This is a genomic window from Cellulomonas sp. NS3 (assembly GCF_024757985.1).
Lineage (GTDB): Bacteria > Actinomycetota > Actinomycetes > Actinomycetales > Cellulomonadaceae > Cellulomonas_A.
Map to the genome: position 1 here is coordinate 3595993 of NZ_CP103289.1, position 230686 is coordinate 3826678.

General features: G+C 74.7%; 200 protein-coding genes, 3 tRNA genes and 1 riboswitch (2 of these 204 running past the window's edge). Of the genes, 71 read left to right on the plus strand and 132 right to left on the minus strand.

Features of this window, described 5'->3' with window-relative positions:
• Positions 1–1934 carry the 3' portion of a discoidin domain-containing protein gene (locus NXY84_RS16305; protein ID WP_258724091.1) on the plus strand. Its footprint begins 721 nt before the window's first position, so only the last 1934 of its 2655 coding nucleotides appear in the window; its start codon lies off the left edge, out of view; it ends in the stop codon at positions 1932–1934.
• Between the two features lie 304 nt (positions 1935–2238).
• Positions 2239–2763: an allene oxide cyclase barrel-like domain-containing protein gene (locus NXY84_RS16310; protein WP_258724092.1), complete on the plus strand. Its 525-nt coding sequence runs from the start codon at positions 2239–2241 to the stop codon at positions 2761–2763.
• A gap of 104 nt (positions 2764–2867) precedes the next feature.
• Here the strand turns inward: NXY84_RS16310 and NXY84_RS16315 are convergent.
• From NXY84_RS16315 to glp, 4 genes are all read right to left on the minus strand, one after another.
• Positions 2868–2940: transfer RNA gene (locus NXY84_RS16315), tRNA-Ala, on the minus strand.
• A gap of 108 nt (positions 2941–3048) precedes the next feature.
• Entirely contained in the window at positions 3049–4245 is a 1197-nt protein-coding gene (locus tag NXY84_RS16320) for a hypothetical protein (protein ID WP_258724093.1), read from the minus strand.
• 151 nt (positions 4246–4396) lie between these two features.
• Positions 4397–4990, minus strand: a complete 594-nt coding sequence (locus NXY84_RS16325; RefSeq protein WP_258724094.1) for a GNAT family N-acetyltransferase — start codon at positions 4988–4990, stop codon at positions 4397–4399.
• Positions 4990–6228, minus strand: a complete 1239-nt coding sequence (gene glp / locus NXY84_RS16330; RefSeq protein WP_258724095.1) for a gephyrin-like molybdotransferase Glp — start codon at positions 6226–6228, stop codon at positions 4990–4992. The genes NXY84_RS16325 and glp overlap by 1 nt, the downstream gene beginning before the upstream one ends.
• Before the next feature lie 146 nt (positions 6229–6374).
• On the opposite strand from glp, the gene NXY84_RS16335 reads away from it, so the two are divergent.
• On the plus strand, positions 6375–7052 hold the full coding sequence (locus NXY84_RS16335; protein WP_258724097.1) for a 5-formyltetrahydrofolate cyclo-ligase: 678 nt from the start codon (positions 6375–6377) through the stop codon (positions 7050–7052).
• A 7-nt stretch (positions 7053–7059) separates the two neighbouring features.
• Here the strand turns inward: NXY84_RS16335 and NXY84_RS16340 are convergent, their stop codons facing one another.
• Positions 7060–9627: a penicillin acylase family protein gene (locus tag NXY84_RS16340; RefSeq protein ID WP_258724098.1), complete on the minus strand. Its 2568-nt coding sequence runs from the start codon at positions 9625–9627 to the stop codon at positions 7060–7062.
• A gap of 218 nt (positions 9628–9845) precedes the next feature.
• Here NXY84_RS16340 and NXY84_RS16345 point away from each other — a divergent pair, with 218 nt between their 5' ends.
• The 3 genes from NXY84_RS16345 to mscL all read left to right on the plus strand — a co-directional run bounded on the left by NXY84_RS16345 (position 9846) and on the right by mscL (position 11578).
• Complete coding sequence (locus NXY84_RS16345) at positions 9846–10202, plus strand: FmdB family zinc ribbon protein (RefSeq protein ID WP_258724099.1); 357 nt, start codon at positions 9846–9848, stop codon at positions 10200–10202.
• 112 nt (positions 10203–10314) lie between these two features.
• A complete protein-coding gene (locus NXY84_RS16350) occupies positions 10315–11070 on the plus strand; it encodes an SAF domain-containing protein (protein WP_258724100.1) in 756 nt (251 codons plus the stop codon).
• 55 nt (positions 11071–11125) lie between these two features.
• Complete coding sequence (gene mscL / locus NXY84_RS16355) at positions 11126–11578, plus strand: large conductance mechanosensitive channel protein MscL (protein ID WP_258724101.1); 453 nt, start codon at positions 11126–11128, stop codon at positions 11576–11578.
• Positions 11579–11737: 159 nt separating this feature from the next.
• On the opposite strand, the gene NXY84_RS16360 is transcribed toward mscL, so the two are convergent.
• The 4 genes from NXY84_RS16360 to NXY84_RS16375 all read right to left on the minus strand — a co-directional run bounded on the left by NXY84_RS16360 (position 11738) and on the right by NXY84_RS16375 (position 19551).
• Entirely contained in the window at positions 11738–11920 is a 183-nt protein-coding gene (locus NXY84_RS16360; RefSeq protein ID WP_258724102.1) for a hypothetical protein, read from the minus strand.
• Positions 11921–11989: 69 nt separating this feature from the next.
• Entirely contained in the window at positions 11990–17596 is a 5607-nt protein-coding gene (locus NXY84_RS16365; protein WP_309485007.1) for a hypothetical protein, read from the minus strand.
• 322 nt (positions 17597–17918) lie between these two features.
• A complete protein-coding gene (locus tag NXY84_RS16370; protein ID WP_258724103.1) occupies positions 17919–18236 on the minus strand; it encodes a PAAR domain-containing protein in 318 nt (105 codons plus the stop codon).
• Between the two features lie 16 nt (positions 18237–18252).
• Positions 18253–19551 (minus strand): hypothetical protein, encoded by a 1299-nt coding sequence (locus tag NXY84_RS16375; protein WP_258724104.1) that lies wholly within the window; start codon positions 19549–19551, stop codon positions 18253–18255.
• A 178-nt stretch (positions 19552–19729) separates the two neighbouring features.
• On the opposite strand from NXY84_RS16375, the gene NXY84_RS16380 reads away from it, so the two are divergent.
• From NXY84_RS16380 to NXY84_RS16455, 16 genes are all read left to right on the plus strand, one after another.
• Positions 19730–20353: a response regulator transcription factor gene (locus NXY84_RS16380; RefSeq protein WP_258724105.1), complete on the plus strand. Its 624-nt coding sequence runs from the start codon at positions 19730–19732 to the stop codon at positions 20351–20353.
• 165 nt (positions 20354–20518) lie between these two features.
• Entirely contained in the window at positions 20519–21235 is a 717-nt protein-coding gene (locus NXY84_RS16385) for a DUF4255 domain-containing protein (RefSeq protein ID WP_258724106.1), read from the plus strand.
• A 14-nt stretch (positions 21236–21249) separates the two neighbouring features.
• Positions 21250–23454, plus strand: a complete 2205-nt coding sequence (locus NXY84_RS16390) for an ATP-binding protein (protein ID WP_258724107.1) — start codon at positions 21250–21252, stop codon at positions 23452–23454.
• Positions 23455–23597: 143 nt separating this feature from the next.
• A complete protein-coding gene (locus NXY84_RS16395; RefSeq protein ID WP_258724108.1) occupies positions 23598–24344 on the plus strand; it encodes a DUF4157 domain-containing protein in 747 nt (248 codons plus the stop codon).
• Positions 24345–24801: 457 nt separating this feature from the next.
• Positions 24802–26391, plus strand: a complete 1590-nt coding sequence (locus NXY84_RS16400; RefSeq protein WP_258724109.1) for a phage tail sheath family protein — start codon at positions 24802–24804, stop codon at positions 26389–26391.
• Positions 26392–26435: 44 nt separating this feature from the next.
• Positions 26436–26879 (plus strand): phage tail protein, encoded by a 444-nt coding sequence (locus NXY84_RS16405; protein ID WP_258724110.1) that lies wholly within the window; start codon positions 26436–26438, stop codon positions 26877–26879.
• A gap of 28 nt (positions 26880–26907) precedes the next feature.
• Complete coding sequence (locus NXY84_RS16410; protein WP_258724111.1) at positions 26908–27360, plus strand: hypothetical protein; 453 nt, start codon at positions 26908–26910, stop codon at positions 27358–27360.
• Positions 27357–27527 (plus strand): DUF6760 family protein, encoded by a 171-nt coding sequence (locus tag NXY84_RS16415; protein ID WP_258724112.1) that lies wholly within the window; start codon positions 27357–27359, stop codon positions 27525–27527. Before NXY84_RS16410 ends, NXY84_RS16415 begins: the two co-directional genes overlap by 4 nt.
• Positions 27528–27530: 3 nt before the next feature.
• Positions 27531–30692: a hypothetical protein gene (locus NXY84_RS16420; RefSeq protein WP_258724113.1), complete on the plus strand. Its 3162-nt coding sequence runs from the start codon at positions 27531–27533 to the stop codon at positions 30690–30692.
• A 15-nt stretch (positions 30693–30707) separates the two neighbouring features.
• Complete coding sequence (locus NXY84_RS16425) at positions 30708–31163, plus strand: phage tail protein (protein ID WP_258724114.1); 456 nt, start codon at positions 30708–30710, stop codon at positions 31161–31163.
• A 4-nt stretch (positions 31164–31167) separates the two neighbouring features.
• Positions 31168–32046: a LysM peptidoglycan-binding domain-containing protein gene (locus NXY84_RS16430; RefSeq protein ID WP_258724115.1), complete on the plus strand. Its 879-nt coding sequence runs from the start codon at positions 31168–31170 to the stop codon at positions 32044–32046.
• On the plus strand, positions 32033–33823 hold the full coding sequence (locus NXY84_RS16435) for a VgrG-related protein (RefSeq protein ID WP_258724116.1): 1791 nt from the start codon (positions 32033–32035) through the stop codon (positions 33821–33823). The genes NXY84_RS16430 and NXY84_RS16435 overlap by 14 nt, the downstream gene beginning before the upstream one ends.
• A 33-nt stretch (positions 33824–33856) precedes the next feature.
• Positions 33857–34282, plus strand: a complete 426-nt coding sequence (locus NXY84_RS16440; protein WP_258724117.1) for a GPW/gp25 family protein — start codon at positions 33857–33859, stop codon at positions 34280–34282.
• On the plus strand, positions 34279–36234 hold the full coding sequence (locus NXY84_RS16445) for a putative baseplate assembly protein (protein ID WP_258724118.1): 1956 nt from the start codon (positions 34279–34281) through the stop codon (positions 36232–36234). Before NXY84_RS16440 ends, NXY84_RS16445 begins: the two co-directional genes overlap by 4 nt.
• A 1-nt stretch (position 36235) precedes the next feature.
• A complete protein-coding gene (locus tag NXY84_RS16450) occupies positions 36236–36823 on the plus strand; it encodes a phage tail protein (protein ID WP_258724119.1) in 588 nt (195 codons plus the stop codon).
• On the plus strand, positions 36817–38091 hold the full coding sequence (locus NXY84_RS16455; RefSeq protein WP_258724120.1) for a zinc ribbon domain-containing protein: 1275 nt from the start codon (positions 36817–36819) through the stop codon (positions 38089–38091). Before NXY84_RS16450 ends, NXY84_RS16455 begins: the two co-directional genes overlap by 7 nt.
• Here NXY84_RS16455 and NXY84_RS16460 read toward each other — a convergent pair.
• Positions 38012–41086, minus strand: coding sequence for a BTAD domain-containing putative transcriptional regulator (locus NXY84_RS16460; RefSeq protein ID WP_258724121.1), 3075 nt, complete (start codon positions 41084–41086; stop codon positions 38012–38014). The two genes, NXY84_RS16455 and NXY84_RS16460, sit on opposite strands and share 80 nt — an antisense overlap.
• 191 nt (positions 41087–41277) lie before the next feature.
• Here NXY84_RS16460 and NXY84_RS16465 point away from each other — a divergent pair, with 191 nt between their 5' ends.
• Positions 41278–43017 (plus strand): M15 family metallopeptidase, encoded by a 1740-nt coding sequence (locus tag NXY84_RS16465; RefSeq protein WP_258724122.1) that lies wholly within the window; start codon positions 41278–41280, stop codon positions 43015–43017.
• Positions 43018–43111: 94 nt separating this feature from the next.
• Here the strand turns inward: NXY84_RS16465 and NXY84_RS16470 are convergent, their stop codons facing one another.
• From NXY84_RS16470 to NXY84_RS16495, 6 genes are all read right to left on the minus strand, one after another.
• Positions 43112–43693, minus strand: coding sequence for a GNAT family N-acetyltransferase (locus NXY84_RS16470; protein WP_258724123.1), 582 nt, complete (start codon positions 43691–43693; stop codon positions 43112–43114).
• Positions 43694–43697: 4 nt separating this feature from the next.
• A complete protein-coding gene (locus tag NXY84_RS16475; protein ID WP_258724124.1) occupies positions 43698–44699 on the minus strand; it encodes a DMT family transporter in 1002 nt (333 codons plus the stop codon).
• A gap of 121 nt (positions 44700–44820) precedes the next feature.
• Complete coding sequence (locus tag NXY84_RS16480; RefSeq protein ID WP_258724125.1) at positions 44821–45993, minus strand: hypothetical protein; 1173 nt, start codon at positions 45991–45993, stop codon at positions 44821–44823.
• Position 45994: 1 nt separating this feature from the next.
• Entirely contained in the window at positions 45995–46591 is a 597-nt protein-coding gene (locus tag NXY84_RS16485; protein ID WP_258724126.1) for an RNA polymerase sigma factor, read from the minus strand.
• Between the two features lie 113 nt (positions 46592–46704).
• The gene (locus NXY84_RS16490; RefSeq protein ID WP_258724127.1) at positions 46705–47550 is read right to left on the minus strand and encodes an SDR family oxidoreductase; all 846 of its coding nucleotides are present in this window, start codon (positions 47548–47550) and stop codon (positions 46705–46707) included.
• 130 nt (positions 47551–47680) lie between these two features.
• Positions 47681–48403: a TetR/AcrR family transcriptional regulator gene (locus NXY84_RS16495; protein WP_258724128.1), complete on the minus strand. Its 723-nt coding sequence runs from the start codon at positions 48401–48403 to the stop codon at positions 47681–47683.
• A 135-nt stretch (positions 48404–48538) separates the two neighbouring features.
• Between NXY84_RS16495 and NXY84_RS16500 the strand changes: the two genes are divergently transcribed.
• From NXY84_RS16500 to NXY84_RS16515, 4 genes are all read left to right on the plus strand, one after another.
• Positions 48539–49231 (plus strand): DUF4386 domain-containing protein, encoded by a 693-nt coding sequence (locus tag NXY84_RS16500; RefSeq protein WP_258724129.1) that lies wholly within the window; start codon positions 48539–48541, stop codon positions 49229–49231.
• A 385-nt stretch (positions 49232–49616) separates the two neighbouring features.
• Positions 49617–51143 carry a SulP family inorganic anion transporter gene (locus NXY84_RS16505; protein WP_396126266.1) on the plus strand — a complete coding sequence of 509 codons (1527 nt, stop codon included), beginning with the start codon at positions 49617–49619 and terminating at the stop codon, positions 51141–51143.
• Positions 51144–51175: 32 nt separating this feature from the next.
• Positions 51176–51505 carry a hypothetical protein gene (locus NXY84_RS16510; protein ID WP_258724130.1) on the plus strand — a complete coding sequence of 110 codons (330 nt, stop codon included), beginning with the start codon at positions 51176–51178 and terminating at the stop codon, positions 51503–51505.
• Between the two features lie 162 nt (positions 51506–51667).
• Positions 51668–54355, plus strand: a complete 2688-nt coding sequence (locus tag NXY84_RS16515) for a glycoside hydrolase family 3 protein (RefSeq protein ID WP_258724131.1) — start codon at positions 51668–51670, stop codon at positions 54353–54355.
• 81 nt (positions 54356–54436) lie between these two features.
• On the opposite strand, the gene NXY84_RS16520 is transcribed toward NXY84_RS16515, so the two are convergent.
• From NXY84_RS16520 to NXY84_RS16530, 3 genes are all read right to left on the minus strand, one after another.
• The gene (locus NXY84_RS16520; RefSeq protein WP_258724132.1) at positions 54437–55153 is read right to left on the minus strand and encodes a hypothetical protein; all 717 of its coding nucleotides are present in this window, start codon (positions 55151–55153) and stop codon (positions 54437–54439) included.
• 56 nt (positions 55154–55209) lie between these two features.
• Entirely contained in the window at positions 55210–57849 is a 2640-nt protein-coding gene (locus NXY84_RS16525) for an MMPL family transporter (RefSeq protein WP_258724133.1), read from the minus strand.
• A gap of 100 nt (positions 57850–57949) precedes the next feature.
• Entirely contained in the window at positions 57950–58675 is a 726-nt protein-coding gene (locus NXY84_RS16530; RefSeq protein WP_258724134.1) for a helix-turn-helix domain-containing protein, read from the minus strand.
• Between the two features lie 169 nt (positions 58676–58844).
• Here NXY84_RS16530 and dinB point away from each other — a divergent pair, with 169 nt between their 5' ends.
• Positions 58845–60104, plus strand: coding sequence for a DNA polymerase IV (gene dinB, locus NXY84_RS16535; RefSeq protein WP_258724135.1), 1260 nt, complete (start codon positions 58845–58847; stop codon positions 60102–60104).
• 64 nt (positions 60105–60168) lie between these two features.
• Here the strand turns inward: dinB and NXY84_RS16540 are convergent, their stop codons facing one another.
• The 10 genes from NXY84_RS16540 to NXY84_RS16585 form a co-directional block, all read right to left on the minus strand.
• Positions 60169–60930: a deoxyribonuclease IV gene (locus tag NXY84_RS16540; protein ID WP_258724136.1), complete on the minus strand. Its 762-nt coding sequence runs from the start codon at positions 60928–60930 to the stop codon at positions 60169–60171.
• Positions 60931–61051: 121 nt separating this feature from the next.
• Positions 61052–61612 carry an AMIN-like domain-containing (lipo)protein gene (locus NXY84_RS16545; protein WP_258724137.1) on the minus strand — a complete coding sequence of 187 codons (561 nt, stop codon included), beginning with the start codon at positions 61610–61612 and terminating at the stop codon, positions 61052–61054.
• An 84-nt stretch (positions 61613–61696) separates the two neighbouring features.
• On the minus strand, positions 61697–62548 hold the full coding sequence (locus NXY84_RS16550) for a DUF3806 domain-containing protein (protein ID WP_258724138.1): 852 nt from the start codon (positions 62546–62548) through the stop codon (positions 61697–61699).
• 126 nt (positions 62549–62674) lie between these two features.
• Positions 62675–63622, minus strand: coding sequence for a DUF808 domain-containing protein (locus NXY84_RS16555; protein ID WP_258724139.1), 948 nt, complete (start codon positions 63620–63622; stop codon positions 62675–62677).
• 112 nt (positions 63623–63734) lie between these two features.
• Positions 63735–65462 carry a cation:proton antiporter family protein gene (locus NXY84_RS16560; protein ID WP_258724140.1) on the minus strand — a complete coding sequence of 576 codons (1728 nt, stop codon included), beginning with the start codon at positions 65460–65462 and terminating at the stop codon, positions 63735–63737.
• Positions 65463–65564: 102 nt separating this feature from the next.
• Positions 65565–67175: a glycoside hydrolase family 64 protein gene (locus NXY84_RS16565; RefSeq protein WP_258724141.1), complete on the minus strand. Its 1611-nt coding sequence runs from the start codon at positions 67173–67175 to the stop codon at positions 65565–65567.
• A 295-nt stretch (positions 67176–67470) separates the two neighbouring features.
• Positions 67471–69624, minus strand: coding sequence for a DEAD/DEAH box helicase (locus NXY84_RS16570; RefSeq protein WP_258724142.1), 2154 nt, complete (start codon positions 69622–69624; stop codon positions 67471–67473).
• A 458-nt stretch (positions 69625–70082) separates the two neighbouring features.
• A tRNA-Arg gene (locus tag NXY84_RS16575) sits at positions 70083–70155 on the minus strand.
• Between the two features lie 198 nt (positions 70156–70353).
• Positions 70354–71016, minus strand: a complete 663-nt coding sequence (locus tag NXY84_RS16580) for a hypothetical protein (protein ID WP_258724143.1) — start codon at positions 71014–71016, stop codon at positions 70354–70356.
• 128 nt (positions 71017–71144) lie between these two features.
• The gene (locus tag NXY84_RS16585; RefSeq protein WP_258724144.1) at positions 71145–73037 is read right to left on the minus strand and encodes a putative bifunctional diguanylate cyclase/phosphodiesterase; all 1893 of its coding nucleotides are present in this window, start codon (positions 73035–73037) and stop codon (positions 71145–71147) included.
• Positions 73038–73131: 94 nt separating this feature from the next.
• Between NXY84_RS16585 and NXY84_RS16590 the strand changes: the two genes are divergently transcribed.
• Positions 73132–73599 carry an OsmC family protein gene (locus NXY84_RS16590; protein WP_258724145.1) on the plus strand — a complete coding sequence of 156 codons (468 nt, stop codon included), beginning with the start codon at positions 73132–73134 and terminating at the stop codon, positions 73597–73599.
• A gap of 94 nt (positions 73600–73693) precedes the next feature.
• A complete protein-coding gene (locus NXY84_RS16595; RefSeq protein WP_258724146.1) occupies positions 73694–74533 on the plus strand; it encodes a hypothetical protein in 840 nt (279 codons plus the stop codon).
• Positions 74534–74593: 60 nt separating this feature from the next.
• Here the strand turns inward: NXY84_RS16595 and NXY84_RS16600 are convergent, their stop codons facing one another.
• Positions 74594–75229, minus strand: a complete 636-nt coding sequence (locus tag NXY84_RS16600; RefSeq protein WP_258724147.1) for a TetR/AcrR family transcriptional regulator — start codon at positions 75227–75229, stop codon at positions 74594–74596.
• A gap of 85 nt (positions 75230–75314) precedes the next feature.
• Here NXY84_RS16600 and NXY84_RS16605 point away from each other — a divergent pair, with 85 nt between their 5' ends.
• Complete coding sequence (locus NXY84_RS16605) at positions 75315–75722, plus strand: RidA family protein (protein WP_258724148.1); 408 nt, start codon at positions 75315–75317, stop codon at positions 75720–75722.
• A 100-nt stretch (positions 75723–75822) separates the two neighbouring features.
• Here the strand turns inward: NXY84_RS16605 and NXY84_RS16610 are convergent, their stop codons facing one another.
• Complete coding sequence (locus tag NXY84_RS16610) at positions 75823–76827, minus strand: aldo/keto reductase (RefSeq protein ID WP_258724149.1); 1005 nt, start codon at positions 76825–76827, stop codon at positions 75823–75825.
• Positions 76828–76919: 92 nt separating this feature from the next.
• Between NXY84_RS16610 and NXY84_RS16615 the strand changes: the two genes are divergently transcribed.
• From NXY84_RS16615 to rocD, 4 genes are all read left to right on the plus strand, one after another.
• Positions 76920–77291, plus strand: coding sequence for an MmcQ/YjbR family DNA-binding protein (locus tag NXY84_RS16615; protein WP_258724150.1), 372 nt, complete (start codon positions 76920–76922; stop codon positions 77289–77291).
• Between the two features lie 26 nt (positions 77292–77317).
• Entirely contained in the window at positions 77318–77785 is a 468-nt protein-coding gene (locus NXY84_RS16620; protein ID WP_258724151.1) for an SRPBCC family protein, read from the plus strand.
• 231 nt (positions 77786–78016) lie between these two features.
• Complete coding sequence (ddaH, locus tag NXY84_RS16625; RefSeq protein ID WP_258724152.1) at positions 78017–78868, plus strand: dimethylargininase; 852 nt, start codon at positions 78017–78019, stop codon at positions 78866–78868.
• A complete protein-coding gene (gene rocD / locus NXY84_RS16630) occupies positions 78865–80103 on the plus strand; it encodes an ornithine--oxo-acid transaminase (protein ID WP_258724153.1) in 1239 nt (412 codons plus the stop codon). The genes ddaH and rocD overlap by 4 nt, the downstream gene beginning before the upstream one ends.
• Before the next feature lie 170 nt (positions 80104–80273).
• Here the strand turns inward: rocD and NXY84_RS16635 are convergent, their stop codons facing one another.
• Positions 80274–81659: a hypothetical protein gene (locus NXY84_RS16635; protein WP_258724154.1), complete on the minus strand. Its 1386-nt coding sequence runs from the start codon at positions 81657–81659 to the stop codon at positions 80274–80276.
• A gap of 253 nt (positions 81660–81912) precedes the next feature.
• Between NXY84_RS16635 and NXY84_RS16640 the strand changes: the two genes are divergently transcribed.
• On the plus strand, positions 81913–82422 hold the full coding sequence (locus NXY84_RS16640) for an Lrp/AsnC family transcriptional regulator (protein ID WP_258724155.1): 510 nt from the start codon (positions 81913–81915) through the stop codon (positions 82420–82422).
• Positions 82423–82514: 92 nt separating this feature from the next.
• Here NXY84_RS16640 and NXY84_RS16645 read toward each other — a convergent pair whose 3' ends face one another.
• The 4 genes from NXY84_RS16645 to NXY84_RS16660 all read right to left on the minus strand — a co-directional run bounded on the left by NXY84_RS16645 (position 82515) and on the right by NXY84_RS16660 (position 86235).
• The gene (locus tag NXY84_RS16645; RefSeq protein WP_258724156.1) at positions 82515–83483 is read right to left on the minus strand and encodes a universal stress protein; all 969 of its coding nucleotides are present in this window, start codon (positions 83481–83483) and stop codon (positions 82515–82517) included.
• Positions 83484–83608: 125 nt separating this feature from the next.
• Entirely contained in the window at positions 83609–84109 is a 501-nt protein-coding gene (locus NXY84_RS16650) for an HNH endonuclease (protein WP_258727251.1), read from the minus strand.
• A 214-nt stretch (positions 84110–84323) separates the two neighbouring features.
• The gene (locus tag NXY84_RS16655) at positions 84324–85079 is read right to left on the minus strand and encodes a C40 family peptidase (RefSeq protein WP_258724157.1); all 756 of its coding nucleotides are present in this window, start codon (positions 85077–85079) and stop codon (positions 84324–84326) included.
• A 2-nt stretch (positions 85080–85081) separates the two neighbouring features.
• Positions 85082–85242: riboswitch (cyclic di-AMP (ydaO/yuaA leader) on the minus strand.
• 291 nt (positions 85243–85533) lie between these two features.
• Positions 85534–86235, minus strand: coding sequence for a metal-dependent transcriptional regulator (locus NXY84_RS16660; RefSeq protein ID WP_258724158.1), 702 nt, complete (start codon positions 86233–86235; stop codon positions 85534–85536).
• A 95-nt stretch (positions 86236–86330) separates the two neighbouring features.
• Between NXY84_RS16660 and serC the strand changes: the two genes are divergently transcribed.
• Together serC and NXY84_RS16670 are read left to right on the plus strand one after the other, a co-directional pair.
• Positions 86331–87485 carry a phosphoserine transaminase gene (gene serC / locus NXY84_RS16665; protein WP_258724159.1) on the plus strand — a complete coding sequence of 385 codons (1155 nt, stop codon included), beginning with the start codon at positions 86331–86333 and terminating at the stop codon, positions 87483–87485.
• A 31-nt stretch (positions 87486–87516) separates the two neighbouring features.
• Entirely contained in the window at positions 87517–88854 is a 1338-nt protein-coding gene (locus NXY84_RS16670; RefSeq protein ID WP_258724160.1) for an MFS transporter, read from the plus strand.
• Between the two features lie 146 nt (positions 88855–89000).
• Here NXY84_RS16670 and NXY84_RS16675 read toward each other — a convergent pair whose 3' ends face one another.
• The 7 genes from NXY84_RS16675 to NXY84_RS16705 all read right to left on the minus strand — a co-directional run bounded on the left by NXY84_RS16675 (position 89001) and on the right by NXY84_RS16705 (position 96564).
• Positions 89001–89675, minus strand: coding sequence for an LPXTG cell wall anchor domain-containing protein (locus NXY84_RS16675; protein ID WP_258724161.1), 675 nt, complete (start codon positions 89673–89675; stop codon positions 89001–89003).
• Between the two features lie 166 nt (positions 89676–89841).
• Entirely contained in the window at positions 89842–91881 is a 2040-nt protein-coding gene (locus tag NXY84_RS16680; protein WP_258724162.1) for a DUF4012 domain-containing protein, read from the minus strand.
• Positions 91882–91966: 85 nt separating this feature from the next.
• Positions 91967–93322 (minus strand): MFS transporter, encoded by a 1356-nt coding sequence (locus NXY84_RS16685; protein ID WP_258724163.1) that lies wholly within the window; start codon positions 93320–93322, stop codon positions 91967–91969.
• Entirely contained in the window at positions 93319–93942 is a 624-nt protein-coding gene (locus tag NXY84_RS21770) for a MarR family winged helix-turn-helix transcriptional regulator (protein WP_309485008.1), read from the minus strand. Before NXY84_RS21770 ends, NXY84_RS16685 begins: the two co-directional genes overlap by 4 nt.
• 136 nt (positions 93943–94078) lie before the next feature.
• Positions 94079–94489: a RidA family protein gene (locus tag NXY84_RS16695; RefSeq protein WP_258724164.1), complete on the minus strand. Its 411-nt coding sequence runs from the start codon at positions 94487–94489 to the stop codon at positions 94079–94081.
• Positions 94490–94540: 51 nt separating this feature from the next.
• The gene (locus tag NXY84_RS16700; protein ID WP_258724165.1) at positions 94541–95149 is read right to left on the minus strand and encodes a CAP domain-containing protein; all 609 of its coding nucleotides are present in this window, start codon (positions 95147–95149) and stop codon (positions 94541–94543) included.
• Between the two features lie 89 nt (positions 95150–95238).
• Positions 95239–96564, minus strand: coding sequence for a UDP-glucose dehydrogenase family protein (locus tag NXY84_RS16705; RefSeq protein ID WP_258724166.1), 1326 nt, complete (start codon positions 96562–96564; stop codon positions 95239–95241).
• Positions 96565–96635: 71 nt separating this feature from the next.
• On the opposite strand from NXY84_RS16705, the gene NXY84_RS16710 reads away from it, so the two are divergent.
• Complete coding sequence (locus NXY84_RS16710; protein WP_258724167.1) at positions 96636–97154, plus strand: VanZ family protein; 519 nt, start codon at positions 96636–96638, stop codon at positions 97152–97154.
• 3 nt (positions 97155–97157) lie between these two features.
• Here NXY84_RS16710 and NXY84_RS16715 read toward each other — a convergent pair whose 3' ends face one another.
• The 9 genes from NXY84_RS16715 to NXY84_RS16755 all read right to left on the minus strand — a co-directional run bounded on the left by NXY84_RS16715 (position 97158) and on the right by NXY84_RS16755 (position 107372).
• A complete protein-coding gene (locus tag NXY84_RS16715) occupies positions 97158–98639 on the minus strand; it encodes an NCS2 family permease (protein ID WP_258724168.1) in 1482 nt (493 codons plus the stop codon).
• Between the two features lie 84 nt (positions 98640–98723).
• Positions 98724–99692, minus strand: a complete 969-nt coding sequence (locus tag NXY84_RS16720; protein ID WP_258724169.1) for a GDP-L-fucose synthase family protein — start codon at positions 99690–99692, stop codon at positions 98724–98726.
• The gene (gene gmd, locus NXY84_RS16725) at positions 99689–100735 is read right to left on the minus strand and encodes a GDP-mannose 4,6-dehydratase (RefSeq protein WP_258724170.1); all 1047 of its coding nucleotides are present in this window, start codon (positions 100733–100735) and stop codon (positions 99689–99691) included. The genes NXY84_RS16720 and gmd overlap by 4 nt, the downstream gene beginning before the upstream one ends.
• 115 nt (positions 100736–100850) lie before the next feature.
• Positions 100851–101150 carry a DapH/DapD/GlmU-related protein gene (locus NXY84_RS16730; RefSeq protein WP_258724171.1) on the minus strand — a complete coding sequence of 100 codons (300 nt, stop codon included), beginning with the start codon at positions 101148–101150 and terminating at the stop codon, positions 100851–100853.
• 283 nt (positions 101151–101433) lie between these two features.
• Complete coding sequence (locus tag NXY84_RS16735; protein WP_258724172.1) at positions 101434–102576, minus strand: glycosyltransferase; 1143 nt, start codon at positions 102574–102576, stop codon at positions 101434–101436.
• Positions 102573–104093, minus strand: a complete 1521-nt coding sequence (locus tag NXY84_RS16740; RefSeq protein WP_258724173.1) for an O-antigen ligase family protein — start codon at positions 104091–104093, stop codon at positions 102573–102575. Before NXY84_RS16740 ends, NXY84_RS16735 begins: the two co-directional genes overlap by 4 nt.
• Before the next feature lie 98 nt (positions 104094–104191).
• On the minus strand, positions 104192–104968 hold the full coding sequence (locus NXY84_RS16745) for a hypothetical protein (RefSeq protein ID WP_258724174.1): 777 nt from the start codon (positions 104966–104968) through the stop codon (positions 104192–104194).
• Complete coding sequence (locus tag NXY84_RS16750) at positions 104965–106269, minus strand: lipopolysaccharide biosynthesis protein (protein ID WP_258724175.1); 1305 nt, start codon at positions 106267–106269, stop codon at positions 104965–104967. The genes NXY84_RS16745 and NXY84_RS16750 overlap by 4 nt, the downstream gene beginning before the upstream one ends.
• Positions 106266–107372: a hypothetical protein gene (locus tag NXY84_RS16755; protein ID WP_258724176.1), complete on the minus strand. Its 1107-nt coding sequence runs from the start codon at positions 107370–107372 to the stop codon at positions 106266–106268. Before NXY84_RS16755 ends, NXY84_RS16750 begins: the two co-directional genes overlap by 4 nt.
• Before the next feature lie 311 nt (positions 107373–107683).
• Between NXY84_RS16755 and NXY84_RS16760 the strand changes: the two genes are divergently transcribed.
• Positions 107684–108283, plus strand: a complete 600-nt coding sequence (locus NXY84_RS16760; protein WP_258724177.1) for a DapH/DapD/GlmU-related protein — start codon at positions 107684–107686, stop codon at positions 108281–108283.
• 25 nt (positions 108284–108308) lie between these two features.
• Here the strand turns inward: NXY84_RS16760 and NXY84_RS16765 are convergent, their stop codons facing one another.
• Genes NXY84_RS16765 through NXY84_RS16775 form a run of 3 tightly spaced genes read right to left on the minus strand, consistent with a single transcriptional unit; the run spans position 108309 to position 112281 of the window.
• Complete coding sequence (locus NXY84_RS16765; RefSeq protein WP_258724178.1) at positions 108309–109445, minus strand: glycosyltransferase; 1137 nt, start codon at positions 109443–109445, stop codon at positions 108309–108311.
• Positions 109439–110734, minus strand: coding sequence for a glycosyltransferase family 4 protein (locus NXY84_RS16770; RefSeq protein ID WP_258724179.1), 1296 nt, complete (start codon positions 110732–110734; stop codon positions 109439–109441). Before NXY84_RS16770 ends, NXY84_RS16765 begins: the two co-directional genes overlap by 7 nt.
• Positions 110731–112281 carry a sugar transferase gene (locus NXY84_RS16775; protein WP_309485009.1) on the minus strand — a complete coding sequence of 517 codons (1551 nt, stop codon included), beginning with the start codon at positions 112279–112281 and terminating at the stop codon, positions 110731–110733. The genes NXY84_RS16770 and NXY84_RS16775 overlap by 4 nt, the downstream gene beginning before the upstream one ends.
• 198 nt (positions 112282–112479) lie before the next feature.
• On the opposite strand from NXY84_RS16775, the gene NXY84_RS16780 reads away from it, so the two are divergent.
• Complete coding sequence (locus NXY84_RS16780) at positions 112480–114042, plus strand: polysaccharide biosynthesis tyrosine autokinase (protein ID WP_258724181.1); 1563 nt, start codon at positions 112480–112482, stop codon at positions 114040–114042.
• Between the two features lie 399 nt (positions 114043–114441).
• Here the strand turns inward: NXY84_RS16780 and NXY84_RS16785 are convergent, their stop codons facing one another.
• On the minus strand, positions 114442–114966 hold the full coding sequence (locus NXY84_RS16785) for an LPXTG cell wall anchor domain-containing protein (RefSeq protein WP_258724182.1): 525 nt from the start codon (positions 114964–114966) through the stop codon (positions 114442–114444).
• A 73-nt stretch (positions 114967–115039) separates the two neighbouring features.
• Entirely contained in the window at positions 115040–116881 is a 1842-nt protein-coding gene (locus NXY84_RS16790) for a DUF4012 domain-containing protein (protein ID WP_258724183.1), read from the minus strand.
• Between the two features lie 146 nt (positions 116882–117027).
• Here NXY84_RS16790 and NXY84_RS16795 point away from each other — a divergent pair, with 146 nt between their 5' ends.
• Positions 117028–117651, plus strand: a complete 624-nt coding sequence (locus NXY84_RS16795) for a low molecular weight phosphatase family protein (protein ID WP_258724184.1) — start codon at positions 117028–117030, stop codon at positions 117649–117651.
• 82 nt (positions 117652–117733) lie between these two features.
• Here the strand turns inward: NXY84_RS16795 and NXY84_RS16800 are convergent, their stop codons facing one another.
• The 13 genes from NXY84_RS16800 to NXY84_RS16860 all read right to left on the minus strand — a co-directional run bounded on the left by NXY84_RS16800 (position 117734) and on the right by NXY84_RS16860 (position 131682).
• Entirely contained in the window at positions 117734–118561 is an 828-nt protein-coding gene (locus NXY84_RS16800; protein WP_258724185.1) for a CAP domain-containing protein, read from the minus strand.
• A 118-nt stretch (positions 118562–118679) separates the two neighbouring features.
• Positions 118680–119168, minus strand: coding sequence for a hypothetical protein (locus NXY84_RS16805; protein ID WP_258724186.1), 489 nt, complete (start codon positions 119166–119168; stop codon positions 118680–118682).
• The gene (locus NXY84_RS16810) at positions 119165–119524 is read right to left on the minus strand and encodes a response regulator (protein WP_258727252.1); all 360 of its coding nucleotides are present in this window, start codon (positions 119522–119524) and stop codon (positions 119165–119167) included. The genes NXY84_RS16805 and NXY84_RS16810 overlap by 4 nt, the downstream gene beginning before the upstream one ends.
• A gap of 52 nt (positions 119525–119576) precedes the next feature.
• The gene (locus NXY84_RS16815) at positions 119577–120032 is read right to left on the minus strand and encodes a chemotaxis protein CheX (protein WP_258724187.1); all 456 of its coding nucleotides are present in this window, start codon (positions 120030–120032) and stop codon (positions 119577–119579) included.
• Positions 120029–120412, minus strand: a complete 384-nt coding sequence (locus tag NXY84_RS16820) for a response regulator (RefSeq protein WP_034634097.1) — start codon at positions 120410–120412, stop codon at positions 120029–120031. Before NXY84_RS16820 ends, NXY84_RS16815 begins: the two co-directional genes overlap by 4 nt.
• Entirely contained in the window at positions 120409–121230 is an 822-nt protein-coding gene (locus NXY84_RS16825; protein WP_258724188.1) for a CheR family methyltransferase, read from the minus strand. Before NXY84_RS16825 ends, NXY84_RS16820 begins: the two co-directional genes overlap by 4 nt.
• Positions 121227–122366: a protein-glutamate methylesterase/protein-glutamine glutaminase gene (locus tag NXY84_RS16830; protein ID WP_258724189.1), complete on the minus strand. Its 1140-nt coding sequence runs from the start codon at positions 122364–122366 to the stop codon at positions 121227–121229. Before NXY84_RS16830 ends, NXY84_RS16825 begins: the two co-directional genes overlap by 4 nt.
• Positions 122367–122461: 95 nt before the next feature.
• Positions 122462–124096 (minus strand): methyl-accepting chemotaxis protein, encoded by a 1635-nt coding sequence (locus NXY84_RS16835; RefSeq protein WP_258724190.1) that lies wholly within the window; start codon positions 124094–124096, stop codon positions 122462–122464.
• A gap of 107 nt (positions 124097–124203) precedes the next feature.
• Positions 124204–125739, minus strand: coding sequence for a methyl-accepting chemotaxis protein (locus NXY84_RS16840; protein WP_258727253.1), 1536 nt, complete (start codon positions 125737–125739; stop codon positions 124204–124206).
• 109 nt (positions 125740–125848) lie between these two features.
• Positions 125849–126985, minus strand: a complete 1137-nt coding sequence (chvE, locus tag NXY84_RS16845) for a multiple monosaccharide ABC transporter substrate-binding protein (RefSeq protein WP_309485011.1) — start codon at positions 126983–126985, stop codon at positions 125849–125851.
• Between the two features lie 19 nt (positions 126986–127004).
• Positions 127005–128756, minus strand: a complete 1752-nt coding sequence (locus NXY84_RS16850; RefSeq protein ID WP_258724191.1) for a methyl-accepting chemotaxis protein — start codon at positions 128754–128756, stop codon at positions 127005–127007.
• An 89-nt stretch (positions 128757–128845) separates the two neighbouring features.
• A complete protein-coding gene (locus tag NXY84_RS16855) occupies positions 128846–129259 on the minus strand; it encodes a chemotaxis protein CheW (RefSeq protein ID WP_309485012.1) in 414 nt (137 codons plus the stop codon).
• 2 nt (positions 129260–129261) lie between these two features.
• Entirely contained in the window at positions 129262–131682 is a 2421-nt protein-coding gene (locus NXY84_RS16860) for a chemotaxis protein CheA (protein ID WP_258724192.1), read from the minus strand.
• 386 nt (positions 131683–132068) lie between these two features.
• Here NXY84_RS16860 and NXY84_RS16865 point away from each other — a divergent pair, with 386 nt between their 5' ends.
• On the plus strand, positions 132069–133493 hold the full coding sequence (locus NXY84_RS16865; protein ID WP_258724193.1) for an endo-1,4-beta-xylanase: 1425 nt from the start codon (positions 132069–132071) through the stop codon (positions 133491–133493).
• 202 nt (positions 133494–133695) lie between these two features.
• Entirely contained in the window at positions 133696–135213 is a 1518-nt protein-coding gene (locus NXY84_RS16870) for a non-reducing end alpha-L-arabinofuranosidase family hydrolase (protein ID WP_258724194.1), read from the plus strand.
• 4 nt (positions 135214–135217) lie between these two features.
• Here NXY84_RS16870 and csrA read toward each other — a convergent pair whose 3' ends face one another.
• The 31 genes from csrA to NXY84_RS17025 all read right to left on the minus strand — a co-directional run bounded on the left by csrA (position 135218) and on the right by NXY84_RS17025 (position 162636).
• Positions 135218–135541 (minus strand): carbon storage regulator CsrA, encoded by a 324-nt coding sequence (csrA, locus tag NXY84_RS16875; protein WP_258724195.1) that lies wholly within the window; start codon positions 135539–135541, stop codon positions 135218–135220.
• A gap of 60 nt (positions 135542–135601) precedes the next feature.
• A complete protein-coding gene (locus NXY84_RS16880; protein WP_258724196.1) occupies positions 135602–136855 on the minus strand; it encodes a hypothetical protein in 1254 nt (417 codons plus the stop codon).
• On the minus strand, positions 136833–138890 hold the full coding sequence (locus tag NXY84_RS16885) for a flagellar biosynthesis protein FlhA (protein WP_258724197.1): 2058 nt from the start codon (positions 138888–138890) through the stop codon (positions 136833–136835). The genes NXY84_RS16880 and NXY84_RS16885 overlap by 23 nt, the downstream gene beginning before the upstream one ends.
• Before the next feature lie 17 nt (positions 138891–138907).
• Entirely contained in the window at positions 138908–140122 is a 1215-nt protein-coding gene (locus NXY84_RS16890) for an EscU/YscU/HrcU family type III secretion system export apparatus switch protein (protein ID WP_258724198.1), read from the minus strand.
• Positions 140119–140877 (minus strand): flagellar biosynthetic protein FliR, encoded by a 759-nt coding sequence (locus NXY84_RS16895; RefSeq protein ID WP_258724199.1) that lies wholly within the window; start codon positions 140875–140877, stop codon positions 140119–140121. The genes NXY84_RS16890 and NXY84_RS16895 overlap by 4 nt, the downstream gene beginning before the upstream one ends.
• A gap of 18 nt (positions 140878–140895) precedes the next feature.
• Positions 140896–141168: a flagellar biosynthesis protein FliQ gene (fliQ, locus tag NXY84_RS16900; protein WP_141372937.1), complete on the minus strand. Its 273-nt coding sequence runs from the start codon at positions 141166–141168 to the stop codon at positions 140896–140898.
• A gap of 2 nt (positions 141169–141170) precedes the next feature.
• The gene (gene fliP, locus NXY84_RS16905; RefSeq protein ID WP_258727255.1) at positions 141171–142001 is read right to left on the minus strand and encodes a flagellar type III secretion system pore protein FliP; all 831 of its coding nucleotides are present in this window, start codon (positions 141999–142001) and stop codon (positions 141171–141173) included.
• 50 nt (positions 142002–142051) lie between these two features.
• Positions 142052–142792, minus strand: a complete 741-nt coding sequence (locus NXY84_RS16910) for a flagellar biosynthetic protein FliO (protein WP_258724200.1) — start codon at positions 142790–142792, stop codon at positions 142052–142054.
• Positions 142792–143502, minus strand: coding sequence for a flagellar motor switch protein FliN (gene fliN, locus NXY84_RS16915; RefSeq protein WP_258724201.1), 711 nt, complete (start codon positions 143500–143502; stop codon positions 142792–142794). Before fliN ends, NXY84_RS16910 begins: the two co-directional genes overlap by 1 nt.
• A complete protein-coding gene (locus tag NXY84_RS16920) occupies positions 143502–144458 on the minus strand; it encodes a flagellar motor switch protein FliM (RefSeq protein ID WP_258724202.1) in 957 nt (318 codons plus the stop codon). The genes fliN and NXY84_RS16920 overlap by 1 nt, the downstream gene beginning before the upstream one ends.
• 156 nt (positions 144459–144614) lie before the next feature.
• On the minus strand, positions 144615–145145 hold the full coding sequence (locus tag NXY84_RS16925; RefSeq protein ID WP_258724203.1) for a flagellar basal body-associated FliL family protein: 531 nt from the start codon (positions 145143–145145) through the stop codon (positions 144615–144617).
• 2 nt (positions 145146–145147) lie between these two features.
• Positions 145148–146125 carry an OmpA/MotB family protein gene (locus NXY84_RS16930; protein ID WP_258724204.1) on the minus strand — a complete coding sequence of 326 codons (978 nt, stop codon included), beginning with the start codon at positions 146123–146125 and terminating at the stop codon, positions 145148–145150.
• A complete protein-coding gene (locus NXY84_RS16935) occupies positions 146122–146889 on the minus strand; it encodes a motility protein A (RefSeq protein WP_258724205.1) in 768 nt (255 codons plus the stop codon). Before NXY84_RS16935 ends, NXY84_RS16930 begins: the two co-directional genes overlap by 4 nt.
• Positions 146889–147233 carry a flagellar FlbD family protein gene (locus tag NXY84_RS16940; protein WP_258724206.1) on the minus strand — a complete coding sequence of 115 codons (345 nt, stop codon included), beginning with the start codon at positions 147231–147233 and terminating at the stop codon, positions 146889–146891. The genes NXY84_RS16935 and NXY84_RS16940 overlap by 1 nt, the downstream gene beginning before the upstream one ends.
• 254 nt (positions 147234–147487) lie before the next feature.
• On the minus strand, positions 147488–148672 hold the full coding sequence (locus NXY84_RS16945) for a flagellar hook protein FlgE (protein ID WP_258724207.1): 1185 nt from the start codon (positions 148670–148672) through the stop codon (positions 147488–147490).
• Between the two features lie 38 nt (positions 148673–148710).
• The gene (locus tag NXY84_RS16950; RefSeq protein ID WP_258724208.1) at positions 148711–149169 is read right to left on the minus strand and encodes a flagellar hook assembly protein FlgD; all 459 of its coding nucleotides are present in this window, start codon (positions 149167–149169) and stop codon (positions 148711–148713) included.
• 13 nt (positions 149170–149182) lie between these two features.
• Positions 149183–150586, minus strand: a complete 1404-nt coding sequence (locus NXY84_RS16955) for a flagellar hook-length control protein FliK (RefSeq protein WP_258724210.1) — start codon at positions 150584–150586, stop codon at positions 149183–149185.
• A complete protein-coding gene (locus NXY84_RS16960) occupies positions 150583–151275 on the minus strand; it encodes a C40 family peptidase (protein WP_258724211.1) in 693 nt (230 codons plus the stop codon). The genes NXY84_RS16955 and NXY84_RS16960 overlap by 4 nt, the downstream gene beginning before the upstream one ends.
• Positions 151272–151724, minus strand: a complete 453-nt coding sequence (locus NXY84_RS16965) for a flagellar FliJ family protein (RefSeq protein WP_258724212.1) — start codon at positions 151722–151724, stop codon at positions 151272–151274. The genes NXY84_RS16960 and NXY84_RS16965 overlap by 4 nt, the downstream gene beginning before the upstream one ends.
• Positions 151721–153064 (minus strand): FliI/YscN family ATPase, encoded by a 1344-nt coding sequence (locus tag NXY84_RS16970; protein ID WP_258724213.1) that lies wholly within the window; start codon positions 153062–153064, stop codon positions 151721–151723. The genes NXY84_RS16965 and NXY84_RS16970 overlap by 4 nt, the downstream gene beginning before the upstream one ends.
• Positions 153061–153885 (minus strand): flagellar assembly protein FliH, encoded by an 825-nt coding sequence (locus tag NXY84_RS16975; protein WP_258724214.1) that lies wholly within the window; start codon positions 153883–153885, stop codon positions 153061–153063. Before NXY84_RS16975 ends, NXY84_RS16970 begins: the two co-directional genes overlap by 4 nt.
• Entirely contained in the window at positions 153878–154882 is a 1005-nt protein-coding gene (fliG, locus tag NXY84_RS16980; protein ID WP_258724215.1) for a flagellar motor switch protein FliG, read from the minus strand. The genes NXY84_RS16975 and fliG overlap by 8 nt, the downstream gene beginning before the upstream one ends.
• Complete coding sequence (gene fliF / locus NXY84_RS16985) at positions 154882–156483, minus strand: flagellar basal-body MS-ring/collar protein FliF (RefSeq protein ID WP_258724216.1); 1602 nt, start codon at positions 156481–156483, stop codon at positions 154882–154884. The genes fliG and fliF overlap by 1 nt, the downstream gene beginning before the upstream one ends.
• Complete coding sequence (locus NXY84_RS16990) at positions 156483–156818, minus strand: flagellar hook-basal body complex protein FliE (RefSeq protein WP_258724217.1); 336 nt, start codon at positions 156816–156818, stop codon at positions 156483–156485. Before NXY84_RS16990 ends, fliF begins: the two co-directional genes overlap by 1 nt.
• A complete protein-coding gene (gene flgC / locus NXY84_RS16995; RefSeq protein ID WP_258724218.1) occupies positions 156818–157219 on the minus strand; it encodes a flagellar basal body rod protein FlgC in 402 nt (133 codons plus the stop codon). The genes NXY84_RS16990 and flgC overlap by 1 nt, the downstream gene beginning before the upstream one ends.
• Positions 157219–157563: a flagellar basal body rod protein FlgB gene (locus NXY84_RS17000; protein WP_258727256.1), complete on the minus strand. Its 345-nt coding sequence runs from the start codon at positions 157561–157563 to the stop codon at positions 157219–157221. Before NXY84_RS17000 ends, flgC begins: the two co-directional genes overlap by 1 nt.
• Before the next feature lie 367 nt (positions 157564–157930).
• Positions 157931–158251: a hypothetical protein gene (locus tag NXY84_RS17005; RefSeq protein ID WP_258724219.1), complete on the minus strand. Its 321-nt coding sequence runs from the start codon at positions 158249–158251 to the stop codon at positions 157931–157933.
• A 46-nt stretch (positions 158252–158297) separates the two neighbouring features.
• A complete protein-coding gene (fliS, locus tag NXY84_RS17010; RefSeq protein ID WP_258724220.1) occupies positions 158298–158753 on the minus strand; it encodes a flagellar export chaperone FliS in 456 nt (151 codons plus the stop codon).
• A gap of 51 nt (positions 158754–158804) precedes the next feature.
• The gene (gene fliD / locus NXY84_RS17015) at positions 158805–160196 is read right to left on the minus strand and encodes a flagellar filament capping protein FliD (RefSeq protein ID WP_258724221.1); all 1392 of its coding nucleotides are present in this window, start codon (positions 160194–160196) and stop codon (positions 158805–158807) included.
• A gap of 143 nt (positions 160197–160339) precedes the next feature.
• Positions 160340–161554 carry a flagellin gene (locus NXY84_RS17020; RefSeq protein ID WP_258724222.1) on the minus strand — a complete coding sequence of 405 codons (1215 nt, stop codon included), beginning with the start codon at positions 161552–161554 and terminating at the stop codon, positions 160340–160342.
• A 203-nt stretch (positions 161555–161757) separates the two neighbouring features.
• Positions 161758–162636: a sigma-70 family RNA polymerase sigma factor gene (locus NXY84_RS17025; RefSeq protein ID WP_258724223.1), complete on the minus strand. Its 879-nt coding sequence runs from the start codon at positions 162634–162636 to the stop codon at positions 161758–161760.
• 461 nt (positions 162637–163097) lie between these two features.
• Between NXY84_RS17025 and NXY84_RS17030 the strand changes: the two genes are divergently transcribed.
• The 6 genes from NXY84_RS17030 (at position 163098) to NXY84_RS17055 (ending at position 168017) form a co-directional block, all read left to right on the plus strand.
• Positions 163098–163583, plus strand: coding sequence for a flagellar protein FlgN (locus tag NXY84_RS17030; RefSeq protein WP_258724224.1), 486 nt, complete (start codon positions 163098–163100; stop codon positions 163581–163583).
• A gap of 10 nt (positions 163584–163593) precedes the next feature.
• The gene (gene flgK, locus NXY84_RS17035) at positions 163594–165027 is read left to right on the plus strand and encodes a flagellar hook-associated protein FlgK (RefSeq protein ID WP_258724225.1); all 1434 of its coding nucleotides are present in this window, start codon (positions 163594–163596) and stop codon (positions 165025–165027) included.
• A gap of 15 nt (positions 165028–165042) precedes the next feature.
• On the plus strand, positions 165043–165912 hold the full coding sequence (flgL, locus tag NXY84_RS17040) for a flagellar hook-associated protein FlgL (protein ID WP_258724226.1): 870 nt from the start codon (positions 165043–165045) through the stop codon (positions 165910–165912).
• On the plus strand, positions 165909–166346 hold the full coding sequence (locus tag NXY84_RS17045) for a flagellar assembly protein FliW (protein ID WP_258724227.1): 438 nt from the start codon (positions 165909–165911) through the stop codon (positions 166344–166346). Before flgL ends, NXY84_RS17045 begins: the two co-directional genes overlap by 4 nt.
• An 83-nt stretch (positions 166347–166429) precedes the next feature.
• Complete coding sequence (locus tag NXY84_RS17050) at positions 166430–167653, plus strand: EAL and HDOD domain-containing protein (RefSeq protein WP_258724228.1); 1224 nt, start codon at positions 166430–166432, stop codon at positions 167651–167653.
• Positions 167654–167783: 130 nt separating this feature from the next.
• Positions 167784–168017 (plus strand): DUF2530 domain-containing protein, encoded by a 234-nt coding sequence (locus NXY84_RS17055; protein WP_258724229.1) that lies wholly within the window; start codon positions 167784–167786, stop codon positions 168015–168017.
• A 56-nt stretch (positions 168018–168073) separates the two neighbouring features.
• Here NXY84_RS17055 and NXY84_RS17060 read toward each other — a convergent pair whose 3' ends face one another.
• The 4 genes from NXY84_RS17060 to NXY84_RS17075 form a co-directional block, all read right to left on the minus strand.
• On the minus strand, positions 168074–171430 hold the full coding sequence (locus NXY84_RS17060) for a sacsin N-terminal ATP-binding-like domain-containing protein (protein WP_258724230.1): 3357 nt from the start codon (positions 171428–171430) through the stop codon (positions 168074–168076).
• Complete coding sequence (locus tag NXY84_RS17065; protein WP_258724231.1) at positions 171427–172605, minus strand: DUF3027 domain-containing protein; 1179 nt, start codon at positions 172603–172605, stop codon at positions 171427–171429. The genes NXY84_RS17060 and NXY84_RS17065 overlap by 4 nt, the downstream gene beginning before the upstream one ends.
• 1 nt (position 172606) lies before the next feature.
• Positions 172607–172990 (minus strand): cold-shock protein, encoded by a 384-nt coding sequence (locus tag NXY84_RS17070; protein WP_258724232.1) that lies wholly within the window; start codon positions 172988–172990, stop codon positions 172607–172609.
• Between the two features lie 124 nt (positions 172991–173114).
• On the minus strand, positions 173115–174368 hold the full coding sequence (locus NXY84_RS17075; RefSeq protein ID WP_258724233.1) for an EAL and HDOD domain-containing protein: 1254 nt from the start codon (positions 174366–174368) through the stop codon (positions 173115–173117).
• A gap of 141 nt (positions 174369–174509) precedes the next feature.
• On the opposite strand from NXY84_RS17075, the gene NXY84_RS17080 reads away from it, so the two are divergent.
• Both NXY84_RS17080 and NXY84_RS17085 read left to right on the plus strand, forming a co-directional pair.
• A complete protein-coding gene (locus tag NXY84_RS17080; RefSeq protein WP_258724234.1) occupies positions 174510–177458 on the plus strand; it encodes a helicase C-terminal domain-containing protein in 2949 nt (982 codons plus the stop codon).
• On the plus strand, positions 177451–179145 hold the full coding sequence (locus tag NXY84_RS17085) for a DNA repair helicase XPB (protein WP_258724235.1): 1695 nt from the start codon (positions 177451–177453) through the stop codon (positions 179143–179145). Before NXY84_RS17080 ends, NXY84_RS17085 begins: the two co-directional genes overlap by 8 nt.
• Before the next feature lie 66 nt (positions 179146–179211).
• Here the strand turns inward: NXY84_RS17085 and NXY84_RS17090 are convergent, their stop codons facing one another.
• From NXY84_RS17090 to NXY84_RS17100, 3 genes are all read right to left on the minus strand, one after another.
• Entirely contained in the window at positions 179212–180210 is a 999-nt protein-coding gene (locus NXY84_RS17090; RefSeq protein WP_258724236.1) for an SRPBCC family protein, read from the minus strand.
• On the minus strand, positions 180203–180550 hold the full coding sequence (locus NXY84_RS17095) for an ArsR/SmtB family transcription factor (RefSeq protein ID WP_258724237.1): 348 nt from the start codon (positions 180548–180550) through the stop codon (positions 180203–180205). The genes NXY84_RS17090 and NXY84_RS17095 overlap by 8 nt, the downstream gene beginning before the upstream one ends.
• 194 nt (positions 180551–180744) lie before the next feature.
• On the minus strand, positions 180745–181524 hold the full coding sequence (locus NXY84_RS17100; RefSeq protein WP_258724238.1) for a type 1 glutamine amidotransferase: 780 nt from the start codon (positions 181522–181524) through the stop codon (positions 180745–180747).
• Between the two features lie 285 nt (positions 181525–181809).
• Between NXY84_RS17100 and NXY84_RS21775 the strand changes: the two genes are divergently transcribed.
• The 8 genes from NXY84_RS21775 (at position 181810) to NXY84_RS17140 (ending at position 190438) form a co-directional block, all read left to right on the plus strand.
• The gene (locus NXY84_RS21775; RefSeq protein ID WP_309485013.1) at positions 181810–183864 is read left to right on the plus strand and encodes a TPM domain-containing protein; all 2055 of its coding nucleotides are present in this window, start codon (positions 181810–181812) and stop codon (positions 183862–183864) included.
• A 94-nt stretch (positions 183865–183958) separates the two neighbouring features.
• A complete protein-coding gene (locus NXY84_RS17110; protein ID WP_258724239.1) occupies positions 183959–184684 on the plus strand; it encodes a PspA/IM30 family protein in 726 nt (241 codons plus the stop codon).
• A 162-nt stretch (positions 184685–184846) separates the two neighbouring features.
• Complete coding sequence (locus tag NXY84_RS17115; protein WP_258724240.1) at positions 184847–185581, plus strand: response regulator transcription factor; 735 nt, start codon at positions 184847–184849, stop codon at positions 185579–185581.
• A 206-nt stretch (positions 185582–185787) separates the two neighbouring features.
• A complete protein-coding gene (locus NXY84_RS17120) occupies positions 185788–187368 on the plus strand; it encodes a sensor histidine kinase (protein WP_258724241.1) in 1581 nt (526 codons plus the stop codon).
• A gap of 68 nt (positions 187369–187436) precedes the next feature.
• Positions 187437–188267: a hypothetical protein gene (locus tag NXY84_RS17125; RefSeq protein ID WP_396126271.1), complete on the plus strand. Its 831-nt coding sequence runs from the start codon at positions 187437–187439 to the stop codon at positions 188265–188267.
• 89 nt (positions 188268–188356) lie between these two features.
• Entirely contained in the window at positions 188357–188647 is a 291-nt protein-coding gene (locus NXY84_RS17130; protein WP_258724242.1) for a WXG100 family type VII secretion target, read from the plus strand.
• Positions 188648–188964: 317 nt separating this feature from the next.
• The gene (locus tag NXY84_RS17135; RefSeq protein ID WP_258724243.1) at positions 188965–189510 is read left to right on the plus strand and encodes a DUF6318 family protein; all 546 of its coding nucleotides are present in this window, start codon (positions 188965–188967) and stop codon (positions 189508–189510) included.
• Positions 189511–189631: 121 nt separating this feature from the next.
• Entirely contained in the window at positions 189632–190438 is an 807-nt protein-coding gene (locus NXY84_RS17140) for a hypothetical protein (RefSeq protein WP_258724244.1), read from the plus strand.
• A 214-nt stretch (positions 190439–190652) separates the two neighbouring features.
• Here NXY84_RS17140 and ptsP read toward each other — a convergent pair whose 3' ends face one another.
• From ptsP to NXY84_RS17175, 7 genes are all read right to left on the minus strand, one after another.
• Positions 190653–192329 (minus strand): phosphoenolpyruvate--protein phosphotransferase, encoded by a 1677-nt coding sequence (ptsP, locus tag NXY84_RS17145; protein WP_258724245.1) that lies wholly within the window; start codon positions 192327–192329, stop codon positions 190653–190655.
• The gene (locus NXY84_RS17150) at positions 192326–192601 is read right to left on the minus strand and encodes an HPr family phosphocarrier protein (RefSeq protein WP_258724246.1); all 276 of its coding nucleotides are present in this window, start codon (positions 192599–192601) and stop codon (positions 192326–192328) included. The genes ptsP and NXY84_RS17150 overlap by 4 nt, the downstream gene beginning before the upstream one ends.
• A gap of 70 nt (positions 192602–192671) precedes the next feature.
• Positions 192672–193622 carry a 1-phosphofructokinase gene (pfkB, locus tag NXY84_RS17155; protein WP_258724247.1) on the minus strand — a complete coding sequence of 317 codons (951 nt, stop codon included), beginning with the start codon at positions 193620–193622 and terminating at the stop codon, positions 192672–192674.
• Between the two features lie 88 nt (positions 193623–193710).
• Positions 193711–194148 carry a PTS sugar transporter subunit IIA gene (locus NXY84_RS17160; RefSeq protein WP_258724248.1) on the minus strand — a complete coding sequence of 146 codons (438 nt, stop codon included), beginning with the start codon at positions 194146–194148 and terminating at the stop codon, positions 193711–193713.
• Positions 194145–195638 (minus strand): PTS mannitol transporter subunit IICB, encoded by a 1494-nt coding sequence (locus tag NXY84_RS17165; RefSeq protein ID WP_258727258.1) that lies wholly within the window; start codon positions 195636–195638, stop codon positions 194145–194147. The genes NXY84_RS17160 and NXY84_RS17165 overlap by 4 nt, the downstream gene beginning before the upstream one ends.
• A gap of 252 nt (positions 195639–195890) precedes the next feature.
• Positions 195891–197009, minus strand: a complete 1119-nt coding sequence (locus NXY84_RS17170) for a zinc-dependent dehydrogenase (protein ID WP_258724249.1) — start codon at positions 197007–197009, stop codon at positions 195891–195893.
• Positions 197006–197767 carry a DeoR/GlpR family DNA-binding transcription regulator gene (locus tag NXY84_RS17175; protein WP_258724250.1) on the minus strand — a complete coding sequence of 254 codons (762 nt, stop codon included), beginning with the start codon at positions 197765–197767 and terminating at the stop codon, positions 197006–197008. Before NXY84_RS17175 ends, NXY84_RS17170 begins: the two co-directional genes overlap by 4 nt.
• Before the next feature lie 291 nt (positions 197768–198058).
• Between NXY84_RS17175 and NXY84_RS17180 the strand changes: the two genes are divergently transcribed.
• Together NXY84_RS17180 and fdhA are read left to right on the plus strand one after the other, a co-directional pair.
• The gene (locus NXY84_RS17180; protein ID WP_258724251.1) at positions 198059–198328 is read left to right on the plus strand and encodes a DUF4031 domain-containing protein; all 270 of its coding nucleotides are present in this window, start codon (positions 198059–198061) and stop codon (positions 198326–198328) included.
• Between the two features lie 189 nt (positions 198329–198517).
• Positions 198518–199738 carry a formaldehyde dehydrogenase, glutathione-independent gene (fdhA, locus tag NXY84_RS17185; RefSeq protein WP_258724252.1) on the plus strand — a complete coding sequence of 407 codons (1221 nt, stop codon included), beginning with the start codon at positions 198518–198520 and terminating at the stop codon, positions 199736–199738.
• 49 nt (positions 199739–199787) lie between these two features.
• Here the strand turns inward: fdhA and NXY84_RS17190 are convergent, their stop codons facing one another.
• Complete coding sequence (locus NXY84_RS17190) at positions 199788–202124, minus strand: FdhF/YdeP family oxidoreductase (protein WP_258724253.1); 2337 nt, start codon at positions 202122–202124, stop codon at positions 199788–199790.
• A 78-nt stretch (positions 202125–202202) separates the two neighbouring features.
• On the opposite strand from NXY84_RS17190, the gene fdhD reads away from it, so the two are divergent.
• Positions 202203–203072, plus strand: a complete 870-nt coding sequence (fdhD, locus tag NXY84_RS17195; protein WP_258724254.1) for a formate dehydrogenase accessory sulfurtransferase FdhD — start codon at positions 202203–202205, stop codon at positions 203070–203072.
• Between the two features lie 95 nt (positions 203073–203167).
• On the opposite strand, the gene atzF is transcribed toward fdhD, so the two are convergent.
• From atzF to NXY84_RS17250, 11 genes are all read right to left on the minus strand, one after another.
• Positions 203168–204934 carry an allophanate hydrolase gene (atzF, locus tag NXY84_RS17200; RefSeq protein ID WP_258724255.1) on the minus strand — a complete coding sequence of 589 codons (1767 nt, stop codon included), beginning with the start codon at positions 204932–204934 and terminating at the stop codon, positions 203168–203170.
• Positions 204931–208584 (minus strand): urea carboxylase, encoded by a 3654-nt coding sequence (gene uca, locus NXY84_RS17205; RefSeq protein WP_258724256.1) that lies wholly within the window; start codon positions 208582–208584, stop codon positions 204931–204933. Before uca ends, atzF begins: the two co-directional genes overlap by 4 nt.
• A 234-nt stretch (positions 208585–208818) precedes the next feature.
• On the minus strand, positions 208819–209535 hold the full coding sequence (locus tag NXY84_RS17210) for a GntR family transcriptional regulator (RefSeq protein ID WP_258724257.1): 717 nt from the start codon (positions 209533–209535) through the stop codon (positions 208819–208821).
• Between the two features lie 115 nt (positions 209536–209650).
• Positions 209651–210346, minus strand: a complete 696-nt coding sequence (gene urtE / locus NXY84_RS17215) for an urea ABC transporter ATP-binding subunit UrtE (protein ID WP_258724258.1) — start codon at positions 210344–210346, stop codon at positions 209651–209653.
• Positions 210346–211167 carry an urea ABC transporter ATP-binding protein UrtD gene (urtD, locus tag NXY84_RS17220; protein ID WP_258724259.1) on the minus strand — a complete coding sequence of 274 codons (822 nt, stop codon included), beginning with the start codon at positions 211165–211167 and terminating at the stop codon, positions 210346–210348. The genes urtE and urtD overlap by 1 nt, the downstream gene beginning before the upstream one ends.
• Positions 211164–212345: an urea ABC transporter permease subunit UrtC gene (gene urtC, locus NXY84_RS17225; protein WP_258724260.1), complete on the minus strand. Its 1182-nt coding sequence runs from the start codon at positions 212343–212345 to the stop codon at positions 211164–211166. Before urtC ends, urtD begins: the two co-directional genes overlap by 4 nt.
• Positions 212342–213226, minus strand: a complete 885-nt coding sequence (gene urtB, locus NXY84_RS17230; protein ID WP_258724261.1) for an urea ABC transporter permease subunit UrtB — start codon at positions 213224–213226, stop codon at positions 212342–212344. Before urtB ends, urtC begins: the two co-directional genes overlap by 4 nt.
• A gap of 129 nt (positions 213227–213355) precedes the next feature.
• Entirely contained in the window at positions 213356–214591 is a 1236-nt protein-coding gene (gene urtA / locus NXY84_RS17235) for an urea ABC transporter substrate-binding protein (protein WP_258724262.1), read from the minus strand.
• A 339-nt stretch (positions 214592–214930) separates the two neighbouring features.
• The gene (gene groL, locus NXY84_RS17240) at positions 214931–216556 is read right to left on the minus strand and encodes a chaperonin GroEL (protein WP_258724263.1); all 1626 of its coding nucleotides are present in this window, start codon (positions 216554–216556) and stop codon (positions 214931–214933) included.
• 331 nt (positions 216557–216887) lie between these two features.
• On the minus strand, positions 216888–217523 hold the full coding sequence (locus NXY84_RS17245; RefSeq protein ID WP_258724264.1) for a LytR C-terminal domain-containing protein: 636 nt from the start codon (positions 217521–217523) through the stop codon (positions 216888–216890).
• A 108-nt stretch (positions 217524–217631) separates the two neighbouring features.
• Positions 217632–217943 (minus strand): DUF3263 domain-containing protein, encoded by a 312-nt coding sequence (locus NXY84_RS17250; protein WP_258727259.1) that lies wholly within the window; start codon positions 217941–217943, stop codon positions 217632–217634.
• A 192-nt stretch (positions 217944–218135) separates the two neighbouring features.
• Between NXY84_RS17250 and NXY84_RS17255 the strand changes: the two genes are divergently transcribed.
• From NXY84_RS17255 to NXY84_RS17265, 3 genes are all read left to right on the plus strand, one after another.
• Positions 218136–218813, plus strand: coding sequence for a uracil-DNA glycosylase (locus NXY84_RS17255; protein WP_258724265.1), 678 nt, complete (start codon positions 218136–218138; stop codon positions 218811–218813).
• Positions 218814–218841: 28 nt separating this feature from the next.
• Entirely contained in the window at positions 218842–219699 is an 858-nt protein-coding gene (locus NXY84_RS17260; RefSeq protein ID WP_258724266.1) for an SGNH/GDSL hydrolase family protein, read from the plus strand.
• A gap of 219 nt (positions 219700–219918) precedes the next feature.
• Positions 219919–220320, plus strand: coding sequence for a hypothetical protein (locus NXY84_RS17265; RefSeq protein ID WP_258724267.1), 402 nt, complete (start codon positions 219919–219921; stop codon positions 220318–220320).
• 19 nt (positions 220321–220339) lie between these two features.
• Here NXY84_RS17265 and NXY84_RS17270 read toward each other — a convergent pair whose 3' ends face one another.
• From NXY84_RS17270 to NXY84_RS17290, 5 genes are all read right to left on the minus strand, one after another.
• Positions 220340–220843, minus strand: a complete 504-nt coding sequence (locus NXY84_RS17270) for a hypothetical protein (RefSeq protein WP_258724268.1) — start codon at positions 220841–220843, stop codon at positions 220340–220342.
• A 124-nt stretch (positions 220844–220967) separates the two neighbouring features.
• Positions 220968–221041, minus strand: a tRNA-Thr gene (locus NXY84_RS17275).
• A gap of 41 nt (positions 221042–221082) precedes the next feature.
• Positions 221083–221946 carry a DsbA family protein gene (locus NXY84_RS17280; protein ID WP_258724269.1) on the minus strand — a complete coding sequence of 288 codons (864 nt, stop codon included), beginning with the start codon at positions 221944–221946 and terminating at the stop codon, positions 221083–221085.
• A 38-nt stretch (positions 221947–221984) separates the two neighbouring features.
• A complete protein-coding gene (locus tag NXY84_RS17285) occupies positions 221985–222575 on the minus strand; it encodes a hypothetical protein (protein ID WP_258724270.1) in 591 nt (196 codons plus the stop codon).
• A 133-nt stretch (positions 222576–222708) separates the two neighbouring features.
• A complete protein-coding gene (locus NXY84_RS17290) occupies positions 222709–224793 on the minus strand; it encodes a serine/threonine-protein kinase (protein ID WP_258724271.1) in 2085 nt (694 codons plus the stop codon).
• A gap of 139 nt (positions 224794–224932) precedes the next feature.
• On the opposite strand from NXY84_RS17290, the gene NXY84_RS17295 reads away from it, so the two are divergent.
• From NXY84_RS17295 to NXY84_RS17315, 5 genes are all read left to right on the plus strand, one after another.
• Positions 224933–226399, plus strand: coding sequence for a trehalose-6-phosphate synthase (locus tag NXY84_RS17295; protein ID WP_396126273.1), 1467 nt, complete (start codon positions 224933–224935; stop codon positions 226397–226399).
• Positions 226392–227243 carry a trehalose-phosphatase gene (otsB, locus tag NXY84_RS17300; protein WP_258724273.1) on the plus strand — a complete coding sequence of 284 codons (852 nt, stop codon included), beginning with the start codon at positions 226392–226394 and terminating at the stop codon, positions 227241–227243. The genes NXY84_RS17295 and otsB overlap by 8 nt, the downstream gene beginning before the upstream one ends.
• 65 nt (positions 227244–227308) lie before the next feature.
• A complete protein-coding gene (locus NXY84_RS17305; RefSeq protein ID WP_258724274.1) occupies positions 227309–228778 on the plus strand; it encodes a PQQ-binding-like beta-propeller repeat protein in 1470 nt (489 codons plus the stop codon).
• A gap of 144 nt (positions 228779–228922) precedes the next feature.
• Entirely contained in the window at positions 228923–230551 is a 1629-nt protein-coding gene (locus NXY84_RS17310; RefSeq protein ID WP_258724275.1) for a PQQ-like beta-propeller repeat protein, read from the plus strand.
• A 67-nt stretch (positions 230552–230618) separates the two neighbouring features.
• A protein-coding gene (locus NXY84_RS17315) for a PQQ-like beta-propeller repeat protein (protein ID WP_258724276.1) crosses the window boundary here: on the plus strand, positions 230619–230686 show its beginning. Its footprint extends 1504 nt past the window's final position; 68 of the gene's 1572 nt are visible here — the first part of the coding sequence; it begins with the start codon at positions 230619–230621; the stop codon falls past the right edge of the window.

Genomic DNA, 230686 nt, shown 5'->3' on the forward strand with positions numbered 1-230686 from the left:
GCGTCGTGCTCAGCTGGGAGGCGGCGTACGGCCGCGCGTACCAGATCCAGACGAGCGGCTCGGCGAGCGGCCCGTGGACGACGATCTACTCGACGACGACCGGGGACGGCGGCACCGACACCCTCGCCGTCGACGGCAGCGGGCGCTACGTCCGCATGAACGGCACGGCTCGCGGCACCGGCTACGGCTACTCGCTGTGGGACTTCCAGGTCCTCACCACCACCCCGACCGGCACCACGTGCGCCGCGCAGCCCACGGTCCCGGACTTCGGCCCGAACGTCCGCATCTTCGAGGACAGCACGCCCGACGCGACCATCCAGGCGTCGCTCAACCAGGTCTTCGAGGCGCAGAAGGACACCCAGGCCCACCAGTTCCACGACCGGCGCGACGCGCTGCTTTTCAAGCCCGGCTCGTACGACGTCTACGCGAACATCGGCTTCAACACCTCGATCCAGGGCCTCGCGCAGAACCCCGACGGCGTCACCATCAACGGTGCCGTCACGGTCGACGCGTTCAACGCGAGCGATGCCGGCAACGCGACGCAGAACTTCTGGCGCAGCGCCGAGAACCTGACGATCAACACGAACGGCGGCCGCAACCGCTGGGGCGTCTCCCAGGCCGCGCCGTTCCGCCGCATGAACGTCCTCGGCGGCCTCGACCTGTTCCCGGCGTCGTACGGCTGGTCCTCGGGCGGCTACATCTCCGACACCCGCGTGAGCGGCTCGGTCGAGTCGGCGTCGCAGCAGCAGTGGTTCACCATGAACAGCAACCTCGGCAGCTGGAGCGGCTCCAACTGGAACATGGTGTTCTCCGGCGTCAACGGCGCCCCGGCGACCAACTTCTCCACCTCGCCGAGCGGCGTGCACCACACGAACGTCGGCAGCACGCCGACCTCGCGCGACGTCCCGTACATCTACGTCGCGGGCAACGAGTACCGCCTGTTCCTGCCGGCGCTGCGCACCAACGCGAGCGGCGCGAGCTGGGCCGTCGGCGCTCCCACGCCCGGCTCGTCCGTGAGCTTCAGCCAGGTGTTCGTGGCCCGGCCGTCGGACAGCGCCGCGACCATCAACGCCCGCATCGCAGGCGGCTGCCACGTCGTCTTCACGCCGGGCATCTACAACCTCGACGCCCCGATCGTCGTGAACCGGGCCGACACGGTCCTGCTCGGCATGGGCTACGCCACGCTCGTCCCGCAGGGCGGCGTCACGGCCATCGCGGTCGGCGACGTCGACGGCGTCCGCGTCAAGGGCATGTTCATCGACGCCGGCACCACGAACAGCAACGCGCTCATGACGGTCGGCACCACCGCCGGGATCGGCACGAGCCGCGCCGCCAACCCCGTGACCGTCCAGGACGTGTTCTTCCGGATCGGCGGCCGCGTGGCCGGCAAGGCGACCAACTCGCTGATCGTCAACAGCAGCAACACGATCGTCGACCACACCTGGATGTGGCGCGGGGACCACGGCAACGCGGGCACGATCGGCTGGACGATCAACACCGCCGACACCGGCCTCGTGGTCAACGGCAACGACGTGCTCGCGACCGGCCTGTTCGTCGAGCACTACCAGAAGTACGAGGTCATCTGGAACGGCCAGCGCGGCCGGGTCATCTTCTTCCAGAACGAGAAGCCGTACGACCCGCCGAACCAGGCCGCGTGGATGAACGGCAGCCGCCAGGGCTACGCGTCCCTCAAGGTCGCGGACTCGGTCACGTCGTTCCGGGCGCAGGGCCTCGGCAGCTACGTGTTCTTCCAGGCCGACCCGTCGGTCAACCTGTTCCACACCTTCGAGGCGCCGGTGAACCCGAACGTGCGCTTCGAGAACATGGCGGTCGTGTCGCTCGGCGGCGTGGGGAACATGTCCCATGTCATCAACGGCACGGGACCGGGGGTGAACAGCGGGACGATGAACGCGTACCTGCTGAGCTACCCGTGACGGCTACCGCCCCGGGGACTCCGCCTCTGTAGGTCCGCACACCACGCACGCCGGCCGGCCCGTCTGACGGGTCGGCCGGCGTGTCGTGCCGCGGCCCTCGAGGTGATCGCTTCCCGGGCCGCTCGACGACCGGCCTGGCGACCCGGCTCCTCACGACCGGGCCACCTCGCCTCGCCGGGAGCCGTCGCCGGTGCACGAGGAGGCGGGCCGACGGCGCGACCCTTGACTCCCCGAGGACGCGCGCGGAGCGTCGGACGTGGCCGCGGCCCGTCGGCCACAGGTCCGACCGGAGCCAGGAGTCCTCATGCGCAAACCGCTCGCAGCCGCCATCACGGCGACCCTCGCCGCCGTCACGCTCACCGGCGCCGCCCTCGGAGGCGACACTCTCGACCGGGCTCAGGGACGCGACCGCACCCTCGCGTTCGACGTCCAGTTCTCCGGCTTCTTCCTGCTCGACTTCGGCCCCGACGGCGTCCGCGAGGTCACGTCGATCACCGACCCGGACCTCAGCCCCAGCCGGGGCGACCAGATCGTCTTCGAGGACACCCTGCTGCGCGGCGGCCGGGAGGTCGGCGCGGGCGGAGGGACCTGCACGGTCACCGCCGTCGTCCCCGCCGACCCGCCGCTCGCCCTGGCGTGCCAGGTCAGCTACCAGCTGCCAGGCGGGCAGATCACCGCCCAGGGCCGCGCGTCGAACGCCCCGGTGAAGACGCTCGCGGTCGTCGGCGGCACCGGGAGGTACGTCGGCGCGAGCGGCGAGCTCGTGCTGACCGAGCTCGGCAACGCGGAGAACACCGGGCGGCTGGTGATCACGCTCGGGCGGCGGTGACGCGAGCCGGCCTGATCCGCGGGCGATGCCTCGAACGGCTCCCGCGGGGGGCCCGGAACGAGAACGGCCCCCGGCGCTCAGGGCACCGGGGGCCGATCGTCGGGTGGAGCTGAGGGGATTCGAACCCCTGACCTTCTCATTGCGAACGAGACGCGCTACCAACTGCGCCACAGCCCCTCGAGCGGGCTCAACCTTAGCCCAGGACGGCCCCGGACGTGAAATCGAGCCCGCGGCGCGCCGCCCCGCGGCCGAGCACCGGCCGGACCCGACCGGCGAGCCCGACGCTCACTCCCCCGCGGCCCGTCGGCGCGCGAGGATCTCGTCAAGGTTCATCGACCCGGTCGTCGCGGCGGGCGGTTCGAGCGGGGCCCGCTCGTCCGCACGCGCGGCCGGACCGGACTCGGCGGCGGGCACCTCGACGCGCGTCGGAGCGGACTCGGCGGCCGCGGCCGTCGACCCCTCGACGTCCCCGAGCGGTGCCGGCTCGCGGCGCGGGGCCGCGGCCTTGGTCGTGTACGTCGGGCGCGGCACGGGCACGGGCGACCACGGTTCGCCGTCGGCCTGCTCCGCAACAGCGCCAGGCGCCACGGCCGGCTGCGCGCCGGTGTCGGTCTTCTTGACCACCGGGATCGCACCCGTCGCCGGGCGGCCCGCGGAGGACATCGGCGCCCGTGCCGCCGTCGTGCCCTCGACGCTGTCGACGATGCGCGCGAATACCTCGGTGTGCGCCTCGGACGGGTGCACCGCACGCCCCTTGACGCCCGACCCCTTGCCCGCGGAGGCAGAGGACGCACCCGCGGCCCCGCGCGCCGGCGCAGCAGCCGGCGGGTTCCGCACGAGCGGCACCGAGCCGGTCGCGGGCGGCGCCTCGTGCCGTCGGAGCTCCCACTCGGCGTCGGCGGCACGCCCCGCGAGCACGGCACGCCGGCCGAGCACGAGAACCCCCCCGAGCAGCACCGACGGCACGATGCCGGCGACGACCGTCACGGCGGTCAGGCCGACGACGGTCCACCCGGCGGCGGTCGCGACGAGCAGCGCGAGGGCGAGCACGGCGCGGCGGCGCGCGGCGGCACCACGGCGGGCGACGGCGGCGGCGTGCGCGGCACGACGCTGGGCGGCCCGCCGTGCGGCGTCCGCGCTGATCCTGTCCTGCGTCCCGTGCGGTCGATCCACGGTCGTGCCTCCGCCTCTGCCGGCTGTCAGGAGCGGGACACCCCGGCTGGGGGTGAGGAGCCCGACTCTCTTCTCCGTCGTCGGGCCGCAGTCGGCGCCCGCTCCCGCCCGGGCCGCCGCCTCCGCGTCCCGCCGCGCCTCCCGGCCTCGTGGGCCGGTGACGGCGAGCACGCGCAGCGCCCCGGAGAAACGATCGTCCGCCCGCGACTCGAGCAGCTGTTGCCGGTACCGCAGCTTGTGCGGCACCAGGTACGCGATCCACAGGGTGGTCATCGCGAGGGCGACCACGCCGGTGGGTTCCAAGTTCACGTCACGACGGTAGGCGCACCGGCGCCCCGCCCTCGGGACGCGCCTGCGGCGTGTCGGCCTTGACCTCCACGCAGATGTCCCTTCTGTCCCGTAGTGCGTCGTCGAGGTGCCGCCTCGCGGCCCGCGTGCCGGCGAGGCGCATACCCGCCGGTCAGCGGCGCGCGCGCCACCGGGCGAGCAGACCCTCGGGCACGTCCTCGACCGTGAGCGCGAACGTCCGGTGGTCGCACCAGGCGCTGCCGATGTGCAGGTACTTCTCGCGCAGCCCCTCGTCGCGGAACCCGAGCTTCTCGACGACGCGCAGCGACGGCGCGTTCTCCGGGCGGATGTTGACCTCGACGCGGTGCAGCCCGACGGGCCCGAAGCAGTGGTCCGTCGCGAGCGCGACCGCGGTCGGCATGATGCCGCGACCGGCGACGTCGCGGGACACCCAGTACCCGACGGCCGCCGAGCACAGCGAGCCGTAGGTGATGCTCGAGACGGTGAGCTGGCCGACGAGCCGGTCCTGGTAGTCGATCGCGAACGGCAGCGCCGCGCCCGTGCGCGCCTGCCGGTTGAGCGCGCGCACGAACTCCCCGAACGTCGGCCGGGGACCCAGCACCGGGACGGGCGACGTCGCGTCCCACGGCTCGAGCCACGTCGCGTTCGCCGCGCGCAGCGCCATCCACGCCCCCTGGTCGCGCCTCCGCAGCGGGCGCAACCGCACGTCGCCGTCGGCCAGGACGACGGGCCAGCCTGCTGCCATCAGCCCTCCAGCACCAGGCAGTGCACGCGCTGGCCAGGGCGGACCGCGAGGTCCTGCTCGCCGACGACCGCGAGCGCGTTCGCCCGGGCGAGCGCCGCGACGGACACCACGGACGGGTCGCCGACGGGGCTCACCTGGTAGCCCTCGTCGGGCGAGCCGACGACGACCGCGGGCACGAACTGGCGCATCCCGGCGGGCGACGTCCAGCCCGTCGTGGCGGTCGCGGTGACCGACGGGCGGAACAGCTCGGGGTGCCCGGCCATCGCGCGCAGCGCCGGGCGCACGAACACCTCGAACGACACCTGGGCCGCGACGGGGTGACCCTGGAGCGCGAAGAGCGGCACGGCGCCGTCGCCCCCGAGCCCGCCGCCGACCGTCCCGAAGCCGTGCCGGTGCCCGGGCGTCATCGCGACGTTGTCGAAGCGGACCGTGCCGAGGGGCGCGAGCACGTCCTTGACGGTGTCGCGCGCGTACTCGCTGAGCCCGCCGGTCGTGAGCATGAGGTCGGCCCGCACGAGCTGGTCCTCGAGGGCCTCGCGCAGCGCGACGCGCTCGTCGCCGATGATCCCGACGCGACGCGCCGCAGCCCCCGTGTCGCGCACCGCGGCCTCGAGCCAGTGCCCGTTCGCCTCGTAGACCGACCCGTCGCGCTGCGGCGAGCCGGGCTCGACGAGCTCGTCCCCGATCGAGACGAGGACGACGCGCGGCGTGGGGTGCACGCGCAGCCGTCCCCGGCCGAGCGCCGCGGCGACCGCGAGCTGGCGGGCGCCGAGCCGGGTGCCGGCGGCGATGAGGACGTCGCCCGACCGCACGTCGGAGCCGACCTCGCGGATGTGCTGACCCGCGCGCGCGATGCGCTGGAACGACACGCGCGCCGTGCCGTGGTCCGTCTCCTCGACGGGGACGACCGCGTCCGCGCCGGTCGGCAGCGGCGCACCCGAGGCGACCCGGACGGCCTGGCCGGGCGCGAGGCGCAGCGGCGCGGTGGCACCCGCGAGGACGTCGTGCGCGACGGGCATGCTCTGCACCGCGCCCCCCGCGTCCAGCGCGAGCACGGTGTCCTGGGCGGCGACGGCGTACCCGTCGCGCTCCGCGAGCCGCAGCGCGGGGACGTCGACGGACGCCACGACGTCGGCGGCGAGGATGCACCCGACCGCGTCGGCGAGCACGACGTCGAGCGGGGCGACCGGGCCCACGGCGGCGAGCACCGCCGCCAGGTGGTCCTGGACGGATCTCATGCCCGCATTGTGCCGTGCCCCACGGTCGCCCGGGTCGCGGCGGTGCCGTGTCCACGCCGTGTCGGACGCGAGTTCAGGGGCACGTCACAGGATCTCCACCCTCGCGATCCCCCCAGGAAGTGCAAACGTTTGCCACACTGGTCCCCATGCGCAGCGCTGCTCAGCCTTATCCGCACGCCTCTGACGGCACGGAGATCGAGGACCTGAAGGACGCCCTGCGCCGTTCGATCCGCCAGGCGCGCACCACCCGCTCCCCCCGACGACGCACCGAGGCGGGCCTCGCTCTCGCCGACGTCGTCGAGACCATCCCGGAGATCGCCGAGGCCTCCTGCGTGTCGGTCTACGCGTCCCGCCCCGGCGAGCCGGACACGGGCCCGCTGCTCGATCGCCTCGCCGCGCGCGGCGTCCGTGTGCTGCTGCCGGTGCTCGGCACGGGCCTGCAGCGCGACTGGGCCGAGTACGCCGGGGCCGACGACCTGCGTCAGCGCGCCCCCGGTCGACCGCCCGAGCCCGGGACCCCGCCGCTCGGGGCCGAGGCGATCGCCGACGCCGAGGTCGTCGTCGCCCCGGCGCTCGCCGTGGACACGCACGGGACGCGGCTCGGCCAGGGCGGCGGCTGGTACGACCGCGCGCTGCTGCACGCACGCCCCGGGGTCCGCGTCGTCGCGCTCGTGTTCCCCGAGGAGCTCTACGACGCCGACGTCCGCCCGCTGCCCCGCGAGGCGCACGACCGCACGGTCGACGCCGTCGCGACCCCCGAGCGCTGGCAGTGCCTGCGCACCGAGGACGCGGGGCGGCACGCGCCCCTGCGCCCCGTCGACTGACGCCAGCTCAGGCCGGGGGCTCGAGCTCCAGCACGTCGGTCGCGGCGTCGTCGATCGCGTCCGCGGTGAACGGCCACGGGAACAGCCGGCCCTCGGCCCACGGGGTGAGCTGGTCGGCGTAGTGCACGGACCCGGGGTGCCCGGACGCGCCGGTCATCGTGATCCACGCGGACGAGTCCAGGTCGGCGAGGTCGACGACCATGCGCATCGCGGGCGCGGCCGTCACCCGGAAGGACCCGCTCCCGGCGTCCCACGCAGTCGCGTTGACGAGCGACGCCCCGCCACCGACCTCGCGCGGCGTCGGGTTGACGAGCCGGCGCACCGGCGCGGGCAGCGCGGGCGACCCGAGGACGTCGTGCTCGGGGGCCGCGGTGTGGACCTTGCCCCAGCGCCAGTCGGACGGGTCCTTGCCGAGGTCGGCCGTGAGCTCGCGGCGCGCGGCCACGAGCGCGCGGGTCAGGATCTCGTCGCGCCCCTCGACGACGCCCACGGTGCTGCGGTCGTCCCACCAGGACCCGTCGGGCGTCTCGAGCAGCCGGCGGACCACCTCGAGCCAGCGCGCGCCGCCCGTCGGCTCGTAGCCCTCGGGCAGGTCGTCCCAGAACGTGAGCTCGAGCAGGTTGGACCACACCGACGCGAAGTACGCCGCCGCCGCGGAGTCGGGGTCGGAGCGCAGGTCCCACTCGCGCAGCAGGTCCTGGCCGTCGTCGTCGAACGAGTCCGGGACGTCGACCGCGAGGAGCGCCGGGAGCAGCACGTGCGCGTACGGGTTGTCGACGTCGGCCTGCAGCGAGCGGGTCGTCGCGACGTCGATCTGCTCGCCCGAGCGGATCTGCTCCTCCAGGACCGAGCGGATGCGCTGCGCACGGAAGCCGTAGTCCCAGTCGGACGTGAGGTAGGGGCCGACGCCGGCGGGGGTGACCGCCTGGTTCGCCGCCACGACGAAGCCCTCGGCCGGGTCCTGCACCGCGGGCATCTGCTCGGCCGGGACCCAGCCCTGCCAGTCGTACGCGCTGTCCCAGCCGGGCCGCGGCCACGAGCCGTCGGACGGCACCACGGAGCCGACGACGTCCGCGCGGACCGGGATGCGGCCGGGCGCCTGGTAGCCGATGTGCCCGTCCGTCGTCGCGTAGACGATGCTCTGCGACGGCACCTCGAACAGCGCGGCGGCCGCCGCGACGTCGTCCGCGTCCGCGGCCTGCGCGAGCGCGAAGATCGCGTCCGCCGTGCGGCCCGGGGTCAGGGCGGCCCAGCCGAGCGCGACCTCGTACCGCCCGTACGGCGACCCCTCGGGGACCGGGACGTCGTCGAGCGCCGCGATCTCGAGGACGTCCGAGACGATCGGCCCGTGCGTCGTCGACCGCACCTCGAGCTCGACGTCCTCGCCGCCGTTGACCTCGATCACCTCGCGCCGGGTGCTCAGCGGGACGCGCTCGCCGTCGAGCAGCGCCGTCCCGTCCGACACGCGCTCGAGGAAGAAGTCCGTGACGTCCGCGCCGAGGTTCGTCAGCCCCCACGCGAGCGCGTCGTTGTGCCCGATCACGACGCCCGGCAGCCCGGCGAACGAGAATCCCGAGACGTCGTACGGGCACTCCGGGGACCGCTCGCGGCAGTGCAGGCCCACCTGGGTCCAGATGCCCGGCGCGGAGATGCCGAGGTGCGGGTCGTTCGCGAGGACGGGCAGCCCCGAGACGGTGTGCGTCCCCGAGACCACCCAGGAGTTGGAGCCGATGCCGTCCCCCTCGCCGAGCAGGTGAGGGACCGACGACAGGGCCCGCTCGGCCGACGCGAGGGCCTCCTGGAGGTGCGACGACGAGAGGTCGACGGCCCCGCCCTGCTGCGCGGCGGCGGCCGGGTGCGCGCCCGACGCCTGCACGATCGGCAGGTTCACGTCCTGCGGGTAGGCCGGGAACAGCTCGTCGACGCGCGCGACGTCGCCGATCGTCTCGAACGCCATGCCGCGCGCGAGCTCGTCGGAGTAGTTCGCCTTGAGGTCCCACGCCATCGCCTTGAGCCACGCGAGGGAGTCGACGGGCGTCCACGGCTCCGGGTCCGCCAGGTCGAGGCGCACGTCGAGGATGCTGTACTCCACGGCGAGCGCCGACCGGTCGCGCTGGTCCAGGTACGCGTTCACCCCGTCGGCGTAGGCCTGCAGGTTCTCGCGGGTCTCCGGCTGGAGCAGCTCCCACTCCTGCTCGGCGACCCGGCGCCACCCGAGGGTGCGGATCACGGCGTCGGCCTGCAGCGCGGCCTCGTTCTCGCCGACCAGCTCCGAGAGACGCCCCGCCGTCACGTGGCGGCGGTAGTCCATCTCGAAGAAGCGGTCCTGCGCGTGCACGTACCCCTGCGCGCGGAACAGGTCGCCCGAGGTGTCCGCCTCGATGAACGGCACGCCGCGCTCGTCCCGGCTCACCGTCACACCGGCGCCGAGGCCCGGGACCTCGACGCGGCCGGCGACCTGCGGGAGCGGCTCGCGCACGACGAGGACGGTCCCGACGGCGGTCGCCGCGAGCACGAGCACGAGGATCGCCGCCGCGGCGGCGAGGGACAGTCGGACGGCACGACGACGAGGCACGCAGCGAGACTAGTGCGTGCGACGGGGCGGCACCGGGTGCGCGACGACCTGCGTGCACGGCGAGGGCGGGGCGGCCGGAGCGGGCTTGCGCGCCCCGGTAGACTTGGCACTCGAAGTTGGAGAGTGCCAGGAAGTTGGACGGCTCGGCCGACGTCGCGCGCCCGCTCGTGAGCGCGTGGGGTCGTCGGCCGACGTCCTGCCCGAACCAGGAGACACCAGTGCCCACCTACTCGTACGCGTGCACCGCCTGCGGGCACGCCTTCGACATCCAGCAGTCGTTCAGCGACGAGTCCCTGACGGTGTGCCCCGAGTGCGAGGGACGCCTGCGCAAGGTGTTCTCGGCCGTGGGCGTCGTGTTCAAGGGCTCGGGGTTCTACCGCAACGACTCGCGCTCGTCGGGCACGAGCACGTCCTCGTCGGGCTCGTCGTCGAGCACGTCGTCGACGTCGTCGAACGGCGGGTCCTCGTCGGGGTCCTCCGGCTCGTCCGGCGAGGGGTCCTCGTCCGCGTCGACGCCCGCGAAGCCTGCGACGTCGAGCGGGTCGTCCTCGACCCCGGCTGCTGCCGCGAGCTGACCGGCAACCCGCCCGGGCGGGTCGCACACCCCCAGCCCGAGGCGGGAGCGACGGACCGACGCCCGCAGGTCCGACGCCGACCGTGGGGTCGCCGTCGACCTAGCGTCGCGGCATGCCCCTCCTCCGCGCCGCCGCACCGTCCCGCGACCGCTCCCCCGGCCGGGTGCCGGAGCGAGGTGCACGCACGCCCGCACGCACGGCGCCCCGGCCGCTCGTGCGCGTGCGGCTCCTCCTGTGGCGCGCGCGGTTCCCCGTCGCCGCCCTCCTCCTGGGGTGCGCGTGCGCGGTGGTCGTGAGCGCCGTCCGGCCGGCCCCGCCCCCGACGGCACCCGTCCTCGTGCTCGACCGTGCGCTCGCCGCCGGTGAGCACGTGGCGCCCGACGACGTCCGCACCGTGCGCCTGCCGGTCGACCTCGTGCCGGACGGGAGCCTGCACGTCGCCGACGAGCTCCCCGACGCGACGCTCGCCGTGCCCGGGATCCCGGGGCTGCCGGTCGTGCCGAGCCTCTTCACCCAGGCGTCGGTGCACGGCCCACCCGGCACCGTCGTCGCGCCGGTCCGGTTCGCCGACCCCGGCGTCGCCGCGATGCTCACGCCCGGCGTCGTCGTGGACGTGCTCGGCGGCGCCGACGACCTCGACGGTACGCCGGGCGCCGGACGCGTCCTCGCCCGCGGTGCGCTGGTGCTCGCCGGGCCGGCCGACGCGGACGCGGGCGGCTCGTCGGGCACGGAGCCCCTCGGCGGAGGACTGCTCGGGGGCGGTGGCGGGGATGCCGAACACTCGCCCCTGGTGCTGCTGGCGGTGACCCCCGAGGAGTCGGTGGCGCTGACCGGTTCGTCCGGACTCAGCGCGGTCTTCGTGGAATGATCCCGTTCGACCGCGCGCACCCGACCGTGCGCGTGCACCACGAACAGGAGCGACCGTGAAGAGCCTGATCAACGGCTTCAAGGACTTCATCTCACGCGGCAACGCGATCGACCTCGCGGTCGGTGTCGTCATCGGTGCTGCCTTCACCGGCGTCGTCAGCGCGCTCCAGAACGGCATCATCAGCCCGCTCATCGGCATCATCTTCGGCAAGCCGAGCCTGGCCGAGCTGTGGCGCATCACGACGCCCCGCGGCACCATCGACGTCGGCCTCGTGCTCGACGCGATCCTGCAGTTCCTCATCACCGCGGCGGCGATCTACTTCTTCATCGTCCTGCCGCTCAACAAGCTCGCCGAGCGCCGCAAGAAGGGCCTCGAGGCGGAGCCCACCGCCCCCGCGGAGGACATCCTCCTGCTCCAGCAGATCCGCGACCTGCTCGCCGGGCAGCAGTCCGCCGCGCTGCGGAACGACACCGGCCCCTCGCTGCCTCCGACGGCGCAGCGCAGCTGACACCACGCACGCCGGCGCACCGCGGCCGCGGCCGACCTCCGGGTCGCCGCGGCCGTCGCGCGTCGGGCGCGTCCTGCGTCCGGCGCGTCCTGCGTCAGGCGTCCCGCGCCAGCCGCGTCCTGCGTCAGGGCGCAGCGAGCGTCAGGGCCGGCCGCCGGGTCACCAGTGCGGTGGGACGTCCCGGAGCAGGCGGTCGTCGTTGGCGTCGTCGGTGCGCTCGCCCCAGCCGGAGTCGGAGTCGTCGGCGCTCCGGGTGGGGATCAGCGGCGCGTCCGGGACGGGGCGCGCCGGCGGGCGGGACGCATCGTCGCTCGGGACGTCACGGGGCTTGTCGGCGTTCACCGCTCCATCGTCCCACCGCCGCGCCGACCACCGGTCTGCCGGCTCTCGTCCCGACGGATCCCGCCGGGCTCAGGACGTCGCGCGGCGGACCGCGCCGGCGACGACCGCGTCGACCCGCGAGCTGCGGCGCGTGATGCCGAGCGCCTCGCGCACCGCGGCCGCGAGCTCCTCACGGCCGCGCTCGACGCCGTCCGAGACCAGCCACGTGACGACCTCGTCGAGCTGGTCGTCGCTGTAGGCGTTGATCGGCAGGCCGGGCCGGATCGGCGGTCGCGGTCGCGAGGGGACGGCGAGCGTCGGCTGCTCGACCCGGGGCGTCGGCCCCGTGCTCGGCCGGTCGCTGAGCGTCGTGCGGCCGGCGTCCGGCGCGGGTGCGGTGTCCGGCCGGTGCGCCGCGGAAGCTCCGGCAGCGGCGCCGGCGGGTGCGTCACCGGTCGTCGGCACCTGCGGCACGCTGCCCGTGCCCGTGCCCGTGCCCGTGCCCGTGCCCCTGCCCGTCCCCGGGCCCGTGCCGGCGCTCGTGGCCGCGGGTGCGACGCGGCGCAGGCTCCCCGTGCTGACGCGCTCGACGTGCCGTGAGCCCCCGGGTGTCTCGCCCACGCGCGGGATCATCCCCGTCGACCGGCGCTCGACCTGCGGGAGCGCGCCTGTCGCGGGGGTCTGCACCCGCCGACCGGTTCGGGCCGGTGCCACCTCGGAGCGCGTGGCGTCCGAGCGTCGGGAGCCGCCGTCCGCGGCGGTCCCGTCGTGACGGACCGAGCCCCCGTCCTCGTCCACCCCGCCGGGGTGAGGGGTGCCGTTCGTGTCGTCGCTACCGGGGCGCGGCGTGCCGTCCGGGCGTGCGCTGCCGCCGCGGCGCGCTGCCGGGATCGTGGGCCACGCACCCGTGCGCACGGGGACCGGGCCGGTGCGCGGAGCACCGGCGACCCCACCGCCGGACGGGGTCGCCGTCGTGGGCGGGCCGGCCGGTGGCGTCGGGGGTGTGATGGCGTGCCACGGGCTCGTCCGCGCGGCGAGCGTTCCTCGCGGCGGCGTGAGCGGGCTCTGCGGCGCCGCGGGCGGAGGCGTGCGGCGGCGCGCACGGGTCACGGGCTCGGCCCAGGCGGCGTCGGCGGTCGTGGATCCGTCGGACCGCTTCTCGGACCCCGGGGAACCGGGGACGGCGTCCGCACGGGCGTCGGAGCCCGCACCCGCCGGCTCGGCCGAGGTGGCTGCCGCCGCACCCGCGGGACCGGCCGAGGCGGCCACGGCACCCGCGGTACCGGGCAGGACGGCGGCCGTCGCACCCGCCGGAGTGGTGGAGGTGGTTCCCGTCGCACCCGGCGTCGCGGCAGCCGCCCACGTCGGTGTCCCGCCCGTGGCGCGTCCCGCGTCCGGACCTGCCGGGGTCGCCTCCGTCGCGCCCTGCCCACCGGGCGCGGCCGTCCCGCCCGGTGCGACCGCGACGCCGTGCGCCGGGGTCTCCACGTCGGCGTCGTCCTCGGGCTCGTCGACGCGCGCGGGAGCCCGCGTGCCGGCCGCGGGACGCACCGCCGCGGGCGCCGCCGGGATCGCGGCCTCGACAGCGCTCCGGACCCGGTCGACCTCGGCCTGGGGGTCGAGGAACGCCGCGGCGGACCACACCTGCACGACCGACCAGCCGAGGCGCTCGAGGCGCTCGGCGACCTGGCGGTCGCGCACGCGGATGCTCGGCTCGGCGACGTAGGCCTCGTCGTCGGTGAGGACCGCGACGAGCAGGCGGCCGGGGAGGTCCGGGTGGCCGACCGCGAGGGGGATGTGGGTGCCGCCGGGGAGCCCGTGGTCGAGCTCGACGGTCAGGCCGTGGCGCCACAGCCGCTCCGCGAGGTCGACGACGAGGCGGTCGGGCTCGCGCGCGGCGCCCTCGTCGGCCTGCTGCGGGAGCGTCATGGTGTCGGGGTCCGCCGCCGACCGGCTCGCCGGTGCCGCACCGGAGGCGCCGGCCGCCGGCGCGACCTGCTCCGTGGAGTCGACGGGCGTGGTCGAGCCCACGGCGGGCGCCGCCGACGCCGGGATGGACACGAACGGCGCGGCCGACGCAGCGGCGGCGGAGACCGACGGTGCGGTCGTCGACGGCGTGAACGACACCTCGCCCGAGTCGGCGCTGCGGCGCTCGGCGAACGCGAGCAGGTCCGCGAGGAGCCGCGGGCCGGGTCCGCGCAGGCGCTCGGGGTCGAGGTCGCCGGCGCGGAAGCACGAGACGACGTCGAGCCGGTGCCGGGTCGCGCCGAGCGCGGCGAGCAGCAGCGCGTCCCCGCCCGGGCCGCCGATGGGACCGAAGCGGTGCAGCACCCGCCCGTGCGGGGTCCGGCCGAAGCCGACGGACAGCACGACCGCGTCGCGGCTGAGCCCCGCGACGCCCGCGAGGTCGGCGACGACGAACGGCTCGGCGACACCGGCGTCGAAGAACGCCGAGAGCCCGGGGTTGTCGCGCACCTCGGTCAGCACGGCCTCGCGCACGTGCTCGGCGTGCACGGACGACGGCGTGATCACGGCGAGCGACTCGTCGGGCCGGGTCAGCGCGTGCGTGAGGACGAGCTCGACGACGTGCTCGACCTCGGCGCGCGTGCTGTCGACCGCGCCGCTCGTCGAGTCGGGCATCCCGGTGCCGTCGACGACGTCGAGGCGCACGAGCGGGGCGTTCTGCGGCAGGGGCGTCGGGCTCAGCACGTCGCCGTAGCCGTGCGCGGCGAGGAAAGCGGTCAGGTGCGGGTCGCGGCGCGAGGCGTCGGCCCGCAGCGCGACGCCGGGCAGCATCTCGGCGAGCTCGCGGACCGCGCTGCCGGACGCGCAGCGGGCGTCGCCGAGCACGACGACCTGGCGTCCGCGCGCGATCGCGGCGAGCGCGACCTCGAGCGGCAGGTGCGCGGCGGCGTCGAGCACGACGAGGTCGACGGTGCGCGTCGCGGGCAGGACCTGCGGGACGAGCATCGGCGACGCGGCGAGCACCGGGCGCAGGCGGCGCACGAGGTCGGGGTACCGGGTCACGGTCTCGCGGAGGTTCGTGATGCGGTCCTCGACGAGCTCGGCGAAGAGCGCCTGCGTCTGGCCGGGGTTCGCCCGCAGCGCGGACGCGACGTGCCCGACGACGGCGCGGCGCACCGGCCCGGACAGGCTCGCGACGTGCGCGCGGTCGAGCGCGGCGTACTGCGCGGCGAGCCGGCCGAGGGCGGCGCCGTCGTAGTCGGCGAGCGCGGGGTCGTCCCCGATGATCTGCTCGAACACGGTGCTCCACCACGCGAGCTCGAGCTCGGGGCCGGCCAGCTCGGCCTCGACCCGGCGCGCGGCGAAGTCGTCGAGCAGCGAGCCGAGGCCCGCGGCGGTCAGCGACCGGACGAGGCGGGTGCGCTCGGGCAGGGCGTCGAGGGCGCGCGCGTCGCCCCACAGCCGGCGCAGGCGCTCGACGAGCGTGGGCAGCGCCAGGGCGGCGAGCCCTCCCCCGCCGGGCGTGGTCCGGAGCACCGCGTCGAGCGCGTCGAGGTCCGCGCGCACCGAGCGGTACTCGTCCTCGATGGTCGCGAGGCCCTCGGGCAGGCGGGGCCAGCCGCCGGCCGGGCAGTGCGCCTGCCAGATCTGCCGCTGCTCCTGCACGCCGATGAGCGCCGTGTGCAGGTCGGCGACCGGGCGCCCGGGGCGCACCATGTCCTTCGCCTGCTTGCGCAGCCGCCGGCGGAGCCAGAAGCCCATGGGCATCCCGTGCTCCTCGCGCCACTGCTTGGTCGCGGTCGCGGCGACGAGGTCCGCGGCGGTGCGCTCGAAGATGAGCGGCTGGAACACGTCCAGGGCGCCGCGGATCCCGCCGAGCATCACGAGCTGCTCGCCCCACGCGTCGACCGTCGTGGCCTCGTTGAGGCCCGTCGCCGCGGCGACCTCCTTGACGCGCGAGGCCAGGATCGGCAGCGCGTGGTCGAGCAGCCGCCCGATCCGGTCGAGCGTCTCCCGCGCGGCGTGGTCCGTCGTCAGGTCCGCGCCGAACCACGGGGTGTCCGTCGGGCGGAGCGTCGAGGCGCCCAGGGTGACCGCGCGCTCGAGGTCCGCCGCGAGCACCGCACGGCTCTCGGCGTCGAGCACCCGCGCGACGTCGGGCGCGAGGCGGACGGTAGTGCGGGGTGCCGGGCGCGTCGCGGTCAGGCTCGCGAGCGCCTGGAGCGCGTCGTAGGCGGACGCCTCCCACGGGGTGCGACCGGCGTGCAGAGCGTCGACGTAGGCCCGCAGGCGCTCGCGGTGCGCGACGAGGTCCCGGCGCAGCAGCGTCGTGCGGGCGGCGTCGACGGGCGTGCTCTCGAGGGTCATCGCGTCGAGCAGGCGGCGCGCGGCGGCGGTGCGCCAGCCGGCCTCGGGTGCGACGTCGAGGAGCAGGTCGTCGAGGCCGAGCTCCGCGAGGCGGGCCGCGAGGGCTCCCGCGGCGCGGCGGTGGCCGGGCACGTAGAGGACGGTCTTGCCGGAGGCGGCCGCGTCGGCGACGACCGCCGCGAGCGTCCCGGTCACGTCCGAGCCGGTCGGGGCGTCGACGAAGAGGTGCTCGCCGGTCGCGAGCAGGTCGAGGACGTGCTGCTGCGCGGCGTCGAGGTCGCCCACGCCGCGCTCGACGTCGGGGTCGCGGTCGCCGCGGCGCATCTCGGGCAGCGGCCGCAGGACGCGCTCGCGCGCCTCGTCGACCCCGGCGAGCGCCGCGACCACCTCGTGCCGGTCCAGGGTCCCGGAGAGCTGGTCGAGGTCGTCGACGAGCACCTGCCCGGGGTGCACGAACGTCCCGACGACGAGGCTCTCGGTGAGCCGGAAGCCCTCGAGCACCGCGCCGCCGAGCGACGCGAGCCGGGCGAGGGCCGGACGCGGGTCGAAGCCCGTGCCCGTGAACGTCCCGCGTGCGACGGCGCCGGGGTCGAGCAGGGCCCCGCGGCTGCGCAGCGCACGGGCCACGACCGGGTTCACCTCGAGCGTCTGCTCGAGCACGAGCTCGTAGTCGCTCTCGCCGCTCCCCCGCGCCCGCAGCGACACGGGGCGCAGCAGCACGGGAGCCCGGACGGTGCGGGGCTCGCTCGCCGTCGTCGCACCGACCGGCGCGGTGACGCCGCCCAGGGGCGCGAGGGCGTCGTCGGGGTCCGTGCCGTGCGCGCGGCGCGTGACAGCGGCCAGCGCCGCGACGTCGTCCTCGGCCACGTCCGGCGTCGTGCGCTCCGTCCACGTCGCGACGCCGATCGCCAGGTACGTCGGGGCGATGCCGTAGCGCTGCGCGTACTGCTCGGCGCGCGCGCCGACGGCCCGGGCGCGGCGCTTGGCGTTCGCGAGGGACCCGCCCTCGCGCACGAGGTTCGACAGGCGAGTCTCGCGTCCCGCGAAGAGCTGCGCGATGCCCGACGGGTGCGCGGCCGAGAGGTCGAGGGCGGCGTCGCCCAGCAGGTCGACGTCCGCGAGCGTCGAGCCGCCCGCGGTCTCGACGAGGCGTGCGCGCCAGCCCGCGAGCGCACCGGCGACGAGCTCCTCGGCGGACGGCGGCTCGACGAGCACCGGGGCGGCGGCCCCGGCGGTGTCCGGCGTGACGTCCGCGCCGTCGACCGGGGCACCGCCCGTGGCCGAGGGGGTCGTGGAGGGCGCGCTCGGGTCGGGTCGCGAGCCCGAGCCTGCACCGGGGCCGAGGTTGCGCGCAGGGACGATCACCCTCGGAACGCTAACCGTCACCCTCCGGCGGCGCCGCATGGCACGCCGGGAGCCGCGTGATCCCGCGGAAGTCATCCGCCGGGGCTGCGCTCGCGGGACGCGCCCGGAACGACGATCGGGCGGGCCCTCGGAGGGCCCGCCCGATCGTGACGTGTGAACAGTGCGCACCGCGCAGGGGGCAGGCGATGCGCACTGTCAGGTTCAAGTTTGCGGCTTCGCGAGGTGTTGGTCAACTGTCCAGGCTGGGCCGCCCGGGTGATTGTGCGCGTCGTCCTGCGGGCCGGTGCGGACGTCCGCGCGCGCGGTCGACCGTGCGCGGGGATCATCCGCCGACGATCACCGTCGGGCAGCCCGGTCCCGGGGCGATCGGGGTGCCGTGCAGCGACTGGTCGCCGAGCCGGGCCGCCGGGAACCCGCCGATCAGCACGGTCGTGCTGCCCATCGCGATCCCGTTCGGCGCCGGGGAGACGCACACGATCCCGCCGGGCACCGCGTTCGCGACCGCCGCCGGCATCGAGCCGATGAGGACGGTCGTCACGGCCGCCGCGGGGGTGATCGGGCCGCCGACGTGCGGCTTCGGCCCGTCCATCATCGGGCACAGCGCGCTGTCGCCCGCGCGCAGGGCGGGTCCGGTGGGCATCGCGCGGGTCGCCGGGTCAGGGCGCCGGGGCGGCCGGGGTGATCACGGAGCCGCCGAAGTAGATGGCTGCGGCGCACTCGTCGGGCAGCGTGGTCTCCCCGGGCGGCTTGCCGACCTCGTTGCACTCGAGCGTCATGACGAGCTCGTCCCCGGCGGCGCCGACGATCGGCGAGATGAAGTGGTAGTCGAGGTCGCGGAAGTTCTCGAGCGCGGAGTCGAGGATCACCTGCTCGCCCATCTCGAGGCGGACGCGGCCGAAGTCGCCCTGCGGGTTGCTCAGCACCAGGTCGGTGAGCTCGACGGTCTGCCCCTCGGGGACCACGAAGCTGTCCGCGCGCGTCGAGTTGGCGACGGTCTCGACCTCGAGCCGCCCCGACGTCGGGATCTCGGTGGGCGGCAGGAGCGTCCCGCCGACGATCTCGTCGGCCTTGACCGCGGCGTCGCCCGCGACCTGCGCGGACTGCTCGGCTCCCCCGGCGGCCTCCCCGGCCTCCTCGGCGGCCTGCTCGGCGACCGCGGCCTGTTCCTCCGCCGCGGCGACCTCGTCCCGCACCGCCTCCTGCGCCGCCGACTGCACCGCGCCGCGCAGCACGAGGAACCACAGCGCGACGAGGGCCGCGACGAGCGCCAGCAGCGCGAGCAGCAGCTTGGGCAGCCACGACGGGATGAGCGGCTCCTGGACGAACGTGCCGTCGAGCGTCACCGGCGTCCCGTCGCGCGGCTCGACGGTCGCCGTGTACGGGAGGGTCCGCGGCTGACCGCGCCACATGGACCGCACCGGCTCGACGCGCAGGTCGGTGAACGCCGCGTTGCCCGCGCCGACCGTCGAGACCGCGGGCCTCACCCCGAACTGCAGGGCGTCGGCCTGGTCGGCCCCGCGCAGCGCCACCGTCACCGGCTGGTTGCCCCGGTTGTCGACCGCGACCCGCACCTTGGCCCCGCGCCGGCCGTGCGACGTCCGCGGCACGAGCTCGGCCGTCGTCTCCATGAACGGGAGCACCTCGACCGACCCCTCGGGGACGACGGTCTCCTCGGGGTGCTCCGTCGGGACGACGCGCACCCCGAAGCGGAGCTCGCCCGCGGGCACGGCGGCCGAGCGGGGCGGGAAGAACATCACCGTGGCGGTCGTCGACGCGCCCGGGTAGAGCGAGACGTCCTCGGGCTCGATCGAGGCCCAGCCCTTCGCGGGACCGACCACCTCGAGGTGGTAGCCCTCGACGAGCTCGCCGTTGTTGTAGATCTGCAGCGGGACGGCCGCAGCCCCGCCCGGGTCGAGCATGACCGGGGTCGGGTCGAGGGTGGCTGTCGTGGTCATGGACCGACGGTAGGGCGGCGCCCGGAGCCGCCCCTGGTGCGGCCGGGCCGGACTTCGGGGCAGCCCGGGATGCCCGTTGTGTCCCTGTTGACTGCACGAAGATCGGCCGACGGCAGACTCCCGGGCATGCGGTCCCCGAGGGGGTGGGCCGGCACGTAGGGCACGGGGAGGAACGGACATGGAGCGCATCGGGGTGCACGTCCTGGCGAGGGACCCGATCTCGGAGGCCGGTGTGGCGAGCCAGCTGCGGCCGCGCCCGGAGGTGCGGGTCGTCGGCCGGTCGGAGCTGCACGAGGCGAAGGTCGCCGTGATCGTGGTGGACCAGGTGGACGACGAGACCACCACGATCCTGCGCGTCAGCCAGCGGGCGGGCATCGCCCGGACCGTGCTCGTCGCCGGGCGCCTCGACGACGAGGACCTCGTCTCGGCGGTCGAGGCCGGCGTGCTCGGGCTCGTGCGGCGCAGCGAGGCGACGCCCGAGCGGCTCGTCAAGGTCATCCTCGCGGCGGCCGCGGGCGAGGGCAGCGTCCCGCCGGACCTGCTCGGGCGGCTGCTCGACCAGGTGGGCCGCCTGCAGCGGCACGTGCTCGGCCCGCGCGGGCTGACGTTCACGGGGCTCGCGACGCGCGAGGTCGAGGTGCTGCGGCTCGTCGCCGACGGGCTGGACACGAGCGAGATCGCCCGGCAGCTGTCGTACTCGGAGCGGACCGTCAAGAACGTGCTGCACGACGTCACGACCCGCCTCCAGCTGCGCAACCGCTCGCACGCGGTCGCGTACGCGGTGCGCGAGGGGCTCATCTAGTCGGGGCTCCCCGTGCGGGCGACGGCGCCCGCACGGGGCGGGCACCCGGTGCCCGGACGGCCGCACGCGTTGCCCGATCGGCTGCCCGGTGCCGGGTGCCGCGCGGCGCGGGCGGTCGGCACCGTGGAGCTGTCAGCGGCACGAGCGCACGAGGGGGGTGGACGGGTGATCGCCCAGGTCGACGCGGCCCTGCGCAGCATCGTGCGGACCGATGCCGTCGCGGGGACGGACCTCGAGGTCGTGTTCGACGCGCCGACCAAGGACTGGGCGTCGCGCCGCAACACGCCCACGGTCAACCTGTACCTCTACGACCTGCGCGAGGACCTCAAGCGCCGCGAGCGCGGCTGGACCGAGCGGCGCGGGTCCGACGGCGTGGTCGTCTCGCGCAGCCCGGCGCCGCGGTTCTTCAAGCTCTCGTACCTCGTGACCGCGTGGACGCAGCGCCCCGAGGACGAGCACATGCTGCTCGACTCGCTGCTCGCGTGCTTCCTGCGCTACGAGGCGCTGCCGCGCGGTCTCGTCGTCGGCCACCTCGCCGAGACCGGGCTCGACGTCCCGGTGACGGTCGGGCTGCCACCGCCCGAGGACCGCGCGTTCGCCGACGTGTGGTCCGCGCTGGGCGGCGAGCTCAAGCCGTCCCTCGACGTCGTCGTGAGCGCGCCCGTCGACACCGGCATCGTGTACCCGGCCGGCCCGCCGGTGCTCGACGGCCCGTACGTCGGGCTGCAGGACCTCGGCGGCGGCTCGAACACCGGCCCGCGGCGGCGGCACGCACCGCCGCCCCGGGTCGCGGCGGCCCCGGCACCCGCGGTCACGACCGCCGCCGTCCCCGCGACGGCCCGCCCGGCCACCCGGTCCCGCAAGCGCGGCGCGCAGCCGTGAGCGGGGACCCGGGCGTGGACGAGGGCACGGGGACGGACGAGGGCACGGGCGGGGGCAGGACCCCGGGCGAGGTCCCGGAGCCGGACGTGCGCGTCCGCGCGGACGGGACCAGGGACGGGGTCGGGCCCGGGCAGGCGAGCCTCGCGCACCTGCTCGGACGCGCCGCGACGGTCGAGGAACGGGTCCGCGCCCTCGTCGCCCGCCGCCGCGCGGTCGACCCGCAGCCCGACGACCCGTTCCGCGGGCTGTACCTGAGCGACGAGGCCGTCGACCGCCTGCTCGCGGGTCCCCGGCCCGCGCACGCGCCCGACCCGGCGGTCGACGAGCGGACCGACGCGGTCGAGCGCGCCGCCGACGACGCCGAGCGCGCCGGGCACCGGCTGCGGCTGCGCGAGCTCGTGCGCCGCTGCGCGCTGACGCCGCTCGACGTCGACCTCCTGCTCGTGGCGCTCGTGTGCGACCTCGACTCGCGGTTCGAGCAGCTCTTCGGGTACCTCAACGACGACGTCACGCGGCGCCGGCCCGCGACGGCGGTCGCGCTCGAGCTGTGCGGCGTCGACCTCGCCTCCGCGCACGGCCGGGCCCGGCTCACGCACGGACCGCTCGTCACCGGGGGCCTGCTCGTGGTCGAGGACCCCGACCGGCCGTTCCCGGGCCGGGCGCTGCGGGTCCCCGACCGCGTCGTCGAGCACCTGCTCGGCGACGACGCACCCGACGCGGCGCTCGCGCCGGTGCTCGTCACCGCCCCGGACGTCCGGTGGGGGGACGCCGGCCCCCTCGCGCGCGCCCTCGGCCGCGGGACGACCCTGACCTACCTGCGCGAGGGCTCGACCGGCTCGGCGCGCGTCCTCGCCGTCCAGGCGCTGCGCTCGACCGGCCGGGACGCCGTCGTCGTCGACCTGCACGCCCTCGCCGCCGAGCCGGACGCGCACGCGCTCGCCCGGTCCGCCGCGCGCGAGGCCCGGCTGCGCGGTGCCGGGCTCGTCGCCGGGCCGGTCGAGGCGGTGGCGGCCCGCCCGCGCCTGCTGCCGGCGTTGGCGTGCGACCCCGAGCCGCTGCTGCTCGTGGGCCGCGGCGCGTGGGACCCCGCGTGGACCCCGCAGCCGCCGCTCCTGCTGACGGTGCCGGCCAGCACCACGGGCGAGCGCTCGACGATGTGGCTGCGCGCGCTGGGCTCCGGCGCGGACGACGGGCGCCACGAGGCCGCCGCCGGCATGGACGACGCGACCGTCGAGGCGGCGACGCTGCAGTTCCGGCTGCGGCCCGAGCAGGTGGCGCGGGCCGCGGCGTCGGCGCTCGCACAGGCGCGCGTCGAGCCCGACGGGCAGGTCACCGCCGAGCACCTGCGGGCCGGGGCCCGCGCCGAGAACGGCTCCGCGCTCGACGGGCTGGCCCGGCGCATCGAGCCCGCGGTCGGCTGGTCGAACCTCGTGCTCCCGCGCGCGCCGATGGTCGCGCTGCGCGAGGTGGCCCTGCGCGCCCGGCACCGCGAGCGCGTGCTCGGCGACTGGTCGATGCGGCCCGGCGGCGGGCGCGGGCACGGTGTCGCGGCGCTGTTCGCGGGCGACTCGGGGACCGGCAAGACGATGTCCGCCGAGGTCGTCGCGCACGAGCTCGGGCTCGACCTGTACGTCGTCGACCTCGCGACGGTCGTCGACAAGTACATCGGGGAGACCGAGAAGAACCTCGAGCGCATCTTCACCGCCGCCGCCGAGGTCAACGGGGTCCTCCTGTTCGACGAGGCCGACGCGATCTTCGGCCGGCGCTCGGAGGTCCGCGACTCGCACGACCGCTACGCCAACATCGAGAGCGCCTACCTGCTGCAGCGCATGGAGTCGTTCGACGGGCTCGCGATCCTCGCGACGAACCTGCGCGCCAACATCGACGAGGCGTTCACGCGCCGGCTCGACGTGCTCGTCGACTTCCCGCTGCCCGACCCCGAGCACCGCCGCGCGCTGTGGGACCGCAGCCTCGGGGCGCTCGTCCCGCGCGACCCGGACGTCGACCTCGAGTTCGTGGCGGGCGCGTTCGAGCTCGCGGGCGGCGCGATCCGCTCGTCGGCGGTCACCGCGGCGTACCTCGCGGCCGACGACGGCGGCACGGTGCGCATGACGCACGTGATCAGCGCCGTCGAGCACGAGTACCGCAAGCTCGGCCGGCTGTGCCTGCCCGGCGAGTTCGGGCGGTACTGGTCGATGCTCCAGCCGACCGGAGCCTGAGCCCGGCGCGTGCGCGATCGGGCAGCGGCCCTGCCCCGGACGACGGCTGGCCGATCCTTGGCGCGGCGCGACGCCGGGGGAAGCCTCGGAGGAGACGCCGCACCGGGGTCCGGCCCGGCGGCGAGCCCGGTGAGGGAGCGACCATGCGCGAGCACGAGCACGAGCACCTGGACGACGACGCGCAGCGCCCGCGCACGGAGCGCACCGAGGAGCGGCCCGACAGCGTGCTGTGGCGGGCCGCCGCGGCGGGGCGCACCGACGTCGTCGGGCCGCAGGGGCTCGCCCGGCTGCAGCGCGCCGTCGGCAACCAGGGGGTGAGCGGGCTCGCGCAGGAGGAGCGCTCGCCGGTGCTGGACGTGGTCGGCTCGGGCGGCAGCCCGCTCGACGCGCACGTGCGCACCGACATGGAGTCCCGCCTCGGGCACGACTTCGGGGACGTGCGCGTGCACACCGACGACGCGGCGCACCGCTCGGCCGCCTCGGTCCAGGCGCACGCGTACACGGTCGGCTCCGACGTCGTGTTCCAGCGCGGGCAGTACGACCCCGGCTCCACGGCGGGGCGCACGATGCTCGCGCACGAGCTCACGCACGTCGTGCAGCAGCGCAGCGGCCCGGTGGACGGGACCGCGACCGGCGACGGCGTGCGCGTCAGCGACCCGTCCGACCGGTTCGAGCGCGAGGCCGCGGCGAACGCGGAGCGCGTCATGTCCGCGCCGCCCGTGCAGACCGCGCCGGTCGCCGGGGGCGGCGGTGCGTCGGGCGGGGCGGCCGTGCAGCGGCAGGAGGCCGAGGAGGAGGCCCCCGAGGAGGCGCCGGTGCAGGGCGCGTTCGAGCCCGGCGCCTCGGTGCAGCGCGAGGAGGCCGAGGAGGACGAGGCCGCCGCCGGCTGACGCGTCGGGGCGGGCACCGGTCCTGCCCGGGGCGCGCGCCCAGGGCTCGAGCCGTTCACGGGGTGCCTGGGGACACGGTCGGCCTCAGCGCGGGCTCGCTCCTCGCGGCCGTCGTCGGCGCCGGCAGGTGGGCCGCACGGTCCACGTCGGACGTGCTGGCGCCGCTCGTCGAGGACCTCGGTGCACCCACCGGGGGCGGCCGGGCGGCCGTGCTCGTGGCTCGCGCTCGCTGTCGCCGCCTTCGCGGTGCTGTCGGTCGCGGGACGCCGCGCCGGCTGACCTCACGCACGGCGGCACCGCCAGGCCGTGACCGCCCTGACCAGGCCGGACCCGGTGCTCGATCGGGCAGCGACGTCTTCCCTCCACGACGGCCCGACGCACGTGCCGCTGCCCCCGCCGCGCGGTGACGCTGGTCTCGACGTCGCAGTGGCGCTCACCGGGCTCTGGAGGGACCAGCATGCCGACCTACCTTTCCCCAGGTGTCTACGTCCAGGAGGTCGAGGCGGGATCCCGCCCGATCGAAGGAGTGGGCACCGCCGTCGCCGCGTTCGTCGGCCTCGCCGCGCAGGGTCCGCTCAACGAGCCGACCCTCGTGTCGAACTGGACCCAGTTCACCGAGAAGTTCGGCGACTTCCTGCCCGGCTCCTACCTCGCGCACTCCGTGTACGGGTACTTCCTCAACGGCGGCGGCAACTGCTACGTCGTGCGGATCGGCGGCGGCGCGTCGTCGAACGGCCACGCCGGGAACGGCGCGGCGGCGGTCGGGGCCGGGGGTTCCGCGAAGGCGCGCAAGGCCGTGACCGGGCCGGCCGTGGCGATGGTCGGCGGCTACCGCGTGACCGCGCAGCCGTCCGCGGCGAACAAGTCCGTGAGCGTCGAGATCCAGGACGCCGGCGGCGCCGAACCGCCCGAGGACCACTTCAAGCTCGTGGTCCACGCCGACGGCAAGGTGACCGAGACGTTCGACCACGTGACGACGAAGCGCGGTCCCGAGAACGTCGCCACCAAGGTCAACGCCGAGTCGAAGGTCGTGACGCTCGAGGAGGTCTTCTCGGGCAGCGCGCTCATGAAGCCCGACAAGGGCACGTTCGGCCTGCTCGCCCCCGAGCCCGAGCCGGAGGCGCCCACGGTGACCGCGCTCGGCGCCGACGACTACGTGGGCGACGCCGCCGCGCGCACCGGGTTCAGCGGCCTCGAGGCGATCGACGAGGTCACGATGGTCGCCGTCCCGGACCTCATGGCCGCGTACGAGCAGGAGGCCATCGACCTCGAGACGGTCGTGGCGGTCCAGCGCGCGGTGATCGACCACTGCGAGCTCATGGGCGACCGCATGGCGATCCTCGACTCCCCCGCCAACCTCAGCCCGCAGCAGATCAAGAAGTGGCGCATGGAGGACACGAACTTCGACTCGCGCTTCGCGACGCTCTACTGGCCGTGGGTCAAGACGTTCGACCCCGCGTCGGGCAGCAACCGGTTCGTGCCGCCGTCGGGACACATGGCCGGGGTGTGGGCGCGCAACGACGACGAGCGGGGCGTGCACAAGGCGCCCGCGAACGAGGTCGTGCGCGGCGTGGTGAGCCTGCAGACGCAGATCACCAAGGCCGAGCAGGACCTGCTCAACCCGAACGGCATCAACTGCATCCGGACGTTCCCCGGGCGCGGGGTGCGGGTCTGGGGTGCGCGGACGCTGTCGAGCGACCCGTCGTGGCGCTACCTCAACGTGCGCCGGCTGTTCAACTACCTCGAGGAGTCGATCCTCATCGGCACGCAGTGGTGCGTGTTCGAGCCGAACGACCCGGCGCTGTGGGCACGCATCCGCCGCACCATCAGCGCCTTCCTGGTCAACGAGTGGCGCAAGGGCGCGCTGTTCGGGACGACGCCCGACGAGGCGTTCTTCGTCAAGTGCGACGGCGAGACCAACCCCGCCGAGGGCATCGACGCCGGCCAGGTCGTGTGCCAGATCGGCGTCGCCCCCGTGAAGCCCGCCGAGTTCGTCATCTTCCAGCTCGCCCAGTTCTCGGGCGGCACGAGCCTCGTCAACGAGTGACGCCGGACCCGACCCGCTCGACAGCAGAAGGAGAGTGACCAGCGATGCCCCTCGACACATTCGACTCGTCGGCGGCGAACGGCTTCATCGTGACCATCGACGGGATCCAGATCCCCAAGGTCACCGAGGTCAGCGGCCTGAAGAACGAGGTCGACAAGATCGAGCTCAAGCAGCAGACGTCCGACGGCAAGTACGTCGTCCGCCAGCTCATCGGCCGCCCCAAGCCCGGGGAGTTCACCGTGACGCGCGGGCTCACCGAGTCCAAGACGGTGACGGACTGGCTCAAGAAGGTCATGGAGGGCGACGTCGCGGGGTCCCGCAAGACGGCGTCGGTCGCGCTGCTCGACTACCAGGGCGCGACCATCAAGACCTACAACTTCGTGAACTGCTGGGTGCGGTCGGTCGAGATCAACTCGCTCAAGGCCGGTGCCGCCGAGCAGGCCACCGAGAAGTTCACGGTCTGCTACGACGAGTCCACGATCTCCTGAGACGGGGCCGAGCGACGTGATGCAGCGCATGCGCAACGGTGTCCTGGACGAGCAGGAGCAGCGGCTCGACGTCCACGAGGGGCACGCCCCGGACGCCGCCGCCCACGGCGTCCTGCGCACCGAGTTCGCGTTCGAGCTCCCGCGCGGGTACGTGGACGGCGACGGCGTGGTGCACCGCTCGGGCGTCATGCGGCTCGCGACCGCCCGCGACGAGCTCCTGCCGCTGTACGACGCGCGGGTCCAGGAGAACGCCGCGTACACGACGGTCGTGCTGCTTGCACGGGTCATCACGTCGCTCGGGACCGTCCCGGCGATCACCGCGAACGTCGTCGAGAACATGTTCGCCTCGGACGTCGCGTTCCTGCAGGACCTCTACCGCCGCGTCAACGCGGAGGGGCACACCCGGATCGCGGTCACGTGCTCCGCGTGCCAGCACCGGATGACCGTCGACCTCGCGGGTGGCCGCCTGGGGGAATCGTGACGTACGCGCCCGACCGGATCCACGAGGAGGTCGCGTACGTCGCCTACCACTTCCACTGGCCGCTCGACGCGATCCTCGACCTCGAGCACGGTCAGCGGCTGCGGTACGTCGCCGAGATCGCGAGCATCAACACGCGGCTCAGCACGCGTCCCCACGCGGAGCGCTGAGCCGTGCGGTGGCCGTGGCAGCGGGACGCACCCCGGGGGGACGACGACGTCCGCGGGCGCGGGGCCGACGCCGGCCTCGGCGGGCGGGCGGGCGCCGGGGCGCGCGGGGCGGCCGGCGCGCACGCCGGTGTGCAGCGCGCTGCGGAGCCGGTGCCGTCCGTCGCGGGCTGGGCGTTCGTGCCGCCGCTCCAGCGCAGCACCGCCCCGATGCCGCTCGTGTCGGGTCTCGACACCGCGCGGCACGGGCTGGCCGCGTGGGGGGACCCCACGTCGCTGCGCCCGATGTCGCACCTCGTGAGCGCCGGCGTCGCCGCCGGGGTGGTCGACGGTGACGGCGGCGGGCTCGGCGCGCCGGCGGCACCGTCGGGCGCCCCGTCCACCCGCGCGGGCACCGACGAGCTCGTGCTCCACCGGCCCGACGTGACCGACCCCCCGTCGTCCGGCGGGACCGCGGCACCCCCCGTGCAACGCTCCGCGGTCCCGTCGGCGCCCGGACCGGGACGTGCGCCCGCACCGGCGCTCGTGAGCGCACGCTCGCTCGACCTGCCGGTGCTGCAGCTCGCGGCCCTGCCCGACGCACCCGCCGCGCCTCCTGGGGCTCGCGCCGAGGTCCCCGGGCCCGGACCCGTGGGCCGGTCGGACGTCGACGTGCAGGCGTCTCGCGACCTCGACTCCGGTCCGGCGCCCGCGGAGGCGAGCGGACACGCGGGCACCGGCGTGCCGGTCGGACCGGCCGAGGTCGCCGACGGCGCCGCGCTCGTCCTCGGCGCGCCCGTGCTCGGCGCGCCCGTGCTGGGCGTGCCCGTGCTCGGCGCGCCCGGGCCGGGGGTGGACCGCGGCGCTGACGACCCCGGCGGCCCGAGCGCGGCGGACGTCGCGCGCGCCGCGGCCGCCGCCGGGTCCACGTCCGTCCCGCTCACGCTCGTGGGCTCCGTCGGCGGTCTCGCCTCACCGGGCGCGGGAGCCCCCGTGCAGCGCGACGTAGGCCCGGACGCGCCGGGCCCTGGCCCCGTACCGCGGGACGGCGGCTCGCCCGTACCCCTCGCCGAGGCGCCGACAGTCCCGCCCCGCACGTCCGTGCCCCGCCGGCTCGGGCTCGGCGCCCCGCTGACCGGCCCCGTCCCGAGCCTCGGCGCGCCGAGCGTGCACCCGGAGGGGACGACGCCGCTCCAGCGCGCGCACGTGCACGACGGGGCGTCCGCCACCGCGGGTCCCGGCGTCACCTCGACGGCGCCGGCAGCGACGGGGACGTCCGGGGTACGGGCGGGGTCGCCCGGCGCAGCACTCCCGCTGGTCAGCGCGGAGCCCGGCGTGGGACACCTCGCAGCCGACGACGCGCGCCCCGACGGCGGTTCTTCCGACGGCGGGCGGCCCGACGGCGGTCCTCCCGACGGTGGGCGCCTCGACGCCGGTCCGGCCCTCAGCCCTCCGGCGCCGGAAGCACTGCACGGCGTCGGCCCGCGGGAGGACACCGCCGACGGCGACACGGTCGTCGCCGAGGTGCCCGTGGTCGCCCGTGCCGTGGACCTGCCCCTCGCGCCGGGCCCCTCGCACGACGCCGGGGCGGGCGACGCGCCGCCCGCACCCGCGACCGGCGGAGGCGGCGCCGACCCGACCCCGGGTGCCGTCCCACCCGCCGGCCTCAGCGCGGCCCCCTCGCCTGCGGCAGAGCACCTCGGCGGCGCCGGCACGGTCGGCGCGGTCGAGGTCGCGGCAGGCACCTCCGGCGAGTCGGGGATCGGGACAGGAACTGCCGGCGACCCAGGGTTCGGAGCGAGCATGACCGGAGCAGGCTCGACCGGAGCGGGCACGCTCGCAGCGGGCACGCTGGGGTCCGGGACGGGCGGCGCGGTCGGAGCGGGCACGCTGGGGGCCGGTACGGGCGGAGCGGTCCCGGTCGCGCGCGCCGCGGTTGAGCCGCTCTTCCCGCTCCCGACGCTCGGGCGCGCGGCACGGGCGGACGTCGGCGCGACCTCCCCGGCGCGGACCGGCTCCGCCGACGACCTCGTCCCCGGTGGTGCCGCCGGGTCGTCGCACGGTGGGTCGGCACTCCCCCACGCGCTGCCGGTCGTGAGCCGCTCCGCGGTCGCCGGCACCGCCTCCCCGCACGCAGCCGACCCGGGCGCTGCCGCGTCACCCGCGGACAGCGCGCCCCTGCTGGTCCCCGTCCTGCGCGGGCAGCGCGACGACGGACCCAGCCCGGTCGTGAGCCGCGCGACCGGCATCACGGCCGCACCGGCACCGGGAACGGCGCTGCCGCTCGACGACGACGCGTCCGTGCACCGGTCCACCTCGCCGAGCCCGGCCGACGGCCCGGCGGCGTCGACGCTCGGCACCACGCCGCCCGCTCTCGCGCCGAGCACCACCCCGGCCGGCCCGACCACCGCCCCGACCCCGACCGCCGCCCTGGCGCTCGGCCCGACCGCCGTGCAGCGGACCCCCGACCGCCCCGGACCCGCCCGGGCCGACGCACCCCTCGTCGGTGCGCCGTCCGCCTCAGCGGCGACCGCCACGCTGCGTGCCCCGGCGCTCCAGCGCAGCACCGACGCGCCGGGCGCGACCGTCGTCGACGCGCAGCGCTCCGCGTCGTCGAGCACCGCCGCCTGGGCCGCGCCCTCCACCACCGCGTCGAGCACCCCGACGAGCACCCCGTTGGGCACCGCCGCCCCGACCGGCACACCGGCGTGGCCGGGGTCGTCGGCCACGACCGGCCCCGCGGGGACCGGGGCCGCCTGGACCGGGGCCGCGTGGACCGGGACCGCGTCGTCGGCCCCGGCGCTCCCCCTGCCGAGCCGCCCGGCCGACCCCGCCCCGCACACGAGCTCCGCGCACGGGACCGCCGCAGGCGCACCCGCGCTCCCCCTCGACGTCCAGCGCACCACCGACGTCCCGCGCGCCTCCGACGTCCCGCACACCACCGACGCCCCGCTCCTCGCCGACGTCCCGCACCCCGTGGACGTCCAGCGCGCCGAGGCCGGCCCCGCGGCGCCCGCCGCCGCAGCCGCGCCCGGCGAACCCGCCGCCGCGCCCACCGACCCCGAGGCGACGTCCCCCGAGCAGCTCGACGCCCTCGTGCGCCGGCTCGTCGGGCCCCTGACCCGGCAGCTCAAGGCCGACCTGCTGCTGGACCGCGAGCGCCGCGGCCGGCGCACCGACGCACGGTGAGAGAGGAGCACCCCGATGCCCCAGGTCCAGCTCGTCCTGCCGGAGGAGCAGACGGCGGTCAGCGTGCACTTCGTCGTCACGATCGACGGTGCGCCGCTCGGCTCGTTCACGAGCTGCGAGGGCCTCGGCTGCGAGGTCGTCATGGAGACGCGTGAGGAGGGCGGCAACAACGGCCTCGTCTGGCAGCTCCCGACCCGGCTGAAGTACCCGAACATCAAGTTCTCCCGCCCGCTCGGCAAGCAGAGCGAGAAGGTCTCCGCGCTGTTCTCGCGCATGGCGTCGGGCTACACGCTCGCGACCGGCCACATCCAGGCGATGACCGCGAAGGGGACGGTCGTCGCGGAGTGGGAGCTGCAGGGCGTCGTCCCGGTGCGCTGGACCGGCCCCTCGCTCAACGCCGACCAGCCGAAGGTCCTCACCGAGACCGTCGAGATCGCGCACCACGGCTTCCGACCCGGGAAGAAGGGCTGACCCGATGGCCACCGCGACCTCCACCGGCGCACCCGGCGCCGTCGGCGCGCCGACCGCCCCGAAGCCCGGCAAGCTCGAGCACGCGTACCTGTCGATCTGCGAGCCCTCGACCGACGGCTCGCTGACGAAGGCCGGCCCGGAGCTGCACCGGCTCGACTTCCAGTTCAACCCCAAGGAGCTCGCGCTCACCAAGACGGCGTCGTGGGGGCGCGGGACGAGCCGCAACAGCAAGAAGAGCGGCCCGCCGCAGTACAACGGGCCGCAGCCGGGCAAGCTCACGCTCGAGATGTTCTTCGACGCGTCGGACACGCAGTCGAGCAGCGTCGTGAGCCGGGTCGAGCTGCTCTTCGAGTGCTGCGTCCCGACGAAGGCGTCGCACCAGCAGAAGAAGGGCTCCCCGCCGTTCGTGCTGTTCCGCTGGGGTCCGCTCACGAGCTTCCTCGCGTACCTGTCGAGCGTCGCGGCGAAGTACACGCTCTTCACCGCCGAGGGCATGCCGATCCGCGCGGTGTGCACCGTGACGCTCGAGGAGCTCGCGGGCGAGCCGCCGGGGCAGAACCCCACCTCGGGCGGCCTCGTACCGCGGCGCATGCACGTCGTGGTCGACGGGGACACGCTCGCGGGCGTCGCGTACCGGGAGTACGGGGACGCGGCGCTGTGGCGGGCGGTCGCGCAGGTCAACGAGATCGACGACCCGATGCGGCTACGCCCCGGGCGGCACCTGCTGCTGCCGTCGCTCGACGAGCTGCACGGCCCGCGTGGCGGGCTGCCGCCGGGTGCGTCGGTGGCGCGCACCGCCGGGGCGACCCGGCCCGCGGCCGCCGCCAGCGCGACGGGCATGTCCGGGACCGCAGGGAAGGAGCTCTCCGGTGCCGCACGGTGAGGAGCACGCGACCACCCCGCTCGTCGAGGTCGAGGGCCGTCCGCTGCCCGACGACGTCGCGGCGCTGCTGGTGTCGGCGTTCGTCGACGACTCGACGATCGTGCCGGACCTTTTCGTGCTGCGGTTCAGCGACCCGGGCTCGGCCGTGCTGGCCAAGGCCGGCATCACGATCGGCGCGAAGGTGCGCGTCCTGATGCAGGCGAGCACGCCCGGCGGGCCGGTCCCGCTCGTGACCGGCGAGGTCACCGCGCTCGACCTCGACGTGTCGCCGTCGGGCCAGCACACCGTGGTGCGCGGGCTCGACCTGTCGCACCGCCTGTTCCGGGGCCGCCGCGTCGAGGCCTACGTCAACGTCACGGCCTCGGACGTCGCCCGGACCGTCGCCCAGCGCGCGGGCATCGCCGTCGGCACGATCGACGGGCCCGGTGGCGTGCTCGAGCACGTCGCGCAGGACGGCATCGACGACTGGACGTTCCTGCGCGGGCTCGCCGACCAGGTCGGCGCCGTCGTCGCGGTCGTGGACGGCAAGCTCAGCTTCACGCGCGCGACCCCCGCGTCGCGGGCCCCCGGGGGCTCGGCCGGCGCACGCCAGGACCCGCTCGTGCTCGAGCAGGGCGTCAACCTGGTGCACCTGCGCGCGACCGTCACGTCGGCCGGGCAGGTGCCCGACGTCGAGGTGCGCGGGTGGGACGTGGGCGCGAAGCGCGAGCTCGTCGCGGTCGCCCCGGCGAGGACCGCGAGCGCCGAGCTCGGGGACGTGACGCCCGCGGCGCTGGCCTCGACGTTCGACAGCCCCCGGTTCGTCGTCGCCGCATCGACGTACGGCGAGCAGAAGCAGTGCGACCTCGCCGCGGCGGCGCTGTCCGACCACCTCGCGGGCGGCTTCGCCGAGCTCGACGGCGTCGCGCGGGGCAACCCCGCGCTGCGGGCGGGCACCGCGGTGCGGCTGGTCAACGTCGGTGCGCCGTTCGAGGGGCGGTACACGCTGAGCGCGACCCGGCACGAGTTCGCGCAGGACTCCGGGTACCTGACGTCGTTCACCGTCGGGAACACCTCGGAGCGCTCGCTGTACGGCGTCACGACCGGCGGGCTCGGCAGCGGCGGCGCGGGCGGTGCGCCGTTCCCCGGGGTCGTCACCGCGCAGGTCACCGACCTCAAGGACCCCGAGGAGCGCGGGCGGGTCAAGGTCCGCTTCCCGGTGCTCTCGGACGCCTACGAGAGCTGGTGGGCGCGCACGGTCCAGCTCGGCGCCGGCGACGGCCGCGGCGCGGTGCTGCTGCCCGAGGTCGGCGACGAGGTGCTCGTCGCGTTCGGCCAGGGCAGCTTCCAGCAGCCCTACGTGCTCGGCGGGCTCTACAACGGCAAGGACAAGCCCGACAAGCCGTGGTCGGACCACGTCGGCGCGACCGACGGCGCCGTCCGCCGCCGGGCCCTCGTGAGCCGCACCGGGATGCTCGTCGAGCTCCTCGAGTCGCCCGACGGCGAGGAGCTCACGCTCAGCACCGACGGCGGCGCGCAGAAGATCACGCTCACCCAGAAGCCGCAGGCCGGTATCACGATCGTCTCGACCGGGTCGGTCTCGGTGGCGGCCGACAAGGACGTCGAGGTGAGCACCGGGGCGGGGAACGTCACCGTCAAGGGCGTCAAGGTCTCGCTCACCGCGACGGGGGCGCTCGAGCTGAAGGGCGCCACGGTCAAGGTCACGGCGGACGGGACCGCGGAGCTCTCGTCGAGCGGCGTCACGACCGTCAAGGGCTCGCTGGTCAAGATCAACTGACGGCGCCGCCGCCGGTCACCCGGCAGCGCGCCCGTGGAGGGGGACGAGGACGTGGGGCAGGAGTTCGTCGGCGCCGGCTGGGCGTTCCCCGTGCGCACCGACCCGACCGGGCGCATCGCGCTCGTGACGCGCGAGCGCGAGATCGAGGAGAGCATCCGGCTGATCCTCGCGACGTCGCCGGGCGAGCGGCCGATGCGCCCCGAGTTCGGCTGCGCGGTGCACGAGTACGTCTTCGCCCCCGCGGACGCCGCGACCGCCGGGGACATCGCGTACGCGGTGCGGGTCGCGCTCGAGCACTGGGAGCCGCGCATCGACCTCAAGGACGTCGTCGTGCACTTCGACGGCGTCGACGACGGCGTGCTGTTCATCGAGGTCCTCTACGCGCTGCGCGGCACCAACGACCCGCGCAACCTCGTCTTCCCGTTCTATGTGATCCCCGAGCACGAAGGTGGTGCGTGAGAGTGCTCCCCGCTCCCGACCTCGACGACCGGCGCTTCCAGGACCTGGTCGACGACGCGAAGCGCCTGGTCCAGCAGCGCTGCCCCGAGTGGACCGACCACAACGTCTCCGACCCGGGCGTGACGCTCATCGAGGCGTTCGCGTTCATGGTCGACCAGCTCGTGTACCGGCTCAACCGCGTCCCGGACCGGCTCTACGTGACGTTCCTGGACCTGCTCGGCGTGCAGCTGCACCCGCCGACGGCCGCGACCGTGGACGTGACGTTCTGGCTGTCCGCACCGCAGCCCGAGCCGGTCGTCGTCCAGGCGGGGACGGCCGTCTCGACCCGGCGCACCGAGGACGACGAGGCGGTCGTGTTCTCGACCCGCACGCGCCTGACGGTCCCGCCGCGCCGGCTCGTGCACGTGCTCACGCAGGCGTCCGGCGCCGAGCCCGTGCGTCACGACGACGACCTCGCCTCGCACGTCGACTTCGCGGCGTTCGCCCCGACGCCGCAGGTCGACGACGTCGTGCTGCTCGGGCTCGACGACGCGGCGCCCGGCTGCGCGGTCGTCGTGCGGCTCGACTGCGACGTGCGCGGCGTCGGCGTCGACCCGCGGCACCCGCCGCTCGTCTGGGAGGCGTGGGACGGCGCGGCGTGGCGGCGCTGCGAGGTCGACAGCGACGCGACCGGCGGCCTGAACCGGCGCGGCGACGTCGTGCTGCACGTGCCCGCGAGCCACACCGCGTCGGTCGTGCGCCAGCTGCGCGCGGGCTGGCTGCGCTGCCGGGTCGTGCCGCCCGTCGAGGGCTACCCGGCCTACGGGGCCTCGCCGACGATCGGAGCCGCGAGCGCGTTCACGATCGGCGGGACGGTCCCCGCGGTGCACGCCTCGACCGTGCTCGACGAGGTCCTCGGCCTCTCCGAGGGCGTGCCCGGGCAGGTGTTCACGCTCGAGCACCACCCCGTCGTCCCCGACGGGCGCCGGTTCGTCGTCGAGGTCGCGGACGGGTCCGGCTGGGCCGAGTGGACCGAGGTCGACTCGTTCGCCGGCTCCGGTCCCGAGGACCGCGTGGTGCGCGTGGACCGCGCGACGGGCGAGGTGCAGCTGCCCCCCGCGGTCCGCGAGGCCGACGGCACCCTGCACGCGTACGGCGCCGTCCCGCCCAAGGGCGCCCCGCTGCGCGTGCCCGCGTACCGCACCGGCGGGGGGCCCGACGGCAACGTCGCCGCCCGCGTCATCGCGGTCCTGCGCACGCCCGTGCCGTTCGTCGACCGCGTCGAGAACCGCCGGGCCGCGCTCGGCGGGGTCGCCGGGGAGACCGTCGAGCAGGCCAAGGAGCGCGGTCCGCTGGCCCTGCGCACCCGCGACCGCGCGGTCACCGCGGAGGACTACGAGCAGCTCGCCCGCCGCGCCGCCCCCGGCATCGCCCGCGTGCGCTGCATCCCCGCGACAGCCGGGCCCGACGCGCACGGGCTGCGCGTCCTCGTGGTGCCGTCCGCCGTGCCCGACGAGGCCGGGGTCCTGCGGTTCGAGGACCTCGTGCCGTCCGACGAGGGGCTCGCGGTCGTCGCCCAGCACCTCGACGAGCGGCGGCCGGTCGGCGCGCGCGTGCTCGTCGAGCCCCCGTACTACCAGGGCGTCACGGTCGTGGCCCGGCTCACCGCCCGGCCGCGTGTCGCGACCGACGGCCTGCGCGCCGCTGCGCTCACGGCGCTGCACCGCTACCTCGACCCGCTGACCGGCGGGCCCGACGGCGTCGGCTGGCCGTTCGGGCGGCCCGTCCAGGCCGGCGAGGTCTACGCGGTGCTCCAGCGCCTGCCCGGCACCGAGATCGTCGACGACGTCCAGCTCTTCGCCGCCGACCCGCTCACCGGCGAGCGCGGCGCGCCCGTGCAGCGCCTCGAGCTCGACCCGCACGCGCTCGTGTTCTCGTTCGAGCACCGCGTGCGCGTCGCGGCGGGGGTGTGACGTGCGCGGCACGGTGCCGGGGCTGACCAACCCGGTCGCGCTGGTCGACCGGCTCCCGGCGGTCTACCAGGACGAGGAGTTCGTGCGGCGCTTCGTCGGCGCGTTCGACGAGGTGCTCGCCCCGGTGCTGCTCACGATCGACCGCCTCGAGTGCTACGTCGACCCGCGCCTCGCGCCGCCCGACTTCCTGTCGTGGGTCGGCGAGTGGGTCGGCATCGAGCTCGACGACGCGTGGGGCCTCGCGCAGAGCCGCGAGATCGTCGCGGGCGCGGCCTCGCTGCACCGGCGCCGCGGCACGCGCCCCGGGATCGAGGACGCCGTGCGGCTCGCGCTGGGTCTCGGCCTGTCGGACGGCGCGGGTGCGCGCGGCGACGTCGAGGTCGTCGACTCGGGCGGCACGCGGTGGTCCGCGAGCCCCGGGACCGCGCTGCCGGGCACGCCCGAGCTCGCGCTGACCGTCCGCGTGCGGGTCCCGGACCCCGCCGCCGTCGACATCCGTCGCCTCGACCGGGTCGTCAGCGCGGTCAAGCCCGCGCACGTCCCCCACACCGTGGTCGTCGAGGCCTGCACCGAGGAGGAGCCGTGCTGATCTGCACCACGTGCGGGACGCGCAACCAGGACGACGAGCACTTCTGCGCGGAGTGCGGCGCCTACCTGGCGTGGGAGGGCGAGCGCGTCGAGGAGACGCCCGCCGCCGACCCGGTCGTCGCACCCGTCACACCGGCGCCCGCCGCGACCGTCAGGGCGCCGTCGACCGGCCGGCCCGAGCCCGCCCGGGGCGCGACCTCCGCGACGGCCGTGCCGTCGTCGTCCGCGCCCCGGACGCCCGCAGCCGTGCCCGCGACCGGCGCGGCGCCCACGACCGCCGCGCCCACGAGCGTGACCACCCCGCCGGTCACCACCCCGCCGGTCACCACCCCGCCGGTCACCACCCCGCCGGAGGCCGCACCCCCGGCGTCGACGACCCGGTCACGCGCCGAGGCGCTCCTCGCGCGCCCGGCCGACCCGCCGCCGGACCCGCGCCCCCGCAACGACGGCCCCGCACCCGTGCTGCCCGGCGCCCGCGCGCCCAAGCCCCGCGCCGCCCGCCCCGCACCGGCCGACGAGCCGCCGCCGGCGCCCGGCGACCAGGTCTGCGGGCAGTGCGGCGCGGGCAACGTCGCGTCGCGCAAGTTCTGCCGACGCTGCGGCGAGAGCCTCGTCGACGCGCCCGTCGTGCCGCGCCCGTCCTGGTGGACGCGCGTGACGACGCGCCGCCCGCGCGAGCTCGCCGCCGGCGCCCGGCCCCGGGTGCCCCGCCGGCCGTTCCGCGCCCGCTGGGTCGTGGTCCCCGCGGTCCTCGTGCTGCTCGTGGGCGGGCTGTGGTCGCAGCGCGAGCGGATCTCGGACGTCTACGACACCGTCGTCGACCGCGTCGTCGGCAACGGGCCCGTGAACCCCGCGGAGGTCGTCGCGTCGAGCGCGGCCGACGGGCGGGGCGCCGAGGCCGCGATGGACGGGGCGACGAACCAGTCGTGGACGCCCGCCCAGCCCGGCGAGGGCACCGGCGAGTTCCTCGAGATGCGGTTCGACGAGCCGTTCCGCCTCGCGTACGTCCGGATCTTCTCCGGGGCCTCGACGCAGCAGCCCGAGTTCCTCGCCGAGGGCCGCCCGCAGGAGGTCGCCCTCACGCTGCTCACGGCCGACGGCGCCCAGACCACCGAGCAGCTGCAGCTCGCGGACGCCGCGGGCGGCCAGGAGTTCCCGGTCGGCGTCGACGACGTGGTCGCCGCGCGGCTCACGGTGGTCTCGGCGTACCCGGTACCCGAGGGCGCGTCGGTGTCGCTGGGCGAGGTCGAGTTCCTGGGGAGGACCTGACGTGCGCGCGGTCGGGCGCGGCAGGCTCGCGCGGGCCGCCGGGGACGGCCGGCACGGGCACGTCGGCTGTCGGCGGCAGCCCGAGCCCCGCGAGCACCTCGTCGTACCGGCGCTGCGCGCGCCCGGCCGTCGCGTGGTCCCCCGCGAGCCGGCTCGCCTCGATGAGCGCGCGCCACGCGTCGTCCCGGTACGGGTCGATCTCGACGCCGCGCGTCGCCGCCGAAGCAGCGGCGGTGGCGTCCCCGCGCGCGAGCTCGAGCGCGGCCAGCGTCGCCGCGGCCTCCGCGGCGCGGACCCGGTACTGCTCGCGCGCGCTCACGACCCACTCCGCGGGTCCCTCCTCGGGCATCAGCTCGCCGGTGTACACGTCGAGCGCCGCGCGCAGCTCACGCCGCGCCCGGTCGCCGTCGCCCGGTCCGGACCGGGCTCGTGCGGCCGCCGCGAGCGCCCCGTCGAACACGTGCAGGTCGCACGACGAGCCCTCGGGCAGCACGAGCCCGTACGCGTCGCCGTCACGCACGACGATCGCCGTCGTGACACCTGCCGAGCCGAGCAGCGTGCGCAGGCTCGACAGCGCGACCTGCAGCCCGTGCAGCGCGGCGGACGGGTCGAGCTCGCCCCACAGCGTGTCCGCGAGCTGCTCGCGGTGCGTGAGCCGGCCGGTGTGCAGCGCGAGGAGCCGCAGCAGCGAGCGCGCCCGCGGCCGGATCCGCGACAGCCCGACGGGCACCCCGGACACGAGCAGCCGGAACTCCTCGAAGCAGCGCACCTCGAACGGCCCGGTCACGGCGGGCTCGGGCCCGGGCCGCACGACCGCGAGCCCGGCGGCCGGGAGCCCCGCGGGCTCGGGCGCCGTGACCGTGCCGGGCAGCGGGTCCAGGACGACCCGCAGCGCCGGCTCCCAGCCCGCGGGCCGCGGCCCGAACCCGCTCGCCGACGCGGACGCGGACGCGAGCTCCAGGAGCTCGTCGCGCTCGGCGGGCCGGCTGAGCGCGAGCGCGCCGTAGGCGACCCACAGCGCCCCGGGGACGCCGGCCGCGCGGGCGAAGGCCTCGGCCGACTCGGCGGCCGGCTCGGCGTTCGGGAGGTCCCCCGTGGCGGCGACCACCGCGTGCAGCGACCGCGCCCAGGCCTCGAGCACGCCCGCGTCGAGAGCACGCCACCGCGTGCACAGCTCGTCGAGCCCCCGGTCGAGCTGCGCGGGCGGCAGCCGCGCGGCGCGCAGCTGCGCGGCGACCGCGGCCGAGGCGACCACCGCCGCGCCCCAGGGGTCCCCGCGCCGGTCGGCCTCCTCGACGAGCGCGTCCACGGCCTTCTCCGCCTCGACCCCCGGCGTCGGGACGAGCGCGACCGCGACCCCGTGCGCGACGCGCACCCACCAGCCCAGCCCGTGCCGGTCCGCGAGGGACACCACCCGGTCGAGCGCGGCGCCCGCCAGCGGGCCCGGGCCGCCGAGCGCGTCGAGCGTCGCGAGCGCGAGGCGGGCCGTGAGCCCCGTGCGCACGTCGGCGTGGGGCCGCTGCACGCACTCCTCGAGCAGCGGTCGCGCCTCCACCAGGTTCCCGGCGAGCACCAGGGCGAGCCCGCGCACGAGGTCGCGGTGCTCGTCGTCGAGCGGCCCGGCGCGTCCGGCGGCCTCCTGCGGCGCACGCCGCGTGGCCTCCCGCAGCAGACCGACCCAGTCCTCCGGGGCGGGCTCGCGGCCGGCGCCCGGGAGCCACGTGCGGGCGGCAGCGGCGACCCGGACCGCCCACGCGGAGCCGACGGGGTCCTCGACGAGCCGGGTCCGCGCCCGGTCGGCGACCGCCGCGGCCGTCGTGAGGCTCCCGTCCTCGAGGAGCCGGCTCGCGAACACGAGCGACGCCCACGGGTCGTCCTCCTGGAGCCACACCGGCAGCAGGTCACCCAGGCCGTGCGCGGCGGACCGCACGAGCGGCATGCCCCCGACGTGCAGGAGGCGTCGCACGGCGTCCCAGTCGCGGGCGAGCGCGTGCAGCCGCAGCGCCTCGGCGGGCGCACCGTCCTGCTCGCACACCCGCGCGGCCTGCTGCCACCAGCGGGTCGCCTGGGTCGAGCCGAGCTGCTCCTGGAGCTGGGTCTCGAGGTGGCGGCGCACGGCCTCGTGGCAGCGGAATCGGACCCCGTCACCGTCGCGCGTCACGGTGGAGGTCAGGCGCTCGAGCTCGGTGAGCAGGCGCCGGCTGGTCCCGGGCGTGCCGAGCAGCGCGTCGCAGCGCTCCGCCGTCAGGGTCTCCAGGACCGAGGTCCTCGTGAGGAAGCGGCGCAGCTGCCCGGGCAGCGTCTGCAGCACCTCGTGCGCGAGGTAGTCCTCGGCGTACCGGGACCGCTGGGCGAGCGCGGCGACGGCCGTCCGGCGCTCGGTCGCCCCGAGGGTGGCGGTCGCGAGGTGGAACAGGTGCAGCCCCGCCGGCCAGCCCGCGGTGCGCCGCGCGAGGGCCGCGGCGTCGTCCGCCCCGAGCGGTACGGCGTAGACGTCGCGGAAGAGCTGCTGGACCTCGGGCGCCCGCATCGCGAGGTCCTCGCCCGTCACGTGGACGGCGGTCGGGAGCTCGGAGCGCACGAGGTTGATCCCGGGCCTCCGACGCGATCCCATGAGGACGTGCAGGTGCACCGGAGCCAGCAGCAGGAGCCGCTCGACCACCGCCTCGGCGGGCGAGCCGGCGATCGTGTGCAGGTCGTCGAGGACGAGCACGAGCGGCGCGGTGCGACGCTCGATCGCGACGGCGAGCTCCTCGGACGAGGACGCGCCCGACGGCAGGTCGAGGACCTCGCCGAGCGCCTGGGAGAGCCGGTCGACGAGCCGGCCGGGCGCCACGTCCTCGCGCTCGACGCGCAGCCACGCGACGTCCGCCGCGACGGTGTGCGCCCAGTGCGCCATGAGGGTCGTCTTGCCCGCACCGGGCGGGGCGACGACGAGGCCGAGCCGGGTCACGAGCACGCGGTCGAGCGCGGCGAGCAGGCGGGCGCGCCGCACCCCGGCCACCCGCGGCACCGACCGTCGTGCCCGCGGGAGCGTCGTGCCCCCTGTGCCCACGTCCCCCATCACGCCCCCGGAAGGAGCGGGCCGACCGCGCCCGATCCTTCATCGTCTGGTCGGCGCTCCGGGGTGTCAAGGAAGTTCACGCGGCACCGACCCGCCGCACCCGTCCGCCCAGGGGGCACACCATGACCGACGTCCCGCGCCGCCGACCCGCACGCCCACCGCTCGCGCCGCGCCCGGGCCGGCCCCTGTCGCCCGCGCCGGCCCGGGTGGTCCCCGGCTCCGCCGTCCTCGCGGACCGGGCGGGGCTGCCCCACGCCGGCACGCGGGTCCGCGCGGCGGTGCTCGCCGTGCTGGTCGTGCTGGTCCTCGGCGGCGGTGGCTGGCCGTGGCTCACGAGCCCCGCGGAGGCCGGTCCCGGGTCCTCGGTCTCGACCACCGCGGCCGACTCCCGCCCGGCCGGCGCCCCGGCGGACGTGCGGTCCACGCACGCGCAGGCTGCCCGGCTCTCCGCGCAGGGCGCCGCGTACGCCCGGGCGGAGCACGCACGGGCCCGCGCGACGGCGCTGGCGACGCTCGAGTCCGTCGAGAGCGCGTCCGTGCACGCCTACCCGGGGGTCGACCCGCAGCTCGTCGCCCAGCTGCACGGCGCCGTCGCGCACCTCGCCCGCACGCTCCAGGCGACGGCCGACGCCCCCGAGCCGGCGCTGCTGGGCACGCGTGCCGGACGTGCCGCGCTCCGGGGGCCCGGCGGCGGTGCGGTCGCGGTCTCGTCGGACGCGGCCACCCCGGCACCGGGCGGGACGTTCGGCGGGGTCGCCCCGGGCGGCGCCGGGATCGGCGGCGCGGGGCTCGGCGGCGCGGACGTCGACGGTGCAGACCTCGGCGGTGCGGGCCGCGGGGGTGCACCCCTGACCCGTGCGGGAACGCCGGACACGCTCGAGCTCCGGGCGCAGTACCCCACGCTCACGCGCCGGGTCGAGGCGGCCGCCGAGCGGGTCGCGCTGCTGCGGTCGGTCGTCGAGGCGGCCGCGCGCGACGCCGCCGCACGGCTCGACGCTCTCGACGCCCTGCTCGCGACGGCCCAGCCGCCTGCCGGGCTGCGTGCCCCCGGGCCGGCGACGGCGTCGTCGGGCACGTACCTGCCGGGCGGTGTCGACCCGTCGGGCGACCCGTACCCCAACGGCGCGATCCCGCTGCACACGCTGTGCCCGCTCGCCTCGAACCCCCGCGCGCTGCTGCGCTGCGACGCCGCCGCGGCGTTCGACCGCCTCGCCGCCGCGTACGAGCGGGACCTCGGGGAGCCGCTGCGCGTGACCGACAGCTACCGCACGTTCGCCGCGCAGGTCGCGGTCAAGGCCGCGAAGCCGGGCCTCGCCGCGACGCCCGGGCGGTCGAACCACGGACGCGGCGTCGCCGTGGACCTCGCGGGCTTCGGCGGGGTCGGGCAGTTCGACCGGCCCGGGTACCTGTGGATGAAGGCGCACGCCGCCGAGCACGGCTGGTACCACCCGCGGTGGGCCGGCCCGGGTGGCGTCGGGCCCGCGGAGCCGTGGCACTGGGAGTACGGCGGCGCACCCGGCGGGGTGTTCGGTGCGCTCCGGCCGGCGCGCCCGCAGGACCCGCCCGTCGCTCCCCCGGCACCCGTGGCACCGGCGCCGGCCCCGGGTCCCGTCGCGCCGCCCGGACCGGTGCCGGGGCCCGTGGGACCCGCCGCGCCCGCGCCCGGACCCACGACGCCCGAGCCGACGCCGACGTCCGGACCTCCGGCGGACCCCGCGCCGCCGGCCCCGGAGCCCTCCGACCCGCCGGCCGACGCACCCGCCGACGTGCCCGCGCCGGCCGACGCCCCGACCGGCGACCAGCAGGACGCCGGCGCGCTCACCGCTCCCGCGGACGGCGTCGTGGCGGGCGCGGGCGGGTAGCCGGGTCGGGGTCCACCGAGGCGTCGCCCCGAGAGGCGCCTCGCCGTCCCGTCCGGGCGGGTGCGGGTAGCCGGGCGGCGCGCCGCGACGACGCTCAGCCCGGCGCGGCGCCCGTGAGCTCCCGACGCACGAGCCAGCGCTCGCGGTGCCCGCTGTGCGCGGTCGTCCGCGAGGCGCGGTGGAAGCCCGCGGCCTCGAACAGCTCGACCGTCCCCACGTACCCCGAGACGACGTCGACGCGCGTGCCGCCGGTCTCGACGGGGTACCCCTCGACGACCTCGGCGCCGTGCGCGGCCGCGTGCTCGACGGCACCGGCGAGCAGCACGTGCATGAGCCCCCGGCGTCGGAACCCGGCGCGCACCACGAAGCACACGACGCTCCACGGGTCCCGGGTGTCGTCGAGCAGCGGGATGGTCCGCGAGCGCATCAGCCGCCGGTAGGAGCTGCGGGGAGCGACCGAGCACCAGCCCGCGACCTCGTCGTCCACGTAGACCAGCACGCCGGGCCCGGGCTCGTCCGCGCACTGGCGGCGCAGCGCCTCGGGCCGCTCCGTGTTGGAGAGCCGCGCGTCGCGGTAGCTCTGGCACCAGCATGCGCCGGCGCCGGGCTTCTGCGTCCCGACGACGAGCGCGGCGTCCTCGTAGCGGCCCAGCGCAGGAACGACCTCGATCCCCATCACGTCACCGTAGCGACGGCCTCCGACGACCGGTCCCGGCGCGCCCCCGGCCCAGCCGGCCCTGCGCGATCGCGACGCCGAGCAGCACGACGACCGCGCCGACCGGCTGGTTCCACGTCACGTGGTCGCCCAGGAAGAGCACGCCGACCGCCGCCGCCACGACCGGCGTCAGGTAGGTCACCGAGCTCGCGGTCGTCGTCCCGGCCCGGGCGATCACGCGGAAGTTGAGGATGAACGCCACGCCCGAGCTGAGCACGCCGAGCGCGAGCACCGCCACGACGACGGCCGTCGTGACCTCCCCCACGGGGGCGACGCCGCTGACGAGGACCACGGGGGTCATGACGACGGCGGCGATCCCGATCTGCCCCGCCGCGAGCGCGACCGGCGGGTACGGGGTGCCGGAGAGGAACTTCCGGGTGTACGGGAACCCGAGGCCGTAGCAGGTGATCGCGCCGACGCACGCGAGCACACCGCTGAGCTGGCCGGTCCCGAGCCCGTGCCACACGCCCATGACGACGAGCAGCCCGAGGAACCCGAGCACGAGACCCGACGCCCGCGCCGGCCCCGGCCGCTCCGCGCGGAAGAACAGGGCCACCCACAGCAGCGTCGTGAGCGGCGTCGCGGCGTTGATGATGCCCGCGAGCACCGAGGACACCGACTGCTGCCCGAGTGCGAACAGCGTGAACGGCACGGCGTTGACCAGCAGCGCCAGCACCGTCAGGTGCCCGAGCGTCCGCGCGTCGCGCGGGAGCGGCGTCCGGGTGACCGCCGCGATGACGAGCAGCGTCACGGCCCCGACGGCGATGCGCCAGAACGCGACCTGGATCGGGGTCAGCGCGTCGAGCGCGAGCGCGATGAACGCGAACGAGCAGCCCCACATGACCGCGAGCAGCGCGTAGCTGCCGAGCCACCCGCCGGACGCCGCCGGTGCGGAGGTCGCGGCCGGGACGGGGCCCGGGGCGGCCCGATCGTCGTCGGGGGTCGTCGTCTGGCGTGCGTCGGTCACGCCGCGACCCTAGGTCGTCGCGGGCCGGACGGCTGGCGGGGATCGGACGGCGAGCCGGCGCCGCAGCCGCGTGGTTCGCGTCTGCGGCGCCGGCCGGCGGTGCGGGTCGGAGCGGCTCCGGTCACCCGCCGACCGCGACGATGCCCTCGGCGAGCAGGACCAGCCCCTCGGCGCCGTCCCACCGGTAGAGCCCGTCGTACGTGAGCTCCGGGGTCGGTGCGCTCCAGGTGCCCACGAGGACCACGAGCCCGCCGTCGCTCGTCGCGACGAGGTCCCGCGCCCACCGCCCGCGCGCCCCGTCGATCTCGTCGACCGGTGCGCCCGAGGCGCGGTCGACCAGGCGCAGCCCGAACTCGTCGGTCGCGGGCTCCCACCCCTCGCCGCGCACGGCGACCGCGAGCAGGTCGGGACCGAGCGGGACGGTGGTCTCCCACTGCTCCCCCGCGCTCGGCGAGATCCCGCCCGCCTCGTCGAGCGACGTCGCGTCGACCGGGAGGGTGCGCAGGCCCGAGGACTCCTCGGCGCCGATGCTCAGGTACAGCGTGGCGCCGTCGGGTGACCAGGAGTACGGCCTCAACCAGCGTCCGGCGTAGTCGTCGACCTGCGGCAGGTAGCGCACGTCCCCGCTCTCGACGTCCACGATCGCGAGCGACGACGCGTTCGTCGTGGGGTCCACCGCGTGCGCGACGAGGAAGGTCCCGTCCGGGCTGAGCAACGGCGACCAGGCCCGCGCGAGGAGGAGCTCCGCCGCCCCACCGCCGACCGGGATGCGCAGGATCTCGCCCTTCGACTGCCCGTCCGCCGGTCGCTGGGCGACGTAGACGACGCCGCGCGCGTGGTCCATCGTGACGTCGACCATGGCGTCGCCGACGTCGATGCCGGTGTGCAGCGTGGCCAGCCGCTCCCCGGTCGCGGGGTCCAGCGTCACGACCTCGCCCTGCGCGGTCACGGCCACGAGCGGCAGGACGGCCGCCGGCGCGGGCACCTCGGCCGTCGGGCTCGGCGTCACGGACGGCGTCGGCGACGGCTGCGCGGTGGCGGTCGGCGTGGGGCTCGGTGCCGGTTCGCTCGTGGCGGCCGGCCCGGGGCTCGGGTCGTCGTCGGTGAGCGGGAGGGCCTGCACCACGAGCGTCAGGCCCAGGACCGCGGCGGCGCTCGTCACGCCGACCGCGGCGGCACGGGCGGCCCGGGCACGCCGGACGCGTCCGAGCACGCGCCCGGGGTCGAGCGGGGTCCCGCCCTGCGGGGGCTGGTCGCCGAGGTCGTGCAGGCCGCGGCGGAGGTCGTAGCCCATGTCAGCTCCTCGAGGTGCGTCGCGGGTCGTGGACGGGTGCGGCGGTGCGTCGCGGTTCGCGGGCGACGAGCAGCGAGCGCTCGTCACCGTCGAGCGGGTCGAGCGTGCCGAGGCGGGCCTCGAGACGGTGCAGCGCGTTGCTGAGGTACCGCTTGACGGTGCCCTCGGCGACCTGCATGACCTCCGCGACCTGCAGCACGGTGAGGTCGTCGTAGAACCGCAGGACGACGGCCGTCCGCTCCTGCCGTCCGAGCGCCGCGAGCGCCGCCCGCAGGTCGAGGCGGTCGGACGCCGTGACCGTCGGGTCGACGGCCTGGTCGTCGTCCCGGCGGGCGAGCAGGTGCCGCAGGCCGTCCCAGGTGCGCCGGCGCCGGTACCCGTCGATGTAGGTCGTCGCGATCACGCGCCGGACGTACGCCTCGAGCGCCTCCGGCTCGGACCGCGTCCGGCTGCGGACGAACACCTTGACCAGTGCGTCCTGCACGAGGTCCTGGGCCGCGGCCATGTCGCCCGTGTACACGTAGGCGTAGCGCGTGAGGGCCTCGCCGCGGGCGCGCACCAGGTTCACCAGCACCTGGTCACGAGCTCCTCCGGCCACCGTCGTCTCCGTTGCTCCCGGTCGCCGCATCGTCGCCTGTCCGGCGGTGCGTACACCCTGTCAACGGGTGGCGCGGGCGGACCGTTGCATCGGGTGGCCCGATCCGTGGGGCCCTAGGGCCGCCGCCAGTCGTCGGACTGCAGGTGCGAGCCCGCCATGGGCCCCATCGTGAGCATGCCGCCGTCGACCGCCCAGGAGGCGCCGTTGACGTAGGCCGCGTCGGGCGAGCACAGGAACGCCACGACGGCCGCGATCTCCCGCGCGTCGCCGGGCCGCGCGACGGGGATGCCGGGCCGGTGCTTGCCCTCGACGACCGCCTCGTCCTCCTGGCCGGTCATCGGCGTCGCGATCTCGCCGGGCGCGACGGCGTTGACCGTGATGCCGTGCTCCGCCAGCTCGAGCGCCGCGACCTTGACCAGCAGCCCGAGCCCGCCCTTCGCCGCGCAGTAGGGCGCGGCGCCGACGCGCGGCGCGTGCTCGTGCACGCTCGTGACGGCGACGACCCTGCCTCCGCGGCCGGCCCGGACCATGTGGCGGGCGGCCGCCTGGAGGCAGCAGAACGCGCCGTCGAGGTCGACGGACACGACCTCGCGCCAGTCCTCGTACGTCAGGTCGAGCAGCAGCGTCGACGTGCCGGTGCCGGCGTTGAGGACGAGCGTGTCGACGCCGCCCATCGCGTCCGCGAGCTCGTCGACGACGCGGGCGCCCGACGGCGCGTCGGTCAGGTCGAGCCGGCGGACGTGCGCCGTCGCGCCGCGCGAGCGGACCTCCTCGGCCGTCGCCTCGGCGCCGGCCTCGTCGGCGTGCCAGGTGATCCCGACGTGCCGCCCCGGTCCCGCGAGCGCGACGGCCGTGGCGCGCCCGATCCCGGAGTCGGCGCCGGTCACGATCGCGCGCTGCGGGAACGGCGCGGAGTCCTCGGCGGGGCTGGGGGTCGGGCTTCCGGCGGTCTCGGTCATGGTTCCTCCCGGGTCGGTGCGACGGCGTCGTCCCGTCCCTGGGTAGCCCGGCTGCGCGCTCGCGGCAACCGGGGGCGGGCGTCCGGCGACGGCGTCGGGCGGGGTCCGCGCGGCGGCGTCGACCCGTCGCTCAGGCCGGTACCTCGCCGAGCGACGACCAGCCCCGCCGGTGGAGCCGCTCGATCCCGCCGAGCAGCAGGTCCAGGCCGAACTCGAACTCGAACCGGTCGTCGCACCCCGAGCCGACGACGCTGCTCGGGTCGTGCGGCCGGCTCGTCGCCACCGTGGCGACGTTCGGGAACATCGCCGCCAGCTGCTGCATCGCGGCCTGCGCCTGGGGGCCGAGCGCGGCGAGGTCCTCGGGGGTGGGTCCGGGGCCGGTGTCGTAGAGCTCCTGGGTGAACCCGAAGATCCGGCTGCCGAGCGCGTGCATCGCGTGGTGCACGAGGTCGACGGAGAGCCCGCCCGCGAGGAACGTCCCGATGGTCGAGTCCATGTACGCGAGCACGACCGGCGTGGGTGCGGCCCGCGACTCCATGACCCGGCGCGCCCAGGGGTGGCGGAGCACGACCTCGCGGGCGGACAGGATGCGCGCGCGGACGGCCTCGGCCCAGCCGACGGTCGGGTCGGGTGCGTCGATCTCGCCGAGCACCGCGTCGACCATGCCGTCGAGCAGCGCGTCCTTGTGGGCCACGTGCTTGTACAGGGCCATCGGCACGACCCCGAGCACCTGCGCGAGCCGCCGCATGCTCACGGCGTCGATGCCGTCCTCGTCCGCGAGCACGACGGCCGCCCGCAGGACCCGGTCCCGGTCGAGGCGCTCGCGCCGCACCGCGTCCGTCCGCTCCGCCACGACGCCCCCTCTCGGCCGGACGAGTGCTCGCCCTTGACGGGTGTACAGCGTACGCCTAGCCTCCTCGACATCAAGGTGTACGCCGTACACCTTCCGAATCGAGGAGACACCGTGCCCGGGACCAGAAGAACCGCCGTGATCGCCGGAGCGCTGTACCTGCTCACCCACGTCACCTCCATCACGGCGGTGCTGCTCTACCGCGACATCGGTGAGCCCGAGCGGTTCCTCGCGGGCACCGGGGCCGACGGTCCGGTGCTGCTCGGCTCGCTGCTCGAGGTCGTCCTGGCCCTCGCCGTGATCGGCACCGCGGTGACGCTCTTCCCGGTGGTCAGGCGGCAGCACGAGGGAGCGGCGCTCGGCTACGCGGCGCTGCGGACGCTCGAGGCCGCGGTCATCACGGTCGGCGTCGTGCCGCTGCTCGCGCTCGTCACGGTCCGGCAGTCGCTCGCGGGCGCGCCGGGCCCGGAGACGGTCGCGCTCGCCGAGGGCCTCGTCGCGCTGCACGACTGGACATTCCTCGTCGGGCCTGGCTTCGTGTGCGGGACCAACACGGTGGTCCTCGCGGCGCTGCTGCTCCGGTCCGGGCTCGTGCCGCGACCCATCGCGGTGCTCGGGCTCGTCGGCGGCCCGCTCGTCTTCGCCACGAATGCGGGCGTGATGTTCGGCCTGTACGACCAGGTGTCGGTGATCACCGGGCTCGGCGCGGTCCCGATCTTCTCGTGGGAGATCTGCCTCGCCGTCTACCTGATCACGCGCGGCTTCCGCCGCTCCCCCGTGCTCGACGGCGACGCGGCTCCGCGGGTGCCCGAGCCTCAGCCCGTCGCCTGACCGCCGCCTGACCGCCGCCTGACCGCCCTACAGCGTGGCGCGGCGGCGGTCAGGACCCGCCGTGCTCCGCCGGGCCTCACGCGCGGTCCCCTCGACCCGGAACACGTCGAGGCCCGCGCGGCCGCCCGGTGCGTGACGGTGAGCGCCGCCGCGCTCCGCCTCGCGCAGCACGTCGGCGCCCGGACGGTCGGCCTCCGCCCCGCTGCGGCGCACGTCCGCACGCGCCGCTCGCCGACCCGCGCCCCGTAGACTCGACGTCGGCCACAGCGTCGCACGCCGCCCGCGCCGCTTCCCCCCGCCCCCAGCGAGATCCGCGCGCACGCCGCGCCGCCCGGCTCACCACGTCCCGGGCCGGACCTCCGGGCCCCGAACGACGAAGGACCCCGTGACCTCCCCTGCGCCCACCGCCCCCGCCCGGCCCCACGTCCCGGAGGCCGGCGAGTCCGACTCCGTGCTGCGCGCCCTCCGCTCGCCGCGCCGGCTCAGGACCGAGGTCCTGGGCGGGCTCGTAGTGGCGCTCGCGCTGATCCCCGAGGCGATCTCGTTCTCGATCATCGCCGGGGTCGACCCACGCCTCGGGCTGTTCGCGTCGTTCACGATGGCCGTGACCATCGCCGTCGTCGGCGGGCGCCCGGCGATGATCTCCGCCGCCACGGCCGCCGTCGCGCTCGTCGTCGCACCCGTCGCCCGGGAGCACGGGCAGGACTACCTGATCGCGACCGTGATCCTCGGCGGGCTCGTGCAGGTCGTGCTCGGGGCGCTGGGCGTCGCGCGGCTCATGCGCTTCGTCCCGCGCTCCGTCATGGTCGGTTTCGTCAACGCGCTCGCGATCCTCGTCTTCCTCTCCCAGCTCCCGTACCTCGTGGACGTGCCGTGGACCGTCTACGCGCTCGTCGCCGCCGGGCTCGTGATCGTCTTCGGGCTGCCGCGCCTGACGACCGTGGTCCCCGCGCCGCTCGTCGCGATCCTCGTGCTGACGGTCGTCACGGTCGCCGCGGCCATCACCGTGCCGACGGTCGGCGACGAGGGCGAGCTCCCGGAGAGCCTGCCGACGCTGCTGCTCCCCGACGTGCCGCTGACCCTCGAGACGCTGCGGATCATCGCCCCGTACGCGGTGACGATGGCGATCGTCGGGCTGCTGGAGTCGCTCCTGACCGCCAAGCTCGTCGACGACATCACCGACACCCACTCGGACAAGACGCGGGAGGCGTGGGGCCAGGGGGTCGCGAACGTCGTCACCGGGTTCTTCGGCGGCATGGGCGGCTGCGCGGTGATCGGGCAGACGATGATGAACGTGAAGGCGTCGGGTGCCCGCACGCGCCTCTCGACGTTCCTCGCCGGGGTGTTCCTGCTGGTCCTGGTGGTCGGGCTGGGTGACCTCGTGGGTGTCATCCCGATGGCCGCGCTCGTCGCGGTGATGATCTTCGTGGCCTGGGCGGCGTTCGACTGGCACTCGATCCGGCCGTCGACCCTGCGCCGGATGCCGGGCAGCGAGCTGGTCGTCATGCTCTCGACCGTCGCGGTGACCGTCGCGACGCACAACCTCGCGTACGGCGTCGTCTGCGGCGTGCTCGTCGCCATGGTGGCGTTCGCCCGGCGGGTCGCGCACCTCACCGAGGTCACGGTCGTCGACACCGGCGACGACGGCACCCGCACCTACGCGGTCTCGGGCGAGCTGTTCTTCGCATCCTCGAACGACCTCGTCTACCAGTTCGACTACGCGGGCGACCCGGGCCACGTCGTCATCGACCTCGTCGACGCGCACATCTGGGACGCCTCGACGGTCGCCGCGCTCGACGCGATCACCACCAAGTACGCCGCGCGCGGGACGACGGTCACGATCGTGAACCTCGACGCGGACAGCGCCCGCCGGCACGAGCGGCTCGCGGGGCAGCTCGGCGCGGGGCACTAGCCCGCACGCGCCTGCCGCGGGACGATCCGCGCATGCCCCGGACGCGTCCCGCCGCCGCTCTCGTCGCCGTCCTCGCCCTGGTGGCCGTCGCCTCGGGGTGCAGCGGCGACCGCCTGCCCGGGCGCGAGCCCGAGGTGACGGGAGTCGTCCAGGACCTCGAGCTGACCAAGCCGTCCGACCGGTACTTCGAGCGCCTCGGGCTCGTGGGCGACGAGGACACCGTGGTCGTGGACGCCGACGGGGAGCCGATCACCACGGCGGACCTGCAGGACGGCGACGAGGTCGACGTGTGGGTGTCCTCCGCGTGCGCGGAGTCGTACCCCGTCCAGTGCGGCATCGAGGCGGTCCGCGTCCGCGGCTGAACGCCGGTCCGGGCACCGAGGGACGGTCGCGTTCGACCACCGCCCGAGCGGGCGGTCCGCACCCGTTGACACGCCGTCGACCGCCGCCGAAGCATGAGCGGGTGCGGTCGCCGCACCGCGTGCCCGACGACGTGCACGCGAGGGTCGAGGGCTGGGGGGCTCATGCTCGTGCTCACAACCGTCCGGCGACGCGTCGCCGCACTCTGCACGGGGGCCCTCGCGGTGCCGCTCGTGCTCGTCGGGGCTCCTGCGGCCCACGCCGCAGGCCCCGTGACCGTCACGCCGTCGGCGCTCGTCACGGCCGCCGAGGGCGGCACCGCGACCGTCACGCTCACCGCGACGACCGCGGACGGCACCGCGCTCGGGTCGGACGTGACCGTGTTCTTCTCGACCGGGACGGGCACCGCGACCGGGGGCGCCGACTACGCCGAGACCGGCGGCGCCGTGACGTTCGCGGCGGGTGCCGCGTCCGGCGCGACGCAGGAGGTCACCGTCACGCTGACGGCCGACGACGACGCGGAGACGACCGAGACCGTCCCGCTGACCTTCAGCACGACGACGCCCGACGTCACGGTGAGCGGCGGCGCGACCGTCGCGATCCAGGCGAACGGCTTCCCGTACCTCGACGCCGACCTGCCGGTCGCGGAGCGCGTCGCGGACCTGCTCGGGCGCATGTCGCTCGCCGAGAAGGTCGGCCAGATGACCCAGGCCGAGCGGGCCAACGTCGCCGCGACGCCGGGCCGCGTCGCGTCGCTGGCCCTCGGCTCCCTGCTCTCGGGCGGCGGCTCGACCCCGACCCCGAACACCCCGGAGGCGTGGGCCGACATGGTCGACGGCTTCCAGACCCAGTCGCTGTCGACCCGGCTGTCGATCCCGCTGCTCTACGGCGTGGACTCGGTGCACGGCCACGGCAACCTCGTGGGCGCGACGGTGTTCCCGCACAACATCGGGCTCGGCGCGATGCGCGACCCGGCGCTCGTCGAGGAGGCTGCGCACGTCACCGCGGCCGAGACCCGCGCGACCGGGCCGCAGTGGTCGTTCGCGCCGTGCATCTGCGTCGCGCGGGACCTCCGCTGGGGCCGCACGTACGAGTCGTTCGGCGAGGACCCGGCGCTCGTCGTGCTCAACGAGACCGCGATCGACGGGCTCCAGGGGCCGCAGCGCAGCGAGCTCGACCAGCCCGACCGCGTGCTCGCGTCCGTCAAGCACTTCGCGGGCGACGGCGGCACCGAGTTCGGCAGCAGCACCACGGGCGAGTACACGATCGACCAGGGGGTCGCGGTCACGAGCCGGCGGGACTTCGAGCGCCTGCACCTCGCGCCCTACGTCCCCGCGGTGCGGGAGTACCGCGCCGGGACCGTCATGCCGTCGTACTCGAGCGTCGACTGGACCGAGAACGGCGTCGGTGACCCGCTCAAGATGCACGCGCACACCGAGCTGATCACGGGGTGGCTCAAGGGGCAGCAGGACTTCGACGGGTTCGTGATCAGCGACTACAACGCGATCGAGCAGATCCCCGGCGACTACCCGACGCAGGTCCGCACGAGCGTCAACGCGGGAGTCGACATGTTCATGGAGCCCAACACCCCGGACCCGTTCATCGCGACCCTCATGGGCGAGGTCGGCGCGGGCCGGGTCCCGATGGCGCGCATCGACGACGCGGTGCGCCGCATCCTGCAGCAGAAGCTCGAGCTCGGGCTGTTCGAGCACCCGTACACCGACCGCGCCGGTCAGGCGGACATCGGCTCGGCGGAGCACCGGGCGGTCGCCCGCGAGGCGGTCGCGAAGTCGCAGGTGCTGCTGCGGAACACCGGCGACGTGCTGCCGCTCGCGAAGGACGCGAACGTCTACCTCGCGGGCCGCGCGGCGGACAACATCGGCATCCAGGCCGGCGGCTGGACCGTCACCTGGCAGGGGCAGCCGGTCAAGGACCTCATCCCCGGCACGACGATCCGGGGGGGCATCGAGGAGGTCGCACCGGACGCGCAGGTCACGTTCAGCGAGGACGCCTCGGCGCCGACCGACGGCGCGGACGTCGGGGTCGTCGTGGTCGGCGAGACCCCGTACTCGGAGGGCTACGGCGACGTCGGCGGACCCGGCTGGCCGTGGGACCCCTCGGACGGCGGCGTGCCGCGCGAGCCGAACAAGCAGCTCACGCTCACGCCGGGCGACCAGGCGGTCGTCGACACGGTGTGCTCCGCGATCGAGACGTGCGTCGTGCTCGTCGTCTCCGGCCGCCCGAACGTCGTCGCCGACCCGTACGGCCACGTCGACGCGCTCGTCGCGTCCTGGCTGCCCGGCTCGGAGGGGGCGGGCGTCGCGGACGTGCTGTTCGGGGACGCGGCGTTCACCGGCCGCCTGGGGCAGACCTGGCCCCGCACGCAGGACCAGGAGCCGATCAACGTCGGCGACGCCGAGTACGACCCCGAGCTGCCGTTCGGCTGGGGCCTGCGCACCGACTCCGCGCTCGACCGGCTCGAGGCGCTGCGGGCCGAGCTCGAGTCGTCGCGCGACCGGACGGTCCGCCGGGCCGTGGGCGACATCGACCAGGCCCTCGCGCGCGGCGACTGGACCGAGACCGGCGAGGTCGGCAACGAGCGGGCCGTGCTCCGGACGCTCGCCCGGGCCGCGAACCGGCTCGACGGGAGCGACGCCGTGACGTGGCAGCAGATGAACACGCTCACGTCGGTGCTCCGGGACCTCGCGCAGCAGCGGGTCGTCGACGCGGGGACGGACGCGCCCGAGGGCTGGGCCGCCGACCTCGCGGACGCCGAGCACGCGCTGCTCGTCGGGGAGTACGGGCTCGCCGCGGACCTGCTGGTCCGGGTCGCGTCCGCGCGCGCGAGCTGATCCGACGCACGCCGCCCGGTGCCCGGCCCGAGGGTCGTGCACCGGGCGGCGTGCTGCGCGGGCCGGGTCGGCGCCGCGCGGTCAGCCCTCGAGCACCCACACCACGGGGACCGACGTCACCGCGGCGTGCGCGTCGCGCGTGACCTGCGGGTTGCCCTCGACGCCGACGTAGCCGATCGGCTGACCCGCGGGCAGCACCGCGATGGTGCACGCGGCGACCTCGGCGTCGACCGCGGGCTCGTCGAGCGGGTCCGTCTGGCACGGCGCGAACAGGCCCATCGGCAGCAGGTCGCCCGCGCCCGTGCCGTCCGCGCCCCAGCCCAGGACGTGCGGCGGCGCGAGCGACGACGCGTCGCTGTTGCCGCGCGCCCAGACGAGCCGGTGGCTCGTGCGGACGTAGTACGCCTGCGACGTCGCGGGGTCGAACGCCTCGGGGCCGGCGACGGTGGCGATCTCCGCGGGGTCCGCGGCCGCGACGTCGACGACCGTCGACGCCCACTGCGACTCGGTGTAGCGCTCGCCCGCCGGGTCGAACCCGGCGTTCTTCTGCAGCACCGCCTCGTCGGTGCGCGCGAGCCGCGTGCTCTCGGGCGTCAGCGCGGCGGGCGTCCCGATCTCGAACGGCACGGCCGGCGTGGGCGTGGGCGTCGGGGTGGGCGTGGGGCTCGGCGTCGGGGTGGCCGTGACGCTGGGCGACGGCGCGGCGTCCGGGTCGCCGCCCGTGCAGCCGGCGAGCGCCACGAGCAGCGTCAGGGCGGCGGCGAGGGGCACGGCCGTCCGGCGCACGAAGTGGGGCACAGCCGACATTCTGCCCCGGCCCGGGGCGTCGCGTCCCGGACCGGGGCGCGCGCCGCCTACCGCGCGTCGACGGGGGCCGGCTCCGGCGCGTGCGCGACGTGCGGGTGCCGACGCTCGAGCGCCGAGCCCTCGACGTCGACGTCGGGCAGCAGCCGGTCGAGCCAGCGCGGCAGCCACCACGCCTTGTCGCCCGCGAGGTGCATCAGCGCGGGCACGAGCGTCATGCGCACGACGAACGCGTCGACGAGCACACCGAACGCGAGCGAGAACCCGATGGGCCGGATCATCGCGCTGTGCGAGAAGACGAACCCGCCGAAGACGGAGACCATGATGATCGCCGCGGCGGTCACGACGGCCCGCCCGGCCCGCACGCCCTCGACGACCGCGACGCGCGCGGGCGCACCGTGCGCGTACGCCTCCCGCATGCCCGAGCCCAGGAACAGCATGTAGTCCATCGCGAGGCCGAACAGGATGCCGACGAGGATCGTGGGCAGGAAGTTCAGCACCGGGCCGGGCGTCTCGACGCCGAACACCGCGCCGAGCCAGCCCCACTGGTAGATCGCCACGACGCCGCCGAGGGCCGCGAAGAACGACAGGATGAAGCCGAGCGTCGCGATGACGGGGACGAACACCGACCGGAACACGAGCACGAGGATCAGCATCGAGAGGCCGACGACGACCGCGAGGTACGTCGGCAGCGCGCCCGCGAGCTTGTCGGAGATGTCGATGTTGCCGCTGGCCTGGCCCGCGACGGCGATCGGGATGTCCCCGTCGAGCGGCGAGAGCGTCCGCAGCGTGTGCACGAGCTCCTCGGTCGACTCGGTCGTCGGCCCCTCGGCCGGGACGACCTGGAACGCGGCGACGGTCCGGTCCTCCGACGTGCCCACCGGGGCGACGGCGACGACGTCGTCCTGCGCGAAGAGCTGCTCGCCGACCTGCACCTGGTAGGCGAGGACCTCCTCCTCGGTCGGTGAGCCGGGCAGGTCCGCGACCACGACGAGCGTGCCGGCCTGGCCCGCCCCGAACTTCTCGGCCGTGGTCGCGTACGCGCGGTACTGGGTCGAGTCGTGCGGCTCGGACGACCCGTCGGGCAGGCCCAGGCGCAGCTCGAGCCCGGGGAGCGCGACGACGACGAGCGCGGCCACGGCCAGCACGGCGCGCAGCAGCGCACCGGGGGTCGACATCGGCCGTGCCGGCGACGCGGCGACCGCCGGCGTCGGGTCGGACGCCGGGCTCGACGCGGAGGGCGTGGCGACCGGCGACCCGGTCGCGGCGTCCGAGCCGCCGCCGGCGAGGCGCGCGCGCTCCCGACGGCTCAGCACCCGCATGCCCAGCAGCGACAGCAGCGCGGGCGTGAAGGTCACCGCGATGAGCACCGCGATCGCGACGCACATCGCGCCGACCGTGCCCATGAGCCCGAGGAACGGGATGCCCGTGATGTTGAGCGCGAGCAGGGCGATGAGCACCGTCATCCCCGCGAAGACCACGGCGTTGCCGGACGTGCCGTTCGCGAGCCCGATGGACTCCGCGACGTCGTACCCGCCCTTGAGCTGGCGGCGGTGCCGGTTGACGATGAACAGCGAGTAGTCGATCCCGACCGCGAGGCCGAGCATGACGCCGAGCATCGGGGTCACCGAGCTCATCTCGACGACGCCCGAGAGGGACAGGGCACCGAGGGCACCGATCCCGACGCCGACGAGCGCGGCGAGGATCGGCAGCCCGGCGCCGACGAGCGTGCCGAGCATGACGACCAGCACGACGCCCGCGACGACGACGCCGACGACCTCGCCGACGCCCAGCAGCTCCGGGACGCCGCTCGTGAGCTCGGCCGAGTAGTCGACCACGACGCCGTCGACGGCCGCGGACTCGACGGCCTCGACCACGGCCTCCCGCGTCTCGTTCTCGATCTCGAACTGCGACGCCGTGAACACGACCGTGAGCACCGCCGCCGTGCCGTCCTGCGACACGGTGCGGATCTCCGCGGCCATGTCGAGCAGTGCCTCGCCGAGCTCGAGCTGCTCGCTCTGCGACTCGAGCTCGGTCTCCCCGGCCTCGATCTCCTCGGCGCCGGCCTCGACCGCCGCCACGCCCGCGTCGATCGCCGACTGCTGCGCGTCGAGCGCGGCGAGCTGGGCCTCGAGCGCGGCCTGCTGCGCGTCACCCGCGGCCCCGCCCTGCGCGGCGCCGCCCGCCGCGTCGAGCTGCGCCCGCGCCGCGTCGAGCTGCGCCTGCCCCTGCTCGAGCTCCGTGCGGCCCTGCTCCAGCTCCGCACGTCCCTGCTCGAGCTCGGCGCGGCCCTGCTCGATCTGCGCCCGGCCGCTCTCGGCCTGCGCGGCCTGCTCGGCGCGCTGCGCCTCGGTCGCGAACGGGTCGACGACGGTCTCGACGCCCTCGACGTCCGCGACCTCCGCGGCCAGCGCCGAGATGCCCTCGCGCTGCTCGGCGGTGAACTCCTCGCCGGACTCCGTCGTCAGCACCACGCCCGCGGTCCCGCCCGCGGCGGCGGGCAGCTCGCGCGCGAGGCGGTCGGTGACCTCGGCCGTCGGGGTGCCGGGGATCGAGACGCTGCTCGCGAGGGTCCCGCCGAGGAGGGCGTACGCACCCCCGGCGACCGCCAGGATCACGAGCCAGGCGGCGACCACGGTGCGGGCGCGCCGGGCGGACCAGCTCCCGAGGCGCAGGAGGAGTTCGGCCATGAGGGTGTGTGCCTTTCGGACGGTCGTGCGGGAGGTCGGCCGGGTCACGGTGGTGGCGTGGTCCCGGCCTGCGGGGCGGGGTGGTGAGGGGGCGGGTGGGTCAGGAGGTGGCGGGGTCGTCGGTCGCGAAGCCGTGCCCGGTCCGGTCGAGGAGACGGTCGACGAGCGCGGCCCAGACGGCGCGCGACGGCTCGTCGTCGACCGCTCCGGTCGCCGCGTCCCAGTGCCGGTGCAGGACGAGGACGCCGGAGACGACCGCGTTGACCAGCAGGTGCACGTCGAGCACGTCCGCGCCGGGGTGCCGCACGAGGACCGCGGCGGCGAGGCGGCCGCGCGCCGCGTCGAGGACGCGGAGGAGCACCGTCGCGATCGCCGGGGAGTGCTCGTCGTGCGAGCGCAGCGACTGGGTGAGGAACGCCATCGGCGCGACCAGGTCGGTCGACCGGACGGCGCGGGCGAGCTCGTCGAACACCACGGCGCGGCCGTCGGCGCTCCGCTCGCGGTCGCCGTGGCCGAGCGGTCCGCGCGCGTCGTCGCCGCGGCCGACCGGTCCGCGCGCGTGCGCGGAGGGCGACGTCCCGCTCTCCCGCTCGTAGCTCGCGACGAGCGTGCCGATGACGTCACCGAACACCTCGGCCACGATGTCGTCGACCGACGCGAAGTGGTTGAAGACCGTGCGGCGCGAGACGTCGGCGCGGCGGGCGAGGTCGTCGATCGTGAAACGCAGCCCGCCGGTCTCCGCGATGAGCGCGGCCGCGGCGTCGACGATGGCCTGCCGGTGCCGCGCCTTGAGCGCGACGCGGCGGTCGGTCGGGGCCTCGGTCACGGTTCCTACACTAGGTGCAACGCTGCACCGAGTGCACCGGCCGAGGGATGAACGTCCGGTGGACACGACCGGACGCGGCGACGGACCGGCACGCGGACTCCGCGGCCGCACGACCGGATCACCCGGTCGGACCCTCGTGTTCGAACACGTGTTCGACTACCTTGGGAGCATGCCCGTGGGCGGCGCGACGATCCTGCACGCTGATCTCGACGCGTTCTACGCGTCGGTCGAACAGCTGCTCGACCCCGCCCTGCGCGGCCGCCCGATCGCCGTCGGGGGCGGGCCGAACGGCGGCGTCGTCCTCGCGGCGTCCTACGAGGCCAAGGCGTTCGGGGTGCAGGGCGGCATGCCCGGCTGGCGCGCGGCGAAGCTCTGCCCGGCGCTGACGTTCGTGCGTGGGCACTTCGGGGAGTACCAACGGCTCGGCGACGCCGTGATGGAGGTGCTGCGCGACATCACGCCGCTCGTCGAGCGCATCTCGATCGACGAGGCGTTCCTCGACGTGTCGGGTGCGACGCACCTGTTCGGACCGCCCGAGACGATCGCCGCCCTCGTCCGCGAGCGTGTGCGCGGCACCATCGGCCTGCCCATCTCGGTGGGCGCCGCGCGCACCAAGCACCTCGCGAAGATCGCGTCGCAGGTCGCGAAGCCCGACGGGCTCGTCGTCGTGCAGCCCGGCACCGAGCGCGAGTTCCTCGACCCGCTGCCCGTCGGGCTCATCTGGGGCGTCGGGCCGGTGCACCAGCAGCGCCTCGCCGAGCGCGGGATCCGCACGATCGGCCAGCTCGCCGAGACGCCGTCGTCCGCGGTCGAGCACCTCCTCGGGCACGCCGTCGGCCAGAAGCTCACCGCGATGGCGCACGACGAGGACCCGCGCCGGGTCGTGACCGACCGCCGCGCACGCTCGGTCGGCGCGCAGTCGGCCCTGGGCCGGCGCACGCCCGAGGTCGAGGACGTCCGGGCCGTGCTCGCGCACCTCGCGGACCGGGTCTCGCGCCGGCTGCGCGCCAAGGACCGTGCGGGCCGCACGATCACGGTGCGCGTGCGGTTCGCCGGCATGACGTCCGTGACCCGTTCCCGGACGCTGTCGCAGCCTGTCGCGAGCACGCTCACGCTCACCGAGGTCGCCGAGCACCTCGCCTGGTCCGCGATCCACGACGCGCCGCCCGGCACGGAGATCACGCTGCTCGGCATCTCGGTGTCGAACGTCGTCGACCAGCTGGTCGTCCAGCCCGAGCTCGACCTGCGCCCCGAGGACCCGTGGCGGCCGGGGTCCCCGACGGGCTCGGCGCGGCGGGCCGTCGACGGGTCGATGGACCGGATCCGGACGCGGTTCGGCGGCGACGCGGTCGGCTACCTGCCCGCCGTCCTCCGTCGCGGGGCCGCGGTGCCCGACGAGTTCCGCGAGCTCGCGGAGCACGACCTCTGAGCGACCGCTCCCCGCATGTGGGCGACGGTGGCCCGTCCGCCGGCCCCACGTCCCGGCTCCGCGGTCAGCCCGCGAGCGCCGCCCGCAGGAACGCGATGTCCTCCGCCTGCCGCTCGGCCGGCGTCTCCACGACCGCGTCGCACCCGGCCTCCCGCACGACGTGCGCGATGAGCTCGGGCGGGATCGTCCCCGTCGCGAAGTTCGCGTGCCGGTCGCGGCTCGACCCGGCGGGGTCGCGCGAGCTGTTCGCGTGCACGAGGTCGATGCGGCCGGTGATCGCCAGCACGCGCTCGACGACCGTCTCGAGGTCCTCCCCCGCGGCCCACGCGTGGCACGTGTCGAGGCAGAAGCCGACCTCGTACTCCCCGATCGCGTCCCACAGCATCGCGAGGCGGTCGAGGGTCCGCGCGCACGCGTTCTCGCCGCCGGCGGTGTTCTCGACGAGGACCGGGACGGGGAACGTCGCGCGCTCGAAGGTCTTGCGCCAGTTGTCGACGCCGACCGCGATGTCGTCCCCGTCGGCGACGTGCCCGCCGTGCACGATCAGCCCGCTGACCCCGAGGACCGACGCGGCCGCGGCGTGGTCGGCGATCATCTTGCGGCTCGGGATGCGGATCTTGTTGTTGGTCGACGCGACGTTGACCAGGTAGGGCGCGTGCGCGTAGAGCCGCAGGTCGGAGCCGGTGAGCGCCTCGGCGTCGTCGCGCGGCACCGGCTTCTTCCAGCCCTGGGGGTTGGCGAGGAAGAACTGCACGGCCTCCGCCTCGACCTCCCCGGCTGCGGCGACGGGGTCGTCGTCCCGGACGTGTGCTCCGATCAGCGCCATGCGCGGTCCTTCCGTCGGCGGGGTCTCGCGCCAGGCTAGACGCTGCCACCGACTCCGCGCCGTGCGCGGCGCTGCCTCGCGCCCGCTCGGCAGGCGTGCTGCGCTCAGCGACCCGGTGCGCTCAGCAGACCCGGTGTCCCTCGGCGCACCACCGGTGCCCGACGTCGACCACGAGCCGCGAGCCCTCGCCCGGCCCGGGCAGCACGAACGCCCGGAACGGCAGCCGGGCGCGGACCCCGAGCCCGATCGTGGTCACGCCCTCGTAGCTCCCGACCCACGCGACGTGCCGGAAGGTCCGGTACGACGCGGTGTCGACGAGCGTGCCGGGCCCGACGAACCAGGCGTCGGTCGCGATCGCGGGCACCCGGGCCACGACCTCGAGCCGCGCGTTCCCCCGCACGGGCACCACGGCACCGCTGCCGTCCTGCACGAGCTGGTCGACGTACCGCACCGACCAGCCGGTGAGCGGCGCGTCGACGTCGAGCACGAGCCGGTCGAAGCACGCGTGCCGGCCGGCCCGCACGTCCACGAGGGTCCCGGCCGACATGTCGCCGGCCGACCGGGCCTCGGAACCCCACACCTGACCGCAGTACGGGTGGGCGGCGGCGCCGGGGGCGACGAGCAGCTGGCCGCCCGCCAGGAGCAGGAGCGTGGCGAGGATCGCAGAGAGTCGACGGCGCATCGGTGCACCCCCTTCGTCCTCCCACGGTCCGCCTGCCCGGGCACGGTGTCAACGGCCCGTCGGCGCACGCGAGCGCGGGACCGCTCAGAGCAGCGGCGCGCCCCGGTCGACCGTGACCGTCTCACCCACCGGGGCCGTCCGGCCCGGCACCGGGGAGTACCGCTGCGCGAGCACCACGCTCGACCGTCCGGCCTCGGACGCCTCGACGAACAGCGCGTCCTCGCGGGTGCCGTCCGCCGTGAGGTACCCGTCCCACGCCACGGCGGCCCGCACCGCGCCCGACGCCCGGACGTGCTCGCGCGCACGCTCGACGGACTCGCCGAGCTCCCCCACGAACCGGTGGAGCGCCCGGGCACCGTCCGCGTCCTCGACGAGGCAGAACGGGATGAGCGGACCGCCCTCCGGGACGATCGAGCGCACCGCGTGCGCGAGCGCGAAGGACGCGAGCGCCTCGACCTCGGGCGACGGCTCGGTCGACAGGTCGGTCAGGCGGCCCACGAGCCAGTCCGCGAACTCGGCGACCCACCCGCGCTCACCCGCGTACCAGCGCTTCGCGACGGCGTCGCGGGGGAAGATCGTGGCGCTCAGCGGCGGCGGCAGCACGACCGCCGGCTCGCGACCGTGCTCGTCGACGGCGACCGCCCAGCGCGCACCCGGCACGCGGGCGCAGACGGCGTCCCCGAGCGCGACGCCGACGGCGTCGATCGCCCCCGTCGGGTCACCCGACCCACCTCCGGTCGACCAGGCGTCGAGCGCGTCGTCGTACCGGCGGCCGATCGCCTGCGGGTCCGTCGCCGACGCACCGGCCGGGAGGGATCCCCGCACGCGATCGAGCCACGCCAGGTCCGCCGGCCCCAGGTCGAGGACCTGGGGCTCGCCCGCGGCCGCCGGCGGCGGTGCGGGGGTGCGGTCACGGTTGCGTCGGAAGAAGCCCATGCGAGCATGTCGACGCGTCGGGCCGGGGACTTGAGCGGCGCTCGGGCGCCCGTGCGAGCGACCGGGCGGACGGTCTGCGCCCGGCGGGCCGCCGCCCCGGCTGCGACGTCAGTGCCTTCGGTGCCGTCAGTGCGCGGCGCCCGCGTGCTTCTTGCGCGGGATCACGTGCATGATCGCGACGACGACGGCCCCGACGACGAGCCCGATGAGCGCGGACGCGAGCGTGTTGACCAGCCAGGCGAGGAAGCCACCGATGCCGCCGACGTGGTGGACGGCCTCCTCGGCGTGGTGCACGAGGTCGTACAGCCCGTGCCAGCCGAGCTCGTCGACCCCGACCAGCAGGATGTGCCCGCCGACCCAGAGCATCGCGACGATCCCGACGGTCGAGAGCACCGCGAGCACCTTCGGCATGGCCTGCACCAGGAAGCGCCCGAACGACGCGACGCCGCCGCTCTTGTTCTGGGCGAGCTTGAGCCCGATGTCGTCCATCTTCACGATGAGCGCGACGACGCCGTAGACCATCACGGTGATCGCGAGCGCGACGACGATCAGGATGAGCGCGCGCGACACGAGCGGCTCGTCGGCGACCTCGTTGAGCGCGATGACCATGATCTCGGCCGACAGGATGAAGTCGGTGCGGATCGCGCCGGCGGTCATCTTCTTCTCGGTGTCCGGGCCCTGCACGACGGCGGGGGCCTCGTCCTGGTGCTTGCCGTGCCCGCTGACGAGCTCCCAGATCTTCTCCGCACCCTCGAACGCCAGGTACGTGCCGCCGACCATGAGGATCGGCGTCAGCAACCACGGCAGGAACTGACTGAGCAGCAGCGCCGCGGGCAGGATGAACAGGAGCTTGTTGCGCAGCGAGCCGATCGCGATGCGCCGGATCATGGGGAGCTCGCGGTCCGGCGTGAAGCCGCTCACGTAGCGCGGCGTGACCGCGGTGTCGTCGATCACGACGCCCGCCGCCTTCGCGCTGGCCCGGCCCGCCGCCGCTGTGACGTCGTCCACCGACGCCGCCGCGAGCTTCGCGAGCGCCGCGATGTCGTCGAGCAGTGCAGCCAAACCGCCGGGCATGGGGTCTCCCTCGTTCGTGGTGCCGTGGGGGCCTAGCGTGCCACCCGCCGGGCGTGGCGGCGCGTTCGTCCGGCGACGAGCGGCGCCGGTGGCGGCGACCGGCGCCACCGGCTCAGTCGGCGCCCTTCGGTGCGGCCTCGGGCTCCTGCGCCTCGGGGTCCGGGACCAGCACCTCGGGGTCGTGCGCGCGCGCGGCCTTCCGGTGCAGCAGCACCTCGGGGTCGTGCCCCCGCGCGGCGTCCCGGTGCAGCAGCACCTCGGCGGCGTGGTCCGCGAGCGCGGTGCCCGCCGAGCCGTACAGGTGGAACACGGCGTCCGCCCCGTGCCGGCGCAGCTCGTCGACGTCGTCGTCGTAGCGCGCGACTGCCGCGACCTTGCCCGTGAAGCCGGCCTTCTGCAGCCGGGCCAGCGCGATGAGGTTGGCCTTGTGGAACGGCATCGCGAGCACGACCATCTGCACCCGGCCTGCTCGCCGCACGCGCGTCCAGAACTCGACGTCCGTGGCGTCGGCGCGCAGCACGTCGAAGCCCCGCGTCGTGAGCTCGCTGACCCGCGCGGGATCGTGCTCCACGCCGACGACCGACAGGCCGTACCCGTCACGCAGCTGCTCGTACGTCGCGGCACCGATCCGCCCGAGCCCGAGCACGAGGGCGTCGGAGTGCCCGACGTCGACGAGGCGGTCGTCGGGGTGCAGCTCGTGCGTGCTGTGGTGCGGCAGCAGCTTGACCATCCTGCTCGCGAGCTCGACGCCGCGACGGTTGACGAGCGCGGACACCGCGAAGCTGATCGCGACGGCGAGCGAGACGACGACGACCCACCGGTCGTCGAGCAGGCCACCCGAGGCACCGACGACCGCGACGATGATGCCGAACTCCGAGAAGTTCGCCAGCACGAGCCCGGTGAGGAAGGCGGTCCGCCGCCGCAGCCGCATGGCCCAGAGCAGCACGGCGTAGAACGCGACCTGCAGCGGCAGCACCGCGAGCAGCGCGACCGCGAGCAGCAGCTCCGTGGCGCCCGGCCGCCCGTGCAGGCCGATCTGCAGGAAGAACGCGACGAGCATGAGGTCCTTGAACGTCATGAGCGACCGCGACATCTCCGACGCCCCGGGGTGCTTCGCGAGGAGCACGCCCATGACCAGCGCCCCGAGCTCGCCGTGCACGCCGGCAGCCTCGAACAGGCCCCAGCCGACCGCGACGGCGACCGTCACCCCGAACAGCGCCTGCAGCTCGCCGTGCCCGATGCGGTCCCAGATGCGGTGCAGCGGCCACGCGGCGGGGACGACGAGGACGAGCGCGAGCGCCCACGGGCTCGGCACCTCGCCGCCCGAGAGCGCCATGAACGCGACGGCTACGACGTCCTGCATGACGAGCAGCCCCACCGCGATGCGCCCGTACAGCGACGTCGTGTCGGAGCGGTCCTCGAGCACCTTGACCACGAACACGGTCGACGAGAACGACAGCGCGAAGCCGACGAGCGCGAGCCCGCCGAGCGGCTCGTCGGCCACGAGCGCGGGCCCGACGAGGGCGAGCAGCCCGAGGAAGCCGAGCGTGACGGCGGTCGACAGCACGATGTGGACGCTCGTCGTGAGCCAGATCTCGCGGCGCAGCAGCGTGCGCGCGTCGAACTTCAGGCCGATCGCGAACAGGAGCAGGACCACGCCGAGGTCGGCGACCTGCTCGAGCCCGTCCGGCGCAGGCGCCCCCATCGCGCCGAGCGCGAACCCGGCGACGAGGTAGCCGACGAGCGGCGGGAGCCGCACCCCGGTCGCGAGCAGGCCGCCGACCACGGCTGCCGCGAGATACAGGCCCAGCTCCATGCGCACCCCCAGTGGTGCGGACATTGTCGCGCACGCACGATCGGGTGCACCCGGGTCGCCGGCACGACGAACGCCGCCCGACGACGGTGCTGTCGTCGGGCGGCGTCATTCGTGCGGCCGTGCCCGTCAGGCGCCCGGGACCGACCAGCGCTGGGCATCGTTGCTGTAGCAGGTCCAGATCTGGATCCGGTTGCCGTTCGCGCTCCCGTTCGCCGGGTTGTCGAGGCACTTGCCCGACGCGGGGTTGCGGTAGGAGCTGCCGTCGCGGACCCAGGTCTGGTTCGACTGGCCCGGGTTGCAGTCCCACAGCTGGACCTTGGCGCCGTTCGCCGTGCCCCAGTCCGCGATGTCGATGCACTTGCCGAGCGCGCGCAGCGTGCCGTCGGTGCCGAACGTCCAGCGCTGGGCGTTCGTGCCGTTGCACTCCCAGAGCTGCACCGCGGTGCCGTTGGCGCTGTTGGCGCTCGCGACGTCGAGGCACTTGCCCGCGACGCCGGAGGTCACCGCGCCGGTCCCGCTCGTCGCACCGCCACCGCCACCGCCGCCGCCCGTGCCCGCACCGAACGGGGTGAGGTCGATGCGTGCGCTGCGCGGGTCGCCGTCGTGCACGAGCGACTCGAACGCGCCGACGTCGTCGAACGCGAACGCGTACGCGCGCCCGTCGGTCATCGCGGCGTGGATGACGCGCCCGTACAGGTTCGGGGGCGTGGAGCGGTAGAACTGGCCGGCGTCGAGGACCGGCTCGGTCGAGCTCGCGCCGAGCGTCCCGCGGAACAGCGCGGCGCACAGCGTGCGGGCGATCGGGCCGACGACCTGGTCGTTCGGCGCGTGCAGCGCACCGTCGCAGCCCCAGACGTCCGAGGACGACGGCCGCGCGAACGCCGCGACCTCACGGCCGGACGTGTCGGTGAAGCGCAGCGTCGTGCCGGACGTGCGGCCCGTGTAGCGGACCTCGGGCCGGTCGCCGAACGGCTGCACCGTGAGGGTGCGCGACGTGTACGCGTTCCACGCCGACGCGATGTAGCCGTCGAGGTAGGTCGCGCTCAGCAGCCCCGCACCGGCGGCCTTGCCGGGGGCGAGGACGCGCAGGACGGTGCCGTCGGCGCGGGTGACGACGCTGCGCGCGAACGCGGGGTCGGCCCGGAGCGCGTCGATGATCTGCTGGCGACCGTTGGGGACGAGCTTGCCCGTCGTGCGCGTGGCCCCCGAGGCGCCCGTGACGCTCACGGAGTGCGGGACGGCGAACATGTCGACCTGCGAGCTGTTGAGCCACAGCCCGGACTCGTTGTAGGTGAGCTCGCTCCAGTCGAACAGCATGTCCCGCGTGGGGTCGCCCGCCGCCCACGGCGCGGGCTGCACGACGCCGCCCGGCGTCAGCGAGAACGGCAGCTTCTGACCGAACGAGAAGTAGATCCGGCCCGAGAAGCCGCGCGGGACCTGCACGGTGACCGCGCCGCCGTTGGCCGGTCCGGCGATCGCGCTGTCCGGCGCGGGCGAGGGCGGGTTCGAGCCCGCGGGCCAGGCGCGGAACGTGCCGCCGCCGTCGACCCAGCCGAGCTGGCCGGTCGCGAGGTTGGTGCCGAGCACGTGCACGAACACCTGCTCGCCCCGCCCGGACTGGTTCGCGACCGTGATCGGCAGCCGGTCCGGCCCGAGTGCGGCGGCCGGTGCGGCGGCCCCCATGACGCAGACGGCTCCCGCGACCAGCGCGGTCAGCCACTTCCGAAGTTGATGCATCGTCTTCCCTTCGCCCCCTGGTGGGCCCGCGCGCCGTCCAGCACGCAGGAACGGGCGCGCGACACTGCGCACCCGGACGCGGCGGCGCGACCGGAGAGGCCGGCACCGCCGGGCAATTGGTTAGTGATCCTGACATACAGGTCAGTAAGCCGCCACCGCCCGAAGGTGTGGACGGTTTTCCGTTATCCGGAGCGCTCGTCGGCGTCCGTCGGCCACCGCGCCGTCGAGGCGCCCGACGGCCGGCGCGGCCGCGACGCTCGCGGGTGCGCGGTCCTCCGGCGGAGTCGCGGGCGACTCAGCCCATGCCCTCCGCGGCCAGCGCGTCCGTGAGCAGCGCGACCAGGGCTTCGAGCTGCACGTCCGTCGACGACGAGCCGTCGTCCTCCCCCGCGCCGTCGAGCGCCCGTGCCGCGAGCCCCGACTTGCTGTCGATGAGCTCGGCGATCTTCGCGTCGATGGTCTGGGCGGCGATGATCCGCCACGCCGTGACCGGCTCGGTCTGGCCGATGCGGTGGATCCGGTCGATGGCCTGGGTCTGCTCGGCGTCGGTCCAGGACAGCTCCGCGAGCACGAGGTTCGACGCGACCTGGAGGTTGAGCCCGACGCCGGCGGCCGTCAGCGAGCACACCACGATCTGCACGTCGGGGTCCTCGACGAACGCCTTGATGTTCTTCGCGCGCACCCGCGGCGTCTGCTCCCCGCGGATGGAGGCGTGCTTGATGCCGCGGTCCGTGAACGTCTGCTCGGCCTGGTCCATGACGTCGACGTGCTTGGCGAAGAACACGACCTTGCCGACGTTGCGCGCGAGCTGTGCGGCGTAGTCGGCAGCGAGCCCGGCCTTCGCCTGGCCGATCCGGCGGACCATCGTGAAGACGTTCTCGCCGCCCGCCTTCGAGCTCGAGTCCTTGAGCTCGGTCGCGGCCACGCGGCGCGCGAGCTCGAGGTCGATCCCGTCGGGGACGCCCTCCGCCGCGCGCGACTCGATGACCGACCGGTAGCGCTCGACGAGCCGACGGGACAGCGCGGCCTCCGCGGCGCGGATCGAGCGGCCCACCGCGCCGTCGAGCTCGACGGGGAGGTCCGCGACGCGGCGCGCCGGGATGTCGGCGACCACGTCGGCCTTGCGCCGACGCACGATGCCCATCTCGATCACGCTGGCCCGCGCCTCCGCGTAGAACCCGGGGTCCGCCGGCGTCAGCCCGGTCTCCTCGAGCGCCGTCATCAGCGCGCCGAGCGGCTGCTTGTCGTCGATCCAGCCGAGCAGCTGCCAGATCGCCCGGAAGTCCTCGATGTCGTTGATCAGTGGCGTGCCGGTGAGCGCCATGAGCAGCGGCCGGGCGACGCGCTCCCGGATCCGCTCCGAGAGCGACAGCACGTGCCGCGAGCGCAGCGAGGTCTTGTTCTTGATGAAGTGCGCCTCGTCGACGACCATCCCGCGGAAGCCCAGGTCACCGAGCCAGCCGACGTGCCGGTCCAGGAGCTCGTAGTTCACGATCACGACGTCCGCGAACCCGTCGACCTGCTCCCCGTCCCCGTGCACGACCGTGGCGCGCCGGTGCGGCATCCACATGCCCACCTCGTGCGCCCAGTTCGTCTTGACGACGTTCGGGACCACGACGAGCAGCGGGAACGCGTCGGCGGCCTGCGCGGCGAGCAGCGCCTGCGCGGTCTTGCCGAGCCCCGGCTCGTCGGCGAGCAGGAACGTGCGGTGACCACGGGCCGTCGCGGCGACGACCTGCGCCTGGTGCGGCATGAGCTCCCGGCCCAGCGGGACGCGCACGGCGCGGGGCTCGGGCAGCGGCATGCACGCGGGCGCGCCGGGGGCGGCCTCGGCGAACGACCGGAACAGCGGCTCGAGCAGCTCCCAGCCGGCCAGACGCCGGGGACGGGCGGCCGTCCGCTGCGCCGCGGCCTCGAAGTCCGGGGCGAGGAACGGGTTCGCGAGCTGGCGCGAGAGGACGGAGCGGGGAACGACGCGGTTCTCGGCGCCGGGTGTCGGCGCGGGGGGTGCGACGGGCTCGGGCTCCTCGGGCGGCTCGATCCCGCCGGCGCGCAGGACCGTCGCCTTGAACGCACGCGCCGCGTCGGTGACCTTGGCGTCCTCGGCGAGCAGCGCGAGCAGCGACGTGTCCCGGGCGGCGGTCTTCGCGAGCATCGTCGCGACCCCGTCGAGCCGCTTGAGCTCCTGGGTCCGCTTCGCCTCGGTCAGGGTCGTGTCGGCCTTGAGCCGCGTGCGCTCCTCGCGCACGAGCAACGCCACGACCTGGAACTTCGTGCGGATCGCGGGGCGGGTCGGCGGCCGCTGCACGGCGCTGTCGACCTCGCGGGCGACCCCGGCGAGGACCGGGATCAGCCCCTCCTCCGTAGGGCGCTGGGCGCCGCGGCGACGCTGGGCGGGGGCGGGCTCGGGGCGCGCACGACCGGACCGGCGCTGGCCTGCTCGGGCCACATGTCCTCCTTCAAGCGTCCGCAGTGCAGGTGTCTGCACCGCACTGCACTGCGTCGGCGACCGCGATCGCCGACACAGGGTGCCGCGCCGCCCCGGTCGAGCCGGGACAGGTCGGCCGCCGCTCCGCCGCGAGGCGGACCGCACGCGCACGTCGGGTGCGCGACGCAGGTCCGCAGGATGCGGCCAGCGGCGGCGGTCCGGGCGTCGTCACGACGGCCGGGCTCGCGGGCGACGACCCCCTGCGCTCGACGGGGGTCGGTGCGGGAGTCGTGCGTCCGTCCGGGACGGGCCGACCGGCGTCGACCGCTGGGTTGTCCACGTACCCCGACAGACTATCCGCATCGCGAGACAGGTCGCGGACGGATCGCCGACGACGCGTCGCGGGCCGTCGAAGCCACGCCGACATCTGCTGTCGTCGCCCCAGTTGCCGAGTTGTCGACCCGCGCGTGGAGCGTCGGTGCGCCTGGGCAGATTCGAACTGCCGACACCCGCTTTAGGAGAGCGGTGCTCTATCCCCTGAGCTACAGGCGCGGGGGCCTCCGTCGCACGGACTGCCGCGGCGGGACGCCGACGAGCCTACCGGCTCACCTCGCTCCGCTGCCGCCCGCGACGAGGCGCACGGGCGCCGCCCGTCTCACAGCGTCCCGAGCGAGGCCACGGCCTCCTGCCGGAGCTCGGGAACAGCGGCGGCGATGTGCACGAGGTCACGGTCGTCGTGCAGGACCGTCGTCAGCCCGCCGTGCAGTAGTACCCGCTCGCGATCGCCCCCACCGTGGCCCCCGCCCCCTCGTCCGGCGCGACGACCGTGTAGCCGCCATCGTCGTCCCGGGTGTACCACCACCGCTCGCCGCCCGGCTCGCCCTCGCCTCGGACCGCCGCGGGGTAGAGCTCCGTGATGCGCTCCTCCGGGTCGCCGATCCGCAGGCCCTCCGCGGTGGCGGACGCGGGATCGCCACCGTCCTCGTCGTGCAGGGACCAGCCGCCGACGTACGGGTCCGTCTCGCCGCCCTCGGGGTCGGTGGTGAGCACGAAGAGCCGCAGACCGGGCCAGGCGAGGAACCGGCCGGGCTGCCCGGCCGGCTCGCACGCGTACTCGGCGTCGAGCGTCTCGGGGCCCGCTCCGAGGCGCTCGGTCAGGTACGACACGACGTCGGCCTCGGGTGCGTTCGGCGGGAAGTCGTCGATGCGGCCCTCCGGGTGGAACGTGAGCGCGGCCGGCGCGGGCGTCGGGGTGGCGGTCTCCGTGGCCGGGGCGGAGGGAGCCGGCGACGCGGTCGGCGCGGACGTCGGCACGGGCGCCGGACCGGGTGCGGTGCAGGCCACGAGCGACCCCGCCGCGAGCAGGGCGAGCAGCGCGACGCGTGCGGGGCGGCGGGGCGTGCGTCGGATCATCGTCGGCTCCGTGAGGGTCGTGGGTGATCGGGCCCGCGCCCGGGGCGTGCCGCGCGGCGTCGCACCGAGGGGCCGCGCACACCGTAGCGAAGTACACGCGACGGGGAGCGTCGCTCGACCGCGACGCCTCAGCGCCCCACGACCTCCCCCGCGAGCAGCGCCCCGAACGCCTCGCCGGTCATCGGCCGCCCGAACAGGAATCCCTGCGCGTACTCGTAGTCGAGGTCGGAGAACCGCTCGCGCGACGCGTCGGTCTCGACCCCCTCGGCGATGACCCGCAGCCCGAGCGCGGTCCCGAGGTCACGGCACGCGCGCAGCACCGGGGGGTCGTCGCGCAGCGTGATGTCGATCTTGAGGGCGGCGAGCGGCAGCAGGCGCAGCGCGGCGAGCGACGAGTACCCGGTGCCGAAGTCGTCCAGGGAGAACCGCACGCCGTGCGCGGACAGGCGGCCGATGTTGCCGACCGTGACGGCGCTCTGCGCGAGGGCGGTGTGCTCGGTGATCTCGAGGCTGAGGAACGTGAGCGCGACGTGGTGCCGGTCGGCGCTGGCGCTGACGCGCTCGGCGTAGTCGCTGCCCTGGAGCTCGTGCGCGGAGACGTTGACGGCGACGGTGATGTCGGGGCGCACCTCGCGCCACGTGCGCAGCGCCTCGAGCGCGTCGTCGAGCACGCGCTCCCCCAGGCTGACGATGAGCCCGGTGCCCTCCGCGACCTTGATGAACTCCTCGGGGCTGACCTCGCCGAGCACGGGGCTGGTCCAGCGCGCGAGCGCCTCGGCGCCCACGATGGCGCCGGTCCGCAGGTCGACGATCGGCTGGTAGACGGTGCGGAGCTCGTCGGCGTCCCCCGCGCCGGGCGCGCGCTCGAGCGCGCGGCGCAGCCCGTTCTCCATGCTGAGCTGCCGCGTCACGGACTCGCGCAGCGCCTCGTCGTACACCTCGACGAGCCCGCGCCCGCGCCCCTTCGCCTGGTACATCGCGGCGTCGGCGTCGCGCAGCGCGTCCTCGGGCCCACCGTCGGCCTCGTGCAGCAGCGTCATGCCGATGCTCGCCGAGACGTAGAGCTCGTGGCCGTCGGCGTCGACGGGCTCCCGGAGCGAGCGCAGCACGTGCCGCGCGATCGCGACCCCGTCCTCGGGCGCCGCGAGGTCCTCGCAGATGACGACGAACTCGTCCCCGCCGAGCCGCGCGACGGTGTCGTGCCCCCGGAACGCCCGGACGAGCAGGCGCCCGACGGCCCGCAGGAGCTCGTCGCCGACGTGGTGGCCGAGGCTGTCGTTGACGAGCTTGAACTGGTCGAGGTCGATGACCATGACGCACACGTGCGTGCCGTTGCGCTCGGCGCGGGCGACCGCGTGCGGGAGCCTCTCGGCGTACAGGGCACGGTTGCCGAGGCCGGTCAGGGGGTCGTGGACGGCAGCGTGCTCGGCCTGGGCCGCGAGCTCGAGCGAGGTGCGGCGCATCGCGACGAAGGCGTTGAGCAGGACGCGCGTGCACAGGGCGAGGACCCCGACGGTCAGGACGAAGACGGCCGCGGGGCCGACGACGAGGTGCGGTTCCGCGATGCCGGCCATCGCCGCGCCCCGCAGAATCATCGCCACGCCGAGCACCGCCTGGAGCAGGGTCACCGGCAGCGCGACGCGCAGCCGGAACAGCGACCAGACGAACGGGATGTCCCAGAACAGCAGGACGGACAGCGCGTTGGGCGGCACGGGCGACGTCGCCGCCATGAGCCCGACGAGCGCGATGTTGAGCCCGATGAGGACCGCGACCGCCCACGGACCCCGGGAGCTGTCCCGGGTCCGGTACAGCCACAGCCCGAGCACCAGGTAGAGGAGGCCGACGGCGAGCCACGGCACCGGGCGGCGCTCGGGCGGGTTCATCACGCCGACGCCCAGGTGCAGGGCTGCGGCGGCGACGAACAGCACCGACAGCAGCCGGTTCGTCAGGGGGCGGCTCGTGAGGGAGACGTCCGTCCGTGCCCAGCTCACCTCGCCCCCCGACTCTCGTGAGACCTGCATCGTGGCACCCGCGCCCGGCATCGGCCACCGTCCGGAGAGCGCGCCGCGGGACGGCGCTCGCACCGCCCCCACGGGTGCGTGGGAGGATTCGGGGATGACGTCGGAGATCGTGCCCGGAGCCAGCCTGCCCGCGACGCCGGAGGCTCCGCCGCCGGTCGAGCTCTGGGTCGAGCGCACGGGACGCCGCACGTACACCGGCCGCAGCTCGCGGGGCGCCGAGGTGCTGATCGGACCGGCCGAGGCCGGCGCGGTGTTCACCCCCGGTGAGCTGCTGAAGATCGCGCTCGCGGGCTGCTCGGGGATGAGCGCCGACACCGCGCTCGCGCACCGCCTCGGGGACGACGTCGAGGTCACCGTGCGCGTCTCGGGGCTGAGCGACCCCGAGGAGGACCGCTACCCGGCGCTGACCGAGGAGCTCGTGGTCGACCTGAGCCCGCTCGACCCGGCCCAACGCGAGCGGCTCATCGCGGTCGTGCACCGGGCGATCGACCTGCACTGCACGGTCGGGCGCACGATCGAGGCCGGCGCCACGGTCGAGCTCACGGTCACCGGCGAGCGCTGAGCGAGCGGTCCGGCCCCGCGACCACGATCCTGTACCGAGGTACCCGCCCGGCCACCCCCAGCCGGTGCGGACGACGCGAGGAGAGGTGAAGCGGATGGGACTGCGCCGCCGATCGAAGGACGTCACGACGACGGACTGGGCCGCCCAGAACGGGTACGCCACGCCGCCCGGCACCACGGTCGACACCACGAAGCCCGACCGGCCGAGCACCGTACGACGCAAGGGCCTCGCCGACGGCCTGCTCGACCGGGCCGTGACGATCCCGTCCGAGCGCATCCACGCGCACGTGGACTCGCTGCGCCGGCGCAACCCCGAGGCGTCCCCCGCGCAGATCATCGGGATGCTCGAGAAGGAGTACCTCCTCGTCATCCAGGGTGCGGGCGGCGCCGTCGGCGCCGCGGCGGCGGCTCCGGGCGTCGGCACGGGCGTCGCGTTCACGCTCACCGCGAGCGACGTCGCGACGTTCTTCGCGGCGTCGTCGGCGTTCGCGCTGGGGGTCGCGAGCGTGCACGGCATCGACGTGCAGGACACCGAGCGCCGCCGGGCCCTGCTGCTCGCGACGGTCCTGGGAGAGCAGGGCGGGGAGATCGTCGGCGACGCGGCCGGGGTCAGCGGCGTGCACTTCGCGCGGACGCTGCTCACGCGCATGCCCTCGGGCACCGTGAAGAAGGTCAACTCGACGCTGACGAAGCGCCTCATCCGCCGTCAGGCCGCGAAGCAGGGTGGCCTGCTGTTCGGCCGGCTCCTGCCGTTCGGCATCGGCGCGGCGGTCGGCATCGCAGGGGCGCGCGCGCTCGGCAAGCCCGTGATCGAGGGCGCACGGCTCGCGTTCGGGGAGCCGCCCGCGCGGTTCCCGCAGATCGTCGAGGTTGTGGAGACCGGCGGGACGCCGCGGGTCATCGAGGCGCAGGGCCCGGGGCGCCTGGGCCGCTGACGCGGCCCTCGTCCGACCGCGGCGTCGAGCCCGCGAGGCGGCGGGCCGGCGGGAGGTCGCTCACTCCTGCGCCGGCTCGCCGTCCCGTGCGAGCTCCGCCCAGCCCTGCTCGACCGACGCCCGGCACCGCTCGGGCTCGTCACCGACGCTCACGAGCAGCGCGGTGAGCATGGGGACGCCGTGGTCGAGCGTCGCGCGCGGCAGCGGCCCGGTGGCGACGAGCGACACGAGCCCGTGGCCGAGCGCCCAGCTCTGGATCGCCAGCGCGAGCGGGTCGGTCTCCGGGCGGAACCTGCCCGCGTCACGCGCGCGCCGCACGCCCTCGACGAGGTGCTCGAGCGTCGCGTCCGCCGCCGCCAGGTCCTCGAGGTCGACGCTGGCGTCGAACATGACCCGGTACAGGTCCGGGTGGTCGAGCGCGTGCGCGAGGTAGCCCGCGACGAGGGCGGCGAGGTCCCGCACGGGGTCGCCGGACGGGGTCGTCGTGGCGAACCGGGCCTCGAGCCGCGTGAAGCCCTCCTGCCGGAGCGCCTTCCAGAGCCCGTCCATGCCGCCGAAGTAGGTGTAGACGGCCATCGTCGAGACGCCGGTCCCGGCGACGAGCGACCGCAGGGTCACGGGCTCGCGGGCGCGGAGCATGCGTGCCGCGCGCTCGAGCAGGAGCGTGCGGACGGCGGGGTCCTTGGTGCGAGCCACGACCCCGAGACTACATAGCATTTCAATGCTATGTTTTGTGGGTCGGGCCGGATCCCGCCCGACCCCGTCCTCCCGAGGAGAGATCATGGCCGTGACCCTGCGGAACCCCGACGGACTGCCGAAGCCGGACTTCTACCACCAGGTCTCCGTCGCGACGGGCTCGCGGCTCGTGTTCGTCGCCGGACAGCTCGCGAGCGACGCCGACGGTGCGCTGGTCGGCGTCGGCGACCTCGCTGCCCAGGTCGAGCAGTGCTACCTCAACGTCGGCACGGCCCTCGCCGCCGCCGGCGCCACCTTCGCGGACGTCGTCAAGCTGACCGTCTACGTCGCCGACCCCCGCCCGGGGCAGATGCCCCAGTTCTTCGAGGGCATCTCGCGGGCGGCCGAGAAACTCGGCGTCACCCCGCAGGCGCCGCTCACCGGCGTCTTCGTCGCCGCCCTCGCCGACCCCGACGCGCTCGTCGAGATCGAGGCGACCGCCGTCGTCGACTGAGCCACTGACGACGGGGCGACCGCACGACGAGGGGCCGCACGACGAGGGGCCGCACGCGACGTGCTCCGCGCGCGGCCCCTCGTCGATCACCTGGTGCGGTTCACCAACGGCCGTGCACGTGCTCCCGGACCGACCGGTCGTAGACGTCCTCGAGCGCCGCCAGCGCGTCCGCGTCGAGCGGTGCGAGCGCGGCCGCGGCGGCGTTCGCGCGGGCCTGCTCGGCGTTGCGGGCTCCCGGGATCACGGTCGAGACACCGGGCTGGTCGAGGATCCACCGCAGCGCGAGCTGCGCGGTCGTCGCGCCGGGGGCCACCCGGCGCCCGATCTCCGCCACCTCCTGGGCTGCCGCGACGCCGACCTCGAACGGCACGCCCGCGAACGTCTCGCCGACGTCGAACGCCTCGCCCTGGCGGTTGTACGTGCGGTGGTCGTTCTCCGCGAACTGCGTGCTCGCGTCGTACTTGCCCGAGAGCAGGCCGCTCGCGAGCGGGACGCGCGCGATGATCCCGACGCCCGCGTCGAGCGCCGCGGGGAGCACGCGCTCGAGCGGCTTGCGGCGGAACACGTTGAGGATGATCTGGACGCTCGCGACGTTCGGGCGGGCGATCGCCGTCAGCGCCTCGTCGACCGTCTCGACCGAGACGCCGTACGCCGCGACGCGCTTCTCCTGCACCAGCGTCTCGAGCGCGTCGTAGACCGCGTCGCGCGAGTAGACCTCGGTCGGCGGGCAGTGCAGCTGCACGAGGTCGAGCGTGTCGACGCCGAGGTTCTCGCGCGAGCGGTCGTTCCAGGCCCGGAACGCGTCGAGCGTGTACGCGTCGGCGTCGTGCGGGGCTGCCCGGCGGCCCATCTTCGTCGCGACGGTCGGGACCTCACCGCCCGCGGCGCGCTGCGCCTGGAGGAACTTCCCGACGAGCCGCTCGCTGCGCCCGTCGCCGTACACGTCGGCCGTGTCGAGGAACGTCACGCCCTCCGCGACCGCGGCGTCGAGCACCGCGAGCGCGTCGTCGTCCCCGACGTCGCCCCAGTCGCCGCCGAGCTGCCAGCAGCCCAGCCCCACCACGCCGACCGACCGTCCCGTCCTGCCCAGCACACGCGTCTCCATACGGCCGACGCTACCCTGGGCTGCGCGGACGAGCAGGACCGACGCAGCGTCGCCGGCCTCGTCCCAGCCCGCCCCGGTCCTCAGGAGGACACATGGAGCACCCCCGGATGTACGACGACGGCGACCCGCTCCTGGCGCACGTGCGTGACGTCGCCGCACGTTTCCCGGAGTCCGTCGAGGTCGAGGCCTGGGGCCGCCCGACGTTCCGCGCGGGCAAGAAGATCTTCGCGGTCTACGGGTCGAGCGGTACCGACGAGCCCGCGCTGATCCTCAAGCCGGACCCCGAGGAGCGGCCCGCGCTGGAGCAGGACGAGCGGTTCTTCTCGCCGCCGTACTTCGGCCCCGCCGGGTGGCTCGCGCTGCGCCTGGGCACGGGGGTCGACTGGGACGAGGTGCGGGAGCTGCTCGACTCGTCCTACCGGCAGGTCGCGCTCGTGCGGATGCTCCGGGCGCTCGACGCATGAGCGGCTCCCCCGGCGGACCTCCGCACGTGAGCGACGCGCCCCGCGGACGCGAGGTCGCCGTGAGCCGCGTCCTGCCCGTGAGCGCCGCCGCCGCGTGGGACCTGCTCCTCGAGGGCCGCAACCACGAGCGGTGGATCCCGCTGACCCGCATCGACCTGCCCGACGGCCCTCTGCGGCTCGGTGCACGCTTCGAGGCGACGTCGGGCCCGTTCGCCCGGCGCGGCGCCCCCGGGCTGCTCGACCGCATGCGCCTCGACCGGTTCGAGCCCCCGAGCACCGACCGTCCCGGGGAGGCGCTGTTCACCAAGCTCGGGCCGCTCCTGCTCGGCGACTCCACCGTGCGCGTGGCCGACGCCGGCCCCGGGCGCGCGCGCGTGACCTGGTCGGAGCGCGTGGTCCTCGCGGGGCCGGTGCCCGCGGGAGCGGTGCTCGCTCCGGTGCTCGGGCTCATGCTGCGGTTCGCGCTCGCGCGGATCGCGCGCGAGCTGCGCTGACCTGCGGCGAACCGAGGGAGCCCGCGCAACGAATCGCCGCAGAACCGCGGCACGGCGCAACGAACCGCACCCGGACGCGCAACGCGGCGTGCCAGGTCGACGCCCCGGCGGCTCGTACGCTCGAAGGGTGCCCGGCCCGAGCACCACTCGGGCCTCCGGACGCGCCGGGCCCACCCCCCACGGCCCGGCGCGTCGCCCCAGCCCCGCGCTGACCCGACGCCGAGGAGCCCGATGTCCGCCACGCCCGCGACCCCCACGACCGAGCGCACCGCGACCCCCCGTCACTTCCTCATGTGCGAGCCCGTGCACTACACCGTCTCCTACGAGATCAACCCGTGGATGGACGTCACGCGCCACACCGACGCCGGTCTCGCCGTCCGCCAGTGGCGCTCGCTGCGCGACGTGTACCTCGACCTGGGGCACACCGTCGAGACGATCGACCCGATCGAGGGCCTCCCCGACATGGTCTACGCGGCGAACGGCGCGACGGTCGTCGACGGCGTCGTGTACTCGGCGCGGTTCCGGTACGCCGAGCGCGGCCCCGAGGGTCCCGCGTACCAGAAGTGGTTCGCCGACCGCGGCTACGTGACCCACACCGCGTCGGAGATCAACGAGGGCGAGGGCGACCTGCTCGTCGTCGGCGACGTCATCCTCGCGGGCACCGGCTTCCGGACCGACCAGTCCGCGCACGACGAGGCGGCCCGGCTGTTCGGCCGCGAGGTCGTCTCGCTCGAGCTCGTCGACCCGCACTACTACCACCTCGACACCGCGCTCGCGGTGCTGTCGAGCGACCCGGCGGACCCGCAGGTCGCCTACTACCCGCCGGCGTTCTCGGACCGCTCGCGCGAGCTGCTCGAGCGCGTGTTCCCCGACGCGATCCGGGCGACCGAGCGCGACGCGGTGGCGCTGGGCCTCAACGCGGTCAGCGACGGGAAGAACGTCGTCGTGGCCCCCGGCGCCGTCGACCTCGCGGCGGCGCTCACCGAGCGCGGCTGGAACCCGATCCCGGTCGACACGAGCGAGCTGCTCAAGGGCGGCGGCGGCGCGAAGTGCTGCACGCTCGAGATCCGCGGCGCGCGATGACCACGACGGCCCCCGCGGCCGCCCCCGGCGCGGCGCACAGCGCCGGGAGCGCCCCGACGCTCGCGCAGAACTACCACCCGCTCCCCGTGACGCTCGCGTCCGGCTCGGGCGCGTGGGTGCGCGACACCGCCGGGGCCGACTACCTCGACCTCCTGGCCGGCTACTCGGCGCTCAACTTCGGCCACGGGCACCCGGCGCTGCTCGCCGCGGCGCACGCGCAGCTCGACCGGATCACGCTCACGTCGCGGGCGTTCGACCACGAGCTGCTCGGGCCGTTCGCCGACGCGCTCGCCGCGCTGGCCGCGCCGCACGTCGTGGGTCCGCCGATGGTGCTGCCCATGAACACCGGCGCGGAGGCCGTCGAGACCGCGATCAAGGCGGCCCGCAAGTGGGGCTACGAGGTCAAGGGCGTCGCGCCGGACCGGGCGACGATCGTCGTGGCGTCCGGCAACTTCCACGGTCGGACGACGACGATCATCTCGTTCTCGGACGACGAGGACGCACGCACCGGCTTCGGGCCGTACACGCCGGGCTTCCGCCTCGTGCCGTACGGCGACGCGGCGGCGGTGCGGGACGCGATCGACGAGACCACGGTCGCGGTGCTGCTCGAGCCGATCCAGGGCGAGCAGGGCGTCGTCATCCCGCCGGACGACTACTGGCCGGCCGTGCGCGCCGCGTGCGACGACGCGGGCGTGCTGCTCGTGGCCGACGAGATCCAGTCGGGGCTCGGGCGCACCGGGACGACGTTCGCGTGCGAGCTGTGGGGCGTGCGCCCCGACCTCATGACGCTCGGCAAGGCGCTCGGCGGCGGCATCGTGCCCGTCTCCGCGGTCGTGGGCCGGGCGGACGTGCTCGGCGTGCTCACCTACGGCACGCACGGCTCGACGTTCGGCGGCAACCCGCTCGCGTGCGCGGTCGGCCTCGCGGTCACCGGGCTGCTCGCGACCGGCGAGCACCAGGAGCGGGCCCGCACGCTCGGCGTGCACCTGCGCGAGCGCCTGCAGGGCCTCGCCGACGACGGGCTCGTCGAGCGCTTCCGGGCGGTCGGGCTCTGGGCCGGCGTGGACGTCGACCCGGCGCGGTTCACCGGGCGCGAGGTGTGCGTCCGGCTGCTCGCGCAGGGCGTGCTCGTCAAGGACACGCACGGCTCGACGATCCGGCTCGCGCCGCCGCTCGTCATCTCACGCGACGACCTGGACCTCGCGCTCGACCGGCTCGCGCTCGTCCTGCGCTGAGCCGGTCCCGCCGGTCGGCGACGCACCCGCCGGGTCGGCGACGCGCCCGCCGCACGACGAGGGCCCCGGACGCACGTGCTGCGTCCGGGGCCCTCGTGCGTCCGCGTCGGTCCGTCCGGCGCCGGGGCCGCGCGCGCCGGGTGGTGCGGTGCCGGGTGGTGCGGTGCCGGTCAGCTGAAGGACATCGCCGTGAACAGGCGCCCGTTGAGCGTCACGGCACCGATCGACACGTGCGAGGTGCTGGACAGCAGCCACGCGTTGTGGCCGGACGAGTTCGCGTAGGCGGAGATCATGGCGCTCGCGCTCGCGGGCTGCACGTAGCCGACGATGTGGTCGCGGCCGCTGTGCCAGATGCGCCACTGGGCCGCCATGTCCGCCGCGTGGTTCGCGAGCGAGCTCGACCCGGACACGCTCAGCGGACCCAGACCGTTGGCCGCACGGTGCGCGTTGATCGCCTCGCCGAGCCCGCCCACCCCGTACGACTCGACGCCGGCGGCCCAGCCCCCGGCGGTCTCGGCCGGCGCCGCGGCGGCGGCCGGCGCGCTGCCCCCGGAGGCGGCGCGCGGGGCGGCAGCCTGCCGAGGTGCACGGGACGTGGGGCGCGCGGTGGCACGCCGCTCGGCGGCCTGGGCCTCGGCGGCCGCTGCGGCCTCCGCGGCGGCACGCTCGGCAGCGATGCGGGCGTCCTCGGCGGCCTGCCAGGCGGCCTGCGCCTCGACCGCGGCCTGCTGCGGGGCGGCGACGGCGGCAGCCGCCGTGCGCAGCGTCTCGACGTTCGTGCCGCTGCCGGTGGTCGCGGTCGCCGCGCCGAGCGCGTCGACGGCGGCCTGGAGCGCGGCCCGGGGCGCGTCGCCGGCCTGCGGCGTCGCCGCCAGGACGCCCTGCGCGGCCTGGGTCACCGCGGCGGCGTCGGCGAGGGCTGCCGCACGGAACGCGGTGGACGACGCGAGCTCGACGGCGCCCGCGCGCTGGTCCAGGAACCGGACGTCCGCCGCGCGTGCGGCGGTCTCGGTCGCCACGCGGTCCTGCGCGCGGGCGAGCTCGGCGGCCCGGGCGTCGAGCTGCACCTTGACGACGATGCCGGCGACGAGCGCGCCGAGCACGAGCGACACGGCGCCCACGACGAGCGCGGTCCGGACCCGGCGACGCCGCGCAGGGGCGGCGGGTGCTGCCGGCGCGAGCTGCGGGGCTGGGTCGGTGGCGCGCGCGTCGTCGGTCGCGGTCGCGGTGTCGGGCGTGCCGACCGCGGGGGCCTCGGCCGGGGCGATGCTCTCGACCGCGGGAGCGGGAGCCGGCGAGGGGACGAGCGGGGTCACCGCGGGCGCGGTCGTGACCGAGGCCCGCGCGCCGGACGCGGCCTGGTCACCGGTCGCCGGAGCCACGTCGCGTGCCGCCGTCGCCGGAGCCGCATCGCGTGCCGCCGTTGCGCCGTCCGGCGTCGCCTCGTCGGGCGCCGCGGTCACCGCTGCCGTCGCGTCGGGCGCGACCCCCGCCGCGCCGACCTCGCGCTGGGTCGGGATGGTGCCGAGCCGTCGGTCCTCGCGCACAGTCGCCATGGGTGCCCCTGCCTCTCGTCGAGCACGACTTTTGCGGAATTGCCACCTGGACGCAAGACCGGATGCGCATTGTTACGGCTATATGTCGGGTTTGTTCCGCGCTGCCCGGAAAAATCGTTCCTCGGCGTATTGATTCGTGAGATCACGCGATCCGAACCATTTGGTCGTGAACGCCCCTTCCTCGACGTCGCCGGCGCGTGCCCGAGCGCACCCGCCGCGGCCGGGCGCGCGCCCGGTGCGGGATGATGAGCGCGTGCCACCCGCCGCTCCCTGGGACCGCCCCGCCGACACCACCCCGCCCGCCCCGCTCGACGGCCTCGACACCGCGATCCTGCGCGAGCTCGCGGTCGACGCCCGGGCGAGCTACGCGGAGATCGGTGCCGCGGTGTCGCTCTCGGCGCCCGCGGTCAAGCGTCGCGTCGACCGGCTGCGCACGCGCGGCGTCGTCCGCGGGTACACGGTGCTGCTCGACCCGGCGGCCCTCGGCTGGGCCACGGAGGCCTTCGTCGAGCTCTACTGCCACGGCTCGACGAGCCCGGCGACGATGCGCGCGGCGGTCGAGAACTACCCGGAGGTCGTCGCCGCGAGCACCGTCACGGGCGACGTCGACGTCGTCCTGCAGGTCCGCGCGCACGACATGCGCCACCTCGAGCAGGTCGTCGAGCGCCTCGCCGCCGAGCCGTTCGTCGCCCGGACGCGCTCGACCATCGTCCTGTCCGCGCTGCTGCGCCGGCCCGACGTCCCTGCGGCCCCGCCGGCGTGACCCGACCGCCTGCCTGACAGGGCCGGGCGCCGACGACCCGGTACGGACGACCAGCGCCCACCTGGCGCACCGCCCGTCCCGCGCCCTGCCGGCTAGACCCGACGCTCCGGCGGCACCTCACCGGTCCGTTCCGCGAACTGCTTGCACCGGCTCGTCACGACCATGACCGGGCACACCGCGTGGTGCAGCACCGCCTGGCTCGTCGACCCGAGCAGCAGTCCGGCGAACCCGCCGCGCCCGCGCGAGCCGACGACGATGAGGTCCGTGGCGGTCGAGAACTCCGTCAGCAGCTCGGCGCCCGTGCCGTCGAGCACGTGGCGGCGCACCGTGAGCCCGGGGTGGTCGGCGAGCGCGCGGTCGACGACGACGTCGAGGCCCTCCGCGGCGTCCGCGAGCACCTGCTCGTGGTCGACGGCCGCGGGCAGCCACGCGAGGATCCCGCTGCCGGCGCCGACGGGCACGCCGGCGACCGCGGTCAGCTCGGCGCCCCACACCTCGGCCTCGCGGAGGGCGCAGCGCAGCGCGAGGTCCGCCTGCGGCGACCCGTCGATGCCGACGACGATCCGCCGCACCGGCGCGACCGGCTCGAGCGGCGCGTCGTCGGGGACGACCCGGGACGAGTCCGCCCCGCGCAGGGGCACCACGACCGTCGGGCAGGACGCGTGCGCGGGGAGCGCCGAGGACACCGTGCCGAGCAGGCGGTCCGCGAAGCCGCCGCGCCCGCGCGTGCCGACGACCGCGAGCGTCACGTCGTGCGACATCTCGACGAGCACCCCCGCGGCGTCACCCGTCGCGACCGTCGCGGTCGCCGGGACCCCCGACGGGGCGACCCGCGCCTTCGCCTCCGCGAGCACCGCCCGGGCACCTTCCTGGATCGCGGAGTCGTCGAGCGCCGCGTAGCCGCCGTCGAGCGAGGCGGCCGTGAACGACGGCAACGAGTACGAGCACACGATGTGCAGCCGGCGTCCGTGCGCCTGTGCCTGGGCGGCGGCCCAGTCGAGCGCGTGCAGGCTTGCCGCCGAGCCGTCCACCCCCACGAGTACGACGTCGTCGCGCGTCATGGCCCGCACCTCCTGGTCGTCACGGCACCCAGTCTGCCCCCGATCATGCCTCGACCGGAAACTTTCGGGAGGCGTTCTTGGGGGGCGCTTGGCGTGCAGGACGCCGGTCGGCGAGGAGCCGACGCTCAGGCGACGAGGTACGCGCTCCACGTGGGCTCGTCGACGTGGGAGCCGGCCATCAGCGCCGCCAGGCCGCGCGGCGCGCGCGGGACGAACGGCAGCTCCCAGCCGATCTCGTGCAGCAGCCGGTCGGCCTTGCGGTGGTTGCACCGGCTGCACGCCGCGACGACGTTGGTCCACTCGTGCCGGCCGCCGCGCGAGCGGGGCTGCACGTGGTCGACCGTGTCCGCTCCCCCGCCGCAGTACGCGCAGCGGTGGCCGTCGCGCTGCAGGACCGTGCGCCGCGTCGGGGCGACCGCCTTGCGCATGGGGACGTGCACGTAGCGCGTGAGGCACAGCACGAGCGGCAGCGGCAGCGAGGTGCGTTCGGAGTGGAGCTCACGCCCGTCGGTCTCGAGGATCGACGCCTTCCCGGACATGACGAGCGTGACGGCGCGGTGCACGCTCACGACGCAGAGGGGTTCGAGACTGGCGTTGAGAAGCAGCGTCCGGTGCGTCACGGGCATCAGCACGGCGGGCTCCTGTCCAGATCGGTGGACCCACCTGGCTGGTGGGTCCCTGGGGGAGTGCAAGCGCGACCAGAGTACGCGGCGAGCAGCGCCGCGTCCCTCGACTTTCGCACGTGCGCGGCGTGAACGCCCGGCGACTTCCGGACGTACGTCCAGGGCCCCCTGCGCGCGACGGCGTGCAGGGGCCCTGGAGGAGCGGTGCGGCGGTGGCTCAGCCGATGCGGATGAAGACCGGCGAGCTCTGGTAGATCGTGCGGAACTGCACGGTCTTGCCGGGCGACGGCGAGTCGATCTGGTCGTTGCCACCGGCGTAGATGCTGATGTGCCCGGGGCTCCAGATCAGGTCGCCGGGGAGCGCGTCGGCCCGCGAGACGACCGTGCCGGCCCCCTTCATGGCGGACGACGTGCGCGGGAGCGAGATGCCGAGCTGGGCGTACACGTACCCGACGAAGCCGGAGCAGTCGAAGCCCCCGGGGGTCGTGCCACCCGCGAGGTACGGGGTGCCGACGTAGCGGGCGGCGATCTCGAGGACCGCGTTGCCCGACACGGACTGCGGGATCGGGTTGTTGACCGTCGCGGCGGCGGTGCGCTCGGCGCTGCGGCTCGCGGCGGTCCGTGCGACGCGGGTCTGGGCGACGGGCTTCGGGGCCACGGTCACGGCAGGGGCCTCGAAGGACCACGCGGCGTCCACCGGGGACGAGACGACCGGCGAGGTCTGGAGCACGGCGCGCGCCGACGCGGTGAGCGCGGAGGTGTCGACCGCCGGCAGCGCACCCGCGGAACCGGCGCCGGGGGCGGCACCCGCAGGGCTGATCATCGTGGCGACGAGACCGCCCGACGCGGCGACGATCGCGGCCCCGCGGCCCACCGCACCCATCGAGTCGGACGCCGCGGAGGCGAAGTCGGTCAGCGGTGTAGCAGGGCGTCGTGCAGAACGGTGCCGCGCGCGCGTCATGCTCTCGGTCACTGAGTACCTCTCCTGTCGCCTGCGAGGTCAGCTGTCGGGTTCGGGTGGGAGAGCACCCGGCCGTCGGGATGCGAGCATCCGTCGGGCTTCACCCCAAGGACACCGTTGCCGGTGCCCGTCATGGGTCCCCCGCCCCTGCCGGCGAGTTGAGCGGACCGCGTGCGGCGGCAGGGCTGGGCGATCCGCACGAGGGCTTCCCCGAAGGAGGGTCCGGGTGAAGCAGGACGAACGTACAGGAGTCCCCGCGAAAATGTCACGTATCCGACACGTCCGTTTCGTCCCCTTCACGTGACGGGCTCGCACGTCCCGCACGCCCCTCCCCCGCGCAGGACTCGCGGCCGCACGACGCGACCCCGCCGGCACGGGGTCCGAGGGGGTCGCGCGCGCCTCGGCGCAGGTCAGCGGGGCCCGGTCCCCGCGGTCCCCGGCGGCTCGGGAGCGCCGGGACGGGCGCTCAGCGGTTGCCGACGAAGATGTGCCGCGCGACGTCGTCGGGCAGGTCGAGGACCGTCACCGCGCCGGGGGGCGCGACGGTCACGACGCCGGGCCCGCGCTCGACCGTGACCGTCACGCCCGGGCGGATCCCGGCCTGCGCGAGCCGCGACAGCAGCTCGACGTCCGGCTGGATCGGCTCACCCAGGCGCGCGACGACGACGTCGTCGAGCCGGCCCGACGCGGCGTTCGCGACCGTGAGGAGCGACGTGACGCCGTCGAGGAACTGCTCGGACGTGCTCGTCTCGCCGATCTCCGCGAGCCCCGGGATCGGGTTGCCGTAGGGGTCGAAGTGCGGGTGGTCGAGCAGCGCCGCGAGCCGGCGCTCGACGCGCTCGCTCATCACGTGCTCCCACCGGCACGCCTCCTCGTGCACGAACTCCCAGTCGAGCCCGATGACGTCCGTGAGGAGCCGCTCCGCGAGCCGGTGCTTGCGCATCACGCGGGTGGCCTTGGCGAGCCCGAGCTCGGTGAGCTCGAGGTGCCGGTCCCCGCTCACCACCACCAGGCCGTCGCGCGCCATCCGCGCCACGGTCTGGGAGACCGTCGGGCCGCTGTGCCCGAGCCGCTCGGCGATGCGCGCCCGCAGCGGCGTGATGCCCTCCTCGGTGAGCTCGTACACGGTCTTCAGGTACATCTCGGTGGTGTCGATCAGGTCGCTCACGCCGCAGCCTCTCGCTCGTCGCACTCGTCGTCGTCGCTGGCCACCAGGGTAGGCGGTCCGGCGCCGACGGCTCCCGACGCCGTATCGTCTGCACCGTGCCCGAGGCCCACGACACCGCGCCCGCGATCCCTGCGATCACCCTCCCCGCCGACCTGCTGCCCGTCGACGGGCGGTTCGGCTCCGGGCCCAGCAAGGTCCGCGCCGCGCAGGTCGAGGCCCTGGCGTCCGTCGGCCGCACTCTGCTCGGCACGTCGCACCGCCAGCCGCCGGTGCGCGCGCTCGTCGGGCGCGTCCGTGCGGGCCTCGCCGAGCTCTTCGCCCTGCCCGACGGGTACGAGGTCGCGCTCGGCAACGGCGGCTCGACCGCGTTCTGGGACCTCGCGACGCTGTGCCTCGTGCGCGAGCGCAGCCAGCACGCGAGCTTCGGGGAGTTCGGGGCCAAGTTCGCGGCGGCCGCGGCGCGCGCACCGTTCCTCGGTGAGCCGACGGTCCGCACGGCGCCTCCGGGACAGCTCGCGCTGCCCGAGCCCGAGGACGGCGTCGACGTCTACGCGTGGCCGCACAACGAGACCTCGACGGGCGTCGCCGCGCCGGTGCGCCGCGTGGCCGGCTCGCGCGAGCAGGGCGCCCTGACCGTGGTCGACGCGACGTCCGCCGCGGGCGGGCTCGCGGTCGACGTGAGCGAGACCGACGTCTACTACTTCGCGCCGCAGAAGTCGTTCGCGTCCGACGGCGGGCTGTGGCTCGCCGTGCTGTCGCCCGACGCGGTCGAGCGGGCCGCGCAGGTCGAGGGCAGCGGCCGCTGGGTGCCCGAGTTCCTCTCGCTCACGACGGCGGTCACGAGCTCGCGCCTGAACCAGACGCTGAACACCCCGGCGCTCGCGACGCTCGTGCTCCTCGCGGAGCAGCTCGACTGGATGCTGTCGCACGGCGGGCTCGACTGGGCCGCGGCGCGCACCGCGGAGTCCGCGGCGCACCTCTACGGCTGGGCCGAGCAGCGCGACTGGGCGACGCCGTTCGTCGAGGACCCGGCGGTGCGCTCGGACGTCGTCGGCACGATCGACCTCTCCCCCGAGATCGACGCCGCGACCGTCGCCCGGGTCCTGCGTGCGCACGGCGTCGTCGACGTCGACCCGTACCGCAAGCTCGGCCGCAACCAGCTGCGCGTGGCGATGTTCCCCGCGGTCGACCCGCAGGACGTGCTCGCGCTCACGCGGTGCGTCGACCACGTCGTGGAGCAGCTGGGCTGAGCGCGGCACCGGCCCCGGCACCGGCACCGTGGTGAGCGCCCGCCCCGTGCCCGCCCGGCTCGTCCGGGACCGGGTCACCGCTGCCCTGTACGCGTGCTTCGGCACGTGGGGGTGGTTCCTCTACAGCTTCGTCCCCGGGCTGCCGCTGCTCGCCGACGAGCTCGGGATCACGCGCGCGCAGGCCGGCCTGCAGACGACGTTCATGGCGTGCGGCACCCTGACCTCCGGCTTCACGAGCGCCGCCCTCGTGCGCCGGCTCGGGCGCCGCGGGGTCCTGCTGCTCGCGGCCGGGCTGCTCGCCGCCGGGGTCACCGCGCTCGTGAGCGCACCGGGCCTGCTCGTGACGCTTCCCGCGGCGACCGTCGTCGCGACCGGCGGCGCGCTCTTCATCGCCGCCGCGCAGCCCGCGCTCACGGTGCACCACGGTGCCGCGGGGCCGGCCGCGGTGAGCGAGGGGCACGGGGTCGGGGCGCTCGTCGGGCTCGTCGGGCCGCTCGCGCTCGGCGGCGCGGTCGCCCTGGGGTGGGGCTGGCGGCCGGCGGTGGCCGTCACCGTGGTGCTCGCGGCCGTCACGGCGCTGCTCGTCGCGCGCCTGCCCGGGCAGGGCGCGCTCGGCACGGCGACGGCGACCGCGAGGGCCGAGCCGACGGGGACGACGGGGACGACGGAGACGGCGGGGACGACAGCGGCGGGGGCCACCGCGGCCGCGGCCGCCGACGCGGAGCCCGCCTCGTCCGTGACGGCCGCACGGTCCGGCGATGCACCGCACGCCGGTGCCGCCACCGGTCGCCCGCTCCGCTTCTCGACCACCTTCTGGCTGCTCTGGGCGACGCTCGTCGCGGTCGTCGCCATCGAGAACGCGACGACCGCGTGGGCGGCCGACCTGCTGCGCACGCACGCGGGCGCCGAGAGCGGGGTCGCCGCCGGTGCCGTGTCGGGGCTCATCGCCGGGATGTGCGTCGCGCGGTTCGCCGTCGGGCGCCTCGCGCTGCGGTTCACTCCCCTGCAGCTGCTGCTCGCAGCCTTTGCGGTCGCCGCCGCGGGCTGGCTGGTGCTCTGGGTCGCGACGACGCCGTCGCTCGCCCTCGCGGGGCTCGTCGTCGCGGGGCTCGGGTACGGGGCGCAGTTCCCGCTCGCGATCTCGATGCTGCTCGGGGCTGCCGACGGCCGGCTCGACCAGGCGCAGGCCCGCTCGACGCTCGGGGTCGGCGCCGCCGTCGCGGTCGCGCCGGTGCTGCTCGGCGGGCTCGCCGACCAGGTCGGGCCGCACACGGCGTTCCTCGTCGTGCCGGCGCTCGTCGCGTGCGGGGTCGTCGCGGTGCTGCTCGCGGAACGTGCCCGACGACGGCACGAGCCGCACCCGTCCTGACCGACGGACGCCGGGCGGCGCGGCCGTCGGACGCGCCGCCCTGCCGCCTCGCGGGCGCGGCGACCGCGGAACGGGCGCGGCCCGCCCCCGGCGAACCGGGGACGGGCCGTGTCGTGCGGGCCGGACGGGCCCGCTGGGTCAGCGGCTCAGCTCGTGGCGTCCCGGCGGGACCGCGCACGGGCCGCGACGAGCCCGCCACCGGCGAGCACGAGCGCGCCCGCGGCGACGAGCCAGGGGGTCGTCTCGGAGCCGGTCGCCGCCAGCACCTGGGAGGACGCGGAGGACCCCGGCGCGGCGGCGAGGACCGACGACGACGACGGGGGCGACGTCAGGCACACCGGCGAGGACGGCGGGTAGGCGACCGTCGTGGTCACGGACGGGTTGACGGCGAGGGTCACGGCGACGCCGGGACGGACCCAGTCGAACTCGTCGCCCTCGACCCACGTGCCGTCGGATGCCTTGGTCCAGCCGGGCCAGTCGGCGCCCTTGCCGTCGGCGCCGGCGACCGCGCCGGGCCACGGGACGCGACCCTCGAGCGGGAGCCCGGACTGCACGACGTCCGCACCGGACGGGTTGTCCCACGTGATGCTCAGCGAGGTCGCGCCGGCCCCCTCGGCCGCGACCTTGTACGTCAGGTAGGGGATGTCGTTGTCGCACACGGGCGAGAGGACCTCGACCTCGAGGGCGCAGACGCCCCCGGCCGAGTAGCCGTCCCCGGTGTCGCCGCAGCCGTTCGGCGACGGCGCGACCGCCGCGGCGGCAGGCAGCGCGAACGCCAGGCCGACGGCGGCCGACAGGGCGGCGGCGGCGCTCACCCTCATCGATCTCTTCATGGCGGTGCTCTCTCCCGTAACCGGATCAATCGGACAATCAGGAGACGCCACCGTAACTCCGGCTCGCCGCGCGGGCCCGGAGGCGGCCGGGTGAAACCGCGGAATCACCCGGTCGGTCGCCCACCGGACGGGCACGTCGGGGCGCCCCGACGGCTCAGTCGGAGTAGGCGCCCGTGACGATCCCGGGCGCCGTGAGCGTCGGCGTCGTCCACACGTCGAGGCGCTCGCCCGGCGCCGGTGCGGGCACCGTGACCGTGAACCGGTACGTCGCCTGCTCGCCCGGCAGCAGGCGTGCGGTGAGCGTGCTCACGGCGCGCTCCTGCTCGGTGGCGGTGGCTCCCCCGACGAGCTGGTCGCCCAGGCGCTGGTCGAGGATCCGGCCGCCCGGGGGTGCGTAGACGGTGATGTTGGTCGCGACCCCGCCGACCGGCAGGCCCGTGTCGGCCGTCCCGGTGACGTACCGCGGGTACCCGGCGATGTCACCCGGAGGGGCGTACGCGAGGTCGAGGCGCAGGACGGCCGTGGCCCAGCCGGGCGCCGGCGGCGCGGCGCAGCGGAGCTCCTCGACGGTCAGGTCCGTCGTCAGGAAGTAGTCGAGCTTGCCCGCGGAGCCGTCGTTGAGGAACACGCCCGGAGCGCCCGCCGGGGAGCGTGCGTCGAGACCCGAGCCGTCGAGCGTCGTCTCCGCACCGGGGCGCTGCACCGCGTACGCGGCGTCACCCGGCCGGGCGAGGAAGTCCGCACCGAGCGACGTGCGCGCCAGCCGGTCCTGCTCGTCGGCGTGCGCCGACCAGACCCGCACGCGCCGCTCGTCGCTCGCGCGGGCGAGCGCGTCGAGCAGGTCCCGGGTCTCGCCGCGCCCCGAGCTCACCGCGGCGAACAGCGCGGACGCGACGTCGGCGTAGAACGCGTCCGCCTCCTCGGCCTCGGGCAGCCGCACGTACGCCTCGCGCAGCAGGACGTCGAGCACCGTGCCCGCGGTGAGCTCGACGCCGCCCGCCTCGACCGGGCCCGTCGCGTCGAGCAGGTACGCGACGGCGACGGGGTCCATCGCGAGCACGCCGTCCACCGGCGTGCCGACGCTGCGCGTCCACATCGCGCTCACGAGCTCGGCGCTGCGGGGGAAGTCGGGGGTGAGGACGGTGTTCTGGACCCAGCGACCGAGGCGGTCGCTGTGCACCGCGAGCTCCTCGTCGGTCAGCGGGAGGACCGGCGCGTCGAGCGGGCGCAGGTCGAGCGTCGAGCGCTGGTCGACGAGCCGGATCGCGCCCCCGTCGGCGGTGAACGCCGCGACCGCGCCGACGATCCCGCCCGCGCTGCGCAGCTCGGCGGAGTTGAGCGAGAGCAGCAGGTAGGTGCGGGGGCCGTCGGCGCCGAGCATCGGCGGCAGGAGCCGCGCCGCGTCGGACGCGGAGCCGAGCGCGTCGGCCGCGGTGCCGAGCCCGTCGGCGACCTGGGTCACCGGCCCGGCGACGCGGTCCACGAGGCGCGTGGTGTCGAGCGCCCCGACCGTCGCGGCGGACGTGCGGGTCGTCGTCGCGGCCCGGTCTAGGGCGGGTGCGGCTGCGGTGAACAGGCCGAGGTCGATCGAGCCGTCGGCGCGCCGGACCTGGGGGTCGGCGACGAGCCCCCCGAGCTCGACGACGGCGGGCAGCGCGTCGGTCGCGACGTCGTCGACCGCGATCGCGACCGTGCGGACCGCCGTCAGGTTCGGTCCGGCCCACGGCAGGTGCTCCGCGAGGCGCCAGACCGGGTCGCTCGCCGCAGCCCGGGCCCGCGCGGTGTCCTCCTGCAGCCCCGGCAGGCCGTCCGCGAGCGCGCCGACGTCGCCCCCGGCGAGCCCGCTCTCGAGGTCCGCGAGGACCGCGCCCGCCTCGGTCAGGCCGTCGGCCGCCTGTGCGGCGCGGGAGGCCAGCCAGCCCGCGGCGACGAGCAGCACCAGCACGAGGACGCCGAGCGCGACGAGCGTGCGCCGCAGCCGGCGGCGGCGGGGCGGCGCGGGGTCCTCGTCCGGGACGGGCGCAGGGGTCCCGGACGCGGCTGGCGCGGGAGTCTCGTCCGCGTCCGTGGCCGCGGTCCCTCCCGGGCGCGGCGCGGGAGCAGCGGCCGTCTCGGCGGCCGGCGGCTCCCGGCCGTCGCGCGCGGGCACCGGCTCCGGAGCACGCCCCGGCTCGGGTTCGGCGGAGGGCGTCACGAGCCGAGCGTGTCACAGCGCGCCGCGCCGGCCGCCCGGGGGCGGCGACATTCACCCGGTGGCGCGGACCCGCCCCGACGACCGGTCAGGCCGCCGACGAGCGGTCCGACGCCTCCTGCGCACGCAGCCGGCGCGCGGTCTCGATCCGGGCACCCGGCTCGTGCGCGCCGTCCGGCTCGTCCGGCTCGGGGTGCCGCACCTCGAGGTGCGGGCGGCTGAGCACGTGGTACCGGACGGTCAGGTGCCAGCTCTTGGCCGCCCACAGCGCGGCACCGGTCGCGACGAGCAGCGCCGAGATCGACCCGAGGCCGATCGCCCAGCGCGCCCCGAACTCCTCGGCGACCCACCCGACGATCGGCGAGCCGATGGGCGTCGCGCCGAGGAACACCATCATGTAGAGCGCCATGACGCGCCCGCGCATCGCGGGGTCGGTCGTGAGCTGGATCGTCGTGTTGGCGGCGGTCATCATCGTGAGCGACGCCAGGCCGACGGGGATGCACGCGAGCGCGTACGACCAGTACGTCGGCATGAGCGCCATGACCCCGCTCGTGACCCCGAACGCGAACGCCGCACCGATCACGAGCCGCACGCGCGGCCGCTCCCGCCGGGCCGCGAGCAGCGCCCCGGTGAGCGAGCCGATCGCGAGGATCGAGCCGAGGATCCCGTACTCGCCCGCGCCCTTGCCGAACTCGGTGCGCGCCATGACGGCGCTCGTGAGCTGGAAGTTCAGGCCGAACGTCGACACGACGCCGATCACGACCATGATGACGACGATGTCGCTGCGGCCGCGCACGTAGGCGATGCCCTCGCGGATCTGGCCCTTGGCGCGCGGGACGACGGGCATGCGGTGGAGCTCGGTCGAGCGCATCCGGGTCAGGGCCAGGATCGTCGCCGCGAACGTCACGCCGTTGAGCAGGAACACCCAGCCGGAGCCCACCCACGCGATGAGCAGGCCTGCGACGCCGGGCCCGACGAGCCGCGCGGTGTTGAACGACGCGCTGTTGAGGCCCACGGCGTTCGAGAGCTTCTCGCGCGGGACCAGCTCGGCGACGAACGTGTTGCGCACCGGGCCGTCGATCGCGGACACGCACCCGAGCAGGCCCGCGAACACGTAGACCTGCCACAGCTGCGCGTGGCCGGACAGCACGAGCGCGCCGAGCCCGAACGCGAGCACGGCCTGCGCCGCCTGCGTCGCGGCGAGCAGCTTGCGGCGGTCGAGCCGGTCGGCGAGCACGCCGGCCCACGCCGAGAGGAACAGCACGGGCCCGAACTGAAGCGCGGTGGTGATGCCGACGGCGATGCCCGACTCGTCGGTCAGCTCGGTCAGGACGAGCCAGTCCTGCGCGACGCGCTGCATCCAGGTGCCGACGTTGGCGACGAGGGCACCACCGAACCAGAGCCGGTAGTTGTAGTAGCGCAGCGAGGAGAAGGTGGGACTCATTCGGCGGCGAGCCTCCGGAGCAGCTGGGCCGCCTCGGCGAGGGTCGCTCGCTCGGCGGGGGTGAACGCGGTCAGGCGGCGGGTCAGCCACTGGTCGCGGCGGCGGCGCGTCTCGGTGACCTCCGCGGCGCCCTTCTCGGTGAGGCTGACGACGACCTGGCGACCGTCGTTCGGGTGCTCGGCCTTGGTGACGAAGCCGAGCTCGGCGAGCGCGTTGACGGTCCGGGTCATCGACGGCGGCTGGACATGCTGGCGCTCGGCGAGCGCGCCCGGGGTCATAGGTCCGTCGATGTGGATCCAGGCGAGCACGGAGAACTGGTGGTCGGGCAGGTCCGCGGCACCGCGCTCGGCACGCAGCCGGCGGGCCGAGCGGAAGATGCCGATGCGGAGCTCGCCCGCGAGGTTCTCCGGGCGGCACTGCTTCGCGGTGGGTGCGGGCCGCGCGGTCGTCGTGGCGGTCGTGGCCGTGGCACCGGCACCGGCACCGGCCCGGGTGGCGGCGCCGGAGGCCGCGGAGGCGGCCTTGGTGGCGACGCCGGCGGCCGCGGACGCGGCCTTCGCGGCGAGGCTGGAGGCGCGACCCGTCGCCGGGCGCTGCGGGGCGATCTCTCCGAGGGGCATGTTCTTACCCTAGTTCATTACCTTGGGTAAGCAACTGGACGAAACCGCCCATCTCGTCCGGCAGCGTACGGCAGCCGCGCGGGCCTGGGCGCGCGGCTGCCGTGCGGCGTGCACGGGTCGGCCCGCCGACGACCTGTCAGGCGACGGGACCCAGCGCCGCCGTGAGCTCGACCTCGACGCGCTGCCCCGGGAAGCCCAGCGCGGCGACGCCGAGCAGCGTGCTGGCGGTCGTGAACGCCGGGGCCAGGGCGGACGCGCGCAGCTCCGCCCACACGAGCCCGAGCTCGGCGGGGTCCGCGCTGACGACGTGGACCATCGACCGGACGACGTCCGCGGGCCCCGCGCCCGCGGCCGCGAGCGCGACGAGGCAGTTCTCGACGACCTGACGGGTCTGGGCGACGAGGTCGCCCGGCGCGCCGACGACGCGTCCCTCCCGGTCGAGCGGGCACTGCCCCGCGAGGTGCGCGAGGCGGCCCGCCTCGGAGACGGTCACGTGGCTGTAGCCGGGGGTCGCGTGCAGCCCGGGCGGGTCGAGGCGCTCGATCATCCGCCGAGTCTCACCCGGACGCGGCCACCGTCCCAGCGCTTTGCCGCCGGCTCACGGGCCGAGGAAGACCGCCGAGCACAGGACCTGGTCGCCGTCCACGGTGCACGCGACGCCGAGCTCGTCGAGCGTCGGGTCGAGCACGTTCGCGCGGTGCCCCGGGGAGCCGAGCCACGCGTCGACGACCGCGGGCGGCTCCGCGGCGGCGCGGCTGAGGTTCTCCGCGGCGACGGTCGGCCCGGCGCACGCGTCGAGCACCGGGCCGAGCGGCGCGTGCTCGAGGTCCTCCTGCCCGACGAGGGCCGTGGCGCGGGTCTGCGCGCCCGCACGTGCGCAGTCGGACGCGGCGAGCGGGTCGAGGCCCTCGGTCCGGCGCGCCGCGTTCGTCGCGTCGACGAGCCCTGCGGCGTAGGCGTCCAGGTCCACCTCGGTGACGTCCCAGCCGTCCGGGGTGCGTGCCGGGGACGGGACCGGGGTCGGCGTCCCGGTGACGGAGATGATGCGCCCGACGTCCGGGCCACCGCGGCCCAGCGCCGCGACACCGGCCGCGAACGCCACGAGGACGCCGAGCGTGATCAGAACCCATCCCCACGAAGGCACGCCGCCGCGGCGCACCGGCGGCGTGCGCCACCCGTCGGGCACTCCCCCGGTCCACCCGGGCATGTCCGGCGGCCCCGCCGGCCCGGCCCCCTCGCCGGGCCCGCGCCCGGTCCCGTCGTCGGGCCCCGCGCCACCCCCCGACGCCGTCATGGTCAGGGGCGCCCGAGCGCCCGGTAGGTCCAGCCCGCGGCGCGCCACCGGACCGGGTCGAGCACGTTACGACCGTCGAGGATGCGCCGCTCCGCGACGACCTCGCCGAGCACCTCGGGGTCGAGCTCACGGAACTCGCGCCACTCGGTCGCGAGCAGCACGACGTCGGCGCCCTGCGCGGCCTCGAGCGCCGACTCGGCGAACTTGAGGTCCGGCCACTTGGCGCGCGCGTTCTCGACGGCCTGCGGGTCGGTGACCGTGACGTACGCGCCCTGGAGCTGCATCTGCGCGGCGACGGAGAGCGCCGGGGAGTCGCGCACGTCGTCGCTGTCCGGCTTGAACGCCGCCCCGAGCACCGCGACGCGCCGGCCCACGATCGACCCGTCGCACACCTCGCGCGCCAGGTCGACCATGCGGACCCGGCGGCGCATGTTGATCGAGTCGACCTCCCGGAGGAACGACAGCGCCTGGTCGACGCCGAGCTCGCCCGCCCGGGCCATGAACGCGCGGATGTCCTTGGGCAGGCACCCGCCGCCGAAGCCGAGCCCGGCGTTGAGGAACCGGCGCCCGATACGGTCGTCGTACCCGATCGCGTCCGCGAGCCGGGTCACGTCGGCGCCGGTCGCCTCGCACAGCTCGGCCATGGCGTTGATGAAGGAGATCTTGGTCGCGAGGAACGAGTTCGCGGCGACCTTCACGAGCTGCGCCGTCGCGTAGTCCGTCACGACGAGCGGTGCGCCCTCCGCGAGCGGCGTCGCGTAGACCTCGTCGAGCACCGCCTGCGCGGCGTCCCCCGCGGGGGTCGGCACGGCGCCTGCACCGGTCGGCAGGCCGTAGACGAGCCGGTCCGGGTGCAGCGTGTCCTCGACCGCGAAGCCCTCGCGCAGGAACTCGGGGTTCCACACGAGCGTCGCCCCGGTCGGCTCGAGCCGCTCCGCGAGCCGCTCCGCCGTCCCGACCGGCACGGTCGACTTCCCGACGACGACGTCGCCGGGCTGGACGTACGGCAGCAGCGCGTCGAACGCGGCGTCCACGAAGACCATGTCCGCCCCGAACTCGCCGCGCTTCTGCGGGGTCCCCACGCACACGAAGTGCACGCGCGAGCCGGCGACCTCGGCGAGGTCGGTCGTGAACCGCAGCCGCCCCGTCGCGGAGGTCTCCTCGAGCAGCTCGGGCAGGCCCGGCTCGTAGAACGGCGCGCGGCCGGCGGCGAGCGCCTCGACCTTCGCGGTGTCGACGTCCACGCCGACCACCTCGTGCCCGAGCTTCGCCATCGAGGCCGCGTGGACCGCCCCCAGGTACCCGCACCCGATGACCGACATGCGCACGTGGTGACTCCTTCGTGAGGGATGCGTGAAGTCCGGCCAATCTACGACAGCACGGTGCCTAGCCTGGCGGGATGACCACGCGCACGCGCCACCTCACCCGGGCGGCGCTGGTCGTCTGGCTGCTCCTCGTCGCGTGGATCACCCTGACGCCGGACCTCGCCGACAACGACGCCCTCGGCAAGGTCAAGGTGATCACGCAGTGGCTGACCGCGCGCGGCATCCCGGTGACGTACGCCGGCGTCGAGGCCGGGGCCAACGTCGTGATGTTCGGGCCGTTCGGCGTCCTGGTCGGGCTGCTCGTGCGGCCCGCGCGTGCCTGGTGGGCCCGGGTCGTCGCCGGGGGGCTCGTGCTGTCCGCGGGCATCGAGACCGCGCAGCTGCTGTTCCTGCCGACCCGCGTGCCGACCGTCCAGGACGTCGTGATGAACACGCTCGGCGCGGCGCTCGGCGTCGTGGTGCTGGTCGTCGGGCACCGGCTGTGGCTCGCCCGCCGGGCCCGCCGCAGCGCCGGGTCGCCCTCGGACGACGCACGCGCGCCCCTCGCCGCCGGGGCGGGAGAGGCGCGCGTGCGGGCCACGGCCGAGGGCTGAGCGTCAGACGCCCAGCGCGTCCTTGATCGGGCCGAGCGTGAAGTACAGGACGAACAGCACGCCCGCGAGCCACATGAGCGGGTGCACGTCCTTGATCTTGCCGACCGCGACCTTGATGACGACGTAGGCGACGAACCCCGCGCCCATGCCCGCCGTGATCGAGAACGTGAACGGCATCAGGACCATGATGAGGAACGCCGGGATCGCGACCTCGTAGTTCTTCCAGTCGATGCCCGCGACCTGCATGACCATGAGGAAGCCGACGACGACGAGCGCGGGCGTGGCCGCCTCGAACGGGACGAGCTCGACGAGCGGCGAGACGAACGTCGCGAGCAGGAACGCGATGCCGGTGACGACCGACGCGAGCCCCGTGCGGGCACCGTCCCCGACGCCGGCCGCCGACTCGATGTAGCTCGTGTTCGACGAGACGCTCCCCGCGCCACCGGCCGCCGCGGCGACCGAGTCGACGATGAGGATCTGCTTGGTGCGCGGCGGGTTGCCGTTCTCGTCGAGCAGGTCCGCCTCCCCGCCGACCGCGACCATCGTGCCCATCGTGTCGAAGAAGTCCGCGAGCAGAACCGAGAACACGAGCAGCGCGACCGCGACGAACCCGATCTTCTCGACCGACCCGAACAGCGAGAACTGGCCGAGCAGCCCGAAGTCGGGCACCGAGACGAACGTGTCCGGGATCGACGGCACGTTGAGCTCCCAGCCCGACGGGTTCTGCCCCTCGGAGCCCTGCGGGCCGACCTTCGCGACGAGCTCGACGACGACCGCGAGGATCGTCGCGGTGAGGATCGCGATGAGGATGGCGCCCTTGACGCGGCGCACCATGAGCACGATCGCGAGCAGCAGGCCGACGACGAACACGAGCAGCGGCCACCCGGCGACCGAGCCCCCGATGCCGAGCTCGACGGGCGTCGCGAGGCTCGCCGGGATGCGCACGAACCCGGAGTCCACGAGCCCGATGAACGCGATGAACAGGCCGATGCCGACGCTGATCGCCGTCTTGAGCTCGATCGGGACCGCGCGGAACACCGCCTCCCGGAACCCGGTCAGCACGAGGACCAGGATGATCAGGCCCTCGAGCACGACGATGCCCATCGCGTCGGCCCACGTCATGTCCGGCAGCGACGCGATCGAGTACGCGACCACGGCGTTGAGCCCGAGCCCGGCCGCGAGCGCGAGCGGGAAGTTCGCCACGACGCCCATGAGGATCGACAGCACGCCCGCGACGAGCGCCGTCGCCGCGGCGATCATCCCGAAGTTCGGGCCGTCACCGCCCCCGAGGAAGCTCCCGGTGCCGTCCTGGACCGTGCCGATGATGAAGGGGTTCAGCACGACGATGTAGCTCATCGTGAAGAACGTGACGAGGCCACCACGGACCTCGGCGCCGATCGTCGAGCCGCGCTCGGTGATCTTGAAGAAGCGGTCGACGGCGCTGCGCGGGGGTGCCGTCGCCGTCTGGGGGGTGGTTGTCGCCATGGCACGCATGGTGGCAGAACCTTCACCGCGCGGGCACGGGGTGTCCACGGGTGTTACGTGGTGGTAACCGGGCGAGCCCAGCCGTCAGACGCGCAGCCCCGTCACGTTCGCCCGGTACCACTCGACGGTCGAGGCGATCCCCTCTCTGAGCCCGATGGTCGGCGCCCACCCCGTCTCTCGGAGCACCGACACGTCGAGCAGCTTTCGAAGAGTCCCGTCCGGCTTGGACCTGTCCCACGCGATCTCTCCCCGGTAGCCCACGGTCTCGGCGACGATCGCGGCGAGCTCCTTGATGGTGAGGTCCTCCCCGGTGCCGACGTTGACCTGCGCCGCTCCGTCGTAGTGGTCGAGCAGGTGCAGGACCGCCGAGGCCATGTCGTCCACGTGGAGGAACTCGCGCCGGGGGGCACCGCTTCCCCAGTTTGTGACGGAGGGGACTGCGGCCAGGCGGGCTTCGTCGTACCGCCGGATGAGCGCGGGCAGCACGTGCGAACCCTCCGGTGAGAAGTTGTCGCCCGGCCCGTACAGGTTGGTCGGCATGGCGGAGATCCACGGCAGGCCGTACTGACGCCGAACCGCCTGCACCTGGAGAATGCCCGCGATCTTGGCGATCGCATACGCGTCGTTCGTCGGCTCGAGGTGTCCCGTGAGGAGGTACTCCTCCTTGATCGGCTGCGGCGCGAGCTTGGGGTAGATGCACGACGACCCGAGGAACATCAGGCGCTCCACGCCGTACTCACGAGCGGCATCCATGACGTTCACCTGGATGCGGAGGTTGGCCGAGAGGAAGTCGACCGGGTACGTGGCGTTCGCCATGATGCCGCCGACCTTCGCCGCCGCGAGCACGACGTGACGCGGTCGGACATCGGCGAAGAAGTCGAACACACGATCGCGGTCCAACAGGTCGAGCTCGCTCGACGTCCGGCCGACGAGGTCCGAGAACCCTGCGGCGGTCAGCGCCCTCCACACCGCTGACCCGACCAGACCACGGTGCCCGGCCACGTAGACCCTCGAGGACCTGTCCAGGGGATCGGTGGTGCGCTGGTCGCTCATGTGCGCACCCCGAACGACGGCCACCCGGCGAGCGCCGGTGCGTCGATCCACGAGCGCCCCTCATAGGCCAGCGCCTCGATGTCCGCGTCGACCATGATCCGGGCGAGCTCGTCGGTCTGCACCGTCGCCTTCCACCCCAGCACACGCTCGGCCTTCGAGGCGTCTCCGACGAGCGCATCCACCTCGGTCGGACGCAGGTAACGCGGGTCGAACCGCACGTGCTCCTCCCAGTCCAGACCTGCGCGCTCGAACGCCGCGACGACGAAGTCCCGCACGGAGAAGTTGCCGCCCGTCGCCAGGACGAAGTCGTCCGGCTCGTCCGCCTGGAGCATCCGCCACATCCCCTCCACGTACTCCGGCGCGTACCCCCAGTCACGGATCGCGTCGAGGTTCCCCAGGTACACATGCTGGTCGAGCCCGGCCTTGATGCGCGCGACGGCACGCGTGATCTTGCGCGTCACGAACGTCTCACCACGCCGAGGCGACTCATGGTTGAACAGGATGCCGTTGACCGCGAACAAGCCGTAGCCCTCGCGGTAGTTCCTCGTGACCCAGTACGCGTAGACCTTCGCTGCGCCGTACGGGGAGCGCGGGTAGAACGGCGTCTCCTCATTCTGCGGAGGTGGTGTCGCGCCGAACATCTCGGAGCTGGAGGCCTGGTAGTAGCGGCAGTCGAGGCCCGCCATCCGGACAGCCTCGAGAAGTCGGATGGCGCCGATCCCGGTGGTGTCACCCGTGTGCTCGGGCTCGTCGAAACTCACCCGCACGTGCGACTGAGCAGCGAGGTTGTACACCTCGTCCGGCTGAATCTGATTGAGCAGGGTCACCAGGCGCGCTCCGTCGGAGAGGTCGCCGTAGTGGAGGAACAGCCGGGCCGCGGGGTCGTGCGGGTCCACGTAGAGGTGGTCGATCCGCGAGGTGTTGAACGTCGAAGCGCGTCGCATGAGGCCGTGCACCTCATAGTCCTTGGCAAGCAGCAGCTCGGCCAGGTACGACCCGTCTTGGCCGGTGATGCCCGTGATCAAAGCAATCCTCTTGGACATCGTCCCCTGTTTCTACGCGAACTGCGTGCCTGAGAAGGCTCGACGGATCGGAGCGCCGGCCAACGATTCTAGCGCGCGCTCCCGCCCGGTCGGAGATCAGGATGATCGTTATGAACTATCCCGAAAGACCCTCGGCGCGCAGCCGCCGGCACCGCTCGTCGAGCAGCGTCAAGTGCTGTGCCCGCTCCTGCTCGGATGCGAATCGGTGGCCGATCAGGCGCGCTGGAACGCCGCCCACCACCCCGAAGGGCTCGACGTCCCGCGTGACCACGGCACCCGCGCCGATGATCGCGCCGGCACCCACGTGGACGCCGCTCAGCACCGTCGCGCCGGCACCGATCCAGACGTCGCGACCGATCGTCACGCGGTCGCGCGGCCCGGTCGGCCGCTCGCCGATCCACGTGCTCAGTGCCATCGGGACGCCGACCTCGTCCGTGCGGTGGTCGTCCCGTCCGACGATCTGCACGCCGCGGCCGAGCAGCGCGAAGTCTCCGACGGTCCCCGACACCTCGATGACCGAGCGGGCACCCACACGCACCCAGTCGCCCAGCACGAGCCCGTGCGCCGAGCTGATGCGGGCCCCGACGCCAACGGACAGGTCCCTGCCGTACGTGACGTTGGCGCCGACAGCGGCGCGGCGCAGCGCGGACCGCACGACCGGCGAGGCCCATGCGGGAATGCGAGAGCGCGCCGACGGCTCATCCGTCCGAAGTCGCCGCATCAGGCCAGCCGTCCTTCCCGACCCGCATCGGTCGATCGAGGAGCGCGTCCGACAGGCCCCGCGCCATCGCCTCCGCCGAGAACCACTCCTTCACCGGATGCGCGAGCCGCTGAGCATCGACGTCGGCTGATCGCCGCACCATCGACTCGAGCAACCGCGCGAGCGCCGTGGCATCGCCGCGGGCGAAGTACCGCACACCGCCGAACCGGTCGAGCTCGATCTCGGGCGCATGTGGCTCGCCCGAGCCCACGACGATCGGCACGCCGAACCCCAACGACTGGGTGACGGCGAGGCCGGCGTACCCGGGCGAGACGGAGCACAGCGCCTGCGCGTACAGCCGGCGGAGCTCGCCGGCGTCATGCACAGAACCGAGGAACTCCACCGAGGCAGCGACACCCCGCTCTGCGGCAAGAACGCGGAGCCGCTCCGCCTCCGGACCCTCGCCGACCACCACGAGGCGGTATCGCGCATCAGGCAACGACGACAGGGCGAACCCCTCGACGAGCAGATCCACACGCTTCTCGGGAACCAGGCGGCCGACGTACAGAACGGACCTCTGCGGCTTCGAGCCCTGAGCTGGGCCCAGCTGGCTCCGCAGGTACAGGGAGTTCGGGGCGACCCAGACCGGCTGAGACGGAAGCTCGCGCCGAGCGTCCGCGGCACTGTCGTAGCTGTAGAGCACAGTGCCGGCCGCGAGCCGACGCATCATCCGGCGCAGCGCGTTGCTGCGCGCGTGCGCACCTGCGCGCGCGTGGAGATGGCCCCAGACGAGCGTCCGGCGACCCGACGCGCGACGCACCGCCAAGATGGTCCACGCGGTGATGCTCCGAGGGTTGAGGTCGACGATCGTCTGTGCCGCGGCCACTGCCGCACCCACGGAGCCGACCTGCACGAGCACCCTCCGCCCGAGCAGCGCCATGTTGGTCACGCGCCGGACATAAAGGCCGTCCACGCCGCTTCGCACGGTCGGGTCGAGGGCGCGGTCACCGGTGAAGACGCGGAGCGAGGGGTGCCGCTCGTGCAGCGCGTCGAGGCACGCTTGCCGATACCACGGTGCCACAGCCAGGTAGAGCACGATCGATGCCCTCGGTCCCCTGCTCCGGGCTGCCGGGCTGCTCACGCGAGCTCCTCGAGGCCCTCGACCGGCCGAGGCAACGATGCGCGGCCACTGCTGTGGGTCCGGAGCGGAGCGCGGGGCGCGACGCGTCTCTCGAGGGCAGCCACGGTGCCGGCGCGCCCGTCCCCAGCGGCCGCCAGGACCTCGGACCGGCTGCGGCCCAGTCCGGGAGGCGGCAGCGCCGGCGCTGACGCCGACGATGTCTGGTCATCGCCGTCGCCGGTCGTAGCAGCCGCTGTCGTGCGGGCGGCCGAGCCGACGAGCATGAGCAGCAAGGCGATCGAGATCGCGAAACCCTTGTCCTCGGTCGGAGGCCCGAAGGGCAGGATCGCGAGCCACCCGACCACGGAGCCGGACGCGACCGCGGCCTCCAACATCGGCGGGTCGCCTCGCGGCCGGAAGCACGGCAGGACGATGAGAGTGAGCGCCGCGACGAGTACGGCGGCTCCTACCAGTCCGAACTTCGCGAGCAGCACCCACGGCGTGTCGAGGCTGAAGCTGGTCTCACCCCCTCCGGGGTTGGGGTTCGGGAAGAAGACGCCGAGGCCCTGCCCCAGCAGAGGGCTGTCGCGGAAGATGCCCTCGGCGTACTCGTACGCACGGATCCGGATGGACCCGGAGCCGTCCTGTGAGACGCCTTCGGTGAACGCCCGGACTGCGTCACGGATCCGCGCCTGCTGGAAGCCGGCACCCGTGATTCGTGAGCCGAACGTGAACAGCGCCGCCGCGATGACACCGAGCGCCACCGCCATGCCGACCAGGATCTTGCTCGCACGCACCCGCCCCTTGCTCGGCGCGCCGATGACGCCGAGCGCGGGAGCGAGCAGCACGACCCCTGTCCGAGTGCCGGTGAGCAGGACAGCGCCCACCAGCCCTCCGGCGAGTGCCAGCCACTGCGCACGCGCACCGCGTCCCGCGAGTGCGAGCACGATGGCCAAGGAGATCGGGACGACGAGAGCGACCATCGACGCGAGCAGCACCTGCCCCGACTCTGCGGCCAGCCCACGTCGCTGAATCCAGCTCGTCGCGAACCCGTAGGCCACGACCACGCCGACGCACGCTGTCACGGCCCGGGCCGCCCGGACGCTGACGACCGAGGCGGCGTCGATGCCGAAGACAACTGCGGCACAGACAAGGAAGTACGTCAGCGCGTCCCGCGCCCACGACTCGACCGGTACGCCCGCGCCCAACGACTGGATCGAGGTCGCGACGGCCAGCCAGCCTGCCAGCAACGCGGCACCCCACAGGCCCGGGCGGAAGCGCACACCCCAGGTGCGCAGTGTCCGCGCCACACCAGGGGCCGCGAGCAGCAGCGCGACGGCGACACCCGCCACGTAGGCCACCTTCGGCATGGTCAGGCCGGCCGACGTCTGGAACACCACCATGGCGCCGCCGACGAACCAGGTGAGCCGGCCCCACGGCCACGCGAGGGCGAGCAGCGCCGCGATGCCCGGGACGACGAGCAGAAGGCGAGGCTCCAGGACCGCCGCTGCGGCGACGAGCGGCGTCGCCGCGAACAAGCACGCGTACGCGACCCTGCTCCTCATGGGTGCCTTCCCTCGCTGTCCGGACTGCCTGGCTGGTACCTGGCCGACGCTCTGCTGCAATGCCGACACCCTCACACCTGCTTGCGCTGAGCGAGCCTCACGAGGGCGCTCTCCAGCGGGTGCAGAAGGCGCGCCGAAGCGAGTTGCCTGAGCGGCGAATATCGTGCACCGGACGTGCCGGACTCCCCCGCGAGGACCGGCCGCGTGGGAAACCGCGAGACGGCGATCGCGCCGAGCGCCGCTCGCCCCGCGATCCGCGATGCCACGACATGTTCGAGGAACACGCCCGCGTCGTCGTCCACCTCCTCCGCCATGCCCGTGAGGCACGTGCGCCACACGCTGGCGCGAGCGCCCAGGAGGCGGGTGTCCGCGTAGGTCCGGTCGAGCGTCATCCGGACCCGCACCGTCGCCGGCGCGAGCGGCTCGAGGCAGACCGCCGCATTGAGGAGCCGAAGCCGCCCGGTGGCCTTGAACAGCGTCGTGGCTCCGTCGACCGGCTCCTCCCGGGACTTGAGCACGTGCTCGATCGCGGCCGCCTCGATCGCCCCCTTGCCCCGGGCCACGAGACCGGCGGTCGGCGCGAAGGGGTGCACCTCGACCGGGGCTGAGGAGCGCACGGCGACGAGTCGCGTCAGCGACTCGGCCGGCTCGCCGCTCGTCTCCACGACCGCGAGGCCGAACGGCGATCCGTGCAACGACGACGCCCAATGCGCGACCGCCCGGCGGTACTGCTCTCGGCGTCGGTCGGGGGACGCGCCCGCGATACCGAAGTCACCGTTCGGGGTCACCGTGGCGGTCAGCAGGACGATGCCAGGGGCCGTGGCACGGTTCGGGGCGGCGTGGCTCACCGGGCCACCCTCGAGGTGGTGACCGCCGGGGCCGCCGCGTCGTCCGCCAGGGCGTCGGCGCCCAGTGACACGGGCGCCCCCTCGCGGTGCAGGCGGGCGAAGGAGCTCAGGAGCACGACGAGCAGCCCCACCTGTGCCGTTACCGACGCCACCCCTGCTCCGACCACACCGAGGCGCGGGACCAGCACGGCGAGCAGACCCAGCTGGACCGCCACCACGACGACCATCCCACGCGCGACGCCGACCTCCTGACCCCGGGCCTGCAGGAAGGCCGCGAGCGGCTGGTTGAGGACTGAGACCAGCGCGGCGCCGGCGAGCAGCTGCAGGACGACGGCGGCTCCCTCGTACGAGTCTCCGAGCACCACATCGACGAGGCCGGGGGCGGCCGCCGCGACCACGATGCAGCCGAGGACCGCGGAGAGCGGCAGCCAAGCCGCCCTGCGAACCGCCTCGAGCGCCTCCTGTCCCGATCGCGCTCGTGCGACGAACGGGATCGAGGCGCTCGCGAACGAGGCCGCGAGCAGTCCCATCGGTTGCGTCCACCGGTTGACGGCTCCGTAGAGCCCCGCGGCACTGGAGCCGCCGATCCCGCCCATCACTGCGACGTCGAGGCTCTGCGCGCTCACGGCCAGCCCGTAGAGGCCGTAGGACCGGGCACCGCGCCACGGGTTGACCCGAGCCAGCCGCAGCCTCGGGCGAGTCCCCCCGTGACGCGTGAGGACGAGCGCGACGGAACCGCCCGCGGCCGTGCCGAGCGCCAGGCACAGCCACAGCCAGTCGGCGGGCCGGTGGCCTCCCACGAGCACCGCGGCAAGGACCGAGCCCGCGACAAGCTTGTCCACCACCAGGGCGAGAGCGACGCGCTGGCCCTGCGCGGCGGCCGCCAGCCGAACCAGGCACGCCTGCTCGAACACGAGCGCCAGCGCGACCGGCGCCCCCATGAGCCAACGTCGGTCGGCACCGGACGCGAGGAGGCATGCGGTCACGAGCACCGCAGCCGCCAGACCGGCGGCCAGCTTGGCCGCCAGCCGCTTCTCGTACGCCTCGACGGGCATGCGCTGTGCGGCCAGCTCACGGATCCACAGCGTGTTGGACCCGAAGTCGATCGCGCCTGCCGCCGCCGTGGCGACGCCGAGCACGGCGACGACCACACCGAAATCCGCTGGCGACGACGCGCGAGCGACAGCCACGAAGATCAAGGCGTTCACCACCTGGGCCACAGCCGACGCACCCGCCATGGTGACCGCCTGGCTCGCCAGGCTCCGCTCGCGCAGAGCGCGCCCCGACGCCCGGGCGCTCATCGCAGCAGCGCCCGGCAGAAATCCTCGGAACCGAGGTCGAGGGCGGGAGCGGGCGCGGGCATGCCGCGGACCTGGCGCAGGTGATCGACGAGCGCCACGAGCGTGGACTCGGACCATGACACGACGTCCGGTCGCAGGGCCGCGTCCTCGCGCAGTGAGTGGGCACCAGCGGCGAGGACGCGGGTGCCCGCGCGCACCGCCTTGGCGAGAACGCCGCTGGGACCCTCGTTGTCGTGCGCGACGATCACGCAGTCGACCGCCGCTATTGCCGCGTCGAACTCGGTGTTGGACAGGTGCCGGTTCTCCACCCGGACGTCGACGCCGCGTGACCTGAGCTCGTCGACCACCTCGCGGGTGCCCTCGACCACCGCAGCATCGAGCCGGCCCCCGACGACGACGCCGACGCCCTGGAGCGCCGACCTCGCGAGCGCCGCGAGCACCAGGTCGAGGTTCTTGCGGCCGCTCACCACGCCCAGGACCCCGAACCAGTAGCGGTCCGGTGACAGGTCCCACGCCGCCCGCAGGGCCTCGACGTCCGCGGCGCCGGCGCACAGAGCGACCGGGTCCGGCGCGCAGGGCGCGGCGTGCGGGCCCGTGTCGAGCGCGCTCACGAGCGCGACGACGTCGACCCGCGGAACCTGGGCGGCGCGGTGCAGGAGTCGGCGTTTGACGGCCCACGTCAGGGCGGACAGCCGCGCCGGCTGGCGACGCGCACGCATGACCAAGACGGCGAGTCCGCCGGATCCGCGCCAGGAGCCGACGAGTCCGACGCGCAGTGCGAAGCGGTCACCATCGGGGACGACGACGCGGTCGGCGTGCACCTCGCGGCTGATCCGTTCGACGTCCCGCACGGCGAGCTCGTGCTCGGCACGCACTGCCGTCGCCGCCGGGAGGTCGGACAAGTGCGCCTGCGCCTCCGGTGAGCCGAGCGCCGACTCTGCGATGACGACGACGACTCGTGCCCCGAGGCCCGCTGCGGCGTCCGCGAGCAGGCGCACGTACATGAGCCGGTGCCCACGGTGGTTCGGCTCGACGACGAGCACGGTGCGTGGCTCGTGAGATGGCATCAGTCGGCGCTCGCGGTCTCTTGTCGGATCCTGCACGCAGGGCCGGCCGCACCGCGACGAGGTCGACCGTCTTCGGCGCACCGCTCCACGCCGCTCGTGTGCAGGAGGTGCGATGTCTTCATGGATTCTAGCGTCATCGAGGTTCCGCGATATTCGGACAATCCGCCCGCGGCGCGCGCTCGCGGTCGATGCAGGCGGATATTTCGGGCCGCCGGACGCGGGGGACGCCCTCGCGGCGCGCTATTAGGATCGTGACGCCCGGAGCGCCGGATTCGCGCCCCGGTATTTCGAGAGGACACGCGCTCGGCCTCCGGCGGGCGCCCGGCCCGGGCAGGAGCGCTGATCCGATGAGCGACTTGACGGTCTCGAGGAGACTCGCTGACTTCACGGGGCGCGGGTACGAGAAGGGCCGGGGCAGGCTCGTGCAGGCGGCTTGGATGCTGGTGTCCGGGACCGTCTTCACCCGTTGGTGGTGCCCGGCACGGGTGCGCGTGGTGATCCTGCGGGCGTTCGGTGCCGAGGTCGGCACCGGGGTACTCGTGCGGCACCGGGTTCGGGTCCACTGGCCGTGGAAGCTGTCGATAGGCAACGACACCTGGATCGGCGAAGGGTCGTGGATCCTCAACTTGGAGCCCGTGACGATCGGCTCGGACGTCTGCGTCTCGCAGTCGGTGCTGCTCTGCACCGGGAGCCACGACCGGAGGTCGCCGACGTTCGAGTTCGACAACGCTCCGATCTGGATCGACGACGGCGCCTGGCTCGCGGCGCGCTCGACCGTGCTGCGCGGGACACGGGTCGGGCGTGGCGCCGTGGTGGGGGCCGGGGCGCTCGTCACGCGCGACGTCCCCCCGTTCGCGACGGCGCTGGCGCCTCGCGCCGTCATCTCCGAGCCCGCGCCGCAGTCGACGCCCCAGCGCCCGGCACCGGGCACGGAAGCGGCGTGCTGACGGGCGTGCGTACCAGGATCAGCCGTCACGGGACCAGCCGTGCGAGGAGTGCTTCGTAGTCGCCGGCGCCGTACACCGACTCCCGCGGCACCGCCGCGACCGCTCGTCTCATGGCGCGCCAGTCGTCGATCGTCACCGTGCGCAAGAACTCGAGAAGCTCCGCCTCGAGCCGCTCGCCGAAGGTCCGCCCGCTGCCGTGCGCTTCTACCCAGGCACCGGTCTCCGTCGAGCGGACCGCGAGGACGGGAACTCCGGCGGCGGCGCTCTCGTACAGGCGGTTCGGGAGGCACCACCGGGAGTTGTGCTCGGGGTCACGGAAGTCGATGGCCCACGCGAAGTCGGACTGTCCGTAGACCGACGGCAGGTCCTCCGGGCTCGTGTATGCCCCTATGTAGCTGACCCCCCGCGCTGCTTCGATCTCGCGGCGGAAGGTGTCGCCGTCCGTGAACGTCGGGAAGCCGTGCAGGTGAAACTCTGCGACCCCGTCGAGCTGCACGGCGAGATCCCGGACGATCCGCCACGACCGCTCACATGCGAAAGCCCCGTACCACCCGACCACCCAGGGTCCCGTCCCCGCGGGGTCGTCCGCCGGTGAGGGGAACCCCGGGTCGGGGTGGACCTTGTTCTCGAGGAGGAACACGTCGCTGTCGCGTCCCTGGACGGGACCGAAGTAGTGGCGCACGAAGCCTGGCGAGCTGGTCACGAGGAGGTCGGAGCGCCTCAGCACGACGCGCTCGAGCGCGCGCAGCACGACGGCCCTCGCGGACCGACCCAGCATCGGGCGCTGCACGTCGGCGATCTCGACCGCCAGAGGCGCTCTAGACCCGGAGAGGCGTCGCGCGGCGAGCGCCAGGATCGCGCTGTCGGCATTGACCGCGTAGAACCGCTGCGTAGTGGCGATGAGCCTCCGGGCGTGCCAGATCGTCACCATGCCCCTTGCCATGGCCCAGAGCCGATGACCGTACCGGGCGTCGTGCGTGACACCGAGGTCGAGGTTGCGCACCGGCAGCGTGTGCGCTCGCCCACCGCGGCTTCGGCGGAAGCTCAAGCACAGCACGTCGACACCTGCAGCCTGCAGCCCACGCAGCCGCCGGAGCACGCGAGCGTCGGTCGAGTCGTGCGCGATGACGGTGACCTGGCGGCGCGCGGGTTCGCTCAGCACCGGTCGCCGCTCCGCCTGCTGGCCGTGAGCTCACCGAGGCTCGCGGCGAATGCGCGGTATCGCTCGTACGCACGCGCGGCGCTGTAGGTCGATTCGAGCAGCTGCATCCCGGCGTTCACGAGTCGCGCACGCAGCTGAGGATCACCGATGACCTCGCGTGTGGCGCGCAGGAGCCCCGCGGGATCTCCGGCGGCGACGATGTGCGCGGCTCCGGAGTGCCGCAGCACCTCGGCAGTGATGCTGGTCGGCTCCACGGCGGCGACGATCGGCCGCTGCGAGGCGACGTAGGAGGTCAACTTGCTCGGGAGCGACATCTCCACCATCCCGGGTCGCTCGTTGAGGACCAGCACGTCGGCCGCCGCGAGCGCGTACGGGTAGTTCGCCGCGTCGAGGGGGTCCACGAAGTGCAACGCGTCGATCCCCGATCCGAGGTCTTCCAGGCGCGCGCGCTGGTTGCCGTCACCCACGATCATGAAGTCCACAGGATCCGCGCTCTGCGACGAGAGGCGCGCCGCCTCCACCACCGTCTCGAGCCCTTGCTTCATGCCGATGTTGCCTGTGTGGAGAGCGAGGGCGCGCGAGCGCGGCCACCCCAACGCCTCCCTCGCAGCGCCACGGGAGATGCGCTGCGGCTCGATGTGCGTGAAGTTGGGCAGATCGGCGATGCGTTCGCGCCGGATCCCCTCGCCGACGAGGATCTCGGCGAACCGCGGGGCGATGACACCGACCCGGTCCGCCTGCCGGAGCAGCGCGTACTCCGCCGACCCGACCGCCCGAGCCACGGTCCTGCCCGCTGCACCGGACTGCGTGGCGCCGTTGCCGGTCAGGTCCTGCACGAGCACGCCAACCGGCCGGCCGTGCCGCCCGATCACCGCGGCGGTCAGGCCGGAGAGCATAGGTGTCACGGCGATGATCACGTCCGACCGGTCGCGCGCGACGGCGGCCGCGGCGAGCGCACCGAAGCTGAGCTCCATCCGCGAACGACCAAGGAGATCCGGCGTCGAGGGGACGGCGTGGCGGTATCGGTGCACGCGGACGCCGTCGAGCTCCTCCTGCCACGAGAGCCCCCTCCGGTAACGGTCGTCCAGCACCGCCCACTGCGGGTAGTGGGGCACGCCCGTGATGACGTGGACGTCCGCTCCGGCGGCGTGGAGCGCGTTGGCCATCGCCGTGGTGTACGGCGCGTTGCCGGTCGTCTCGGGCGCGTAGTGCATCCCGACGATGCAGACACCGAGGCCCGAGACGTCAGCCCCGACAGGCGCACCCTCCAGCGCGTGAGACGCGCTCAATATGCCCCTCCGGGCGTGATGATCTCTCGCACCGTCCGCGCCAGGATGAGGAGGTCCCCGAACAGGCTCCAGTTCTCGACGTAGTACACGTCCATCCGGATGCCGTCCTCGACCGAGAGGTCCGAGCGACCGGAGACCTGCCAGAGCCCGGTCAGCCCCGGCTTCACGAGCAGGCGCCGGGTGGCGCGCCGGTCGTACAGCGCGACCTCTGAGTCGATCTGGGGTCGGGGGCCGACGAGGCTCATCTCGCCGCGCAGCACGTTGATCAGCTGTGGCAGCTCGTCGAGCGAATACTTGCGCAGGACGCGCCCGACCGGCGTGACCCGCGGGTCGTTCTTGGGCTTGTAGAACATCCCGACGGACTCGACGCCCTCGAGCGCCAGCACCTCGGCGAGGCGCTCCTGCGCACCCGTCTCCATCGAGCGGAACTTGATCATCCGGAACGTACGGCCGTCGCGGCCGACGCGCTCCTGCGTGAAGAACACCGGACCGCTGCCGCTCGTCCTGACCAGCAGGGCCAGCACCGCGAGGACGGGCGAGAGCACCACGGTCAGGAGGAGCGCGCCGAGCCAGTCGAACGCCGTCTTCACGGCGTACTTGGGCCCGCTGAACCTCGGCTCGTCGACGTACATGAGGGGCAGCCCGCTGACGGGCTGCATGAGGACGCGCGGCCCCGCCACGTCGGTGAGCGAGAGGGTCAACGCGAGGTCGATCCCCTTGCCCTCGAGGTCCCACCCGAGCTGGCGCACGGTCTCGGACGTGATCGCGTCCGCGCCGGAGACGGCGACAGCGTCGGCGCCGACCCGCTCGGCGATCTCGGCGGCCTGCTCCATCGAGCCGAGCACCGGGACGCCTAGCACCGTCTCGCTGTAGCCGACCTCGCCGCTCGCGACGCACACGCCGACGACGCCGTAGCCGGCGCGGGGGTTGCGGTGCAGCGTCTCGATGAGGTGGGCGACCGTCGGGCGGTGCCCGATGATGAGGACGCCGGCCTGGTACTCCCCTGCGTCTCGCCGCCGGTGCAACCACTGGCGCCAGGCGAAGCGGCTCGACAGCAGCAACGCGAGGCCGAGCGGCGCGGCGATCGCCAGGTAGCCGCGCCCGATTTCCATCCGGAGCAGGTACGCGATGACGGCGACTGCGGCAAAGAGGCGCCACGTCACACCGAACACGCGCGAGTACTCGTCGGGCCCCGTCCCGACCACACGCCGGTCCCGCGTGCGGCCCGTGACGAGCACCCCGAGCCAGGCAGCGAGGAGCACGAGCGAGACCGTCAGATAGCTGGGCGAGAACTCCCCTGACACTGTCGTGACACCGGTCGCCGAGAAGCGCACGACGTAGGCGACCGCGACAGCGGTCAGCACGGCGAGAGCGTCAGTGAGGAGCAGGCGCCGGGCGTAGGCCCCGGACCAGCCGGGGGAAGCCAGTTGGGCGCCGAGGCTGCGACGCTCTACCTCGGGCGCGCCTCGCTGCGCTGGGAGCTGGAATTCTCCAACCCTCGGCGTGCGTACCGTCATCGACAAGCCCCCCGACCGTCTTCGTCGCATCGTGAATACGTGCGCGCTGGCGTTCGTCCAGGGTAACCAGGAGCGGACGGAACATTTCCGTGCAATTCGGACGGCGAACGGGTGAAAGTTTGCGCTGGGCTCGCGCGCGCGGCCCCGGATGCCCTAGACGGCGTGGTGCGTGCGAGAATTTGCGGGTTGCGGCGCAGGGCCGCGCCGCGGGGGAGCAGGAGCAAATCGGTGGAGCTGCAGGACTACCTGACCATTCTGCGCAAGCGATGGGTGTCGATCGTCATTCTCGCTGCGCTGGCGGTCGCTGGTGCGGTCGCGGCCTCGCTGCTCGCGACGCCGATGTACCGGGCCACGACGCAGGTGTTCGTGTCCGTGCAGGGCGGTGGCTCCTCGACGAGCGAGCTGCTTCAAGGCTCAAGCTTCACTCGGCAACAGGTCACCTCGTACACGCTGCTCGCGACCAGCCCGCTCGTGCTCGGCCCGGTCATCGACGACATGGGCATCGACGCGCGGGCCGAGGAGCTCGCCAAGCGCGTGACCGCCGACTCCCCCTTGAACACCTCGCTCATCAACATCTCGGCGACGGACGAGAACCCGGCGATCGCCGCGGCGCTTGCGGACGCGATCGCAGACGAGTTCACCGACGTGATCTCCGACATCGAGACGCCGGCGGCCGGCGGCCCGTCGGCCGTCAAGATCTCGGTGGTGCGCGACGCGTCCGCCCCGACGGCCCCTGCCTCCCCGAACACCAAGCTCAACCTCGCTCTCGGCCTCCTCGTCGGCCTCGCGCTCGGCGTCGGCATCGCGATCCTCCGCGAGGTGCTCGACACCCGCGTGCGCGGCGAGGCGGACGTCGCCAAGGTCACCTCGACCTCGGTCATCGGCACCATCGGCTACGACGAGGACGCGCCGCAGCACCCGCTGATCGTGCAGAGCAGCCCGCACAGCCACCGTGCCGAGGCGTTCCGCCGGCTGCGCACCAACCTGCAGTTCCTCGACATCGCCGACCGCCCACAGTCGATCGTCGTCACCTCATCGCTGCCCGGCGAGGGCAAGTCGACCACGACGATCAACACTGCGATCAGCCTCGCGGACGCCGGCTCCCGCGTGGCCCTGATCGATGCCGACCTGCGTCGTCCGTCCGTCGCGCGCTACATGGGCCTCGAGGGCGGCGTCGGCCTGACCACGGTCCTCATCGGCAAGGCGGCCGTCGAGGACGTCATCCAGCCGTGGGGCAACGGGTACCTGCACGTCCTGCCGTCGGGCCAGATCCCGCCGAACCCGTCCGAGCTGCTCGGCTCGCAGGCCATGGCCAACCTGCTCGACAATCTGACGAAGACCTACGACATCGTGCTCGTCGACACCGCCCCCTTGCTCCCGGTCACCGACGCCGCCATCCTGTCCAAGCTCACGGGTGGCGCTGTGCTGGTGGTCGGCGCCAACAAGCTGAACCGCAACCAGCTCGCGGAGTCGATCGGCGCGCTCGAGACGGTCGGCGCCCGGATACTCGGCGTCGTCGTGAACCAGCAGGTCCGCAAGCAGGGCGACGCCTACACCTACTACGACTACGCGTCCCACACGTCGACGGGCGAGCCCGTCACGGCGCCGGCAGGCCGCCGTGGCAGCCGCGCGCTGCGTCGGACCGCAAAGGAGCCACTGCCGACGCGGCCCGCCGCGAGCCGTCAGCCGATCAGCCAGTCGCAGCAGCGCGGCGAGGGCATCGCGGGCCTGTGGCCGGGCGAGCCGCTGAGCCAGTCACAGCCGCAGGGTGAGCAGCGTACGCCGCGCTGACCTGCCACGGAGCACGGACGAAGGGCCCTCGCCGTCGGCGGGGGCCCTTCGTCCGTCCCGGGTGGCGGGGGCCGTCACGGCCGGCGGTGGACCGCAGCCCGTGTGCAGACGCAGAGACTGCGAGTCGCCTTGCCAGCGACCCTGCCGCAGACGTCGCGGCGGACCGACAGGGCGGAGCAGGTCGGTCGTCGCGACGAGAAAGCAGGCGGCGGCTCGGACGGCAGCCTGGCGGCCCGGAGGCGCGCGTCGGACCATTCGTCGGCTCCGCCGACCCGGTCAGCGTCGGCGGAGCGCGACGGCACGGCGGGCGCCCCACGCCGGATCCGCCGCAGGGCGACGAAGAAGGGCCCCCGCCGCAGCGGGGGCCCTTCTCGGCACTACGTGGGAGGACTACCGCACTCAGGCGGCGGTGACCCCGCGGCGACGCTTGGCGACGACGACCGCGCCCGCACCGGCGAGCACGAGCGCACCGGCACCGAGGCCGAGCGGCAGCGCGTCCGAACCGGTCGTCGGGAGCGCGCCGCGCGCTGCACCGGCAGCAGCACCGGCGACCGTGAGCGACTGCGTGCTGAGGACGGCACCCGAGGCGGCGTCGGCAGCGACGAGCGTGTACGCGCCCGCCTGCGCGAGCGTCACCGTGAAGACGGCCGTGCCCGAGGCGTTGGTCGTCTTCGTGAGCGACTTGGTGCCCGCGATGGTGATCGCGGAGTCGGGCAGCGACGCCGGGTTCGACGTGACCGTGAGGGTGACCGGCGCGTTGGCCGGGCCCTGCACGGTGACGGCGAAGCTCTCGCCGGCGGCCGGCGTCGAGTCGGACACCGTGCCCTTGTTGGTGTAGTCCTGCGCGCCGTAGCCGAACGCGGCGGACGGAGCGAGGACGAGGGCGGCGGCTGCCGCGACGATCAGGACCTTACGGCGAATCATGTGTGAGTCCCCCCCACGGGTAGGCAAAAAAGGCTGTCGCACAACAGTGCTGACGACACGGTACATGCCCACCTCAGCATGCGGAAGGAATGATTACCGGGCCGTTCTGCCGCGCGGTCGGAGTGTGCCGTAATGTCGCATTTCCCGAATGCCCGGGACCTGTTCGCACGTCCAGGTCCACGGTGACGGTCTGCCCGGGTTCGAGGGTGAATGTCCGGCTTTCCATCCCGAGCCCGTCGTGCACCTGGGCGAACGCGCCGGCCTCGGCCGAATTCACCCGGCTCGACTCGATGCGGCCACCCTCGGGCGCGTAGAGCAGCACGTTGGTCCGTAGCTGCCCGGGCGGGACCACCGCACCGCCGCCCGTGACGTAGTCGGGCAGGTCGGCCGCGTCGGCGGGCGCCGCGGAGGTGAGCCGCACGGTGACCTGGAGCGTCTGGGACCCGTCGGGCGCGCAGGCCGTGGCGGTCCCGCTGACGTCGAGGTCGACGTAGTAGCCCAGCTTCGCCTCGGTCCCGTCGTTGAGGTACACCCCGACGACGCCGGACCCGCCGGCGCTCCCGCGCAGCTCGCCCGAGAGCACGGTCCCCGCGAGCCGGGCCTGCTCCTCGGGGCGCGCGGACCAGAACATCACGCGGCCCTCGCGCGCCCCCTGCGCGAGCGCGTCGATCACGGCGGGCGCCTCCCCCTGCCCGGCCACGACGGCGCCGAACACGGCCCCGGCGGTCGCCGCGAAGAGCTCGTCCTGCCGCTCGGGGTCCTCGATCTCGAGGTAGACCGTGCTCAGGAGCGTCTCGACGGCGTTGTCCGCGGTGAGCGTGAGGCCGGCCCCGACCTCGACCGGCCCGGTCGCCCGGAGCACGTGCGCGAGGGCGCCCGGGTCGATCGACAGCACGCCGTCCACGGTGCCGCCGACCTCGCGCAGCCAGATCTCGCGCGCGAGTGCGGCCGATCGGGGGAAGTCGGGGGTGAAGGTGACGTCGCGCATGTCGGTCGCGAGCAGCGGGCCGAACAGCGCGTCCTCGGCGGGCGTCAGGGGCAGCACGGGCTCGGCGAGGCCGGAGAGCGAACCGCCGCTGCGCTGCTGGACGAGGCTCACCGCGCCGCCCTCGGCGCGCAGGTGCACGACGGTCCCGGGGATCCCGCCGGTGGCACGCGGCTCGGCGTTGTTCTGCACGAGCAGCAGGTAGTCGCGGGGCCCGTCGGCGCCGAGCAGCGGCGGGAGCAGCTGCACGGCGCGGGCGGCGGTCGCGGTCGTCAGCGCGACGTCCGTGACCTGCCCGCGGAGCTGCACCACCGCGTCGGCGACGAGGCCCACGAGCTCGGAGGTGTCGACGGCGTCCAGCGCCGCCCGCGCGTCCTGCACCGCGGCGTCGGCGGCGACGACCTGCGGCGCGACGGCGGCGATCGGCGCGACGTCGAGGCGACCGTCGACCGGGGCCAGCGAGGCGGGGTCCACGACCGTCGTGGCCTGCATCAACGCCGGCAGCGCGTCCGCGGCGAGCCCGTCGACGACGGCGCTGAGCGTGCGGACCGCCTCGACGTCGGCACCGACCCGGGGCAGCGCCGCGGCGACGCCCCACAGCGGGCCGTGCGTGCGCTCGTAGGCGGTGCGGGCCCGCTCCTGGAGCTGCGGCAGGACCGCGCCGGCACCCGCGACGTCGCCCGCGACGACCCGGTCCTGGAGCGTGCGGACGTCGTCGCGGGCGAGCTCGAGGGCGTCCCGGGCGCGGACCGCGTCGTACGCGAGCGACGCCGCCGCGGCCACGACGCCGAGCACGAGCACCGTGAGCACGAGCGCGACGACGGGCCCGCGTCGGCGGCGCGGACGGCGACCGTGGCGGGCCGGCGCGCGGCGGCTCGGGCCGGTCGCGTCCGGGGTCACCCACGGCGCGCCCTCCGCTGGTTCCGTCACGTCGCCCCTCCCGGTCGCACGCGCGGGCGCGGCCGCTCGCGCGACGACCCCCGTGGCCGCTCCCCACGGCCGCCGCGATGCTACCCGCGGCTCCTGGGACGACCGGGCAGGGCGGGTGGGACACGGCGCGCAGGCATGATGGACGCGTGACGACCCCTGACGCGCCCCGGCCGTTCCACGTCCTCGCCGTGTGCACGGGCAACATCTGCCGCTCCCCCGCGGTCGAGCGGCTGCTCGCGACGGGGCTCGGTGCGCCGTGGCCGGTCGGCCGCACCCTGCACGGGCCCGCCGCCGGCCCGGACGGCGCCGTGGTGTCGTCCGCCGGCACGGGCGCGGTCGTCGGGGCCCCCGTGAGCCCGCTCATGGTGGACCTGCTGCACGGCGCCGGCGTCGACGCCGGGGGGTTCGCCGCGCGCCAGCTGACGCCGGACATCGTGCGCTCGGCCGACCTCGTGCTCGCGCTCACGCGCCGGCACCGCTCGGCCGTCGTCGAGCTGTTCCCCGGTGCGGTGCGCCGCACGTTCACGCTGCGCGAGCTTGCGCGGCTCGCGGCCCTCGTGGACCGTGCCCAGCTCCCGGCCGGCCCCGGGGTCGGCGACCGCCTGCGCGCGCTGGTGCCGCTCGCGGCCGCCCAGCGCGGGCAAGTCACGGCCGACCCGGGCGCGGACGACGTCGTGGACCCCTACGGCCACAGCGCCGAGGTGTTCCGGCGGTCCTGGGACGAGCTGGCGCCCGCGGTCACGACGCTGGTGCAGGTCGTCCGCGGCTGACGCACCCGATCAGCCCGACCCGGGCGGACGAGGCCTCCCGCCCCGGCGGGACGCGCGCTCGTCCCGGGCGGGACGAGCGCCGTCAGCCCAGGAAGACCTGCGCGCAGAGCACCCCGCGCGAGCTCGAGACGCAGCCGATGCCGACGGAGGAGTACGCGCGCAGGATGTTCGCGCGGTGACCCTCCGAGCCCATCCAGCCCGCCATCATCTCGACGGGCGTCCGGTAGCCGAGGGCGAGGTTCTCCCCCGCCGAGCCGGGGCCGCACGCCGCGAGGATCGGCTCGAGCGGGTCGTGCTCGAAGCGGTTCTCGGCGACGAGCACCTCGGCGCGCGCGACGGCCTGCTGCGTCGCGCAGTCCGACACCGTGAGCGCGCCGAGGCCCGCGGCGGCGCGCTGCTCGTTGGTCAGCGTCACGAGCGACGCGGCGAACTGCTGGTCGGCGGTCAGGGCGGGCGCCGCGGGGGCGGCGGGCGCCGGAGCGTCCTCGGGCGGTGCGACGGGCGGGGCCGGCTGCGCGGTCGGGGCCGTGGTGGGCGTCGCGCTCGGCGTCGCCGTCGGCGACGTCTCGGGCGCCGGGGTCGTCGCGGACGGCTCGGGCGTCACGGTCGGGGTGCCGGTCGCGGTCGCGAGGGGCGACGGCTGCGGGCGCCGTCCGCCGCCGCGGGACACGTCGTCCCCGCGGTCGACGAGCTGCGAGACGGCGGCCGGCAGCGCCGCGAGGGTCTGCTGCGGGCTCTCGGTGCGCAGCGACGGGACGGTCGCCCAGGCGGAGAGCGCACCCGTGCACAGCGCGACGGAGGTCACGACGATCGCGCGCGCACGCACGCGCCGGCGACGCGATCGCGCCGCCCGGAACTCACGCAGCTCACGCCGCCGAGGGGACGCGGGGGCGTGGCTCGGCTGCTCCATCCGGGTCACGTTATCCGATCGTGACCTGACTCGGGACAGATCGGGCATGTGAATGCCCTCACCCCGCCGAGCCGGACCCGGGACCCGCCCGCCGCACGGCCGGCGGGTCCGGCGTCCGTCAGACGACGAGCAGCGAGAACCTGCCCGGGCCGTACCCGGCGATGTCGACGTCGAGGTCGGTGCGCCGCACGTACGCGAGCACCCACTGCGCGACGTCCGCGGGGACGGGATCCCCGGGCGCGTACACGACGTCGAGCTTGACGTGCGGGGCCCCCTCGGCGTTGAACAGCGACGCCGTGATGTTGAGCACCTCCGACGCGTTCTCGAGCAGGTTGTCGGGCAGCGCACCCGCGTTGATCGCCTCCTCGGCGCCGCGCGACGGGACGAGCCCGATCGCCGCACCGACACGCGCCGCGAGGTCCAGGTCGAGGATCACGAGGGCCGTGAGCCGGAGCATGTTGTCGACGTAGACGCCGACCGCGGCCCCGAACTCCTCGTTCGGGTCCACCATGCCGCCACCCGTCGCGACCTGGACGTCGCGACCGAGCAGCCCCTCGAACAGCTCGCGGACGTCCTTCGCCGCGGGCAGCGGGGTCTCGGCGCTCACGCGAGCACCGGCTCGATGGCGTCGCGGAACGTGTCCGCGGTGAACGGCTTCGCGATGAGGAACAGCGCCCCCGCCTCGTCGGCCGTCTGGCGCATCTCGGGCGAGCCCTCGGACGTCACGAACGCGAAGGGCGTCTCGAAGCCCTCGCGCCGCAGCGCCCGCAGCAGCTCGATGCCGGTCATCTCCGGCATGTTCCAGTCGGACAGCACCAGGTCGGGCTCGTCCGCGCGCACCATCTCGAGCGCCGCGGCGCCGTCGGGCGCCTCCCGGACGTCCCAGTCGTACCCTGCCTGGCGCAACGTGCGCACGACGATCTGCCGCATCACGCGGCTGTCGTCGGCCACCAGCACTCGCAGCACCTTCACCACCCACTTCGTCGAGTCGTCATCCTGAGAGCCCCCACGACCCTCAGATCTGCCAGACGGACACGTCCAGAGGACGTCCCCGCCAGGCCAGGACCACGCCGTCGATCCGGGTCGCCCCGTGCGTATCCGGCGCCGTGCGCCCGACCCGCGGCATGGTCAGCTTCTCCTGGACCGGCAGCAGCGCCTTGAGGTTGCCACCGACCACGTTCACCACCTCGCCGAACGCGTCGACCAGGTCGTCCTCCGAGACCGCCTCGTCCGACGGCATCCCGAGCAGGGCGCGCGCCAGGTCGTCCGCGGTCGACACGTCGGTCGACAGCAGCGTCCGGCCCGCGAACGCGCCGTGGATCTCGACCCACGCGTGCAGCGGGTCGGCGAGCACGGGGACGTCGCCGGCCCAGGGCACCAGGTGCCCGGGCTCGCCGTCGACCATCGCCGCGAAGACCTCCTCGGCGATCGCGGTGATCTGGACCGTGTCGAACGGGGCGAGCGGGCTCATACGGTCTCCTCGAGAGGCAGCAGCCCGAGCAGCTCGAGCTTGTCCCGGAGCGCGTCCGGGGTGAACGGCTTGATCATGTACTCGTGCGCGCCCGCGGCCAGGGCCCGCACGATCTGCCCGTGCTCGCTCTCCGTCGTGACCATCATGAGCGTCACGGAGCGCCAGTGCGGGTTGGCCCGGACGTTCGTCACGAACGTGAGGCCGTCCATCACGGGCATGTTCCAGTCGATGCAGGCGAGGTCGTAGCGGCCGCCGGCCTCGAGCACGTCGAGCGCCTCCTGGCCGTCCCCCGCCTCGACCGTCTCGTAGCCGAGCCGGCCCAGGGCTCCCGCGACGATGCGGCGCATCGTCCGGGAGTCGTCGATCACGAGCGCTCTCATGCTGCCCTCCGGGCGTTGTGCCGGTACACGGAGCTGCGGCCCACGGGGACCCGCTCCCAGTCGTCGTCGATGCCGAGCGTGGTCTCCGCCGCACCGAGGAGCAGGTAGCCCCCCGGGCGCACCACGGAGCGGGCCCGGCGCAGGACCTCGCGCTTGGTCGCGAGGTCGAAGTAGATGAGGACGTTGCGCAGGAACACGACGTCGAACTGACCCGCGGGCGGCGCGTGCAGCAGGTTGTGCCGCTGGAACGTCACCATCGAGCGGAGCCGCTGGCTGATCTCCCAGTCGGTGCCCGAGCGCGTGAAGTGCTTGACGAGCATCGACGCGGGCAGGCCGCGGTTGACCTCGAGCTGGGTGTACCGCCCCGCACGGCCGCGCGCGAGCACCTGCTCGGAGATGTCGGTCGCGGTGATCTGCAGGCGGACGCCCGGCATGGCCTCGTCGAGCGCCATCGCGATGCTGTAGGCCTCCTGGCCGGTCGAGCACGCGGCGGACCAGACGCGCAGCGACGTGCCGGCGCCCCGGGCCGCGAGCAGCTCGGGCACGACGTGCTGGGTCAGCGCGGTGAACGGCGACGCGTCGCGGAACCACGACGTCTCGTTGGTCGTGAGCGCCTCGACGACGAGCTCGAGCTCGGCCGGGTCGGGGCGGGCGCGCAGGCCGCGCACGTACGCGTCGACGTCGGCGAGGCCGCGCTCGCGCACGATCGGCAGGAGCCGGCTCTCGACGAGGTACTCCTTGCCGAGGTCCAGCTGGATCGCGCTGCGCTGACGGACGACGTCGGCGACGAAGGTGAAGCTCTCCGGCGTGAGGGTCATGCGGCACCTCCTGCTGCTCGGGCGGCGGTGGCGCCGGTGGCGTTCTGCAGGGCGCCCACGAGGGTGTGCGCGACCTGGTCGAGCGGGAGGACGCGGTGCGCGAGGCCCGCGGTCGCGACGGCGCCGGGCATGCCCCACACGACGCTCGAGCGCTCGTCCTGCGCGTAGACGGTGCCGCCCGCGGCGACGACGTCCTCGCAGCCCGCGCGCCCGTCGGAGCCCATCCCGGTGAGGACGACCGCGAGCAGGTCGCCGCCGTAGACGCCGACCGCCGAGCGGAACAGCACGTCGACCGCGGGCCGGCAGAAGTTCACCGGGGGTCCCTGCGTGAGCACGGCGCGCGCCCCGCTCGCGGAGCGCTGGAGCTCGAGGTGGTGGTCGCCGGGCGCGATGTACACGTGACCGGGCCGCAGCTCCTCGCCGCCGGCCGCCTCGACGACCGTGCCTCCCGTCGCGCGGTCGAGCCGCGCGGCGAGCTGCCGCGTGAAGACGGGCGGCATGTGCTGCACGACGAGCACCGGGACGGGCAGCGGGCTGGACATGGCCGAGAACACCCGCGAGAGGGCCTCGGGCCCGCCCGTCGAGGAGCCGACGACGACCGCCCGGATCGCGCGGGGGCGCGGTGCGGGCCGCAGGGTGACGGTCCGCGCGCCGCCGAGCGGGCGCAGGGCCGGGGCCGTCGAGCCGGGGCCCGTCGCCGGCGTCGCGAGCGCGCCGACGTGGCCGCGGCCGGGGACGAGCGCCTTGATGCGCGGGATGAGCTCGCGCGCCACGGTCGCGAGCGACTCGCTCACGCTCCCGACGTTCGCGGGCTTGGTCACGTAGTCGGTGGCTCCCGCGGCGAGCGCGTCGAGCGTCGCCGACGCACCCCGCTCCGTGAGCGTCGAGAACATGATGATCGGGACCCGCGAGCCCGAGGCCCGCAGCGCCCGCACCGCGCCGATGCCGTCCATGACGGGCATCTCGATGTCCATCGTGACGAGGTCGGGAGCGAGCTGCTCGACCTTCGTGAGCGCGATCTGACCGTTCGCCGCGGTGCCGACCACGTCGATCGCCGGATCCCCGGCGAGCGTGTCGGTGACGAGCCGGCGGACGACGACGGAGTCGTCGACCACCAGCACCCGGATGCGTGACACGTGCTCTCCCCCTCGACGCGCCACCGTGCGGTGACGCGTCGTCCTCATCGGCCGACGGCCCGTGCGGGTGAGTACCCGGACGGGTGAGAACACCCTCAGTAGCGGAAGGCCCCGACCTGCTCGCGCAGCTCGGCGGACATCCGCGCGAGGTCCACGACCTGGTCGTTGGTGCGGCTGACGACGGCGCTCGCCGACGCCGCGGACGACGCGACGCCCGTGATGTTCGCGGCGATGTCGCCCGAGCCGGTCGCGGCCTCGCCGACGCTGCGCGACATCTCGGTGGTCGTCGCGGTCTGCTCCTCGACGGCCGACGCGATGGTCATCTGGTAGTCGTTGATGCTCTCGATGATCCGGCCGATCTGGCTGATCACCGCGACGGCGGACGTCGTCTGGCTCTGGTTCGCGGCGATCCGCGAGGCGATGTCCTCGGCGGCGCGCGCGGACTCCTGCGCGAGGTCCTTGACCTCGCCGGCGACGACCGCGAAGCCCTTGCCGGCCTCGCCGGCGCGTGCGGCCTCGATCGTGGCGTTGAGCGCGAGCAGGTTCGTCTGCTCCGCGATGCTCGTGATGACCTTGACGACGTTGCCGATCTCCTGCGAGCTCTCGCCCAGGGCCCCGACCGTGGTGGCCGCCTCCTGCGCGTGCCCGACGGCCTGCGAGGCGACCTTCGCGGCCTCGTTGGCGTTCTGCGCGATCTCGCGGATCGAGGCGCCCATCTGCTCGGCGCCCGCCGCGACCGTCTGCACGTTGCGGCTGACCTGCTCGGCCGCCGCCGCGACGACCCCGGCCTGCGCGGAGGTCTCCTCCGACCCGGACGCGAGCTCGTGCGTCGAGGCGGACATGAGCTCGGCGGACGACGCGAGCTCGCGCGAGGTCTCCGCGACGCGGCCGAGCGTGGCCCGCATCGCGTCCTGCGCCTTGCCGAGCGAGCGGGCCATCGCACCGAGCTCGTCGTGCGTCGTGACGTCGGCGCGGACCGTGAGGTCGCCCTGCTCCATGGCCTCGATCGCGCGCTGGACCTCGAGCACCGAGCCGCGCATCGAGCGGGCGAGCAGGAGACCGAGCGCGACGACCACGGCGATGCCGACGACGAGCGCGACGAGGAGGATCGCGCGGGCCGTGTCGGCGGCGCGCTGCGCCTCGGCGGCGATGCCGTCGATGTACTCCGTCATGCCGGCCTCGATCGCGTCGAGCTGGTCGACGAACTCGCTCTTGATCGGCTCGGTCACGTCGGTCAGCACGCGCTCGTACTCGGCCGCGTCGTCGTCGAGCGCCGCGGGGACGAGCTGGGTGTCGCGCGCGTCCTTCCACGCCTCCCAGTTCGCCGTGAACTCGTGGATCCGCGGCTCGAGGTCGCCGATCACCAGGGTCACGGCGTCGAGCGCCTCCTGGAGCTCCGCGTCGTTCTCCTCCTGCTCGACGAGCCAGAACTCCTCGGCCGCGTCGGACGTGAGGGCGCCGAGCTGGGCGACGATCATGCGCGCCTTGAGCTGGTCCTCGTGGACCGTCGCGAGCGGGTCGCCCACCGACTTCTGCACCTCGGCGAGCGCCGCCGTCTTGGCCGCGAGGCTCTCGGCCTGGTAGATGCCGAGCCCGCCGATGGCGATCGCGACGACGGACAGCACCCCGATGACGCCGAGGAGCTTCCCGCGGATCGAGCTCGTCAGCCCGCGGCGGGTGGCCGCGGTGCCGGTGTCGCCCGTGGGGGCGGAGGGACCGGTCGTCGTCATGGCATGCACTCCTCGTCGTGGCGGGGCGGTGCCCCGGTGTCGTCGCACGACCGATCGGCGCGGGCACCGGCCTGATGAGGTGCGGACCGGACGAAGGGCGGGCGATTTCAGTAGGTGAAGGCAACCGTCCGCTCGCGGAGCTCGTCCGAGAGCCGGGCGAGCTCGACGACGGAGGCGCTCATCTGCGCGAGCACGTGCGAGCTGGTCTCGGCGGCCGAGGCGACGCCGGTGATGTTCGCGGCGATCTCGCCCGAGCCCGCGGCGGCCTCCTGGACCCCGCGCGACATCTCGGTCGTCGTCGCGGTCTGCTCCTCGACCGACGACGCGATCGTCAGCTGGAAGTCGTTGATCGAGCCGATGATGTGCGTGATCTGCTCGATCGCCGCGACGGCCCCCGTGGTGTCGAGCTGGATCGCGTCGACGCGGCGTGCGATGTCCTCGGTGGCGCGGGCGGTCTCGCGCGCGAGCTCCTTGACCTCGCCCGCGACGACCGCGAAGCCCTTGCCGGCCTCCCCGGCGCGCGCCGCCTCGATGGTGGCGTTCAGCGCCAGGAGGTTGGTCTGCTCCGCGATGCTCGTGATCGTCTTGACGACGTCGCCGATCTCCGAGGACGAGACCCCGAGCCGGGCGACGGTCTGCGTGGTGTGCGCCGCGACGCCGGTCGCGTCGGAGGCGACCCTGGCCGCCTGGTTGGCGTTCTGCGCGATCTCGCGGATCGAGGCGCCCATCTGCTCGGCCCCGGCGGCGACGCCGTGCACGTTGCGGTTGACCTCCTCCGCGGCGGCCGCGACCACCCCGGCCTGCGCCGACGTCTCCTGCGAGCTCACCGCGACCTGGGCGTTCGACGACGCCAGGTCCTGCGCCGCCGCGGCGACGGTCCGTGCGGTCTCGACGACGCCGCCGAGCGTCTCGCGCAGCGACGCCTGTGCGGTCGACAGCGACGCGGCCATGCGACCCGTCTCGTCGCGGCCCGGCACGTCGGCCGTGACCGTGAGGTCGCCCTCGGCCATCGCGTCGAGCGAGCGGTGCACGGCCTGGATGGCCCGGCTGGTGCGGCGCGCGACGGCGACCGCGAGCGAGCCGGCGCCGAGCGACCCGACGACAAAGGCGATCGCGAGGACCACGATGGTCCGGTCGACCTCCGCGCGGCTCTCCGCGAGGATCGCGTCGACCTGCGAGTCGATCTGGCCCTGCGCGAGCGCGAGCGCACGGCCGGCCCACATCGGGTCGGCGGCGACGCTGGCCCCGATCGCCTGCTCGAGCCCGTCGACGTCGCCCGCCTGGGCGAGCGGGACGAGGGTCGCGTCGCGGTAGGTCAGCCACGCGGCCCACCGGTCCTGGAAGTCCGCCCACTGCTGGGTCTCGGACTGCGGGAAGTCCGCGACGGCCGCGATCTGCCGCTCGACGTCCCGGTCGTTCCACGCCTGGCTCTCGGTGAGCTGCAGGCGCGTCACGTCGTCCGTGGCACCGGCCTGCTGCCGGACGAGCAGGTGGCTGCGGGCCTGCGCCGTGCGCAGCTCCGCCATCGCGGTCTGCAGCTGGCCCGTGAGGCCGGACATCTCCTCCAGGTTCTGCCCCGCGCGCCACAGCGCCACGCCGCCGGCGCCGCCGACGAGGCCGAAGACCCCGACGAGGGCGAGCATCGCGACGGTGATCTTCGTGCCCACGGAGCGGTCCCAGAACCACGACGCCCGCGAGGAGCGGGTGGCCGGGGCGGTCGGGCCGTGCGGGTCGGTCGTCGGTCGTGCCACGTCAGCTCAGCTCCTGCGCCGTGTAGTAGCCGCCGTCCACCAGGACGGCCTCGTAGTTCTCGCGCGTCACGACCTGCGGGGTCAGCAGGTAGGACGGGACGACCTTCACGCCGTTGTCGTAGGACGTGACGTCGTTGGTCTCGGGCTCGGCACCCTCGAGCAGCGCGTGCACCATGGCGACGGCGACCTCGGCGAGCTGGCGGGTGTCCTTGTAGACCGTCGCGTACTGCTCCCCCGCCACGATCGACCGCGCCGAGTCGACCTCGGCGTCCTGGCCGGTCACCGTCGGGAAGGGCTGCGCGTCGGTGCCGTAGCCGATGCCGCGCAGCGACTCGAGGATCGCGCGGCTGAGGCCGTCGTAGGGCGACAGCACGCCGTCGAGCGTCACGCCCGTGCCCGTGTACGCGGGCAGCAGCTCCTGCATGCGCGCCGTGGCGTTCTTCGGGTCCCACGCCGGCGTCTCGATCGCCGCGAAGTCCGTCTGCCCCGAGGGCACGACGAGCGTGCCGGCGTCGAGGTAGGGCTGCAGCACCGACATCGCGCCCTCGTAGAAGACGGTCGCGTTGTTGTCGTCGGCCGAGCCCGCGAAGAGCTCGACGACGAACGGCCCGGGCGCACCCGTGGGCTGGCCCCCCGCGTCGAGCACCCCGATGCCCTGCAGCAGGGTCGTGGCCTGCTGCACGCCGACGCGCTGGTTGTCGAACGTCGCGTAGTAGTCGACGTCGGGCGACTCGCGGATCAGGCGGTCGTAGGCGATGACCGGGATGTCCGCGGCGGCCGCGTCCGCGAGCACGTCCTTGAGGGCGACACCGTCGATCGAGCCGACGACGAGCGCGTCCGCGCCCGCGGCGATCATCGCGGAGAGCTGCTCGACCTGCGTCGGCACGTCGTTCTCCGCGTACTGCAGGTCGACGCCGTACCCGAGCGCCTCGAGCTGGTCCTGGACGTTCTCGCCGTCCCCGATCCAGCGGTCCGACGTCGTCGTGGGCATCGCGACCCCGACGAGCGGGACGTCGACGGCGCCCGTCGAGCCCACCGCGCCGCAGCCGGTGAGGGCGAGCGCGAGCGTGGTCAGGCCCGCGGCGCACCAGAGCGTGCGGCGGCGGGCTGCGGTGCGTGCGTGTGCGTGCGTGGTCATGGGTCCTCGGTCCGGTCGGTCAGTACGTGAAGGCGGCCGTGCGGCCGCGCAGCTCCTCGGAGAGCCGCGCGAGCTCGACGACCGAGTCGCTCATCTGCGCGAGCACGCGCGAGCTGGTCTCGGCGGCCGACGCGACGCCCGTGACGTTCGCGGCGATCTCCCCGGAGCCCGCGGCGGCCTCCTGGACCCCGCGCGACATCTCGGTCGTCGTCGCCGTCTGCTCCTCCACGGAGGAGGCGATCGTCAGCTGGTAATCGTTGATGGAGGCGATGATGTGGGTGATCTCCTCGATCGCCGCGACCGCCTGGCGCGTGTCCACCTGGATGGCCTCGACGCGCTTCGTGATGTCCTCGGTCGCCAGGGCCGTCTCGCGCGCGAGCTCCTTGACCTCGCCCGCGACGACCGCGAAGCCCTTGCCGGCCTCGCCGGCGCGCGCGGCCTCGATGGTCGCGTTCAGCGCGAGCAGGTTGGTCTGCGCGGCGATGCTCGTGATCACCTTGACGACGTCGCCGATCTCCGACGACGAGACCCCGAGCCGCGCGACGGTCTGCGTGGTCGTCTCGGCGACGCCCGTCGCGTCCGTCGCGACCTTGGCCGCCTGGTTCGCGTTCTGCGCGATCTCGCTGATCGACGCGCCCATCTCCTCGGCGCCCGCCGCGACGACGTGCACGTTGCGGTTGACCTCCTCGGCCGCGGCCGCGACCACGCCGGCCTGCGCGGAGGTCTCCTCGGAGCTCGCGGCGACCTGCGCGTTCGCGGCGGCGAGCTCGTGGGCCGCGCCCGCGACGGTGCTCGCGATCTCGACGACGCCGACGAGGGTCTCGCGGACCGCCGCCTGCGCGACGCCGAGCGCCTCCGCCATGCGCCCGAGCTCGTCGCGGCTGCGCACGGGGGCCGGGACCGTGAAGTCGCCGCCCGCCATCGCCTCGAGCGACGCCTGCACCTCGCGCGCGGCCCGCCGGATCGACATCGCGGTCTGGTACCCGAGAGTGACGACCACGACGAGCGCCGTCCCGAGCGTCAGCACCAGCGCCGCGACAGCCCGCCGGGACTGCTGCTCGGCCTCCGCGGCCACCGACGTGAAGTATGTGGTGGTGTCCTGGTCGAGCGCCTCGAGCGTCGCCTCGAGCCGGTCGATGAGCGGCTGGCTCACGTTCTGCACGAGGCTCGAGTAGTACGGGGTGTCGTTCTCCAGCGCGGCCGGCACGAGCTGGACGTCGCGCACCTTGATCCACTGCGCGTAGGCGATCTTGAAGTTCTCCCACGTCTCGCCGCCGCCGCCCACGGCGTCGAGGTCGGCGATCGCGGCCTGCAGCGCGGCGTCGTTCTCCTTCTGGCGCGCCAGCCACTCGTCCTGCAGCTGCTCCTTCTCGAACGCCGCGAGCTGCGCGACGATGAGCCGCGCCGTCGTGACGCTCTTCTGGACCTCGGCACGGCTCGCGACGAGCGTCTCCTGGAGGCGGGCGAGCTCGGCGGTGCGGGCGGTGATGCCCTGCATCGTCACCACGGCCGCGCCGCCCGAGACCGCCGCGACGGCGGCGAGCAGCAGGATCGACGTGAGGATCTTGGTCCGCACCGAGCGGTCGCGCACGACCGCGAGCACGCCGTGGGCACGCCCGGGGCCGCCGTCGGAGCCCGTCGTCCCGCCGTCGCCCGGCGCGGCGGGAGCCGGCGCGCCGGCACCCGGGACGAGGCCGGCGCTCTCACGCCGGGCGAGCAGGTCGGCGCCGCGGCGCAGCAGCGACCGCGCGTCCCGAGTCGTCGTGCTCATGCGTCCGTGCTCCTCGTCTCAGCATCCATGCCTGACGTGCACATCGACCGGGCGCGGGCCCAGTTGAACAGTCGTCCGGGTGGACTCGCTCAGGTGGCGGTCGCCGCGTCGACGTCGAGGACGAGCAGGAGGTCGCCCTCGAGCTTGTACGCCCCGAGGATCAGCTCGCGCAGCTCCGCGTCGAGGGTGTCGGGCGGCTGCTCGAACCGCTCCGGGCCGACCTCGACGACGTCGCCGATCTCGTCGACCAGCAGGCTGATCGGCTCGCCGGCCACCTGGACGACGACCATCATCGGCTCCGCGTCGTCGGCGAGCGGCTCGAGGCCGAGCCGGGGCCGCAGGTCGATCGTCAGGACCACCTGGCCCCGGAGGTTCACGAGGCCGGCGGTGCCGACCGGGGCCAGCGGGACGCGCGTGCGCACGTGCGAGCGCAGCGCCTCCTGGACCCGGGTCACGTCGACCCCGTACAGGCTCCCGCCGAGCGTGAAGGTCACGTACTGCACGGTCACACCCCTGCCGTCTCGAGCTCGGACGCGCGCCGCTGCTGCGGCACGACGACGTCGTAGAACGCCGGGTCGGCGGCCATGACCGCGGCCCGGACGTCGAGCAGCTCGGTCACGCGCTCGTGCAGGACCGTCGAGCCGGTCAGGCCCGCGTCCTCGATGTCGCTGTGACGCGAGACGTCGTCGTCGATGATGTCGACGATCTCGTCGACCACGAGCCCGACGCTGCGGCCCGCCCGCGTGTACACGACGAGCAGGAGCTCGTCCTTGCGGGCGCTGTCGAACACCCCGAGCACCCGGTCGAGGCGTGCGAGCGGCAGGATCGTCCCGCGGTACTGGATGACCTCGCGGCCGCCGACGAGCTCGACCTGGTCGATGCGCACGTGCTCGAGCCGCGCGACGGACGCGAGCGGCATCGCCACGCGGCGCCCGCCCCCGATCCCCGCGACGAGCAGCTGCTCGACGACGCGCTCCGTGACCTCCTGCACCGCGCCGCGGCGCTCGCGTGCGTGCTGCTCCCCCTCCGCGACGAGCGCGCGCCGCGCGATCGCCTGGACGTCGAGGATCAGCGCGACCGCACCGTCGCCGAGCACCGTGGCGCCCGCGTAGATGCCGATCGCCTTGAGCCGCGCCGAGAGCGCCTTGACGACGATCTCCTCGGTGTTGAGGACCCGGTCGACCAGGAGCCCGAAGCGCTGGTGGTCGGCCTGGACGACCGCGATGACGGTCGAGGACCCCGGCTCGACCGGGATGCCGAGCACGTCCGCGAGCGACACCAGCGGCAGCAGCTCGCCGCGCAGCCGGTACACCGCGGCGTTCTGGATGCGCTCGATCCCGGCGCCGGCCCGCTGGCCGTCGAGGGCCACGAGCTCGAGCAGGCTGACCTGCGGGACGGCGAACAGGTCGCCGCCGCACACGACGGTGAGCGCGGGCATGATCGCGAGCGTCAGCGGGATGCGCAGGCGCCAGACCGTCCCCTCGCCGAGCGTCGAGTCGACGTCGACGGTCCCGCCGATCGCCTCGATCTTGGTCCGCACGACGTCCATGCCGACCCCGCGGCCGGAGACGTTGGTGACGGCCTCGGCCGTCGAGAAGCCCGGGAGGAACAGCAGCTGCATGAGCTCGGGCGGGGTCATGAGCATGACCTGCTCGGGCGTGCGCAGGCCGCGCTGGACGGCCTTCGCGGCGACCTTCTCGGTGTCGATCCCGCGGCCGTCGTCGGCCACCTCGACGACGACCTGACCGCCCGCGTGGTACGCGCGGAGCGTCAGCAGGCCGCGCGCGGACTTGCCCGCGGCGACGCGCTCGACGGGCGACTCGATCCCGTGGTCGACGGCGTTGCGCACGAGGTGCGTGAGCGGGTCCTTGACGGCCTCGAGCAGCCCGCGGTCGAGCTCGGTGTCCCGGCCGACCATCTCGAGCTGGACCTCGCGGTCGCACGCGGCGGCGAGGTCGCGCACGACGCGCGGCATCTTCGACCACACGTGGTCGATGGGCTGCATGCGGGTCTTCATGACCCCCTCCTGCAGCTCGCCCGCGATGAGGTTGAGGCGCTGCGCGGAGCGGACCAGGTCGACGTCGGAGCGGTCGCCCGCGAGCCGGCTGATCTGGTTGCGCGAGAGCACGAGCTCGCCGACCTGGCGCATGAGGGCGTCGAGCAGCTCGACGTCGACGCGGATCGAGGTCTCGGAGCTCGTGGACGCCGACGTGGGCGCGGCCGGTGCGGCGGGGGCCGGGGCGGTGGGCGCTGCGGGCGCGACCGCCGGGGCCGGGGCGGCGGCGACCGGCGCGGGCTGCTCGGGCGCCGTGGCCTGCTGGGTGGCGGTCTCGACCGCAGCGGTCGGCTCCGTGCCCGAGGCGGCCGCGGCACGCGCCGACCGGGGGACGATCACGCGCGACGGGTCGGCGGCGCGCACGGCCGGCTTCGCGGCGGGCGCCTCGTCGGGCGCGGTGCTCGCGGCGTCGGTCGCGGGGGGCGTCGTAGCGCCGATGACGTCGTCCGACGGCACTGCGGCGGCCACGGTCTCCGGAGACTCGGACGCGTCGCGCCCGGCCTGCAGGCGGCCGACCGCGTCGAGCACGCCGTCGATGTCGACCGCGCCCTCGGTGCTGTCCGCGGCGATCGCGGTGAGGATCTCGCGCACGACGTCGACGAGGCGCAGCAGGACGTCGGTCGTCGCCTGGTCCATCGAGCGCTTGCCGTCGCGGAGCTCCACGAGGAGGTTCTCCCCCGCGTGGGTCACGCGCTCGAGCCGGCCGTAGGCGAGGAAGCCCGCGGTGCCCTTGATCGTGTGGATCGTGCGGAACACGCTGCCGAGGAGCTCGCGCGACCCCGGGGACTCCTCGAGGGCCACCAGGTCCTGGTCCAGCTGGTCGAGGTTCTCGTGACTCTCGACCAGGAACTCACGGACGATGTCGTCCATGTCCTCCACTGTGCCCTCCCACCCGTGACCGGCGGCCGTCCCGCCTGACGCACCGCCCATCGGTCACCCGCGCCCGGACGTGAGCAACCGGGACGGGTGAGGGGCGGTCGTCCGGTGCCGACCGCGGACGGCCCCGTGTGCCCGGGCGTCCGCGGACCGCCGCCCGGCCGACGGGCCAGGCCCGGACGGGTGCCGGGGGCGTGTGCCCGTGAGAAACGTTTCAGGCGTCCCCCGAACCCTTCGGTTCGCCGACCGATCGTGCGACCGTGAGCGCCAACACCCGGCCGTGACCGCCTCCACGAAATCGATATCCACCGGTCGAGAGGCGGCCGGCCCGGCCGTACCCGCCCGTCGACGACGACGGGCGCCCTGAGAGAGAGGTACGCATGAGGACGACTCCACGACGCGCCGGGCTCGCCCGGCGCGGACTCATCGCGGCGGGCCTGACGCTCGCCACGGCGCTCGCCGGTCTGGTGGTGACGGCCCCCGCGCAGTCGGCGGCGAGCACCCTGGCCGCCGCGGCGCAGCAGAGCGGCCGGTACTTCGGGACGGCGATCGCGGCGAACCGGCTGAGCGACTCGACGTACGCGACGATCGCGAACCGTGAGTTCGACATGATCACGGCCGAGAACGAGATGAAGATGGACGCGACCGAGCCGTCGCAGAACCAGTTCAGCTACGCGAGCGGCGACCGGATCCTCAACTGGGCGCTGCAGAACAACAAGCGGGTCCGCGGGCACGCGCTGGCGTGGCACTCCCAGCAGCCGGGCTGGATGCAGAACATGTCCGGCACCCAGCTGCGCACCGCCATGCTGAACCACGTGACCCAGGTCGCGACGCACTACAAGGGCAAGATCTACGCCTGGGACGTCGTGAACGAGGCCTTCGCCGACGGCTCGTCGGGCGCGCGTCGCGACTCCAACCTGCAGCGCACGGGCAACGACTGGATCGAGGCCGCGTTCCGCGCCGCCCGGGCCGCCGACCCCGCCGCCAAGCTCTGCTACAACGACTACAACACCGACGACTGGACGCACGCCAAGACCCAGGCGGTCTACAACCTGGTCAAGGACTTCAAGGCCCGCGGCGTGCCGATCGACTGCGTCGGTCTGCAGTCGCACTTCAACCCGCAGAGCCCCGTCCCGGCCAACTACCAGACGACCCTGTCGTCCTTCGCCGCGCTCGGCGTGGACGTGCAGATCACCGAGCTCGACATCGAGGGCTCGGGCTCGCAGCAGGCCGAGAACTACCGCCGCGTCGTCAACGCCTGCCTCGCGGTCACCCGCTGCACCGGCATCACCGTCTGGGGGGTCCGCGACACCGACTCCTGGCGCGCGTCGGGCACCCCGCTGCTGTTCGACGGGTCCGGCAACAAGAAGGCCGCCTACACAGCGACGCTCGACGCGCTCAACGGCGGCGACCCGGTCGACCCGACGCCCGACCCCACCCCGACGACGCCCGGCCCGACCCCGACGACGCCCCAGCCCACGGGCGGGACCGGGTCCTGCACGGTCGTCTACGCCGCGCCGAGCCAGTGGCAGAGCGGGTTCACCGCGAACGTCCGCATCACCAACAACGGCCAGGCCGTCGACGGCTGGACGCTGAGCTGGACGTTCCCGGGCAACCAGAGGGTGACGAACGCCTGGAACACCGTGGTGACGCAGAACGGCGCCCAGGTGACCGCACGCAACGCCGGCTACAACGCGCAGATCCCGGCGGGCGGCACCGTCGAGCTCGGCTTCAACGGCTCGTACAGCGGGACCAACCAGGCACCGGCGAGCTTCGCGCTCAACGGCACCACCTGTACCGGGTGAGCCCGCACGCCGTCCCGGCCACGCAGCCCGCCGACGCGGGTGACGCGACCTGACGGCACGGCCGGCCGCCGCCCCACCGGGCGGCGGCCGCGCACCACCTCGTGGTCCCGGTCCCCGGCGCGGCTCCTCGCGCCGGGGACCAGCCCTGGGGACGTCCTGGCCGACCCGCCGACGTCGGTGGGCACAGAGGGAAGAGGCACGCATGCGCAGCACAGCACGACACGTCCGGCGCGCGGTGGTCGCCGCCGGCCTGACGCTCGCGACGGCGGCCGCCGGACTCGTCCTGACGACACCGCCACCCTCCGCCGCGACGGCCCGCACTGCGCCGGCCGCGCTGACCACCGGGTGCTCGGTGACCTACACCGCACCCAGCCAGTGGCAGACCGGCTTCACCGCGAGCGTCCGGGTCACGAACCACGGACCCGCCGTCGACGGGTGGGCCCTGACCTGGACCTTCCCTGGCAACCAGAGCGTGACGAACGCCTGGAACGCCGTCGTGTCGCAGAGCGGTGCGCGCGTGACCGCGCGGAACGCGCACTACAACGCGCGCCTGGCGACCGGCGGGACGGTCGAGCTCGGCTTCAACGGCTCGTCCACCGGCAGCAACCCGGCACCCACCGCGTTCGCGCTCGACGGCACGCCGTGCACCGGGCCGGGCCCGGTCGTCACCCCGACGCCGACACCCACGGCCACCCCGACCGCGACCCCGACACCCACGGCCGCCCCCACCCCCACGCCGACCGCCAGCACCCCGCCGCACGCTCTGCCGTCGAGCTTCCGCTGGTCGTCGACGGGCGCGATCATCTCCCCGGAGCGGGACGCGTCGCACGACCCGGTCGCGATCAAGGACCCGTCGGTCGTCTACGCCGAGGGCCGGTGGCACCTGTTCGCGTCGGTCGTCGAGAACGGCGGCTACAACCTGGCCTACACGAGCTTCGCCGACTGGTCGCAGGCGTCGTCGGCCCCCCACCACTACCTCGACCGCTCGGCGATCGGCGCCGGCTACCGGGCGGCCCCGCAGGTGTTCTGGTTCGAGCCGCACGGGCTCTGGTACCTCGTCTACCAGACCGGCGCCGGCGGCTCGTACTCGACGACCCGCACGATCTCGGACCCGTCCTCGTGGTCCGCCCCGAGGAACTTCTACGCCGAGCAGCCCCGGATCATCCGGGAGAACATCGGCGACGGCTACTGGGTCGACTTCTGGACGGTCTGCGACACGGCGACGTGCTACCTGTTCTCGTCCGACGACAACGGCCACCTGTACCGCTCGGAGACGCCGCTCGCACGCTTCCCGCACGGGTTCACGAACACGGTGATCGCGATGGAGGACCCGAACCGGTACCGGCTCTTCGAGGCCTCGAACGTCTACAAGGTCGCCGGTCAGGACACCTGGCTCCTGGTGCACGAGGCGTTCGACACGGACGGCAAGCGGTACTTCCGGTCGTGGACCGCGCCGTCGATCGAAGGTCCGTGGGCGGCGCTGGCCGACACCGAGGCGAACCCGTTCGCCCGCGCGAGCAACGTGACGTTCCCGGGCGGCGCCTGGACGCGCGACATCAGCCACGGGGAGATGATCCGCTCGGGCACCGACCAGACGATGGAGATCAGCGCCTGCGACCTGCGGTACGCCTACCAGGGGATGGACCCCGCGTCGACGGCCGACTACAACGACCTGCCCTGGCGGATCGGGCTGCTCACGCAGACGAACGCGGCCTGCTGAGCGACTACTCCGCGCGTTCGGTGCCCGCGTGCGGCTCGGCGCTCGACGCGGCCTCGGGGGCCGGGACGGGGCCGGCCGGCGGACGTGCGCCCGCAGCGGGCGGGCGCGGCACGAGCTTCTGCAGCGCCTCCGCGTCGGCGTCGGTGACCGCGCTGGCCTCGACGTTCGCGGCGGTGACGGCCTCGATCACCTCGGCGCGGTGCACGCGCACCGAGCGGGGGGCGTCGATGCCGAGGCGCACGCCGTCGCTGCGCACCTCGATCACCGTCAGGACGATGTCGTCCCCGATGAGGAGGCGTTCGCCGACGCGACGGCTCAGGACCAGCATGCGAACGACCCTACCTGCCGGAGCCCGGGGCGCTCCTGCCGTGCGGCGGGTGTCGCGCCGTCAGTCCCAGCGCGCGTCGTCCCCGAGGTGCTGGCTGAGCGCCGCCGCCCACGCGACGCGCGTCGCCGGGATGCCGTCGATCCAGGCGACCGGGACCGGCAGGTCGAGGACCGTGCCGGGCTCGGTCGTCTCGAACAGGCCGCGCACGGCGAGCACGTCGACGGCCCGCTGGGCGCCGACCTCGCCGAGCCACCGCTCGCAGTCGCGGGCCTTGTCGCGCGCGTCGACGACGCCCCAGACCTGGTCGGCGTCGAGCGCCGCCAGGATCGCGGCGGCGTGGGCGCGGTCGCCCGGCTCGGGTCCCACGCCGAGCACGACGAGCGCGACGTCGCCGGACTCCCCCGAGCGGGTGCGCCAGCGCTCGGCGGCGGCGGGGGTCGTGAGCCGCCGGCCGCGGCCGGGCACGTGCTCGACCTCGCCCGCGAGCACGATGCCGGCCGGCGCCTGGCGGAGCCGCTCGGCCAGCTGGCCCGCGACCGTCATGGCGTCCTCGCCGCGACCGACGACGACCACGACCGAGCCGCGCGAGCGCACGAGGTGCGGGGCGTCGGGCACGTGCGCGAGCAGCGCCGAGAGGGTCGCCGGGGAGCCGGCCGGGAGGTCGGCGAGCAGCCGGCTCGGGACGCCGAGCCGGACGAGGGCCTCGCGCGAGCGGGCGGCGCCGGGGCCGGCCGCGTCGGGCCGAGCTGCCACGGGCGCGGGCGCGGGAGCGGCGGGCAGCACGACCGGGACCGTCGCCTCGTCCTCGTCGCGCACGGGCACGGCCGGCGGCGGTGCGAGCGGGGAGAACACGCGCTCGGCGGGTGCCGGGACCTCGATGTCCGCGGGCAGCGGCTGGCCGCCCGCCATCGCCCGGACCTGCTCGAGGACCGACGCGAACGACTCGGCGCCGGTCGAGACGCGCGGGGTGCCGTCGTCGACCGGGCCCGAGCCGGCCGAGCCCGTCGCGCTCGCGCCGCTGAGGGACGTCGGGTCGTCGGCCTCGGCGGCCTCCGCGGCGGCGAGCAGCGCGTCGATCCCGACCGGACCTCCCGCTGCGGCCGCGGGCGGCTGGCGCAGCGCGCGCGGGCGCGGGCGCGGCGCCTCGGGGACCTCGACGGTCAGCTCGTAGCGCTCGCGCGCGAAGAAGCCCGCGACCCCGCCGGTGCGGATGCGCTCGGCGCGCACGATGCGGGCGGTCGGCCCGAACTCCTCGCGCACGTGCACCATGAGCTCGGCGAGGTCACCACCCTCAAGAAGCAATCGCGTGGACACCGGTCACCACCCCGACGGTCTCGATCTGGATACCGGCGCCCGTGACCTCGGAGTACGAGAGGACGGGGAGCCGCGGGAGGCCGAGCAGCACGAGCCGGCGCACCGCCGGGCGCAGCGCGGGAGCGCACACGAGCACGACCGGGTCCCCGCTCGCCTCGGCGGCCGCGACGGCGTTGCCCAGCTGGGCGAGGATCGCGTCGAGGCGCGCCGGGTCGACGAGGACCTGGGAGCCCGCGTCGGAGGGGCGCAGGTTCTCGACGAGCGACTGCTCGAGGCCCGGGTCGAGCGTGATGACCCGCAGGGCCCCGCCCGCGGTGTACTGCGCGGTCAGCGCCGGGCCGAGCGCGCCGCGCGCGGCCTCGACGAGCTGCTCGGGGTCGGTCGTGACCTTCGCGCGCAGCGTGAGCGCCTCGTAGATGCGGGACAGGTCGCGGATCGCGACCTCCTCGGCGAGCAGGCCCTGGAGCACGCGCTGGACCTCGCCGAGCGACAGCAGGCCGGGCACGAGCTCGTCGACGACCGACGGGTTGACCTGCTTGACGCCCTCGGTCAGCACGCGCACGTCCTCGCGGCCGAGCAGGCGCGGGGCGTTCTGCGTGATGATCGCGCCGAGGTGCGTGATGAGCACCGAGACGCGGTCGACGACCGTCGCGCCCGCCATCTCCGCGGCGTGCCGCAGCTCGGCGGGGACCCACTTGCCCGCGAGGCCGAAGACCGGCTCCACGACGCTCTGCCCCGGCAGCGACCCGAGGTCGTCGCCGAGCGCGAGCACGCGACCGCCGGGCGCCTCGCCGCGCCCGACCTCGACGCCGGCGATCCGCACGACGTACGTCGCGCGCGGCAGGTCGACCGAGTCGCGGGTGCGGACCGGCGGGACGACGATCCCGAGGTCCATGGCGATCTTGCGGCGCAGCCCGCGCACCCGCACGAGCAGGTCCTGGTCGGGGCCCGAGCCGACGAGGTCGACCAGGTCGGGCGCCAGCAGGATCTCGAGGGTGTGCACGCGCATCTGCTCGATGAGCTGCTCGGGGCTGTCCGCGGACGGCGCGACCGCCTCCGCTGCGACCTGGACCTCGCCCGCGGCGGCCTCGCGCTTCTCGGCGGCGCCGATCCGCTGCGCGGCGATCAGCAGGCCGGCGCCCACCAGCACGAACGGCGGCTTGGGCATGCCCGGGAGCAGCGCGAGGCAGATCGCGCCGACGCCCGCGATGAGCAGCGCGGGGCGGCTCTGGAGGAGCTGCTTCGACGCCATCGAGCCGAGGTCTCCCTCGGCGGTCGCGCGCGTCACGACGATGCCGGTCGCGACCGAGAGCAGGAGCGCAGGGATCTGCGTGACGAGGCCGTCGCCGATCGTCAGGAGGCTGAACCGCTCGAGCGACTCCGGCGCGGACATCCCCATCTGCACCATGCCGATGACGAAGCCGCCGACGAGGTTGATGACCGTGATGATGATGCCCGCGATCGCGTCGCCCTTGACGAACTTCGAGCCACCGTCCATCGCGCCGTAGAAGTCGGCCTCGGCGGCGACGTCGGCCCGGCGGCGGCGCGCGGTGTCGTCGTCGATGAGCCCGGAGTTGAGGTCGGCGTCGATCGCCATCTGCTTGCCGGGCATCGCGTCGAGCGTGAACCGCGCACCGACCTCGGCGACGCGGCCCGCGCCGTTGGTGATGACGACGAACTGGATGACGACGAGGATCAGGAAGATCACGAGGCCGATGACGAGCGAGCCGCCGACGACGAAGTGCCCGAACGCGTCGATGACCGCACCCGCGTAGCCGTCGCGCAGCACGAGGCGCGTGCTCGCGACGTTGAGCCCGAGCCGGAACAGCGTGAACACGAGGATCAGGGACGGGAACACCGAGAAGTCGAGCGGGCGGCGCACGTACATGCTCGTGAGCAGGATGACGAGCGACGCGGTGATGTTCACCGCGAGCAGCACGTCGAGCATCGCCGCGGGCAGCGGCACCACGAGCAGCAGGACGATGCCCACGACGCCCGCGGGCACCGCGAACTGGGTGATCGACCGGTTCTTCATGCGCTGACCTTCCGGGGTCATGAGGTCGCGCCCGCGGTCGCGGACGGACGGGGTTCGGGGGTCGACGGGCTCGGCCGGCTCGTCGACGGAGCGCGGCGGGCGGCGGCCCGGTGACGACGGGGGTCCGCCGCCTCGGGCGGCAGCTCGCTCGGCCCGGTGGGCAGCCGGTGCTGGCCGAGCGCGGCGCCGCGGCGGCGCAGCGCCATGACGAACGCGAGGATGCGCGCGACGGCCGTGTACAGGTACTCGGGGACCTCCTGGCCGATCTCGCACGCGGCGTGCAGCGCACGGGCGAGCGGGATGTCCTCGACCATCGGGACGCGCTTGTCGGTCGCCTCGGCGCGGATGCGCGTCGCGACCGCCCCGGCTCCCTTCGCCACGACGCGCGGGGCACCGGTCCCCGGCTCGTAGCGCAGCGCGACGGCGACGTGCGTCGGGTTGACGAGGACGACGTCCGCGTCGGCGACGGCCGCCATCATGCGGTTGCGGCTCATCGCCATCTGCTTGGAGCGGATCGCTCCCTTGAGCAGCGGGTCGCCCTCGGTGCGCTTGTTCTCGTCCTTGATCTCCTGCAGCGACATCCGCGTCTGCTTGCGGTTGCGCTTCATGACCACGATCACGTCGAGCACCGCGAGCGCGACACCCGCCGCGATGCCGCCGCGCAGGAGGTCGGTCACGCCGCCCTCCGCGACGCCGAGGAGCTGGGCCACGGAGAGCTGGCCCGAGCCCATCAGGACCGGGACGAGCGACTGGACGCCCGCGTAGAGCACGAAGCCGACGACGGCCGTCTTGAGCAGCGTCTTGACGCCCTGCCACAGCGACTGCCCCGACACCATGTTCTTGACGCCCTTGAACACGTTGAGCTGCTTCATGTGCACGGTGACCTTGCGCGGGTGGATCCCGCCCTGGCCCGCGGCGACGGCGATCGTCACGACGACGACCAGCGCGAGGATCGGCAGCAGCGTCGTGCCCATCGAGCGGCCCGCGTCGGCCAGCGCCTGCACCGCGAGCGCCGGCTCGGGGTTCGCGGCGACGTCCCGCACGGTGGTGAGCTGCGCGACGGCGGCGTCTCCCCCGCGCTCGAGCACCATGGGCAGCGCAACCGCGGCGGCGCCGAGCCCGACCCACGCGGACAGGTCCTGCGACCGGGAGAGCTGGCCCTTCTTGCGGACCTCCTTCATCCGCTGCGGGGTGGCCTTCTCGGTCTTCTCCCCGCCGTCCCCGCCGCTCATGCGGACACCCCGAGGACGGTGCGCACCGCGGTCGAGACGAGACCCTCGATCTGCCCGGGCATCGCGAGGTAGGCGAAGCCGGCGAACGTCACCGTCATCAAGATCTTGAGCGGGAAGCCGAGCGCGAACGCGTTGAGCGCCGGCGAGACGCGCGTGAGGAGCCCGAGCCCGACGTCGGTCAGGAAGAGGATGACCACGAGGGGGCCGGCGATCTGCAGCGACGCGAGGAACATCTGCGTGACGCCCTCCGTGACCTGCTCGGCCATGACCCCGAGGTCCAGCGTCGCGCCGAGCGGCAGCGCGTCGAACGTGCGGACGAGGCCCGCGAGCACCATCTGGTAGCCGTTGGTGACGAACAGCAGGACGAGCGCCGTGAGCTGGTAGAGCCGGGCGAACTGCGCGCCGCTCGTCATCTGCATCGGGTCGAACGCCGCCGCCATCTGGAAGCCGCCGAACAGGTCGATCAGGTTGCCGGCCGACTGCACGGCGGAGAACACGAGCGCGACGAGGAAGCCGAGGCCGCCGCCGATCACGACCTGGGCCACGAGGTCCCCGACGAACTCCGGCGTCGACGCGGGGGCTCCCCCGGCGGCCTCGAGGCGCGGGGTGACCGCCAGGGCGAGGCCGAGCGCGAGCATGACCTTGACCTGGGCGGGGATCGCCCGGTGCGCGAACGGGGGCGCGATCACCAGGAACGCGGCGATCCGCACGCCCGCGAGCATCGCGGTCTCGACGGTCGCGAGCGGCAGCGTCATGCCCAGCGGCTCCACGGGTCAGCCGCCCAGCAGCGCGGGGATGCGCGCGTACAGGTCGTTCGTGAAGGAGACGAGCTCCGAGATCATCCAGTGGCCCGAGACGAGCAGCGCGGCCGCGGCCGCGAGGGCCTTGGGCACGAAGCTGAGCGTGACCTCCTGGATCTGCGTGATCGACTGCAGGAGCGACACGACGAACCCCACGACGAGCGCGGTGACGAGCACGGGGGCGCAGAGCTTGGCCGCGAGCACCAGGGCGTCGAGCCCGATGTCGAGGACGGCGTTGGTGTCCATGCTCAGCCCCCGCCCATGTACGAGCCGATGAGCGCGGTAACGACGAGTCCCCAGCCGTCGACGAGCACGAACAGCAGGAGCTTGAACGGCAGCGAGACCATCACGGGCGGCAGCATCATCATGCCCATCGACATCAGCGCCGAGGAGACGACGATGTCGATCACGAGGAACGGCACGAAGATGACGAACCCGATGATGAACGCGGCCCGCAGCTCCGAGAGCATGAACGCGGGGATCAGCGTGAGCATCGGGACGGACTCGGGGCTCTCGGGGTTGGGCTGGTCCGCGGCGCGCGTGATGAGCGCGAGGTCCGACTCCCGGGTGTGGTCGAGCATGAAGTCGCGCAGCGGGGCGGAGCCGACGTCCACGGCCTGCGTGAACGTGAGCTGGCCCGCGAGGTAGGGCTGGACGCCGAGCTCGTTCACGTCGCCGACGACCGGCGCCATGATGAACAGGCTGAGGAACAGCGCGAGCCCGGCGATCACCTGGTTGGGCGGGACGCCCTGGAGCCCGAGCGCGTTCCGCGTGAGCGCGAGCACCACGAAGATCTTCGTGAAGCTCGTCATCATGAGCAGCAGCGCCGGCACGACCGAGAGCAGCGTGATCGCGAGCAGCACGACGATCGAGCTGCTCGGCGTGCCGTTGACGCCGTTGATGTCGACCGAGACCGTGTCGCCCGCGGAGCCGCCCGGGTCGACCGGGGCCGTCGGGGCGGCCGGCTGCTCGGGCGGCAGCGGCGCGGCGTCCGCGGAGCCGGCACCGACGAGCAGCAGCACGAGCGCGAGGGCCGCGACGAGCAGCAGCAGGACGGCGCGGCGGCGCGCGGGGGTCAGCGGCGCGGCGGCGGCGCGGGGGGCCGTCGTGGCGCGCGGGGCGGTCGGGTTCACCGGCGGACCGTGCGTTCCTGGAGCGAGGTGACGGCGCGGCGCCACGTCGCGGGCGACAGGATCGAGCCGTCGAGCGCCGAGGTGGTGGCCTGCGTGGGGACGAGCGGGGCCGTCGCGACGGGCGCGGCGGGGCCGGCGGGTGTCGCGTCGTCGTGCGGCGCGGTGTCGTGCACTGCGGTGTCGTGCACTGCGGTGTCGTGCACTGCGGTGTCGTGCACCGCGGTGCCGTGCACCGCGGTGCCGGGCACTGCGGTGCCGGGCACCCCGGCCTCGGCGAGCAGCGCGTCGATGTCGAGCGGCGCACGCAGCAGCACCTCGTCGCCGGCGGGCGCCACCGGGACGTCCGCGGCGGCCGGAGCTGCGGACGGGCGGCCCGGGCGGCGCGCCGCGACGAACGACGTGAGCGACGCGGGCAGCGCGGTCAGCGCCGTCCCCGCGGGCCGGGTCGCGACCTCGCGGGCCGGCGCCGGCGTGGTGTCGAGCACGGGGGCGAGCTCGGTGAGCATCGTGACCTGCTGCTCCCCGTAGCCGAGCAGGAGCCGGCGGTTGCCGACCGCGAGGACCGCGACGCCGGCGTGCCGGCCGAGCGACTGCCGGCCGACGACCTGCAGCGACGGCCCCGCAGGCAGGCGGCGGCCCGGGGTCGCGCCGACCTTGCGCGCGACGACCCAGATCAGGCCGACGACGCACAGGAGCGAGACCACCACGCGCAGCAGCAGCACGGGACCGTCGTCCATCAGAGGGTGCCCTGCTCGCCCGCGACGATCTCCGTGATCCGGATGCCGTAGTCCTCGTCGACGACGACGACCTCGCCGCGCGCGACGAGCCGGCCGTTGACCATGATGTCCGCCGGGCTGCCGGCGGCGCGGTCGAGCTCGAGCACGGCACCGGGCGTCAGCTCGAGGACCTGGCGCACGGGCAGCCGGGTCCGGCCGAGCTCGGCCGTGAGCGTCATCTCGACGTCGTAGAGCACGTGCATGCTGGCTCGCTGCGCGGGGACGCCCGGGACCTGCACGACGGCGTTGGGCTCGGCGCGCACGCGCAGCGCGAACCAGGCCTGCGCGACGCCGTCGCGCTCGAGGGCGAACAGCAGCGCGTCGTCCGCGACCGCGGTCCCGGCCGGCTCGGTGCGGGCCGAGTCGAGCACGCCGGCGCCGAGCACCGCGCACGCACCCTCGAGGGCCGGGCGCAGCGCGTCGGCGAGCGCGAGCGGCGCTCCGCCGTCGGCGCCCGCGAGCAGAGCGCCGGCGACGGCCTCCTCCGCGACCAGCACGAGGTCCGCGCTCGGCGAGCCGACGAACGACGCGACGACGGCCGTGGCGGTCGGCGCGGGGCCCGTGCCCGGACGCGCCGGGACGGCCGTCAGCGGGACGGTCGCAGGCACGAGGCGGGCCACCGCGGTCGCCGCGGCGAGCGCGGTGTCGGTGAGCGTGGCGGTGGGGTTCATCAGTGGTTCTCCTCGACGGTGACGACCATGCAGGCGAGCCGGGAACCGTTGTTCCCGGCCGCGGCTCGTGCGAGCACGACCCCGTCGACGACCACGTCCAGCGGCTTCGTCGTGGGGTGGGACAGGGGCAGGACCTCACCGACGGTGAGGGCGAGGACGTCGCGCGGGCTGACGACGACGGGCGCGAAGCGCACCGACACGTCGACCGGCACCTCCTGCACCGCGGCGTCGAGCTCGACGAGGGCGAGGGCGTGCGCGCGGCGCTCGTCGGCGGACCGGGAGTCGGTGCCCTCGCTGGCCCGCAGCGACGCGAGCAGCAGCTCGGCGGGGAGCATGAACGTCGCGGTGTCCTCGCGCTCGCCCGACGTGAGCGTGAACGTCGCGACGAGCACCGCGTCGGACGCGCCGACGGCCTGCACGAACTGCGGGTTGTACTGCACCGAGCGGACGCTCACGTCGAGCGGCATCAGCGCGGCGAACGCGTAGGACAGGTCGCCCAGCGCGTGCTGCAGCAGGTCGCGGACGAGCGTGAGCTCGATCTCGGTGAGCTCGCGGCCGTCGCGCTCGTCGCCGACGCCGTTGCCGCCGAGCAGGTAGTCGATCCACACCATGAGCGCGCTCACGGGCATCTGGACGACGGCCGTCTGGCGCGTCTGCTCGACCGTGCACAGGACCATCGCGGTCGAGGCCGGGAGCGCGCGGACGTACTCGTCGTAGGAGTGCAGCGTGACGCCCTCGAACGTGGCGCCCGACATGACCCGCAGGCGCGCCGTGAGCTGCGTGCCCCACTGGCGGGCGAACGTCTCGAACGCCATCTCGAGCAGCCGGGCGTGCTCGCGGGCGAGCGTCGTCGGCCGGCGGAAGTCGTACGCCTCGGGCTCGTGCGTGCGGTTGCGCCGCTGCGCAGGGCGCACGGAGGTGGCTGGGGTGTCCTGGACCGTCACGAAAGCACTCATCGGCGGTCCGCGCCGGGATGTGAGGAACTCCGTAGGCCGGCTGGGTGAACGTCTCCGCCCACGGCCCGTCATGGGCCGACGCGTGCGGCGGAGCGGTGCGGCGCCCTCCATGGCGCCCTGAACGAGCCGGCTGAGGCAGCCGGTGCAGCAGCGGTGCTACTGCGTGACGTAGTTCGTCAGGTAGAGGTCCATCACCTCCCCGTGGTAGGCCTCCTCGATCTCGGCGAGCAGCTCGGCCTTGAGCGCGTCGCGGGTCGCGGGGTCGGAGACGGCCGCCATGTCACGGCCGGAGAACTTGGCGATCATGAGGTCGACCGCCTTGGAGGGGTCCGGCTCGCCGTGACCGCCCGCGTCGATGGTCATCTGCAGGCCGAGGCCGATGCGCAGGTAGTGGCCCGCGGCGAGGTTGACGCTGATCGGCTCGACGGTGAGGACCGCCCCCGGCTCGGGCTCGGGCTCGGCGTGCGCCTCGCCCTCCGTCGCGTGCCCGGGGCCCATCAGGAAGTACCACGCGGCACCGCCGCCGAGCACGAGCACCGCCGCGAGCACGATGATCAGGAGCTTCTTCTTGCTCTTCGGCGCGGCCTCCTCCTCGGCGGGCGTCGCGGCCTTGGCCCCGATCTTGCCGCTGGGGTTCTTGGGCGCGATCTTCCCGGGGGACGACACGACACGCTGCTCGATGGGCATCTCTACCCCTCCGTTCCGAGGACGGCCGGCAGGAGGTTGCGGACCTGCTCCGGCGCACTGCTGAGGATGACGAGGTCGACGCGGCGGTTCGCCGCGAGCGCCTCCGGGCTGTCTCCCGCGACGAGCGGGCGGGCGTCGCCGAAGCCGACGGCCATGATGCGGTTCCCGGGCATGCCGTCGGCCTCGACGAGGTGCCGGAGCACCTGCGTCGCGCGGTCCGACGACAGCTCCCAGTTGGTCGGGTAGCGGCCCGAGACGGGCACCGTGTTCGCGTGCCCCTCGACCGAGACGTTCTCGGGGATCGCGACGAGCGTCGGCCCCGAGACGTCGAGCACGCGGGCTGCGGTCGGCGTGAGCACCGCGCTCGCCGCCGCGAAGAACACGTCATCGGCCACGAGGCCCATGACGAGCCCGCGCTCGTTGATCCGGAAGCGCACGGTGTCACCGAGCCCGTTCGCGGCGAGCTGGGCCGCGAGCTGGTCGCGCAGGCCCTGCAGCCGGGCGGCCTCGACCTGCGCCGCCGCGAGCACCTCGGGGTCGACGCCCGGCGGGTCCGGGTCCGCGGCGACCCGCGGGGGCGACGGGTTGGCGCCCTGCTGGCCGAGGCCCGCGTCGGCGTTCACCATCCCGGCGGTGCCCTCGGCGGCGGACGTCTTCGGCTCGATGCTCTGGCCGTCGAGCGTGCCCGACGTGCCGTCGAGGATCGACGGGTTCGAGTTGGTGTTGAACCCGGCCGCGAGCGAGTCCCGCAGCGCGACGTACTTCTGCTGGTCGACCTGGCTGATCGCGAACAGCACGATGAACAGCGCCATGAGGACCGTGATCATGTCGGAGTAGCTCACGAGCCAGCGCTCGTGGTTGACGTGCTCCTCCTCGTGGCCGCCCTTGTGCCTCCGCCGGGGCGCGCTCTTCGTGGCGTGCGCGCTCGAGCCGTGGCTCGACGTCCCGCCCTTCGGGCGCGTCGCGGCGGGGGCGCTCACGCCGCTGCCTCGGCCGGGGCCTGCTCGGGCAGGAGGCTGCGCAGGCGCTCGCCGACGAGCCGCGGGTTGGCGCCGGCCTGCACCGCGAGGAGCCCCTCGACGGTGACCTCCATCTGCGTGCACTCGAGGTCCGAGATGCGCTTGATGCGGGCACCGATCGGCAGCCACACGACGTTCGCCGAGAGGATGCCCCACAGCGTCGCGACGAACGCCGCCGCGATCGAGTGGCCCAGCGACGCGGGGTCGGACAGGTTCTCGAGCACGTGGACGAGCGAGATGACGGTGCCGATGATGCCGATGGTCGGCGCGTAGCCACCCATGTCGGCGAAGTACTTGGCGTGCACGCGGTCCGCGGTGCGCTTCGTGGCGATCCTGTCGTCCAGGATCGTGCGCAGGTCCTCGGGATCCGTGCCGTCGATCGCGGCCTGGAGCCCGCTGCGCAGGAACGGGTCGTCGATGTCGCGCGCGGCGTCCTCGAGCGCGAGCAGGCCCTCACGGCGCGCCCGGTCGGCGAGGTCGACGATCGTGTCGACCGCCGCGGACGGGTCCGGGGCCTTGCTGCGCATGGCGCGCGGAACCGCCTTGAACGACGCGACGACGTCCTTCATCGTGTGGCCGGCGACGCCGACCCCGATCGTGCCGACCCAGACCAGCAGGAGCGGCGCGGGCAGGAAGATGGACATCGGGTCGGCGCCCTCGAGGAGCAGCGCGCCGAAGATCGCGACGAACGCGACCACGATGCCGATGAGACCGGCGGGATCCATCAGCGGTTCCCCCTCGGGCGGATCGGGACGGGCTGTGCGAGCGGGGCGTCGTGCGCACCCGTGCGCGGCGACGGGGTCGCGGTGCGCGAGCCGACCTCGTGGAGCGGCGCGTGGGTGGCGTCCGTGGCGGGGCCGGCGTGCAGGTCCTGCGCGCGGGCCAGCAGCTGCGCGCGGTGCTCGCGGATCGACTCGATGACCTCGGTCATCGACTCCTCGACGATGTACTTGGTGCCGTCGATGAGCGTGAGGATGGTGTCCGGTGCGCTGTCGATGCGCAGCAGCAGGTCGGGGTTCACCCCGAACTGAGGCCCGTTGAGGCGCGTCACGACGATCACAGCCACCATCCCTGGTTCTTCTCGACGGGCCCGTCCATGAGCCCTGTCCTTGCCCTGCACCCGAACTGATCGGCACAGGTGCCGTGCTTGTGAGCCTTCGTGCGCACGCTGAGCCCCCTCTCGCGGGTGGAACCGCTGGTAGCGGCGCTGGACGGTCGTCCGTCTCGCGCACGCGGCCCGGCACACGCCCGCCCCGGGAGTCCTGGGACGGGCGAGCACGGGCCGCGTGTGCGCCGGACGGACCGGCCTGGGTCGTGGGCGCGTCAGCGCTTGAGGTTGACGAGCTCCTGGAGCAGCTCGTCGGACGTCGTGATGACGCGCGAGTTCGCCTGGAAGCCGCGCTGGGCGACGATGAGGTTGGTGAACTCGCTCGACAGGTCGACGTTCGACATCTCGAGCGCACCGCCCGCGAGGCTCCCCCGGCCGCCCGTGCCCGCGGCGCCGATCAGCGCGTCGCCCGAGTTCACGCTCGTGCGGTACAGGGAGCCGCCGGCCTTGGACAGGCCGGCGGGGTTGGTGAAGCTGCCCAGCGCGAGCCTGCCGATGGCCTGCTTGAGCCCGTTGCTGAACGAGCCCGTGATCGTGCCGTCGGCGGCGAGCGCGAACGACTCGAGCGTCCCGGCGGCGTAGCCGTCCTGGCTCTTCTTGGCGATCGTGTCGACACCCGCGAAGCCCGTGACGGTGCTCAGGTCGACCGTGACCGCGCCGACCGCGAACGACGTCGGCGACGTGAGGGCGCCGGTGGCGGCGTCGAAGACGAGCGGCGTCGTCGGGTACGTCGCGGTGCCGTCGGTCGCGGACATCGTCCAGCCCGCCGCACCCTTGGTGAACGTGAGGGCGAGCTCGCGCGCGTTGCCCGTCTCGTCGAACAGCTGCACGACGCGCTCCATCGTGGTCCCGTCGACCGCGTCGGCCTTGAGGTTGCCGCCGAAGACCGCCTGGGTCGACGCGTTGGCCTCCATGAGCCGGCCTGCGGGCACGCTCAGGTCGCTCACAGGGCCGTTGGTGTCGATCGCGCCGCCGGGGCCGGCGAGCCAGCCCTGCACGAGCGCGCCCTCGCCGGGCAGGACCATCTGGCCGGTCGCGTCGAAGTCGAACGACCCGGCGCGCGTGTAGAACGTCTCGGCGCCCTTGCGGACCATGAAGAAGCCGTCGCCCTGGATCATCATGTCGGTGCTGCGGCCCGTGAGCTGCGAGGCGCCCTGCGTGAAGTTCGTGGTGATGCCGGCGACCTTGACGCCGAGGCCGACCTGCGCGGGGTTCGTGCCACCGTTGCCGGGCTGCGCGCCGCCGGCGTTCTGCACGACCTGGCTCAGGGTGTCCTGGAACTGGACCTGGGAGGCCTTGAAGCCGGTGGTGTTGACGTTGGCGATGTTGTTGCCGGTCACGTCGAGCATCGTCTGGTGGCTGCGGAGGCCGGAGATGCCGGAGAAGAGCGAGCGGAGCATGGGAGGTCCTTTTCGGTGGTGGGTGCGACGCTCGCGCGTCAGGAGGCCGGGGTGCCGGCGGCCGGGGCCGCCGGGGGTGCTGCGGGCGCGGTGACGCTCGCGACCGAGTCGAGGGGGACCTCCATGTCCCCCACCTTCACTGCGGGTACGGCGCCGGCGTAGGAGACGGCCGAGACGGTGCCCGTCGCGACCTTCCCGTCGGCGCCGGTGTACGTGACGTCCTTGCCGACGAGGTTCGCGGCTGCCATGCGCATCTGCAGCGCGAAGCTCTCGCGCGAGGTGGTGGTGAGCTCGATCAGCTGCTCCATCGTCGTCATCTGCGTCGTCTGGGCCATGAGGTCCGAGCTGTCCATCGGCGAGCTCGGGTCCTGGTTGCGGAGTTGGGTGGTGAGGAGCTGCAGGAAGGCCTGCTTGTCGAGCTCCTTGGTCGCGGCCTTGACGGGCGGCGTGGCGCCCGTGGCGCTCGCCCCGGACGTGGCGGAGACGGGGATGGTCACTGGTGCTCCCTGGTCAGGCGAGGAGGTCGAGCGTGCCGGCCGGGTTGGCGGGCGACGCGGGTCGGGCGGGTACGTCGGAGGCGGCGTCGGACGCCGGGTCGGAGGCGCTGCGGGTGCCAGTGCCCCGTGCGGCGAGCGCGTCGCGGCGGGCGTCGCCCTGCGCGCCGGCCTGCTGACCGGCGTCGCGCGAGCCGAGCTGCAGGTCGGCGTCGAGGCCGGCCGACGCGAGGTCCCGGCGCAGGTCCGCGAGCGAGCCCTTGAGTGCCTCGCGGGCCTGGTCCGTCGCGCCGAGCAGCTCGATGCGGACGGCGTCGGGCGTGATGTGCGCGACGACGCGGACCGGGCCGAAGTGCTCGGGGTCGACCGCGAGCGTGAGCACGTGCTGCCCGGCGCCGAGGCCGCGCACCGAGGCCAGCCGCGCGCCGAGCTGCTCGGCGAGCGGGACCTGCGGGGCCGACGCCGCGGGTGCCTGCTCCGCACCGCGCGTCGCGGCCGGCGCGGCCGTGGCGGCCGTGGCGTCGGGGGCGACGACCCCGCCGGCCGCCGGGGCGACGGGCTGCGGGGCTCCGGCGGGGGCGGGGGTCACGGTCACCGGGAGCGCCGGGGGCGCGGAGGAGTCGCGGGCCGCGCGGGGGTCGGCGGTGGCGGCGAGGTCCGTCGCGGGCGAGGCCGTGCCCGCGGTCGCGGCGTCGGCGGTGCGCGCGGGCTCCGTCGCGGGAGCCGCCGCCGCGGTGGGCCCGAGGGTCGCGGAGGCTGTGGTGGCCGGCGCGGCGGCGTCCGCCGTCGGGGCGGGCGTGGTCGCGGCGGGCGCCGTCCCGGGGGCGGTGCGCACGACGGCGTCACCGGAGGGCGCGCTGCCGGCCGGGGCGGGCTCGCCCGGACGCCCGGCGGCGGCCGTCACTGCGGCGGCGGGTGCCGTCGCCTCCGCCGCGGCGGTCCCGGGCACGACCGACGTGCCGGGCGCCACCGTGCCGGCGGTCTCGGCGGCGCCGGCCGTGGCCGCGGCGGCCGCGGCGAGCTGGAGCGCCGCCGCCGTCGCGTCGAGCGCGACCTGCTGCGTCTGCGGGGCCGCCGCCGTGCCGGCGTCCGTGGGGCCGGTGCCGTCCGCGACCACCGTGGCGTCCGCGGTCCCGGTCGCGGGTGCCGTCGAGCCGGTCGCCGCGGCGTCGGCCGTGGTCGCGTCGGCCGGGCGGCCCTGCGGCTCGGCCGAGCGGGTCGTCCCGCCGGACCGGGTGGACGCGGGCTCCCCCGTCGGCCGCGTGCGCGGGCCGCCGTCGTCGGTGCGTGCAGGCCGGTCGCCGAGCTGGCTGCGGAGCACCTGGTCGAACGCGTCGCGCGACGGGGCGGTGCTCGTGCGGGCGGGGCCCCGCGTGCTGCTCGGGGCGGCGGACGCGCTCGCCGTGGTCAGCGCGGTCATGCGGTCACCCCCGCGAGCCGGGCGAACGCCGCAGCGTCGGCGGCGGCTCCCTGGGCGGTCGTGGTGGCGCTCACCGGCGCTGCTCCTTCTGCTGGCAGGACCCGACGGATCGCCGTCGGGGTCGTGTACACGTCGCGGACGGTGACGTCCTTGCCGGGCTTCGGTGCGTCGACCATCCGGCCGTCGCCCGCGTAGATGCCGATGTGCGTCCCGCCGCCGAAGACGAGCAGGTCGCCCGGCCGCGCGTCGTCGAGCGAGGCCACCGGGGTGCCCATGCCCATCTGCTGGCGCGCGGTGCGCGGGACGTCGGTCACCCCGAGGTCGGCGAGCGCGCGGAGCACGAGGCCCGAGCAGTCGAGCCCGCCCTCGGCAAGCGACTCCCCGCCCCACACGTACGGCGTGCCCACGTACTTCCTGGCGGCCTCGACGAGGCTCGCGCCGGTGGGTCCGGACGCGGGGGTCGCGGGGGCCGGCGCCGGCACGGCGGCCGTGCCCGCGGTCGCGAGGCCCAGCGAGCCCGCGTCGACCCCGAGCGCGGCGAGCGCGGAGGCGAAGGTCGCGTCGGACGTGCCGGTCGTGGCGCCCGTGGTCGGCGCGACGGCCGGCGTCGCGGTGCGCACGACCGGCTGCGGCGCGACGAGGCGGCCGAGCTCGCTCATGCGGGCCTGGACGGCGGCGATCCCGGTCACCGGGTCACCTCCGGGGTGCCCGACCGCAGCGCGGCTCGGCGCGCGGCCTGCCCGGCGACCTCGTCGAGCACGAGCTGCTCGGCGCGCTCGTCCTCCGTGCGCACCTCCGCGTCGTGCTTCTCCTCGAGCTTCTCGAGCGCCCGGGCGCGGGCCTTCGCGCTGGCCCAGACGGCGTGCGCCTGGTCGACGCCGTCGTCCGCGACTCGGACCTCCACCACGCGCTCCGCGAGCAGGCCGCTGAGCGAGACGCGCGCCGCGACGGCCGCGCGGAAGTGCAGCTCGTCGGAGTGCGCGGGCATCGCCGCGGAGCCGAGCCGGACCTCGGTGTCGTGCCGGCGGGCCTCGGCGCGCGCCCGGAGCCGCGCGGCCTCGGCGAGCTCGACGGCGGCGCGCTCCTCGGCGGCCGAGCGCAGGCGCAGGAGGCTCGCGAGCCGGAAGGCGCGGCTCATGACAGCGGCCCCATCGCGGCGACGAGCGCGGCGAGCCGCTGCCAGGAGTCGTGGGAGCGGGCGGCGTCGCTGAGGTCCTGCTGCAGGAACGCGTCGATCGCCTGACGGTGGGTCACGGCGGCGTCGACGAGCGGGTTGCTGCCCGCGACGTACGCGCCGACGTCGAGCAGGTCCTGCGCCTGGCGGCGCGCGGCCATGACCGAGCGCAGCCGGGTCGCGAGGTCGCGCTGCTCGCGCGTCGTCACGCGCGACGCCACGCGGGAGATCGAGCCGAGCGCGTCGACGCTCGGGAAGTGGCCCTGGACGGCGAGCCGGCGGTCGAGCACGACGTGGCCGTCGAGGATCGAGCGCGCGGCGTCGGCGATGGGCTCGTTGTGGTCGTCGCCGTCGACGAGGACCGTGTAGATGCCGGTCACCGAGCCGCTCGACGCCGTGCCGGCGCGCTCCAGCAGCTGGGCGAGCAGCGCGAACGTGCTCGGCGGGTAGCCGCGGGTCGCGGGCGGCTCGCCGACCGACAGCCCGATCTCGCGCTGCGCCATCGCGACGCGTGTGAGGGAGTCCATCATCAGCACGACGTCGCTGCCGCCGTCGCGGAAGTGCTCCGCGATGCGGGTCGCGACGAACGCCGAGCGCAGGCGCACGAGCGGCGGCTCGTCGGACGTCGCCACGACGACGACGCTGCGGGCCAGGCCCTCGGGCCCGAGGTCGTCCTCGAGGAACTCGCGGACCTCGCGCCCGCGCTCGCCGACGAGGGCGATCACGGAGACCTCGGCGTCGGTGCCCCGCGCGACCATCGAGAGCAGGCTCGACTTGCCGACGCCCGAGCCGGCGAACAGGCCCATGCGCTGGCCGCGGCCCACGGTCACGAGCGTGTCGAGCACGCGTACCCCGAGGTCGAGCGGCGCAGCGACGCGGGCGCGCTCGAGCGGGTGCGGCGCGGTCCCGTTGACGCCCACGTGCGCGTCGGCGCGCAGCGGGCCCTTGCCGTCGATCGGCCGGCCGAGCCCGTCGAGGACCCGCCCGAGCAGGCCGTGGCCGACCGGGGCGGTCAGCTCGGCGCCCGTCGGGCGCACCCGCATCCCGGCGCGCAGCCCGTGCGTGGGGCCGAGCGGCATGCAGCGCGCGGTCGAGCCCTGCGCCGCGACGACCTCGGCCGGCACGCGCGTGCCGTCCTCGACGTCGATCTCGACGAGGTCGCCCACGGCGGAGCCGGTCCCGGCGATCTCGACGGTCAGGCCGACGACGCCGCGCACCGTCCCGACGACCTCGGGGGCGCTCGCGCCGAGCGCCCGCTCCCACGCGGAGGTGGGGACGTGCGGGGCGAAGCTCAGCGCGCTCATGCGAGGTACCCCCGCTGGTGCGGCAGGACGTGGCCGGTGGCGACCGCCGCGTGCTCGCGGCCCGTCGCTGCCCTGGCCGGCTGGTGCGCGACCTCGGCGAGCAGCACCGCCCGGGCACGGTCGAGCGCGGCGTCGATGCGCCCGTCGAGGTAGCCGTCCGGGTGCTCGCCGATCGCGTCACCGGGGGCGAGCGCGGGGTCGGCGACGAGCTCGACGCCCGACGTGGCGGGGACCCCGCCGGCGGCCTGGACGGCCGCGAGGTCGCGCGGGTGCAGGCGCACGGTGTGCACGCCGGGGACGAGCGGGTTGCCGAGCACGCGGGCGAGCGCGGCGCGGGCCGAGCGCTCCCCGTCGGCGACCTCGGTGCCGAGCACCGCGGCGGCGAGCTCGAGCGCCGCGGCGTGCAGCCGGGCCTCGGCGTCCGCGAGCACGGGCGCGGTCCGGGCGGCGGCTGCCTGCGCGGCACGCTCGAGCGCGTCGAGCGCGGCGGCGTGCTCCGCGGCGCGGCGGGCGTCCTCCGACGCGCGGCGTGCGGCGACGTGCTCGGCCTCGACCTGCGCCGCGCGTGCGGCCTCGGACGCACCGGCCGCGAAGCCCGCGGCGTACCCGGCGGACCGGGCCCGCTCGCGCTCGACCTCGACGGCGCGCGCCGAGCCGGCCGACGCGACGCGCTCGAAGACCGCCGGCACGGGCGCGGAGGGCGCCGCGACCGGGGTCGCCGTGGGCGCGCCGGTCTGCGCGGTGAACGCGGAGCGGGCGGCGGGCACGGCGGTCGGCACAGGGGCGGACGGGCGCAGCGGGGCGCTGAAGACGTCAGGCAACGTACTCGTCCTCGCCGTCGCGCCGGATCACGATCTGGCCGCTCTCCTCGAGCCGGCGGATCGACTGCACGATCTGCGCGCGCGCGTCCTCGACCTGCGAGAGGCGCACCGGGCCGAGCAGCTCGATCTCCTCGACGAGGTTCTCGCGCGCCCGCTCCGAGAGGTTGCGCAGGATCTTGTCGCGGACCTCCGTCGAGACGCCCTTGAGCGCGATCGACAGCTCCGACGTCTCGACCGAGCGCAGCACGAGCTGCATCGCCCGGTCCTCGAGCAGCACGATGTCGCCGAAGACGAACATGCGGCTGCGCACCTCGTCGGCGAGCGCTTCGTCGCGGGACATGAGGCCCTCGAGGATGAGCTTCTCGGTCGTCGGGTCGGCGCGGTTGATGATCTCGACGAGCGGCTGGACGCCGCCGATCGCGGACATCTCCGTGGGCGTGAGGACCGTCGAGGCCTTGCGCTGCAGGTTCTCGGCGATGACCTTGACGACGTCCGGCGAGGCGCGCTCCATGAGCGCGATGCGGTGCGCGACGTCGCCCTGGAGCTCGCCCGGCAGGCCCGCGAGGATCGCCGACGCGTGCTCGGGGCGCAGGTGCGCGAGCACGAGCGCGACGGCCTGGGGGTGCTCGTTGCTGATCAGCGAGAGGACCTGGCGCGCGTCGGCGTTCTGCAGGAACTCGAACGGCTGGCCGGCCATCGTCGTCTGGAGCCGCGCGAGCATGCCCGCGGCGAGCTCGCTGCCGAGCGAGGACTCGAGCAGCGCCTGCGCGTACGCCATGCCGCCGCCCACCCCGGGGCCCACGACCGACACGTCGTAGAACTCCTCGAGGACCTCGTCGGCCTGGCCCTGCTCGACGCGCTCGAGCCGCATGATCTCGGCCGTCAGGGCCTCGATCTCCGGGGTGTCGAGCTCGGCCATGACACGGGCGGCCCGGTCGCGCCCGAGCTGCAGGAGCAGCATCGCGGCCTTCTGCGTGCCGGTCAGTGTCGCGGGCATCAGCGGCTACCGCTTCCGGACGTGGAGAGCCAGCCGCGCAGCAGGTCGGCCACCTCGGCCGGCTGCTCGTCGGCGAGCGCGGAGATCTCGGCGCGCTTGACGGCGATCGCGTCGGGCAGCTCGGGCAGCGCGTCCGCGGCGGGCAGCGCCGGGACGGCGTCACCGACGCCCTCGATGCCGAGCGGGTCGGCCTCGCGGATCGGCAGGAGCTCGCCGATGTCGAGCGACTCGCGGCGGCTGCGGCGCGACCGGCGGGCCGCGGCGATGACGAGCGCGAGCACGACCAGGAGCACGACGCCGGCGATGGCGGCCTGGCGGATCAGCGTCTCCTGCTGCTCCTTCTCGGCGAGCCGGTCGGCGGCGGCGAGCGCGTCCTGCGCAGTCTCGGCGGCGCTCGTGTCGAACAGCATCTGCTGCACGGCGATGGTGTCGCCCCGCGCCGGGTCGATGCCCGCGGCGGCGCTCAGCGTCGCGGTGAGCGCGGCGATGTCCATCGCGGCGGTCGCCTCGGCGTCGACCACGACGGCGAGCGACTGGCGCTTGACGCTGCCCGGCGCGGTCGTCGTCTGCTCGGTGACCTTGTCGATCGCGTTCGTGACGTCCTCGCTCGTCGAGGAGTAGGTGCCGTTGCCGGCGGCGTCCCCGTTCGGGACGGCGATGTTGTCGGGGCCGAGCACGCCGGTCGCGTTGCCGCCGCCGGTCCCCGTGTACTCCTCGGTCGTCGTGGACGACGCGAGCGGCGGGGTGTCGGGCTTCGCCGTGAACGACTCGCTCGTGCGCTGCGTCTGGTCGTAGTCGAGCTCGGCGGTCATCGTCACGGCGGACTTGCCCGCGCCGACGACCTGGTCGAGCAGCGCCTGCACGGCACCCTTGACGCGGGCCTCGTACTCGCCGGTCTGCTGGCCGGACATGCCGCCCGTGGGGTTCGCGCCGACGGTCGAGAGGACCTTGCCCGCCGCGTCGATCACGGCGACGTCGGTCGTCTTCATGCCCTCGATGCCCGCGGACACGAGGTGGACGATCGCCTGGACCTGGTCGCCCGAGAGGTCGACGCCCGTCTTCGTGCGGATGAACACCGACGCGGTCGGGTCGGCCTTCTCGGAGACGAACACGCTGTCCTGCGGGAGCGCGAGCTTGACGGTCGCGGCCTCGACGCCCTGCATCGCGCCGATCGTCTTGGCGAGCTCGCCCTCGAGCGCCCGCTGGTAGGTGACCTCCTGCTGGAACTCGGAGGACGTCATGCCCATGTCGTCGAGCAGCGAGTAGCCGCCGCCGTCCGCGTTCGCGGGCAGGCCCGCCGCGGCCAGCTTGAGGCGCATGTTGTAGAGCGAGTCGGCCGGCACGAGCACCGTGCCGCCGCCGTCGGTGAGCTCGTAGGCGACGCCCTCGGCGTCGAGCTGGTCGACCACGGCCGACGCGTCGGTCGAGGACAGGCCGGTGAACAGGGGGCTGAGCGACGGCTTGGCCGCCCAGCTGCTGAGCGCGACCGCGCCGAGCACGAGGACCGCGAGGCCGATGAGCGCGAGCGTGCGCTGCGCGAGCGAGAACTGCTTGACGGCGCCGGTGAGCCTGCCCAGGGCGCCGGAGAGCTGCGCGGGCATCAGGCCTGCATCCGCATGATCTCGGAGAACGCCTCGACGGCCTTGTTGCGGACCGCGGCGGTCAGCTCGAGCGCGAGCTTCGACTCGGCGGCGGCGATCGTGTAGTCGTGCACGTCGTCGAGGTCACCCGTGACGGCCTTGACCGAGAGCTCGTTGCTCGTCGACTGCAACTGCTGGAGGTTCTCGATCGACCCGAGCGCGGAGGCGAAGCCCGCCCCGCCGTCGGCCGAGGCACCGGCGTCGACGCCCGTGGCGCCCGTCGGGCCGGAGAGGTAGCCGGTCGCGGCGACCGGGGAGACGCCGGCGGAGATGCCGGAGATCGTGGGGATGCTCATCAGGAACGTCCGATCTGGAGAGCGGCCTCGTAGGTGGCCTTGGCACGGTCGACGACGGCGGCGTTGGCCTGGTAGCCGCGCTGCGCCATGATCAGCTGGGTCATCTGGGACGACATGTCGATGTCGGGGTAGCGCACGTAGCCGCCCTCGTCGGCGAGCGGGTGGTCCGGCTCGTAGACCATGCGGCCCTCCGCGTCGCCGAGCTCGATGCCCGCGACCTGCACGCCGCCGCCGTTCGCGGTGGGGATCTCGCTCGCGACGACGTACTTGGCCTGGTAGGCCGCCTCGTTCGACGAGCGGACGGTGGACACGTTGGCGAGGTTGTCGCTCACCGCGTCGAGCCACTTGCGGTACACGGTCAGTCCGCTGCCGGCGACGCCGATCGCCCCGAAGATCGTCATCAGCTCGTCCTCATCGCGACGCGCACGCTCGAGAAGGTGCCGTCGACCGCCTGGGTCGCGAGCTGGTAGCGCAGGTTGGTGTCGACGTTCAGCAGCGTCTCGGCGTCGAGGTTGACGTTGTTGCCGTCCTCGCGCGTCGGCTCGAGCGAGCGGGCGACGTTCGCGACCGTGGCGTCCTTGGACCCGGTCCCGACGGCGCGGCTCAGCTCGGCCTCGAACTGCACGCGCTTGGCCTGGTAGCCAGGGGTCTGGATGTTCGCGACGTTCTCCGCGATGGTGCGCTGACGCAGCGCGAGGCCGTCGAGCGCGCTGTTGAGCGCGACGTAGCCGACGGAGTCGAACATGCCCATGCGGGGTACACCTCACCGACGATGGTGCTGAGGTCGGCCGATCCGTGGCCTGCTGGGTGAGCGATCCGTGCTCACGCCTCCCATCGGGTTCCACCCGGGTGACCTGAGACCTTTTCCCCGGTCGGGCCGGGCTTCACCCCCTGGTCACCCGGACGGTCGAACCGCTTCGATCGCACATGTCCGGAGGTGTCCGGTGCTCGGCGCGAGGAGGAGCCAGGTCGCGGGCCGCTCGCGCCGGGCCGAGCCCGGGACGGTGCCGTGCCGGCCGGCGTCGCGCCCGTGCGGAGGCGCCGGGCGGGGCCTAGTACGACGACGCGCACCGGGGTACGGGACTCCGGTGCTCGGGGCGGGGTCGGGGCGCTCAGCCCTCGGTGTCGAGGTACACCGGCACGGCCGGCGGGCGCTCGCGCATCGCGTCGACGGCGACGAGGTGGCGGCGGCTCAGCAGGGCGGCCTCGGCGGTGCGCCGGGCGACGTCGAGCTGGCGGTCGAGCAGCGCCTGCGCGCGCTCGACGAGGGGGACGGGCAGCGGCCCGAGGCCCGTGGGCGGGACCCACGGCTGCACCCGCAGCTCGCCGGTCGCCGCGTGGTCGGCGCGCAGCAGCGCCTCGGCCTGCTCGACGTCGAGCTCGAGCTCGGTCAGCGCGTGCGACCAGGCCGCCTCCCACGCGGGGGCCGTCACGGCGTGAAGGCCGGGGTGCAGCCCCGAGGGGCCGGCGATCCCCGGGTCAGCCGACACCGAGGACACCGAGCCCGGTGCTGGCGCCCGTCTCGGCGCCGAAGCGCTGGGTCGGCACGACGGGGGCGGCCGGGACGGTCGCGAGCGACGCCGCGGCCTCGTGCCACGCGTCGCGCAGCGGGGCGATGACCTCGCGGCACGCCGCGGCCTTCTCGGCGCTGCCCGTGATCGACGCCTCGATGAGCTCGGAGAGCAGGAACGTGTAGATCGACATGAGGCCGGGGCCGCCGTCCCACGCGTCCACGTCGAGGCTCGACATGAGCTCGGCGAGGATGTCCTGCGCGTGCGCGAGCTGCTGCGTCGCCTCGACCTTGTCGCCGGCCTGGAGCGCCTTCTCGGCGCGCTCGACGTCGAGCACCATGCGGTCGTACAGCATCGTGAGCAGACGCGAGGGCCCGACCGTCGCGACGGTGTCGGCGAGGTACCGGGAGCGGACGTCGTACATGGCTGTGTCCTTCGGTGGGTCGGGGGCGGGGCGCGGTGGGGGTCGGGCGGGTCAGCTGTAGGTCGGGAGCGACGCGAGCTGGCCCGCGAGCCACGACGACTGCGACTTCAGGCCCGAGAGGCTGACCTCGAGGGCGGAGTAGGTCTTCTGCAGGCCCGCGCGCCGGGAAGCCAGGCGCAGGTCCCAGTTCGCGATCTGGTCGCCGAGGTCCTTTACCGTGCCCTGCTGGTTCGTGATCTTGAGGGTGAGGCTGCCGTCGACCTTGTCGGAGGTCTTCTTCGCGACGTCGGCGACGCGCTCGGCGAGGCCGGCGACGACCTTCTGAACCTTCGCCGGGTCGGCGGCGAGCGCGGCGGTGAACTTCGCGTCGTCGAAGGTGAACGTGCCGTCACGGCCGATGACGATGCCGACCTGCGCCGGCGACGTCCCGTCGACCGGGTGGGACGCGGCCGTCTGGAGCTGCTGGTTGAGCGCGCGGACCGCGGAGTCGCCGCTGAACATGCCGCCGGTGACGACCGTCCGGCCGTCCTCGTTGGTCTTGGTCGTCGTCGCGGTGCGCGAGCTGATCTCGGAGAAGACGACGCCGAGCGCGCCGACCAGGCCCGAGGCGAGCTTCTTGACCGCGGCGTCGTCGCGCGCGACCGTCAGCGTCACCGGCGGGTCGTCCGTCTTCGGCAGCGCCGAGACCGTGAAGCTCACGCCGTCGAGCACGTTCGCGAACGTGTTCGTGGCGGACTTGACCTCGACCTTGGCCGTGCTGCCGGGCCACAGCGTGATCTGGGCGTCGCTCGCCTTGCGCAGCTCGCTCATCGTCGCCGCGGTGGAACCGCTCGTGAGGGTCTCCGCCGCTCCGGCGAAGACGGCGAAGTCCTTCGTCGACCCGGTCTCGGAGCCGGTGAGCTGGATCTTGTACGCCCCGTCGACCTTGACGGCGACGGCCTTGACGCCGGCAGCGGTCGTCTCGTTGATGGCCTTGACGACGTCCTCAACCGAGCCAGACTTCGCGGTCACCGTCACGTCCTTGCGCTCGCTCGCCGCCACCGCGTCGGCGTTCGTGCGGATCGTGAAGGTCGGCGGCGTGCCGGTGAACGGACTCCCGGACCCGCCGAAGTTCAGGAGCGAGACCTGGTTGCTCGCCAGGGTGTCGACCTTGAGCGTGAGCTCGGAGGGCAGGGCGGTCGCCGTGGTCGTCGCGGTCACGGACGACGCGGAGGCCGTCGCCTTGTAGGCCTGCCAGGATGCCGGCTTCGTCGCGGTGGCGGCGGCGTCTCCCAGCGAGGCGACCTTGGCGTTGAGGGCCTGGAGCGCCGTCACGAGCGTCGTGGTGCTCGTCTGCTTCGTCTTGAGCAGGGTCTGCGGGACGGCCTCCGCCTGCATGAGCTGGTTGATCAGGTCGGTCGTGTTGAGACCGCTGATCATCCCGTCGACGCCCATCGAGGCCATGAGGTTCCCGTCCTTCGTGCTGCTGTGCGTGCTGGTGCTGGATGCGCGACCGGCGGTGGGTGGACGGTTCGTCCACCCACCGCCGGTCGTGTGGTGCTGGTGCGGGCTGCGCGGAGGATCACCCCGCGGGGTCAGCCCTCAGGTCACCGCAGGAGCGAGAGCACGCCCTGGGGGATCTGGTTGGCCTGCGCGAGCATCGACGTGCCGGCCTGCGAGAGGATCTGGGCCCGCGTGAACGAGACCATCTCCGACGCCATGTCGGTGTCGCGGATGCGGCTCTCCGACGCGGACAGGTTCTCGACCGCCACGTTCACGTTCTTGATCGTGTGCTCGAAGCGGTTCTGAAGCGCACCGAGACCGGCACGCGCCGTCGAAACCGTCTTGATCTGCTCGTCGATCTTCTTGATCGACTCCTGCGCGTTCGCGGCGGAGTCGAACGCGAGACCGGCGGGCACCGTGGCGCCCTCGGCGCCAGCGGCGAGGCCGGCACCCGGAGTGGTGTTGCCGGCGGTGGTCAGCGTGCCGCCGTCGATCGCACGCACGACGATCCCGGTACCGGCGCCGTTCGCGTCCTTCGTGACCGAGACGGTGAAGCTCGACGCGAAGTTGGCGTCCGCGCGCAGCGCGCCCGCCAGCTCCTCGACGCTCTGGAAGCCCGTCGCGTTCGACGTGCCACCGATCTGGTCCTTCAGGGTGCCGGTCGTCACCGTGGTGGTGACACCGTTCTTCGTCGAGGAGAACGTCTTGGCGGTGGTGTCGACCGCCGCGAGGTTCGAGGCCAGGGCGAAGCTCGTGCCGCTGGAGGACGTCCCCGTGAGCGTGAGGTTGTCCTTGATCGCCTTGACGTTGGCGCCGTTCAGGTCGACGGTGATCTGGCTGTTGACGTCGCCGTCCGCCCCGACCTGGAACTTGAGCTGACCCGAGCCACCGCCGGCGGAGCCGTCGAGAAGCTTGGTGCCGTTGAAGTTCGTGGACTCGGCGATGCGGCCGAGCTCGGCGACGAGGCTGTCGGACTCCGTCTTGATGTTGTTGCGCGCCTCGGTGTTGTTCGAGTCGTTACCGGCCTGGACGGCCAGGTCACGCACACGCTGCAGGATCGCGTGCGTCTCCGTGAGCGCGCCTTCCGCGGTCTGCACGACCGAGATGCCGTCCTGCGCGTTGCGAGCCGCAACCTTCAGGCCGCCGACCTGCGAGCGCAGGCCCTCGGAGATCGCGAGACCGGCCGCGTCGTCCGCCGCACGGTTGATGCGGAAGCCCGACGACAGCTTCTCGAGCGACTTGGAGAGGTCGTTCTGGGTGTTGCTGAGGTTGCGGTACGAGTTAACGGCCGCGATGTTCTGGTTGATCGAGAGACCCATGATGGAACTCCTCCTTGATTCGGGTCGAGATGCTGGCCGTCCATGGCCACACCGTGCTCATCGGGGGCCCTCCCCCGCTGATGAGAAGTTCGGAAAAGAAGATCCCCCGTTCACCCTCTCGGCCCAGCGGCCGGGTGAACGGGGGATCTCGTCGTGCAGGTCAGAGCCGTGACAACCGCAGACCTGCGGGTCGTACGGGCGGGTCAGGAGGCGGTGCTGAGCGAGCGCTGCTCGGCGGAGACGCTGGGGCGCTGCGTCGGGACGGACGGGCTGAGCGTGACGCCGGCGGCCGAGGCCCCCATGGCGGCACGCGCGGCGACAGCGGCGAAGTAGCCCTGGCGGCGACGCTCGGCGACGCCGTCCGGACGCTCGGCGGCCGGCACCAGGTCGGGGTCGAGGCTCGCGTTGAGCCCGTCGCGCAGCAGGCCGAGGGCCTCGGTGCGCAGCTGGCTGATGCGGGACTGGGTGACGCCCAGCTCCTCGGCGAGCTCGGAGACGGGGCGGTCGTGGAAGAAGAGCTGCTCGACGACGACGCGCAGGCGCTCGGGGAGCGTGTCGACGCCGGCACGCAGGTAGCGCAGGCGCTCGTTCGTGAGGAGCGACTCCTCGGGGCCGGGCGACTTGTCGCTCACGAGCTCCGCGATCGGGTTGACCGTGGAGTCGATGCTGAGCACGCGGCGCTCGGCGTCCTGGCGGGCCTGGTCGACGCTCGCGACGTCGGTGCCGAGCGCGGAGGCGAGCTCCTCGCGGTTCGGGGTGCGCCCGAGCGTCGCGGTGAGGCGCTCGCTCGTGCTGGCGAGCTCACGGGCACGGTGGCGTGCGCCGCGGGTCGCCCAGTCCATGGAGCGCAGCTCGTCGAGCAGCGCGCCGCGGATGCGCAGCGCGGCGTAGCGGGCGAAGGGAACGCCGGTGGTCGGGTCGTAGGCCCGGGCGGCGAGGACGAGCGCGAGGTGGCCGGCGGACGCCAGGTCGTCGCGGCTGACGGTCGGGGGGACGCGCATGAGTACTTCGGAGACCTGGTAGCCGACGAGGGCCAGGTTCGCGACGACGAGCTCGTCCGTGGGGTGTCCAGTGGTTGTCACCTCACGTATTTCGGGGTCCTGGAGCCCTGGCTTGAGCCCGTGTGAGCGCTCAACTGGGGGCACCGAGGCAACCGTCGAGAACGAACCGGACGATGTGGGTGAGCGAATCGCCCATCGCCACCCATAGGTTTCACGCTGCGCCATCCGAGTGTGACTCAGATCACATCCCGACATCCCTCAAGGACCCGGGTGAGGCCTCTGACCTGGACGGACGTCCAGCGGCGACTCGCACCACATGCCCGCGATCGTCCGTTTCGCCGTCGCCCGGCCGGCCTCGCGCGCGCCCCCGCGAGAAGCAACGACGGCACCCGTGCGGGCGCACCGGGGTGCGGCCCCAGGCGGTCCACGAGAGATCGCGCCGGAATCGTCAGCATCCGCGCGGGGCGACCGATAGAGGGGCCAGAAGCACCCGAACCCCCGCGCCACGAGCGCACGAGAGACGAGAGAGGAGGCCCGCCCCCGTGGCCCTTGCACGACTGTCCGACGTCCTGTGGAAGGAACGGCACCTCCTGGAGCTCCTGCTCTTCAAGCTCGAGGAGGAGCAGCTCGTCCTCACGAGCGGACGTACCCGGTGGCTCGGCCACGCGACCCGCGAGGTCGAGACGGTGCTCGAGCAGATCCGCGACGCCGAGCTCGGCCGCTCGGTCGAGGCCGACGAGGTCGCCGCCCTGCTCGGCATGGAGCCCGGCTCGAGCCTCCTCGAGATCTCCCAGCACGCCCCGCCGCCGTGGGACGAGCTGCTGCGCGCGCACCGCGACGCCTTCGTCACCCTGACCGCCGAGATCGGCCAGCTGGCCGACGGCAACCGCGAGCTCCTCGCGATGTCGCACCGCGCGACGCAGGAGACCCTCATGACGATGCAGGACACCGTCCAGACCTACGACGTACAGGGCATGGCCAGCACTCCTCACGACCGCAGCGCCCAGCTGCTCGACCGGTCGTTCTGAAAGGGATCCCGTGAGCACCTTCTCCGGACTCGGCACCGCGCTGAGCTCGCTCATCGCCCAGCGTCAGGCTCTCGACGTCTCGGGCCAGAACGTGGCGAACGCCAACACCGTCGGCTACACGCGCCAGCGTGCCGCGATGTCCGCGCTGCCCGCGGCGAACGTCGCCTCGATGTTCTCGACGTCGGACGGCGTCGGGCTCGGCGTCAACGTCACGGGCGTCGCACGCCTCGGCGACGCGTTCCTCGACGCCCGCGTGCGCACCGAGACGGCCGGGGCCTCCTACCTCGCCGCGCAGTCCGCCGCGTACTCCCAGCTCGAGAAGAGCGTGGGCGAGCCCGCGACGACCGGCCTCGCCAAGCAGCTGACGAACCTCTGGGGCGCGTTCGGCGACGTCTCGAACACCCCCGACAAGGACTCCGCCCGGGCCGTGCTGCTCGAGACCGCGCAGGCCGTCGTCGACCGCGTCGCGTCCCTCTACGACGCCGCCGAGTCGCAGTGGTCCCACGCGCGCACCACGACCGTCGGGCTCGTCGACCAGGTCAACACGACGGCCGCGAACGTCGCCGACCTCAACTCGCGCATCCTCGCGATCACCAACTCCGGCGCGGCCGCGAACGAGCTGCTCGACCAGCGCGACCAGCTCGTCGTCCAGCTCTCCGGCCTCGTCGGCGCGACGACCCGCACGCGCCCCGACGGCCAGCTCGACGTCTACGTCGCGGGCAACACGCTCGTCGACGGCGCGAAGGCCAAGTCGCTCGAGGTCACGGGCGCGACGACGTTCGCCCAGGCCACCGGCGGCGCCGCGGTCACGGTCGGCTGGGCCGGCAAGCCCGGCCTGTCCGTCGGGCTCGACGGCGGGCGCGTCGCGGGCCTGCTGTCCGTCACGGCTCCCCCGGGGACGCCGGCCGGCTCGGGCGGCATGCTCACCGAGGCCGCGGCGTCGTACGACGCGCTCGCGACGCAGCTCGCGACCCAGGTCAACGCGCTGCACTCGACCGCGACCCGGGCCGACGGCACGACGGCCGGCGGCGCGTTCTTCGCGTTCGACGCCGGCAAGCCGGCGGCCCTGGGCCTGCGCGTCGCGATCACCGACCCCAGCCACGTCGCGGTGGGCAACCCCGCGAAGGGCCCGCTCGACGGCTCCGTGGGCGACGCGCTCGCGAAGCTCGGCACCGCCAAGGACGGCCCGGACGCCACGTGGAGCTCGACGGTCGTCAGCCTCGGGGTCAAGACCGCGAGCGCCGCGTCCCGCGCGAGCGTCGCCGAGGCCTCCCGGGCCGCCGCGGCGTCGCAGCAGCTCGCCCAGGCGAGCGTCGACACCGACGAGGAAGCCGTGAACATGCTCGCCTACCAGCGCGCGTACGAGGGGGCCGCCCGGGTCCTCACCGCCATCGACGAGATGCTCGACACACTCATCAACCGCACCGGCGTGGTCGGGAGGTAGCACGTGATCAACCGCGTGACGCACCAGACGGTCCAGCGCTCGACGCTCGGGAACCTGCAGCAGAACCTGTCCACGATGGCGGACCTGCAGGCCAAGATGTCGAGCGGCAAGAACATCAACCTGCCCTCGGACGACCCCGCTGGGGCGTCCGACATGCTCCGCCTGCGGGGCGAGCAGCGCGCCCAGACGCAGTTCGCCCGCAACGCGGACGACGGCAACGGCTGGCTCACCACGGTCGACTCGGCGCTCACCTCGTCGCTGTCGACGATGCGCCGGGCCCGCGACCTCGTGGTCCAGGGCGGCAACGGCGGGCTCGGCGCCACGTCGCGCGAGGCCCTCGCCGCGGAGATCGACGGGCTGCGCGCGGCGCTGCTCGAGCAGGCCAACACGAGCTACCTCGGCCGCAGCGTCTTCGCCGGCACGTCCGACGCGGGCGTCGCGTTCACCGACGCCTACGCGTTCACCGGCACCCCGGGCTCGAGCGTCGAGCGGCGCGTCGCGGAGAACACCACCGTGCGCGTCGACGCCGACGGGGCCGCCGTCTACGGCGAGGGCGCCGGCTCGGTGTTCGCGCTCCTCGAGACGGTGTCCGCGACCCTGCGCTCGGGCGGTGACGTCACGGCGCACCTGACCGCGATCGACGCGCGCTTCGACGCGATGCTGACCCAGGTCTCGGGCGTCGGCGCACGCCAGAACCGGGTGCAGGACGCGCAGAGCACGCTGCTGGAGACCCAGCAGTCCACGAAGGCCCAGCTGTCCGCGATCGAGGACGTCGACCTCGCGGGCATCATCCTCGAGCTCCAGATGCAGGAGGTCGCCTACCAGGGCGCCCTCGGAGCGGCCGGCAAGGTCCTGCAGCCGACACTGATGGAGTTCCTGCGATGACCCAGACGACCGTCATGACAAATCACGCGACGCACCCGTTCACGGGCGTGCATGTCCCCACCACGCTGCACCTGCGCGAGCCCCTGCCGGGCCTGCCCGGGCACACCGAGTTCGACGTCACATCGCTCGACGACATCGGCGTCCTGCACGCGATCCGCTCGGTCCCTGCGGCCGGGGCGCAGCCCGTGCGCCTGTTCGTCGTCGTGCCGCAGCCGTTCTTCCCCGACTACGCCCCCGCGGTCTCCGCCGAGGCGGTCGCGGCGGTCGGTGCCCCGGCGGAGCGCCTCGTGCTGCTCGTCGTCGTGCACCCCGCCGACGGCCCGCACCCGGCGACCGCGAACCTGCTCGCCCCGCTCGTCGTCGACCCCGTCACGGGCGCCGCCGTCCAGAGCGTCGTCGACGAGGACTGGCCGCTGCGCGCACCGCTCGCCTGAGTCGCCCGATCGGCCCCTCACCGGGGACGGTCGTCTGCCGATAGGCGGGGCGACACACCTCTCTCGATCCAGGAGAACAGTCCATGAGCGTGATCGACGACCCGAGCACACCCGCGCGCGTGAGCGAGATCAGCGTGCTGCGGCAGCCCGTGGTCTACGTCGACCGGTCCGTGTACGGCTACGCGGTCCGCGTCGCCGCGCTCGACCCCGCGGGCGAGGCCGTCCCGGAGCACGACATCGCCGGCTTCGCCGACGCCGAGTACGCCCGCCTCGACCTCCCGCGCCTCGCCGGCGACCGCGTCGTGTTCCTGCGGGCGACGCCCCGCGTCCTGCGCGGCGAGGTCGGGCTCCTGCGGCCGCCGTCCGGCGTCGTCCTCGAGATCACCCCCGAGCTGACCCACCTGCCCGACGTCGGTGGGCTCGTCGCCGTCGCGCGCGAGCGCGGCCTCGGGATCGCGCTGGCCGACTACACCGGCACCGTGGCGCAGGACGCCCTGCTCGACCAGGCCGACTTCGTCAAGATCGACGTCGGCCGCGGCTACGACCGCCTCGCCATGCTCGTCGCCCGCGCCCAGGGCGCCGGGGTCCTCGTGATCGCCGAGCGCGCCGACACGCGCGAGCGCATCAAGGCCGGGCTCGACCTCGGCGTCGAGATGCTGCAGGGCCCCATGTTCGAGCGCGACCCCGAGACCGTGGGCCGCAGCTTCACCGCCGGCGAGCTCCAGTGCCTCGAGCTCCTCCAGCTCCTCACGCAGGACCACATCGACCAGGCCGCGGTCGTCCGCACCGTCGGGACCGACCCCGAGCTCGTCATGCGTGTCCTGCACCTGGTCAACGCGAGCACGTTCGCGCTGCGCCGCAAGGTCGACTCGGTGCACCAGGCGGTCGTGCTCGTCGGCCCCCACCAGCTCTCCGCCGTCGCGATGGCGTCGCTGGTCGACGCCCAGCCGACGACGATCGGCCCGCTCTGGTCGATCCTCACGCGCGCCCTCTCGTGCCGGGCCGTGACGGGGGCCGACGCCGCGTACACGGTCGGGCTGCTGTCCGCCGTGGCCGCGCACCAGCGCATCGCGGTCGACGACCTCGTCGAGCGCACCGGTGTCTCGGCCGACGTGGCCGACGCCCTGCGCAGCTTCTCCGGCCCGTACGGACCCGCGCTCGCCGCCGTCCTCGCGCTCGAGGAGAACGACATCGAGGGCGTCCGGGCGACCGGCCTCGAGCCCTACGACGTCGCGCAGGCGTGCCTCGCGGTCGTCCCCGAGGCGCTCGCGACCGCGACGGCTCTCGCGGTCGCCGCACCGGCCTGACCCGCACCGGTCCGACCCGCACGGGCTCGACCGCGCCGGATGCCGTCGCGTGCTCTGCTGCGCGACGACGCCGACCGCCGTGCCGCCGGGTGCGGGGCCCACGCCCTAGCGGACCCCGTAACCTGGGGCCGTGCCCTCGCTGCTCGAGCTCGTGCTCCACCCCGACCGTCGCAAGCCCGCGCCCGAGCCCGTCCCGGTGAGCCTCGGGCCGGCGTTCGTCGTCGGCAGCGCGACGTGGCTCGTCGCGCTCGCAATCATGGTGCTGTGGCCGGGCGTCGAGGTGACGTCGACGGTCATCGCCACCTGCTTCGTGGGGGTCCTGCTCGGCGGCCTCGGCCTGCTCTGGTCCCGCCGCCAGCGCTAGCGGCACCCGCTCCTCGACCGCCTCCGCACCCCGACCGGCCGGCCTGCCCGACCGCCTCAGGACGCGGGGTCGGCGGCCTGCTCGACGGCGATCTCGTCGGCACGTCCCGGCTCGGTGAGCACGAGCTCGACCGCGTGCCGGTCCGCCCACCGCCCGGCCGCCTGCGCCAGCCCGCGGGCCAGCGCCGCCAGCTGCGTCGCGCGCACGACCGCACGCGGACCGGAGCCCTCGACCCACCAGTCCACGGGTACGCCGTCGACGCGCAGCTCGTCGTGCTCGACCCACGTCACCGGAGCGTCGGGCAGCAGCCGCAGCACCGCCTCCGGGGTCGGGACGGGCTCACCGCCCGCACGCGCGTCGTCGTCCGGGGCGTCCGCGTCGTCCGGGGCGTCCGCGTCGTCCGCGCCGTCGTCGACCACGCCGTCCGCGAGGTCCGACGCGAGCGGCAGCCCGAGCAGCGCCGCGAGAGCCGCGGCGGGGGTCCGCCCGTCGGCGGCGTCAGGGGCATCGGTCAGGTCGAGACCGGCGGCCGCGGCCGGGACGAGCGCCGCTACGTCGGTGCGCTGCCACCACATCGGGGAGTCGGCGACGGCGGCGTCGTCGGCGTGCACGACCGCGACGCGGGTCGGTCCGACGAGGGCCGGCACGAGCTCGACCTCGTCGCCCGGGCCCACCCCCGCGCCGGACGGCCCGCCGGCGAGCGACGCCCACGTGCGCCAGAGCCCGGCCGCGACCGCGAGCTCGACCGGCGAGCCCGCGGCGCCGAGCCCGTCGAGCACGTGCCGCCACGCACCGGGGTCGAGGCCGTCGAGCGACCCGGCACCGCCGAGCGCGCGCTGCACCTCGGTGTCGACGCCGGCGAGCACGTCCGGCGCGCCCGGCAGCAGTCGCGTGAGCGCGTCGTCGCGCGCGCCCCGGACGGCGAACGGGCGACCGAGCCCGAGGTCGGCGCGCTCGCGCAGCCACCACGCGGTGTACGAGGGGGCGCCGGCCGCCGTCGCACCCTCGGCCCGCACCGGGTCGAGCAGCGCGCTGCGCAGGTCCGGGCGCTCCGCGAGCCGTGCGAGCACCGCGGGCCACTGCCCCGGCCCGACGGCGTCGAGGTCCGCCACGGCGCGCACGTCGGGCACGTACGCGCCCGCGCCGAACACCTCCGCGAGCTCCTCGGCGTAGTCCTCCCACGCGTCGAGCGACCCGGCGGCGAGCGCGTCGGCGTCCGACGACCCGAGGTCGACCGCCCCGGCGACGACGTCCCCGACCTGCACGACGACGAGGTCCTGGCGCACCCCCGCGGCGACGAGCACGTCGGTGCCCCAGCGCTCGACGAGCTCGACCTGCACCGAGGCGAGCACGCGGTCGTCGAGCAGCCCCGCGGCCGTCGACCCCGGGACGACGAGCCCGTGCGCGGGGGTCGGCTCGCCGTCCGCCGCGGGCAGCGTGAGGAGCCCGAGCCAGGGGGCGACGGCGGCGAGCGGCCCGGCGTCCTCCGACGCGCCGCCGCACTCGGAGACGGCGGCGGACACCAGCGCGAGGACCGCCTCGGTGACGTCGCTCGCGAGCGCGAGGTCGTCGTCGTCGGCCTGGTCGAGCACCGCCTGCCGCACGGCCGGGTGCGCGAGCAGGCCCGCGGCGTCGGGGATGGTCGCACCGAGCCGGGCGAGCAGCGGGTGAGCGGCGTCCGGGTGCACGACGCGCAACCCCCACCGGCCCAGCACCCCGAGCGCGTCGACGACGTCGGGGCTGCGCCCCGCGTCGTCCAGCAGCACGAGGCCGCGCGCGCCGCGGACGACCCGGCCGTCGGCGAGCGGCACGGGCAGCGCCCCGAGCGCCTCGCGCGTCGCCGGGTCGTGCGCCGCGCCGTCGAGCGCCGCGTAGAGGACACGCCACTCCCCCGGCTCCGCGCCCCGGACGGCGGGGAGCTCCTCGACCACGTCCGCGAGCGGGCGGAGCTCGACGCCGAGCGTCCGCGCCGCCGCCTCGCGGCCCGGACGCAGCAGCACGAGCCCGCGGGCGTGCGCGGCGAGCGCGTGCACGGCGGCGGGGTCCCGTCCCACCTCGCCCTCGACGGCGACCGCGCGCCCGGGCTCGACGAGGTCCGCGCGGGCCACGCTTCCCCGGTCGCCGGCGCCCTCGCCGCCCGGCTGCCCGCCCGTCCCGGGGGCCGCGACCCCTGCGGCGCCCGAGGGCAGCAGCGGCGTGCGCGTGAGCCGTTCGACCACGAGCCGGCGGAGCGTGCCGTCGAGCACCCCGGCCGGGAGCCCGGTCGGGACGAGCGCGAGCGGGTCGTCCCCGTGCTCCGCCGCCCCCGCCGCGAGCACCGCGTAGACGTGGGCCGCGTGCGCGAGGACGGCGTCCGTGAGCGGGCCGGGTGCGACGCGGCGGCGCGACGGGTCGAGCGGGAGCGTCGCGACCAGCAGCGCCGGCAGCGTGCACGGCTCGTCGGTCGGCGTCGGGGCGTGCACGACCGGGGTCCAGGTGGCGGTCGGGGCTGCGCGACCGGTGGGTCCGAGCGTGTCCACCGGCTCGGGGGGTGCCGCGGCGCGCGGGACCGCCCACGTCACGCGCCAGCCCCGCGCGGTGCGCTCCTCGACCGGGCGGTCCGCGAGGAGCGCCAGGTCGAGCTCGCCGTGCGCCGACGCGACGTGCCAGCGCTCGTGCAGGTCCGCGACCCGCCGCACGGGCCGCGGGGCCGCGTCATCCTCGACCAGGACCTCGACCAGCCCGGGCAGCGCCAGCAGCAGGGGGTCGCCCACGGCGGCGAGCAGCGCGCGCACCTCGTCGGCCGCGACCTCGTCCCGCAGCTCGAGCACGACCGCGGTGTCGTAGCCCGTGGGCGGCGACCCCTCGGCCGGGAGCGGCAGCCGCAGCGCGGGGAGGGAGCCGTCGCGGCGCCGGACCTCGTCGGCGAGCGCGGGCACGTCCGCCGACGCCTCCGCGAGCAGGCTCACGGTGTCCGCGAGCGAGAACCGCACACCCCCGGTGGTCGAGAGCACCGAGACCTCGTCGGCGACCGCCCGCACCGCCGCGAACCCCACGCCGAACCGCCCGACGACCGCGGGCCCCCGCCCGAACGGGTGGGCCGGAGCGACGTAGCCCTCACGCTTCGCCGACGCACGCATCGACGCGAGCGACGCGACCCCGGCCTCGTCGAGCGGTGCGCCCGTGTTGGCGGCGATGAGCACGGAACCCTCCGGCGTCGACGCGAGGCGCAGCAGCAGCCGCCCGGGCACCCCCGCACGCGTCGCCGCGTCGGCGGCGTTCTGGGCCAGCTCGACGAGCACGCGGTCGCGGTAGTAGCCGCGGGCGTGGTCCTCCTCGGTGTTGGCGTCCTCACGCAGCCGCGCGGGTGAGGCACGCCACGCCTCCAGCACGGCCGCGCGCAGCGCAGCGGTGCCGAAGGCGTCCGGGCTCACGGTTCGGGGCTCGGCTCGACCGTCTCGGTGGCGGGCTCGGCGGGCACGTCTCCCGGTGCGGTCGTCTCGTCCGCCGGCCTGGTCGTCTCGTCCGCCGGGTCACCCGGCTCCGGGTCGGCCTCCGAGCCGAGCTGCGCGAGCTCCTCGCCCGCGAGCGGGTCGGCCTCGGTGCTGGGCTCGGCCGGGGTCTGCGCCGCGTCGGCGGGCTCGGCGCCCGTGTCGGCGGTGCTCGCGTCGTCCACCCGGTCGCCGGTCGCGTCGGCGCCCGCGTCGAGCACAGCGTCGCCGGACTCCACCGAGAGCACCTCCGGCGCGCCGTCCACGGCCGTGGCGTCCTCGGCCGCAGCGGGGCCGGCCGTCGCCTCCGCCGTCGTGGCCTCGGCGTCGGCCGTGTCCGCCCCGGCTTCCGCCTCGGCCGCGGCCGGGGCGAGCTGCACGACCTCGACGTCGTGCTCGTCGAGGTGGTGGTCCGGTGCCGGCCACTCGCTCGCCTGCGGCTCGACGTCGGTCTCCGAGTGCGCGCCGCACCCGTGGTCGACGCTCACGACGGTGCCGTCGTCGGGCGACCACGCGTTGGTGCACACGCCGAAGACGGTGCCGAGCGAGCCCTGGAGCGGGACGAGGAAGCCGCAGCTCCCGCACGCCGCGGCGGACGCGAGAGAGCCGGGCGACGTCGGGCCGTGCGGGCCGGCGTACCAGCGGTTCGCGGCCTCGTCGCGGCCGTCGGCCGACAGCACCCGGGCGCGCGCGAGCGCGAGCTCCTCGATCGCGACGGAGTCGAGCTCCTCGTCGCCGGTCGGCGTCCAACCGGGCTCGAGGCGCGGGTCGTCGGCGCGGAACGGCAGCACGTCGCCGGGGCCGATGTCCCCGGGGCGCAGCCGCTCGGACCACGGCAGCCACTCGGGCGCCAGGATCGCGTCGTCGCCGGGCAGCAGCACGGCCTCGCACACGGTCGCGGTGCGCGAGCGGGCCACGCGCGCGAGCGTGACGGTCCAGACCCAGCCCCGGTAGCCGCGCGCGGTGCACGCGAAGCGGTGCGAGACGAGCCGCTCGCCGTCGACGACGTGGCCGAGGTGCTCGCCGACGTCGCCCGGCTGCTCGGCGAGCTCGACGGCGGCCTGGCGCGCGAGCTCGACGGCCGACCCCAGAACGGCGTCCTTCGTGGCGGCGGCCATGTCAGCCCTCGAGGTTGTCGGCGACGGCACGCAGCAGCGACGCGTACTTCTCGCCGGCGGCCTTGTCGGGGTAGCGGCCACGGCGCAGGTCGTTGCCGACCTTGTCGAGGACCTTGATGAGATCCTCGACGATGACGGCCATGTCGTCGGCGGGCTTGCGCGTGGCCTTGACGACCGACGGCACCGGGTCGAGGAACTTGACGGACAGCGCCTGCGGGCCACGTCGCCCGTCGGCCACGCCGAAGTCGACCTTGGTGCCGGGCTTGGGCGCGGTGACCCCCGCGGGCAGCGCCGAGGCGTGCAGGAACACCTCGTCACCCGCGTCGCTGGCGATGAAGCCGAAGCCGCGCTCGGTGTCGAACCACTTGACCTTGCCGGTGGGCACTGCAACCCCTGAGGTGTCGATGGATGTCGTAACGCTCAAGGTTACCTGCCCGTGATGTGCGCGCGGCACCGGGGACGCGGCAGCAGGACGCGCGGGGACGGCACCGGCCGGGCACCCGGCAGGTTCAGTCCCAGCCGTCCGGGCGCTCGACCGGCGAGAACACGGTCGAGAGCAGCGCCCGCGCCTCCTTGACCGCGGTGAGGTAGGCGTGCGAGACGTCGAGCGCCGTGAAGGGCGCACCGATCGCCGGCGTCGCGTCGACGTCCACCGCCTTGAGGTACGCGTCGAGCACGTCGCACGCCCCGAGGGCCTCGGCGCTCGGGCGGGCCCGGTGCAGCGCGGGGTCGAGCTCGCTCACGGGGACCCGGAGCAGCTCGGAGACGATGCGCACGAGCTCCTCGGTGGACGCCTCGAGCGGCGCGCCGGGCGCGAGGAGCTCGGCGGCACGCGTGCGGGCGAGCGAGCGCAGCGGCAGCTCGTCGTCGTGGTGCCCGGCGGTCACGAGGATCTCGAGGATGAGCAGCGCGCGGAACCGCTCGCGCCCGAGCAGCACGAGCGCCTGGTGCAGGTTGCGGACCGGGCGGCCCGCGCCGGCCGCGGAGTTCACGACGCGCAGCACCTTGAGCGCGATCGACGGGTCCGCCGCGGTCAGCCGCGCGACGACGCGGAACGACACCTGCGGGTCGCCGAGGCGGATGAGCAGCCGGCCCGCGACGAGCGCGTGGTGCGCGAGCGCCGGCCGCGTCAGGACGACGGGACGACGGAAGAAGTAGCCCTGGAACAGGTCGAAGCCCGCGGCGTGCGCCGCCTCGAGGTCGTCCTCGGTCTCGACGCGCTCGGCGATCAGGGTGACGTCGGGCCACTCCTCGCGGAGCTGCGCAGCGAACTCCGCCAGCCTGTCGCCGAGGTCCTCGATGTCGACCTTGACGTAGTCGCACAGCTCGAGCAGCGGCGCGCGGTGGTCGCCGGGCACGTAGTCGTCGAGCGCGATCGCGAAACCCTGCTCGCGCAGCGCCCGGACGCCCGCGAGGACCTCCTCGTCGGCCGGGACGCGCTCGAGCACCTCGAGCACCACGCGGTCGGGGTCGAGCGCGACGGGCAGCGAGCCGACGACGAACGCGCGCGGGACGTTGACGAAGAGGAGGCCGTCGCCCGCGACGTCGCTCACCCCGAACTCGCCGAGGGTCGCCGCGATGACGGTCGCGGTCGCCTCGTCGTCGTCGATGCCGGGCCGCACGCCCGAGACGGTGCTGCTGGCGGTGGGCCGGAACAGCAGCTCGTGACCGACCGGCCGCCCGACGAGGTCGTGGATGCCCTGCCGAGCGATGCAGACCTCGTGGGTGCGGCGCGGGTCGACCCGGACCGGCGCCTGCGTCATCCCTGGACTCCTGCACGTGGACTGCGCGCCGGGGGCCGGCGCGTCCGGCGACGTCGGCCGGTCCTCCTGTCCATCGGCGCGTGCACGGGCGGCTTGAGGACGTGGCGCGGCCGGATCTGGTGCCCACGTATCGTGGAGCGGATGGCCACGTTCAGTGCGTACCTGCGCTCGCGGAGCGACGACGAGCTCGTCGCGCTGCTGCTGCGCCGCCCTGACCTGGCCACCCCGTCGCCGTCGACGCTGTCCTCGCTGGCCGCGCGGGCCACGAGCCGCAGCAGCCTCGAACGGGCGCTCGCGGGGGTCGACGCCGTGGTCCTGCAGGTCGTCGAGGCCGTCGCGGCGCTGCACGGCCCCGCGGACCCGGTGACGGCGCACGACGTGCGGCGCGCGCTCGGCGCGACCGACCCCGCGGACGCCGCGCTCGTGCGCGACGCCCTCGACCGGGCACGCGCGCTGCTGCTCGTGCGTCCCGACGTGACGGACGACACCGACCCGGACGCGCATGGGTCCGCGGGCGAGCACCCGGTCGAGGCCGCCTCCGCGGGCCCGGCCGCCGACGACGTTCCCCTCGTCCCCGCTCCCGGCCTCGCGGACCTGTTCGGCCCCTACCCGGCCGGCCTCGCGCGGGCGTCGGACGCCGCGGGCGGCGCGGACGGCCCCGCACCGGGGCGCGAGCCCGTCGAGGAGCTGCTCGCCCGCGCACCCGCCGGTGCGCGCTCGGTGCTCGACGCGCTGATGTGGGGTCCGCCCGTCGGGGTCCTGCCCGCGCCGCGCACCCCGGCGCGCGAGGCGGTCCAGTGGCTGCTCGGCCAGGGCCTCCTCGTCCCGGGCGACGCCCGCCACGTGCTCCTGCCGCGCGCGGTTGCGCTCGCGCTGCGCGGCGGACGCACCCACCGCACCCTCGCGCGCCCCCCGGCCGTGCCGCCGGGCGCGGGCGCCGCGGACGCCGCCGACGACCCGGCCACCCCGGCCGCCGCCGCGCCGCCAGGCACCGGGGCCGCGGCCCGCACGGCGGTCTCCGGCCGGGCGTCACGCGGTGCACCGCTCAGCCCCGAGGTCGTCGCCGCGGAGTCGGGCCGCGCCGCCGAGCAGGTCGTGCGCCTCGTCGCCGGGCTCGTGCGCGCGTGGGAGATCGAGCCGGCCCCCGTGCTGCGGGCCGGCGGGCTGGGTGTGCGGGAGCTGCGCCGGGTCGCCGCGCGGCTCGAGGTCGACGACACCGAGGCCGCCCTGGTCGTCGAGCTCGCCGGCGCCGCGGGCCTCGTGGTCGACGACGAGGAGGAGACCCCGTCGTTCGCGCCGGCCGCCGCGGTGGACGAGTGGCTCGCCGCCGAGCTGCCGATCCGCTGGTCGACGCTCGCCCGCACCTGGCTCGCGACCGCGCGGGCGGCGTGGCTCGTCGGGACCCGGGACGACCGCGGCATCGTCCGCGCCGCGCTCGACCCCGAGCTCGTGCGGCCCTGGGCACCCCGGCTGCGCCGCTCGGTGCTCGGTGTGCTCGCCGACGTCCCGCCCGGGGTCGCGCTCGACGCCGCGCAGGTCCTCGACCAGCTCACGTGGCGCACGCCCCGCAGCGTCCCGCCCGAGCACGCCGTCGCGGCGACGCTGCGCGAGGCGACGCTGCTCGGGGTCGTCGCCGCCGGGGCCCTGGCCCCCGCGGGCCGCGCGCTGCTGACCGCGGTCACCGGCTCGGACGGTGCCCCGGGGCTCGTGCTCGAGCGGCGCGCGGGGCCCGTCGCCGACACCGTGGCCGACGCGCTCGTGGGCGCCCTGGCGTCGACCGTCGACGAGATGCTGCTGCAGGCCGACCTCACGGGGGTCGTCCCCGGCCGCCCGTCGCCCGCGCTCGAGGCGCTCGTCGAGCGGGCCGCCCGCGTCGAGTCCCGCGGTGGCGCCCTGACCGTGCGCTTCACGCCCGAGAGCGTGCGCGGCGCGCTCGACGCCGGGACGACCGCCGACGAGCTCCTCGCGGACCTCGCCGCGCACTCCCGCGGCCCGGTGCCGCAGCCGCTCGAGTACCTCGTGCGGGACGCCGCACGCCGGCACGGGCGGCTCCGCGCGGGCGCGATCAGCAGCTACGTGCGCGCCGAGGACCCGGCGCTGCTCGCGGGCCTCGTCGAGGACCCGCGGCTGGCCCCGCTCGGCCTCGTCCGGCTCGCACCCACCGTGCTGGGCTCCCAGGGCTCGACGCGCGAGCTGCTCGCCGCGCTGCGTGAGCGCGGGCTGGCCCCGGTGGCCGAGGGGTCGAACGGGCAGATCGTGCACGCCGAGCGGGTCGTGCGCCGGGTGCACGGGCGCAGCCGCCGCATCGCCCCGGTGTCCCCCGCGCACGCCGACGACGGCGCGCCCGCGAGCGCCGCGCGCCGCGAGCGCCTCGCCGCGCTCGTGCCCGACCTGCGCCGCGCCGAGGAGGTGCAGCAGGCCGCGCGCGAGGCCGACCGCGCCGCGCAGGCCCGGGCGCTCGAGCTCCGGGAGGCGCAGCAGCGGCTCGTCGAGGCCGAGCGTGCACGGGCGGCGGCCGAGCTCGCGGCGGCCCCGCGCGCGGACGGCCCGGGCGCCGGCCCTGCCGCCGGCTCCGCGAACGGGACCACCTCCGTCACGGCGAACGGCACCTCGTCGGGCACGGCGGACGGTGCGTCGTCGGGCACGGACGGCACGGCGGACGGCCGCCGCACCGACGGCACCGCGAGCCCCGGCGGCGCCACCGACGCCGGGGCTGACCCGGGCACCGCCTCCACCGGCACCCCGTCGACCGCCCGTCCGGCGACCGGGCCCGCGCCGGAGGGAACAGCCGACCCCGCGACGGCGTTGGGGATCTTGCGCGAGGCGGTCGCCGACCGGACGCAGGTGTGGCTCGAGCTCGTCGACCACCACGGGGTCCCGCAGCGCCGGCTCGTGCGTCCGCTCCGGGTCGACGCCGGTCGCCTGCGTGCGGTGGACCCGGCGAGGGACGCCGAGCTGACCGTCGCGGTGCACCGCATCGCCTCCGTGACCCGGGTGCCGTCCGCCCCCGAGCCACCCGCCGCCTCCGACGAGGCTCAGCACGACCCGCCGGCCCCGCCCGGCACACCGACCGAGGAGACGCATGACTGACGGCCCCCTGATCGTGCAGAGCGACAAGACGCTGCTGCTCGAGGTCGACCACGACCAGGCGGAGGCGTGCCGCCGGGCGATCGCGCCGTTCGCCGAGCTCGAGCGCGCGCCTGAGCACGTGCACACCTACCGGCTCACGCCGCTGGGGCTGTGGAACGCGCGCGCCGCGGGCCACGACGCCGAGCAGGTCGTCAACGTCCTGCTCGACTACTCGCGCTACCCGGTGCCGCACGCGCTGCTCGTCGACATCGCCGAGACCATGGCGCGCTACGGCCGGCTCCAGCTGATCCAGCACCCGGTGCACGGTCTCGTCCTGCACGCGCTCGACCGCGCCGTGATGGCGGAGGTGCTCCGCTCGAAGCGGACCGCCGGGCTCGTCGGGACGCGGATCGACGACACCGACGTCGTCGTCCACCCGAGCGAGCGCGGCCACCTCAAGCAGGTGCTGCTCAAGCTCGGCTGGCCCGCGGAGGACCTCGCCGGGTACGTCGACGGCGAGGCGCACGCGATCGCGCTCGACACGTCCGGCGAGTCGAACCTCGGGCCCGACGGGCAGCCGAAGCCCTGGGACCTGCGCCCGTACCAGAAGCAGGCCGTCGAGGGGTTCTGGCACGGCGGCTCGGGCGTCGTGGTGCTCCCCTGCGGCGCGGGCAAGACGCTCGTCGGCGCCGGGGCCATGGCGCGCTCGCAGACGACGACACTCATCCTCGTGACCAACACGGTCAGCGCCCGGCAGTGGCGCGACGAGCTGGTCAAGCGCACGACGCTCACCGCCGACGAGATCGGCGAGTACTCGGGCGCCCGCAAGGAGATCAAGCCCGTCACGATCGCGACCTACCAGGTCCTGACAACCAAGCGGAAGGGCGTCTACACGCACCTCGAGCTTCTCGACGCCCGCGACTGGGGCCTCGTGCTGTACGACGAGGTCCACCTGCTGCCGGCGCCGATCTTCCGCATGACGGCGGACCTGCAGGCGCGCCGCCGCCTCGGGCTGACCGCGACGCTCGTGCGCGAGGACGGCCGGGAGGACGAGGTGTTCAGCCTCATCGGCCCCAAGCGGTTCGACGCGCCGTGGAAGGACATCGAGGCGCAGGGCTACATCGCGCCCGCCGACTGCGTCGAGGTGCGCCTGACGCTGCCCGAGCGCGACCGGATGCTCTACGCGACGGCCGAGCCCGAGGACAAGTACCGCCTCGCGGCGACGGCGCCGGGCAAGAACCGGGTCGTCGAGCAGCTCGTCGCGAAGCACGAGGGCGAGCCGACGCTCGTGATCGGCCAGTACCTCGACCAGCTCGAGGAGCTCGCCGACCACATCCAGGCCGACGTCATCACGGGCGCGACCTCGGTCACCGAGCGCCAGCGCCTCTACGACGCGTTCCGGGCGGGCGAGATCACGAAGCTCGTGGTCAGCAAGGTCGCGAACTTCTCGATCGACCTCCCCGAGGCGTCGGTCGCGATCCAGGTGTCGGGGTCGTTCGGCTCCCGCCAGGAAGAGGCACAGCGGCTCGGCCGGCTCCTGCGGCCCAAGGGCGACGGGCGGACGGCGCACTTCTACGCGGTCGTCGCGCGCGACACGGTCGACCAGGACTTCGCGGCGCACCGCCAGCGCTTCCTCGCGGAGCAGGGCTACGCGTACACGATCCTCGACGCCGAGGACCTCGCGACGGGCGAGCCCGCGGCGGACTGACGCCGCTCGGCCTGCTCGGCGCGGCCGCTCGGTGCACCCGCACCGGGCTGCCGCGCCGCACCGGCCTCACCCTCCCGGGCGCGCTCCGGCGACGCTCGCGACGAGCTTGTCGAGGGTCTGCTCGAGGCCCGCGAGGGACATCTGCTGCGTGGCCTCGGACGTGTAGCCGTGCTCGGTGACGGTGAGGCGCGTGCCGCCCGCGGGGAGCTCCTCGAACGTCAGCACATGCGGCACCGGCACGGGGATCCCCGGCGGGAGGCCGAGCTCCGTGGGGTCGACGACCCGCCCCGCCGCGTCGCAGAACTCGAGGACGAAGTCGAGCCGGCGCGGGGCGTCGACGGCCGAGCACGTCCAGAGGTTGTGCACGTCGTGACCGTCGGGCGACCGCATCGTCACCCGCGACGAGCCGCCGACCCGCACGTCCATGACAGCCTCGGGGCACGTCCAGCCCGCGGGCCCCCACCACGCCCGGACGCCCTCGGGCTCCGTCCAGGCCGCCCACACGCGCTCGACCGGCGCGTCGACCGTCCGGCTCGCGACGACGTCGAGCCGCAGCGCCGCGTCCGCCGGTGCCGCCGCTCCTGCGGCCGACGCCTGCCGGACCACCGCGGCGAGCCGGTCTGTCGCCTCCCGGATCCCGGAGTCCATGTCCGTCGGCACCCACCCGTCGCGGTCCTCGACCGACTGGAACAGCACCACGCTCGTGAGGGTCGTGGCGCCGTCGTGCTCCGTGAACGTGTCGGTCGTGAGCTGGAGGTAGCCCGGGCCGCCCTGCTCGAGCTCGAACGTCGCGACGATGCTCTCCCCCGGCACGACGTCGTGGTAGACGCCGCGGAACGCGTACCCGGTGCCGTCCGTGCGGTTGGTCGTCACGAAGCGCCAGCTGCCGCCCCGGCGCACGTCCATCTCGACGACGCGGGTGTCGAACCGGGAGCCGCCCCACCACGCGGGCACGCGCGCAGGGTCGGTGTACGCGGCCCAGACCAGCTCCACGGGCGCGTCGAACGTCCTGCGGATCACGAGGTCCTGCCGGCCGGGCTCGACGATCAGCTCGGTGTCAGTCATGGTCTGCCCCAGTCGTGTCGCTCTTCAGGCGTCGGATCTCGCGGTCGAGCAGGTCGAGGCGCTCGGTGAAGACGTCCCGGTACCGGTCGAGCCACTCCGCCGCGGTGTCGAGCTGCGCCGGCTCGAGCCGGCACGGCCGCCACTGCGCCTCGCGGCTCCGGCTGATGAGCCCCGCCTGCTCGAGCACCTTGAGGTGCTTGGACACCGCGGGGAGCGTCAGGTCGAACGGCTCGGCGAGCTGGTTGACGGTCGCCTCCCCCTCGGCGAGCCGGGCGAGGATCGCGCGGCGCACCGGGCTGGCGAGAGCGGCGAACGTCTGGCTGAGCGGATCGGCAGGCACGTCGCTACTGTACCGCTCGGTTAATTTTCCAATTGGTAAAGTACGCGTGGTGCGGAAGGGGTGTCAACGCCGAGACCGACGCTGCCGCCGGCCCTCGCGCGTCGCGACCGCAGACCCGGACTGCCAGCCCCCGCAGACGCGCGCACCCCCGGCCCACGAGGGACCGGGGGTGCGCGACCCGCGTGCGGGGAACGTCAGACGAGCTCGGGCATCGTGTCGGCGCGCTCGTGGACGAGCAGCGCGAACGCCTGCGCGACGGCGCGGCCGCCCGCAGCGACCTCGTCGGCCCGTCGGTCGTACTCGGCGCGCAGGGCGGCGGTGTCGACCTCGTCGTGCGTCGCGGCCCACGCCGCGAGCAGCTCGGGACCGGCCTCGGGGTGGAACTGCAGGCCCCACGCGGACCCGACGCGGAACGCCTGGTACGGGTACGTCGCCGACGAGGCGAGCCACGTGGCGCCGCGCGGCAGGTCGACGACCGCGTCCGCGTGCATGCTCGGCTGCGGGGTGCTGCGGCGGTCGTCGGCGAGGTCGAGGTCCTGGAGCCCGTCGAGGATCGGGTCACCGACGGCCTCGGGGCGCCACTGCACGTCGATCACACCGGCCTCGCGCCCGGGAGGGGCCGCGACCTGCAGGCGACCGCCTCGCGCGACCGCGAGGAGCTGCGCGCCCAGACAGATGCCGAGCGTCGGGACGCCCGACGTCGACGCGTCGACGAGCAGCGCGCGGACCTCGGGCAGCCAGGGGGCGACCTGGTCGTCGACGGCGGACATCTGGCCGCCGAGCACGATGAGCCCGTCGCCGACCTCGTCGGCCGACGAGGGCACGGCCTCGCCCGCGTAGGCGTGCACCGTCCGCAGCTCGACGCCGGTGAGCCAGTCGGCGAACCGGTCGAGCGGGACGTCGGCGCTGTTCTGGATGACGGTCACGACACGCGCGCCAGAGGTGGCGGGGACACCGGGAGTCTGGTAGGTCACGCGAGGACGGTACTCCCGGCCCCGCCGAGGACGTAAACCCGCACGTCACGCGGTGCACCGTTCAGGCGACCCCCGTCACGTGCGCCCGGCTCGTCCCGGTCTGCCCGGGCTCTCGGCGGCGCACGGCGCGACCGTCCGCTCCCCGGGGGGCCCGGCGCACCCCGCGCACCTCCGGTCGGCGGAGCAGCCCGGACGCCCGCTCGGCCGCCGACCTGCACCGACACCTCCGAGCTAACGGGGCGCCCCTCGTTTGCACCGCCGCCCCGCCCGGTCGAGTATCGACGGGTGAGCCACCGTCGCGTCCCGGCCCCGTCCGCCTCCGCACCCGGGCTCACCCGTGCGGTGCCCGCCCGGCGGTTCACCCGCGCGGCCGCCGCCGGCGTGGTCGTCCTGCTCGGGCTGCTCACCGCGCTCGGCCTCGGGTCGCCCGCCGCCGCCGTCGAGCCGCTGAACGTGCCGGGTCAGATCACCGACCAGGTCGGTGCCCTCGACGGCAGCACCGCGGAGGTCCAGGCGAGCCTCGACCGCCTGTCCGACGACACCGCGTACGACCTGTTCGTGGTCTACGTCGACGGCTTCTCGGGGCGCGACGGCGAGCAGTGGGCGCGCGAGACGGCGGTGGCGTCGGGCCTCGGGCCGGAGGACGTGATCCTCGCGGTCGCGGTCGACGAGCGCCGCTACGGCATGTGGGTGCAGAGCACCGGCGACATCACCGAGGAGGAGGCCACACGTGTGCGGGTCGACCTCGTCGAGCCGCGGCTGAGCGAGGACGACTGGGCCGGCGCGGCCGTGGCCGCCGCCGACGGGCTGCGCGACGCCGCGCTCGGGACCGGCACCGCTGCGTCCGGTGGGGGCGGCGGATTCGGCACGCTGCTGGTGATCGGGCTCGTCGTCCTGCTCGTCGTCCTCGTGGTCCGCTCGCTCGTCCGTCGTCGCGCGGCCGCCGGCCAGGGGGCAGCGCAGCCGGCCGGTGCCGCGCCGCAGGGCCTCGCCGCGCTGCCGACGGCCGAGCTCAACCGCCGCGCGAGCCAGGCCCTCGTCGCGATCGACGACGCGCTGACCACCTCCGCGCAGGAGCTCGGGTTCGCGCAGGCGCAGTTCGGGCTCGAGGCCACCCGCCGGTTCAGCGCCGCGCTCGACGAGGCGCGAACGCGGGTCTCCGAGGCGTTCCGGTGGCGTCAGCAGCTCGACGACTCGACGCCCGAGACCGAGCCGCAGGCCCGGCAGATCATGATCGCGATCATCGAGACGTGCCAGGTCGCCGCCGACTCCCTCGACGCGCACACCGAGGAGTTCGAGAAGATGCGCGACCTGCAGGCGCGCGCTCCGGAGGTGCTCGACGACGCCGAGCAGCGCGCGACCGAGGTGGCCGCGCGCGTCGAGCCGGCGCGCGCGACGGTCGCGCAGCTCGCGACGACGTACCCGCCCGCGGCGCTCGCGTCGGTCACCCCCAACCCCGACCAGGCCGCCGCGCTGCTCACCGGCGCGCACGAGTCCGTCGCGCGGGGCCGTGAGGCGCTCGCCGCGGACGACCGCGGTGCCGCCGTCGGTGCCGCCCGCGCCGCGCAGGACGCCGTCGCGCAGGCGGTGACGCTGCTCGACGCGGTCGACCGCGGAGGGCAGGACCTCGCCCGGGCGGGCGCCGACCTCACGGCCGCGATCGCCTCGATCAGCGCGGACTTCGACGACGCCGACCGCCTCGCGCCGCGCGAGCCCGCGGTGCAGGCCGCGGTCCAGGCGGGCCGTGCGGCCGCTGCGGCGGCGGAGGCGGCACGCTCGGGCGGCGACCCGCTCGCGGCGCTGCGGGACGTGCGCGCCGCGGAGGCCCGGCTCGACGAGACCCTCGAGCCGTTCCGCGAGCGCGCCGAGCACGAGGCCCGGGCGCGTGCGCAGCTCGACGACCTCCTCGGGCGGCTCGCGTCGCACATCCGGGCCGTGCACGACTACATCGAGACCCGGCGCGGCGCGGTCGGCCCGGAGGCCCGCACCCGGCTCTCGGAGGCTGCGCGGCTCGCGCAGCAGGCGCACCGCGACGCCGCGACCGACGCCGCGGGGGCGCTCGCGCTCGCGCACCGGGCCGGGGAGCTCGCGGGCGAGGCCCAGCACCTCGCGCAGCTCGACGTGCAGGACTGGGAGGACCAGCGCCGTCAGCGGTCCGGGTACGGCGGCCTCGGCGGCGGCGGCTCGAACGTCGGCGGCATGGTCCTCGGCGGGATCCTGCTCGACTCGCTGCTGCGCGGCGGCGGCGGGGGCTTCGGGGGCGGTGGCTTCGGTGGCGGCGGCTTCGGTGGGGGCGGCGGGGGCGACGGCGGCGGCTTCGGCGGGGGCGGGCGCTTCTGACGAGCCGCGGCGACCCCCCACAGGACACGGACGACGCAGGAGCAGGCGCGACGACGGCCCACCCGGGCGCGTCGCACGACGAGAGGGACGCACGATGACCGAGAAGCAGACGATCCTGGGCCGCATCACGACGCTGGCCCGCGCCAACATCAACGCGATGCTCGACCGGGCCGAGGACCCCGCGAAGATGATCGACCAACTGATCCGCGACTACACCAACAACATCGCCGAGGCCGAGGAGGCCGTCGCCCAGACGATCGGCAACCTCCGCCTCGCGGAGGCGGACCACCGCGAGGACATCGCGTCGGCGGCGAGCTGGGGCCAGAAGGCGCTCGCCGCGTCCTCGAAGGCCGACCAGCTCCGCACGGCCGGCGACGCCGCGGGCGCCGACAAGTTCGACAACCTGGCGAAGGTCGCGCTCGGCAAGCAGATCGCCGCCGAGCAGGAGGCCAAGGACGCCGAGCCGCTCATCGCGTCGCAGACGGAGACGGTCGAGAAGCTCAAGGCCGGGCTCGCCGCCTCGAAGGAGCGCCTCGCGGACCTGAAGAACCGCCGCGACAACCTCGTCGCGCGCCAGAAGAGCGCCCAGGCGCAGTCCCAGCTGCAGGACGCCCTGGGCTCGATCAACGTGCTCGACCCGACGAGCGAGCTCTCGCGCTTCGAGGACAAGGTGCGCCGCGAGGAGGCCCGCGTCCAGGGCCACGCCGAGCTCGCCGCGTCGTCGATCGACGCGCAGTTCGAGGAGCTCGAGGCGTCCGGCCAGAACCTCGAGGTCGAGGCCCGGCTCGCAGCGCTCAAGCGCGGGTCCGCCCCGGCCTGACGCCTGCCGCTCCACCCCGACGCCCGCGCGTCCGGAACGCTCCTGCAGCGACCGGGCCGCGGGCGTCGGCGTGCCCGGCGCACGACCCGGAACGCGCCCTCCGCCACGCGGTCCGCAGCGTCCTCCCAGGTCGCTCCCAGCCCCGCGACGCACACTGGGGAGATGACGGGGACCCCTGTGCAGCCCGAGGCGCGCCTGCTCGTCGTCGACGACGAGCCGAACATCCGCGAGCTGCTCGCGACGTCGCTGCGCTTCGCCGGCTTCGAGGTGCACGCCGCCGCCGACGGCGCCTCGGCGCTGCGGCTCGCGCGGCAGGTCGAGCCGGACCTCGTCGTCCTCGACGTGATGCTCCCCGACATGGACGGCTTCACCGTGACGCGACGGCTGCGCGAGAAGGGCCAGCACGTCCCCGTCCTGTTCCTCACCGCGCGCGACGACACGTCCGACAAGGTCACCGGCCTCACGGTCGGCGGCGACGACTACGTGACCAAGCCGTTCAGCCTCGAGGAGGTCGTGGCACGCATCCGTGCGGTGCTGCGCCGGACGCACCCGGGCGACGTCGACGAGTCGAGCATCCTGCGCGTCGGCGACCTCGAGCTCGACGAGGACAGCCACGAGGTCCGCCGCGCCGGCCAGGTCGTCGACCTCTCCCCCACCGAGTTCAAGCTCCTGCGCTACCTCATGCTCAACCCGGGCCGGGTCCTGTCGAAGTCGCAGATCCTGGACCACGTCTGGCAGTACGACTGGGGCGGCGACGCGAACATCGTCGAGTCCTACATCTCCTACCTGCGCCGCAAGGTCGACCAGGTCACCGGGCCCGGCGGTCAGCCCGTCGAACCCCTCATCCAGACCAAGCGCGGCGTCGGGTACCTGCTGCGCCGCGTCGCGAACCCGTGAGCGCGACGCCCGCCGGCGCTCCTGCCCCGGGCCGGTCGCACGCCGCCGGGGAGCCCCGCGCGGGCGCGGTGCCGGAGACGGCCGCCGGCGAACCGGCCACCGGTCCGGCGCGGGGACCGGGCGAGGAGCCGACGACCGGTCGGGCGCCGGGCGGGGAGCCGGCGGCAGCGGGCGACCGCGCGTCCCGGGGCTCCCGGTCGGCGCTCGTGGCCGACCGGGTCCGCGCCGCGTGGCTCGGCGTCCCGCTGCGCGCCCGGCTCGTCGGGATCATCACGACGCTGCTCGCGCTCGGCCTGCTCATCGCCGGGCTCACGACCGCGACGCTGCTCGAGCGCTACCTCGTCGGGCAGGTCGACCGGCGCCTCGAGACCGAGGCCGAGTACCTCGCGCAGCGCGAGGCGGACAGCATCTTCGGGGACACCCGTCCGGGCGAGACGTCGTTCCTCCCCACCGACTACGTGCTGGTCGTCACGGACGTCCTCGGCGGCCGCAAGATCTCCGGCCGGGACACGACCTACCGGGAGTACGGCGTCCCCGCGCCCCCGGAGCTGAGCCCCGCCGAGGCGCGCGCGACCGACCGTCAGCCGTTCGAGGTCCCGAGCAACCGCCCCGCGTCGTCGTGGCGCTTCGTCGCGTTCTCGATGTCGAGCGGCGGCGAGGCGATCGGCACGGTCAGCGTCGGCCTGCCGCTCGGCGACGTCCAGCGCACCGTCAAGCGGATCACGCTCCTGCTGCTCACGAGCGGGCTCGGCATCATCGTGCTCGGTGCGCTCGCCGGCAGCTGGGCGGTGCGGCGGTCGCTGCGCCCGCTGCGCGAGATCGAGTCGACCGCCGCGTCGATCGCCGCGGGAGACCTCTCCCGGCGCGTCCCGACGGCGCCGGAGACCACCGAGGTCGGCCGGCTCGGAGCGGCGCTCAACGGGATGCTCGCGCAGATCGAGAGCGCGTTCGCGGACCGCACGGCGTCCGAGGCGCGCATGCGGCGGTTCGTCGCGGACGCCTCGCACGAGCTGCGGACCCCGCTCGCGGCGATCCGCGGGTACGGCGAGCTGTACCGCATGGGGGCGCTGACCGAGAAGGACCAGGTCGACGACACGTTCCGGCGCGTCGAGGAGTCGGCGACCCGGATGGGCGGGCTCGTCGAGGACCTGCTCGCCCTCGCCCGGCTCGACGACGGCCGCCCGATGCGCCTCGACGACGTCGACCTCGCGGTCCTCGCGGCCGACGCGCTGAGCGACCTGCACGCGCTCGACCCGTCACGTGCGACGGCGCTGCTCGCCCCGGACGGCGCACCGCTGCGGTCCTGCGTCGTCGCGGGCGACGAGCGGATGCTGCGCCAGGTCGTGTCCAACCTCGTGGGCAACGTCGTGCAGCACACGCCGGAGGGGACCCCGGTCGAGCTGTCGGTCGGGGTGCTCGCCGACCGGCCGGGCGAGGGCGTGCTCGAGGTGCGCGACCACGGGCCGGGCATCGACCCGGAGCACGCCGCGCGCGTGTTCGAGCGGTTCTACCGGGTCGACGCGAGCCGCACGCGCGGCGGGACGGCAGGTGGGGGCACGGGCGGCGGCGCGGGTCTCGGCATGGCGATCGTCGCGGCGATCGTCACGGCCCACCGCGGCGAGGTCGGCCTCGCGCAGACCCCGGGCGGCGGGACCACCGTGCGGGTGGCCCTCCCGCTCGCGAGGCCGGGAGACGTCGAGGACGGGTCCGCGGACGACCCCGAGCCGTCGGCCACCGACGCCGACGACGCGCGCAGGACGGCCGCCTCAGCCCACGACGAACACTGACCTCGACGCGTAGGTCCTCGCCCGGCGGCGTGGTTACGATGTCGGGTCCGAAGCAAGGGTCACCGTTCGTGAGGCTGGTCATGGGCGTCTACGACGCACCGCAGTGGTTGCTCTCCGCGTTCGTCCGCAGCGCACGGGGGGCCGGGGCCACCGCCCCGCCCGAGGAGATCAAGGCAGCAGGGGTCGCCCTGGTGGACCGCTGGTCCGCCAAGGGACGCGACTTCCACAACCTCAAGCACCTCGTGGACGTCCTCGCCCGGGTCGACGAGCTCGCGGCCGAGACCCACGAGCCGGACCTCGTGCGCCTGGCGGCCTGGTACCACGGGGCGATCTTCGACTCCGCGGACGCCGCGGCGTACGCGAACAGGGGCGGCGAGGACGAGCTCGCGAGCGCACGCCTCGCGCTCGAGGAGCTCACGGCGCTCGGGGTGTCCGAGAAGCGCGCCCGCCGCGTGCACGACCTGGTGGTAGCGCTCCGACGTCACAGCACCGACGCGTCCGACTTCGACTGCGCGGTCCTCTGCGACGCGGACCTCGCGATGCTGGCCGCGGAGCCGCAGCGCTACAAGTCCTACCTGCACGACATCCGCGCGGAGTACGCGCACCTGCCCGTCGAGCACTACGTGCGGGCCCGCGTGAACATCGTCCGCAAGCTCCTCGGCCGCACGAGCCTCTTCGTGAGCCCGCTCGGGGCGGCGTGGGAGGAGGCCGCGCGCCAGAACCTCGGCGCCGAGCTCCAGCGGCTCGAGAAGGAGCTCGCGAAGATCGACGCGGCGAACGCGGAGTCGGGCACGGCAGCCTCCGACGGGCACGAGACGGCGTCCGACGCGAACGCCGCGGAGCCGGCTGCCGACGCGCAGACGTCGCTCGCCGCTCAGCCGCCCACAGCCCGTCACTGACACGCGGCGCCGACGTCCTCCGGGATCCGGCGCTCGACCGCGTCGACGCATGCGTAGCGTCCGGACCTCCACGAGCACAGGAGGACGAGATGAGCAGGTACGAGGTCGACAGCGCGCTGGTCGCCCAGGCAGCCGCCGGGGTCCAGGCTCGCACGGCGGCGGTCCGCAGCGAGGTCGCGGCGATGCAGCGCCAGCTCGCCGAGCTGCAGAGCGCCTGGCGCGGCGGTGCGGCCACCGCGTTCGCCGGCGTCATGACCGAGTGGTCCGCGACGCAGGCCCGCGTCGAGCAGTCGCTCGACCACATCACCGCGGCGCTCTCAGCCGCCGCGCGCACGTACTCCGACGCGGAGGACCAGGCTTCGCGGCTGTTCCTGCGCTGACGCACGCGGCGGAGCGGCGGGAGGACGCGCACCACGCACCCTTTCCGCGCTCCGCCGCCTACCGTCCACCGACCATCACGGGAGCCGGTTCACACTTCCCTGTCGCCGGCGCCAGGGAAGTGTGTCGACGCCTCGTCCGACCGGGACGCCACGGCCCCGGTTGTCCACAGATGCTGGGCGCACGGTGACCGGCTCGCCCCGGTTTCGCTAGGTTCGCGGGCATGCCTTCGCCTCGTGCGGCCGACGACGCCCGCCGCTCTGCTCGACACCTTCGGGGGTACCGTCCGGCGGGGGCCGCGGTGAGCGGGGTGGTGGTCGTGGCGACGTTGTTGACAGCATGCACCGGCGAGCCTCCCGCCGAGCCCAGCCCTACACGCACGGCGAGTCCGACTCCCACGGCATCACCGACGCCAACGCCGACGACGACACCCGAGCCCGAGCGGCCGGCAGCGATGGATGATGCCGGCGTCGACGGGGCGGTCGCCGCAGCGACGTACTTTCTGTCGCTGTACCCGTACGTCTACAACACCGGCGACCTCACAGCGTGGAAGGCGCTCAGCCACCCCGAGTGCGTGTTCTGTTCCAGCGTTGTGACAAACGCTGAGGAGATGCACGCGAAGGGGAACCACCAGGAGGGGACGGTGACGTCGATCTCGTCGTCGGATGCCGTCGAGATCGACTCAGGCGTGTACTTCGCGGTGGACCTCGACGTGACGCAAGGCCCTGGTCAGGAGTACGACTCGAAGGGGAACATCGTCGACCGGATCGACGGACCAAAGACTTTCGCCGTGCACCTGGCGATCGTTCGCGACGCCGGCTCATGGATCGTCCGGGAAGGACAGGTCGATGCGGCGCAGCAGTAGGGCCACACTCCTCGGTGCCGGTCTCGCATCGGCACTCGCGGCAGCGGCTGTGGCCGGAATACCTCTACCTGCCCTCGCTGCCGAAGGCTTGGGAGGCGAGGCCGTCGGCAACGTCATCAACATGAATGCGAAGAGGGCCGCGGCACAGGCGGCCGCGTGGATTGCCGCACAGGCGTCCGGTGCTCCTGCGGTGACGCTGGTGGAGTACGCCCGTGCGGAGCTGTGCGACGTGTCCTCCCAGTTCCTCACGTCGACCCTGGACGGGGCGTGCGACCCCGGCGACGGAGCGATCACCCCACCCGACTGCGGACCCGGCATCACCCCGCTGCTCCCCCTGTGGTCCCGCACCCGCACCGCCGAAGACGCCCCCTGGACCCGCTGGGACCGGATCAGCGACTACTACTGCCCCCAGGACGTCCTGCCCGAGTTCACCGCCGAGGACTTCCGCCGCCTGCCCCTGACCCCCTCCCCGGTCACCCCGCAACCCCCCAACCCCAACCTGCTCACCGGACTCGGCCTGGTCGTCCACACCACCGCCGACCCCCAGGACCACCCCACCACCCTGCTCGGCTTCCCCATCACCGTCCGCGCCACCCCCACCGAGTTCACCTGGGACTTCGGCGACGGCACCCACCGCACCACCACCCACCCCGGCACCCCCTACCCCACCGGCCACGACCACCACCCCGGCGACCCCGTCTACCCCACCGGCGTCATCGGCCACCCCTACCCCCACCTCGGCACCTACACCCCCACCCTCACCACCACCTGGACCGGCCAGTACCTCATCACCGGCACCACCACCTGGCACCCCATCAACGGCACCGCCACCACCACCAGCCCCCTGCCCACCGTCACCATCCACGACGCCACCAGCCACCTCGTCGCCGACAACTGCCACACCAACCCCCACGGCCCCGGCTGCTGACAGCCGGGCGTGATCGGGGACCCAGGCCGTCCCTGGTGACCGCCGGCGACAACGACGAACGACGCGGCCGCCGGGGTGAGTCCGGCGACCGCGTCGTTCTTCGTGCATCCGTTCGTGCGGCGTCGCGCGTCGTTCGTCAGCGCGCGCCCCGCCGCTGAGCGCGTGGATCGTCCGCACCCAGCGCCCCTCCAGAGCGCCACCTCAGAGCGCCACCTCAGAGCGCCAGGATCTCCCGCACCTCCGGGTCCACCTCGGCGAGGCACGCGGCACGCGCGTCGGCGGCGGTGCGAGCCGCCCGAGCCACCTTCGCCAGACCCCGGCAGGCGTCGAGCGAGTGCCGGCTGAGCGCGAACCGGACTCCGGGCACGGCGGCGGGCGACATCGACAGGCTCGTGACGCCCATGCCGGTGAGGACGAGCGCCATGAGCGGGTCGGCCGCCGACTCCCCGCAGACGCCCACGGGCTTGCCGGCGGACGTGCCGGCCGCGGCGGCGGTCGCCACGAGGTCGAGCACGGCGGGCTGCCACGGGTCGAGCAGGTCGACGAGCTCGCCGAGCAGCCGGTCGGTCGCCATCGTGTACTGCGCGAGGTCGTTGGTGCCGATCGAGATGAAGTCGACCTCGGCGAGCAGGTCGGCGGCCCGCAGCGCCGCGGACGGCACCTCGACCATGACCCCGACGGTGCGGACGCCGGCGTCGCGCGCGAGGGCCGCGAACTGCGCGGCCTCCTCGACGGTCGCGACCATGGGCGCCATCACCCACGGCTCGCCGCCCGTGTTCTCGGCCGCGCGCGCGATGGCCCGCAGCTGCGTGAGGAGCAGGTCCTCGGCGGCCCGCACGAGACGGAAGCCGCGGACGCCGAGCGCCGGGTTCTCCTCGCCGTCGCGCGTGACGAACGCGAGCGGCTTGTCGGCGCCCGCGTCGAGCGTGCGGATGACGACCTTGCGGCCCTCGAGGCCGCGGAGCGCCCGGGCGTACTGCTCGGCCTGCTCGTCCTCGGTGGGCGCGGTGGTCCGGCCGAGGTAGAGGACCTCGGTGCGGAACAGCCCGACGCCCTCGACGGCTGCGCCGGTGAGCCGCTCGGCGTCCTCGGCGGTGCCGATGTTGGCGAGCAGCGCGACCGCGTGGCCGTCGGACGTGCGGCCGGCCTCGGTGGTCTCGGCGAGCGTCGCGAGGCCGCGGCGGCGCACCTCGACGCGGGCACGGACGTCATCGTCGGGGTCGATGACGATCGTGCCGGCCGCCGCGTCGACGGCGACGACCGTGCCGTCGGTGAGCGCGGAGGCGCCGACGACCCGGACGACGCACGGGATGCCGAGCTGCCCGGCGATGATCGCCGTGTGCCCGGTGGGGCCGCCGCGCTCGATGACGATCGCGAGCACCTTGTCGAGCTCGAGGGCCGCGGTGTCGGCGGGCGAGAGGTCGTCGGCGACGACGACCGCGGGCTCGGTGAGTGCCGGGACGCCCGGCTCGGGCTGGCCGGTGAGCAGCGCGACGACGCGGTCGCGCACGCTGAGCAGGTCGGTGACGCGCTCGGCGAGGTAACCGCCGGCCTGCGTGAACAGGTCGACGAACTCGGCGACGGCCCGGTCCACGGCGAACGGCGCGGACTGCCCGGCGTCGATCCGGACGGCGACCTGGTCCGTCAGCTCGGTGTCGCGGGCCATCGCCGCGGTGGCCGTGAGGACGTTCGCCACGGTCCCGCTCGACCGCTCGGCGCGGGCCTCGAGCGTGTCGGCCACCGACGCGAACGCCGCGACGACGGATGCCGTGGCCGCCGCGCGGTCCACCTCGGCCGGGGCGGACGCGTCCACGGACGGCGCGGGGTGGGCGCGCGCCACCGGGCCGACGACCGCGCCGCGGCCGACGCCCGCCCCCCGCAGGGTGCTCACTCCGCCACCGCGTCCAGGTCGGACGCGAGCATCGTCGCGAGCTGGTCGAGCGCCGTGTCGGCGCCCTCGCCCTCGGCGGTCAGCGTGACCTCCTCGCCGAACTTGGCGCCGAGCGTCATGACGCGCAGGATGCTCGACGCATCGACGGGCGTGCCGCCGTTCTTGGCGATGAGCACCTTGGTGCCCGTCGCGGCCGCGGCCGCCGTGAAGAGCTTCGCGGGCCGTGCGTGCAGGCCGACCTTCGATCCGATGGTGACGGTGCGCTGGGACATCGAGAGTTCCTTTCCAGAGGTGACGCCGCGACGGTGCGGCGGACGGGTGCGGCGAACGGGTGCGGGCGGGTCACAGCTCCTTGAGAGCGACGTCCGGGTGGGGCGACTCGAGGACGCGCACCTCGTCGAGGCGCACGTCGGCGGGCGTGGGCACCGCGGTGCCGGGGAGCAGGACGGCGGCGCGCCCCCAGGCGACGGCGGTCGCGAGCCGCGTCGACGGCTCCTCGTCGACCGCCGCGAGGAAGCCCGCGAGGGTCGCGTCGCCGGCGCCGACCGTCGAGGCGGGCACGAGCGGCGGGCCGCCGGCCCACCACACGGACGTGGCGTCGACGAGCAGCGCGCCGTGCGGCCCCAGGCTCACGAGCACCTGCCGCGTGCCGCGGTCCACGACGGACCGGGCGGCGTCGACCACGTCGCCGACGACCACCATGTCCCGCCCGACGAGGGCACCGAGCTCCTCGTCGTTGGGCTTCACGACGTCGAGCCCGCCCGCCTCGACCGCGGCCACGAGCGGCTCCCCGGACGTGTCGAGCGCGCACGGCACACCGTGGCGGCCGGCGAGCGCCGACAGCCGGACGAAGAAGTCGACCCCGGCGCCGACGGGCAGGCTCCCGGCGCCGACGACGAGCCGTGCGCCGCCGGCGACCTCGGCGTCGACCGCGTCGAGCAGCGCCGTGACGTCGTCGGGCGGGAGCGCCGGCCCGGGGGCGTTGACCTTCGTCGTGACGCCCGTGCGCTCGACGAGCGTGATGTTGGAGCGCGTCTCCCCGGTCACCGGGACCGCGTGCGCGGGGACGCCCTGCTCCTCGAGGAGCCGCACCAGGAGCTCGCCGTCGGGACCACCGGCCGGCAGGACCGCGCGGGTCGCGTGCCCGTGCGCCACGAGCGCCCGCGACACGTTGATGCCCTTGCCGCCCGCGTGCACGTGGGTCTCGTGCGCCCGGTTGACCTCCCCCACCGCGAGGTGGTCCAGGTCCAGCGCACGGTCGACGCTGGGGTTGGGGGTGACCGTGACGATCATCGGTGTCTCCTGGCTGCTGTCGGCGTGCGGCGGGTGGGAGCGACGGCCCTCGGTGGTGGTGTGCGCACCACCACCGAGGGCCGCGTCCCTACTCCTCGTTCACCTGCTGGAGGACCGCGTACAGCTCGGCCGCGGTCGGCGCGTCGAGCACGCGCTGCACCTGCTCCATGTCGGCGAAGACGAGGGCGATCCTCGACAGGATCTCCAGGTGCTCGTCCCCGACCCCGGCGATGCCGACGACGACGCGGACGGGTTCGCCGTCCCAGTCGACGGGCTCGTCGTAGCGCACGAGACACAGCGCCGAGCGGGTGATGGTGCCCTTCGCCTCCTCGGTGCCGTGCGGGATGGCGAGGTAGTTCCCCATGTAGGTGGACATCGACCGCTCGCGCTCGAGCATCGCGTCGACGTACGCAGGCTCGACGGCACCGGCCCGGACGAGCACCGCGCCCGCCTCGCGGACGGCGTCGGTCTTCGTGGCGGCGGACGTCGCGAGGACCACGTCCCCGGGCGCGAGGATCTCGGTCATGCCTTCGCCCCTTCGCTGTCGGCGGCGAGCTCGCGCACGATGTCGTCGTACACGGGGCTCGAGAGGAAGTTCTCGACCGAGACGTGGCGCGCCGTCGGGGCGTGGCCCCGCGCCCGGTCGGTGAGCTCACGGTGCGTGATGACGAGGTCGGCCGAGTCGTCGAGCGTGGCGACCGCGCGGTTCACCACCGTGACGTCGGTGCGGCCGGCCTTCTTGAGCTTGTCGCGCAGGATGCTCGCGCCCATCGCCGACGAGCCCATGCCCGCGTCGCACGCGAAGACGATGGAGCGGACGGGCCGGACGGGGTCGGTCGCGGAGGCCGACGTCGCGCCGGCGGCACCCGCGAGCGCACCGAGCGCCGAGCTCGACTTGCCCTTGTTCGCCTCCGTCTGCGCGATCGCGGCCTGCAGGTCCCCGCCGCCGCTCTCGAGGTCCCGCTTGCGCGAGGCCCGCAGGATGACCGCGGCGATGAGGAACGTGACGAGGAACGACAGGACGACGGACAGGGTCACGCCGAGGAACGAGCCGCGCGCGGTCGTCGCGTACACCGCGAAGATCGACCCCGGGGCGGCCGGGCCACGCAGGCCGCTGCCGAACGCGGCGTTCGTCGCGACACCGGTCGCACCTCCGGCGATCGCGGCGATGATGAGCGCCGGCTTCATGAGGACGAACGGGAAGTAGACCTCGTGGATGCCGCCGAAGAACTGGATGATCGCGGCGCCCGGTGCGCTGCTCCTCGCCATGCCGATCCCGAAGAACGTGTACGCCAGGAGGATCCCGAGGCCGGGCCCAGGGTTCGCCTCGACCAGGAAGAGCAGCGACTTGCCGGTCTCCGCGACCTGCTGCGCCCCGAGCGGCACGAGCGCGCCGTTGCCGATGGCGTTGTTGAGGAACAGCACCTTGGCCGGCTCGACGATGATGCTCATGACCGGCAGCAGGCCGTTGTCGGCGAGCCAGCCGACGCCGTCCCCGAGCCACTCGGAGACCCGCGTGATGAGCGGCGCGAAGCCGAAGAAGGCGATGACCGCCATGGCCGCACCGGCGATGCCGGCGGCGAACATGTTGACGAGCATCTCGAAGCCGGCCCGGATCTTGCCCTCCCAGAGGGCGTCGATCTTCTTCATCACCCACGCCGAGAGCGGGCCGACGATCATCGCGCCCAGGAACATCGGGATCGTGCTGCCGGTGATCATGCCGACCGCGACGATCGACGCCACGACGGCGCCGCGCTCGCCGTAGACCACGCGGCCCCCGGCGTTCGCGATGAGCAGCGGCAGCAGGTAGGTGATCATCGGGCCGACGAGTCCCACGTACTGGCGGAACGTCGTGCCGTCCTCGGCCTGCGCGAGCGCGGTGGCCGCGCCCTGCCAGCTCATCACGTCGGCGTTGCCGAAGCCGCCGAGGATCCCGTTGGGCCACCAGCCCACGGAGATGAACAGGGTCGTGATCAGTCCCCAGGCCAGGAAGGCCGGGAGGTTGGGCATGATCATGCTGCTGGCGAAGGCGCCGAACTTCTGGAGCTTGACCTGGATGGCCTTGCCCCGGGTGGCGGTGCCGGCGGCCGGTGCCGTCGTAGCGGACACGGGCTCACACTCCCATCGTGGTGGTGCGCGTCCGGGCGTCGGTGCCCGGGGCGGCGCTGATCGTCGTTGACCTTGTTTCGCCCCTGCGCCCGGCCCGCCGCCTGGCGGGCCGGGAACCTCACTGGTCGCCGGCCGGAGGGTGGTGGCCGGCGTCGTGCGTCACGGCTCGACCGTGACCTTGATGCCCGCGCCCGACCGCACGATCTCGATGCCCTCGACGATCTGGTCGAGCGGCAGGCGGTGGGTGATGAGGTCGGCGACGGGCACGCTGCCGTCGGCGATGTAGGCGAGCGCCTGGCGGTTGTGCGCCGGGCTCGATCCGTTGGCGCCCACGATCGTGAGCTCCTTGTAGTGCACGAGGTTCGAGTCGAGCGTGATCGTCGGCTTGTCCTTGGGCAGGCCGCCGAAGAAGCTGATGCGGCCCTGCGGGGCGAGCATGAGCAGCCCCTGCTCCTGCGCGGCGCCCGACGCGGCCGCGGTGATGACGACCGTCGCGCCCTTGCCGTCGAAGAACGCCTTGACGGCCTCGACCGGGTCCTCCTCGGCCGAGCACACGGCCAGGTCGGGGTTGACGACGGCCGACGCGAGGTCGAGCCGCGACCGGCTCAGCTCGACGAGCACGACGCGCTTGGCGCCGCGGGCCCGGGCCAGGCGCACGTGCAGGCAGCCGATCGGGCCGGAGCCGACGACGACGACGTCGTCGCCCTCGTGCACGTCCACGATCTCCTGCGCGTTGATCGCGCAGGCGAACGGCTCGGCGACGCTGGCCTCGGCGAACGAGACGTTCTCGGGGATCCGGTTGAGCCCGTCGACCGCGAGGACCTGCTGGGGGACGATCGTGTACGGCGCGAAGCCGCCCTCGAAGTCGTAGCCCATCGAGACCTGGTTCGGGCAGATCGTCATGGCGCCCGCGGTGCAGAAGTCGCACGTGCCGCACGGGATCGCGGCGATGACCTGGACGCGGTCGCCGGGGACCCAGCCCTCGACGCCGTCGCCGACCTCGACGACCTCGCCCGCGATCTCGTGGCCCATGATGCGCGGGGGCACGATGCGCTGGTGGCCGGCGGTCGAGATCTTGACGTCGGTGCCGCACATCGAGCAGGCGCGCACGCGGAGCTTGACCTCGCCGGGCCCCACCTGGGGCTCCGGGGCGTCCTCGAGGCGGACGTCACCGGGGGCGTAGAAGCGGAAGACGTTCATCGTTCTCCTTCGTGTGACGTCGGGGGACGTCGTGGTGGGGTCGGCGGTCGACGCCGAGGGGCCGGCGGCGCCGCTCATGCGCGCACCACCCGGGGGCCGGCGGCCTCGATCTCCTCGGCGAGATCGGGCTCGAGCTGGGAGTCGGTGATGAGGGTGTCGACCGCGGACAGCGGCACGACCTGGGCGAAGTCGACGCGGCCGAACTTCGTGTGGTCCGTGAGGACGACGGTGCGGCGCGCGGCGGCGACGAGGGCGCGCTTCACGCGGGCCTCGACGAGGTCCGGGGTCGTGAGGCCACGCTCCGTGGTGATGCCGTTGGTGCCGAGGAACGCGACGTCGGCGTAGACGTCGGCCATCGCGCTCTCCGCCCACGGCCCCACGGCGGCGAGCGTGCGCCCGCGGACCGTCCCGCCCAGCAGGTGCAGCGTGATGTGGGGCCGGGTCGCGAGGAGCATCGCGACGGGCAGGCTGTGCGTGACGACGGTGAGCTCGCGCTCGGTGGGGAGCATCTCGGCGAGGCGGATGGTCGTGGTGCCGGCGTCGAGGATGATCGAGCCGCCGTCGGGGAGCTCGTCGAGCGCGGCCTTGGCGATGCGCTCCTTCTGGCCGGCCATGCGCGACTCGCGGTCGGCGACCGCGGGCTCGATGCCGAGGCGCTCGACCGGGATGGCGCCCCCGTGCACGCGGCGCAGGAGGCCGCGCCGCTCGAGCGCGGTCAGGTCGCGGCGCACGGTCTCCGGGGTGACGTCGAGCGCCTCGGCGAGGTCCTTGACCTCCGCCCGGCCGTCCCGGCGTGCCCAGGCCAGGATCTCCTGCTGACGCTCCGTCGCGTACACGAGTGCCCCTCACAGCGATGTGCGATGGTCCGTTTCCGCCGGATCCATCTGTGTAAGGGCTTGTCTAGTTCCGTTTCGGTCCGAAGTCAACACGTTCCGGCCGCCTTGTGCGCTTGTATCTGTCCGTGTCTGTGGTTTCGGGTCGCTCTCCAACCGAGCGACCGGGACCAAGGACCCACGGACGCCACGTGCGGGAGCCGGTGCGCTCGGGCGCGGCCGCCCACCGCGCGGGGACAGCGGCGCGAGCTCGCGCGCGTCCGCCGGACGGCGCACGGACGTAGGCTCGGGGGCGTGACCGTGCTCGTCGACCCGCCCATGTGGCCGCAGCACGGCCGCCTCTGGGGCCACCTCGTGAGCGACACGTCGCTCGAGGAGCTGCACGCGTTCGCCGAGCGCGCCGGCGTCCCGCGCCGCGGGTTCGACCGCGACCACTACGACATCCCCGACGAGCGCTACGACGAGCTCGTCCAGCTCGGCGCCGAGCCCGTCGGCGCGAAGGAGCTCGTCCGGCGGCTGCGCGCGTCGGGCCTGCGCGTCACCGCACGCGAGCGCCGCGCCTGACCGACAGGCCCGGCGCGTCGGCGTCCCCTCCGAGACCCCACGGGCCGGTGATGGTCACGACGGCGATCCGCACGAACAGCACAGGTGCAGCCGTGACCCTCGCCAGACGACATGAGTGGCGAGATGGTGAGAGGACGTGGGTCGTCCCGCAACCCGAGCGGACGGCCGACTCGGTCGAGGAGGATCGACGTGTCAGGAAACAGAGCTGTCGCGTACAAGGGCCCGGGCAAGGTCGAGGTCATCGACATCGACTACCCGACGTTCGAGCTGAAGGACGGACCCGGCGTGAACCCCGCGAACGTCGGGCGCGAGGTGCACCATGGCGCGATCCTGAAGACGGTCGCAACCAACATCTGCGGCTCGGACCAGCACATGGTCCGCGGTCGTACCACCGCGCCGGCGAACCTCGTCCTCGGCCACGAGATCACCGGTGAGGTGGTCGAGGTGGGCCGCGACGTGGAGTTCGTCAAGGTGGGCGACCTCGTGTCGGTGCCCTTCAACATCGCGTGTGGACGCTGTCGCAACTGCAAGGAGCGCAAGACGGGCATCTGTCTCAACGTCAACCCTGACCGCCCGGGCAGCGCCTACGGCTACGTGGACATGGGTGGGTGGGTCGGGGGCCAGGCGGAGTACGTGCTCGTGCCCTACGCGGACTGGAACCTGCTGACGTTCCCCGACAAGGAGCGGGCGATGGAGAAGATCCTCGACCTGGCCATGCTGTCGGACATCTTCCCCACGGGCTTCCACGGTGCGGTCACCGCAGGCGTGGGGGTCGGCGCGACCGTCTACGTGGCCGGGGCCGGACCGGTCGGCCTCGCGGCCGCCACCGGTGCCCAGCTGCTGGGTGCAGCGGTCGTCATCGTCGGCGACATGGTCGAGGACCGGCTTGCTCAGGCACGGAGCTTCGGCTGCGAGACGATCGACGTCTCGCAGGGTGACCCCGCGGAGCAGATCGAGCAGATCCTCGGTGTGCCTGAGGTGGACTGCGGCGTGGACGCTGTCGGCTTCGAGGCCCGCGGTCACGGCCACGACGCGAGCCACGAGGCACCCGCCACGGTGCTCAACTCACTCATGGACATCACCAAGGCGGGCGGGGCGCTCGGCGTCCCCGGCCTGTACGTCACAGGCGACCCGGGTGGTATCGACGAGGCTGCACAGAAGGGTTCGCTCTCTCTCAGCCTGGGGACGGGCTGGGCCAAGTCGCTGTCCTTCACCACCGGCCAGTGCCCGGTGATGAAGTACAACCGTGACCTGATGACGGCGATCCTGCACGACCGGGTGAGCATCGCGAAGAACGTCAACGCCAAGCCGATCACGCTCGAGACGGCCCCGCAGGGCTACGCCGAGTTCGACGCGGGCGCGGCTCAGAAGTACGTGCTCGACCCGAACGGGTACCTCGGCGCGGCGTGACGCCCACGCAACGAGCCCGGGCCACGCGCGGGTCCGGGCTCGCTGTCCGTCACGTCGCCGCGCGTTCCAGCCGGATGACGATGCTCTTGCTCGTGGGGGTGTTCGAGTCGTCGGCGGTGGAGTCGAGCGGAACCAGCACGTTGGTCTCGGGGAAGTACGACGCCGCACACCCCTTCGCGGTGTCGTACGCGACGACGAGGAAGCCCTCGGCCCGCCGCTCCACCCCGTCGGTGAACTCGGAGACGAGGTCCACCACGTCGCCGTCGGTGAACCCGAGCTCGAGGAGGTCCGCCGCGTTGACCATGACGACACGGCGCCCGCCGGAGATGCCGCGGTAGCGGTCGTCCGGGCCGTAGACCGTGGTGTTGTACTGGTCGTGCGACCGCATGGTCTGGAGGAGGAGGCGACCGGGCGGCACGGTCGGCCACCACAGCGGGGTTCGGGTGAAGTGCGCCTTGGTGCTGGTCGTCTCGAAGGTCCGGACGTCGTGCGGCCCGTGCGGCAGCCGGAAGCCCCCAGGCGCGTCGATCCGCCGCTCGTAGTCGACGAACCCGGGCACGACGGCCTCGATGTGCCGGCGGATCACCCGGTAGTCGTCCTCCATCGCCTGCCAGTCCGCCTGCGGACTGCCGGGGCGTGCCCGGCCCTGCTCGTCGTGGAAGATCGCCCGGGCGAGCCGGCACACGATCGCGATCTCGGAGAGCAGATCCGGCGCAGGAGGCGGGAGGTGCCCCGACGAGGCGTGGACCATCGACATGGAGTCCTCGACCGTGACTCGCTGCCGACCGGTCCGCTGCGCGTCGAGGTCCGAGCGTCCGAGGGTCGGCAGGATGATCGCGGTGCGCCCCGGCGCGAGGTGGGAGTGGTTGAGCTTCGTGCTGACCTGGACGGTCATGGCGCAGGAGCGCAGCGCCGCCTCGGTCACGGCCGTGTCCGGCGCGGCCTTGAGGAAGTTGCCGCCCATCCCCATGAAGAAGCGCACCCGTCCATCCCTCATGGCACGGATGGTGTTGACGGTGTCATGTCCCGCCTCGCGGGGGCTCGCGAACGAGAACTCCGCCTCCAGCCGGTCGAGGAAGGGCTGCGGCATCTTCTCGAAGATGCCCATCGTCCGGTCGCCCTGGACGTTGGAGTGCCCGCGCACGGGCAGCAGCCCCGCCCCGGGCTTCCCGAGGTTCCCCTGCAGCAGGACGAGGTTGACGATCTCCTTGATCGTCGCGACGGCGTGCTTGTGCTGGGTCAGACCCATGGCCCATGCGACGATCGTGCGGTTCGAGTCGAGAAGCAGCTCACCCACCTCGCGGAGGGCCGTCTCGGTGAGTCCCGTCGCCTCCTCGATGTCGCTCCACGGGGTGGCCCGCACCCCGTCGAGGTACTCCTCGAGGCCGGCGGTGTGCCGCTCGAGGAAGGCGTGGTCGAGCACGCTGGTCATGCCGATGGTCCGCCGCCCGGCCTCCTCGGCCTCCAGGAGGAGCTTTCCCAGCCCCTGGAAGACGCCGAGGTCGCCGCCGAGGCGGACCTGCAGGTGGACGTCAGCGATGCGCGTCCCGCGTCCGACCATGCCGTGCACCGTCTGCGGGTTGCGGTAGCGGGTGAGTCCCGCCTCGGGCAGCGGGTTCACCGCCACGATCACGGCTCCCTGCTGCTTGGCCTTCTCGAGCGAGGTGAGCATCCGCGGGTGGTTGGTGCCGGGGTTCTGCCCCGCGATGATGATGAGCCCGGCGGTCTCGACGTCGTGCAGCGTCACCGACCCCTTGCCGATGCCGATCGTCGTGCCGAGCGCCTCGCCGGACGACTCGTGGCACATGTTGGAGCAGTCCGGCAGGTTGTTCGTCCCCAGTCCCCGCACCATGAGCTGGTAGAGGAAGGCGGCCTCGTTCGACGTGCGGCCGGACGTGTAGAAGGCAGCCTGGTCGGGGCCGTCGAGTCCGTGGAGCTCGCGGGCGATGCGCTCGAACGCCGCCTCCCAGGAGATCGGGCTGTAGTGGCTCGCCCCGTCCTCACGGATCATGGGAGTGGTCAGGCGTCCCTGCCGGTTGAGCCAGTGGTCGTCGCGGGCAGCGAGGTCGTCGATCGAGTGCTCGGCGAAGAGCTCGGGCCGGACGCGCTTGCGGGTCGCCTCGGAGGCGAGGGCCTTGGCCCCGTTCTCGCAGAACTCGGCGTGGCTGCGGTCGGGGGCGTTCGGGTCGGGCCAGGCGCAGCTCATGCAGTCGAAGCCGCCGGGCTGGTTCATCCTCAGCAGACCGCTGGCTGAGCGCACCGGGCCCATCTCCCGGACGGCGTGCCGCATGGCCGTCGTCACGCCGGGCAGCCCCGCGGACGTGCGCTTGGGCGGGCTCACCTTCACCGCCGGCTGGTCGATGTCGTCCGAGGGCGTCGTTGCCATCTCGTCATGCTACGACCGGGGGCTGGGGAGTCCAGTGCCAGGCCTGCGCGTCTGGCCGGCGCGCGAGAGGGTGTGGCCATGCGGCTGACCAAGCGGTGGCGGGTGCAGCGGATGACGGCCTCGGGCCTGGTGCACGAGCGTGCGGACGAGCTCGCAGGGGAGGAGCCGCTCGAGGTCCGCATCCACGGCACCCCGTTCACGATCACGATGCGCACACCCGGCAACGACGTCGACCTCGTCGCCGGCTTCCTCGTCTCCGAGGGGGTGGTCCGCGCCGAGAGGGACATCGCGACGATCAGCCACCGCGGAGGCATCGGTGCCACGGGGGAACGGGACTACAACGTCGTGGACGTCCGCCTCGCCGCCGGCGTCGACCTCCCCGACACCTCCCTGCAGCGGCACGTGTACACGTCGAGCAGCTGCGGCGTGTGCGGCACCGCCTCGATCGAGGCCGTGCACAAGGTGAGCGCGTTCGACGTGGCCGGCGACGGGGCCACCGTGCGGCTGGACCATCTCCTGGCCCTCCCGGAGCGGCTGCGGGCGCAGCAGGCGGTGTTCGGCCGGACCGGTGGGGTGCACGCTGCGGCGTTGTTCGTCCCGGTCGGCGGCCCCACCGCCCAGTCGGAACCCCGGCTCGCCTGCGTGCGGGAGGACGTCGGCCGGCACAACGCCGTGGACAAGGTGGTCGGGTGGGCCCTCCGAGACGGCCTGCTCCCCCTGCGCGGCGCCGTTCTCCAGGTGTCGGGACGGGCGTCGTTCGAGCTGGTCCAGAAGGCCGCGATGGCCGGTGTCCCCGTCCTCTCGGCGGTCTCGGCGCCCTCAGCGCTCGCGGTCGAGCTCGCCGAGGAGCTCGGGCTCACCGTCGTGGCCTTCAACCGCGGCGAGACGCTCAACGCGTACACGCACACGTATCGCCTCCAGGCTGCTCCGACGCCTCCGGGACTCTGACGGCGGCGCCTCGGGGAGCCGTCGCCCGGTGCCGGGATCGGCGCGGGCGCACCTCCCGACGACCGTGCGAGATCCGTCCGGCGCGAGCCGCCGGCTCAGCGCACGGCCACCGCAGGCCCGGCCGCGGGCGTCCCGCTCCTGAGGTAGGCCGGCCAGCTCGCGTGCACGGTGATGTCGTCGCCGGCGGCGGCGGCGTCGAGGGCGCACCCGAAGCCGACGACCCACGTGCCGTCGTCGAGCTCGACGGGTCCGAGGAGCATCGGTGCGGGGAGCGTCGCGAGGAGGCGACCGAGGCCGGCGACGGACACGAGCCACGCCTCGCCGGTGATCGACGCACCCTCCCCCGGTCCGGCGCGCACGAGCCCGGGCTTCGGGGGGTGCGTCGCGAGCGCCGCCAGCCGGTAGGCGTCGGACGTCGCGACGGTGCGGACGAAGCGCGCGCCGAGCGCGTCGAGCTGACCGTTGAGCGGCTGGCCGCGTAGGTGCGCGCCGAACACCGCGACCTCGACGCCGGTGTCGACGAGCGGCGCGACCGGTGCGGGCTCGTCGTCCGCCGCGCCGCCCTGGACGATGAGCATGCGCCCGGCGAGGTCGAGCGCGAGCTGGTCGTCGAAGGCACGGGAGAGCACGGTGACCCCGAACGGTCCGCCGTCGGCCTCGCCCGCGGGGACCGCCACCGCGGCCAGGTCCAGGAGGTTGACGAAGTTCGTGTACGTGCCGAGGCGACGGTTGATGGCTACGGGGTCGGCCTGCACCGCGGCGATCGTGGGGTGCTCGGTCGTCGTGGGCAGGAGCAGCAGGTCGGCGCCGGCGAGCGTGCCGAGCGCGTCGGCGCGCGCCCGGTCGAGGGCCTCCCGGTCCTGCACGTACGCGGCGGCGGTCACGTCACGCCCGCCGAGCACGATGCCCGCGACCACCGGGTCGACGCCCGCGTCGCCGGCCGCGTGCGCGTGCGCGAGGAACTCGCCGACGGCGGCGTACCGCTCGGCGACGATCGCGCCGTCGTACAGCAGCCGCGCGGCCTCGAGCATGGGCGAGACGTCGACCTCCACGACCCGCGCGCCGGTGCGCCCGACGGCATCCACCGCGTCCGCGAACGCCGCGCGCCAGCCCGGCGACAGCGGTGCGAGGTCGGCCGCGCGCGGGACCGCCACCACGGGGTCGGGCCGCAGCCCGAGCCGGACGTCGGGTGGCCACACGCGGCCGGTGGGGTCGGCGGCGTCGGGCCCGGTCATGAGGCGCGTGGCGAGCACACCCAGGTCGAGGTCGCGCGTGAACGTGGTCACGACGTCGTAGGACCGGCACGCGGGCACCACGCCGGAGGTCGGCACGAGCCCGAGCGTCGTCTTGATCCCGACGATCCCGTGGAACGCCGCGGGCACCCGCCCCGAGCCGGCCGTGTCCGTGCCGATGCCGACGTCCGCGATGCCGAGCGCGACGGCGACCGCCGACCCGGAGCTCGACCCGCCCGACACCCGCTCGGGCAGCGTCGCGTGCCGGACCGCGCCGTACGGCGAGCGGGTCCCGACCAGCCCGGTCGCGAACTGGTCGAGGTTCGTCTTGCCCAGCACGACGGCGCCCGCGTCGACGAGCCGCTGGACGGCCGGCGCGGTGCGCGTCGCGGGCATGACGCCGTAGGTCGGGCAGCCCGCGGTCGTCGGGAGGCCCGCGACGTCGACGTTGTCCTTGACCGCGAGGGTCGTCCCGGCGAGCGGGAGGTCCTCGCCCGCGGCGGCCCGGGCGTCGACGTCGGCCGCTGCCGCGAGCGCCTGGGTCTCGGGCTGCAGCGCGATCCACACCTCGGGCCGGTCGACCTCCGCGATCCGGCGGTACGCCGCACGGACCCGCTCGACGGCGCTCATGCCCCCACCTCCACGACGACGAGCGGCGCCCCCGGCGCCACGTGCTGACCCGGTTCGACGAGCACCTGCCGGACGCGTCCGTCCGCCGGGGCGTCGACCGCGAGCTCGAGCTTCATGGCCTCGAGCGCGACGAGCGGGTCGCCCGCGCGGACCTGCTCGCCCTCACGCACCTCGACGCGCCACACGCTCCCCACCATGGGCGCCTCGACGAGCACGCAGCTCGCCGGGACCTCGAACCCGGGGCCGCCTGCCGCCCCGCCCGGTGCGTGCGCCCCTCCGGCCTCGTCCGCGGGCTCCTCGACCGCGAACTCCCCCGCGGCCTCCCACGCGGCGCGCTCGGCGGCGAACGCCTCGGCCTGCCGGGACTGGAACGCGGCGATGGCGTCGTGCTCGGACGCCAGCATCGCGAGGTGCTCGGCGTAGGAGAACGTGCCGTGCTCGACCTCGACGTCCAGGCGCCCGGCGGCGAACGCGGCGCGCTGCTCGACCAGCTCCTCCGCGCTCACCGGGTGCCACACGATGCGGTCGAAGAACCGCAGCAGCCACGGGGTGCCCGGCTCGAAGACCCCGCGCTGGCGGTGGCCGGACCAGATCGGCACGGTCCGCCCGACCAGCTGGTAGCCGCCCGGGGAGTCCATGCCGTAGACGCACAGGTACGTGCCGCCGAGCCCGACGGTGTCCGCCGCGGTCCACGTGCGCGCCGGGTTGTACTTGGTGGTCATGAGCCGGTGCCGCGGGTCGAGCGGCACGGCGAGCGGCGCCCCGAGGTACACGTCGCCGAGCCCGAGCACGAGGTACTCCGCGTCGAACATCGTCCGGTGCACGTCGTCCGTGGAGTCGAGCCCGTTGACGCGGCGGATGAACTCGATGTTCGAGGGCAGCCACGGTGCCTCGGCGCGGACCCCCGCGGCGTAGCGGGACGTGGCCTCGGCGATGCAGGGGTCGTCGAAGGACATCGGGAGGTGGATGCGCCGGCTGGGGACGACGAGGTCCGCCGTGGGCGGCAGCGTCGCCTCGAGCTCGGCCAGCACGGCGACGAGCGCGCGCACGCCGAGCACGTCCGGGTCGACGTGCACGTGCAGGCTCCGCACGCCGGGCGTGAGGTCGACCACCCCGGCCAGGCCGGCGTCGATGCGCGCCCGGAGCGCCTCGCCGAGCGCGTGCACGCGCAGCCGCAGCCCGAGGTCGAGCGTCATGGGGCCGTACTCGACGAGCACGTTGTCGTCGGCTCCGCGCAGGTAGACGACCTCGGGTCGGGCCAGCGGGTCGGGCGGGTCGCCGGGGATGCGGTGCAGCACGCCGTCGTCGCCGTCGGGCCCGGTCGCCCCGCCCACCCGGTCGAGCCCGCGCAGCGCGTCGGACCCCCGCAGCGCGTCCGCGGTCGCCTCGGGCACGGGGACGAGCCGCACGGTGTCGCCGGGGCGGATCTGGCCCATCTTCCAGCGGTGCCCCGCGACGACGGTGACCGGGCACGCGAAGCCGCCGAGGCTCGGCCCGTCGGGCCCGAGGAGGATCGGGGTGTCGCCGCTGACGTTGAGCGCACCGACCGAGTACGGGTTGTCGTGGAGGTTCGACGGGTGCAGCCCGGCCTCGCCGCCGTCGGGTCGCGCCCACTGCGGCTTGGGCCCGGTGAGCCGGATGCCGGTGCGGTTCGCGTGCGTCTGCACCTGCCACGTCGCGGCGTAGAGCATCGCCATGTCCTCGGGCGTGAAGTACGACGGTGCGGGCTGCGGGCCCTCCTGCACCGCGACGTGCCACTCGTGCACGAGCTCGGGCCGCAGGTCCTCGGCGACGGCCGCCGCGGCCGGCGCGTCGTCGGCCACGGCTGCCGGGACCAGCACGTCACCGACGACGAGCGCGCGCCCGGTGTACCCGCCGAACCCTCCGAGCGAGAACGTCGACGCCGACCCGAGGTAGAGCGGCACGTCCAGCCCGCCGCGCAGCAGCACGTGCGTGCGCAGGCCCGCGTCGTGCGGCGCCCCGACGTCGAGCACCGCGCCCGCCGGCACGGTCACCGGCTCCCACTGCGGGACGGGCTCGCCGTCGACCGTGACCGGCGCCGGGGCACCCGTCACGCACACGACCGCCTCGTGGCTGAACCGCAGGCGCGGGCCGACGAGCGTGCACTCGAGCCCGGGCGCGCCCTCGGGGTTGCCGAGCGCGCGGTTGCCGAGCCGGAACGACAGGTCGTCCATCGGGCCCGACGGCGAGATGCCGACGTCCCAGTGCCCGAGCCGCCCGGGCCAGTCCTGCACCGTGGTCATGACCCCGCCGCGCAGCACCTCGACGTGCGGCTCGTCGTCCGTGACGCCCGCCAGCGTGGCGGTCGTGTGGGTGGCCGCCACGACCTCGGGGACGGCGACGGCGGCCCGCAGCAGCGGCAGGTTCGTCTGGACGCCCGTCACGCGGGTCCCGGCGAGCGCGTCGGTCGCCGCCGCGAGCGCCGAGGCCCGGTCGGCGCCGTGCACGACCACCTTCGCGAGCATCGGGTCGTAGTGGGTCGTGACCTCCTGGCCGGTCTCGGCCCACGCGTCGACGCGCACGCCCTCGGGGTACCGGACGTCGGTGAGCAGCCCGGCGCTGGGCCGGTAGTCGTGCCGCGGGTCCTCGGCGTACACGCGCGCCTCGACGGCGTGCCCGCGCAGCCCCGGGCCGGTCACGGGCAGCGCCGCGAGCTCGTCGCTGAAGTCGGGGTCGCCCTGGGCGAGCCGCAGCATCCACGCGACGAGGTCGACGCCGGTGACCTCCTCGGTCACGGGGTGCTCGACCTGCAGGCGCGTGTTGACCTCGAGGAACGACACCTCGCCGCGGTCGACGTCGTGCACGTACTCGACGGTGCCGGCCGAGCGGTATGCGACCGACGCGGTGAGGGCGCGCGCCGAGGTCTGCATGCGCTCGCGCACGTCGTCGGGCAGGTTCGGGGCCGGGGCCTCCTCGAGCACCTTCTGGTTCCGGCGCTGGAGCGAGCAGTCGCGGTCGCCGAGGCTCACGACGCGTCCGTCGCCGTCGCCGAAGACCTGGACCTCGAGGTGCCGGGCCCGCGCGACGAACCGTTCGAGGAAGACCCCGGCGCTGCCGAAGTTCGCCGCCGCGATGCGCTGCACCTTCTCGTACGCGCCCGCGAGCTCGGTCGCGTCGGCGCACGCCTGCATGCCGATCCCGCCGCCGCCGCCCACGGCCTTGAGCATCACGGGGTACCCGACGGCGTCGGCCGCGGCGAGCGCGTCGGGGAGGGACTCGAGCAGCCCGCTGCCGGGCACGAGCGGGACCCCGGCCGCCTCGGCCGCGACGCGCGCCCGGTGCTTGTCGCCGAAGACGTGCAGGTGCGCGGGGGTCGGGCCGACGAACGCGAGCCCGGCGGCCTCGACCTCGGCGGCGAAGACCTCGTTCTCGGAGAGGAACCCGTACCCGGGGTGGATCGCGCCGGCGCCGGTCGTCATAGCGGCGTCGAGCACGAGCTCGGAGCGGAGGTAGCTCTCCGCGGCGGGGGCGGGCCCGAGGCGCACGGCGACGTCGGCCATCCGGACGTGGGGCGCCGCAGCGTCGGCGTCGGAGTGGACGGCGACGGTCTTCAGCCCGAGGCCCTTCGCGGTCCGCAGGATGCGGCAGGCGATCTCGCCTCGGTTGGCGACGAGCAACGTCTCGAACACGGGGGCTCCCACGGCGTGAGGGGCGGCGGTCGGACGGCGGGCCGCCGCTCCGCCGCCGAGCCGTCCGGCCCGGGTCGTCGTGGCGCTCCACCGCCGGATGCGGAGGTGTATACACGTCCGTATCCGCCCTCGAACCGTAGGGAGTCGGTGTTTCCCGCAGCGGGTGCGGGCGTAAACGCTGAGTTACGCGAGCGGCCCGGGTCGGTGCCGGCCGGCGCGGGCGGGCGACGCGCGTCAGCCCGCGAGCGCCATCCGCGTCATCGCGCTCGTCGCCCGCTCCATGACGACCTCGAGCGACTCCCCCACGTGCTTGTGCAGCGCGGTCAGCGCCGCCGCGAGGTCGCGCGCGAGCACGAGGTCGAGGATCTCGATGTGCTCGTCGATCGTCGTGACGATGCGCCCGGTCTCGACGAAGTCGTGCATGCGGACCGCGCGGATCTTCTGGTTGACGGTCACGAGCGCGTCGGTGAGCTGCGCGTTGCCCGAGGAGCGGGACAGCGCGAGGTGGAAGCCCTCGTCGAGCAGCACGAACGCCGGGTCCGGCTCGGGCGGGGTGTCGCGGAGCTCCTGCCAGCGGGTCAGCTCGGCCCGGACCTGGTCCTCGTCGTGGCGCACGCCCGGGTTCTCGATGGCACGGGCGATGCCGCGCAGCTCGAGCGTGATGCGCAGCTCGTACAGGTTGCGCAGGTCCTCGAGGCTCGGGACGACGACCGCGTAGCCGTAGTCGGTGCGCTCGACGAGCCCGTCGGACAGCAGCCGGGACAGCGCCTCGCGGACCGGCGTGCGCGAGACCTCGAACGCCTTGCCGAGCTTGGGCTCCGTGAGGCGCTCGCGCGGGGACACACGGCCGTTGAGGATGTCGTCGCGCAGGCGCTCGTAGACGACGTCGCGCAGCGACCGTGACGTGCCCGCCGACCCCGGCGCGGTGCCCGCGTCCACCTCAGCGCTCATACCCACGGAGCGTATCCCTCCGGCTGCGGCCGCCGGCGCGGGCCGGGCCGGCCCTCCGCCCGGAGCCCGGGCCTCGGGCGCGGCCGGACCGTCCGCCGCACCCCGGCGCGCGCCGTCAGAGGGCCATCGCGGCACGGACCTGCGCCTCGTGCTCGACCCCGCCCGCGCCCGACGCGACGACCCGCCCGGACTCGAGCACCGCGTAGTGCGACGCCGCCCCGAGCGCGAACCCGACGTGCTGCTCGACGAGCAGCACCGCGAGCCCGCCCGCGGCGGTGAGCGCGAGGATCGCGTCCTCGATCTCCGCGACGACCGACGGCTGGATGCCCTCGGTCGGCTCGTCGAGCACGAGGACCCTCGGGCCGGTGATCAGCGCCCGGGCGATCGCGAGCTGCTGACGCTGACCGCCCGAGAGCAGCCCGGCGCGGCGCCCGAGCAGCCCGCGCAGCGCCGGGAACAGGTCCAGCGCCTCGTCGGTGCGCCGCGACCCCGCGGAGCCCTGCCCGTCGGCGACGAGCTGGAGGTTCTCCCGCGCGGTGAGCTGCCCGAAGGACTGCTGACCCTGCGGCACGTACGCGAGCCCGCGCCGGACCCGCTCGTGCGGCCGCAGCCGGGTGATGTCCTCGCCCGCGAGCCGGACCGTCCCCGACCGGACCTTGAGCAGGCCGACCGCCGCGCGCAGCAGCGTCGTCTTGCCCGCGCCGTTGTGGCCCATCACGGCGGCGATCGCGCCGTCCGGCACCCGCACGTCGACGCCGTGGACGACCGACGTGCGCCCGTACCCGACGTGCACGCCCTCGAGCTCGAGCATCACCGCTCCTTCCGTCCGCTGCCCAGGTACACCTCGACGACGCGCGGGTCCGCCTGAACCTGCGCGACCGTCCCCTCGCTCAGCACGCGGCCCTGGTGCAGCACCGTGACCGACGACGCGAACGAGCGCAGGAACTCCATGTCGTGCTCGACGACGACGACCGTGCGCTGCGCCCCGATCCGCTGCAGCAGGAGCCCGGTCTGCTCGCGCTCGGCGTGGCTCATCCCGGCGACGGGCTCGTCGAGCAGCAGCAGCCGGGAGTCCTGCACCAGGAGCATCCCGATCTCGAGCCACTGCTTCTGCCCGTGCGCGAGCACGCCCGCGGGCGCGTCCCGGAGCGCGGTCAGGCCGACGGTCTCGAGCGCCTGCTCGACGACCTCGGGCACAGCGGACCGGCGCCGCAGCAGCATCCGAGCCCGGCGCCGGGAGCCCCCCGCGATGTCGAGGTTCTGCAGCACGCTCAGCTCGTCGAACACGCTCGCGGTCTGGAACGTGCGCCCGACGCCGGCCCGGGCGACCCGGTGCGACGCCCTGCCGAGCAGCTCGACGCCGCCGAACCGCACCGACCCGGTCGCCGGCGCCAGGCCGGTGATCGCGTCGACGATCGTGGTCTTGCCCGCGCCGTTGGGGCCGATGAGGAAGCGCAGGTCGCCCTGGGTGACCGTGAGGTCGACCTCGTCGACGGCGACGAAGCCGTCGAACTCGACCCGCAGGCCGCGGACCTCGAGGTAGTCGTGCCGGAACCGGTCGTCGGGCCCGGCGAGCACCTGCTCGAGCGCGTCGGGGTCGAGCACCTGCTCCGGCTGGGGGTTGTCGGTCATGGGGTGCTCCCGGACGTGACGGTCTCGGACGTCGTGGTGGGTGTCTGCGCCGCTCGCGCCGGGACCTCGTCGGGCACGTCGTCCCGCTCGGCCCGACCGCCGCGCCACCGCCGCCACACGCCCCCGAGCGACGCGAGGCCGCCCGGCAGGAACGCGACGACGAGGATGAACAGCGCGCCCTGGAAGTAGGTCCAGAACGACGGGAACTGCTCGGACAGCGAGGTCTGCGCCCACGAGACGGCGAGCGCCCCGAGCACCGGTCCGAGCAGCGTCGCGCGCCCGCCGATCGCGACCCCGACGAGGAACCCGATCGACGGCACGACGCCGACGTCGGCGGGCGAGATGATCCCCACGATCGGCACGAACAGCGCCCCCCCGATCCCGGCGAACGCCGCCGCGACCGCGTAGGCGACGACCTTGACGACCGCGGGGTCGTAGCCGAGGAACCGGACGCGGTTCTCCTGGTCGCGCACCGCGACGAGCAGCTCCCCGAAGCGCGAGCGCATGAGCAGGCGCACGACAGCGACCATCGCCAGCAGGGTCCCCGCGGCGATGAGGTAGAGCATCTCCTTGTTGACCGGGTCGGCGAGGTCGTACCCGAAGAACGACCGGAACCCGTTGAGCCCGTTCGTGCCGCCGGTGACCTTCTGCTGCCCGACGAGCAGGATCGCGAACGCCGCCGCGAGGGCCTGCGACAGGATCGCGAAGTACGCCCCGCGCACCCGCCGCGTGAACACCGCGAAGCCCAGCGCCGAGGCCAGCGCGACCGGGACGAGCACGATCGCGACGACCGTGACGACCGGGCTGCGGAACGGCTCCCACCAGCCCGGCACGGTCCCGTCGCCGTAGAGCAGCATGAAGTCGGGCACCCCGCCCGGCCCGGCGTCGGCGAGCTTGAGGTGCATCGCCATGAGGTAGCCACCGAGGCCGAAGTACACGCCCTGGCCCAGCGTCAGCATCCCGCCACGGCCCCACGCGAGCCCGATGCCGACCGCGACCATCGCGAGGCAGCAGAACTTCGCGAGCAGCCCGAGCCGGAAATCCGAGAGCAGCGCGGGCGCGACGCCGAACAGCGCGACGGCGGCGACGGCGAACCCGGCGAGCGTGCGGACGCGCTCCCCGGTCAGCAGCCGGCCTGCGGTGCCACGGTGGCGCTCCGCGGTCCCCGCCGGGCTCACGCGAGGCTCCGCGTGCGCAGCGACACGAGCCCCTGCGGCCGCACCTGGAGGAACGCGACGATGACGACGAACAGCAGCACCTTGGCGATGCTCGCGGTCGTCGAGTACTCGAACGTCGCCTGCAGCAGCCCGAGCGAGAACGCCGCGATCACGGTGCCCTTGAGCTGCCCGATGCCGCCGGCCACGACGACGAGGAACGCGTCGACGATGTAGCTCGTGCCGAGCGTCGGGCCGATCGACCCGAGCAGCGTGAGCGCGACGCCCGCGACCCCGGCGATCCCCGAGCCGACGAAGAACGTGAGCCGGTCGGTCGCGCGCGTCGAGATGCCCGAGGTCTCCGCCAGGTCGCGGTTCTGCACGGTCGCGCGGATCCGGCGACCGAGCGGCGTGAGCTTGAGGACGAGGGCGAGCGAAGTGACGCACACGACCGCGACGAGCAGGATGAACAGCCGCGTCTTCGGCACCCCGAGCCCGAACAGCTCGACCGCCCCGGAGAGCCACGCCGGCGCCCGGACGTCGACGTTCGGTGCGCCGAAGACGTCCCGCGCCGCCTGCTGGAGCACGAGCGCGACGCCCCACGTGACGAGGAGGGTGTCGAGCGGCCGCCGGTACATCCGCGAGACGAGCGTGACCTCGAGCACGAGCCCGAGCAGGCCGCCGACGAGGAAGCCGACGACGAGCGAGACGAGCAGCGAGACCCCGGCGTCGGCGATCACGCCCTGCACGACGTACGCCGTGTAGGCGCCCGCCATCATGAACTCCCCGTGCGCCATGTTGATGACGCCCATCTGACCGAACGTGAGCGCGAGCCCGAGCGCCGCCAGCAGCAGCACCGACCCGAGGCTCAGCCCGGCGAAGAGCTGCGAGAACAGGGCATCCATCCCGGCCCCCTTTCCGTGCGTGCCCCGCGGGCGGCCGGTGCTCCGTGGTCCGGAGCGCCGGCCGCCGTGCGGGGCGGGCTGGTCGTGCCGCGCCGTCCGCCCCGGCGGTGACGCGGCCCGCTGGTCAGGTCAGGACAGGCCCTCGGCCCAGTCGTAGCCCTCGAGGAACGGGTCGGGCTCGATCGCCTCGTCCGAGCTCCACTCGGTGTAGATGAGGCCGTCGGCGCCGATCTTGCCGATGAGCGCCGTCTTCGCGATGTGGTGGTTCTCGCCGTTCACGGTCACGGTGCCCTCCGGCGCCTCGAACGAGACCCCGTCGGCCGCGTCCTGCACCGCCGCGACGTCGAACGACTCGGCCTTCTCGACCATGCCCTTCCACAGGTACAGCGACGTGTACGCGGCCTCCATCGGGTCGGACGTCACGCGGTCCTCGCCGTACTTCGCCTTGAACGCCTCGACGAACGTGGTGTTCGCGGGGCTCTCGACCGTCTGGTAGTAGTTCCAGGCGGTGAGCTGGCCCTCGATGTTCTCGACGCCGATGCCGCCGACCTCCTCCTCGGCGATCGACACCGAGACGACCGGGGTGGTGTCGACCCCGAGGCCGACGTTCTTGTACTCCTTGAAGAACGCCACGTTCGAGTCGCCGTTGAGCGTGTTGAACACGGCGTCGGCGCCCGAGGCCTTGAGCTTGTTGACGATCGTCGAGAAGTCGGTGTGCCCGAGCGGTGCGTACTCCTCACCGACGATCTCGATGCCGTTCGCCTCGGCGTAGGCGTTGATGATCTTGTTCGCCGTCCGCGGGAAGACGTAGTCGGAGCCGACGAGGAAGACCTTCGTCTTGCCCTGCTCCTTGAGGTAGTCCATGCCGGGGACGATCTGCTGGTTCGTCGTCGCGCCCGTGTAGAAGATGTTGGGCGACGCCTCGAGGCCCTCGTACTGCACCGGGTAGAACAGCAGAGCGTCCTTGCTCTCGAACACCGGGAGCATCGCCTTGCGGGACGACGAGGTCCAGCCGCCGAACACCGCGGCGACGCAGTCGGACGAGATGAGCTTCTCGGCCTTCTCCGCGAACACGGTCGGCTCGGAGGCGCCGTCCTCGCCGACGACCTCGAGCTGCTTGCCGAGCACGCCGCCGTCCGCGTTGATCTCCTCGGCGGCGAGGTCGAGCGCGTCGCGGACCGTCTGCTCCGAGATCGCCATGGTCCCGGACAGCGAGTTGAGGAAGCCGATCTTCACGGAGTCGCCCGAGGTGTCGACGCACGAGGTGGCGGCTCCGCCGGACGAGGTGCTGCCGCCGGAGGACCCGGCGTCGGTGCGCGCTCCGCCGCAGCCCGTGAGGCCGAGGGCGACGGCGAGGGCCGCCACGGGCAGAGCGAGTGCGCGCGTGCGTGATGTGGTCAACGGGGTGCCTTTCGCAGCGGGTCGCGGGAGTGGGGACTCCCCTGGTCCGGGCTCCGGATCGCGCGACACCGCGCTGTGTCCCGCGGTGTATACATCCCTGTGCCCATGACCGAGGACGCTAGGGACCGGGTGTTTCCACGACGCACGCGCGGCGGTGAACGGTGTGTTTCGCCTCGGTCTCGATCGCGCCTCGGTCGCGGCGAGCACGGGCGCACGAACGGCGAGGGGCCGGCCACCCGAAGGTGACCGGCCCGTCGCCGTTCGCTGTCGGCGGCTCAGGGCCGCCGGGTGAGGCTCAGCGGATCAGAACCCGCCGCCGAAGTCCTCGCCGCCACCGCCGGCGGGCGCAGCGGCCTTCTCCGGCTTGTCGGCCACGACGGCCTCGGTGGTGAGGAACAGCGCCGCGATCGACGCCGCGTTCTGCAGCGCGGAGCGCGTGACCTTGACCGGGTCGTTGACGCCCGCGAGGAGCAGGTCCTCGTAGGTGTTCGTCGCGGCGTTCAGGCCGTGACCCGTCGGGAGGTTGCGCACCTTCTCGGCGACGACGCCACCCTCGAGGCCCGCGTTGATCGCGATCTGCTTGAGCGGCGCGTCGAGCGCGATGCGGACGATGTTCGCACCGGTCGCCTCGTCACCCTCGAGCTTGAGGCCCTCGAACGCGAGCTTGCCGGCCTGGATGAGCGCGACGCCACCACCGGCGACGATGCCCTCCTCGACGGCAGCCTTCGCGTTGCGGACGGCGTCCTCGATGCGGTGCTTGCGCTCCTTGAGCTCGACCTCGGTCGCCGCGCCGGCCTTGATGACGGCCACGCCGCCGGCCAGCTTCGCGAGGCGCTCCTGGAGCTTCTCGCGGTCGTAGTCCGAGTCCGAGTTCTCGATCTCGGCGCGGATCTGGGACACGCGGCCCGCGATCTGCGACGCGTCGCCCGCACCCTCGACGATCGTGGTCTCGTCCTTCGTCACGACGATCTTGCGCGCCGTGCCGAGGACCTCGAGGCCCACCGTGTCGAGCTTGAGGCCGACGGTCTCCGAGACGACCTGACCGCCCGTGAGGATGGCCATGTCCTGCAGCATCGCCTTGCGGCGGTCGCCGAAGCCGGGCGCCTTGACGGCGATCGACTTGAACGTGCCACGGATCTTGTTGACGACGAGCGTGGCCAGGGCCTCGCCCTCGACGTCCTCGGCGACGATGAAGAGCGGCTTGCCCGACTGGATGACCTTCTCCAGCAGCGGCAGCAGGTCCTTGACGTTCGAGATCTTCGACTCGACGAGCAGCACGTAGGCGTCCTCGAGGACGGCCTCCTGGCGCTCGGGGTCCGTGACCATGTACGCCGACAGGTAGCCCTTGTCGAAGCGCATGCCCTCGGTCAGCTCGAGCTCGAGGCCCAGCGCGCTGGACTCCTCGACCGTGATGACGCCTTCCTTGCCGACCTTGTCGAGCGCCTCGGCGATGAGCTCGCCGATCGCCGTGTCGCCGGCCGAGATCGAGGCGGTCGCGGCGATCTGCTCCTTCGTCTCGACCTCCTTGGCCTGCGAGAGGAGCTGGGCCGTGACGGCCTCGACGGCGGCCTCGATGCCCTTCTTGAGGGCGATCGGGTTGGCGCCGGCGGCGACGTTGCGCAGACCCTCGCGCACGAGCGCCTGGGCGAGCACGGTGGCGGTCGTGGTGCCGTCACCCGCGACGTCGTCCGTCTTCTTGGCGACCTCCTTGACGAGCTCGGCACCGATCTTCTCGAACGGGTCCTCGAGCTCGATCTCCTTGGCGATGGAGACGCCGTCGTTCGTGATCGTGGGGGCACCCCACTTCTTGTCGAGGACGACGTTGCGGCCCTTCGGGCCGAGCGTGACCTTGACGGTGTCGGCGAGGACGTTGAGCCCGCGCTCGATACCGCGACGGGCCTCCTCGTTGAAGGCAATGATCTTGGCCATGGGGCGGTGATCCTTCACTGTGCTCGTGGGTGGCCGCTCGGTGCCCGCGACGGACGGACCACCTCCCGCGGTCATGTCCCGCGCGTGGTGGACCTCACCGGTCGGCCGGTTGATCCTGTCACTCTCCACCGGAGAGTGCTAAGTCAATGGTTAGCACTCGACCCCTGAGAGTGCAAGACGCGACCCGCCGTCGTGCACGGTTCCGGGAGCGTCCGGGGGACGCCGGACGGGCGGCCTGGCGGCGTCCGGACCCCCGCGCCAGGACCCGCGCGCGACGGCGGGGGGACCCGCACCCGGAACCCCCGAGCGGCCCGGTCGGGGGTGCGGCACCTCAGCGCGTGAAGTCCGCCTCCAGGACGACCGCGATGCCGGCCGCCGCCTCGGTCGACGACTGCAGCACCTGCGTGATCCCGAGCGCCTGGGCGACCGCCTCGGCCGTCACGCGCTGGGCCTCGGCGGCGTAGAAGACGGTCGTGCCGTCGACGCCCGCGCCCGTGTGGTTGCCGGTGTCCACGTTCGTGAACCCGGCGGACGTGAGCGTCTCCGCGGTCTCCCCGGCGAGGCCGGCGACCTGGGCGGCGTTGTAGACCGTCACGGCGGACGCGAGGTCCGGTGCGGGGGCGACCGGCTCGGTCGCCGGCGGCTCCTCCGCGGCGTCGCCCTCGGCCGGGTCGGTGGCCTCGCCACCCTCCCCGGCGGCGGCGTCGCCCTCACCCTCGGTCGCCCCGTCGCCCGCGTCGTCCCCCGCCGTCGTGCCGCTGCCGAGGCCCGCAGGCAGCGTGACGTCCGAGTTCGCGAGGTAGAGCAGGACGCCCGCACCGAGCCCCGCGAACACGACGAGGACGATCGCGAACGGCAGCAGCGCCCGCCACCGTGAGCGGGGAGCACGGTGCACGCCGCGGGGGCCGTCGAGGTCCTCCGCAGCGTCGAACTCGTCCTCGGGGTACGGGTAGCTGCCCTTGCTCACGGCGGACAGGCTAACGGCTGAGGCTGGGCGCGACGGCCGGTTGACGCGCGCGCCGCTCGAAAGGTGCGATCAGCACCCCGCTCGGGCGCGCAGGCCCGGAGGCGTGCGTCAGGCGTCGCCGCCGAGACGGCGGGCCGTGCGCGCACGCTGCCGCGTCGAGCGCATCCGCCGCAGGCGCTTGATGAGCATGGGGTCGTGCGCGAGGGCCGCCGGGGAGTCGATCAGGCTGTTGAGCACCTGGTAGTACCGGGTCGCCGACATGTCGAACAGCTCGCGGATCGCCTGCTCCTTGGCGCCCGCGTACTTCCACCACTGGCGCTCGAACGCGAGGACCTGCTGGTCGCGCTCGGAGAGGCCGGTGGCGTCGGCCTCGTGGGGGGCCGTCTCGGGGGTGTCCTGCGTCGAGGAGCCGGTCAGCATGGCGGCGTCCATGGCGTCCTCCGGGGGGGCTCGGGCTCCGGCACGGGGAGGGCTCGGGGCGGGCTGGGGGTGCTGCGCGAACCACGCCATCGTAGGCGCGAATGACACCCGTGTCATTCGGCAGGGGGCGGGACCGGGCCCTCGGCGCCGGGCTTCACCCGCCCCCGGCGCACGCTCGGTACCCTCGCCCCCGTGAACCCCGCTCCCCTGGACCAGCTCGTCGCACCGGACTGGGCGCAGGCCCTCGCCCCCGTCGAGCCGCAGCTCCGCGCCGCCGGCGACTTCCTGCGCGCCGAGGTCGCCGCGGGGCGGGGGTACCTGCCCGACGGGGCCTCGGTGCTGCGCGCGTTCCGGCGCCCGCTCGCGGACGTGCGCGTGCTCGTCGTCGGCCAGGACCCGTACCCGACGCCCGGTCACGCGATGGGCCTGTCGTTCTCCGTGCAGCCCGACGTGCGGCCCGTGCCGCGCTCGCTCGCGAACATCTTCGCCGAGCTCGTGGCCGACACCGGGGTCACGCCCCCGACGTCCGGGGACCTCAGCCCGTGGGCCGACCAGGGCGTCATGCTGCTCAACAGGGTCCTGACCGTGCGCCCGGGCGCACCCGCGTCGCACCGCGGCAAGGGCTGGGAGGCGGTGACCGACCGGGCCATCGAGGCGCTCGTCGAGCGCGGCGGCCCCCTCGTCGCCGTGCTCTGGGGGCGCGACGCGCAGTCGCTGCGCGGCGCCCTCGGCAGCGTCCCCCGCGTCGAGAGCGTGCACCCGAGCCCGCTGTCCGCGCACCGCGGCTTCCTCGGCTCGCGCCCGTTCTCGACCGTCAACGCGCTGCTCGTCGAGCAGGGCGCCGAGCCCGTCGACTGGTCGCTGCCCTGAGCCCGGTGCCCGACGGCACAATGGGACGGTGAGCACCCCCGCGCAGAGCACCTCACCCGACTCCCTCACCGCCGCGGCCCCGGTCCCCTGGCGCAGCTACGTCGCGATCGGCGACTCGTTCACCGAGGGCCTGTGGGACCAGCCCACGCCCGACGGCGAGTGCCGCGGCTGGGCGGACGTGCTCGCCCTGCACCTCTCGACCCGGCGCACCGCCGCGGGCGACGACCCGCTCGCGTACGCGAACCTCGCGATCCGCGGCCGGCTGCTGCGATCGATCCTCGCCGAGCAGCTGCCCGAGGCGCTCTCGATGCAGCCGGACCTCGTGAGCCTCGTCGGCGGCGGCAACGACATCCTGCGGCCCCAGGCGGACGTCGACGCGCTCGCCGGCTCGCTCGAGGACGCGGTGGTGCGGATCCGGGCCACCGGCGCCGACGTCCTGCTCGCGACCGGCGTCGACTCCGCGGACAGCCCGATCGTCCGCCGGACCCGCGGACGGGTGGGTGTCTACAACGCGCACGTGTGGTCGATCGCGCGGCGTCACGGCGGGCACGTGGTGGACCTGTGGGGCATGCGCTCGCTGCGCGACTGGCGCATGTGGGCACCCGACCGGATCCACCTCACCGAGGACGGCCACGCCCGGGTCGCGCAGGCCGCGCTCGTCGCGCTCGGCCTCGCCCCGGACGACGCCGCGTGGGACGACCCGCTCACGCCGCTGCCCACCCCGCCGCGCCTGCAGAAGGCTCGCGAGGACGCGCAATGGCTGCGCGAGCACGTCTACCCGTGGGCCACGCGGCGGCTGCGCGGACGGTCGTCGGGGGACGCGCGCGTCGCGAAGCGCCCGCACCTCGAGCCCGTCGAGGCGGGCGGCGGGCAGCCCGGCGAGTAGCCGCGGCGGGACGCCGGTCCCCTCGCGTCGCTCCGCGGGGGCGGAGGTCGGCGGCGGTGACCGCCGCGCTGCACCTGCTCGAGGAGAGCGGCGCGGCGGCGTGAGCCCGCGCGGGTGAACCGCGCACGGACCGCCCACGCGCGGGCCCAGGCGCTGTCACCATGTCGAGCCGGGCGGCCGCCGTCCGGACCGGACCGCCGCGTCGAGGAGGAGAAGACCGTGGGGTACTTCGGCGTGCACCTGCACACCGACGGCGCGTGGCGCGACGACGCCGCGCCGCTCGCGCCGTTCCTGCGCGTCGAGATCCACGACTCGGACCTCGCCATCGTGTCGTTCTGGAGCACCGGCGCAGCGGGCCTGTTCTACCTCGGCTACCAGCCGAGCGACTACTTCGACGACCCCGCCGCGAGCCGAGCGGTCGACAACGACACCGAGACATCAGCGTTCGTCGTGTGGGCGCTCGACGTGCTCGGCGTCCCGCTCGACGCGGACGCCGTGCGGCCCCTGCTCGCGGACGCGGGGGCCGACGGGGAGCCCGTCGACGTGTTCGTCGAGGCCACGCTGGCGCGCCTGCTCCAGCAGCTGCGCCTGCCGCTGCCGTCGGAGCTCGCGGACGACTGAGACCGCGTCCACGAGCGACTCAGGAGCAGCGCGGCGCCGGCTGGTCGATGCGCCCGACGGTGCTCGCCGTCGGGTAGATCCGCGTGATCGACAGCACCGCGTCGACCTCGCCCGCGTTGCTCACGTGGTGCAGCCCGGTCTCGGTGAACGACTGCCCCTCCCCGAAGACGTCACCCGCACCGCACCCGGTGCGCCGCTCGACGACGCCCTCCTTCACCACCGCGACGACGATCCCGGGGTGCGAGTGCCAGCCGGAGTACGAGCCGACGGGGTACGTGAGCTCGAACGTGGTGACGGTGGTCGCCGTCTTCGTCTTGAGCTCGACGCCGTCCTGCGACACCTTCGCGGGACCGTTCTCGCTGCCCGCGAGCTCGCCGCTGACCAGGTTCGCGGAGCTCGGCGCGGACGGGCTCGGCGCGGGCGGCGTCGCGACGGCGGTCGAGCCGGCCGAGGCGAGGTAGGCGCCGGTCGCCAGCACGGCGAGGGCGAGCGGGACGCCGATCGTCAGGCGCATGTTCTTCATGGCAGCCTCCCCCAGGGTCAGGCTGCCATCGTCGCGCGCACGGCCCGCGACGGACCGGGCGCAGGGGTGGGGCTGCACGATCGTGCACGGGCTGCGAGGCGGGGGCGGACACCGCGGCGCTGGGAGCCCCCTATCGGATTCGAACCGATGACCCCCTGTTTACAAGACAGGTGCTCTGGCCAGCTGAGCTAAGGAGGCGCGGCGCCGGGGTGTCCCCCGGCGCCGCGCCCAGCCTAGCGTCAGCCCTTCGCGGCGGTCACCGCCTGGGTGAGGGCGCCCGGCTGCTGCCAGTCCTCCTCCCACCGCTCGCCGTCGATGACGATCGCGGGGGTGGTGAACTCGCCGCTGCCGCCGGCCGACGCGAGCGTCGTGCCCGCGTTGTCGGTCAGGCTCGCGACGTACGGGGCGAAGACGCGCCACTCCTCGTCGCCGTCGGCCGCGGTGAACCGGGACGCGACCTCGTCGGGCACGCCGGCGTCGCGGGCGATCTGGGCGATCTCCTCGTCGGAGAGGCCCTCGCTGTTCTCGGCGGGCTGGTTGGCGAAGAGCTCCGCGGTGAAGTCGAGGAACTGCTCGGGCGCCTCGTCGGCGACGATCGCCGCCGCGACCGCCGCGCGCGTCGAGTACTCGGTGCCGTTGGAGAACCGGTCGAGGATCGACGTCGGGTGGTAGACGACGGTCACGTCGCCGGACGCCCGCAGCGCCGCGAGCTCGGGCTCGTTCGACTCCTCGAACTGCGCGCAGTACGGGCACATGAAGTCGAGGTACACGTCGACGACCGTGGCGTCCTCGGCGGGCTCCTCGCCCGCGACGCCCTCGGCGCCGACGGGGATGCCGCCGGACTCGAGCGCGGTCGACGGGGCCTCGACCTCGGTGATCGCCACCGGGTCGCCGGTGTAGGCCGCGCCGGCGGCGACGTCCTTGCCCTGGCTGAGGATGAGCGTCACGACGACCGCGAGCACGGCGACCGCCGCGACGAGGCCGCTGATCGCGACGATCCGGTTGCGCTTCTCGCGCTTCTTCTGCTCCGCCTGCAGCTGGAGCGCCTTCTGGCGTGCCTCGTCGCGGCGCTCGGCCTTCGACTGGCGGGGTTCGTTGGGCATGGTCCTGCTCTCGTGGTCCGGGGTGGTGGGTGGGCTGCTCACGCGGGCGCGAGCGGCGGACCCCGGTGCGGGTGCAGCCGCAGACCACGGCTCCCTGGCGGACGGACGTCGGGGTCGCCGACGACCACGAGGCGGCGCAGCGGCGTGGACGCCACGCGCGGGCGGGCCGGCAGCCGCACGAGCACCACGCGGAGCAGCGCCCCGGCGGTGGCCGCGGCCCGCACCACGAGCGCGGTCAGCCCGGCACCGAACGCGGCGACGACGACGTGCGCGACGAGCACGGGCGCGGCCACGCTCAGCACGAGGATCGCGCCGTGCGTCGCGGCGTCGCTCACGGCGAGCGTGCCCTCGGGGCAGTCGGTCGCGCTGCTCAGGAGCGCGAGGCGCACCCCGAGCTGGCCGAGCGGCCCGTCGGCGCTCACGCACGGGTGCAGGAGCAGGCGCCCCTGGAGCACGAGCACGCCGAGCGCGACGGCGAGCAGGCCGACGCCCGTGAGCACGAGGGCGAGGGAGCGGTCGAGGGACGACGGACCGGCGGGGCGCCCGGGCGCGAGGCCGGGAACGCGCCCACGCGGCGACCAGGGGCGGCGCCGCACGGGCACCGCCGCACGCGCGCGTGGGCCGGTCATGGGGTCAGGGTACGGGTTCGGCCTGTGCGTGCCGGGCGCTCCAGGAGCCGGGTCCGGAGGGTCGCACGGCACCGCGGGCCCGGGGACGCCCGCGTCCGGGGCACGGGCACGCCGGGTCGCCGCCCGGTCGGCGTCAGGGCAGCCGCGGCTGGGGCAGCGGCGACCACACGACCTGGGGGTCGCCGAGCGTCTCGAGGACCAGGACCCCGGCGACCGCGAGCGCGACGAGGGTCAGGACGAACGCCCCCGCACGTCCGGGCGCGACGACCGAGAGCACGCGGCGCGCGCCGATGCGGGTCGTGTGCGCGATCGGCCCCCACCACAGCGTGACGAGGCCGAGCAGGAACACCCCGGCGACGATCGCCGAGGCGATGATGCCGCTCGGCTCACCGCCCCGGACCCCGTCGGGCGCCCAGTACCCCCCGGTCAGCAGCCACCACACGACGCCGAGCACGATGAGCACGAGGCAGCCGGCCACGAGGACCGCGGGCACGAGCCCGAGGACCGCGAGCACGAGGTGCCAGGGCGTCGAGACCACGGCGCGCAGCGTGTCGGTGCGCCGCACGCCGTTGCGCTCGCGGCGGGCGTACATCGCCTCGACCGTCGAGCCCGCGGTCCGCACCAGGACGAGCACGACGCCGAGCACGACGAGCGTCCAGCCCGGGTACAGCGCCGCGGACGCGGTCGCGAGGAGGCCCAGGGCCAGCAGGCTGCCCCACCGGCGGCGCGCGAACGGGCGCTCGTAGCCGAGGTCGTCGTCCTCGGTGTACGCGTCGTCGCCCGCCGGGTCGGCCCAGGCGCCGTCGCCGTCGTCGTAGGAGGCGTCGTCGGAAGGACCCGCGCCACGGGCCCGGTCGTCGACGGCGGTGTCCTGGCGGTCGGCGCGAGAGGCGACCGGGACCGACGGCGGCGCGGCGACCGGCGCGCGCAGCACCTGGGTGTGGCCGTCGTTGGTCAGGACCGTCGAGCTCGCGACCGCGCCGACGGCGGTCCCGGCCGCGCCGAGCAGCACGGTGTCCTGCGCGTCGTCGGCATACGGCTCGTGCTCCTCGTCGTCGCCCGGCTCGTCGTCCTCGTCATCCTCGTCGCCCGCGGCGGCGGCGTGCGTCGTCGCGTCCTGCTTCGTCGCGTCGCGCGCCGCGAGGGCGGCGGCACCGGCGAGCCCGGCCGCGGCCGCCGCCGCACCCGCACCGGCCGCACCGACCGGCGCGGGCACGCGCTTGGTCAGCAGCACCGTGGCGACGGCGTCCTCGGCGTCGTCGTCCCGGTCGTCGTCGTCCCGGTCGGCGTCGTCCCGGTCCTCGCCCGCCGCCCCGGCCGCGCCGTCGTCACCGACGCCGTCGTCGTCCGCGTCGTCGTCCCCCGCGCCCCCGCCCACGGACCCGACCTCCCCGGGCCCGGCGGGGTCGCCGTCCGCGACGGCGACCTGCAGCGCCGCGACCACGTCGGCCGCCGAGAGCCGCGCGTCCGGGTCGGCCGCGAGCGCGCCGCGCAGCGCCCCCGCGGTCAACGGGCCGATCCCCGCCACGTCCGGGTCGCCCGAGCGGGCCTTCGCGAGCACCTGCTCGAGCGGGCGCAGCCCGAACGGCGCGCGGCCGGTCGCGGCGAACGCGAGGAGCGCCGCCCAGCCCCACCAGTCGCTGCGCTCGGTCGGCTCGGCGCCGTCGAGGAGCTCGGGCGCGAGGTACCCGGGCGTCCCGATGACGAGGCCGGTCGAGGTGACGCGCGCGTCGTCGGCCGCGTGCGCGATGCCGAAGTCGATGAGCACCGGCCCGTGCTCGGTCACGAGGACGTTGCTCGGCTTGAGGTCGCGGTGCACCACGCCCGCCTCGTGCACCGCGGTCAACGCGCTGCGCAACCCCTCGGCCACCTCGTGCAGCGTCGTGGCGTCGAGCGGCCCGTGCTCGCGCACGTGCTCCTCGAGGTTCACCCCGTCGACGAGCTCGGTCACGATGAACGCCTCGGTCGAGTCGGCCTCGGCGTCGAGCACCGCCGCGACCGCGGGGTGCCGCAGCCGCTGCAGCGCGAGGACCTCGCGGCGCAGGCGCTCACGGGCCTCGGTGTCGGTGTCGTCGGCGCCGTGCAGCAGCTTGAGCGCGACCGCCGCCCCGCCGCCGTCGAGGGCCCGGTACACCGTGCCCATGCCGCCCGACCCCAGCGGTGCGACGATCGAGTACCCACCGACCTCTGACCCCGGGGTCAGGCCCTTGCGCTCCATGCCCGGACAGTAGCGTCGCGCGCCCGCGCAGGTGCGCAGCGCGCACGTGGGCACGCCGCCTCCACGACCACCTCACGGTATGGTCGAGAAAACCCCAAGGAGCTGATCGACGGTGGGAACTGCCGGTTATGACCTCGTGGTGGTCGCGAACCGACTGCCCGTGGACGTCTCGCTCGGCGAGGACGGTGAGCCGACGTGGACCCGGTCGCCAGGTGGCCTCGTCACCGCGCTCGAGCCCGTGATGCAGAACGCGGACGGCGCGTGGGTGGGCTGGGGCGGCTCGCCGGACCTCGAGCTCGACCCGTTCGACGCCGACGGCATGCGCCTCGTGCCGGTGCCGCTGTCCGAGCGTGAGCTCGAGGACTACTACGAGGGCTTCTCGAACGACACCCTGTGGCCGCTCTACCACGACGTGATCGAGCCGCCGCAGTTCCACCGCCAGTGGTGGGAGTCGTACCGCAAGGTCAACTGGCGGTTCGCGACGGCCGCCGCCGAGCAGGCCGCGCACGGCGCGACCGTCTGGGTGCACGACTACCAGCTCCAGCTCGTCCCGGCGATGCTGCGCCAGCTGCGCGCGGACGTGCGGATCGGCTACTTCCACCACATCCCGTTCCCGGCGCTCGAGATCTTCGCGCAGCTGCCGTGGCGCAAGCAGGTCGTCGAGGGGCTGCTCGGCGCGGACCTGGTCGGCTTCCAGCGCGCGGGCGACGCGTCGAACTTCGTGCGCGTCGTGCGCCGGTTCACGGACCTGACGACGCGCGGCCAGGTCATCACGATCACGAAGCACGGCAAGGTCGAGCGGCACGTGCGCGCGGCCGCGTTCCCCATCTCGATCGACTCGAAGAAGTTCGACGCGCTGGCCCGCACGCCCGAGGTCCAGCAGCGTGCCAAGGAGATCCGCACCGAGCTCGGCGACCCCAAGGTGCTCCTGCTCGGCTGCGACCGCCTCGACTACACCAAGGGCATCCGGCACCGCATCAAGGCGTACGGCGAGCTGCTCGAGGACGAGCGCCTCTCGGTCGCGGACACCACGCTCGTGCAGATCGCGAGCCCGAGCCGGGAGAACGTCGGGGCGTACCAGCAGCTGCGCGACGACGTCGAGCTGCTCGTCGGGCGCATCAACGGCGACTACGGCGAGCTCGGCCACGCGGCGATCCACTACATGCACCACTCCTACCCGATGGAGGAGATGGCGGCGCTGTACCTCGCGGCCGACGTCATGCTCGTGACCGCGCTGCGCGACGGCATGAACCTCGTCGCCAAGGAGTACGTGGCGGCCCGGTCCGACGACCGCGGCGTGCTCGTGCTCAGCGAGTTCACGGGTGCCGCGGACGAGCTCACCGGCTCGATCCTGGTCAACCCGCACGACATCGCGGGCCTCAAGGACGCCATCACGTACGCGGTGCACCTCGACCCGCGCGAGGCCCGCAAGCGGATGCGCCGGCTGCGCAAGCGCGTGCTCGAGAACGACGTCGCGCAGTGGTCGGACTCGTTCCTCGCGGTGCTGACCGCCGTCCCGGTCCGCGGCGAGAGCGGCACGACGACGCACGGCGAGTCGTCCGACTCGGTCCACGCCGGCTCCTCGGGGCGGGGCGACGATGTCTGAGCCGCGCACGGCGACCTCCGCCCCCGCCGGCCCGGGCCCGGCCGACGACCGCTCCAGGACCCTCGCGGCCCTCGCCGCGCTCGCGGGCGACACCTCCCGCCGCCCGCTGCTCGTCGCGCTCGACTTCGACGGCGTGCTCGCCCCGCTGCAGGACGACCCGTCGGCGTCGCGCATCCTGCCGCGCGGCGTCACCGCGCTGGCGGCGCTCGGCGGGCTGCCCGACGACGCCCGGGTGCGCATCGCGCTCGTCTCGGGGCGCGCGATGGCCGACCTGCACGCGCTCGCGCAGGTCCCGCCCGGCACGTTCCTCGTCGGGAGCCACGGCGCCGAGCGCGCGCGGGTCACGACGTTCGGCCTGGACCGGGACGTCGTGCAGCTGAGCGACGAGCAGGCGGACCGCCTCGCGGCACTCGGCGCGCGGACCGCGTCGGTCGCCCGCGGGCGGGACGGCGTATGGGTCGAGACCAAGCCGACCGCCGTCGTCGTGCACACCCGGCTCGCCGAGCGGGACGTGGCCGCGGCCGCGGAGCGCGAGGCGCTCGAGATCGGCGCCGAGCTCGGCTCGGGCGTGCTGCACGGCAAGGACGTCGTCGAGATCTCGGTGCTGCACGCGAGCAAGGGTGAGGCGATCACCGCGCTGCGGACCGAGCTCGGGGCGGCCGTCGTGGTCTACGCGGGCGACGACGTGACCGACGAGCACGCGTTCGCGGCGCTCGGGCCCGACGACGTGACGATCAAGGTCGGGTCGGGCGACACCGTCGCCCGGTTCCGGCTCGCCGCGCCGGACGACGTGGTCGAGGCGCTCGACCTGCTCGCGACGGACCTCGGGGCTCCGCGGGGCTGACCACCACCGGGCCGCCCCGGCTCTTCGTCGAGCCGGTCCGCGCACCGCGGCGTAGGTTGCGGGGCATGGGCCGTGGCCACATGCAGGCGGTCGAGCTCGTCGCCGGGGACGCCCCGGACCCGGTCCCGGCCGCACCCCCCGAGGCGGACCGCCCCCGCCTCGGTCGCCGTGCGCGCCGCACGCTCGTCGCGGTGGTCCTCGTGCTGTGCGCGGCGCTCGTCGGGACGCAGCTCGTTCTCGACGCCCGGGACCGCGCACGGCTCGCCCGCCTCGCGACGGTGCCCCACGTGCTCGCGCCGCTCGGCGACACGCTCGAGGTGCGGTGGGAGTCCGACGGCGTGGCGGGGCACCTCGTGCGCACCGGCGTGCGGTCGGGGGACCTCCTGGTGGGCACGTTCATGGGCGACGACGGCGTCCCGACCGTGCGCGCGGTCCGGTCGTCGACCGGCGAGGCGGTGTGGTCGACGGCCGTGGGCGCGTCGTCGCCCGGGTCGGTGCTCGACCCGGGCTCCGGGCCCGCGTGCCAGGCCGACGACGAGCGCCCGGGCGGCCTCGTCGTGTGCCTCGTCACGGGGGTCGCGGACACCGACGAGGACGCGCGGCCCGGGGTCCCCACCTGGGCCGAGGTGCTCGTCCTCGAGACCGCGACGGGCGAGGTCGTCGCGCGCCGCCCGACGGAGCCGAGCACCCGGCTCGCGGTGCTCGGCGACGCCCTCGTCCGGGCGCGCGGCGACGACTCGGGCCGGCTCCTGGTGACCGCCGAGGACCCGCGCACGGGCGCCGAGCGGTGGCGCTTCTCGGTCCCCGAGCCGCTCGCGGTCGACCGCAGCTTCGGGGTCCTCCTCTCGCTGTGGGTCACCGGCGGGCACCTGCAGATCGCCGAGACGCAGGGCCGCACGTGGCTCCTGTCCCCCGACGGTCGGCTGCTGCACGCGACGACGACGGGCTCGGAGGTCGTCGCGTGGCCCGAGCCGCTGCGCGGCGGTCGCGTCGGGCTGGTCTCGTACGAGGGCTCGGGGTCGACGCGGCTGCTGCTCGAGGACGGCTCACCGGGACCGCTGCTGCCCGGCGTCCCGGCGTTCACGTCGGTCGACGACGGGTCCGCTCCCGGCGTCGTGCTCACCGCGGACGAGCGCTTCCACGCCTGGGACGCCCGCACCGGCGAGGCGGTGTGGCAGAGCGAGCGGCTCGGCGACGGCGCCGTCCCGTGGACCGACACGATCCTGCTCGACGGCGCGCTGTACGGGGCCGACGCGTCGGGGCGCATCGTCGCGCTCGACGCGTCGACCGGCGAGACGCGGTGGACGGCGTCGTTCGCGCCGAGCGCGGACCGCAGCGTGTGGACCGACGGGCGGATGGTCCTCGTGCTCGAGCTCGCCGAGGACGGCGGCCGCCGGCTCAGCGGGTTCGCCCTCACCGACGGCAGCCGCGTCTTCACCGGCGCGCTCCCGGACGTCGAGGTGCTCACGTCGAGCGGCCGCCTGCTGTTCGGCATCCCCGACTTCGGCTCAGACCGGGTCCTGGCGCTCGGCTGAGCCCCCGTGCGGGGCGACGCACACGCCGCGCGCACGTGACCCGCGCGTCGCCTGCACGGAACGGTGCCCGCGGCGGCAGCCCGGGTGAGAACCTGGCGGGAGGGCGCCGGCGCACGGGCGGGCGCCCGCGGAGGAGGGGACACCGTGGCGCGGGACCCGATGGTCGAGGTCGAGCTGGTGACGGCGCCCGGATCCCCGTCCGACGGCACGACCGACGTCGGCGCACCCGCCGAGGCAGCGGCCGCCGGACCGGACCCCGCACGCGCGCGCCGCCGCCGACGCCTGGTCGTCGCCGGGGCCGCCGCGGTCGTCGTCGGCCTGGTCGCGACGCAGGCGGTCCTGGACGCGCGCGAGCGCGCGGCGTACGCACGTGTCGCCGACGTCCCGGGCGTCCTGCTGCCCGTCGGCGACGCGCTCGAGCCGCTGTGGCCGGCGGACCGCGTCGCCGCGGCCGGCGAGTGGGCCTCGACGACGTGGGACAGTCCCGTCGCGCGGTCCGACGGCGTCGCGCTCGGGGCCGCCTTCGACGACGACGGGGTGCCGCGGGCCGGTGCGTTCGACGGGACCACCGGCGAGGTCCTGTGGTCCGTCCCGCTCGCCGAGCCCGAGCCGCTCCTGGTGCAGGAGAGCGGCGGCTGGTGGATCCAGTGCGACGTCACGACCGGGGGTCGCGACCTGCTGGCCTGCCTCGTCCCGATCCACCACGTGCCGGCGGAGCCGGACGAGGACGACGACCCGGCCGGCACCGGCTCCGTCGTCGCCACCGCCGCGGAGCTCGTCGTCCTCGACGCGCACACGCACGCGGAGGTGCTGCGGGTCGAGGTGGAGCCGACGGCGACGTTCATGCTCCTCGGCGACCTGGTCCTGACGGCTCGCGCCGCCCCCGACCTGAGCACGACCGTCGCCGCGCGAGACGTGCTCACCGGGACCGAGGAGTGGTCCCGCACGACCCCGCCGGGCACGGCTCGGGCGTCCCGGCATGGGGACCCCCAGGAGTCGACGCCCCGGCTGGCGAGGCTGGGCGAGACAGTCCTCGTGCAGCACGGGACGTCCGTCGAGCGCCTCGCCGCGGACGGGACCCTTCTGTCCGCGGCCCCCGTCGACGTCGGCGAGCAGGACTTCGCCTTCTTCCACGTCGCGCGCGAGCGCCTCCCCGTGCTGCAGGTCTACGCCCCCGGGTCCGGGCCCGGCCGGGCGCTGGTGCTCGACCCCGACGGCGCGTGGGTCGAGCTGCCCGACAGCGAGCCGGTGCGGCTGACCGTCGACGACGGCTCCCAGCCGGACCTCCTGCTCCTGTCGGGGCGCGACGGGCCGGGCGGGACCCGCGAGCCCGACGGGCTCGGCGGGTCGAACGGGCTCGTCGCCTGGGACGTCCGCGAGGAGGAGGTCCGGTGGTCGCTGCCCTCCGAGCCGGCCGACGTCGCCCTCGTCCTGGACGGCAACGTCTACGTGTCCACCACGCAGGGCGCCCTCGTGGCGCTCGACCTCGAGGACGGGACCGAGCTGTGGCGCGCCGAGCCGGGTCCCGACGAGCCGTGGCCCGGCGACTACTCCCCCGGGGTCGCGACCGACGGCAGGACCCTCCTCCTGCTGCGCGACCGGAACGCCGCGGGAGCCACGCAGGCCCCGACAGCGACCGCGTTCGCGATCGGCGACGGGCGCCGGCTCTGGTCGCAGGCGCTGCCCGACGGCATCGACTGGACCACCTCCGCCGGGCGCGTGCTGCTGGGCCGCGGCGGGGGCGAGGGCCTCGTCCTGCAGGCCTTCGGGTAGCGCGGGTGCGATCCTGGGGAGGCGCGGGCCCCGACGGTGCACGGCCCGTCGGGGACGGGGGGACGCGGTGAGCCGGGACCCGATGGTCGAGGTCGAGCTCGTCGGCGGCGACGAGCCGGCACCCGGTGCGCCCGG

Bases quoted from the DNA above. Each gene is read 5' to 3' on its own strand.
- NXY84_RS17140 (WP_258724244.1), top strand. From the start codon at position 189,632: ATGAATGCGAAGAGGGCCGCGGCACAGGCGGCCGCGTGGATTGCCGCA.
- NXY84_RS16695 (WP_258724164.1), bottom strand. From the start codon at position 94,489: ATGATCGAGCGCCTCGACCCGCCCGGGCTGCACGCGACCCCCGGCTAC.
- NXY84_RS16720 (WP_258724169.1), bottom strand. From the start codon at position 99,692: ATGAGCGACCAGCGCACCACCGATCCCCTGGACAGGTCCTCGAGGGTC.
- pfkB (WP_258724247.1), bottom strand. From the start codon at position 193,622: ATGATCGTCACGGTCACCCCCAACCCCAGCGTCGACCGTGCGCTGGAC.
- rocD (WP_258724153.1), top strand. From the start codon at position 78,865: ATGACCACGACGGCCCCCGCGGCCGCCCCCGGCGCGGCGCACAGCGCC.
- NXY84_RS17110 (WP_258724239.1), top strand. From the start codon at position 183,959: ATGACCGAGAAGCAGACGATCCTGGGCCGCATCACGACGCTGGCCCGC.
- NXY84_RS17210 (WP_258724257.1), bottom strand. From the start codon at position 209,535: ATGAGCGCTGAGGTGGACGCGGGCACCGCGCCGGGGTCGGCGGGCACG.
- csrA (WP_258724195.1), bottom strand. From the start codon at position 135,541: ATGCTGGTCCTGAGCCGTCGCGTCGGCGAACGCCTCCTCATCGGGGAC.
- NXY84_RS16840 (WP_258727253.1), bottom strand. From the start codon at position 125,739: ATGCTCGCCCTCGTCGGGGTCTTCGGCCTCGTCGGCGGCGCCGGCGGC.
- NXY84_RS16430 (WP_258724115.1), top strand. From the start codon at position 31,168: ATGGCCACCGCGACCTCCACCGGCGCACCCGGCGCCGTCGGCGCGCCG.
- NXY84_RS16350 (WP_258724100.1), top strand. From the start codon at position 10,315: ATGCCCCTCCTCCGCGCCGCCGCACCGTCCCGCGACCGCTCCCCCGGC.
- NXY84_RS16885 (WP_258724197.1), bottom strand. From the start codon at position 138,890: ATGAAGAACCGGTCGATCACCCAGTTCGCGGTGCCCGCGGGCGTCGTG.
- NXY84_RS16910 (WP_258724200.1), bottom strand. From the start codon at position 142,792: ATGGACGACGGTCCCGTGCTGCTGCTGCGCGTGGTGGTCTCGCTCCTG.
- fliG (WP_258724215.1), bottom strand. From the start codon at position 154,882: ATGCCCGCGACACTGACCGGCACGCAGAAGGCCGCGATGCTGCTCCTG.
- NXY84_RS17075 (WP_258724233.1), bottom strand. From the start codon at position 174,368: ATGACGCAGGCGCCGGTCCGGGTCGACCCGCGCCGCACCCACGAGGTC.
- NXY84_RS16850 (WP_258724191.1), bottom strand. From the start codon at position 128,756: ATGAGCACGACGACTCGGGACGCGCGGTCGCTGCTGCGCCGCGGCGCC.
- NXY84_RS17305 (WP_258724274.1), top strand. From the start codon at position 227,309: ATGGGCCGTGGCCACATGCAGGCGGTCGAGCTCGTCGCCGGGGACGCC.
- NXY84_RS16940 (WP_258724206.1), bottom strand. From the start codon at position 147,233: ATGGTGGCTGTGATCGTCGTGACGCGCCTCAACGGGCCTCAGTTCGGG.
- NXY84_RS16990 (WP_258724217.1), bottom strand. From the start codon at position 156,818: ATGAGCATCCCCACGATCTCCGGCATCTCCGCCGGCGTCTCCCCGGTC.
- NXY84_RS16835 (WP_258724190.1), bottom strand. From the start codon at position 124,096: ATGACGACGACCGGTCCCTCCGCCCCCACGGGCGACACCGGCACCGCG.
- NXY84_RS16490 (WP_258724127.1), bottom strand. From the start codon at position 47,550: ATGACCGAGACCGCCGGAAGCCCGACCCCCAGCCCCGCCGAGGACTCC.
- fdhD (WP_258724254.1), top strand. From the start codon at position 202,203: ATGCGGCTGACCAAGCGGTGGCGGGTGCAGCGGATGACGGCCTCGGGC.
- NXY84_RS16825 (WP_258724188.1), bottom strand. From the start codon at position 121,230: ATGACCCTCACGCCGGAGAGCTTCACCTTCGTCGCCGACGTCGTCCGT.
- NXY84_RS16700 (WP_258724165.1), bottom strand. From the start codon at position 95,149: ATGCCCGGGTGGACCGGGGGAGTGCCCGACGGGTGGCGCACGCCGCCG.
- NXY84_RS16580 (WP_258724143.1), bottom strand. From the start codon at position 71,016: ATGATCCGACGCACGCCCCGCCGCCCCGCACGCGTCGCGCTGCTCGCC.
- NXY84_RS16775 (WP_309485009.1), bottom strand. From the start codon at position 112,281: ATGCGACGAAGACGGTCGGGGGGCTTGTCGATGACGGTACGCACGCCG.
- NXY84_RS16470 (WP_258724123.1), bottom strand. From the start codon at position 43,693: ATGGGGATCGAGGTCGTTCCTGCGCTGGGCCGCTACGAGGACGCCGCG.
- groL (WP_258724263.1), bottom strand. From the start codon at position 216,556: ATGGCCAAGATCATTGCCTTCAACGAGGAGGCCCGTCGCGGTATCGAG.
- NXY84_RS16635 (WP_258724154.1), bottom strand. From the start codon at position 81,659: ATGGCGACTGTGCGCGAGGACCGACGGCTCGGCACCATCCCGACCCAG.
- NXY84_RS16405 (WP_258724110.1), top strand. From the start codon at position 26,436: ATGCCCCTCGACACATTCGACTCGTCGGCGGCGAACGGCTTCATCGTG.
- NXY84_RS16585 (WP_258724144.1), bottom strand. From the start codon at position 73,037: ATGCAGGTCTCACGAGAGTCGGGGGGCGAGGTGAGCTGGGCACGGACG.
- NXY84_RS16650 (WP_258727251.1), bottom strand. From the start codon at position 84,109: ATGCCCGTGACGCACCGGACGCTGCTTCTCAACGCCAGTCTCGAACCC.
- NXY84_RS16730 (WP_258724171.1), bottom strand. From the start codon at position 101,150: ATGGCACTGAGCACGTGGATCGGCGAGCGGCCGACCGGGCCGCGCGAC.
- NXY84_RS16480 (WP_258724125.1), bottom strand. From the start codon at position 45,993: ATGGGCTACGACCTCCGCCGCGGCCTGCACGACCTCGGCGACCAGCCC.
- NXY84_RS16545 (WP_258724137.1), bottom strand. From the start codon at position 61,612: ATGCGCCGTCGACTCTCTGCGATCCTCGCCACGCTCCTGCTCCTGGCG.
- NXY84_RS17250 (WP_258727259.1), bottom strand. From the start codon at position 217,943: ATGCTGACCGGCTCCTCGACGCAGGACACCCCCGAGACGGCCCCCCAC.
- NXY84_RS17290 (WP_258724271.1), bottom strand. From the start codon at position 224,793: ATGGAGCGCAAGGGCCTGACCCCGGGGTCAGAGGTCGGTGGGTACTCG.
- NXY84_RS16565 (WP_258724141.1), bottom strand. From the start codon at position 67,175: ATGCATCAACTTCGGAAGTGGCTGACCGCGCTGGTCGCGGGAGCCGTC.
- NXY84_RS16615 (WP_258724150.1), top strand. From the start codon at position 76,920: ATGGAGCACCCCCGGATGTACGACGACGGCGACCCGCTCCTGGCGCAC.
- NXY84_RS16465 (WP_258724122.1), top strand. From the start codon at position 41,278: ATGACCGACGTCCCGCGCCGCCGACCCGCACGCCCACCGCTCGCGCCG.
- NXY84_RS16965 (WP_258724212.1), bottom strand. From the start codon at position 151,724: ATGAGCCGCGCCTTCCGGCTCGCGAGCCTCCTGCGCCTGCGCTCGGCC.
- NXY84_RS16925 (WP_258724203.1), bottom strand. From the start codon at position 145,145: ATGCCCATCGAGCAGCGTGTCGTGTCGTCCCCCGGGAAGATCGCGCCC.
- NXY84_RS16425 (WP_258724114.1), top strand. From the start codon at position 30,708: ATGCCCCAGGTCCAGCTCGTCCTGCCGGAGGAGCAGACGGCGGTCAGC.
- NXY84_RS17020 (WP_258724222.1), bottom strand. From the start codon at position 161,554: ATGGGTCTCTCGATCAACCAGAACATCGCGGCCGTTAACTCGTACCGC.
- NXY84_RS17090 (WP_258724236.1), bottom strand. From the start codon at position 180,210: ATGACTGACACCGAGCTGATCGTCGAGCCCGGCCGGCAGGACCTCGTG.
- dinB (WP_258724135.1), top strand. From the start codon at position 58,845: ATGCCCGTGGGCGGCGCGACGATCCTGCACGCTGATCTCGACGCGTTC.
- NXY84_RS17170 (WP_258724249.1), bottom strand. From the start codon at position 197,009: ATGAGCGGCGCCGCCGGCCCCTCGGCGTCGACCGCCGACCCCACCACG.
- NXY84_RS16800 (WP_258724185.1), bottom strand. From the start codon at position 118,561: ATGGAGCAGCCGAGCCACGCCCCCGCGTCCCCTCGGCGGCGTGAGCTG.
- NXY84_RS17165 (WP_258727258.1), bottom strand. From the start codon at position 195,638: ATGATCATGCCCAACCTCCCGGCCTTCCTGGCCTGGGGACTGATCACG.
- urtB (WP_258724261.1), bottom strand. From the start codon at position 213,226: ATGGATGCCCTGTTCTCGCAGCTCTTCGCCGGGCTGAGCCTCGGGTCG.
- NXY84_RS16750 (WP_258724175.1), bottom strand. From the start codon at position 106,269: ATGAGCGCCCGGGCGTCGGGGCGCGCTCTGCGCGAGCGGAGCCTGGCG.
- NXY84_RS16945 (WP_258724207.1), bottom strand. From the start codon at position 148,672: ATGCTCCGCTCGCTCTTCTCCGGCATCTCCGGCCTCCGCAGCCACCAG.
- NXY84_RS17065 (WP_258724231.1), bottom strand. From the start codon at position 172,605: ATGGCCGCCGCCACGAAGGACGCCGTTCTGGGGTCGGCCGTCGAGCTC.
- NXY84_RS17160 (WP_258724248.1), bottom strand. From the start codon at position 194,148: ATGACCGAGATCCTCGCGCCCGGGGACGTGGTCCTCGCGACGTCCGCC.
- NXY84_RS17000 (WP_258727256.1), bottom strand. From the start codon at position 157,563: ATGTTCGACTCCGTCGGCTACGTCGCGCTCAACAGCGCGCTCGACGGC.
- fliQ (WP_141372937.1), bottom strand. From the start codon at position 141,168: ATGGACACCAACGCCGTCCTCGACATCGGGCTCGACGCCCTGGTGCTC.
- NXY84_RS17050 (WP_258724228.1), top strand. From the start codon at position 166,430: ATGAGCGTGATCGACGACCCGAGCACACCCGCGCGCGTGAGCGAGATC.
- atzF (WP_258724255.1), bottom strand. From the start codon at position 204,934: ATGAGCGCCGTCGAGCGGGTCCGTGCGGCGTACCGCCGGATCGCGGAG.
- NXY84_RS17150 (WP_258724246.1), bottom strand. From the start codon at position 192,601: ATGTCCCAGCGCACCGTCACCATCGGATCGAAGGTCGGCCTGCACGCA.
- NXY84_RS16525 (WP_258724133.1), bottom strand. From the start codon at position 57,849: ATGGCCGAACTCCTCCTGCGCCTCGGGAGCTGGTCCGCCCGGCGCGCC.
- NXY84_RS16510 (WP_258724130.1), top strand. From the start codon at position 51,176: ATGCCCCGGACGCGTCCCGCCGCCGCTCTCGTCGCCGTCCTCGCCCTG.
- NXY84_RS16310 (WP_258724092.1), top strand. From the start codon at position 2,239: ATGCGCAAACCGCTCGCAGCCGCCATCACGGCGACCCTCGCCGCCGTC.
- NXY84_RS16760 (WP_258724177.1), top strand. From the start codon at position 107,684: ATGAGCGACTTGACGGTCTCGAGGAGACTCGCTGACTTCACGGGGCGC.
- NXY84_RS16870 (WP_258724194.1), top strand. From the start codon at position 133,696: ATGCGCAGCACAGCACGACACGTCCGGCGCGCGGTGGTCGCCGCCGGC.
- NXY84_RS16380 (WP_258724105.1), top strand. From the start codon at position 19,730: ATGGAGCGCATCGGGGTGCACGTCCTGGCGAGGGACCCGATCTCGGAG.
- NXY84_RS17080 (WP_258724234.1), top strand. From the start codon at position 174,510: ATGGCCACGTTCAGTGCGTACCTGCGCTCGCGGAGCGACGACGAGCTC.
- NXY84_RS16785 (WP_258724182.1), bottom strand. From the start codon at position 114,966: ATGATTCGCCGTAAGGTCCTGATCGTCGCGGCAGCCGCCGCCCTCGTC.
- NXY84_RS17270 (WP_258724268.1), bottom strand. From the start codon at position 220,843: ATGAAGAACATGCGCCTGACGATCGGCGTCCCGCTCGCCCTCGCCGTG.
- NXY84_RS16370 (WP_258724103.1), bottom strand. From the start codon at position 18,236: ATGCCCACCGGACCCGCCCTGCGCGCGGGCGACAGCGCGCTGTGCCCG.
- NXY84_RS16920 (WP_258724202.1), bottom strand. From the start codon at position 144,458: ATGAGTGCTTTCGTGACGGTCCAGGACACCCCAGCCACCTCCGTGCGC.
- urtD (WP_258724259.1), bottom strand. From the start codon at position 211,167: ATGACCGACAACCCCCAGCCGGAGCAGGTGCTCGACCCCGACGCGCTC.
- NXY84_RS16550 (WP_258724138.1), bottom strand. From the start codon at position 62,548: ATGGGCTTCTTCCGACGCAACCGTGACCGCACCCCCGCACCGCCGCCG.
- NXY84_RS17285 (WP_258724270.1), bottom strand. From the start codon at position 222,575: ATGACCGGCCCACGCGCGCGTGCGGCGGTGCCCGTGCGGCGCCGCCCC.
- NXY84_RS16590 (WP_258724145.1), top strand. From the start codon at position 73,132: ATGACGTCGGAGATCGTGCCCGGAGCCAGCCTGCCCGCGACGCCGGAG.
- NXY84_RS16955 (WP_258724210.1), bottom strand. From the start codon at position 150,586: ATGACCGCGCTGACCACGGCGAGCGCGTCCGCCGCCCCGAGCAGCACG.
- NXY84_RS16410 (WP_258724111.1), top strand. From the start codon at position 26,908: ATGCGCAACGGTGTCCTGGACGAGCAGGAGCAGCGGCTCGACGTCCAC.
- NXY84_RS21770 (WP_309485008.1), bottom strand. From the start codon at position 93,942: ATGCCCCTCGGAGAGATCGCCCCGCAGCGCCCGGCGACGGGTCGCGCC.
- NXY84_RS17280 (WP_258724269.1), bottom strand. From the start codon at position 221,946: ATGCCCAACGAACCCCGCCAGTCGAAGGCCGAGCGCCGCGACGAGGCA.
- NXY84_RS16710 (WP_258724167.1), top strand. From the start codon at position 96,636: ATGACCACGCGCACGCGCCACCTCACCCGGGCGGCGCTGGTCGTCTGG.
- NXY84_RS16560 (WP_258724140.1), bottom strand. From the start codon at position 65,462: ATGTCCGCACCACTGGGGGTGCGCATGGAGCTGGGCCTGTATCTCGCG.
- NXY84_RS17190 (WP_258724253.1), bottom strand. From the start codon at position 202,124: ATGGCAACGACGCCCTCGGACGACATCGACCAGCCGGCGGTGAAGGTG.
- NXY84_RS16935 (WP_258724205.1), bottom strand. From the start codon at position 146,889: ATGGATCCCGCCGGTCTCATCGGCATCGTGGTCGCGTTCGTCGCGATC.
- NXY84_RS16555 (WP_258724139.1), bottom strand. From the start codon at position 63,622: ATGCCCGGCGGTTTGGCTGCACTGCTCGACGACATCGCGGCGCTCGCG.
- NXY84_RS16605 (WP_258724148.1), top strand. From the start codon at position 75,315: ATGGCCGTGACCCTGCGGAACCCCGACGGACTGCCGAAGCCGGACTTC.
- NXY84_RS17130 (WP_258724242.1), top strand. From the start codon at position 188,357: ATGAGCAGGTACGAGGTCGACAGCGCGCTGGTCGCCCAGGCAGCCGCC.
- NXY84_RS17085 (WP_258724235.1), top strand. From the start codon at position 177,451: ATGACTGACGGCCCCCTGATCGTGCAGAGCGACAAGACGCTGCTGCTC.
- glp (WP_258724095.1), bottom strand. From the start codon at position 6,228: ATGAGATCCGTCCAGGACCACCTGGCGGCGGTGCTCGCCGCCGTGGGC.
- NXY84_RS16395 (WP_258724108.1), top strand. From the start codon at position 23,598: ATGCGCGAGCACGAGCACGAGCACCTGGACGACGACGCGCAGCGCCCG.
- otsB (WP_258724273.1), top strand. From the start codon at position 226,392: ATGTCTGAGCCGCGCACGGCGACCTCCGCCCCCGCCGGCCCGGGCCCG.
- NXY84_RS16375 (WP_258724104.1), bottom strand. From the start codon at position 19,551: ATGACCACGACAGCCACCCTCGACCCGACCCCGGTCATGCTCGACCCG.
- NXY84_RS16895 (WP_258724199.1), bottom strand. From the start codon at position 140,877: ATGACGCTGCCGCTCGCGACCGTCGAGACCGCGATGCTCGCGGGCGTG.
- chvE (WP_309485011.1), bottom strand. From the start codon at position 126,985: ATGACCACGCACGCACACGCACGCACCGCAGCCCGCCGCCGCACGCTC.
- gmd (WP_258724170.1), bottom strand. From the start codon at position 100,735: ATGTCCAAGAGGATTGCTTTGATCACGGGCATCACCGGCCAAGACGGG.
- NXY84_RS16815 (WP_258724187.1), bottom strand. From the start codon at position 120,032: ATGAGCCCGCTCGCCCCGTTCGACACGGTCCAGATCACCGCGATCGCC.
- NXY84_RS16685 (WP_258724163.1), bottom strand. From the start codon at position 93,322: ATGAGTCCCACCTTCTCCTCGCTGCGCTACTACAACTACCGGCTCTGG.
- NXY84_RS16540 (WP_258724136.1), bottom strand. From the start codon at position 60,930: ATGGCGCTGATCGGAGCACACGTCCGGGACGACGACCCCGTCGCCGCA.
- fliF (WP_258724216.1), bottom strand. From the start codon at position 156,483: ATGCCCGCGCAGCTCTCCGGCGCCCTGGGCAGGCTCACCGGCGCCGTC.
- NXY84_RS16325 (WP_258724094.1), bottom strand. From the start codon at position 4,990: ATGGCAGCAGGCTGGCCCGTCGTCCTGGCCGACGGCGACGTGCGGTTG.
- NXY84_RS17115 (WP_258724240.1), top strand. From the start codon at position 184,847: ATGACGGGGACCCCTGTGCAGCCCGAGGCGCGCCTGCTCGTCGTCGAC.
- NXY84_RS16820 (WP_034634097.1), bottom strand. From the start codon at position 120,412: ATGAGAGCGCTCGTGATCGACGACTCCCGGACGATGCGCCGCATCGTC.
- NXY84_RS16400 (WP_258724109.1), top strand. From the start codon at position 24,802: ATGCCGACCTACCTTTCCCCAGGTGTCTACGTCCAGGAGGTCGAGGCG.
- NXY84_RS17045 (WP_258724227.1), top strand. From the start codon at position 165,909: ATGACCCAGACGACCGTCATGACAAATCACGCGACGCACCCGTTCACG.
- NXY84_RS16715 (WP_258724168.1), bottom strand. From the start codon at position 98,639: ATGGCGACAACCACCCCCCAGACGGCGACGGCACCCCCGCGCAGCGCC.
- ddaH (WP_258724152.1), top strand. From the start codon at position 78,017: ATGTCCGCCACGCCCGCGACCCCCACGACCGAGCGCACCGCGACCCCC.
- NXY84_RS16860 (WP_258724192.1), bottom strand. From the start codon at position 131,682: ATGGACGACATCGTCCGTGAGTTCCTGGTCGAGAGTCACGAGAACCTC.
- NXY84_RS16595 (WP_258724146.1), top strand. From the start codon at position 73,694: ATGGGACTGCGCCGCCGATCGAAGGACGTCACGACGACGGACTGGGCC.
- NXY84_RS16970 (WP_258724213.1), bottom strand. From the start codon at position 153,064: ATGAGCGCGCTGAGCTTCGCCCCGCACGTCCCCACCTCCGCGTGGGAG.
- NXY84_RS16515 (WP_258724131.1), top strand. From the start codon at position 51,668: ATGCTCGTGCTCACAACCGTCCGGCGACGCGTCGCCGCACTCTGCACG.
- urtE (WP_258724258.1), bottom strand. From the start codon at position 210,346: ATGCTCGAGCTCGAGGGCGTGCACGTCGGGTACGGGCGCACGTCGGTC.
- fliN (WP_258724201.1), bottom strand. From the start codon at position 143,502: ATGAACCCCACCGCCACGCTCACCGACACCGCGCTCGCCGCGGCGACC.
- NXY84_RS16610 (WP_258724149.1), bottom strand. From the start codon at position 76,827: ATGGAGACGCGTGTGCTGGGCAGGACGGGACGGTCGGTCGGCGTGGTG.
- flgC (WP_258724218.1), bottom strand. From the start codon at position 157,219: ATGACGATCTTCGGGGCGATCGGCGTCGCCGGCAGCGGACTGACCGTG.
- NXY84_RS16645 (WP_258724156.1), bottom strand. From the start codon at position 83,483: ATGACGCGCGACGACGTCGTACTCGTGGGGGTGGACGGCTCGGCGGCA.
- NXY84_RS16675 (WP_258724161.1), bottom strand. From the start codon at position 89,675: ATGAGGGTGAGCGCCGCCGCCGCCCTGTCGGCCGCCGTCGGCCTGGCG.
- NXY84_RS16890 (WP_258724198.1), bottom strand. From the start codon at position 140,122: ATGAGCGGCGGGGACGGCGGGGAGAAGACCGAGAAGGCCACCCCGCAG.
- NXY84_RS16865 (WP_258724193.1), top strand. From the start codon at position 132,069: ATGAGGACGACTCCACGACGCGCCGGGCTCGCCCGGCGCGGACTCATC.
- fliS (WP_258724220.1), bottom strand. From the start codon at position 158,753: ATGTACGACGTCCGCTCCCGGTACCTCGCCGACACCGTCGCGACGGTC.
- NXY84_RS16335 (WP_258724097.1), top strand. From the start codon at position 6,375: ATGCGCAGCGCTGCTCAGCCTTATCCGCACGCCTCTGACGGCACGGAG.
- fliD (WP_258724221.1), bottom strand. From the start codon at position 160,196: ATGGCCTCGATGGGCGTCGACGGGATGATCAGCGGTCTCAACACGACC.